The 230,686-nt window shown below is 47.7% G+C and carries 179 protein-coding genes, 1 tRNA gene and 1 pseudogene (2 of these 181 running past the window's edge); 88 read left to right on the top strand and 93 right to left on the bottom strand.

Going from position 1 to position 230,686, the window contains the following annotated elements:
• Window positions 1-47, top strand: the end of a protein-coding gene (locus G8759_RS25150) for a hypothetical protein (RefSeq protein WP_167214387.1). The gene continues 391 nt to the left of window position 1, outside the view; 47 of the gene's 438 nt are visible here — the last part of the coding sequence; its start codon lies off the left edge, out of view; it ends in the stop codon at window positions 45-47.
• A gap of 153 nt (window positions 48-200) precedes the next feature.
• On the opposite strand, the gene G8759_RS25145 is transcribed toward G8759_RS25150, so the two are convergent.
• Together G8759_RS25145 and G8759_RS25140 are read right to left on the bottom strand one after the other, a co-directional pair.
• Entirely contained in the window at window positions 201-539 is a 339-nt protein-coding gene (locus tag G8759_RS25145) for a hypothetical protein (protein ID WP_167214383.1), read from the bottom strand.
• A 242-nt stretch (window positions 540-781) separates the two neighbouring features.
• On the bottom strand, window positions 782-1,669 hold the full coding sequence (locus G8759_RS25140; protein WP_167214379.1) for a toxin-antitoxin system YwqK family antitoxin: 888 nt from the start codon (window positions 1,667-1,669) through the stop codon (window positions 782-784).
• 121 nt (window positions 1,670-1,790) lie between these two features.
• Between G8759_RS25140 and G8759_RS25135 the strand changes: the two genes are divergently transcribed.
• A complete protein-coding gene (locus tag G8759_RS25135) occupies window positions 1,791-2,288 on the top strand; it encodes a hypothetical protein (RefSeq protein WP_167214375.1) in 498 nt (165 codons plus the stop codon).
• Between the two features lie 138 nt (window positions 2,289-2,426).
• Here G8759_RS25135 and G8759_RS25130 read toward each other — a convergent pair whose 3' ends face one another.
• The 5 genes from G8759_RS25130 to G8759_RS25110 form a co-directional block, all read right to left on the bottom strand.
• Window positions 2,427-2,624, bottom strand: coding sequence for a hypothetical protein (locus tag G8759_RS25130; RefSeq protein ID WP_167214372.1), 198 nt, complete (start codon window positions 2,622-2,624; stop codon window positions 2,427-2,429).
• A gap of 110 nt (window positions 2,625-2,734) precedes the next feature.
• Window positions 2,735-3,610, bottom strand: a complete 876-nt coding sequence (locus G8759_RS25125; RefSeq protein ID WP_167214367.1) for a CHC2 zinc finger domain-containing protein — start codon at window positions 3,608-3,610, stop codon at window positions 2,735-2,737.
• Window positions 3,611-3,957: 347 nt separating this feature from the next.
• Window positions 3,958-5,169 (bottom strand): VapE domain-containing protein, encoded by a 1,212-nt coding sequence (locus G8759_RS25120; RefSeq protein WP_167214364.1) that lies wholly within the window; start codon window positions 5,167-5,169, stop codon window positions 3,958-3,960.
• 20 nt (window positions 5,170-5,189) lie between these two features.
• Window positions 5,190-5,342: a hypothetical protein gene (locus G8759_RS25115; RefSeq protein WP_167214360.1), complete on the bottom strand. Its 153-nt coding sequence runs from the start codon at window positions 5,340-5,342 to the stop codon at window positions 5,190-5,192.
• Complete coding sequence (locus G8759_RS25110; RefSeq protein WP_167214356.1) at window positions 5,339-5,599, bottom strand: hypothetical protein; 261 nt, start codon at window positions 5,597-5,599, stop codon at window positions 5,339-5,341. Before G8759_RS25110 ends, G8759_RS25115 begins: the two co-directional genes overlap by 4 nt.
• 135 nt (window positions 5,600-5,734) lie before the next feature.
• Here G8759_RS25110 and G8759_RS25105 point away from each other — a divergent pair, with 135 nt between their 5' ends.
• The 6 genes from G8759_RS25105 to G8759_RS25080 all read left to right on the top strand — a co-directional run bounded on the left by G8759_RS25105 (window position 5,735) and on the right by G8759_RS25080 (window position 10,368).
• The gene (locus G8759_RS25105; RefSeq protein ID WP_167214352.1) at window positions 5,735-6,109 is read left to right on the top strand and encodes a helix-turn-helix domain-containing protein; all 375 of its coding nucleotides are present in this window, start codon (window positions 5,735-5,737) and stop codon (window positions 6,107-6,109) included.
• Between the two features lie 232 nt (window positions 6,110-6,341).
• Window positions 6,342-7,532 (top strand): tyrosine-type recombinase/integrase, encoded by a 1,191-nt coding sequence (locus G8759_RS25100; RefSeq protein WP_167214349.1) that lies wholly within the window; start codon window positions 6,342-6,344, stop codon window positions 7,530-7,532.
• A gap of 230 nt (window positions 7,533-7,762) precedes the next feature.
• Window positions 7,763-8,161, top strand: a complete 399-nt coding sequence (locus G8759_RS25095) for a hypothetical protein (protein ID WP_167214346.1) — start codon at window positions 7,763-7,765, stop codon at window positions 8,159-8,161.
• 19 nt (window positions 8,162-8,180) lie between these two features.
• Window positions 8,181-9,341 (top strand): hypothetical protein, encoded by a 1,161-nt coding sequence (locus tag G8759_RS25090; RefSeq protein WP_167214343.1) that lies wholly within the window; start codon window positions 8,181-8,183, stop codon window positions 9,339-9,341.
• 161 nt (window positions 9,342-9,502) lie between these two features.
• Window positions 9,503-9,940, top strand: coding sequence for a helix-turn-helix domain-containing protein (locus tag G8759_RS25085; protein WP_167214340.1), 438 nt, complete (start codon window positions 9,503-9,505; stop codon window positions 9,938-9,940).
• A complete protein-coding gene (locus tag G8759_RS25080; protein ID WP_167214337.1) occupies window positions 9,931-10,368 on the top strand; it encodes a transposase in 438 nt (145 codons plus the stop codon). Before G8759_RS25085 ends, G8759_RS25080 begins: the two co-directional genes overlap by 10 nt.
• A gap of 830 nt (window positions 10,369-11,198) precedes the next feature.
• On the opposite strand, the gene G8759_RS25075 is transcribed toward G8759_RS25080, so the two are convergent.
• The 9 genes from G8759_RS25075 to G8759_RS25035 all read right to left on the bottom strand — a co-directional run bounded on the left by G8759_RS25075 (window position 11,199) and on the right by G8759_RS25035 (window position 23,380).
• On the bottom strand, window positions 11,199-11,675 hold the full coding sequence (locus tag G8759_RS25075) for an RES family NAD+ phosphorylase (RefSeq protein WP_167214334.1): 477 nt from the start codon (window positions 11,673-11,675) through the stop codon (window positions 11,199-11,201).
• Window positions 11,676-11,691: 16 nt separating this feature from the next.
• Window positions 11,692-12,102, bottom strand: a complete 411-nt coding sequence (parS, locus tag G8759_RS25070; RefSeq protein ID WP_167214329.1) for a type II RES/Xre toxin-antitoxin system antitoxin — start codon at window positions 12,100-12,102, stop codon at window positions 11,692-11,694.
• A 355-nt stretch (window positions 12,103-12,457) separates the two neighbouring features.
• Entirely contained in the window at window positions 12,458-15,709 is a 3,252-nt protein-coding gene (locus G8759_RS25065) for a histidine kinase dimerization/phosphoacceptor domain -containing protein (RefSeq protein ID WP_167214324.1), read from the bottom strand.
• Between the two features lie 71 nt (window positions 15,710-15,780).
• Window positions 15,781-16,263, bottom strand: coding sequence for a YybH family protein (locus tag G8759_RS25060; RefSeq protein ID WP_167214318.1), 483 nt, complete (start codon window positions 16,261-16,263; stop codon window positions 15,781-15,783).
• Between the two features lie 47 nt (window positions 16,264-16,310).
• Window positions 16,311-20,972: a beta strand repeat-containing protein gene (locus G8759_RS25055; RefSeq protein ID WP_167214315.1), complete on the bottom strand. Its 4,662-nt coding sequence runs from the start codon at window positions 20,970-20,972 to the stop codon at window positions 16,311-16,313.
• Between the two features lie 103 nt (window positions 20,973-21,075).
• Window positions 21,076-21,615 (bottom strand): nuclear transport factor 2 family protein, encoded by a 540-nt coding sequence (locus tag G8759_RS25050; protein WP_232073935.1) that lies wholly within the window; start codon window positions 21,613-21,615, stop codon window positions 21,076-21,078.
• 38 nt (window positions 21,616-21,653) lie between these two features.
• Window positions 21,654-22,148 carry a YybH family protein gene (locus tag G8759_RS25045; protein WP_167214312.1) on the bottom strand — a complete coding sequence of 165 codons (495 nt, stop codon included), beginning with the start codon at window positions 22,146-22,148 and terminating at the stop codon, window positions 21,654-21,656.
• A gap of 92 nt (window positions 22,149-22,240) precedes the next feature.
• Entirely contained in the window at window positions 22,241-22,537 is a 297-nt protein-coding gene (locus G8759_RS36020) for a hypothetical protein (protein ID WP_232073934.1), read from the bottom strand.
• Window positions 22,538-22,642: 105 nt separating this feature from the next.
• Window positions 22,643-23,380, bottom strand: coding sequence for a LytR/AlgR family response regulator transcription factor (locus tag G8759_RS25035; protein ID WP_167214309.1), 738 nt, complete (start codon window positions 23,378-23,380; stop codon window positions 22,643-22,645).
• A 371-nt stretch (window positions 23,381-23,751) separates the two neighbouring features.
• On the opposite strand from G8759_RS25035, the gene G8759_RS25030 reads away from it, so the two are divergent.
• Entirely contained in the window at window positions 23,752-24,279 is a 528-nt protein-coding gene (locus G8759_RS25030) for a hypothetical protein (protein ID WP_167214306.1), read from the top strand.
• 284 nt (window positions 24,280-24,563) lie between these two features.
• Here G8759_RS25030 and G8759_RS25025 read toward each other — a convergent pair whose 3' ends face one another.
• The 6 genes from G8759_RS25025 to G8759_RS25005 form a co-directional block, all read right to left on the bottom strand.
• Entirely contained in the window at window positions 24,564-25,838 is a 1,275-nt protein-coding gene (locus G8759_RS25025; protein ID WP_167214303.1) for a flavin-containing monooxygenase, read from the bottom strand.
• 185 nt (window positions 25,839-26,023) lie between these two features.
• A complete protein-coding gene (locus G8759_RS25020; RefSeq protein WP_167214300.1) occupies window positions 26,024-26,560 on the bottom strand; it encodes an ester cyclase in 537 nt (178 codons plus the stop codon).
• A gap of 135 nt (window positions 26,561-26,695) precedes the next feature.
• A complete protein-coding gene (locus G8759_RS25015; protein WP_167214297.1) occupies window positions 26,696-27,133 on the bottom strand; it encodes a hypothetical protein in 438 nt (145 codons plus the stop codon).
• A gap of 338 nt (window positions 27,134-27,471) precedes the next feature.
• A complete protein-coding gene (locus G8759_RS36570) occupies window positions 27,472-27,870 on the bottom strand; it encodes an LIC_13387 family protein (RefSeq protein ID WP_449448595.1) in 399 nt (132 codons plus the stop codon).
• A gap of 357 nt (window positions 27,871-28,227) precedes the next feature.
• Complete coding sequence (locus G8759_RS25010) at window positions 28,228-31,680, bottom strand: ABC transporter permease (RefSeq protein WP_167214294.1); 3,453 nt, start codon at window positions 31,678-31,680, stop codon at window positions 28,228-28,230.
• Between the two features lie 416 nt (window positions 31,681-32,096).
• The gene (locus tag G8759_RS25005; RefSeq protein ID WP_167214291.1) at window positions 32,097-34,166 is read right to left on the bottom strand and encodes a tetratricopeptide repeat-containing sensor histidine kinase; all 2,070 of its coding nucleotides are present in this window, start codon (window positions 34,164-34,166) and stop codon (window positions 32,097-32,099) included.
• Between the two features lie 1,223 nt (window positions 34,167-35,389).
• On the opposite strand from G8759_RS25005, the gene G8759_RS25000 reads away from it, so the two are divergent.
• The 4 genes from G8759_RS25000 to G8759_RS24985 all read left to right on the top strand — a co-directional run bounded on the left by G8759_RS25000 (window position 35,390) and on the right by G8759_RS24985 (window position 41,702).
• Entirely contained in the window at window positions 35,390-37,933 is a 2,544-nt protein-coding gene (locus tag G8759_RS25000) for a hypothetical protein (protein WP_167214288.1), read from the top strand.
• A 557-nt stretch (window positions 37,934-38,490) separates the two neighbouring features.
• Window positions 38,491-38,922 carry a hypothetical protein gene (locus G8759_RS24995; RefSeq protein WP_167214285.1) on the top strand — a complete coding sequence of 144 codons (432 nt, stop codon included), beginning with the start codon at window positions 38,491-38,493 and terminating at the stop codon, window positions 38,920-38,922.
• Between the two features lie 936 nt (window positions 38,923-39,858).
• The gene (locus tag G8759_RS24990; protein WP_167214282.1) at window positions 39,859-40,281 is read left to right on the top strand and encodes a hypothetical protein; all 423 of its coding nucleotides are present in this window, start codon (window positions 39,859-39,861) and stop codon (window positions 40,279-40,281) included.
• 791 nt (window positions 40,282-41,072) lie between these two features.
• Window positions 41,073-41,702: a hypothetical protein gene (locus tag G8759_RS24985; protein WP_167214278.1), complete on the top strand. Its 630-nt coding sequence runs from the start codon at window positions 41,073-41,075 to the stop codon at window positions 41,700-41,702.
• A gap of 250 nt (window positions 41,703-41,952) precedes the next feature.
• On the opposite strand, the gene G8759_RS24980 is transcribed toward G8759_RS24985, so the two are convergent.
• On the bottom strand, window positions 41,953-43,491 hold the full coding sequence (locus G8759_RS24980) for a TolB family protein (RefSeq protein WP_167214275.1): 1,539 nt from the start codon (window positions 43,489-43,491) through the stop codon (window positions 41,953-41,955).
• 266 nt (window positions 43,492-43,757) lie between these two features.
• On the bottom strand, window positions 43,758-44,453 hold the full coding sequence (locus G8759_RS24975) for a 3-keto-disaccharide hydrolase (protein ID WP_167214272.1): 696 nt from the start codon (window positions 44,451-44,453) through the stop codon (window positions 43,758-43,760).
• 779 nt (window positions 44,454-45,232) lie between these two features.
• Here G8759_RS24975 and G8759_RS24970 point away from each other — a divergent pair.
• The 3 genes from G8759_RS24970 to G8759_RS24960 all read left to right on the top strand — a co-directional run bounded on the left by G8759_RS24970 (window position 45,233) and on the right by G8759_RS24960 (window position 49,329).
• On the top strand, window positions 45,233-45,430 hold the full coding sequence (locus tag G8759_RS24970) for a hypothetical protein (protein WP_162389512.1): 198 nt from the start codon (window positions 45,233-45,235) through the stop codon (window positions 45,428-45,430).
• 7 nt (window positions 45,431-45,437) lie between these two features.
• Window positions 45,438-45,671 (top strand): hypothetical protein, encoded by a 234-nt coding sequence (locus tag G8759_RS24965; RefSeq protein ID WP_167214270.1) that lies wholly within the window; start codon window positions 45,438-45,440, stop codon window positions 45,669-45,671.
• A gap of 430 nt (window positions 45,672-46,101) precedes the next feature.
• The gene (locus G8759_RS24960) at window positions 46,102-49,329 is read left to right on the top strand and encodes a cyclic nucleotide-binding domain-containing protein (RefSeq protein ID WP_167214267.1); all 3,228 of its coding nucleotides are present in this window, start codon (window positions 46,102-46,104) and stop codon (window positions 49,327-49,329) included.
• A 25-nt stretch (window positions 49,330-49,354) separates the two neighbouring features.
• Here the strand turns inward: G8759_RS24960 and G8759_RS24955 are convergent, their stop codons facing one another.
• The 15 genes from G8759_RS24955 to G8759_RS24885 all read right to left on the bottom strand — a co-directional run bounded on the left by G8759_RS24955 (window position 49,355) and on the right by G8759_RS24885 (window position 73,074).
• Complete coding sequence (locus tag G8759_RS24955) at window positions 49,355-49,957, bottom strand: HD domain-containing protein (protein WP_167214264.1); 603 nt, start codon at window positions 49,955-49,957, stop codon at window positions 49,355-49,357.
• 81 nt (window positions 49,958-50,038) lie between these two features.
• Entirely contained in the window at window positions 50,039-51,085 is a 1,047-nt protein-coding gene (locus G8759_RS24950) for an adenylate/guanylate cyclase domain-containing protein (RefSeq protein ID WP_167214260.1), read from the bottom strand.
• Window positions 51,082-51,462 (bottom strand): response regulator, encoded by a 381-nt coding sequence (locus tag G8759_RS24945; RefSeq protein ID WP_162389517.1) that lies wholly within the window; start codon window positions 51,460-51,462, stop codon window positions 51,082-51,084. Before G8759_RS24945 ends, G8759_RS24950 begins: the two co-directional genes overlap by 4 nt.
• 18 nt (window positions 51,463-51,480) lie before the next feature.
• Window positions 51,481-52,875, bottom strand: a complete 1,395-nt coding sequence (locus tag G8759_RS24940) for an ATP-binding protein (RefSeq protein WP_167214257.1) — start codon at window positions 52,873-52,875, stop codon at window positions 51,481-51,483.
• 285 nt (window positions 52,876-53,160) lie between these two features.
• On the bottom strand, window positions 53,161-54,729 hold the full coding sequence (locus G8759_RS24935) for a glycoside hydrolase family 43 protein (protein ID WP_167214254.1): 1,569 nt from the start codon (window positions 54,727-54,729) through the stop codon (window positions 53,161-53,163).
• Window positions 54,730-54,732: 3 nt separating this feature from the next.
• On the bottom strand, window positions 54,733-56,016 hold the full coding sequence (locus tag G8759_RS24930; RefSeq protein WP_167214252.1) for a glycoside hydrolase family 71/99-like protein: 1,284 nt from the start codon (window positions 56,014-56,016) through the stop codon (window positions 54,733-54,735).
• Between the two features lie 69 nt (window positions 56,017-56,085).
• Window positions 56,086-57,450, bottom strand: coding sequence for an enolase C-terminal domain-like protein (locus G8759_RS24925; RefSeq protein WP_232073933.1), 1,365 nt, complete (start codon window positions 57,448-57,450; stop codon window positions 56,086-56,088).
• Between the two features lie 59 nt (window positions 57,451-57,509).
• The gene (locus G8759_RS24920; protein WP_232073932.1) at window positions 57,510-58,424 is read right to left on the bottom strand and encodes a hypothetical protein; all 915 of its coding nucleotides are present in this window, start codon (window positions 58,422-58,424) and stop codon (window positions 57,510-57,512) included.
• A gap of 97 nt (window positions 58,425-58,521) precedes the next feature.
• The gene (locus tag G8759_RS24915) at window positions 58,522-60,642 is read right to left on the bottom strand and encodes an outer membrane protein assembly factor BamB family protein (RefSeq protein ID WP_167219240.1); all 2,121 of its coding nucleotides are present in this window, start codon (window positions 60,640-60,642) and stop codon (window positions 58,522-58,524) included.
• A gap of 135 nt (window positions 60,643-60,777) precedes the next feature.
• On the bottom strand, window positions 60,778-62,817 hold the full coding sequence (locus G8759_RS24910) for a tetratricopeptide repeat protein (RefSeq protein WP_167214249.1): 2,040 nt from the start codon (window positions 62,815-62,817) through the stop codon (window positions 60,778-60,780).
• Window positions 62,818-62,921: 104 nt separating this feature from the next.
• The gene (locus G8759_RS24905) at window positions 62,922-64,454 is read right to left on the bottom strand and encodes a RagB/SusD family nutrient uptake outer membrane protein (protein ID WP_167214246.1); all 1,533 of its coding nucleotides are present in this window, start codon (window positions 64,452-64,454) and stop codon (window positions 62,922-62,924) included.
• Window positions 64,455-64,496: 42 nt separating this feature from the next.
• The gene (locus G8759_RS24900; RefSeq protein ID WP_167214243.1) at window positions 64,497-67,991 is read right to left on the bottom strand and encodes a TonB-dependent receptor; all 3,495 of its coding nucleotides are present in this window, start codon (window positions 67,989-67,991) and stop codon (window positions 64,497-64,499) included.
• Window positions 67,992-68,171: 180 nt separating this feature from the next.
• Window positions 68,172-69,425 carry a FecR family protein gene (locus tag G8759_RS24895; protein WP_167214240.1) on the bottom strand — a complete coding sequence of 418 codons (1,254 nt, stop codon included), beginning with the start codon at window positions 69,423-69,425 and terminating at the stop codon, window positions 68,172-68,174.
• 192 nt (window positions 69,426-69,617) lie between these two features.
• Complete coding sequence (locus G8759_RS24890) at window positions 69,618-70,187, bottom strand: RNA polymerase sigma-70 factor (RefSeq protein ID WP_167214237.1); 570 nt, start codon at window positions 70,185-70,187, stop codon at window positions 69,618-69,620.
• Window positions 70,188-70,527: 340 nt separating this feature from the next.
• Window positions 70,528-73,074 carry a galactose oxidase gene (locus G8759_RS24885; protein WP_167214233.1) on the bottom strand — a complete coding sequence of 849 codons (2,547 nt, stop codon included), beginning with the start codon at window positions 73,072-73,074 and terminating at the stop codon, window positions 70,528-70,530.
• 541 nt (window positions 73,075-73,615) lie between these two features.
• On the opposite strand from G8759_RS24885, the gene G8759_RS24880 reads away from it, so the two are divergent.
• The 4 genes from G8759_RS24880 (at window position 73,616) to G8759_RS24865 (ending at window position 77,438) form a co-directional block, all read left to right on the top strand.
• Window positions 73,616-74,431, top strand: coding sequence for a helix-turn-helix transcriptional regulator (locus G8759_RS24880; RefSeq protein WP_167214230.1), 816 nt, complete (start codon window positions 73,616-73,618; stop codon window positions 74,429-74,431).
• Between the two features lie 64 nt (window positions 74,432-74,495).
• Entirely contained in the window at window positions 74,496-75,368 is an 873-nt protein-coding gene (locus G8759_RS24875) for a Rossmann-fold NAD(P)-binding domain-containing protein (RefSeq protein ID WP_232073930.1), read from the top strand.
• Between the two features lie 13 nt (window positions 75,369-75,381).
• Window positions 75,382-75,906 (top strand): anthrone oxygenase family protein, encoded by a 525-nt coding sequence (locus G8759_RS24870; RefSeq protein ID WP_167214227.1) that lies wholly within the window; start codon window positions 75,382-75,384, stop codon window positions 75,904-75,906.
• Window positions 75,907-76,049: 143 nt separating this feature from the next.
• On the top strand, window positions 76,050-77,438 hold the full coding sequence (locus G8759_RS24865; RefSeq protein WP_167214224.1) for a glycoside hydrolase family 140 protein: 1,389 nt from the start codon (window positions 76,050-76,052) through the stop codon (window positions 77,436-77,438).
• A gap of 63 nt (window positions 77,439-77,501) precedes the next feature.
• Here G8759_RS24865 and G8759_RS24860 read toward each other — a convergent pair whose 3' ends face one another.
• Together G8759_RS24860 and G8759_RS24855 are read right to left on the bottom strand one after the other, a co-directional pair.
• Window positions 77,502-78,032, bottom strand: coding sequence for a hypothetical protein (locus tag G8759_RS24860; protein ID WP_167214221.1), 531 nt, complete (start codon window positions 78,030-78,032; stop codon window positions 77,502-77,504).
• A 202-nt stretch (window positions 78,033-78,234) separates the two neighbouring features.
• On the bottom strand, window positions 78,235-79,191 hold the full coding sequence (locus tag G8759_RS24855; protein WP_167214218.1) for an alpha/beta fold hydrolase: 957 nt from the start codon (window positions 79,189-79,191) through the stop codon (window positions 78,235-78,237).
• Window positions 79,192-79,643: 452 nt separating this feature from the next.
• Between G8759_RS24855 and G8759_RS24850 the strand changes: the two genes are divergently transcribed.
• Together G8759_RS24850 and G8759_RS36220 are read left to right on the top strand one after the other, a co-directional pair.
• Window positions 79,644-80,249: a T9SS type A sorting domain-containing protein gene (locus G8759_RS24850; protein ID WP_167214215.1), complete on the top strand. Its 606-nt coding sequence runs from the start codon at window positions 79,644-79,646 to the stop codon at window positions 80,247-80,249.
• 490 nt (window positions 80,250-80,739) lie between these two features.
• The gene (locus G8759_RS36220; RefSeq protein ID WP_262890619.1) at window positions 80,740-80,868 is read left to right on the top strand and encodes a hypothetical protein; all 129 of its coding nucleotides are present in this window, start codon (window positions 80,740-80,742) and stop codon (window positions 80,866-80,868) included.
• Between the two features lie 130 nt (window positions 80,869-80,998).
• Here G8759_RS36220 and G8759_RS24845 read toward each other — a convergent pair whose 3' ends face one another.
• Window positions 80,999-81,454 carry a DUF2147 domain-containing protein gene (locus G8759_RS24845; RefSeq protein ID WP_167214212.1) on the bottom strand — a complete coding sequence of 152 codons (456 nt, stop codon included), beginning with the start codon at window positions 81,452-81,454 and terminating at the stop codon, window positions 80,999-81,001.
• A 384-nt stretch (window positions 81,455-81,838) separates the two neighbouring features.
• On the opposite strand from G8759_RS24845, the gene G8759_RS24840 reads away from it, so the two are divergent.
• The 3 genes from G8759_RS24840 to G8759_RS24830 all read left to right on the top strand — a co-directional run bounded on the left by G8759_RS24840 (window position 81,839) and on the right by G8759_RS24830 (window position 85,941).
• Window positions 81,839-82,045 carry a hypothetical protein gene (locus G8759_RS24840; RefSeq protein ID WP_162389534.1) on the top strand — a complete coding sequence of 69 codons (207 nt, stop codon included), beginning with the start codon at window positions 81,839-81,841 and terminating at the stop codon, window positions 82,043-82,045.
• Between the two features lie 164 nt (window positions 82,046-82,209).
• Window positions 82,210-85,296, top strand: a complete 3,087-nt coding sequence (locus tag G8759_RS24835; RefSeq protein ID WP_167214209.1) for a ligand-binding sensor domain-containing protein — start codon at window positions 82,210-82,212, stop codon at window positions 85,294-85,296.
• 6 nt (window positions 85,297-85,302) lie between these two features.
• Complete coding sequence (locus G8759_RS24830) at window positions 85,303-85,941, top strand: response regulator (protein ID WP_232073929.1); 639 nt, start codon at window positions 85,303-85,305, stop codon at window positions 85,939-85,941.
• Between the two features lie 18 nt (window positions 85,942-85,959).
• Here the strand turns inward: G8759_RS24830 and G8759_RS24825 are convergent, their stop codons facing one another.
• Window positions 85,960-86,349 carry a DUF779 domain-containing protein gene (locus G8759_RS24825; protein ID WP_167214206.1) on the bottom strand — a complete coding sequence of 130 codons (390 nt, stop codon included), beginning with the start codon at window positions 86,347-86,349 and terminating at the stop codon, window positions 85,960-85,962.
• Window positions 86,350-86,536: 187 nt separating this feature from the next.
• Complete coding sequence (locus G8759_RS24820; protein ID WP_167214203.1) at window positions 86,537-88,063, bottom strand: aldehyde dehydrogenase family protein; 1,527 nt, start codon at window positions 88,061-88,063, stop codon at window positions 86,537-86,539.
• Window positions 88,064-88,432: 369 nt separating this feature from the next.
• On the opposite strand from G8759_RS24820, the gene G8759_RS24815 reads away from it, so the two are divergent.
• From G8759_RS24815 to G8759_RS24805, 3 genes are read left to right on the top strand one after another with little or no spacing between them, the layout of a single operon-like run.
• Complete coding sequence (locus tag G8759_RS24815; protein ID WP_167214200.1) at window positions 88,433-89,356, top strand: AraC family transcriptional regulator; 924 nt, start codon at window positions 88,433-88,435, stop codon at window positions 89,354-89,356.
• Window positions 89,357-89,394: 38 nt separating this feature from the next.
• The gene (locus tag G8759_RS24810) at window positions 89,395-89,619 is read left to right on the top strand and encodes a hypothetical protein (protein ID WP_167214194.1); all 225 of its coding nucleotides are present in this window, start codon (window positions 89,395-89,397) and stop codon (window positions 89,617-89,619) included.
• The gene (locus G8759_RS24805; RefSeq protein WP_167214191.1) at window positions 89,594-92,005 is read left to right on the top strand and encodes a TonB-dependent receptor domain-containing protein; all 2,412 of its coding nucleotides are present in this window, start codon (window positions 89,594-89,596) and stop codon (window positions 92,003-92,005) included. Before G8759_RS24810 ends, G8759_RS24805 begins: the two co-directional genes overlap by 26 nt.
• An 11-nt stretch (window positions 92,006-92,016) precedes the next feature.
• Here the strand turns inward: G8759_RS24805 and G8759_RS24800 are convergent, their stop codons facing one another.
• From G8759_RS24800 to G8759_RS24790, 3 genes are all read right to left on the bottom strand, one after another.
• Window positions 92,017-93,153: an efflux RND transporter periplasmic adaptor subunit gene (locus tag G8759_RS24800; protein ID WP_167214187.1), complete on the bottom strand. Its 1,137-nt coding sequence runs from the start codon at window positions 93,151-93,153 to the stop codon at window positions 92,017-92,019.
• The gene (locus G8759_RS24795) at window positions 93,150-96,392 is read right to left on the bottom strand and encodes an efflux RND transporter permease subunit (RefSeq protein WP_167214184.1); all 3,243 of its coding nucleotides are present in this window, start codon (window positions 96,390-96,392) and stop codon (window positions 93,150-93,152) included. Before G8759_RS24795 ends, G8759_RS24800 begins: the two co-directional genes overlap by 4 nt.
• Window positions 96,393-96,462: 70 nt before the next feature.
• The gene (locus G8759_RS24790) at window positions 96,463-97,899 is read right to left on the bottom strand and encodes a TolC family protein (protein ID WP_167214181.1); all 1,437 of its coding nucleotides are present in this window, start codon (window positions 97,897-97,899) and stop codon (window positions 96,463-96,465) included.
• Between the two features lie 235 nt (window positions 97,900-98,134).
• Here G8759_RS24790 and G8759_RS24785 point away from each other — a divergent pair, with 235 nt between their 5' ends.
• From G8759_RS24785 to G8759_RS24755, 7 genes are all read left to right on the top strand, one after another.
• Window positions 98,135-98,596: a GNAT family N-acetyltransferase gene (locus tag G8759_RS24785; protein WP_167214176.1), complete on the top strand. Its 462-nt coding sequence runs from the start codon at window positions 98,135-98,137 to the stop codon at window positions 98,594-98,596.
• Between the two features lie 296 nt (window positions 98,597-98,892).
• A complete protein-coding gene (locus G8759_RS24780; RefSeq protein WP_167214173.1) occupies window positions 98,893-99,570 on the top strand; it encodes a response regulator transcription factor in 678 nt (225 codons plus the stop codon).
• A complete protein-coding gene (locus G8759_RS24775) occupies window positions 99,567-100,865 on the top strand; it encodes a sensor histidine kinase (protein WP_167214169.1) in 1,299 nt (432 codons plus the stop codon). Before G8759_RS24780 ends, G8759_RS24775 begins: the two co-directional genes overlap by 4 nt.
• 752 nt (window positions 100,866-101,617) lie before the next feature.
• Window positions 101,618-102,091 carry a hypothetical protein gene (locus G8759_RS24770; protein WP_167214167.1) on the top strand — a complete coding sequence of 158 codons (474 nt, stop codon included), beginning with the start codon at window positions 101,618-101,620 and terminating at the stop codon, window positions 102,089-102,091.
• Between the two features lie 727 nt (window positions 102,092-102,818).
• Complete coding sequence (locus G8759_RS24765) at window positions 102,819-103,448, top strand: AlbA family DNA-binding domain-containing protein (protein ID WP_167214165.1); 630 nt, start codon at window positions 102,819-102,821, stop codon at window positions 103,446-103,448.
• Between the two features lie 24 nt (window positions 103,449-103,472).
• Window positions 103,473-104,384 (top strand): oxygen-dependent coproporphyrinogen oxidase, encoded by a 912-nt coding sequence (gene hemF / locus G8759_RS24760; protein WP_167214163.1) that lies wholly within the window; start codon window positions 103,473-103,475, stop codon window positions 104,382-104,384.
• Window positions 104,385-104,463: 79 nt separating this feature from the next.
• Complete coding sequence (locus G8759_RS24755; protein ID WP_167214161.1) at window positions 104,464-105,315, top strand: helix-turn-helix domain-containing protein; 852 nt, start codon at window positions 104,464-104,466, stop codon at window positions 105,313-105,315.
• On the opposite strand, the gene G8759_RS24750 is transcribed toward G8759_RS24755, so the two are convergent.
• Window positions 105,307-106,413, bottom strand: coding sequence for an o-succinylbenzoate synthase (locus G8759_RS24750; protein WP_167214159.1), 1,107 nt, complete (start codon window positions 106,411-106,413; stop codon window positions 105,307-105,309). The two genes, G8759_RS24755 and G8759_RS24750, sit on opposite strands and share 9 nt — an antisense overlap.
• 93 nt (window positions 106,414-106,506) lie before the next feature.
• Here G8759_RS24750 and lpxK point away from each other — a divergent pair, with 93 nt between their 5' ends.
• From lpxK to G8759_RS24730, 4 genes are all read left to right on the top strand, one after another.
• Complete coding sequence (lpxK, locus tag G8759_RS24745; protein ID WP_317166721.1) at window positions 106,507-107,562, top strand: tetraacyldisaccharide 4'-kinase; 1,056 nt, start codon at window positions 106,507-106,509, stop codon at window positions 107,560-107,562.
• Window positions 107,563-107,614: 52 nt separating this feature from the next.
• On the top strand, window positions 107,615-109,585 hold the full coding sequence (locus G8759_RS24740; protein ID WP_167214151.1) for a putative porin: 1,971 nt from the start codon (window positions 107,615-107,617) through the stop codon (window positions 109,583-109,585).
• A gap of 90 nt (window positions 109,586-109,675) precedes the next feature.
• Entirely contained in the window at window positions 109,676-111,421 is a 1,746-nt protein-coding gene (locus G8759_RS24735; RefSeq protein ID WP_162389553.1) for a GMC family oxidoreductase, read from the top strand.
• Between the two features lie 10 nt (window positions 111,422-111,431).
• Window positions 111,432-112,070 (top strand): gluconate 2-dehydrogenase subunit 3 family protein, encoded by a 639-nt coding sequence (locus tag G8759_RS24730; protein WP_167214149.1) that lies wholly within the window; start codon window positions 111,432-111,434, stop codon window positions 112,068-112,070.
• Between the two features lie 83 nt (window positions 112,071-112,153).
• Here the strand turns inward: G8759_RS24730 and G8759_RS24725 are convergent, their stop codons facing one another.
• The 7 genes from G8759_RS24725 to G8759_RS24695 all read right to left on the bottom strand — a co-directional run bounded on the left by G8759_RS24725 (window position 112,154) and on the right by G8759_RS24695 (window position 121,496).
• The gene (locus tag G8759_RS24725) at window positions 112,154-113,266 is read right to left on the bottom strand and encodes a serine hydrolase domain-containing protein (protein WP_167214146.1); all 1,113 of its coding nucleotides are present in this window, start codon (window positions 113,264-113,266) and stop codon (window positions 112,154-112,156) included.
• Between the two features lie 40 nt (window positions 113,267-113,306).
• The gene (locus tag G8759_RS24720; RefSeq protein ID WP_167214142.1) at window positions 113,307-113,699 is read right to left on the bottom strand and encodes a VOC family protein; all 393 of its coding nucleotides are present in this window, start codon (window positions 113,697-113,699) and stop codon (window positions 113,307-113,309) included.
• A 210-nt stretch (window positions 113,700-113,909) separates the two neighbouring features.
• A complete protein-coding gene (gene mtaB / locus G8759_RS24715; protein ID WP_167214138.1) occupies window positions 113,910-115,244 on the bottom strand; it encodes a tRNA (N(6)-L-threonylcarbamoyladenosine(37)-C(2))-methylthiotransferase MtaB in 1,335 nt (444 codons plus the stop codon).
• Between the two features lie 136 nt (window positions 115,245-115,380).
• Window positions 115,381-116,160 (bottom strand): ethanolamine ammonia-lyase subunit EutC, encoded by a 780-nt coding sequence (gene eutC, locus G8759_RS24710; protein WP_167214135.1) that lies wholly within the window; start codon window positions 116,158-116,160, stop codon window positions 115,381-115,383.
• Window positions 116,157-117,539, bottom strand: coding sequence for an ethanolamine ammonia-lyase subunit EutB (locus G8759_RS24705; protein WP_167214132.1), 1,383 nt, complete (start codon window positions 117,537-117,539; stop codon window positions 116,157-116,159). Before G8759_RS24705 ends, eutC begins: the two co-directional genes overlap by 4 nt.
• Before the next feature lie 76 nt (window positions 117,540-117,615).
• On the bottom strand, window positions 117,616-118,932 hold the full coding sequence (gene eat / locus G8759_RS24700) for an ethanolamine permease (RefSeq protein WP_167214129.1): 1,317 nt from the start codon (window positions 118,930-118,932) through the stop codon (window positions 117,616-117,618).
• Window positions 118,933-118,979: 47 nt separating this feature from the next.
• The gene (locus G8759_RS24695; protein ID WP_167214126.1) at window positions 118,980-121,496 is read right to left on the bottom strand and encodes a phosphocholine-specific phospholipase C; all 2,517 of its coding nucleotides are present in this window, start codon (window positions 121,494-121,496) and stop codon (window positions 118,980-118,982) included.
• Window positions 121,497-122,124: 628 nt separating this feature from the next.
• Here G8759_RS24695 and G8759_RS24690 point away from each other — a divergent pair.
• The 4 genes from G8759_RS24690 to G8759_RS24675 all read left to right on the top strand — a co-directional run bounded on the left by G8759_RS24690 (window position 122,125) and on the right by G8759_RS24675 (window position 125,736).
• Window positions 122,125-123,159 (top strand): glutamine synthetase beta-grasp domain-containing protein, encoded by a 1,035-nt coding sequence (locus G8759_RS24690; RefSeq protein ID WP_162389561.1) that lies wholly within the window; start codon window positions 122,125-122,127, stop codon window positions 123,157-123,159.
• Window positions 123,160-123,649: 490 nt separating this feature from the next.
• Window positions 123,650-124,093: a hypothetical protein gene (locus G8759_RS24685; protein WP_167214123.1), complete on the top strand. Its 444-nt coding sequence runs from the start codon at window positions 123,650-123,652 to the stop codon at window positions 124,091-124,093.
• Between the two features lie 364 nt (window positions 124,094-124,457).
• Entirely contained in the window at window positions 124,458-124,793 is a 336-nt protein-coding gene (locus G8759_RS24680; protein ID WP_167214120.1) for a hypothetical protein, read from the top strand.
• Between the two features lie 484 nt (window positions 124,794-125,277).
• Window positions 125,278-125,736, top strand: a complete 459-nt coding sequence (locus G8759_RS24675; protein ID WP_167214117.1) for a hypothetical protein — start codon at window positions 125,278-125,280, stop codon at window positions 125,734-125,736.
• 82 nt (window positions 125,737-125,818) lie between these two features.
• On the opposite strand, the gene G8759_RS36470 is transcribed toward G8759_RS24675, so the two are convergent.
• Both G8759_RS36470 and G8759_RS24665 read right to left on the bottom strand, forming a co-directional pair.
• Window positions 125,819-126,238, bottom strand: coding sequence for a transposase (locus G8759_RS36470; protein WP_394353261.1), 420 nt, complete (start codon window positions 126,236-126,238; stop codon window positions 125,819-125,821).
• On the bottom strand, window positions 126,120-126,962 hold the full coding sequence (locus G8759_RS24665; RefSeq protein ID WP_167214114.1) for an IS3 family transposase: 843 nt from the start codon (window positions 126,960-126,962) through the stop codon (window positions 126,120-126,122). The genes G8759_RS36470 and G8759_RS24665 overlap by 119 nt, the downstream gene beginning before the upstream one ends.
• 257 nt (window positions 126,963-127,219) lie before the next feature.
• On the opposite strand from G8759_RS24665, the gene G8759_RS24660 reads away from it, so the two are divergent.
• Together G8759_RS24660 and G8759_RS24655 are read left to right on the top strand one after the other, a co-directional pair.
• Complete coding sequence (locus G8759_RS24660; protein WP_167214111.1) at window positions 127,220-130,012, top strand: M4 family metallopeptidase; 2,793 nt, start codon at window positions 127,220-127,222, stop codon at window positions 130,010-130,012.
• A 129-nt stretch (window positions 130,013-130,141) separates the two neighbouring features.
• Window positions 130,142-132,331, top strand: a complete 2,190-nt coding sequence (locus G8759_RS24655; protein WP_167214107.1) for a glutamine synthetase III family protein — start codon at window positions 130,142-130,144, stop codon at window positions 132,329-132,331.
• 111 nt (window positions 132,332-132,442) lie between these two features.
• Here G8759_RS24655 and G8759_RS24650 read toward each other — a convergent pair whose 3' ends face one another.
• Entirely contained in the window at window positions 132,443-133,675 is a 1,233-nt protein-coding gene (locus G8759_RS24650; RefSeq protein ID WP_167214104.1) for an ROK family transcriptional regulator, read from the bottom strand.
• 258 nt (window positions 133,676-133,933) lie between these two features.
• Here G8759_RS24650 and G8759_RS24645 point away from each other — a divergent pair, with 258 nt between their 5' ends.
• The 5 genes from G8759_RS24645 (at window position 133,934) to G8759_RS24625 (ending at window position 145,088) form a co-directional block, all read left to right on the top strand.
• The gene (locus tag G8759_RS24645) at window positions 133,934-137,233 is read left to right on the top strand and encodes a SusC/RagA family TonB-linked outer membrane protein (protein WP_167214101.1); all 3,300 of its coding nucleotides are present in this window, start codon (window positions 133,934-133,936) and stop codon (window positions 137,231-137,233) included.
• A 32-nt stretch (window positions 137,234-137,265) separates the two neighbouring features.
• Window positions 137,266-138,975, top strand: coding sequence for a SusD/RagB family nutrient-binding outer membrane lipoprotein (locus tag G8759_RS24640; protein ID WP_167214098.1), 1,710 nt, complete (start codon window positions 137,266-137,268; stop codon window positions 138,973-138,975).
• Between the two features lie 75 nt (window positions 138,976-139,050).
• Window positions 139,051-140,382, top strand: a complete 1,332-nt coding sequence (locus G8759_RS24635; RefSeq protein ID WP_167214095.1) for a c-type cytochrome — start codon at window positions 139,051-139,053, stop codon at window positions 140,380-140,382.
• A 6-nt stretch (window positions 140,383-140,388) separates the two neighbouring features.
• A complete protein-coding gene (locus G8759_RS24630) occupies window positions 140,389-143,757 on the top strand; it encodes a VCBS repeat-containing protein (RefSeq protein ID WP_167214092.1) in 3,369 nt (1,122 codons plus the stop codon).
• A complete protein-coding gene (locus G8759_RS24625) occupies window positions 143,754-145,088 on the top strand; it encodes a vanadium-dependent haloperoxidase (protein WP_167214089.1) in 1,335 nt (444 codons plus the stop codon). Before G8759_RS24630 ends, G8759_RS24625 begins: the two co-directional genes overlap by 4 nt.
• A gap of 42 nt (window positions 145,089-145,130) precedes the next feature.
• Here the strand turns inward: G8759_RS24625 and G8759_RS24620 are convergent, their stop codons facing one another.
• Together G8759_RS24620 and G8759_RS24615 are read right to left on the bottom strand one after the other, a co-directional pair.
• Complete coding sequence (locus G8759_RS24620) at window positions 145,131-146,021, bottom strand: hypothetical protein (RefSeq protein ID WP_167214082.1); 891 nt, start codon at window positions 146,019-146,021, stop codon at window positions 145,131-145,133.
• Between the two features lie 115 nt (window positions 146,022-146,136).
• The gene (locus G8759_RS24615; protein WP_167214079.1) at window positions 146,137-146,820 is read right to left on the bottom strand and encodes an SDR family NAD(P)-dependent oxidoreductase; all 684 of its coding nucleotides are present in this window, start codon (window positions 146,818-146,820) and stop codon (window positions 146,137-146,139) included.
• A 293-nt stretch (window positions 146,821-147,113) separates the two neighbouring features.
• On the opposite strand from G8759_RS24615, the gene G8759_RS24610 reads away from it, so the two are divergent.
• From G8759_RS24610 to G8759_RS24585, 6 genes are all read left to right on the top strand, one after another.
• On the top strand, window positions 147,114-147,674 hold the full coding sequence (locus G8759_RS24610) for a hypothetical protein (RefSeq protein WP_167214076.1): 561 nt from the start codon (window positions 147,114-147,116) through the stop codon (window positions 147,672-147,674).
• A gap of 116 nt (window positions 147,675-147,790) precedes the next feature.
• A complete protein-coding gene (locus G8759_RS24605) occupies window positions 147,791-148,639 on the top strand; it encodes an AAA family ATPase (protein WP_167214073.1) in 849 nt (282 codons plus the stop codon).
• A gap of 72 nt (window positions 148,640-148,711) precedes the next feature.
• Complete coding sequence (locus G8759_RS24600) at window positions 148,712-149,932, top strand: vWA domain-containing protein (protein WP_167214070.1); 1,221 nt, start codon at window positions 148,712-148,714, stop codon at window positions 149,930-149,932.
• A 126-nt stretch (window positions 149,933-150,058) separates the two neighbouring features.
• The gene (locus G8759_RS24595; RefSeq protein WP_167214066.1) at window positions 150,059-150,766 is read left to right on the top strand and encodes an RsmE family RNA methyltransferase; all 708 of its coding nucleotides are present in this window, start codon (window positions 150,059-150,061) and stop codon (window positions 150,764-150,766) included.
• A complete protein-coding gene (locus G8759_RS24590; protein WP_167214061.1) occupies window positions 150,763-151,425 on the top strand; it encodes a DUF4159 domain-containing protein in 663 nt (220 codons plus the stop codon). Before G8759_RS24595 ends, G8759_RS24590 begins: the two co-directional genes overlap by 4 nt.
• Before the next feature lie 219 nt (window positions 151,426-151,644).
• Entirely contained in the window at window positions 151,645-152,451 is an 807-nt protein-coding gene (locus G8759_RS24585; protein WP_167214056.1) for an acyl-CoA desaturase, read from the top strand.
• 95 nt (window positions 152,452-152,546) lie between these two features.
• On the opposite strand, the gene G8759_RS24580 is transcribed toward G8759_RS24585, so the two are convergent.
• The 3 genes from G8759_RS24580 to G8759_RS24570 all read right to left on the bottom strand — a co-directional run bounded on the left by G8759_RS24580 (window position 152,547) and on the right by G8759_RS24570 (window position 155,961).
• Window positions 152,547-153,074: a 5' nucleotidase, NT5C type gene (locus G8759_RS24580; RefSeq protein WP_167214053.1), complete on the bottom strand. Its 528-nt coding sequence runs from the start codon at window positions 153,072-153,074 to the stop codon at window positions 152,547-152,549.
• 98 nt (window positions 153,075-153,172) lie between these two features.
• A complete protein-coding gene (locus G8759_RS24575; protein WP_167214050.1) occupies window positions 153,173-154,621 on the bottom strand; it encodes a dihydrolipoamide acetyltransferase family protein in 1,449 nt (482 codons plus the stop codon).
• An 89-nt stretch (window positions 154,622-154,710) separates the two neighbouring features.
• Complete coding sequence (locus tag G8759_RS24570) at window positions 154,711-155,961, bottom strand: competence/damage-inducible protein A (protein ID WP_167219232.1); 1,251 nt, start codon at window positions 155,959-155,961, stop codon at window positions 154,711-154,713.
• A 139-nt stretch (window positions 155,962-156,100) separates the two neighbouring features.
• On the opposite strand from G8759_RS24570, the gene G8759_RS24565 reads away from it, so the two are divergent.
• The gene (locus G8759_RS24565; protein WP_167214047.1) at window positions 156,101-156,862 is read left to right on the top strand and encodes a DUF4197 domain-containing protein; all 762 of its coding nucleotides are present in this window, start codon (window positions 156,101-156,103) and stop codon (window positions 156,860-156,862) included.
• An 81-nt stretch (window positions 156,863-156,943) separates the two neighbouring features.
• On the opposite strand, the gene G8759_RS24560 is transcribed toward G8759_RS24565, so the two are convergent.
• Together G8759_RS24560 and G8759_RS24555 are read right to left on the bottom strand one after the other, a co-directional pair.
• Window positions 156,944-157,345, bottom strand: coding sequence for a group III truncated hemoglobin (locus G8759_RS24560; RefSeq protein ID WP_167214044.1), 402 nt, complete (start codon window positions 157,343-157,345; stop codon window positions 156,944-156,946).
• A 24-nt stretch (window positions 157,346-157,369) separates the two neighbouring features.
• On the bottom strand, window positions 157,370-157,714 hold the full coding sequence (locus G8759_RS24555) for an ArsC family reductase (RefSeq protein WP_167214040.1): 345 nt from the start codon (window positions 157,712-157,714) through the stop codon (window positions 157,370-157,372).
• A 124-nt stretch (window positions 157,715-157,838) separates the two neighbouring features.
• On the opposite strand from G8759_RS24555, the gene gldC reads away from it, so the two are divergent.
• Complete coding sequence (gldC, locus tag G8759_RS24550) at window positions 157,839-158,189, top strand: gliding motility protein GldC (RefSeq protein WP_167214037.1); 351 nt, start codon at window positions 157,839-157,841, stop codon at window positions 158,187-158,189.
• A gap of 66 nt (window positions 158,190-158,255) precedes the next feature.
• Complete coding sequence (locus G8759_RS24545; protein ID WP_167214034.1) at window positions 158,256-159,443, top strand: TlpA family protein disulfide reductase; 1,188 nt, start codon at window positions 158,256-158,258, stop codon at window positions 159,441-159,443.
• Between the two features lie 68 nt (window positions 159,444-159,511).
• On the opposite strand, the gene G8759_RS24540 is transcribed toward G8759_RS24545, so the two are convergent.
• From G8759_RS24540 to ispG, 4 genes are all read right to left on the bottom strand, one after another.
• On the bottom strand, window positions 159,512-160,063 hold the full coding sequence (locus G8759_RS24540; RefSeq protein WP_167214031.1) for a tetratricopeptide repeat protein: 552 nt from the start codon (window positions 160,061-160,063) through the stop codon (window positions 159,512-159,514).
• 68 nt (window positions 160,064-160,131) lie between these two features.
• Window positions 160,132-160,482: an MmcQ/YjbR family DNA-binding protein gene (locus tag G8759_RS24535; protein ID WP_167214028.1), complete on the bottom strand. Its 351-nt coding sequence runs from the start codon at window positions 160,480-160,482 to the stop codon at window positions 160,132-160,134.
• Window positions 160,479-160,667: a DUF6728 family protein gene (locus tag G8759_RS24530; RefSeq protein WP_167214025.1), complete on the bottom strand. Its 189-nt coding sequence runs from the start codon at window positions 160,665-160,667 to the stop codon at window positions 160,479-160,481. The genes G8759_RS24535 and G8759_RS24530 overlap by 4 nt, the downstream gene beginning before the upstream one ends.
• Before the next feature lie 85 nt (window positions 160,668-160,752).
• Window positions 160,753-162,795, bottom strand: a complete 2,043-nt coding sequence (ispG, locus tag G8759_RS24525; protein ID WP_167219230.1) for a (E)-4-hydroxy-3-methylbut-2-enyl-diphosphate synthase — start codon at window positions 162,793-162,795, stop codon at window positions 160,753-160,755.
• A gap of 297 nt (window positions 162,796-163,092) precedes the next feature.
• On the opposite strand from ispG, the gene G8759_RS24520 reads away from it, so the two are divergent.
• Window positions 163,093-163,425 carry a hypothetical protein gene (locus tag G8759_RS24520; RefSeq protein ID WP_167214022.1) on the top strand — a complete coding sequence of 111 codons (333 nt, stop codon included), beginning with the start codon at window positions 163,093-163,095 and terminating at the stop codon, window positions 163,423-163,425.
• An 89-nt stretch (window positions 163,426-163,514) separates the two neighbouring features.
• Here G8759_RS24520 and G8759_RS24515 read toward each other — a convergent pair whose 3' ends face one another.
• Together G8759_RS24515 and G8759_RS24510 are read right to left on the bottom strand one after the other, a co-directional pair.
• Window positions 163,515-166,142 carry a S8 family serine peptidase gene (locus G8759_RS24515; RefSeq protein WP_167214019.1) on the bottom strand — a complete coding sequence of 876 codons (2,628 nt, stop codon included), beginning with the start codon at window positions 166,140-166,142 and terminating at the stop codon, window positions 163,515-163,517.
• A gap of 331 nt (window positions 166,143-166,473) precedes the next feature.
• Window positions 166,474-167,346 (bottom strand): lysophospholipid acyltransferase family protein, encoded by an 873-nt coding sequence (locus G8759_RS24510; RefSeq protein WP_167214016.1) that lies wholly within the window; start codon window positions 167,344-167,346, stop codon window positions 166,474-166,476.
• A gap of 133 nt (window positions 167,347-167,479) precedes the next feature.
• On the opposite strand from G8759_RS24510, the gene G8759_RS24505 reads away from it, so the two are divergent.
• A complete protein-coding gene (locus G8759_RS24505) occupies window positions 167,480-168,124 on the top strand; it encodes a WbqC family protein (protein WP_167214013.1) in 645 nt (214 codons plus the stop codon).
• A gap of 148 nt (window positions 168,125-168,272) precedes the next feature.
• Entirely contained in the window at window positions 168,273-170,804 is a 2,532-nt protein-coding gene (locus G8759_RS24500; RefSeq protein WP_162389680.1) for an ATP-dependent Clp protease ATP-binding subunit, read from the top strand.
• Window positions 170,805-170,979: 175 nt separating this feature from the next.
• Here the strand turns inward: G8759_RS24500 and G8759_RS24495 are convergent, their stop codons facing one another.
• Together G8759_RS24495 and G8759_RS24490 are read right to left on the bottom strand one after the other, a co-directional pair.
• Window positions 170,980-172,734, bottom strand: a complete 1,755-nt coding sequence (locus tag G8759_RS24495) for a GMC oxidoreductase (protein ID WP_167214008.1) — start codon at window positions 172,732-172,734, stop codon at window positions 170,980-170,982.
• A 225-nt stretch (window positions 172,735-172,959) separates the two neighbouring features.
• Window positions 172,960-173,709: a phosphatidylinositol-specific phospholipase C/glycerophosphodiester phosphodiesterase family protein gene (locus G8759_RS24490; RefSeq protein ID WP_167214006.1), complete on the bottom strand. Its 750-nt coding sequence runs from the start codon at window positions 173,707-173,709 to the stop codon at window positions 172,960-172,962.
• 154 nt (window positions 173,710-173,863) lie between these two features.
• Here G8759_RS24490 and fabG point away from each other — a divergent pair, with 154 nt between their 5' ends.
• The gene (gene fabG / locus G8759_RS24485; protein WP_167214003.1) at window positions 173,864-174,610 is read left to right on the top strand and encodes a 3-oxoacyl-[acyl-carrier-protein] reductase; all 747 of its coding nucleotides are present in this window, start codon (window positions 173,864-173,866) and stop codon (window positions 174,608-174,610) included.
• A 102-nt stretch (window positions 174,611-174,712) separates the two neighbouring features.
• Window positions 174,713-176,836, top strand: a complete 2,124-nt coding sequence (locus tag G8759_RS24480) for a VWA domain-containing protein (RefSeq protein ID WP_167214000.1) — start codon at window positions 174,713-174,715, stop codon at window positions 176,834-176,836.
• Window position 176,837: 1 nt separating this feature from the next.
• On the opposite strand, the gene G8759_RS24475 is transcribed toward G8759_RS24480, so the two are convergent.
• Window positions 176,838-179,297, bottom strand: coding sequence for a helix-turn-helix domain-containing protein (locus G8759_RS24475; RefSeq protein ID WP_167213997.1), 2,460 nt, complete (start codon window positions 179,295-179,297; stop codon window positions 176,838-176,840).
• A gap of 266 nt (window positions 179,298-179,563) precedes the next feature.
• Between G8759_RS24475 and G8759_RS24470 the strand changes: the two genes are divergently transcribed.
• On the top strand, window positions 179,564-180,604 hold the full coding sequence (locus G8759_RS24470; RefSeq protein ID WP_167213993.1) for a Smr/MutS family protein: 1,041 nt from the start codon (window positions 179,564-179,566) through the stop codon (window positions 180,602-180,604).
• A 57-nt stretch (window positions 180,605-180,661) separates the two neighbouring features.
• On the opposite strand, the gene G8759_RS24465 is transcribed toward G8759_RS24470, so the two are convergent.
• Window positions 180,662-182,029, bottom strand: a complete 1,368-nt coding sequence (locus G8759_RS24465) for a TrpB-like pyridoxal phosphate-dependent enzyme (protein ID WP_167213988.1) — start codon at window positions 182,027-182,029, stop codon at window positions 180,662-180,664.
• Window positions 182,030-182,167: 138 nt separating this feature from the next.
• Here G8759_RS24465 and G8759_RS24460 point away from each other — a divergent pair, with 138 nt between their 5' ends.
• On the top strand, window positions 182,168-183,577 hold the full coding sequence (locus G8759_RS24460; protein ID WP_167213984.1) for a DUF4403 family protein: 1,410 nt from the start codon (window positions 182,168-182,170) through the stop codon (window positions 183,575-183,577).
• Between the two features lie 265 nt (window positions 183,578-183,842).
• Here the strand turns inward: G8759_RS24460 and G8759_RS24455 are convergent, their stop codons facing one another.
• Window positions 183,843-184,121 (bottom strand): hypothetical protein, encoded by a 279-nt coding sequence (locus tag G8759_RS24455; RefSeq protein ID WP_167213981.1) that lies wholly within the window; start codon window positions 184,119-184,121, stop codon window positions 183,843-183,845.
• Window positions 184,122-185,146: 1,025 nt separating this feature from the next.
• Between G8759_RS24455 and G8759_RS24450 the strand changes: the two genes are divergently transcribed.
• Both G8759_RS24450 and G8759_RS24445 read left to right on the top strand, forming a co-directional pair.
• On the top strand, window positions 185,147-185,971 hold the full coding sequence (locus G8759_RS24450; RefSeq protein WP_167213979.1) for an FkbM family methyltransferase: 825 nt from the start codon (window positions 185,147-185,149) through the stop codon (window positions 185,969-185,971).
• A 362-nt stretch (window positions 185,972-186,333) separates the two neighbouring features.
• On the top strand, window positions 186,334-187,989 hold the full coding sequence (locus G8759_RS24445; protein WP_167213976.1) for a beta-N-acetylhexosaminidase: 1,656 nt from the start codon (window positions 186,334-186,336) through the stop codon (window positions 187,987-187,989).
• Between the two features lie 78 nt (window positions 187,990-188,067).
• Here the strand turns inward: G8759_RS24445 and G8759_RS24440 are convergent, their stop codons facing one another.
• The 3 genes from G8759_RS24440 to G8759_RS24430 form a co-directional block, all read right to left on the bottom strand.
• The gene (locus G8759_RS24440) at window positions 188,068-189,219 is read right to left on the bottom strand and encodes a TIGR03364 family FAD-dependent oxidoreductase (protein WP_167213972.1); all 1,152 of its coding nucleotides are present in this window, start codon (window positions 189,217-189,219) and stop codon (window positions 188,068-188,070) included.
• A 100-nt stretch (window positions 189,220-189,319) separates the two neighbouring features.
• Complete coding sequence (locus G8759_RS24435) at window positions 189,320-190,057, bottom strand: HAD family hydrolase (RefSeq protein WP_167213969.1); 738 nt, start codon at window positions 190,055-190,057, stop codon at window positions 189,320-189,322.
• Window positions 190,058-190,235: 178 nt separating this feature from the next.
• Window positions 190,236-191,732, bottom strand: a complete 1,497-nt coding sequence (locus G8759_RS24430) for a nicotinate phosphoribosyltransferase (RefSeq protein ID WP_167213966.1) — start codon at window positions 191,730-191,732, stop codon at window positions 190,236-190,238.
• Window positions 191,733-191,880: 148 nt separating this feature from the next.
• Here G8759_RS24430 and rpoN point away from each other — a divergent pair, with 148 nt between their 5' ends.
• From rpoN to G8759_RS24410, 4 genes are all read left to right on the top strand, one after another.
• On the top strand, window positions 191,881-193,332 hold the full coding sequence (rpoN, locus tag G8759_RS24425) for an RNA polymerase factor sigma-54 (RefSeq protein ID WP_167213962.1): 1,452 nt from the start codon (window positions 191,881-191,883) through the stop codon (window positions 193,330-193,332).
• Window positions 193,333-193,447: 115 nt separating this feature from the next.
• Window positions 193,448-194,086, top strand: coding sequence for a phosphatase PAP2 family protein (locus G8759_RS24420; protein ID WP_317166719.1), 639 nt, complete (start codon window positions 193,448-193,450; stop codon window positions 194,084-194,086).
• Between the two features lie 114 nt (window positions 194,087-194,200).
• On the top strand, window positions 194,201-194,998 hold the full coding sequence (locus G8759_RS24415) for an enoyl-CoA hydratase/isomerase family protein (RefSeq protein ID WP_167219226.1): 798 nt from the start codon (window positions 194,201-194,203) through the stop codon (window positions 194,996-194,998).
• Between the two features lie 65 nt (window positions 194,999-195,063).
• A tRNA-Arg gene (locus G8759_RS24410) sits at window positions 195,064-195,137 on the top strand.
• Window positions 195,138-195,432: 295 nt separating this feature from the next.
• Here G8759_RS24410 and G8759_RS36010 read toward each other — a convergent pair.
• From G8759_RS36010 to G8759_RS24395, 5 genes and pseudogenes are all read right to left on the bottom strand, one after another.
• A complete protein-coding gene (locus G8759_RS36010) occupies window positions 195,433-195,804 on the bottom strand; it encodes a hypothetical protein (protein ID WP_232074344.1) in 372 nt (123 codons plus the stop codon).
• A complete protein-coding gene (locus tag G8759_RS36005) occupies window positions 195,728-196,036 on the bottom strand; it encodes a transposase (protein WP_232073928.1) in 309 nt (102 codons plus the stop codon). The genes G8759_RS36010 and G8759_RS36005 overlap by 77 nt, the downstream gene beginning before the upstream one ends.
• 45 nt (window positions 196,037-196,081) lie before the next feature.
• Window positions 196,082-196,345, bottom strand: a pseudogene (locus tag G8759_RS36000) (IS110 family transposase); the annotation flags it as partial.
• On the bottom strand, window positions 196,285-197,016 hold the full coding sequence (locus tag G8759_RS24400; protein WP_232073927.1) for a hypothetical protein: 732 nt from the start codon (window positions 197,014-197,016) through the stop codon (window positions 196,285-196,287). The pseudogene G8759_RS36000 and the gene G8759_RS24400, both read right to left, overlap by 61 nt.
• 549 nt (window positions 197,017-197,565) lie before the next feature.
• Window positions 197,566-198,276 (bottom strand): hypothetical protein, encoded by a 711-nt coding sequence (locus G8759_RS24395; protein WP_197933048.1) that lies wholly within the window; start codon window positions 198,274-198,276, stop codon window positions 197,566-197,568.
• Window positions 198,277-198,442: 166 nt separating this feature from the next.
• Here G8759_RS24395 and G8759_RS24390 point away from each other — a divergent pair, with 166 nt between their 5' ends.
• Window positions 198,443-199,195, top strand: a complete 753-nt coding sequence (locus tag G8759_RS24390; protein WP_167213959.1) for a LytR/AlgR family response regulator transcription factor — start codon at window positions 198,443-198,445, stop codon at window positions 199,193-199,195.
• Window positions 199,196-199,316: 121 nt separating this feature from the next.
• Here the strand turns inward: G8759_RS24390 and G8759_RS24385 are convergent, their stop codons facing one another.
• A complete protein-coding gene (locus tag G8759_RS24385) occupies window positions 199,317-200,846 on the bottom strand; it encodes a malate:quinone oxidoreductase (RefSeq protein ID WP_167213956.1) in 1,530 nt (509 codons plus the stop codon).
• A 431-nt stretch (window positions 200,847-201,277) separates the two neighbouring features.
• On the opposite strand from G8759_RS24385, the gene G8759_RS24380 reads away from it, so the two are divergent.
• From G8759_RS24380 to G8759_RS24365, 4 genes are all read left to right on the top strand, one after another.
• The gene (locus G8759_RS24380; RefSeq protein WP_167213952.1) at window positions 201,278-201,796 is read left to right on the top strand and encodes a gluconate 2-dehydrogenase subunit 3 family protein; all 519 of its coding nucleotides are present in this window, start codon (window positions 201,278-201,280) and stop codon (window positions 201,794-201,796) included.
• A 54-nt stretch (window positions 201,797-201,850) separates the two neighbouring features.
• Complete coding sequence (locus G8759_RS24375) at window positions 201,851-203,569, top strand: GMC oxidoreductase (protein WP_167213949.1); 1,719 nt, start codon at window positions 201,851-201,853, stop codon at window positions 203,567-203,569.
• A 318-nt stretch (window positions 203,570-203,887) separates the two neighbouring features.
• Window positions 203,888-205,573 carry a glycoside hydrolase family 28 protein gene (locus G8759_RS24370; RefSeq protein ID WP_167213945.1) on the top strand — a complete coding sequence of 562 codons (1,686 nt, stop codon included), beginning with the start codon at window positions 203,888-203,890 and terminating at the stop codon, window positions 205,571-205,573.
• A gap of 6 nt (window positions 205,574-205,579) precedes the next feature.
• Entirely contained in the window at window positions 205,580-207,505 is a 1,926-nt protein-coding gene (locus tag G8759_RS24365) for a glycoside hydrolase family 88/105 protein (RefSeq protein WP_167213942.1), read from the top strand.
• 73 nt (window positions 207,506-207,578) lie between these two features.
• Here the strand turns inward: G8759_RS24365 and G8759_RS24360 are convergent, their stop codons facing one another.
• On the bottom strand, window positions 207,579-208,604 hold the full coding sequence (locus tag G8759_RS24360; RefSeq protein ID WP_167213939.1) for a LacI family DNA-binding transcriptional regulator: 1,026 nt from the start codon (window positions 208,602-208,604) through the stop codon (window positions 207,579-207,581).
• Between the two features lie 334 nt (window positions 208,605-208,938).
• Here G8759_RS24360 and G8759_RS24355 point away from each other — a divergent pair, with 334 nt between their 5' ends.
• From G8759_RS24355 to fbp, 7 genes are all read left to right on the top strand, one after another.
• Window positions 208,939-210,474 (top strand): tagaturonate reductase, encoded by a 1,536-nt coding sequence (locus G8759_RS24355; RefSeq protein ID WP_167213935.1) that lies wholly within the window; start codon window positions 208,939-208,941, stop codon window positions 210,472-210,474.
• On the top strand, window positions 210,471-212,138 hold the full coding sequence (locus G8759_RS24350) for a UxaA family hydrolase (protein WP_167213932.1): 1,668 nt from the start codon (window positions 210,471-210,473) through the stop codon (window positions 212,136-212,138). Before G8759_RS24355 ends, G8759_RS24350 begins: the two co-directional genes overlap by 4 nt.
• A gap of 102 nt (window positions 212,139-212,240) precedes the next feature.
• On the top strand, window positions 212,241-213,686 hold the full coding sequence (gene uxaC, locus G8759_RS24345; RefSeq protein WP_167213929.1) for a glucuronate isomerase: 1,446 nt from the start codon (window positions 212,241-212,243) through the stop codon (window positions 213,684-213,686).
• A gap of 135 nt (window positions 213,687-213,821) precedes the next feature.
• Entirely contained in the window at window positions 213,822-214,847 is a 1,026-nt protein-coding gene (locus tag G8759_RS24340) for a sugar kinase (RefSeq protein WP_167213926.1), read from the top strand.
• 105 nt (window positions 214,848-214,952) lie between these two features.
• Entirely contained in the window at window positions 214,953-215,621 is a 669-nt protein-coding gene (locus tag G8759_RS24335) for a beta/alpha barrel domain-containing protein (protein WP_167213923.1), read from the top strand.
• Window positions 215,618-216,937 (top strand): MFS transporter, encoded by a 1,320-nt coding sequence (locus G8759_RS24330; RefSeq protein WP_167213920.1) that lies wholly within the window; start codon window positions 215,618-215,620, stop codon window positions 216,935-216,937. Before G8759_RS24335 ends, G8759_RS24330 begins: the two co-directional genes overlap by 4 nt.
• Before the next feature lie 101 nt (window positions 216,938-217,038).
• Window positions 217,039-218,040, top strand: a complete 1,002-nt coding sequence (fbp, locus tag G8759_RS24325) for a class 1 fructose-bisphosphatase (protein WP_162391987.1) — start codon at window positions 217,039-217,041, stop codon at window positions 218,038-218,040.
• Window positions 218,041-218,062: 22 nt separating this feature from the next.
• On the opposite strand, the gene G8759_RS24320 is transcribed toward fbp, so the two are convergent.
• A complete protein-coding gene (locus G8759_RS24320) occupies window positions 218,063-218,482 on the bottom strand; it encodes a winged helix-turn-helix transcriptional regulator (protein WP_167213917.1) in 420 nt (139 codons plus the stop codon).
• A gap of 211 nt (window positions 218,483-218,693) precedes the next feature.
• On the opposite strand from G8759_RS24320, the gene G8759_RS24315 reads away from it, so the two are divergent.
• The 4 genes from G8759_RS24315 (at window position 218,694) to G8759_RS24300 (ending at window position 222,341) form a co-directional block, all read left to right on the top strand.
• Window positions 218,694-219,053 carry a DoxX family protein gene (locus G8759_RS24315; protein WP_167213913.1) on the top strand — a complete coding sequence of 120 codons (360 nt, stop codon included), beginning with the start codon at window positions 218,694-218,696 and terminating at the stop codon, window positions 219,051-219,053.
• Window positions 219,054-219,390: 337 nt separating this feature from the next.
• On the top strand, window positions 219,391-220,473 hold the full coding sequence (gene pelA / locus G8759_RS24310; RefSeq protein WP_232073926.1) for a pectate lyase: 1,083 nt from the start codon (window positions 219,391-219,393) through the stop codon (window positions 220,471-220,473).
• A 68-nt stretch (window positions 220,474-220,541) separates the two neighbouring features.
• On the top strand, window positions 220,542-221,534 hold the full coding sequence (locus G8759_RS24305; RefSeq protein WP_167213911.1) for a pectinesterase family protein: 993 nt from the start codon (window positions 220,542-220,544) through the stop codon (window positions 221,532-221,534).
• 45 nt (window positions 221,535-221,579) lie between these two features.
• Window positions 221,580-222,341 (top strand): rhamnogalacturonan acetylesterase, encoded by a 762-nt coding sequence (locus G8759_RS24300; RefSeq protein WP_167213910.1) that lies wholly within the window; start codon window positions 221,580-221,582, stop codon window positions 222,339-222,341.
• A gap of 28 nt (window positions 222,342-222,369) precedes the next feature.
• On the opposite strand, the gene G8759_RS24295 is transcribed toward G8759_RS24300, so the two are convergent.
• From G8759_RS24295 to G8759_RS24270, 6 genes are all read right to left on the bottom strand, one after another.
• On the bottom strand, window positions 222,370-224,316 hold the full coding sequence (locus tag G8759_RS24295; RefSeq protein ID WP_167213907.1) for a heparinase II/III domain-containing protein: 1,947 nt from the start codon (window positions 224,314-224,316) through the stop codon (window positions 222,370-222,372).
• Window positions 224,317-224,344: 28 nt separating this feature from the next.
• Window positions 224,345-225,550: an alginate lyase family protein gene (locus tag G8759_RS24290; protein ID WP_167213904.1), complete on the bottom strand. Its 1,206-nt coding sequence runs from the start codon at window positions 225,548-225,550 to the stop codon at window positions 224,345-224,347.
• A gap of 74 nt (window positions 225,551-225,624) precedes the next feature.
• Entirely contained in the window at window positions 225,625-226,623 is a 999-nt protein-coding gene (locus G8759_RS24285; protein WP_167213901.1) for a DUF4466 family protein, read from the bottom strand.
• A 29-nt stretch (window positions 226,624-226,652) separates the two neighbouring features.
• Window positions 226,653-227,048: a hypothetical protein gene (locus tag G8759_RS24280; RefSeq protein WP_167213898.1), complete on the bottom strand. Its 396-nt coding sequence runs from the start codon at window positions 227,046-227,048 to the stop codon at window positions 226,653-226,655.
• A 59-nt stretch (window positions 227,049-227,107) separates the two neighbouring features.
• A complete protein-coding gene (locus G8759_RS24275; RefSeq protein ID WP_167213895.1) occupies window positions 227,108-228,835 on the bottom strand; it encodes a RagB/SusD family nutrient uptake outer membrane protein in 1,728 nt (575 codons plus the stop codon).
• 29 nt (window positions 228,836-228,864) lie between these two features.
• Window positions 228,865-230,686, bottom strand: the 3' portion of a protein-coding gene (locus tag G8759_RS24270; RefSeq protein WP_167213892.1) for a SusC/RagA family TonB-linked outer membrane protein. 1,334 nt of this gene lie beyond the right edge of the window; only the last 1,822 of its 3,156 coding nucleotides appear in the window; its start codon lies beyond the right edge, outside the window; it ends in the stop codon at window positions 228,865-228,867.

Here is a 230,686-nt window from a genome sequence, read left to right as displayed (position 1 = left end):
ATCGTATTACCTATAAAGAATTATCGTACCCTATAAAATGGCCGTAGGCAAGTATGCAAATGTTGTGAAAGTAGATATTGAAAATTGTATTATTATAATTTACGCTAAATTTATTCTTTTTGCATTTATTGAGTTAATTTCTTTACATGAAGTGAGTTATGTAGCAAAGAAGCAATGTATGAAAAGACAATTCTTTTACATTATTGGCTGCTTACTATTTTTTGTAAAGCCTTTTTAAGTGCCTTTACGTCAGTAGGGTCTTTACCTCTATCAAAAATAGCATCTACCCATTTGTCAAAATGCTTCTTTGCAAATAATTGATAGCCAAATTCTGTCAAGTCCGATTTACGAATGCACGTTTCATCTGTTACTATGCCATTATCGGGTAATATTACACGAGTAGTTAGTTCATTGTTCTGTAAAAAATTAATTAATGCTTTAAAATAAACTAGGGTCTTTGCGTTCTCTTCAGTTGCATCGTAATTCCTGATTCTCCTAGTACGCCAACTTACTTTGATGATTATAAAATCCTTTTCCATTTTTTTTAAGAATTTTTGACTTTTTCTAATCTTTAACTCTACAAAGATATATGTTACAACTTACTTCATTCATATTATATAAAGTTAGTTATAGAACGAGTCTGGTAATAGTATCAATCAGCTGTGTGGCAGTAGGTTATATTTTTTTTTCAGAATCCCCATATAACTACCATTATGTTATGATAAAAAAGACGTAAGATTATTTTGTACGTATATGCTTAATTAATTAGTAAAATACAAGTCTAGTCGATACTCGTTAAATGCGAGTTTAACCTTTGGCAACCTTTAATCGCCAAACTCCAATATAGATCTTTGCCCATCATTTTAGTTAGAGGCTTTCTATCACTCTTTAACTGCTTATAGTTTACTATCACACCTCTTATTATTGTGTCATTGACTACAGGCAATTTAATAGCTACATTGTTCAGAAGACGTGTAGTGCTATATGTATGCAAGCTTGTAGAATCATTTAGGTTAAAGAAGGCATCATAGTTTCCAATTAAGACCGTCATTTCCGGAAAGTCTGGAGTGATTAACTGCAAAGTGAGGTGAGCTGTGCAATCACTATAATTGGTCTTATAAGCAGCCTTTACAAGGGGTGATTGATTTATTAATTTACCAGCTCGATCATACTCAAAATACTCATTAGGGTACTCCTTCTTTCCTATTACCAAGTAATTAACCAAAAAGCGAACTTGATTACCGGTTGAGTTATAGTACTCTTTATACTCGCCACATCGTAAACCGTACATAAAATTTACCCTCTGCTTCAATCTTCCATTTGGATAATAATACAGACTTTGCCCATGCTGTTTATCATGCAGCCAGGTTGTTTTGGCTATCATTACCCCCTGCTCATTAAAAGATTGAGAAATACCTTTGAGTTGGCCATTGACAGCCGTTCTAACATTTTTAATCGTATGATTTTGGTAATAGTCAGTTATCAGAACGATACTATCCTCGATCGTTTTACATGTAGTCTTAATAGATCCATCCTTGAAATAGTCAATATGCGAGTAAGCTGAGTCCTTACAGGAGAATAATGTGCTAAACCAACAAATCAGCAATACGACAAAAGCAGGGATACCCTTAGCTGCGTTGATACAATACCTGCTGTCGTTTATTGGCATACGTTCTTTTGTATAAGTGTCGTGGTGGTTGTAAAAGTAGATGGATTCGCTTTGTAATAACTACTCTATTTTATAAAAGAATAAAAGAGCTTTCTCGTTATGCAAACAAATAGCTCTTCGTATGAAAACCACTTTAAACCAACTAGCGGTTTTATTTGCTCTTCTAACAGTTACTCAAGCTTGTCGAATTCGAATTACGCCCTTACCGCCCCCAAACGATCCACCTAGTACCCAAACCACTTGTCAAGCTCCACCGATTGAGCAAAATATCATTGGTACCTGGCGCTTTGAATCAAACCGCTCTCCTCCGGGGACTACAAGAACAGGAACAGTTACATTTACTGCCCAAAACCATATCATTGACCCTGATTCACTATTTGAAAATAGGATCGAGTTAGGCAAGATTGTTGACAAAATTTACAGTACAGATGAAACCAACTCTTCAGGCTTTGGGGGATACACTGGCAAAGTATTTAGAGTTGATTTAATGCTTTCAACCACAAGAGCGGGGGTGATTTGGCCTTGTTATGTAGCTAGTAACGAATGCAATAAAATAGTGATCTATCAATTGGGAAGTTATAATCATTCCCCAAAGTACGGATTTACACTGACCAGATAGAGTACTTAACATGGTCTCATTAGCTATCACCGAACATATTAGCAGACTGTTAAATGACAACAAGCCCGGCCAACATTGGCCGGGCTTGTTGTTTACATAATAGGAAGCTTAAGTCTGCTTACTACCAGTTAGTCTGATTTATTCGCTACCTAGCTCAATGACCTCAAAAGGCACCAGGATTTTATTTTCTCGCCGGGCGATCTGGCACATGGCCTTGAGGGTTTTATTGATGGCATCTTCGACCGACTTGGCTTTGATGATACCGCAATCACTAGGGTCGTGAAGCGCCCGAATCATAAAGCGTTTTGGGCTGGTGTTAAAGGTGGGTGTTAGCATCGTTTGTTTGATTTATAGGTGAGTAAAGCCAGCCGAAAGCCAACCGTATTTTTCCCGAAAGCCTGACAAAAGCCCTCTGAAAGCCTACGGTAAGCCTATATGGTTGTGAGTTATAGTGCCTGTAAACGCTCGTTAAAATCATTGTAATCGGCGTACAGCGTCGAGCGGTCAATGACTGTACAGCCGGCCGCCTTGATGTCGTCCAGCGCTTTACGCCCTCCTTTGTCATTGTCCAGGAAGGTGTACACGCATTGAGCCGCCTTGAGACGGTCGATTACTTTATTTAGATTGGTCGTCGTATTGAGAATGATAGCCGTATTGCGCATGGTCTTGACCCGGAAATAGACCAGCGCCGACAGGAAGTCAAAAAAGCCCTCAAACAGATTGATCGAAGTCGAACCCGGCGTTTCGAGGGTCGTTACCGACTGGCTACCAATGTGGGTTTTGAAGTTCTCCGAGCGAACCGCCCAACTGCCTTTATCCGTCTCGAAGCCAATACCGAAGTAGTGCCGACCATCGGCATTTAATCGGTAGTGGATCTCCTTCACGTAGTTAAAAGCCATAGCAAAGGGAATCGCCCGTTTTTCCAGGTACTGCACCAGGGCCCGATGTTGCAGGGGGCAAATGGCTGTTATTTCGTGCCGTTGCTGATCGGGTTGCAGAATGTACTCTTTCGATGCACCCAGGGAGAAGGGAACGCTTTCGTAGGGTTGCAAGCGTTGCAGGGTGCGAATGGCCGTCACAAAGTCCACCTGATCAATCAACCGTACCAGCCGGATATTATCGCCTTTCTCGCCAGACGAAAAATCGCTGAAAACGTTCAACTCCGGTTCCACAAAAAACGAAGCCGATTTCTCGTTGGTAAGTGGTGAGCGGTAGACGAATTGTTTGCCGGTACTGTTGCAGGGCGTAAAGCCTTTCGAGTACAAATAGTCCGTAATACGAACCGCCTGTTTCAACTGTTCGATGGTCTGTAATTCAATCATCGTTGCGGTAGGATTTTACTTTTCTTTTAGCGGCTTAATCCAATTTCTTAGGCCGCTAAAAGAAAAGGGAGTGAATGAAAAAAAAATAATTTTCAAAAAGTAGGGTACTACATCCTACATCCTACTACATTCGGCGGTAACTCACTGGTTTACCGCCCCTTACAACCCCGTTCTTCCAAAACCCTACTTACTACATACTACTTAAAAATCGCTGTTTTGTAGTAAGTAGTAGTAAGTTTGTAGTAGGTTAGTTCTAACAGAGTTACTACATATAATAGACTGATCGTCTGAGTGATAGGTAGTATGTAGTAAGTGTAGTAGGTTGTTTTTGAGAAAAGAGTTTTTTTTTAGAAAGGGATGTCAGACTTGCCTCCTGGCTGATCGGCTGCGTTCAGCAAGTTCTCGGTCAGGTAGTAGCCCCAAACGGGTAATTGTCCTATTCGGGTCTGTGCCTTTTCGACGCCCATTTTCTTTAACGCCCGGCCTATATTTTCGCTGGTGAGCCGGACGGTATTGCTGGCCAGTTGGGTTAGCCGCTCCACCAGCTTGTAGGGTTGATAAAACGTGCCGCCCTGCTCTTTGCCTACCGGCGTGAAGTATTGCAGCAACATCTGGTATTCGACACTATCGCGGCCATAGCGGGCATTGTTGTTCTCGCTGTGGGCAATCTCGTCTTTGTCGAGTTGAACCGGGTAATCGTTCTTAAACAGAAAATAGGCTTGCGCCCAGACTTTATTGATGTCAACGGCTTTGTAGCCATTCGGCCCCCCGTTGTCGTGATTAATGGAGAGCACTTCAAAGACGATCCAGCGCACGTTTCCCGTTTCATCGACCAGAAATTCGCGCTGGTTAGTCGAGCCCACGAACGACGCCCGGCGCGACATAATCGAGTCCTTTTTGTCGTAGGGAAGGCGCAATTTGATTTGTGATTCGGAGAAAAACGCCTTCGCCCGGTTGACATCCTGTTTGCTTAACCCGGCCAATTCATCGAGGTTAATCATGAAGTTTTCGGCCAGGGATCGCTTCGCATCTTTGCCCTCAAATTCAATATTCTTTTTGGCGTATTCGGCTAGGCCGGTGCCTTGCAGCAGGTTCTCAAAAAAGTAGGTTTTGCCGTCATTCTGATTGGAATAAAACGTAAAACAGTGCTTATTAAAGGCGATGGCATTGAGTCCTTGTGCCACCATGCGCACCAGCATTTTTTTAAACTGTCGGAGGTAAAATTCCTGATCGGTTGTTCGTACATAATTGGCTAGAATACCGATGTAATCGTTCTGATTATCCCAGGGGGGCAAACTCTCAAAGTATTCGAGAATAGGGTCAAAGCGGGGCACAAAGGAGGACTTCAATAAAGCGGCTAACTGCTTATCAAAGCCCGTAAAGCCTTCGCGCAGTAGCTCAACTTCTAAATCGGCGGGGTTGAGGGTTTTCCAATCGGTTTCCTGTTTGGTTTTATATTCCAGGTCAATCGAAACGGTGTTAAACCGAAAATCATATTTCTTTTCCAGGTAGTCCATAATCAGTAAAAATTTAATGGGTTTATCAGCGGCTTTGCTCATTGGAATTGAGTCAAACGGATTTAGGGGAACTCCACATAAAAAGTCCGAAAGCTTTTACGCTTGGTATTCTCAAAAAACAGGCGGGTCGCATCGGCGAAATTCTCAGCCTTGACATTGACCACGCCTTTAATCCCGCGCCCTAACGTGCGGTAGTGAAACCTGTACTTTTTCATAGGGGTAGCTCGGAGATAGGTTGATTCTCAAAGTCAAGCACTTCGTCGGCGATAACGACAATTACAAATGGCGCTTTCCCTATATACTCCGAATACTGCCAGACATCGCGGAAGGCGCGCCAATAGTTGGCTTTGTCTCGTTCACCAGCTTCTAACAATTCTGCTTTAAAACGTAGTTGATTTGCTACTGTAGCGTTTTTGTAAGCATATCCTAAAACGTTTAGTCTTTTAGAAGAGTGGGTTATTGTTTTGCTCATAATAAAAAGGGTTGGCTTATGGTTAAACTTTGCGTTAGTTTTACGTTCAAACGTCAGACAATTACGTTTAAATGTTCGCAACAATACATTATGTTGTAATATATGTCAACTAAAAATTGTAAATAATTTATTGATATGGAACATCACGGGAATAAGCTAAGGACAATTATTAAGGCTAAAGGCTTTAATATGAGTGAATTAGCAAGCCAATTTGGCGTAACCAGAGCCGCAGTCGATAAGCACATGAAAAGTGAGCGATTAACAAGAAAAGTACTAAGGCCGTATGCAGAAAAGTTAGACTTTTCGTTAGATGCTTTTTTTGGAGACGTTGTATTAAAGGAGCCGCAACCCGTAAAAGGAGGGGAGAAATTAACGGTAACAGACGGAACCGTACCGGCTGAAATACACTGGGAGTTACAGCAAAAGTATTTTGACCTACAAGAAAGGTATAATGATTTAGTAGTACGTTTTTTTCCGAACGCGGCTCAACTGGCTATAGCACAATCATAAGTGAAGCAGTTGGTAAACCATACAAAAAGTAAGGATTATTCGGCTAAACGGCTGAGTCGCAACTACATACAGATCTGAGAGTATCTCTCCGTCTCCACATTGTAAAGCCCTGATAGTCAACACTATCGGGGTTTTTTTTGTTGCTTTTTTTGATAATGGAAGTCTAATGGCAGTGGCAGTGGCAGTGGCAGTTTTGGGCCAATTTGGTGGCAGTTTAGTGGCAGTAACTTGTATGAAAAAAGCGAAAGAAAAAGCCTCATTCCGATTAGCTCGCTTATCGGATGCGGGGGGCGACCTGACCAAACAATGGGTGGTCGTCTATTATGCCTGGTCAGAGAAACAAGAGAAGTTGCTTCGAAAACGGGTGATTATTAAGGGAGACTCCATAGTTGAGCGAAAACGGGATGCGGAAATGGTCATTAAAGAGGTGAACAGACAGCTAAAATCTGGCGCTATCGTTGACCCTGAATTCCCTGTCGATCAAACTCCTGCTCCGGTTAAATTGGCTCTGGTGCCTGCCATTGATCCAACATCCAATTTGTCAGCGGCTATTGACTACTTCCTGGCCATCAAGAAGAACAGTCTCAAGGCTAATTCTCATAAGACCTACCGGTCATCGCTGAAGCTGTTTCGCACTTATTTGTCGGACAAGAGCTTGGTCCGTTTACGATTGAATCAGTTTACTGCCGCTCATGCTCACACCTATATGGATTATGTGCTGGCCGATTTAGGGCTCTCCAATAAATCGTTTAATAAGCATCTGGGTGTACTGGAGACGTTGTTTAATTTTTACCAACAGCGGGGCCAGCTCAAAATAAATCCCTTTGTGACCGTGAAGCCTTTGGCTGAACGACCGGGCCGACATACGGCTTTCCTGCCAGATCAGGTTGGACGCATTCGGGATGCCTGTGTGCTGACTCAGGATCATCAGCTATGGTTATTCTTAAACTTCATTTATTATACGTTTGCCCGACCCCAGTCAGAGTTGCGCCTGCTTCGAGTAGGTGATATATTAGACCGTACTATTCGTATCGATGCTGAAAATGCGAAGAACAACCGGACCGCTCACGTATTGATTCCACCACCGCTCGAGAAGCTACTTATACAGCATCGGATACGAGACTACCAGGCGAACCACTATGTGTTTACGATTGATGGAATTCCTGGTCCTAAACCAGCTTATGAGAAGTATTTCTATAACCAGCATCGGCGCATTCTGAACTTACTGAAAATGACGGATCAATCTTACGATTTGTATGGCTGGAAACATACAGGTGTTATAGCGCTTTATCGAGCTACTAAAGATGTCAAGCTTATCCAACGTCAGTGCCGTCATAGCAGTCTAGACCAGACGGATAAATACCTGCGCGATTTGGGACTGTTTTTAAACGAAGATCAGTTTGGGAAACTAGAAAGTATCTAAGTAGTTGGGATTCTACTCTTTGTTGATTTAAATGAATATATTGTTTATTTGAATGGTACAAATACCAAAGAAAACTCTTGCAAACAAAAAAGGGTGATTTCCCCGAGATTGTAGTCTAAAAAAGGGGGTTTTCCTCCTTTTTACTTTTTAAGCAATTGTAAAACTTTGCTGTTGGTAATTGAACCTGATCAAATAAGTAAAAAATAAGAATTTACTAAATTGAATACTTTATGGCTGTTTATAAAGTCGGATCAAGTAACGACATTCAAATAAGTGCATTTGTTGATACTGAAGGCATAGCAAAAACTTCGGTTTTTCAGAAAAGAGGTAGTGCTTCTAAAGTTGGAATTGCTGAGTCTGATAAAGATAGTGGGGGGAATATTCCTACTACCCACATAGGTAATTCCATTAGCCTTATTAATAGCTTTATTATTTTTATTACAAGTATAGATTTGTCTCAAATAGATAAAGATAATTTAGATTCTGTAATTGACGATACAGAAGTAATCTATACTTTTTCTGGTGGACCATTAGGGCAGGAAGATATTACGCCTACATCAAATGATATCATTTTGTCTGATGATAAAAGAGTAATGACTTTTATTAAAATTGTAGATATGCTTTTTTGAGGATAAAATTTGAAAATTTATGAAAAAACTAATACTAATAATGGTACTTGTTTATTGTAAGGCATTTGGGCAATCTCAATTTGCTGATACAGTGAAAATTTCAGATTTAGCACCACCTTCCTCTCCTGCATTTGTGTTGCTTGACGCTGCTCCAAGCAGTATTGAAAAACCAGCAACTGCAAAGGCTTTTACGGCAAGTGTAATAAATTTAATAAACAATAATGGTGGTGCGGCAGAGTTTACGCCATATTGGTTGGTGCGAAGAAGCAACATGACATCATTCAGATATCTTGGAATTAAGGAAGATAAACAGGGGGAATTGTACCAAAGGTCAATTGCTTCAGCTAAACTTATTTCAATTTCACTAGCAGTTCTGAATAAGAATAATACTGACGAAAAAGCTGGGAAATCTGTAAGTAATATTGTCCTTGGTGCTCGTACAAGGTTATTTCAAATAAATAAAAAATCTGCTATAGATACTGTAATAAAATATCATAGAATTATAGTAGATAGCCTTGCTAGGCTTAATAGTTCCATTGCTGATGTAGCTATAGAATATCAACTTAAGATGCGGGATATTAATGATAAGAATGAAATTGTAAAGCTTACAAAAGAGAGGAATAATAAAATAAAGGCATTACAGGCAGGGCATTTAAAGAATACAAAGTCACAATCCGATACAATAAGGAAATTTTTAACTGAGAAGCCGGCATTTACTGTCGATATTGCTGGAGCAGTTAATTATGCATTTGATACAACACGTTTAAGTTCCGGCAGATTTGATAGGGTTGGTGCTTGGGCTAATATAAATTGGATACCAATAAGGAATGATAAAGAGCAAAGGTTTCTTCATACTATTGGTGTTCTTAGGTATTTAACAAATGATAAATTAGTAATAGATAAAGAGCACACAGAGTACCATTCATACTTCGATTTTGGAGGTAAAGTAGAGGGCGAATTTAAAAGATTCTCTATTGGATTTGAATATGTTAGACGCTTAGATATAACTAACAAGGACTTGAATTCTGATAGAGCTGCGGGAGTTCTAAATTATAGAATTGCTGATAATGTCTTTTTAACTGGAACCTTCGGGAAAAATTTTGGCTTGGATAATTCACTGTTAACATTGTTTGGTTTGCAATTTAACTTTAGTAATGAGAAAGTTGTAATTAAACAATAAATGAAAAGTAATGCCTAATACAATAAAAAATGAACAGTTAGTACATTAAAAACTTAGACCCGAAACAGTACTACTTCGGTTGGAATCGTCTGTTGATTCATACCCAGGGCGGCTTTATTGATCCGTGAGTAAGTCTGTTATGTGAGCGACTTTTGCTTTCCATGGCAATCTACAAACAATCCGACTACGAAGCCCTTCGCCGACGCTGTGTTGAACTCAGCCAGACAGGCTGGCAGCAAGCCGCCATTGCTCAGGCCTTTGGACTCACTCAACCTTGGGTTAGTCGAACCCTGAAGAAATACAACCAGCAAGGACCAACCGCCTTGCAAGAAGGGAAGCGAACCGGTGCACCAGCCCGTTTATCGACTCAGCAACTAAGCCAATTAGTAAGTGAACTTAATAAAGGAGCCGAACATCACGGATTTAGCGGAGTAGTCTGGACCCGCCCCCGAATTAATGAAGTGATCAGGAAGTTATTTGGCGTCAGTTATGACCCCTCTCAAATAGGTCGTATTTTGAAGAAAGTAGGCTGGAGCAGGCAGTTGCCGCAATGCAAAGCCCGTCAGCAAGATGCGCAAGCAGTTGCTCAATGGCGATAGGAACGCTTACCGGAACTCAATCGGATCGCCGAAGCGAAAAAGCGAAGGATGAAGAGCGAGTTATTTTATATGTCGATGAGTCAGCCTGTTATTTACTGCCCTTAGTAGCTCATACTTGGGCACCTTGTGGGCAGACACCGGTACTGGTTGAACAAGCAGGACGGACCCACTTAAGCCTGATTGCGGCTATCGCCCCAAACGGTCGAATCTACGTGGCTGGTCAGGATCAGGCGTTCACGGGTGAGGACATAGTCTGGTTTTTAAGCCAACTGTGTGGGCGCTATCGGAAGCGGAATCTACTGATTATCTGGGACGGAGCCGCCATTCATCGTAGTGAAGCTGTTAAGCAGTTCCTTCGGGAGCGGCCCGGTCGGATTCATTTGGAACGCTTACCCGCTTACAGCCGCGCCACGGTGGCCCGGAACTGAACCCAGTCGAATTGGTTTGGAGTCAGTTGAAAGGCGACTTGAAAAACCGAGTATTTACTAGCTTAGAGGAGCTAACGGTAGCAGTTCTTGAGCAAGCCAAGCGGTTTGAAAATGACCCTAACTCAGTGAAGGCATTCTTCAATAAAAAAGAGGTGGCCTTCATTACGGAATAATTCACGTATCAATAATGATTATAGTACGACTAATTTATGTTAGTTAATAAATTTTTTCAACTGATAAAAGTGTTAAATTTTTTTTTGTAAAAAAACAATTGATATTCTCCGTGAACAGTAAGTAAAAATAAATCAATGAAAACTTTCACCCTACTTTTAATCCTGATAGTTGGAGTTGTTAGGGTACAGCATAATCCCTATTCACATTCAGTAGAAATTAAGAAGGGAGAATTAGTATTTCTTCCAACGTCTATTACTGAGTATGAAACTGTTTCGGTTCATTCATTTACGATGAAAGAAAATCCAGCATTATATTTTGTATGTCAAGGGCAATCACTAACTTGTGTATGTTTGACAAAAAAGGACACTACTACTAAACTCAACTCTTTACTGCGTATTAAAGGCTCGCCATTGATGTGTCCATGGCCTTGTACCAAAGTTCAAAAAGGTTTTCATTGATGGTTGTCTTGTCCTTATTATATTCGGACGTTTAACTGAACGGTTTTGGCCACTGTTTACAACAAGTTCAATTAATGCTGATAGTCGACCTTTATTTGGACGATGATAAATGAACTGGTTTATACAAATCAGCTAATATAAGTTACATTCCAAAGTCCGCCTTTATTTGACTAGTTACAGGTTTGCTAATGGAATGAATTAGGAACCTTCCTGCTGCCAGAGTCGACGTTCGATAGGAAAAGGCTCCTGGTGGACAACCCGGATTTGGCCAAAAGCTATATGAGCTGGATGAAGCAAATAATTGTAAGACATCGGCACTACCACGGAAGGAACAGCCGCCACTAACGTGGTGGGCTCATTTAGCCAATCCCCTAAAATCCATTGGGTACGTTCATAACTCTCCTCATTCCAATAAGCAGGCAAGTCATCCAGCGACCAAGTGGTCAACGAGTCATCGGGCACCTCCAGGGTAAACAAAATTAGCTTGGGCAACTTGTCGTACTTGACCCGAGGTTGGTGTACTAACGATTCGACTAAGGCCAGAGCAGGGGAGGAGGTAGTATAGAGTAGGGGGTACCCCTTTGGGTTCCACCGGCCCCCAAACAGCCGGGCCCCTTCGGTAGCCAAGGGTTCATGGATGTACTTTGCTTTAACAGTTCGGTAAACGGTTAACATCAAGGGAGCAGGATAACTAGCCGACAATACCGTGTTCGATGCGCCCCAGCACATCATCCACGAGCCCAAACCCAGTTGTGGTGTCTAGGAGCGACAAGGGGGATTGGGTATTGAGTTCACGAATGGGCGAACGAAGCCATTCGGCCAGTGTCTGGGCATCCTCATCGAAGACATCCAGCCCATGTTGCAACAAGTTGGTTAGCAACAGCAGCCGCTCAGAAGCGTCTCGGGCCAGTTTATCGTCAGCTTTGAGCCGATGTAGGTTGCGTACCGACATGTTCAGAATGCGAGCCAGTTCAATATCGGTCAATCCGGCTAACTGGGCTACCTGATCGGCTTCTGTACGAAGCATGCCCTGCCGGGATTTATCAATGACAGTGTACGGGGTATAAACAGCCGTCTGTGGAGGAAGTGTTGGGTATGCCATAGCAAGCAGTGCCTTTTTTCATCACTACAACTGCAATATGCCAAGAGTCGTTCATTTTTGCAACTGTAGTTACTTTCGTAGTATATGCCAGTACCTTTTCTCGAAAGCTATTGGAGGTTTTCCTAAGCGATTTGACATGAACGGGAAATTCATATAAACAGCTTGTTTGCAGAAGTTTATGAAGGTAATTCGATTTTTATTACCCTTTTCGTGGTCGAAAACGACCAGAAGGAGGAGACGATACGGTACGGTAATCAACAGGTTCTCACATAACGAAAACGCCCCCTATCGAAAGCCGGAAATTAGTTGCTAGATAAGCAAACGGTCAACTACAGGGTTCTGATTTTGTCTAGATTTAGGTAATAACTGCCCGGTTGAAGTGGAGTTTGACCAACGTCCCATTCTGGTTTTCGTAGGTGAGCGTGCCTTCAAGCTGGCGGGTAAGCAGCTCCACTAACTGGGTGCCGAAGCCCGTTTCATTGACGGCTTCCACAGGCTGTTTACCGATACCATTGTCAGCTACCATCAACAGCAACGAATCGTCGCCCATCCGCGTCAGGCTGATGCGGATAAGGCCGTTGTCCTTACCGACAAATGCATATTTAAGCGAGTTAGTGATTAACTCATTCGTTAGTAATCCTATCGAAATCGCCGTGTCAATATCCAGTACTAGCTCGGGCATTGAACAATCGATGGTAATGCGGCCGGCGGCATCGAATGAATCGAGAATGCTTTCGCCCAGATTGTTAAAATAATCGCGCATTTCAATCGCCCCTAATTGCTTGCCCTGGTAGAGTTTCTGATGAATGATGCCCATACTCTGCACCCGGTTTTGACTGGCCTGTATGGCTTCCTGTACGTTGGGGTCAGTCACTTTAGCCGACTGCAAGGCGAGCAGTCCCGACACCACGGACAGATTATTCTTGACCCGGTGATGAATCTCTTTCAGCAGCAGTTCGTTCTGGGCGTTTTTCTGAGCAATCTCGTCGCGCTGTTGTTTAATGACAACGGCTTCCTGCAGGGCCAGTTCGCGGGCCTGTTCCCGCAGACGGATCGTCAATAAGTACCAAAAGCCGAGTAACAGCAGCAGCCCATAAGCCGCATAGGCCCAAAGGCTTTGCCACCAGGGTGGGCTGATGTGTAGACGGAGGGGCGCTAGATTGGTCCAAATTCCATCGCTATTGCGGGCTTTCAGGTGGAACAGGTACGTTCCCGGCTTCATCTGGGCAAAATCAACGGTGTTATTGGGGCCAATGCTTATCCATTTTGGCTCGTCATTCGGTCCGGTCAGGGAATAGGCATAGGCACGACTGCTGGTGTTGCGGTAATCCAGTAGCGCAAATTTTAGTTCTAGGGTGTTTTCCCGGTGCGACAAGGCCAGTACATTGGCTCGCCAGCGATCCTGGGGCATGGGCCGCATGGTTTGCGTTCCGTCGGTGTCGAAGCAGGAAACGCTCACCAACCGCAGCGGTGATGACGCTTTAGGAATGTGGTGGATGGTATCGGTTGGCCCAAACCGCCGTAAGTTGTTCTGGCAACCGAAATAAATCTCGCCGGTAGTCGCCAGCGCTGTAATGGGCGTCGAGTAAACCGAGTTGCCGACAAACTGCGGAAAGGTGGTTACGCGCTCCGTAAGGGGGTCGATACAGGATACCACCTGATGCTGGTTGAACCAGATTTTGCCGGTTCTGTCGAGGGTAGCGTGGGCAAAATAATCGTCCGTGAACCCGTTGGCTGCACCATATTTTTTGAATCGCCCCGTTTTGACCGACAGTTTCTGTAAGGGAGCCGCATACCCACTCGTTATCCATACATCACCCTGTTTATCAATCACGGGCGCAAAGGTGTAGTTGCTGGCCAGTCCATAGAGGTCGCCTTGCCGGAGTACAAACCGCTGCACGTGCCGGGTTCGTTTGTTTACCCGACTAAGGCCGTGAGCGGCTCCGCAGACCCACACGGTGTTCTGGGCATCGACCGCAATTTTCTGGAGCGTATTGGAGAGTAAACTATTGGCGTTGGTAGGGTCGTTTTTCCATTGTTCATAAGTACTCACCAGCCCCGTCTCGACGGATAAGCTACCCTTTGGAATGCGGAAAAGCCCTTTCCCCCAGGTTGAAATCCAGAGGTCGCCATCCCCGTCAATAACCGAAGCAATGGCATTTTGGATCGTATTACGCCCCGTCTTATCTAAACGGACGGGTGTGAGACGACTCGTTTTTTTGTCGTAAACGAATAAGCCAGCCTCCGCGCCTACAAGCAGGTAGCGATTGGAGCTGGTTCCGGCCGCACCTGACAGTGGGCTGGTGAAATAGGTGAGGGGTTGTTTCAAGACAATCATCATTTCATTCTGGACCGGATTATAGCGAATCAGACCCAGATCGGTACTGATCCAAAGGAAGCCTTCCGGGTCGGGCATGAGGGACTCCGTTACGGGTCGGGTCGAAACCCCACCGGCCGTGTTCTTAAATTTTGGCAATGGAATGTTGGGGTGGCGTTCCTGACGGGGGTCGAAAAAAAGCGGATTTTTGTCGCTTGCTCTCTCCAGCCAGATTAACCCCTGTCTATCTTCGTACAGCGTTACCAGTTCCTTGAGCTGTTCCCCATTGCTGATGGCTACGGGTGTGCATTGCTCCACGACGGTCCGGTCGGCTGAAATGCGGAAGATGTCGTTATCGCTGCAAAGCCAAAGCCGCCCCGCGCGATCTTCCAGAATCACGTTTGGAAACGGAATGGGTTTTCCGTCGGCCGTTCGCCTATCGAACCAATTGATTTGTCCTGTTTTAGGGTTAAAAACCCGCAGCCCGGTTTGGTCCGGAACACCCATCCAGATCAGGCCGCGACGATCTTGGCAGAGGCCGTTAATCACATTGAGACCATCGGTAGCGTTGATGACGGGCACCCCGGATTTAGTTACCGTCGGAAAGCACCGCCAACGGTTACGGGTTCGGTCAAACTGCTCGAACCCAGCCGTTGTGCAAACGTAAATATAGCCCGGCCTGGCGTGGCCCGGCCTGGATTGGGCCACCGATTCAACCAGAATAGGCGACAGCGGGTTGCCCTGTAATTGCCCTGGCTCGCCTGGTTTGGGCAAAAAACGGACAGTACGGCCCGTTTTGGGGTCAAACCGATTCATACCATAATCGCTGCCAATCCAGAGAAAACCGGATTCATCGCGTTGAAGAAACCGAAGCTTATCCGACGATAAACTGGTTTTGTTGGTGGGTAGGTGTCGAAAATGGGTCACGTTGCCCGTTCGCTGATTGTAGGCATTCAGGCCCCCGTCGCGGGTGGTTATCCAGAACGTGCCTCGCTCATCCTGAATCATATCCGCCACCCGCGCCGAGGAGAGGGAGTTCAAATCCGCTGGATCAAAGCGCACCGTTACGATCTCATGGCCGTCGTACCGGCTCAGGCCACTGCCGGTGACGAACCAGAGAAAATCGTCGCGGTCAGTAAAGAATCGATTGATGGTTAATTGATTTCGGTTGCGACCCAGCGTCTCTTTGGGGGGTTCGTCGAAGTAAAGCACCGTGGATTGTGCCTGTCCGCGTCCGCCGGACAGGCACAATAGCAGGAGGAGCCACCTAAAAACAACGTATTTACCCATCTTGGGACAACCGGAATGCTGTAGCTCACAAGATACGAAAATAGGTTTTCGGAGCCAGTGAAAGCGATCTGTCAAGGGACGGGTGGTGCATCGGCATTCCACATACCCATGATGGAGACCCATTTCCCGTCTGTATTGCGTTTGAGCAACTCGGTGTACCGGCCCTGATCGACCACGACTTTTCCATCGGGCGTTTTTACATCCATCTGGAATTGACCCGTTTCCCACCCCAGGTTCCCGTCACTACCCGTAGCAACCGTTTTGATGGATACATGGGTGGCCCCCGCGTCAATAGCCCCCTTCCAGTAGTTGAGAATGGCCTCCCGACCTGTAACGGCAGGCTCATTGGGCGGATACAACGTAGCCTCATCGGCATAGCAGTTCGCAGCCGCCACGGCATCTTTGGCATTGATCGCAGCGGCAAAGTCCCTGTTCATCTGGGACAGTTCTTCGGTAGTGGTAGGCTTTTCGTTGGCAGTGGTGTTGCAACCGGCGGCAAACAGGAGAAGGGCAGCAAAAGCGGCCAAGATTCGTATAGAAGATTTGGTCTTCATGATTAAATTGAGTTTAAACGGATAGTCCGGTGAACTACCCAATATCTTTAAAAGCCTAGTCTCACTTGTGCCCCGGTCTGGTAAGTCAACTTCCCACCCGCGCCGTAGCGTAGCGTTTTGACCTGGGCTATATAGCTGCCTGGCAGACTGACAGCATGGTTGAGCTGAACCACATCCGTAAGCACCGGCACTGCCCCGCACGACCAGACTGTTGGGTCGTCCCAACTTCCGGCTTTAACGGTGGTGATAGGCCCCTGACAGGCACTAATCGGATACTCATACGCGCCCATGTCGATACGGCCATCCACAATTCGGGGATTGCCACCAAGATCCACACTCGTTCCTAACGTAGCGGTAGTCGAGGCTGGGTTGCCCGCGTTGATGGCGGCTGACCCTGTAGACAGTTGCGTACCAGTTGTGCTAGCGAAGGGTGATACGTTGGTTGAAATAGTACCTGTGCCAGTGGTATTGCCCGATTGGCTGTCAACGCCCGGCTCATACAAACTGTACGATAAGCTTACCGTAGCTCCCGACGTATTAGCGAAAGGCACGGAACCATTGTTGTTGAAGACGATACAGTTCACCAATGTAGCAGTGGCATTGGTGCTGGTGGCACTATTGATGTGGATATTCGCCATGACCGACCCCTGTCCGACAGGGGCCGAGTTGCCCTGAAACGAGCAGTTGATCAGAACCGGCTTGGCCGTACCCGTGTAACTTCCGGCACCGTCGTCACTGCCATTGGTGCAGATAGCTCCACCCCGGATGGTGGCTGAGTTGTTCTGAAACGAACTACCTGTAATGATCGGACTGGCGGTGCCACCATAGGCATAGTTGTAGAGGGCACCACCGCCATCAGAAGTGGCATTTCCGCTCGACGCTACATTGTTAACGAACAGGCAATTCAGGATTTTGGGGCTTGATTTAGTGTTGTAATTAAGCTGGCCGCTGGCGCTCTGGGCGCGATTATAGATGGCTCCACCGCTGCCATTTTGCACGATATTGTTCTGAAAACGGCAATTCTCAAGAATCGGGCTGGCATCACCTCCGTTGGAAGCATAATTGTAGAGAGCCCCCCCACCGGTTAAGGCGTAATTGTTCATAAACCAGCAGTTGCGGATGGTTGGGCTACAGACTCCTCCGACCGCTTCATTGTACATGGCCCCACCAACGGCTTTTCCAGCCTGAGCGCCAGTGTTATTAGCGAGGGCAAAAGTTAATACAAAGCCATCGAGAACAGCCGTGTTGGTCAGGTTGTTGCCGTTGCGAAACAGATTGTAGGCACTGACATTGACGTTGTTGGCAATATCGGCGCTGAGGGTCGTACTGGAGGGAACCGTGACGCTGATGGCAGGGCGTTGGCTAAGCGAGGTTTCGTTGCCGACAAATCCGCCGTAGATCGCTACGTTGGGGCGCATCGTGAACGTACCGTCGCGGTCGTTGGTGGTGGTTGGTTTATACGTACCCGCGGCCACCCAGACCGAGCCAATGCCAACGCAGGTAGCCGCCTGATTAATAGCCGTTTGTAGCGATGTTCCGGCATAGGCATTGCTCCAGCTACTGCCATTCTGTGAACCCGCACCAGTCTGTGTTACGTATACAGGTGTACACGTAACGCTTACCACTACGCTGGTTACGGAAGAGCAGCCGCCAGTGGTGCCGGTTACCGAATACGTTCCGGCTGTATTTATCGAAATGGACGGCGTACTGGCCCCCGTGCTCCACTGATACGTAGTAGCTCCGGCCGGCGCTCCGGATGATGCCGTCAACGTAGTGCTCTGCCCTGTGGCGATGGTTAATGACGGATTAGCCGCAATGTTGACAACCAGTAACGTAGCGTTCAGGGTTGTGGATACAGAGACAGTTTTGCTGCAACCACTGGCGTTGTCCAACACCGAAAAATAAACGACCTGACTGCTACCTGGCGTCTTGTTGATGGGTGCGAACGTATTGGTGCTCTGGTTGTAGGTCCCCGCTATCTGGGTCAACGCCTGATCGGAATACCACGTAGTGCCAACCGTTAGCTGATTGTTGTTGCCGCCCAATTGGAGGGCTGGGATGAAAGAGGGGCTGCAACTGCTAACAGGCGCGGCAATTAGTTTATTATTTGTTACGTTGGGAATGGGATTACCTGGCGGATATTCCAGAATCCCGTTGTTCGTCAACGTACCTGTGTTGCTATGGAGTTGTGAGGTTCTAAGGGTAAACAGGCCCGAATTGGTGAAACTGCTCCCGTTGGCTAGATTATCGAACACCGTCAACGTAGCACAGGAACCATTGGCGAACGTACCCGTATTGAAAAGGCCATCCGTTCCAATGCTGGCCGACGTACCGATGGAAATCGTGGCATTGTTGGTGAAACTGGCCGTTAAGGTGCCACTATTGGTATTACTAATTCCCTCCTGCCCCGTCCGATCAATCTGAATAAATCCACCGGTATTGTTACTGAATTGTTGGTTGTTGAGAATGCCCGCCAGACCATTCTGGACGCTGGCTCCGATCTGGATCAGTCCCACATTCTGAAAATTGGCGGTTCCGGTTGTTCTGGACGCCAGCGGTTCTCCCTTTATACTGTTCAGAAGCCCAGGGCCGAGATAGCCATCTATGTATATTTTACCGCCCGACTGATTGCTGAATTTATCAAGGTTCCAGATACCACTGCCTGGCTGCCCAGTCGTTTCCTGAAAGGCAAGCCGGATAGTTCCGTTATTGGCAAAGACCGCGCTGGAGCTTGTCGGAATACCATTATAAATACCAAAGTTGGTCCCATCAACCCGAATCAAGCCCGTAGCTGTGTTCGTAAAGGACGCTTCATTATTGATGCCAAATGAATACGTGGTTGATACCGCGCGGCCAATGACTAAGGTTCCACTGTTGGCAAACGTCGTCATACCCGCCGATGAAGTAGCATTAGCAAGCGCATCAGAGGAAGTCCCGGAAATATGGAGATCAACGAGCCCCGTTACGGCATTCGTAAACGATCCGCCGGCATAGTTTAGAATGCAAATGTTGCTGACCGTTGGCGTAGCGCCAATGATCAGGGTAGCCGAGTTGCTGAACACCCCCCCATTGTTTGATAAGCCAGTCAGTACCTGATCAATGCGAATAATCCCCCCTGCATCGTTTACGAACTGACCATTTATACTCGTAACACTCGTGACCTTAGAATTGTCGATGCCGGTCGTTAGGGTCGTCGTCCCACCCAGCGTGATCTGAGCCGTATTGGTCAATGAATTAAAGTTTCGAATACCCGTACTTCCCCCGTCAATACGGATATCGCCCCCGGCCGAATTGCTAGACGGCGCCAAATTGCTAATCCCCACCGGAGCTGTTTGCCCATTCAAACTGGCAGGGAGGGGGGCAATGGAGCCAATCTTGATTTGGCCTGTATTCTGGAATACACCTGTTTCGTGTAAAATTCCGTAGAAAGCGCCCCGATCAAGAATAAGCACACCCGTTGCAGTGTTGGTCAGGGTTCCCTTATTGCGAAGACAATTATTGAAATAACCGGCGACAGTAGTCCCGTTTCCGGCAATGGTACCAATGACAACCGAACCCGAATTGATCATCGTGGAGGAGGTCGCCCCTGTTAAAATGCCCGTCTCGGCTCGGTCGATCCGAATGTCGCCCCCTGCATTATTGAGAAAGCGACCCGACCCCAGAACACCGATTCCCGATGAAGCTAACCCCGCAACTGCCCCAATAACAATCGTACCCGAGTTGGTTACGGTGGCTGTCCCACTCAGAACGATTCCGGAGCTACCCCGATCGACCCGAATTTCGCCCCCTGCCGTATTGGTGAATGTTCCCTGTGTTTCGATACCATTCGTACCAACCGATGCGGTATTACCTACTACGAGCTTTCCCGAATTGGTCATCGTGGCACTGGCGACATTGGATATACCGAGCGTACTGGATCGGTCCGCGCGAATTTCACCCCCTGTATTATTCGTGAATGTACCCGAATTAAAAATACCAGCATTCCCACTCGTGGTCGATGCGCCCATGGTGATGGTCGCCGAGTTGATGAAGCTCGAATTCACATCATTCTGAATGCTGTTGACGCCCGACTGCTCAACCTGAATGATGCCCCCTGCCGCATTGGTAAACATGGCCGTGATCCCCGCGAGCTGAGTCCGGTTTCGGATGCCCTGCTGGGTAAGTGGCACTGCGGTTCCCATCCGAATTTGACCCGCGTTGGTAAAGGAAGAAGCATTACCAATGCCACCCGTAGCCCTGTCAATCTGAATCACTCCGCTACTGGCCTCGTTCGTGAACGTACCTGCATTCAGGATACCAAACCCTCCTAACGTAACGCCTGAACTGCCGATAATCAACGTACCGGCCTGTCTAACTATACCACTATTATTCAGCCCATCGTTCGTAGCGCCATTGATAGTCAGTGTTCCCCCGCTGGTGATGCTCAGCGAAGCCCCACTGTTGACCACCACAGATTTGGCTACCCCTGCCGTACTGAGAATAGGTTGTCTGGACGGGGCCGATGGAATGATCACATCATCGCTGGCGGTGGGCAAGTTGGCCGGGTTCCAGTTGCCAGCCGTGTTCCAGTCGGTACTGGTAGCGCCCGTCCAGGTTCGCTGAGCCTGAGCTGTCAATCCACCCAGTAAAACGAGACAAAACAGAATGATACATCCTACGGTAGTCGAAGAGCGGAGTGAGTATACGTCGGATGTGTAATAATAAACCATAAGTACAATTGAATTAGGTGGCTTGTCTCAGCATAGAGTCCTGCTACAGCTGCCAATTGCAGTGACTAAGGTCAGCGTCTTCGGACCTCGGCTATGGAACTCACTACTTTAGCACTACAGGTGCCGATGCAGACTCTTGGTAAAACGTCGCTTTCCACGCGCCATTGATTTTGGTGAAGAGCATCGTTCCGGAAACGTTTTCGTAGTGTAATTTCTGGCCGTTTTTGAGCGTAGCGTCCTGACTGTGGTTGAATGCGTAGAGAACCTGTGAGTCGGATAGTATCCGGATGGCTTCCTTTTTGGGCGTAAGTTTGAACGAAGCCATCTGGCTGAATCCATCTGCATTCAGTTTTTTAAGTGAGCCGTAGTCCCCAACGGTGCCATCTGGATTAATTGACAAAAAATCCGGTGAATCTTCGAAGAACGACATGCACGTCTCGATATCCAGTTTCTCAACGTTTTTAAAAAATTCTTTGGTGAGGGTGTCAATTTCCTTTTCATCTACCTGGACTGGTTGAGATGCCTGGACCGACGCGTCGGTCGTTTGGGTAGCCGTTTCTTTAGCGGGTGAATTGCAACCGGCGGCAAACAGGAACAAGGCCGTAAAAACGGCCAACATCTGGGATACTTGGTTGGTTTTCAATGGGCTATCTTTAAATAGGGTTGATTGGCTGTATTGACCTACTTAGCCGCAGGCAGAGGTAGATCGGAATTGGTTATGTCGCGGAAGGGTTTCCATTTACCAGCTTCCTTTTTCCAGAGGACGATGTACTTGTCCTTAATCACCTGAGTACCGTTTTTATCGAAAAGGCTTGCCTGGCCTTCCTCCGACACGAAATCGCCGGTTCCCCATACGTCGATAGTGGTAAACTCAGCTTTGGCGATTCCAAAACCGAGGACGTTGTGTATGGCCGTCTGAATATTTTTGCGGCCCACGATGGCTGGTGCATTTGAGAGCATCAGTTTGGCGTCTTCGGTATAAAAATTGGCCATACCCACCGAGTCGCCTTTGGCGATGAAGCCCGCGAACTCAATATTGGCGGTTTCGTTTTCTTTTTTGAGTGTGGCGTTATCGACCGTCACGGCACTTTCTTTGGCGGGCGAGTTGCAGCTAGCCGTGAATACAAGCGTAGCCGCAAGTGCAGCCAGCATCAGTGGTACCTGGTTGGTTTTCATTGGTGTAGTTTGATTGGTTTTGGGGATTTGGATTAACGGGAAAAACGGCTTCAGATGAACGTTAGAAGCCTGTATGAGGATCAAACGTCGGCTCACTCGCTAAGCGGTACGTGGGCGGTTTTGAACTGCATTCCCATCTCCTGAGAAGCCAACGCATAACTATACACGTTTCGGGTAGCGTTGACCGGGGCTTTGCCGTTCAGCATGAGCGTCATGTTCGGCGCCAGCCACAGGAAGCTAAAAATCGCTGGCGAACGAATAGTGGCAAACGGAAACGGCATGGTTAAGCCTAGTTTGGGTGTGGTCTTGAACGGAGCGGCCCTATCAGCCCGGCAGAGCGATTTGGCCGACAACGGATCGAAACTATCGCCAGCGTATTCCCCAACCAAGTTCGCCCGGACGAACGCATCCGTTTACTGTCCGAAGGGAGGGAATTACTTACCGAAGGAGGGAATGAGCAGCGTTCCGATTGATCAAGTAGCTGATCTTGACCCTCAAATAGTCTGGATTCGTTTCAGCAGTGCCTCGCGCAGGTTGTGGCTCAGAGGAATCGTTTTCCCCTTGATCCCGATATGCCCTTCGCCCACCTCATCAACCAGCGTCAGATTCACCAGATAGGATCGATGCACGCGTACAAAATAGGCCGCCGGGAGTTTGTCTTCCATCACCTTCAGGGTCGTTGTCAGCAGGTATTCTTTGTCTACGGTACAGAGGTGACAGTAGTTGCGGTCAGCTTCCACGTAGAGAATATCGGCGATGAAAATCTTGACGATCTTTTCGCGGTGCCGCACAAAAATCCGGTCACTGAGTACAAAGGGCGCATCGGGGGCAGGGTTGGCAGAGTTGGGCGACTCATCGGCCAGGCGGCTGATGGCCAGCTCGATAGCTCGTTGCAATTCAATTGCCCGGATAGGCTTGGAGATGAAGGCGTAGGGACGAGTTTTTTTTGCCCGGTTAAAGGTAGCTTCGTCGGTATTGGCCGTGACGTAAATAATCGGGATGTTCCACTGCTGGTGGATTGCGTGGGCTGTGTCGATACCGTCGAGTGCGCCTTTAAGACTGATATCGAGCAGAATCAGGTCAGGTCGGTTGGTTTCAGCATGTTGAATGGCTTCTTCGCCCCTAGGCATAATCCCACTCACCTCATAGCCAAGTTTAGTGAGTTGCAGGGCGATGGTGGCAGCAATGATCATGTCGTCCTCCACGACGAGCAACTTCAACGGGGTGTCCATTCTATTTGTTGATCACTCATCAAGAAATCAATACGCGCGTCCCGAAGGTTGAACTCGGTACCGCGTATCCTGGGTAGCGCAGGCCTTGTAATCAACACGGTAAATCCGCTACGAAGTAAACTCAAATTTTATAGTTATGAAAACCAATGACTTAATTAAGCGAAGCAATTCGGAAAAGAAGGATTTATGACATTCAGTAAATCTATCAAAAATACCCTGTATGCTACGGATGGCGTTGGACAGATATTAAAAAAATTTATGTCTCATAATTCGCTCCTAACTGAGACGAAGAAAGTCGAATGGATATGCTTCAAGAAATGGGCGTTAGGTTGATCACAACTAAAGCTTTTAGGCTATGAACCCCTCGCCCAATGCATTACACCGAGTTTATTATTGTCTGGACGCTGTCTGTCATAATTAGTCTCGCCTTCATGCTCTACCCTTTTTTTCAAAATAGGGCTTTGAAAAAAGCTACGAATCGCTTTAGCAAGCAACTCCAGCAAAATACGGCTCTGGGTGAAGAATTCGCTCTGTCGCTTTACAGACCCGTGGATAGGATGAACTTTAAAGCCGGACTAGAAATCAGCGAGTTGATGACTCACTTAAGCAGTTTACCTGGGCAAGTAGGCGGTTTTTTAATTTATTACAAGCAGTGGGTAGATTCGAACAATTACCTAGTCGTTACCACAGTGGATTATTTCCGACCTTACGAGACGGGGCATGAGTTTGTAACCAGGACTGGTCGGGGTGACCGAATAACCTACAATTTAAATTTTGTGATCCAGCTTGACACCGCCCAAAAGCAAGTCATTGTCCTGTCCGATTTGTACGATACACTGATTGACAAGAATTTACGAGCTGACTTTGCTCAGGCTGTCTTTACGCTACTTCGGGGATAAGTCGATCAAGAGTTGAACTATAGAAGCGGGTAATAGCCTGTTAAAAGGCAAAAACAGCTAGAACTTATTAATTCCCAGTCAGTAACCCCCTCTGGTTTTTCGGCAACTATCATTTTCAGATTAAACAGATTACCATTGAAAACGGGCGTTTAATTTGACGGGTTATTTTACTATTTGTCGATGACTATCCGTCGCATACGAGGATTTATTGCTGGATCAGCCCTTATGGAAGGAACGATCCAATCTTCTGAAGGGAAACGATAGAATTCTTTCGGGCGTGTTTTTTACTTACTGCCTTGGAAGCTGCTTTTTACAATCTGATCAACAATAAACTCCGCATCTTCTCTGATTCCTAGGATTATCGCCGATTTTCGTTTCCTTAACCAGGGGAGCCCGATAAAATAAAGTCCCTTGACTGCGCCAACTCCGTTTCGGTGCCTGGGTAACTTCTCCTCATTGAGCACGGGCAGTTTCAGATAGCTAAAATCGCCCCTAAACCCGGTCGTCCAGATGATTGAGGTAATTGTCTCCTTTACTAGATTCAGTTGAGTTAGATCAGACGCACAGGAGGCATCTTCATCCGGCAAATCATCCGAGTCAATCTCGGCAAGGGGAGACAACACCTTATTCGTTTGAATGTACTCATCGATGAGCTGTTTCACATGCCGAGAAAATTCGTCAGCATACCTAACGTTCTCAGCTGTATCGGGCTGAAAATAAATAGTATTTGCCTGGGCTCGGTCCGCTCGGCCCAGTATGACGGCTCCACTTCTGGCTAGGGACTGTAAGCTCGTGGTTTTCCCCCGCTCACCGGCTCCCGACACCTGCGGGTTTCTGACCTGTAACAAAGACGAGGAACTTATTTCGTCAGTAGGGGTATCATAAAACCCAATCTCAACCAACCAGTCGAAAATATCTTTGCCCCGGTAGCGTCTTGGAATCCGGCCAACCCGGGCCGTCGAGAGAAAAACATTCCGACCCGAACGCAGCAAATCCTGGGCGATCTGGGTTCCGGATTGGGCACTCCCTATCACCAGTACATTTCCGTCAGGAAGTTGATGAGCATTTTTGTATTCACTGGCGTGCAGTTGCACCACCGACTTGGGTAGGTGATGAGCAATATGAGGCAGTAGAATCCTATTCTGCCCACCCGAAGCGATAACAAGCTGCCGGCTGAAATAAGTTGTCTCTTTGCCCTCTGGAGAGACGGTAACCCGAAAAACAGCTCGTTTCTGGTCAGTATGCACGGCCACCACCGGACAGTATTCTTTGACCGGCAGATTTTTCTGTTGTACATAGGTCTCCAGCGCCAAAGCAAATTCAATTGCACCAGTAAAGGCCTCGGGGTTACCAAAATAGGGCTCCTGTTGGGGAAGCAGATTCAATTTGTTAGCCGAGTTCATCTTAAACGAATCCCAACGCTGGGAACGCCAGGATTCCCCGATTCGTCCCTGCTCAAAGACCAGATGGCTGACTCCAAGTTTGGTCAGATAATAGCTGACGCAAATCCCAGCATGCCCCGCGCCAACCACAATAACGTCCAATAGCGGCTTATTCATTGGCGAATCTAGTCAACGTTAACAGGGCTGGATAATGAACAGTCATTCCTTTGGCGCAAGTAGCTAAGATCACTATTTCTTTGAAGTTAAAAAAAGGGGCGTTTGACGAGACGGTCTTTAGGCTGGAGTTTCGTATACGCACTTATATAACAAGGGGATAATTTATTTTTTCATCATAAAAGCGTTTAAGGCTGTTCAGGTAGGCGCAGTCCGACTTGCTTAGCTATTGTGGCAAAAGGTTGAATGCCGTGATGCTCCAATACTTTCCCTTCTGAGCTCAACTTTAATATAGCCACATCATTGGTCTTAAAGGACTTACCTGTGGCTTTCTGGCCTAGGAAATCATTTTTCCAGGTACCACTCCATTCGCCATAAACTAGTACATCATCCCCTTCCGCTACGGCCATAAAATTGGTGCCCTTATAGTCGGGGAAAGCTTTCATCAATTGCAGTAAACCAGCTCGGGCGTTTTGAATCCCTTTTTTGGGAGCACTGCCTTCTCGACGGTCGATAAAATCGACGACCGTATTTTCGGCTCTGATGACTGAATCCACATTGCCTGACTCAAATCCGTGCATCCGAGCTAGCACAATCCGTTTGTTTCTTTCCTGCTTTGACTCTTGGGAGTTAGGATCGGTTGTAGTCTCGACCGAATTAGTCTTTTCCTGTTGACAAGCCAGTGCCAATCCTATGACAAAGGTAAAAAGTAGTGATCCTTTCATAAGTGCAACCTAATGGATGACATGCATCAGAGTTTTCAATAAGTGCCAATATGGTAGTCAATCTACAAAAATTTCAGATAGATTATCGCCAGCGGTAGGAGTTTCGCGAAAACGCTGGTTTGGGGAGTTGGTGTTTCAGGCTGGACTCGGTACCGCTACCATTAATCGCCATTTTCGCTGGTTCCAGAACCGGTGCCAGACGCCAGCTTCATCCGCCTTATAGAAGCCCGACTTGCGCTCAGGCTTACCGGGTGCAATGATTGTCCAGCAGTCCCCTTTCAGGAGCCCACTCAGCTTGTGGATCGTTCCCGCCTGGACATGGTGCGTTGTCCCCGGTAGGCGCTTGTGACTGGTCAGGGCTAACGTCCCGTCGCCTTTTGGCTCTGCTACTACCTCAATGTACCCCCCCGACAAAATGGTCGTGCGAAAAGACCATGGGTGATCATGAAACAGTTCGTCATTGGCCGCCGTAAAATGATGCAGCACCCGGCCATCGCCTAAGTGATATTTAGTGAAGGTTTTATTCATTCGCTCCAGGCGAATAATGTCTTTGGGGGTTGAATACGATTGCATAGATTTGGGTTGGCCTGAGCAGTAGCCGGCCGCTGCCGCTTTGTTGTCAACTGCAAAAATAGTAACGAAGTTAGTTGAGAGTTTATACCGTATTCGACTGTTAGCATTGGACAGATATTAAAAAGTAACCGTCTCCCTAAACGCTCGTGGCTGTTGCACAACCCCAACAATGCCTAAACCATAGCGATTTTCGAAACTTTTGACGTGTAAAACAGGCCATTTGGTAGTTCCTGACTGCCTGGCCTTATACTTTATTGGCTCCGTAACCCAGTAAATAGAGTTGTGCAACAGCCACGCTCCTACTGATAGATAAGCTAGACAGACTAGTCGATACTCAATTAATCGTTTACCAAGCTCAAAATGTAAGACGCTACGAAACAAATTAGGGCTATCGATACGCCTACCAAGGGTAGGGTAAACCAGTACCTTTGGGCTAACCAAACGTAAAAGCCAATCGCAAAGATTGTAGCAAGAAAAAAGAAAGGGTCGGACTGAACAGAGCTAAAGTAGCGAAGCGCTAAATAGAAATTAACCAAGCCAATAAACAATAGCCCACTACTGTGACTGGCATTAAACCCAATCCAGGCCTTCCACATGTTTATGGCTGGGTTTAGCATAGCCGAAGTGGCTTTCATCTGCTGAATCATCGGCTCATTTCTTGACGAAAAAGCAGTGGTAAAAAATGTCAAATACAGGTGAATACATCCTAATGTAATAATGATCAACGAGCCGGTCATCCAAAAGTATTTTGACAGCATAGGATTTAGGTTTTGACCAAAATAGGGATGAACAATTAGTATTTGACGGCTTGAGATCGAAACTTATTTGGTTGGCTTGTTGTCGAACCTATACGATTTAATTAATTTTATGTAGGTGCTTACTGAACTAACGGCATTTCATCCGGCTAATCAATTAGTAAGCCTATAGGCATAGTTTAGAGGTTGCTAATCTCAAATAACCCTCCTACGTGAGACACTGGTATTTCTCTGACTCAGGAATAGGGCATTTTTTGGAATAGACATAAACTCGTAAGCCCCTCTAGGCATTCACGCAGAGTTAATGCCTAGAGGGGTTAAACGACTCCAATTTCTCCTCTAGTCACTCCGTAAGCTTTTCACTGGATTCATTAACGCGGCTTTTATACTTTGGAAGCTTACCGTCAGTAAGGCAATCCCAACCGCCAGCAAGCCCGCCAGCGCAAAAATCCACCAGTCCAGCGTAACCTTATAGGCAAATTCGTTCAGCCAATGAGTCATCCCCCACCAGGCAATGGGAGAAGCTAATACCAAAGCGATCAGAATGAGTTTGAGAAAGTCTTTGGAAAGTAAGGCCACTACACTGCCCACCGATGCGCCCAATACTTTCCGTACACCAATCTCTTTGGTACGCTGTTCAGCGGTATAAGTCGCTAATCCGAATAAGCCTAAACAGGCAATGAAAATGGTCAGACTGGAGAACAGCGTTAACACCTGTTCTATTTTTTGCTCGGCTACATACACCTGCGCAAACCGATCATCTAAAAACGAATAACTAAACGGAGCAACGGGTGAAAAAGACGTCCATTGCTGCTTGAGGGAGGCCAAAAACTGCGGCAGATTATTTGCACGGGTCTTGAGAAGAATATTCCCTGAATTCCGACCCAAAAACATGACCACAGGCCCAATCTTCTGCCGCAGAGATTCGAAATGAAAGTCGCTGACAACCCCAACTACCCGGTAAATGGTATGAACCCCGTTATCATCCGTGTGGCCGATTATTTCTTGGCCAATGGGATGCTTCTGCCAGCCTAAGGCCTTGACCGCCGTTTCATTCAGAATAACACCGGAAGCATCGCTCGGGCTATTTTTTGAAAAATTACGTCCCTCTACGATACGCATTTCCAACGTAGGAATGTACTCGGGGTCAACGTAATAGAATCGACTCATGACACCTTGGTCCGGATTTTTCTTGGCCCGGACGGGGGTGTTATCCAGGTTTGTCCGGCCAACGGGGACCTGCCCAGAGATGCTTCCCATAACAACCTGAGGGGATTGAACGAGCTGGTCACGAAACACGCCTTCGTTAGTGCCCAACATATTCGTATCGTGAATCACCAGCACGTGTTCGTGGTTATAACCCAGTTTTTGCGCCTGCATGTACCGCAGTTGCCGATCGGCCGTTAGGGTGGCAATGATCATCGAAATGGTAATGAAAAATTGAAAGACCACCAAACCGCTTCTCAGGGTAAAGCTTCCACGTCTGGTTAAACTCGTGCCTTTCAAGACCAAAACCGGGGTAAAGGAAGCCAGGTAAAAAGCCGGGTAACTACCGGCTAACAGTCCTACCAGCCCTGTACTCGCTACTAAACCAGCGACCATGAGGGGTTGGGTCAATACCTGAAATGAAAGCGATTTGCCCGTTAGTTGATTAAAGAAGGGCAGCGCTAGACCGACCAACAGTAACCCAACCAGCAGCGCTATCATCGCTAGCAGGACCGATTCAAGTAGGAACTGTTGCTGCAATTGGCCCGTCACCGAACCCAGCACTTTCCGCACGCCAACCTCCCGCGAACGACGAACCGCTGTGGCCGTCGACAAGTTCATGAAGTTTACACAGGCGATCAGCAACATAAAGGCCGCAATAGCCGTCAGTACGTAGACGTACAGAATAGCCCCCCCAGCGCTTGACGCGTCCCTGGAATACAAATGAATGTCGGTGAGCGGTTGCAGAAACGCCCCGAAATTATCCCCCCGCTCGCGAAACTGTTTCGGCGTCAGTTTCAGAAATTTCTGGATATCACTCCCCATCTGTTTTTCCGCGAGTCTGGACAGTTTGGCCGCCAACTGGTTGTAATTGTAGTGCTCGGGCAGTAGCAGATAGGTTTGATAATCTATACTATAAAGCCATCCCGACCCATCTGTTTTTTCATCCCGGCCGACTAAGGTAGCCAGCATATCGAACTGAAAATGGGAGTTCGACGGCACATTTTGGACTACGCCCGTAATTCGGTAGGGTCTCTTGTCAGGACCAAACGACAAGATTTTTCCGACTGGATCTTGATTGCCGAAGTATTTGTGGGCCGTTTCTTCGGTCAATACCACTGTGTTGGGCTCGGTCAGCGCCCGCTTCGGATTCCCTTTCAGGAACGGGATGGTGAATACGTCGAAAAAAGAGGAGTCGGCAAGCATCAGATTATCCTGTCGGAATGAGGTTGTTCCGTAACTGACAAACTCACTCCACCCGCGGATGCGCGTTGCTTTTAGAACTTCGGGAAATTCCTGTTTCAGATCCCGGGCGGCATTCTGGCCTAAACTGGATCCGCCAATGTCCTTGCCGTTTAACTGGAGGTTAAGTCCGACCCGGACGATTTGATCCGCTTTCTCATTATAGCGGTCGTAGGCTAATTCGTCCTGCACATACAGCATGATCAGTATGCCCGTAGCCAGGCCGATTGCCAGACCAATCACATTGATGCTGGTTGAGACTTTTTGTCGCTTCAGATTGCGAAAGGCGATTTTGAGATAATTGCGGATCATGATCGTGCGTATTGAGCTATCAGTAGCCCTGGTTGGCGAGCTTCCCGAACGCAATACTAGCGGCTGTATCGGCGAGGGAGGTACCAATTCATGAATTGGTACCTCTTTTTTTAAGCTGTTTTTGTATTCGAAGGGGGTTTTGCCGGTCATCTCCTTGAAAACCCGGTTGAACGTCGTTTTAGAATTAAAGCCCGACTCATAGGCAATGCCCAACAGCGTGAGCCGATCGTAGGCTGGATCCCGCATTTTTCGCACAATTTCACGAACCCGACATTCATTAATAAAATCGCTGAAGTTCTTGTCTAGCCCTACGTTGATGATCCGCGACAACTCATGGGGATGCATCGCCAGTTTCAGCGCCAGCGTTGTCAATGTCAGTTCAGCATCCTCATACAGATGGTTTGCTGCCACCGCTTCCTTTAGCTTTCGGCCTTTTTGCCGGGCATCCGATCGATCAGCGATTGGCATGCCTAGTTTGACAGGGCTCTCCGATTTGAGGATCACCTCGACGGCCATGCCCATCAGGACAACAGCCATGGCCAAAAAGAACGACTCACTCACTAACGTTAACAAGCAGGACCAGCCCAGCAGGACCAGGGCTTTTTCCAGTCCGCGAAACGCAAAACGCGGCCTGTCCATCAGCACGGGTCGCAGTCGCCCATAGAACGCTTGTATGAGTCGGTGAGCGAAGTACAAATAGAGGGTGACCGACATGAAAACGAGCCAGACCGGCATCCAACATCCGACCAGCAGCGGACAAAAATGCAGCCAATCTTTGCGTTGAAACCGACAATCCGGACGAGTCAGGTGCTTGGTATAAAAAAACAACAGCGGCCCCAGGGTCGGTAAAAAAGCGGCTGAAAGTCCACTGGTTTTTACAACGATGACGCCAAGCGCTAAACTTAAAAACAGGTTAGCCCGCTGGCCAGGCCTGTTAGCGAATCCGACCAGTAGCGCGAGCGTCAGCCCTGAGAACAAAGTTCCCAGGGCGGCCAGATCGTAAAGGTTTCTATGAAAGAAATCGGGTCTCACGTGTTTACGAATTGCGAGGAGCAATGTTGTTGATTTTCTGGCTGACTAGTCTTTCTTAGAAAATCGTTTAGGGTAGTCTACTTGATCTTCTACAAATCATTTGTCAGGCTAATGTACGGGTCAACCTAGGCTTTATGGATACGATCTGCCTCAATTTTAGGGGTCATCTTGTCCACTTATGGACAGCAAATATCCAAAAATGGACTAAACACGTCTGAAGTTCCAGGTTGGCATCAGTCGGTACGCCGACCCGGAACTGCCCGTCAGTGGATTTCAAATCACCAGCCACTTCATTACGGTCAATAAGGGTTTATAGCCGATGGGTACTTATCTCACAAAATGCTCCTTCGTGAGACTATAGAATTTCCATGTATCTGCTTCAAGAAATGGGCGTTTTTTTGAGATACTCCACTGGCTTAACTCAAAGCCGGTAATTGAATCACAAACGAGGTACCTTCTCCTTCCTGGCTTTCCACTGTCAGGCTCCCCCTGTGACCTTTGGTGACAATATCATAACTCAAGCTCAAACCCAATCCTGTTCCTTCCCCAGTGGGCTTGGTGGTAAAAAAAGGCTGGAATATCTTGGCCTTCACCGACTCGGGCATGCCCGTCCCGTTGTCGCTCACCCGAATCTGTAGTTGCCCATCAAACTGATGGGTGCTGACCGTGACGGTTGGTTGATAGCCTGCCGGGGCGAGTTTCTGTTTCTCGCCTACGGCATAAAAGGCGTTGTTATACAGGTTTAACAGCACCCGCCCCATCTCCGCAGCGACCAGCTCAACCTTACCCAGATGCCCATCGAAGTCAGTGACCAGCTCACAATTGAACGTCTTGTCTTTAGTTCGTTGTCCCTGATAAGTCAGCCGTAGGTATTCATCAACTAAGGCATTCAGGTCGGTAGGCTCCCGGTCCCCCGTTGAACTCCTGGAGTGCTCCAGCATACCCCGTACGATGGCCGAGGCCCGCCCACCATGTAGGGTAATCTTTTGTAAGTTTTGGGTTAAATCCCCCAGAATTTCCGCTGCATACTCTTTTTCCGAATCGGGAAGTTTCTGAAAAGGCCCATCTTTTAGCTCATCGACTAATTCCGTACTCACATCCGAGAAGTTATTGACGAAGTTGAGGGGATTCTGAATCTCGTGGGCGATGCCCGCTGTTAGCTCACCCAGACTCGCCATTTTCTCTTTTTGGATCAGTTGGGTTTGGGTAGCCTTGAGTTCGGAGAGTGATTGTTCTAATTGATTGCTCTTCTGATTAATGACCGTATTGGCCTTTTGCTTTTGGGTATAGCCAAAGACCAGTAAGCCCAGCAACACGGCTAACAATCCCATACCTCCTAGCAGATAGATTCGTTGTTGTTGTTGCTGTTGAAGTTGGACGGCTGAGAGCTGTTGTTCGAATTTGAAAGCCGTTTCTTTTTTGTCGAACTCGTACTGAAGGGTGGCGACGGCTATTTGGTTGCTGTTTTGCTGGTTAATGACCAGGGCTTTAGTTTTGATAAAGTCTTGATAACTGGCCAAAGCGGCCTGTGGCTCACCCAGCGCGTCCTGAATCTGGCTTCGGGTTTGATAGGCTCCATACAGGTAGGGTAAATTGCCCAGTTCTTTGGCCAGCACTACGGCACTGTCGATATAAGCGTTGGCTTTATTTAACGTCTTGGCTTTATCACTCCTCAACAGTGTGGTTAAGAAAGTGGCGTTGCTGTCAATGGCAATTTTTAAATACAGTTGACTGAGATTGTTATAACTTCTTACTAATATTTTTTTGTTTCTATTGGCATTACTCAGCTTCAGCCCGTTTTGCAGATAGGTTAGGGCTTGGGGATAATCGGCCAGATTGAGATAACTCTGCCCCACGTTATCGAGGTTTAATTCCTTATCTACACCCCGAAACCCCATGGCTTCATTTAGTTTCAACGATTTTAGCCGGTAGTCTAGCGCTTTGGCATACTCACCTTGTTCGCTGTATAAGCCACCTATGTTACTCAGCCATAGTACCACTCCTTCTTTATTTCCTAATTCCTCATGCCCTTTCAGTGCTTTTTTATAATAGGCTAAGGCCTGCGGATAATTGCCTAGGGTACTATAAATGTTTCCCACGTTGCCTGTTATGCCAGCAATCAGGTCTTTATCCTTTAGTTCTTCGGCTATTTTCAAACCACTTAAATGAGCCGCAAGGGCTTTGGGATAATCAGACTTGCTTGAGTAACAACCTCCTAAAATAGTATAGGCAAAAGCCATGCCTTTTTTCCAGGTTAATTGCCGGGCCAGTACCAAGGACTGGTTGGCATAGTTGATACCTTCATTGGGGTTAATGCGGGAATAGTTAACACTTATCAGATTCAGCAGCTTAACCCGATTGGTGTCGGGTTTGGCCCGGGGCAGTTCGGCTAATAGCGAATCCAGCCGGGCTTGCCCTGTTTTTCGTTGAGCAAAAGCGGGGCTGTACGCTAATAAGAGCAGGAAAACCAGTAAAAGTCGTGGCATGGAGTTGGTTGTAAGAGGAAGGAGACAGCCAAGGTAGTCAATTATAGTCCCGTAAGCTGAAGTAACAATTTATGTGTTAGGTAAGGCCGGCACCTTCAGCGTAATTGATCACTCTTTCCAACCCCAGGCAGTAGCCGGATCTTACCCGCACGACCGTTTTTCTTACCAGCCCTTGATCCGCTTGTCGGGAGTCATATACATTTTCTTACTTGGTTGCACTGCTGAATCTCAGAAAAGGCTCCTTTTATTCGATGACTAGTTGCGCTTTGTGTGTAGGGCAATATTTTTCCGGACGATACGAAAAATAGACCGGTTCGGAAAAACGCTCGTATTTCCGAACCACCGGACGCTACGTTCAAACTTGCCAATTTTAAATTTTTACCGGTTTAGAAAAACGGTTCAATTAATTAGTTCAGATTTTTGTAGCTTGTCATGCCTTATCTGAACCGTTTTTTATGTCTGAGTACCATAAGCCAAGCGTACCTCAATCCTTCGATTCGTGGCTTGATGAAGTAGTCGATGAACTGCGCGAGCTGCACCATACGGATCCCCTCATCCCGTCTACTGAAGGTAGGGGACGTATTAGTCCGTACTATTCGTATCGATGCTGACAATGCCAAAAACAACCGAACGGTACAAGATCTGAATCCACCCCACTGGAGAAGCTAATTCAGCAGCACAGGCTCCGGGAGTTTTCTGCCAGCCATTATGTATTTACGATTGAGGGCATACCTGGCGAGAAGCCTGTCTACGAAAAATATTTTTACAATCAGCACTGGCGCTACTCACCTTATTAAAACTGACCGATAAACCGTATGAGCTCTAAGGCTGGGAGCATACGGGTGTTATTGCCCTCTATATGGCCACCAAAGATGTGAAGCTATTTCAGTGTAATACCTCCTCAAGTCGATGCAGTTTAGCATTTAGATTGATCAGGGTTATGGGCTCTATAAGTTCCAGAATGAATCAATACCTCATGCATGATCTCCATGTCGCTGCGATGGTTAAGAGCACAAAGGTAACTAAGGACCTGATGCCGGTCAGTGGTGTATTTAACCAGGCAAGTCGAAGTTAATGTCCTCATTGAATTTGAGCTAGTTATGGAATAAAATAAGTAGTATTACGCTAAAAGATATATATATTGAAACATACATTTGTCTCAGCATCAAAGTGTAGTAGCGTTTTTTGGCGATAAAATACTCTTTATAATCAACTCAAGCAGTATGAGAAATTCTACAGGTTGTAACAACTTATCCAGATCGCAAAACGTAGAGCGGACATCGCTTGTCCGAAACAGAAATTTTATAGCTGTTATCATTGCGATCGTACTTACGTCCTTTGGTTTACTAGATTCGCAAGCTCAACCGTGTAGCCTCACTCTGACGGCAACGAACATTAAGCAGCCCACCTGTGGGGGGAAAGACGGCTCTTTTAATATTAATGTCGAAGGCATTACGGCTCCCTACCAATATACACTGGTGAAGACAGTAGGGGGCAGTCCCGTAGTCCAGGAGAACGGTACACTGATCGCGGGAACTCCAACCTTTGTCTTTCTGGGGGAGGGTAGTTACCAGGTGCTCATTGCCAAGGGTGGCACCTGCACCGGGAATGTATCTGTAGAGCTCACAGCTGTTCCGCTCACTCTGACGGCAACGAACATTAAGCAGCCCACCTGTGGGGGGAAAGACGGCTCTTTTAATATTAATGTCGAAGGCATTACGGCTCCCTACCAATATACACTGGTGAAGACAGTAGGGGGCAGTCCCGTAGTCCAGGAGAACGGTACACTGATCGCGGGAACTCCAACCTTTGTCTTTCTGGGGGAGGGTAGTTACCAGGTGCTCATTGCCAAGGGTGGCACCTGCACCGGGAATGTATCTGTAGAGCTCACAGCTGTTCCGCTCACTCTGACGGCAACGAACATTAAGCAGCCCACCTGTGGGGGGAAGGACGGCTCTTTTAATATTAATGTCGAAGGCATTACGGCTCCCTACCAATATACACTGGTGAAGACAGTAGGGGGCAGTCCCGTAGTCCAGGAGAACGGTACACTGATCGCGGGAACTCCAACCTTTGTCTTTCTGGGGGAGGGTAGTTACCAGGTGCTCATTGCCAAGGGTGGCACCTGCACCGGGAATGTATCTGTAGAGCTCACAGCTGTTCCGCTCACTCTGACGGCAACGAACATTAAGCAGCCCACCTGTGGGGGGAAGGACGGCTCTTTTAATATTAATGTCGAAGGCATTACGGCTCCCTACCAATATACACTGGTGAAGACAGTAGGGGGCAGTCCCGTAGTCCAGGAGAACGGTACACTGATCGCGGGAACTCCAACCTTTGTCTTTCTGGGGGAGGGTAGTTACCAGGTGCTCATTGCCAAGGGTGGCACCTGCACCGGGAGTGTATCCGTTACTTTGGGTGGCCTCACCATACAAGCCAGTGCTCTAAGTACCAACCAACCGATTTCCGTTACCGCTTCGGGATGCACAGGTACTATTAACTGGAATCCAGTGGGCGGCACTGGCTCGGCCAATGGAAATATATATACCTTCTCAGCCCCGGGTAATTACACTCTCTCCGCTTCCTGTACGGTTGGTGGCTGCACTAGCCCATCCCTCACCCTGCAAATCCTACCCCTTGACTTTGCCATCACCGGAGCTACGATGGTGAATTGTCAGGTCGTCGATGAAACGCTCAGCAAACGCTATCAGGTCAGCTTTACGCCACAATACACCGGCCAGAATGCGAACCCCATCTCCTTCTCGGTGGTCAATGAGTTTTCCCCTACCACGAACCCTGGCCCCTACAGCCTGATGCTCTACGGGGATAACTCCACCATCACCCTGGTGGCTAACCAGAGTGGCAATCCCGAAACCCGCTACCGCTTCGAGTGGCTGGCTGCCTGTGGCACCGGCACGTCACCAAACCGTCCCCCCACTACTAGCGGTATTCCCAGCCAAACGATTCTCCAGGGGCAAGCCTACGCGCTCAATTTGGCCACCTATTTCAGCGATCCTGATAGTCAGCCCTTGACCTACCTGGGAACGGGATTGCCCGATGGGTTATCCATTAATGGAACATTACTGAGCGGTACGCCCTCGACCACCGGAGTGAGCCTGGTCAGCATCACAGCTCTGGATCCTGGTGGGCTGATGCTCCAAACCAGTTTTAATCTGACGGTGAGCCCGATGCCGACGGTGCCCTCGACCTTCACCATTATAGGAGCCACCATGGTTAATTGTCAGGTGGTGGACCCTAGCCTCAGCAAGCGGTATGAGATCAGCTTCATGCCTCAGTATGCGGGTCTGGACAATACGCCAGTCTCCTTCTCGATAGTCAACGAGTTTTCTCCGACGACCAATCCCGGCCCTTACACGATCCAGCTCTATGGGGACAATCCGGCCATCACATTAATTGCCAAACAGAGCAATGTGGTGGCGAGTTACAACTATAACTGGCTGGCAGCCTGTAATCTGGGGTCTACTCGGGTCGGCACTCAGGAGACAGGTAGTGGTTTAGCGGTAAAGTTACTGGGTAATCCAGTGGCGGGTAATTCGGCAGAAGTGGAGATTGGAGGAGTAGCTGGTCAGCGGGTGCAACTTAATCTGGTGGACCTGCAGGGACGAGGCCTTCATCAACAAGTTATCACTGAAGCCTCTGTTTTGGAGCGGGTGAGTGTTCCCTTAGGCACTAGTCGTGGACAATTATTCTTACAGGTAAGCAGTGGAACCCAGCGTAAAACCCTCAAAGTGATCAAGGCTGACTAATTGCTGTTTGTTTTCCCCAAAGACAAGCCCCTTTCTACTGGTTTGGGCTTTTCTTTTTGGGAAAAGAATAGGATTGACTTCTCCCAAAAAACCGGACCGCTCTAAAGCAGAGAGTTCGGGCGATTTTTCAGTACTTTAAAACAACAAATTATCGCTGAAGCAAAAGACAAAATTCACTGAAACGCAGACGGTTGGCCGCTGTCGTTGTAAATGACTAGCGAGTCCCTAACAGACGGGTTTGTGAAGTTGCTCTGTTACAAGCATTTAACATTCTTGATTAGCGTAGTACATAAAGGCAGAAAATGGTCATTTCATTTGAGGACTCAAATGAAATGACCATTTTTATTGAGTATCTCACCGACTGACCAGCCGTCAACTTTTCCAGGAAGATACATTATAAATGATCATAAAAGGTGTTACATTAACAAACAGCTGAATGAAGTACGAAAAAGCAAGCCGTCCAGTAAATATGTTATGTTACTAATATAAATTAATCGAAAAAATTAAGGATAATGAGTATATTTACCCAGTAATTCGTAGCTTGTAACTTGCTTTTTATGGCTTCTTATAAAATTAGTCATGGTTTTCGATTGTGGCTGCAAAATCTCCTGTTGAAAATTCCTGTTTCCGTACATCAGGTAAAAAGTATCCGCTTCCCACTACAATTTGGGTCACCCATTACGTATACGCAGGATACTTTTTTCTATTGGATTTGGAAGTGGAAATGGAAATGGGACTCAACTACGCAAGTATGGACGATCAGCCATCTTAAAGCCTACTGCCCCCAGTGTAAAAACGGGCTGGACAAATATGAAACTAGTTACAAAACGGTACTCCTATGTCCTAACTGTACTGATTCGAATATGCTGTTCGATCATGATCGTGAACAGGCAAATGAAATTCAGGAACATATTCTATTGAAAGCATCTCAGCAGTTTGATTTGACCGCTATGGCCAAACTGCCTATGCTTATGGTTAGAAGACATTAGCTCGAGACTGGCTATTGAACAAACTGCTGCTCTTTGGCATTGATGCCCAAAATAATTTATATAATTTTAGTCGATAACCACAAATATTGTCTTAGATATTACAAACATAGCAAACTTAAATCTTGCCTTATAAATGGTATCGCAGGCAACTGGGCTCTAAAGCTGCTGCCAGATTCAAACTTCTTCGCGATTGGTAAATGCAAATTTCTTCTGGATCGGGCCATATCCTTACTTTTTAAGACGAATCTGGTCGAATAGGGTAGTTCTGAAGTTTACGGCTGCAATTAAATAACGATTTAGACGTGATTCCAACAGGCCATACTACCTATGAGTATGGCCTGTTTTTAGCCAGCAATAACTGGAAGCCACATTCTCTTTTCAAAAATCTATTGCAATGGGACCTATATCTGATTCATGTCGAGCAGATGTAATGAGTTAGAAACCAAGAGGCAAGGGGATAGCTACACCGATTGCTGGCATGCCTGGTTTTCGTCATTAGAAGGATAAGTATCCCTATTCGGAAAACAAAAGTGTGAAGGGGCGATCAATGCTGGCGAAAATGATGTTGCTGGGTATTTGATTGAGGGCTTTATTTTGAGTATATTCCACACCATTACGGCCCGATTATTGTATAAAACCTTTTCATCTATATATTTCTATAGAAGCACGCCGTAGTCTTCGGTGATCACATCAATGAAAGGTCGTATCTGAGTACAGAAACATTAGTTAAGTCTTAAAATTTACCCTATTACGAACCCCATTTTTGTACTCACAGGCAAAAGAGAACCATTATTAACTAAAATAGATAAACTCATGAAACAATACCTGTATGTGCTAGTACTTGTTTGCCTGGTTTCTGAGATAAGTTACAGTCAGTGTAAAGCTTTACGCAAAAGAATGGATGCCAATTCATCCTACATTACGATCTGTTCCCCAATGAATCAATCAGTGAGTGCCTGTAAAGTAATTACGGGTGGGCCAGAACGCTACTTTTTAATCCTTACTGCGCCCGGAAGTCTGGCGTCGGAGCAACTGAAGGCGGTTGTTTTATTGACAAATGGGCAACAAATCGAGTGGCCATTTCAACCGCTTAGGGTACAGACTCAACATCAGCATGTGCTCCGACGATCGTCGGAGTTGGTAGCCACAACTCAGGTGGAAGTAACCGAGGAGCAAATGAGTCTCCTGGCCCAACATTCGATCCAACACTACAAACTGGGTACGTTTGAGCGACCTTTGACAGAAAAGCAGGGCAGTGAGCTACGGGACAACATCAATTGCCTGCGCATTGCAAAGCCAGTTGATATAAAACGTAGTCAGAATAGTTTGGCCATTCAGGCAATACATAGACGAATTTAAAAGCCTGCTAACTTTTACCGGGTTTAATTTACTGAGCCGCATAGAGAATCCTGGTCGGTTAGCTCACTTATTGTTTAAATAGGTTAGCAATTCCATTGCGAGCTGACCAAACAATAGCCAATCATATAGTACTATAAAAAAAGGTGAAAGGGCGGTGAAGTTTAGCCTGAACCTACTAACTAAAGGCATTATTATTGCTTTCCTTTACTGTATTAACAACTTTATTTGGATAGTAGTCAACTAACGCCGTGTCTAGTGCGATACGGCGTTTTTATTTTTAACTTCTGATTAGTGCGGCCCGATTATTGTATAAAATTTATCAACCTATTTATCCCTATAGAAACACTACGGTATTCATGAATCGACACAAAATAGGCCTTATTGATCGATGGAAATCACACAAGCTTGCTCCCCTGCAAAAGCTCATACAATCTGTTTGTCTGAACGTAGTCAGACCTCTTCATTTTCAACAGGTTCGGACATTGATTCCTGGTAGGTGGCGATTGTCGATCATACAAACTCTGAGCGAAATGCCCTTATGGTATGGGTAGTTTCGCCGAAAATTACCTGACATCGATGAATACGCTTAATCAATTCAGGGAAGGCATTAGTGGAATTAGATACCGTTATATAAGCTGATCTCCTAATAATGCCCAATCCTGATGCTCATTAAGTAATTTCAACCAATTGAAAAGCGAACCCTAGTCCTGAACTGGAGGAATAATCATCGACTGATTAGATCTTGTCATGAACGCCAAAGAAGTTTTATGTAAACCAACTATATACTGACTATGAGCGAATTGCTGCTGAGTGATAGCTCTACGAATAACCTTTCCATGGAAGGTCAACAAGGCCCCTCGCTGGGGAAGGTCTTTGCCGTTCAGATAGCCAGGGGATTGGCCATCACACTGGCTGCTATTCTATCCACCTATTTAACTGGTATAGCCCAAACTGTAACGCATAGCTTTATCATCTCGGTGAGCATGGGCGGGATTAGCTTTTGGCTGGTTTGCTCATTCTTGCTGTCTGAGCGCATTGAAACGCAGCTGGGTCGAAAGGTGGATAAAAGAGGACGAATGGCTCCTGTTGATATGGATTCCCTGTTAGGTAAAGCGATTCTTGACGAGCGACTCGCGTATTGCCAGCAACGGCTTCCTGGCAGTCAGGTCGTCTCCCTTAAACTAATTTACTGCGGTTCATATACGGAGCCGATCCAGCAATTTTATCAGCGTTCCAGGGTATTTACGTTGGACACGTTTCCGTTGGGTGCACCCGAATATCTTGCCGTATATGGTTTGATCGACAGCAAAGGGAATCGATTTGTATTTCTTGACGCATTCGCCGAAGCATCCACCCTGCAACGGGGTTATTTTCGCCAGGTTGATCAGTGGCCTGTTTTTGCTCTCTATGAAATCGAATAAGTCTGGTTAATAGTTAACATTATATGCCTGGTTGATAAACAATAAAGGGCGATGGTATGAAATCGACCGTTCGACAGGGTGAAACGATTGATCAATCGGGGAGTGTCGCCATTGTATCGTTCACTTAAGACGAAAAGATAAGCGAATGAAAAAAGCCTGATCACTTGATCAGGCTTTTTTCAGGTTCTGGGAAAAGATTGATCAAAGAGCAGATTAATCTACCCTTTTAAGAGTATACGAAAGCTCAGGGCTATTTTTCAACCGGACTGATACTACTCACTGCGGTGTTACTAATAAAAGCGACTCGTTTGCTATCGGGCGACCAGGAGGGTGTGTTTATTGTTCCCTGACCCCCGTAGATGTAGGCAATTACTTTGGGTTGCCCTTCGCCCGAAATGGGCAGTATACGCAGGTAAACGTGTTTATAGAACGGGTGATCATCGGGTTTCACTTCTTCCTTCAAAAAAGAAAGAAACAGAATCCATTTGCCATCGGGCGATATGTGCGGAAACCAATCGTGAAACTCCCCATTGGTAATTGCCTCCTGCTGGCTGCCATCGGCTTTCATGCGCCAGATCTGCATGGTGCCGGTACGGCTTGAGTTGAAATAGATATACTTACCATCGGGTGTATACTCCGGACCATCATCAAGACCTTTGGCATCGGTTAGTCGAACTTCATCACCACCGGCAGCCGGTACCCGATAAATGTCATATTCGTTATTGCGCGATCCGGTAAAGACTAAACTCTTCTTATCCGGCGACCAGCCGTGAAGATACGAAGGACCTTTTGGCGTAATCTGTCTGGGAGAACCACCCGTTACGGGAACGGTGTAAATGATTGAACCTCCCAACTCTTTTACGCCACTACTGAGTCCCAGCATCTTGCCATCAAAAGACAGCACGTGATCATTGTTGTTATTTTTTACCTCCCCCGTATTTAATGGCATAGACTGCCGTTTCGCTAAATCGAAGGTATACATCTGACCATCGCCATTGTAAAGTAACGTTTTTCCATCAGGCGTCCAGTTAGGAGCCTGAATCGATTTGGGGGCATTGAAAATCACCTGCCGATTACCAGTTGTTACATCCAGAATCTCCAGATTACTGGCCAGATAGTCGCGGTAGGGAATCAGCCCATCGTGCGCAGGAACACTAATGCGTACGTCGCGGAAGACGCCCCGTTCAAGTACATCTTTGTTGTGCGACCCAATAAATAATCCGACATAAACTTCATCGCCAAGATTCAGGTCGCTTACCTGTTCTGTTACAAAAGGTTCGCCAAACTTAGCTACCCGCATTGTATAGGTATTCCCTTTCCGTTCCAGTTGAATCACGTCGGCGCCCGTTAATTTAGAGCGAACTTCTTCGGTATTGGCTCCACTGGTCCGGCGGAATTGCAGCGATGTAAGGCCATCGCCATGTTCAACGGCGTTGATGTGGGCCGATTTCCCGTCCAGACTACTACGAACCATCCAGCCAACTTTGCGGTGGGGGTCTACGCCTTTACCCAGAAGCGAGGCTCTAGTATACAGGATAAAGTCGCCCTTTAAACGTTTCCACATAAAATGGAACTCATCGTGGTCGAACCAGACATTGTAGCCTGAGCCTGACAGTTCATAGGTGTGATTCTGGGTATTATAGACGGCGGACCCCGGTTTCAGAACGTCGCCAATATCACCATGGCCGTCAAACAGGCCAAGGTTCTGTTTTTGCGCCAGAAGTGGAGTGATGGTTAGTAGTGATAAGCTGGCAACACATGCCAGTAAAATCAGGTTTAGGGTTTTCATCAAAATCGTTTATCTAAATGATTGATTAGAAATGATTTATGTTTTCGAATCCAAGAGGTAGAAAGAATAAATCAGACGTGTTTTTCTGAACGGAGAGCCGACATTCATGCTCCAGACCTGCGTGAGATTTTCGGAAGGAGCAGAGTTTTATACCTTTGGAAAAGGCATTGATACGCAGTTTTTACCTACTTCGGCAGTAGAGTTATGCTGAAACGGAAGCTAGTAAAGGCTGAAGTATTAAGCGTGATCAATTAAAGGACTTTCGCCTATAACGACCTGACTTTAATGTTTCTCAGCCACACCTTTTGCCCGTGGTGCTGAATCATGATAAGCCCGTTTGTCGATTTGGCAAATTTGGGATTGTTCTTGAACTTACTTTTACTGATCAAGTCAAGCAGTTCGGGCGATCCAATCTGATAGTCAACTACCTTAATGCCGTTCAGCCAATGCTCTACGTGATTGTTGTTGACAATTAACCGAGCCTGATTGTATTCGCCTACGGGTTTCAACTGTTTGTGCGTAGGTTCGATCAGGTCATAAAGCGACCCCGCCGACCGTATTGGCGCTTTATCGTTAAAGTTGATATCGTCCAGTATCTGCATTTCGAAATTATCGAGCCAATTCGAGCTGTTTCCATTGCCAACCTGCTTATCGGCTTCTTCATTCATGTAATAAAATATACCGCTATTGCCTGCTACCGATACTTTCCAGTCGAGGGTAAGTTCAAAATTTTTGTAGGGTTGTTTCGTCACCAGATCTATGTTAGGCACACCTGTCTGAGCTACCAGGGCTCCGTCTTCTATTTTCCAGGATTCGGTCGGAAACGAGCTCATCCTGTAACCTCTTAAGGGTTCAACTGATTTGCCATCAAACAAATAAGTCCATTGTCCTTTTGGCTGAGCGCGAACCAGGGTGCTAAATGAAATAAATAGGGTGATCAGATAAAGAGGAAACGGCTTCATGAAAAATAAATTAGTAAGGGTATAGTGATTGAGAAAAGAACCCTGTCCAGTAGTTGTAGCGACCATGTCGGAATTTACCTCAATTTGGGTGAGTCGTATTCCAGTGTTTTCGGAGCTATATGAAGCGGTTCATAGTCTGCTGATTTTTAGAAGAGAAGCGATTGGCAAATGGCACCAGAGCGAGAACCACCGGAACGTTTTAACCTAACCAGGTCTCGATTGTCACATTCCCGGCTACTTTAGCTTTGCCATGTCCAATCTGTTTGGCCGATGTTGCAGCTACCCAAGCTCACTAATGATGTACGGGTAGCTGCAAGTTAACTAACTTAGATGTTTTTAGTTGTTGATGAAGAAATGAGTTTGTAAGGGTTGATTGTCAATTATTTGCAAAATAAACTTCCAGCTTGACAGACTTACTTACAATACTCAGGTCGCAAATGAACGGTTAAATCTAAATTTGTTCAATAAGTCCACAAATTGTTAGTTACTACTAAAAAAATTAGTTGGCAGGAGGGGAAAGTTGACTCTATCGATAGGAATAGGATCTTCTTATGGAGGTGAGCCGTGCCACGGTTCTAAACCGTGGCACGGCTCACCTCCATAAGAAGGTATAAACTGAATCTTAAACACAAGCGGTAAAATTGTTATTCGTACAAGTATTCGGCTTGGCAGCTTTGGTAGCTATAGAGAAGATAAAACGTTAATTTGTTTATTACCAGGAGATTATACCTTTGTATGAATGTGGTCCATAAATTTGTCTGTTTACCTATCTATTCCTTATGTCCGAGTATAGTAAACCCATCGAATCGCAAACCTTTGAGCAGTGGCTCGACGACGTAATTGATGAATTGACTCAACTGGGTTATTCTGATCCGCTCAGTCCCTCTGATCGCGATTGGCTGTATACTGTCTGGGATAATTATGACCTGTCTTCAGCCGAAGCAGCCTTATCCTTCATTAACGAAACCCCGGCCTGACATTTCTATGCGGCTCACCTGGACATTTTACCCCAAAAGTCAGCCAAGTGTAACCCTCTCTGTGGTCTATTTACCTCAACTCGACGCGGTCAAAACACCCGGCTATCTGGAGATTGAGAGCAACACCGCTTATGTAAGCTGGGATAGCTTCCGAATCTTTAATAATGGCAGTCAGACCGAAAAACGATCGCTTTTTGGATCGCTGACACGCGTTGATCACTTTAATCCACTAGCTCCTTAACAATAAATCACCTATACCAAAGAAAACTTTACCACCATTTATCTACGCTTTCCCTGGAGAGAAGACCCCTGCTGCGGATTTACAACAGCCAGGTAAGAAATCAGGCCTGATAAATGGGTAGACCCATTGCCTGATTGATCAGAGAAACCAGCTTGATTCGTCGGATTTTACAGGTTTAGGTCTTTCGCTGTCAGGCGTGCCACGGTTGCTGATGATGCTCCTGATAACCGTGGCACGCCTGACAGCGAAAGGTCTTAGGCCAACGAATCGGCTGCACATCTAACTCTTTGGCGACCAAATACATTGGCCGGAATCGTGTCTGTTGTTCAATTCTTTTGACCAGATACCGGCAACTTTGTGTTATTTTACAGTCCATTCGCTGATTTTACGGCAGAATGTAAACATTGAGCTACTTTCGTTTCTTCGCATAATGACATCTGCTCAGGTCTGGTATCGGTTCATTGGTGTTCGCTCAACGGAAGCGGCAACAGTCTGGCTCTTTTTTCTGCATAATTTCTTTTTAGGCATTGGCACCATCCTAGTGTATGTGGCGGCCAATGTGATTCTGCTCGAAAATCATCCTCAAACCAGCTTGCCGATTGCGTATGTAAGTGCTGCCCTGGCCATGATGGCTATCGGTCGGATTTATACGTACTTCGAGCATCATCTGTTATTAAAACGACTCGCTTTCCGGGTGCTGCTGGCTGTTTCTGTTCTGACCTTTATTCTGGGTTTGTTTGTGCTTTTTGGCCATTCCGTAGCATCAGCCGTGGCAATTATGGTTGGTTACCGGATGATTTATCTATTGACAAATCTGGAATTCTGGGGTGTTTCGGCGGTTGTGTTCGATGTGCGACAGGGCAAGCGATTATTCAGCATTATCAGTTCGGGAGACATGCCCGCCAAAGCACTTGGCGCTTTGCTGTCGGTCGTGGTACACGCTCATGCCGATCTGGTTTTATTGCTGCTTACCGCATTTGTGGCCTTTGGCGCGGCCATGTATGTACTAAGGCTTACGATTAAGTCGCATGTCGTTGATGTAACGCCAGCCCAAACCCGAATCCATCGACGCCCGACGCCACCACTCATCAGCCAGTTGTTTGGCGGGAGCGAACTTGTCTTTACCATGTGCCTGAGCCTGGCCGCGATTGCCTGCGTGGTAACGAGTGTCGAGTATTTTTTCTTTGTCAACGTCAAACAAAAATTTCACCACCAGGTCGATCTGATGCAGTTTATCGGCTTCGTACTTATCCTGACGTACCTATCGGCCTTAGCGTTTAAGTTGGTACTGTCCTGGAAAACGTTCGAGCGGATTGGCATTCGCTGGTCGCTGGCGATGCTGCCCATTGTCGCCTTAGTTGGCATAGCGCTGTTTGGTATTCTACTGGAATCGAATGTAAGCGAAACGGGTCTGCTGGTCTATTTTTGTGGCTTGTATTTGCTTCTGGAAGTGCTTCGCCGGGCCGTATTCGATCCGATTTTTCTGGTTCTGTTTCAACCCCTTACACCACATACCCGGCTAAAAGGGCATACATTGGTTAAAGGCTTTTACGAGCCGCTCGGAATGGCATTGGCTGGCGTATTGTTGTATAGCCTGCATTACTTTCCGCAGCTTCCGTACTGGATTCCTTTTGTATGGATGGCGCTGTTTATGGGGCTTGCCCTGTTTTTTTTGAATCGGACGTATCGCCACTATCTTGATACTCTAAAAAATGCATTGGAGCGCCGTTTTCTGGGTAACGATGATCTGCTGATGCCCGTAGCCGCTCGCAAAGCCATTATCAGCAATCTGCAAAGTGATGATTCTACCGATGTGCTGAATGCTATTGACTGGCTACAACAGCATGAACCGGCTACATTAGTGGCGCAGTCGGCAGCGTTACTGCAACATCCCGACGGGTCGATACGGGTCAGGACATTAAGTTCGCTACAGATTCAAACGGACCCTACTTTGTTATTCGCTCTTGCGACGACAGATACCGAACCACTTCTGCGCCAATCGGCTGCTCACTGGCTAGCGCAACATCCCGATGCTGGCAGTCAGCACCTGACCGACCTCTGGCAACAAACCGATCTGTCAACTAGAATAGGAGCCATTCAGGGCCGATTAAAAGCCAATCCTGATGATCAGACTGCTCGTCAGCATCTATCCGACCTGCTCAAATCCGATGATATATCACACCGAAAAGCCGTTCTGACACTCCATGCGTTTTTTACGCAAAGTCAACAACACCTCATGGTTGATGAGGCATTGACTAGTCAGGACGTAGCGTTGCAACAGGCTGGTATACAGGTAGCCGGGAGTTTGATTGGAAATAGATTGACACCCACGGTTATTGGTTTACTGACGAGGCCTTTACTTTGGCGGGCAGCAATGGAGAGCCTGATCAGTGGAGGAGAAGCCGTCGTTCCCTATCTGCGGATGGCGGTGCAGCCTCAGGCAAACCGGATACTGATTCAACGTATAGCCCGCGTATGTGGTCACATTGATGCGCCCGAAAGCCGGGAGCTATTGGTCGAATTAGCCGAATTGCCCAATCTGTTCTGGCGGGCTGCTGCACTAAAAGCCCTGCGAAATTTTGATCCGCTGACAGCTGATTCGGCAAGGTTTCAGGCTATTCTGGATGAGGAATGGCAATTGGCGCAGCGCTTATTTAGAAGTCTTGCCGGTGAACCGAACGTTTATCTGGCTACGTGTCTTGAGTATGAATTAACATTGCTGCAACAGCGCGTTTTTGGTTTGCTGATGCAACTTTACGATCCGCAGCCAATTGCCGATGCCCAGCGGGGTGTCGCCAACGCTACCCGCGACCGCAAAGCCAATGCACTCGAAATGCTTGACAATCTGATTCCTCAACCGGTCTACCGCAGTTTGCAGACGCTGGTCGATGATCTGCCCGTTGACGAAAAACTACGATTGTTAGCTAAACTTCTGGCGCCTGTTCCCGATTCAGAACCGATAGAGGTTTATATTATCCGCCAGGGTGAAGCTTATTTTTCTGACTGGACAATCAGTGTAGCCCTGAATCAGATCAAGGCCAGTGAAGGCATACTGACTTACATCTACCCGCATCTGAACTCAGCTAATTTACTGATTCATGAAAGTGCACTCAATGCACTTCAACAACTAGCCGCTAATGAAGCCGTTAGCCAGCAAAAGCTGGTCGCTTCGCTGAATGGATACGACTATATGAGCATCAAACATTCTCAAACCGCCCAGGTTTCGGCAGTGGATCGCGTAATTGCGCTTAAACGAACAGCTCTTTTTGCCGATACCCCCGAAAATGTACTAAGCAGTGTAGCGCAGATCATGAATGAGGTAACGTTTCATGAGGGGCAGGAAATTTTTGCCAAGGGTGAAACGGGTACCAGCCTGTTCATTATTTATGATGGTGAAGTCGGAATTTTTGATGGGTCCGAACAGTTGGCAAAATTCACGAAGGGAGGCTTTTTCGGCGAACTGGCGCTGTTAGATGCTGAGCCCCGTTCGGCAACGGCAATAGCCCATTCAGATACCCTGACTTTCCGGATCGACCACGACGATTTCTACGACCTGATGGAAGAGCGGGGCGAAGTCCTGCAAAACATTATAAGGGCGTTGTGCCAGCGGTTACGCCGACAGAATGAACTCCTTCGGGATTTATCCGCGTCGGCCTGATTGGTTGCCCCTGATACAAGTACACTTAATTAGCCAGATTCGTTTCTGATTCGACAATGGTTCGCAATTTGTCGAGCCATTGCTGCTTGGTAGCCTGACGCCAGGCAATAGCAGTCGTGGTCCAATAGTGGTGTTTTTCCAGAAACTGAACCTGTATGCGGTTCCAGGCCGGCTTGCTGGTCACCATATTCCGGGCCTGGAGTTCCTGAAAAAGCGAATCGGCAATGGGTTCGAAGTCGTCGCGACCAAGATAATCAAGATCGGCATCGCATATAATTCGCTCTAGCTGAGTGAGGGGTGTTTGTGGAATTCGGGTGGCCATAATCATTCCACAAATAATCTCGATCTGCTGGGGCAGGTAATTATAACGCGGCAGAACCTCCCTGGCAATCAAGCCTCCTTTTTCTTCATGTCCCTGATAAGTAGTCAGAAAACCGGCATCGTGAAAACAGGCCGCTGTATGCAGCAACTCGACGGACTCTTCGTCATCAATTCTTTCCGCTTCGGCCAGGCGACGGGCCGCCTGTACTACGTCCAGTGTGTGATGAACACCATGATAATAGAGTGTTGGCGACAGGTTTGTCCTCAACTGATGCAGGATGTAGTGTTCGGCAGCCTGGTAGTTCATAGAATAGCCGTTTTCCTGAATGATCGATACCGTACTTGGTCACAAAGCTAGGGTTAACTTTATAAAAAATGTAACCTTTAACTAAGCCAGTACTTCGTAAATAGTAACGGGGTTGGCTTTGTTTTTCAGGTTTACTTCGCCAACTTTTTCGCACTGAAACGATTCCTTAATGCGCTGATAGGTAGACTCGTTGATTAAAATCTGATTGGGTTTGGCCACTGACTGAAGCCGCTGCGCCAAATTGACCGTATCGCCGATAACCGTATAATCCAGCCGCCGGAGCGATGCCGATCCAATATTTCCTGAAACCATCTCTCCTGTATTAATACCCGTAGACACGCTCGGTTGAAATTGAATACCTTCTGATAGCTGTGCCTGATTGGTCTGAATCTGTTGCCGCACGGCCAGAGCCGCATCAATGGCACGGTCGAGGTGGTGAGTTCCCCGGAAAACAGCCATCACGGCATCACCCATAAATTTATCGACGTAGCCGCCCTGGGCAATGACTCCTTTTACGATCTGGTCGAAATATGTATTCAGTAAGTTAACGACCTGATCGGGAGGTAGCTTTTCGGAGATTGCAGTGAACCCACAGATATCAAAAAAAACGACTGTGGCCTCAACGATTTCGCTCACCAATAAGCTATTTTCGAACTCGGGCCGGGCCATAAAGTTGATCACCGTTTCGTCTACATACATTTTCAGGATATTGTTTTCCTGAATGGCACGAAGCGTTTCGCGTACCTGCGCGACATAACTTATGGTTTTTTCAATCGTTATTTCCAGGTCAGAAAAATCAACCGGTTTCATGACAAAATCGAAAGCCCCCCGGTTCATGGCAGTGCGGATGTTATTCATATCCCCATAGGCTGATACAACAACTGCCTTCAAAATTGCATTCAGTGCCGGAAGTTTTGTCAGCAGCGTAAGCCCATCCATAATTGGCATGTTAAGGTCGCTTAAAACGATCTCGACATCAGGGTGTTCTGCTAATTTAGTTAGTGCTTCCTGACCATTGCTGGCGAAGATAAATTCATACGCATTCTCACGAATCTTACGTCTGAACTTCTGTTTGATCAGCAATTCGAGGTCAGTTTCGTCATCGACCACCAATATTTTTGTACTCATAACGGATTCAACTGGCTGAGTTTATTTTTCAACTCGGCAAAATCGATTGGTTTGGTTAAAAAATCATCGGCTCCATCGCGTATGGCCTGATCATGATTCTGCTGGTCGCCGTAGGCCGTAATCATCATGACGATGGGTGATGGAACGACAGGGCTCTTCCGAATCCGGCGCAACAGTTCCAGACCACTCATGCCAGGCATGTTGATATCGGACAGGATAAGGACAGCTTCGGTTCCTTTTTGCGCTAAATAAGCCAGGGCAGATTCGCCCGAGTTGGCGAACGTAAATGTCATAGTACCGCTTCGGATTTCCCGTCTGAACCGTTGCTCAAACAATGGTTGAATATCCGTTTCGTCATCGACCACTAATATCTTCATGTAAGGCGATTTTATGATCTAAGATACGCTGATTCCGTCAGATGCCGGTAGAGTAATCACAAATTCGGCAAACTCGTTTTCACTTGTGTTCACCTTAAGCGTGCCATTGTGTCCCTTCGTAATGATGTCATACGAAAGAGATAACCCCAATCCAGTACCTTCTCCGGTTGGTTTGGTCGTAAAAAAAGGCTGATAGATTTTATCGAGGACCTCCTGCGGAATGCCAAGCCCATTGTCTCTGACCCGAATCTCGATCTGATCAGAAAGGCGTTTCGTACCAACCTGTACCAGAGGCATGTAATCGGCTGGCCCGATTTTTCGTTTTTTCTTCTCAGAAACAGAATAAAAGGCATTGTTGAACAGATTGAGCAACACCCGGCCCATTTCTTGCCCGGCGGCCATTATCTTATCGGCTTTAGGGTCAAATTGAGTAACTAATTCGGCATTGAACTCTTTGTCCTTCGCCCGCAATCCATGGTAGGACAACCGAAGAAACTCATCACAAAGCGCATTGATGTCGATGAGTTGACGTTCATCGGTGCTACTCCTGGAGTGTTGGAGCATGGCCTTCACAATGGCATCGGCCCGACGGCCATGATGATTGATTTTCTGTTGACTAAGGGTCAGGTTATCGGCTAAATCCAGAATGTAATCTTTATCTATTTCAGGTTTTGCCAATTCTTCCTTGAGTTCGTCGACCAATTCGACGGAGACTTCGGCAAAGTTGTTGACAAAGTTCAGAGGGTTCTGAATCTCATGAGCAATACCGGCGGTAAGCTCTCCCAATGACGCCATTTTTTCGGACTGAATGAGCTGATTTTGTGCGGCCTGCAAATGGACAAGTGCTTGCTGTAGTTCTTCCTTTTGCCCCATTAGTTCTGCCGTACGGGCCTGCACAAGCTGTTCAAGGTCAGCGTTCTGCGCTTCGATCATCCGGGTGCGTTCGGCTTCTGCTTCCTGCTTCAACCGATCGGCCTCTATTGTTTTTTTCTGATTACGGGCAATAATAACGAACGTAAATAACCAGATACTGGCAAATACCTTCGACGAATCAAGCAAATCACCGTATTGTTTGGCAAATGAGGGTACAATACTTTCCAACAGTGTAGAAACTAAAAAGCAGAACATAAACGGTATGACTGCCAATAATAACGTTCGGGCCGGTCGATAGGAGCGCATCATAAACAGAGCGACGACCACGCCACTGAACGTGATAAAAAGATACCAATCATTTAAATGGCTGTCCTTGATCGAAAACAATTGCCCGATGACAATAAAAACAATAAAAACTAGCCAGCTTTGCTTCAGCACATTATCCCACTGGGGAAGGTAGGTGGCCGTATTCATAAATCGACGAAACCACCGCACAACCAGAAAGGCAATGACGATACTTATGACAATGCTACCATCCATAGGGAATTGAAGTTGAATACGATAAGGTTCTTATGGGGTTAGATTACGCAAAATAATACTATTATTAACGTGAGTTATGAATTCGAAAATAAACACCGTAGAGCTTGTATGCTGGAAGCATGTGTGTTTAACAGCAGACCGATCGTTTTTACCTGCGATTTTCAAGTATACACGACTTTTGCCAAAAGTCGTGCCACGGTTACTACTGATGTAAAAACTAACCACGCACCGTGCGGTGGCATGGCTTTGGACGAAGTTCTGTAAAGTCTAGTTAATCTTATCGGCTTAGTTGTACTGCATCGCCAGCGACTGAATTCGGCTACTGCCTTTCTGTTCGCCCGAAACACTAATACCTATGCGTGGTGCCCGGTCCCAACGGGGTAAAAATGAGCCATTGGGTTGATTATCAATAGGCAGCTGGTTCATCGGGCCTCCTTTGGCTGCCCAGCCGAATTCATAAGACGAGCCTGAACGGCTGCGTACCTGTAGCTGAACAGCAGACGTGTTTTCGGGAATTGGCTGTGTTTTCAACACCGATCGAACCCCCTCTTTGATTTGCCAGAGTTCGAGTGAACCTTTACGAACCCCCAGGCCCAGCGCATTACTGGCGTCTCCATACAGGCATATGCTTTGGAGCAAATCGGCTTGTGGATTAATGCCCGCAGAAAAGGTGTATGTCCCTTTTTTTAGAACCAACCCCAGAAAACTGCCCGATGTGCCCGGTGTCGAGTTGGCCAGTTGCAACTGACCATCTCCGATAGTAAATACGGGTTTAGGACGGCTTACATCCCATACCCAGGCTATATCTGCCGTATTTTTACCAAAATCAATTGCCAGATCAGTGTTCTTTTTCTGCAAGGCTCCCGTGGGTGATTTGGCTTCGGTGGGTGTGGCGGTCCCGTTCAGGAACGAAGGCCAAAGGGTCTTTTCATCCCAAACCAATTCACTGAGTACGCCCTGCCGCCCGGTGTTGGTAAAATCGACGCCATTGTAGGCGTGATGCAAATAGAAATACCGATTGTCCGGCGTCGTGACGACCGTTCCGTGACCAGGGCATTTCCAGCTGTCGTTACTGACCAATACGGGATTGCCGGCGTATTTTTGCCAGGGACCCTGAAGCGTTTCGGCGCGGGCAAAACCCACCTGATAGTTGCACTGCGCACCACAACACGCATTGCCCGAATAGGTCATGTAATAATAGCGACCTCGCTTAACGATTGCCTGCCCTTCGGCTCCGCCAGCTTCCCAGGTATTTCGATCAGCCTTCAGGAGCGTAAATGCTTTCCCGGTTACGTTAAGCCCATCGGGAGCCAATTCGGCACCGAGAATTTCGATGTCTTTTCCTTTGTCGAGACCGTAAGCTTTCCAGGTTATGTACAATTTAGCGCCGTCTTCAAGCACAAATGCGTCAATGGCTTCCGTAGTCCATTCGATCAGTAATCCGTGGTCTGTGAATCCCTTACGAAGGTCGCGGGTAGAAGCGACACCGATATACGATCGTTTGTCTGATTTTCGACGGGCCGTATAGTAGCAATAAAATGAACCATTCCGATAAAAAAGCTCGGGCGCCCAAAAGCTGCCCATTGTCCAATCGGGCAGGGTTTTAAAAACGGGTCCTACATAGTCCCAGTTGACCAGATCTTTTGAGGTGTAAATCGGATAGGCGGGTCCCCACTCCGATGAGGTGCCAGCCGCGTAATACGTATCGCCAACGCGAATAACCGATGGGTCGGCAAAGTCACCGGCAATGACCGGATTGCGATACGTGGCACCTGATCCGGGTGCCCGACCCGATTGCGCACTGCATCGTAGGGTCATCAATAACAGTATCGCAATGGCCAGGGTAAATTTCATGAGCTACTTTTTTCTGAATGGTTTTTGCTGATTGTATCCTTTGTTTTTATGAAACCAACTGGCTGCCTGCCCTGTGAGCCATAAATAATAATCAGCATCCAGATCAGCTTCAATACCCACAAAGTTACCATTGCCATTCAAAGGTAGTTCATCTTCTTTTTTTGTTTTAAAAATAGCCGTTCCCTCATCAATCTCATCGAACATGGCTACATACAGGCTTTGAGCGCCAGCCTGCTTTGCGCCAGCGACTTGTTGCCACAGGAAATCGCCCTTTAGTCGCGGAATCTGATTATAGACCGCAGGATTATTTTTTAAATTTCCCCAACTGAATCCCGGAAAAACAAGTGGTACATAATCGACTGAATGGGTTTTGCACCAGGCTATGTCATCGGCCAGGGTATTGCCGGCGACAGAAGCGTACGTACTGGCATTGTAACGACCGACGGCCCAGGGCATAATAATGTCGGCACTTTTGATGAGCGGGTGGAGCGATTCAGATGGTTCCGTGTCTTTCGTCATTGTCCGCCAGTAATACGGCACGCCCAGCAGAATCGAGGTTTTCTTCGTAGGGCCTTTTATCGAATCAACTACGGTTTGGATGTCGGCAACGGTGTATTTACGGTTATCATTGAAACCAACACCCCAGATAGCCAAAAGCGGTTTACCATTGTGGTGCAGGTAGGTCGGGTTTTCATTCGTATCGAACAGGGCAAAACGTTGCTGCAACTCATTCCAGTCACTCACTACCAGAGCCATGTCGGCAGAGGTTGATCCGCTTAGATCGTACATAATGCATATGGCCCGCTTGTACTTTTTGGCCGCTTTGAGCGCATTGGCCAGTACTTTGTTGAAATGCCGTTTCCCACTTTCGGATTTTATTTCGGACAGGAACCGCTGCATGAATACCCCATCGATACCGTAGTCGTTCATCCACCTGAAGTGTAGATCGACGCTGGTTTCGTCGTAGGGACTATAGACATAAGCGGGGCTGCCATTGGCGTATTGAAATGCCGTTTTGTACGTTTTCGGATAATCTTTCACATCGGGCCAGAAGTCGATGGAAGCAAACCCCGGCTCGAACCTGCCCTTTTTCTGATAGTGATGCCATCCTCGGTTCGACTCGTCTCCCTGTGCAGCAAACCAACCCTGATACCCAGCCATAACCAATCCTTTGTAATTGGTGTATAGGCTGTTGCTCTCACCGTCGTTTACTTTCGCTTGCTGGCTTCTAACGCCAATCGAAATCAATAAAAAAAAGAGCAGGATAAGGGAAGGCCGTGTTTTCATTCGGTTTGGTGCCTGCCGAAAGGTCGAAACGTTCGGCAGGTTTTCAGGAAAAAGATCCAATACTATCGATTACGGCTTCAAAATTGTGCCGTCACTCTTGCGAACCGTCCAGCGCGATTTGGTGCCGATCGGATATTTGGCCGCTTCCTTTTCGTTGATGTCGATGCCCAGGCCTGGCGATTCACTGACATGGTAGTAACCGTTTTTGATGGTAGGACAGCCCGGAAAAACTTCCTTCACCTTGTCGTTGAACATCTGCGACTCCTGAATTCCGAAATTCCAGACCGCAATGTCGATGCTGTTGTTGGCCGCATGTCCCACCGGCGACGTGTCTCCAGGGCCGTGCCAGGCTGTTCGCACATTAAACCACTCACCGAGCCGAGCCACTTTCATGGCCGGTGTGATGCCCCCAATCTGCGAAATATGAATACGGATAAAGTCGAAAAGCTGGTTAGCCATAGGCTCTTTGAACTCGTTCACATTGTTGAATAATTCACCCATGGCAATCGGTACTGACGTGGTGGCGCGGAGTTGCTTAAACCAACCCATGTTTTCCGGTGAGAATGGGTCTTCGATAAAATAGGGACGGTATTCTTCCAGACCTTTAATCATGTTGATGGCATCGATGGGTTCGGTCAGTTCGTGCATGTCGTGCAGGAGCTGAATATCCTCACCGCATCGTTTTCGAACGATATCAAACATTTTAGGGACCCGTTTCAAGTATGTCCGCTGGTCCGAAAAATCATCAGTTTCGCGGGCAAAGCCAGCCGCTTTGAAATCAGGTTTGATATCGGCCATTGCACCAACGCCACCATAACCACCCTGCTGGATACGGATGTGCCGGAACCCCATTTCCATGAATTGCTGCACCTTATCGGCTACCGCTTCGGGTGTAGGTCCGCTGGCATGCGTATATGTATCCACCGCAAAGCGGGCTTTGCCGCCCAGGAGCTGATAGACAGGCATATTCGCCCGTTTTCCTTTAATATCCCACAAGGCCTGATCGAGGCCGGAGAGCGCATTGTTGAGGTCTGGTCCGTTGCGCCAGTAGGAACTGACATAGGCCGATTGCCACATATCTTCAATGTTATCGACATCCTTGCCGACACAGAATTCATTGAGGTAGACATTGATGGCGGGCACAACGACAAGGGCTCGCTGGGTGAAGGTAGCGCATCCAAGGCCATATAGACCGGGTTCGGAGGTTTCTACCTTGACGATGACCAGGTTAGGGCCTCCGGGTGCTGTGGTAATGGCCCGAACGCTTTTGATGGTAACGGGAGCCATCCCTTTGGCGTAGGCAGGAGTCGTACGATTTTCGGCTCTTGCCTTAGGACTGTCGAAGAGGCCGAAGAGTCCGGCAGTGGAGCCAAGTCCCAGCATTTTAAGGGCGTTCCGGCGACTGGATTCTGAATGTAGGTCTGGGTTTTTCATAGCAGGTTTTCGTGATTTTAAGGGCAAAAGTTTGTTCAGGTTGTTTGACTACTTATAGCTTATTTGGTGTAATACTGATAGGCAATCTGCCAGCTAAATGACTTTCCCGGTTCTACTTTAATATCGATATAAGGTTCCGGGCATACGGTGGTCGACGATGACCAGAAGACTAATCGGGCGATATCCCGATCACCGGTCACTTTCACTCCGGCTCCTGTTTTGGTATTATCGACATTGATCGCATAAGGAACCGGTTTGCCTGCCGCCAGATTGGGGAAATAAGCCTGTTCGCGTTTGCCTAAATCACGCAGGTAGACAAGCTGATTGCCCTGAAGATTGACGACCTCACCAACTCCTTTTCCGCCTTCTGCCGACAGACCGGCAATCGGGAACGTAACCGAATACGTCGGGCCGGTAGGTTGCTGATCGATCACGAAAAAATTGTGGTCGTAGGCCGTAGTCTCAATTGGGCGAATACCTATGTTTTTCAGCGTATGCGTTATTACCAATTCGGGTTTGCCTTTGGTCAGTTTCAGTGTTTTCTGGTACGCATAGCCATAATTGCTATCATTCAGGGTATGCGTAAACTGCACCTGATCGGCTTGCTTTTTCACCGACCAGCTACCCGGATTGGCAATGGCGTATGTTTTGAAAGAATTGTAGGGCTTTTCGTCGGGCCGGGTGAGACCGCCGATTCCGATTTTAACGAATGTTTCGCCCGCTTTTGCATCGCCATAACCTAATGGACCAAACTCTTCGACCGGGCCAATAATAGCGTCGTGCGTTGTTGGATTGTAGTTGTCGAACCACTTGCCATGATACGTATGCCCCTTGTAGTCGAGGTTGGCGACAACCCCCGACCAGTCGAAGCGAGTGCCCCGGTAATACCCATTTTGTGCATCGGGTAGATACAGTTTCGCCCGAACAAGGCCGTTTGTGATATCAGCTTCCGGCACCTGCAGGGTAGGTTTCATGCTGATGATTAAACCCGCCAGTAGGATAAATAACGAGCCGGGGAGCGAACGAGTGAAAAGGCGTTTTTTGCTTGTCAAAATCAAGTCTGTTTTATCGTTACTTAAGCGCAAATGCGACATAATTTCCTCCTGCCTTCTGGCCTCTGCCACCACCGGCAGCAATAACCACATATTGTTTACCATTGACTTCGTAGGTGATGGGTGTAGCAAAACCACCCGCAGGCAGTTGATACTCCCAGACGACCTTCCCCGTTTTTTTATCGAAAGCGCGGATTCTTTCGTCTTTGGTGCCCGCAATAAACACGAGCCCGCCCGCCGTGGCCAGTGGACCGCCATAGCTATCTGTACCTGTAATAGGAACTCCTTTTTTTGTCAGTTCGGGGTATTCGCCCAACGGAACCCGCCAGAGGTAATTTCCGGTGTTTAAATCGATGGCGTTCAGCGTGCCCCAGGGCGGTTTAATGCCCGGATACCCATCCTTATCGGTAAAGCGCTGCCAAACCTTGCTCACATAGGCTGGTACATATGGAAAGCCGTTTTTACTGGTTGCTGCAGGAGAGGCAGGTGGCGTACTGGCAACTTTTGCCGAGGCCGTTTCGGTATTTAGCAGAAATCCGACGAGCGCATCCCGGTCTTTTTCAGACAGGTGCTGGAAGGATGGCATTCGCCCGCTCCCTGTTTTCAAAATGGCTTTAATCTCGTCCGAAGAGCGTTTTTTGCCGATATCGATCAATGAAGGAAGTTCGGGGCCGCTTCCGCGCCGATCCTGCCCATGACAGGCAGCACAATTGGCCGTATAGAGCGCGTTACCAGCCGTAAGTGGGGTATTTTGCTTACTCAGACTTGCCCGTTCGGTCATGATCAGCTCCCAGGGCTCTTCATTGACATTCTGGTAGAGAATACCGCCAGGATCGATGGAGTTGCCGCCCCATTCGGCACCACCGCTATAGCCAAAAAGCAAGGTGCCACTCGTGCTCGGCGGGGCAAACTTATTGTCGGTGCGAATTTTTAAATAACGTTCCTTTATGTAGGCGTGGGCCTCCGGTGAAATGTTTGTAATGTCGGCTTCGGTATAAACCTGTCGGGACAAGGGGAGGGGTTTAAGCGGGAATTTCTGCGTAGGCCAGGGATGTTCGCCCGGCAGACCATTGACTGGAACCTTACGCTCTTCAACCGGAAATAACGACGTTCCTTTGTCGCGATCCAGTACGTAAACCAGGCCATCTTTGGTAGCCTGCACCAACGCGTCGACGCTTTTTCCGTTCCGTTTCAGCGTGATGAGGTTTGGTGGGCTGGGATGGTCGCGATCCCACAGATCGTGGTGAATGGTTTGATAATACCACTTCATTTTGCCGGTTTCTGCGTCCAGCGCCATAATGCAGTTGGCGAACAGGTTCTGACCTTTTCGCTCACCACCATAAAAGTCAGAAGCGGGTGAGCCTGTGCCAAAATAAACGACTCCACGTGTTTCGTCGAGCGACATGCCGCTCCAGTTGTTGGTTGCGCCAATTTTCTTGTAAGCATCTGGTGGCCAGGTATCATAACCAAACTCGCCGGGCTGAGGAATGGTATGGAAAACCCATTTTAGTTTGCCCGACAACACATCGAAAGCCCGGACATGACCAGGAGCTGCATCACCGGATTCGGATACACTTGAACCGATGATGAATGTATTTCGATAAACAATACCGGGCGATGTGGCATTAACGGAAAGCTTACTTACATCATGATCCATGTTGGTTTGCAATCCTTCATGCAAATCCGTTTTTCCATTTGTGCCAAAGCTGAGAATGCCCTGACCGTTTTCTGCATTGACTGCGTAAAGACTAGAACCAACGGTATAGAGTATACGTTTATCGTTCCCGGACTCCCAGTAAACAACGCCCCGGTTTGAATTCAGTCGATCCGATTTTGAAGGTTCAAACTTCCAGAGTTGCTCGCCCGTTCCGGCTTTCAGTGCAAATAATTTAAGTTCAGGCGTGGTTCCATACAGAATCCCGTTGACCACAATGGGCTGACACTGAATGGCCCGATCTCTCCGTCGACCAGGATTATTGGGGTCCTGTTTTTCGGAGGCATCATACATCCAGGCAACTTGTAGGTCGGTAACGTTTTTGGTATTGATCTGGGTGAGTGGCGAGTACCGATTGCCTGCTTTATTACCACCATAATTTGGCCAATCGCGCCCTGTTGGCAACTCCCCATCCCGTTGTTGCATGCTATAGATCAGGCAACTACCGGCAAGCAATCCGCCAATGGCTATCCGGCGTACAGGTACAGTTGTCAACGTCGATTTAAGATTATTGGCTCTGTTAATTCGTTTTTTGAGCATGCTCATCGTACACAGGATTTTTTACTTAATTTGCGCCATCAGCGCCAGGGCATTTGGGTTATCAGCGTCTATTTTCAGGATTTTCTGGAGATACTTCGACGCTCCACTTTTGTTGTCCATGCGGTAGTAGGCATTGGCGATTTGATTTAGGGTAGTCAGATTTGTCGAGTCTGCGGCTAAGGACTGCTTCAGTTGTACAACCTGTTCCGCATAAGCTTTCACCGGGTTCAGATTGAACTGAGAGGTGTTGTTCTGGATGGCATAATCCAGAAAGGGTATGGCCTCGGTTGGTTGGTCAAGCCTGAGATAGAGCACAAAGAGGTATCTGGCTTTGTCAAAAGAAGGCGCCAGGGCAAATGCCTTCTTAAAATAGAAAATAGCCTTCCTGTCGTCTTTTAATTCGCCACTTAACATGGCTGCCTTTTCGTAGTAGCGTGCATCGGTTGGGTATTCGAGGACCAATGTTTCAACGACCTTTCGCGCTTTTTCTAATTCATGGTTATTGATATAATAGTCATATAGCTGGCTGATGGCATCTGGCCATGCCAGTTGCTGAGACGTTACACCATAAGCCAGCTTCTCTTCCACTGTTTTAATAGTATAGGGGTTCGATGTCATGACCTCACGAAAAGGCCAGTTTCGCTTCAGATTACTCACCTTATACAGCCCCGCTAATGAATCCACTTTTGTTATGGGCATTTCCTGAATCAATTGAGAAAAGCTCATCTCGTTCTCTGTATTGACCGCGATCAGCTTTTCTTTTTTCATGGACTTGTAAAATGCATCGGCCAATAACGCATAACCCATTAAGTCAGGGTGAACGTGTTCCAGAATTAATTCGTCGCCAATTATTTTATTTGCCGACTTTGCTTCAAATTCGGTTTTTGCATCGACCAGATGAGCATCCTTATATTTCTGGCACAGCTGGCTAATCAGCTCATTAAGTTTTTCGGGTGCTCTGAATCGTAAACCATCCAGATCTTTCGCTTTGGTAAAATAGGTTTTAGCCAGACCGAAATTGCCTTGCTCGTAGGTGATTTTTCCTAAATAATAGTTGCAAAGTGCATGGGTGTTATTGATCTGGTTTGCCGCCTGATAATATCTATGGGCTCCAGCGTAATTTTGTTTCTTTAAGGCTTCTAAACCAAGTATATAATTTCGGTTAAAAGCCGGAAATTTAACGTTGTCGGAGGGGAAGCTGACGAACGGTTTCAAGTCCTTTTCATTACTAACCAGATTGCTGACGAAGACAGGAATATTTCGTTTAGAAAGTAATTTCAGCGTCTCATCTATGTTATGATGGAACTGTTCAATACCCTTCTGGTAAAGTTTTGACTCATAGGGGATTTTTTGTTCAGAAACCATGAGCTTCATGCGGGTTCCACCGGTGTCGGCTGTATTCCCTGCAATGGCCTGTTGTATTTGCTCGTAGGTGTTGGTCAGTAGCTGCACAAGGCGGAACTGGCGCAGGTAAAGGATCAGGTTTACGAGTTTAGGGTTACTCCCTATCTTTTCGGTTGAGCCAACGCCTAAGGCTCCATAGTATTCGTTGTGACCGGTATAAATTAATACTGCATCGGGTTCATAATTAACGACTTCTTTTGCAAAACCAAAAACCGTATAGGAGTTAACAGCTGTTAGCGAAAGATTAATAATTTCAAAATTTCGATCGGGAAACGTATGGCTTAATCGATATTGAAGCCAGCGATGAAATGACCCGTTGTGAAAATAAGGATAGCCAATTGTAGTGGATTCACCAAGGATGAAAATTCGTAACGTATTCGCGTCTTTATTCTTCTTGAATAATTCGATATTTCCAGTCGTTGCTATTTTCTGGTTAGTAAAATATTTCTTCGATGCATCTGGATTTAACTGTAAGAAATTTTTGTTTTCAGGTGCTTCAATAAATAATCGTAAATCGTGCCCATAACGAAAAACTTTAAGTGAAAATTCGAGAATATAGAGTAATACAATTGAGGATAAAATACTCAGTAGTTTAAAGAATATAATCCTTTTTGCTGATTGCTTTTTGACTGCGTTATATTCTTTTACCGCGCTCATTTGTAGTAAATCTATGCCGTATTAATTTGCCTGTTCGTTGGAATCATATTTTGTAACTTCCCAAACGTTTCAAACATTCGGGAAGTTGAGTTATAGCAAGCTAGTTAATACCCATCATTCTGCGTCCAGGCTGGATTTCTGGCCATTTCATTCACAGGAATGGGAGCTAAATACTTCTGACTGACATTGGTGTTTGCCGGAATCGGATTTTCTAATGGACTTCGGGCTGCAATAATCTTCGGAAGTAGTTGTAACCGTACGATATCGAACCAGCGTACGCCAAATTCACCCGCAAACTCGTAAGCTCGTTCATACACGACCGAATCCCGAAACGCCTGAGCCGACAACCCTGATGTTAAATTGGGCAGGCCGGCACGCTTTCTGACCTGATTGATAGCACTATAACTCGCAGCGGTTGGCCCACCGGCTGCCATGGCCGAGGCTTCGGCATAGGCTAACAGAACAAGCGGATAGCGAATCACATCATAGACCTTGTTGGTACTTGGATTGATGGCGTTAATGGTCGTTTCAGTTTCAGAGACTCCGTCGCCATTCAGACCGGCCCGAAACTTCTTGTAATAAGGATGACCAGCATGGGTTTCGGGCGAATCCCAGGGAACAAGCTTGAACGTTTTGCCGTCGGGCTGGCGCAGCTTGATCGTCGTATAAAACGTTGCATCGGTCCGGTTACATTTTGGTGCGTTCTTGTAGAAATTGATCTCAGGATAATAGTCATCCCAACCACTGGACCCATTCGTGGCTACCTCGTCGAGTGGTACAGAAGATGAGCCGGCACTCCGTAGGGGCAGGCCGCCACTTACATTGTACTGAAAACCAAAAATAGATTCGGGGCTGTTGTTTGTAGAAAAAACGGTGGCATAAGGCGTATTTACATTGAATTGTCCCGATTGCATCACCGAATTTGCTTCGTCGGCTGCCAGCTTGTAATTGGTTTCCTGATTCAATGGCCAACCCGTCATGTTTAAATACACGTCGGCCAAGAGCGAACGTGCGGCCATTTGATTCGCCTTGCCCGGCTGACCTGGGAATGATACCGGCAATAACTCTTTCGCTTTCTGCAAATCGCTGATGATGGCGGCATAAACTTTATCGACAGCATCTCTGGGAGGTCGATCATTTACGTCAATCTGCGTCAGAATGATCGGTACGGGCCCAAAGGTTCTCACTAAATAGAAATAGCCCAATGCCCGCAGGAAATACGCCTGACCCGCAGCCTGATTTTTCAACACGTCGGTTGAATTGACTTTGGCATAATTGGCAATCACGTTGTTAGCCTGGTAAATTCCCTGCCAGGGCCCTTGCCATTGCGCCACCAGACTTAAGTTACCACTACCGCCACTCAAGCGATCGAATAGCCGAAAATCTTCTTTATTGAGGCCGGGATCAGTGGTGAAATCATCGGACCCGAAATAGGACGTACTTCGGTTCGTAAATCCCCAGGCACCATCGCGGGCAAACTGGATATAAATGGCCGAAACAGACGCGTCCAGATCCGCCTGCGTTTTAAAATAGGTTCCGGGCGTTAAACTGCCTTTGGGGTCTTCGGTAAGACTTTGACAGCCGCCAGTCAGAATCAGGACAAGCAATACGAGAATAAGTGAATATTTGGTGTTCATGATTATGTCTCTTAGTCGGGTTCTAAAACGGACAAACACTGATTACAGACCAAGCCGTAAGCCTACCGTATAGGTTCTTGGGTTGGGGATAACGCCCATTTCCAGGCCTTGGGTAATGGCATTGGTACCATTCGATACTTCCGGATCATAGCCTGGGTATTTGGTAATTGTGAAGAGGTTTTGACCACTCACATACACTTCGAGGTTACGCATCTTTGCCTTGTTGAGCAGGTTGTCGGGAATACGGTACGTCAGCGACAGATTTTTCAGTTTCGTATAGCTGCCATCGTATACGTAGCGGCTGCTGTTGTTGAAATTCTTGCTGGTATTGCTGAACGCCGGATTATCGGTCTGATTGCTGGATGTCCAGATATTCAGCGCGTCGGTTGTGGTAGCGTTCCGTTGATCGCCCAAACCACCCCACAAATAAGCCAGAGTCTGCGAGTAAATCTGGTTGCCGTGCGTGCCCTGGAACATAAAGCTCAGGGTAAAATTTCCATAGCTTACATCGTTGATAAACCCGAATGAATACTTGGGCGTACCGTTGCCAATGGGCATGCGATCGGCAGCTGTGTAAGCGTGGTCATTATTCACATCAACGTATTTGGCATCGCCCGGTTTCATGCCAAACTGTGCTGCCTGATCGGCTTCACTCGTTTTCCAGGTTCCCAGGAATTGATAGCCATAAAACTCACCCAGCGGCCGGCCGACCCGCAGAATAGAAGCACTGTTCAGGGCAGAACCGACACCGTTTACGATAACATTATCGAGACCTCCCAGATCGATTACCTTATTCCGGTTAAAGGAGATGTTGAAGTTGCTGGTCCAGCGTAGTTTACCCACCGAAACCGGGGTGCCACTAAGCGAAAATTCCAGCCCTTTATTCTCAACACTACCAATATTTCGGAGGTAATTGCCACCACCTAAGTAGAACGGTGCCTGGTAGCTGTAGAGGAGGTTTGATATATTTTTCTGATAGACATCCGCCGTGAACCGTAAGCGACCGTTTAAAAACGAAGCATCGATACCGGCGTCATACTGCGTTGTTGTTTCCCATTTCAGACTGCTCGATACCGGGGCTCCCAGAGGTGTGGCAACACTCGGAGTCGTGCCATCATAATAATAAGCTGGTTGGGTGCCACCGGTCGTAACCTGGGCAATAGTAGCGTAGGCACCAACGGCCTGGTTACCGGTTTGCCCGTAGCTGGCCCGTACTTTTAAATCAGAAAACAGCTTCGAGTTCTGCATGAAAGCCTCTTTGGATAAATTCCAGCCCAGAGCCAGCGAGGGAAATGTGCTGTATTTCTGCGTTAAGTGAGACGAACCATCCGTACGAACGCTGGCCGTGAGCAGGTACTTGTCTTTATACGCATAGTTGACCCGACCCATGTACGATTGCAGCGCATCGGCCGAATAGCCCGATGAGGTTTGCTGCGTTGTTCCCAGACTTAAATTATAATAGCCCAGTGCATAGGTCGATAAACTATTGGCTCGGGCATTCACGGACATTCCCTGTCCCTGCTGCTGTTCATACAATGCGGTTACGGTCAGGCCATGGTCGCCAAAATTAGCCTTGTAGGTCAGGAAATTACTATTCTGAAAATTCCAGTTTCTGGACGCATTTACCTGTGCATACAATACGCCGTTACCCGTTCCCGGACCGAACAGGGTCTGATTAAAGGGCGATGATACCTGGTAGGTCGTGTTTGTGGTAAACGTAAGACCGTCGAGAATGCGGTACGTCAATATGCCCGTTCCGGCAAGGTTGGTATTCCGGCTTTCATCGAACTGACTGGTTGCGCGCGCTACCGGGTTAAACTGAATAGAGGCATAGGGGGCAGTGAGGATAAACGCGCCAGTCTGATCGCGAACAGGGGAGGTCGGGTCCCATTCGGTTGCCTGTGTAAATGGGTCCGTCAAGTCGCCGGAGTAGTTGGTATTCCGGTTTTGCGGCAACACCGCAGCCACGTTGAATTTCAGATTTATCCGGTCATTGATCTTGGCATCGATATTGGCCCGTAAAGTCGTTCGCTTATAATACTGATTGAGAATTAAGCCGGGTTGATCGAGATAATTAGCCGACAGCAGGTATTTGACATTGGCAGATCCACCCGATACATCGAGCTGGTAATTCTGTAGCAACGGTTCCTGATGCAATTCGTTTTGCCAGTCGGTACCACCATTTGCCCTCAACGTCTGAAGTCGATCATCCGAAAAAGCGGGTGGATTTCCGGTCGATGTAAACTGCGTATTAACGGTACGGGCGAAATCGTAGGCATTCATCAGGCTCAGTTTTTTGGGCATACTGGCTCTGCTGAACCACGTGCTGAAATTAACCTTTGCCTTTCCTTCCTGACCCGATTTTGTGGTAATGAGCACAACGCCATTTGATCCTCTGGAGCCATAAATAGCGGTTGCAGAGGCATCTTTAAGGATTTCCAGCGATTCAATGTCATTGGGGTTGATGGATTCGATGTTCCCGCCGATAAACCCGTCGATCACATAGAGCGGATCGTTGGAGCCCGTGATGGAGTTTGATCCCCGTATCCGAACGCTGAGGCCACGGCCTGGCTGGCCACTGCTGCTGGCCACGACTACACCCGATGTTGTGCCCTGCAAGGCCTGCTCAACCCGCACGAGTGGCCGTTTGGCAATCTCCTTAGCCGTTACCGTACTGGTTGCACCCGTGACATCACTTTTGCGTTGTTCGCCATAGCCAACCACCACAACTTCCTGCAAGCCACGTTCGCTAACCTTTAAGGTCACGTTTAGGGTGGTCTGTGTTCCGATGGGAACCTCCTGACTTTCGTAGCCGACAAAACTAAAGACCAGGGTTGCTCCTCTATCGGTCACATCAAGCTGAAACTGCCCTCTGGTATCGCTGGTCGTTCCTTTTTGCGTTCCTTTAACAACAATGCTTACGCCGGGCAGACCTTCGCCTTTTTCGTCGGTGACCCTGCCAGTAATAGGAGCCAGCGCACTCTTGAAACTCTGGACTTTGTCGGTCAGTATATCCGACGTTTTTCTCACAGATTCTGCCCCTGACTCCACTTTAAGCCCCGTTCTTACTTCGGCCGTTTGTAGCGTAAACGCATTCGCTCTGGTATCAAGCAGCGCTTCTTCTTTTCGCTTGATAACAATCGTTTTACTAATGATGGAATAACTCAGCGGCTGGTTTTTGAATAGCTCATCCAGTACCGTTTCCAGGGTAGCATTTTTCAGATGGATGGAGACCTTATTGCTTTTCGTCAGCAGCTCCGTTTGTAGAAAGAAGGAGTAACCACTCTGTTTCTCAATCTTATCCAGTACTTTTTCGAGCGGAGCATTCCGTTCATTAATAGAAATACGTTGACTATAACCGGCCGCATAGAGGTGCAGACAGGCGGCTAATAAGAGTATGCTGGTAAAGTTGAGTCGCATAATCCATTTTCGTTTCATTCCCGGACTATTATCAAGTAGTCGGGAATTGATAAATTCCTTAAGTTGCCCCCACGGATCCGTCATGCATAGCCGTAGGTAAAAAGTAGAATAGTTCATACTTTTGTAAGAGTTTGGGGTTTAGTAAAAGCTTGTACGTCAATCGTTTTACATATCTTCCTGTTTTTTACAGGCAGGTTATCCTAAGCTTCATGCCGGAAGTGCTCGCAACACGTTCCGGCTTTTTTATTAAGATAGCCTGTGGCTACTCCAGGCCTTGCCCAGACTGGCCAATGTCGATCAGGATTTAACCGTGATTTTGCGTCCGTCCAGTTTAAAGTTTACACCACTTAATTGCAGAATCTGAAAAATTTGAGACAGAGGCACATCTCTGGAAATTTTACCTCTGAACTTTTTGTCTGGTAATTTTCCCTGAAAAGCCACCTCTACATCGTACCAGCGGGCTATCTGGCGCATAATCGTCGGTAAATCAGTGTCTTTAAATTGAAATTGCCCATTCTTCCAGGCCACTGCTTCTTCCAGATCGGCGTGGTCAATTCGATTAAGTCTGGGTCTCTTGCCTGATGCCAGCTGTGACTGTTCGCCTGGTTTTAGAATTATGGCCGATGCGCTTCCCTCGCTGACCGTTTTTGAAACATTACGCTGTGTTTTGATGACTTTTACCTTTCCTTCGAGCAGCGTGGTTTTTATACTGCTCTCATCAGCATAGCTATTGATGTTAAAGTGGGTGCCTAATACCTCCACAACCTGTCCGGCCGAACGCACCCGAAACGGTATGGCTTCGCTAGAGCCACTGGTAACGTGTGTTATTTCAAAATAGGCCTCCCCATTTAACGCAACCGTTCGTTCTCGACCCCGAAACGTGGTCGGGTATTTCAGTGACGAAGCAGCATTTAACCATACTTTGCTACCGTCTGGGAGAATCACCCGGAATTTTCCTCCGCGTGGAGTCGTAATTGTATTATAGGATAGATCCGGTTTTTCGTCGGGAGAGGATTCCGCCGACTTAGAACCATCGTAAACGATCTGACCGTCAGCGGTTTTGGTGATGACCATATCATCCTGTCTCGCAATTTCGCCATTCGTTGCATCGTCCAGCACTATTTGTGATGCATCGTCCAGGGTTAATATTGCCTTACTTCCTCCGGGCAGAATGTCGGATTGTTGGGCAACCTGCCTGGCAGGCTTTGACCGGAAGGTTACCTGATAAACAAATACGCCCGATACAATAATCACCAGGGCTGCCACGACAAGCCTGGTGAAACGATTACCTATATACGTAATTCGCCTGGATTTAGTAAATCCCGTTTCATTGGCTACTCTTTCCCAGGCTTCTTCTTTGCCTGATGACGCAAACTGGTCGAACTCGTTGTTGAGACTCTCTTTTTCGGTCAGCTTTTCGAATAGCGCCCGGTTGTGATCGCTTTGGGCAACCCAATCATCCAACTCCGCTTTTTCCTGACTGGTTAGTTCGCCTTTAAGGTGCTTCGCAATCAGGTCCCCTTGTCTGAAATAGCCGTTATAGTCTTCCATAATGCTGCATTACACCATAGAGACACGCGAAGGAGGAAATAGGATAAAGGGGAGATAAATTTTAAGGAAATATTTTTTTGGATCAAGAAAAAATCAATAAAATCATAGTATAATGATCTGATTTTCAGAGCTAATTAAAATGAATGACTAAGGCTGAATTTTAATTATTTTTTCTCAGCGCTCCTGTTTGCTCTAAAAAGAAGCCGTGTCCAGGAGGAGCACCACGCCGAATAGTTCTGGCGAAAGGCTTACTTTTAGCAATTCAAGTGCCCGGTATTTTTGCTTTTTGATGGTATTAATCGAAATGCCTAATTCATCGGCTATCTCCTGGTTCTTCTTTCCTTCCAGATAGCTCATTACCGAAACGACGCGGTAGTTTTCTGGTAAAGCGTCGATGGCTGCGTGAAGTTCAGCGATGACTTCAGAGGAAATGATCGCATCCATAATGCTGTGCTCCTCGGGCTCGTCCGTTCCCTGTTGCAGGAGGTAATCATCGACTACCTTACTGTGGCGTATGACATTAAGGCTGGCATGGCGAACGGTACTGTATAGATAGTTTTTTACAGCTACTTTATTGGCGAGGACGTAGTCTCTTTCCTGCCAATACTTGATAAATGCATCCTGTGCAATGTCTTGAGCCTGGGCCTGGTCTCGAACTAATTGAAGGGAAAAATAGACAAGGCGATCATAGAATTCTTTAAACAGGGCATCCAACGCCAACTCCTCCGGCTTTTCTTCCGGATTATTGATCATTGAATACATTTTCCTGATAACACCCATCTTAAGAAGGATTCATATTTAAGAATGACTTGGTTGACAAAGACAATCAGCACAATCTGTTGCTTCTATTCACGCAACCACAAAAACTGAAAGAGTTTTAGGTATTCTGTTTAACCATTGCCTCCATGCCAAAATTGATCAGCTGGAAGAATTAGACAAAATGAGTATTTTTCTAGATTAATCTGGCGCAAATTAAATAAGCTCCTCTTAAAAAAATCTTAATAAATGCTTAATTTGGAAGTAAATCGAGAGATTATAGGAAAAAAAGACGAAAACTGGCAATAAGCTTACAGAAATAGGCCTTGAGACGGAAGTAGATAGCCTAGTCCATAAATGCCGAAAAAGACTGTTTATAGTCTTCGCCATAAATGATCTTATAGTCTCGGGTGAACTTTTCGAAGGCATTCTTGGCTAATGTATGCTTTCCCATTAATGCCAGTGATTTGCATTTCAGGATAATGGCATCTTCATTGACGGGGTCGTAGTAAAAAATGAAATTGGTCAGCTGAATCAGAAACTCAGGATCGTCATTGATACTCAGTTTGTCCGCATATTGAAGAAACGTGTTGATGATGTTATTTGAAATATCCGCCTTGAAATCGTCCAGCCAATAATATTCAGTATTCAGTAAAAAAGGCCCCCGTTTGGTGATTTCTTCCAGTTCAATAATCGTTTGTTTCGTAAGCGTTGCTTTATTGTTGATGATGGCCATATAGCGCTCATAATCAACGTAAATCTGGCTAGAATCAAACGAAACGTTCCAATAGCCCGACTCCTTTGAGAGCGAGCAGGCTCCCACTTTTTCGAGTATACTCCTCAACTTGGCAATGTTGACCGATCGGTTGTTGCTCGCATCCCGGCCTGACTTGTCGGGCCACAGTATTTCATTGAGTTTTTCAGAAGGCACTCCCCGTTGCTTGCCAATATTATTTAACGCCAGCAGCAGAAAAAGCTCCTTAAGCAGGGGCGTAAACAATTTAGTGATATCGGAACCCGTATGATCAAATACCTGAAAATTACCAAAGAGAAAGACACTGGCTCTGAAAACGGGCTTGTCAACGAAATCGCTGGCTGGCGAAGGTTCGTCAACAGGCACTCCTCTGGCTGATGATTGCTCGGACAGCAAATTTGTGTGAGGCTCCCTTGATTCGAGCTGTCGACGCCGACGGGCATAGATGACTATAATGCCTCCTGTTATGAGACCAGCCAGAATCCAGAGCCAATACGTCTTGAAGGGTTGCTTTTCCGCAGAAGGGGTAGGTTCCAGAGCATTCGGGGGAAATGAAATCGTATAGAGTTTTACATCTGTAGTATTTTTTATCGCAGCAGTATTCTTTTCATTTCGGTAAAGTGTGACTGCAACTAACTGATGGCTGGTCGGGCAATAATACAGGTCTGAGTAGGAATGCGTGTCGTGAAACTGATACGGAATGGAGGTGCCTGCCAGCTCATAGACCGGTTTCGATAATGATCCACGAATGAGTTGAAGGTGTGATTTGAATTGTTGATTGGGGAAGATGAGCCCGTAGAAAAGGTTTGATTTTGAATCAATAATCAGTGAGTTGGCAAACGCAAAGTCAGCTTTCGGAACGGGAAGCTCATAAAGCTTTCGGAATGTGTTTTCCTTAACTACATATTCCAGGAGGTCGTAAGCGCTTTTGGGGTTAAGCATTTGCTCACCCGTCAGGCTACCATACCCACCAATCAGATAGGCAGTATCAGCTCTGGGTGTTGTGCCTAATGCCGCCAAATAACGGGGAGTATAAATAGTCCCTTTGGTTGGGATCGTTTCCCACTTTTTGGATGCAAAGCGATACCGATGAATGCTGTTTTTATAGGTCAACTGGCCGTATCCGCCCAGTATGTACAAGTCCGAACCAGAACCCGCAATGAACTTATTGGCCTGCCAGTACTCGGTTGCAATCGTATATTTAGGGGTAAGGGTCTCACTTTTCCAGCTTCGGGAAACGAAATCGAAGGCAGCTATGGATTTTTGATCTACGTAATAATTATAGAGTTTGTTGGTAGCTGGATTGAAAATGGCCTGATTGCCCGGCAAAAAGCTCGGAGGGGAGTTTTTTTGAGGCAACGCTTCCCCCTGACGACTCCGGACAGCGTATCTATATAGGATGTCGGAGCCGATTACATGTACTGTTTCAGAAGCAGGATCAAACGCTACACAGGCGCTGCCATTTACCGTAAATTGTTTGGCTAATTTCCACTCATTATGCAGCGATTTGATCCAGATGGGATTTTTAACGGAAGCCTTTTTTTCCGCGAGTTCATCGATTGCAATAGTGCCTTTCAACTCGTTTAATGGCCAATGATACATCCGTTTGCCATCTTCCGACAATGTGATGTCTTTCAAATTCATGGGGGGTAAATCTTTGGATTTAAAATTCCTGAATTCATTACCCCCGAAAAAAATTGTAAAGCAATCGCCTTCGCCGAACGGAACCTGATCGCTGATAACCAGCTTGTTGTTGATGTAGACGAGTAATTTGCTATTCTTTAAATCGATCTGTATTCTGAACTGATTCCAATGGTCGAACAATTGAGCCGAATCAATCTTTATAACGGATTTAGAAAATCGCTCACCAATAATAATTTTAAAACTCTTCGATTTTTGTTCGTACAGTAAGTCAAGGTTTTGCTTTTCATTCTGGATGATTCTGAAAATGTACCCAAAATAGGTTGTATAGCTTGAGGCCAGCGATAAGTCAAACGTAATGTCAACCGTTCCGTTGAGGCATAAAGGCTTTTCTGGCGTAAGGTTCAGCGACGTACGATTATCCTGTATTTCTTCCTGCCCTGCAAAACGCAGCCCATACGATTGGGCTTTGAGGGTAATGGAAGCTATACAGAGCATAGTTATCGTATAAAAGCATAAGCGAAGTAGTATGCCGTAGTTTGATATAGTAAATCCAAATACCATTTTAGTTGTCAAGCCTTGACCGATCAGCAGGATACGGTAATCTACTCATTGCGTATGGCTTACTGCCTGTTCTGCAAGGTTAGGTTATTGGGGCTAATAATTTACCGAACGCTACTTATCTGACAAAACAGTAATTCATTTCGCTCTTGTGAGCAGAATTGGGGTAAATTAACAAGAAAACAGCAAAGGATTGAACAAAATGATTGATATGAATGCCAATAGTTAAGTACTTGCTATACGCTAAATAGCTTTACACTGTAATCGAAGAGAAGGCCATCGTATGTCGGCCAGAATGCCTGAATTTAAAATGGATTCGGCCTATTCGTAAAACTAGGTTATAGCATATGAGTTGAGGCAACTATAGGAGTCGATTTCTGGTCTTTAGGAAAGCATTGCCAGTCAAGTGGGTGTAGGCCACCAGAGCTGGGTTCCTGAAATTCAGGAATTGACCTTGGGGTCATGACCGATAAACGTGATGATATACGAACAGATACCACCACCCGACTATCTTAAAAATTATGTCCGTTATTTTTGGCGCCTGGAAAGTTTACCGACCGATACTGAGCCCAAAACTTTTAAGACGATTGTCGATGGATCGCCCGGTCTGATGTTGCAGCATGCCGGTAACGGAACACTCTATCAGTTTGACAAGCAATTGCCCGACATTTTCCTGTATGGGCAATCCACGTTGCCTACAGAAATCTCCTCCACCGACGCGTTCAGGACAATTGGGGTCTATTTTTACCCGAATGCGCTGAAATCTATTTTCGGCCTCGATGCCCATGAATTGACCGACTCCTGCGTTGATTTACGTTTCCTGACTAAAAAAGAGGCTATTTTTTTGTCAGATAATGTGTTACCTGTCTCCTCAACAGCCGACCAGATTGATTGGCTGTCTGCCTATTTATGGCGACTGATCGAGCAAAATAAAACGCAACAGGATACCATAATGGGTTATGCACTAGCCCAGATAGCCCATTCAAAAGGCACTATTTCCCTGAAAGAATTACAGGAGAAGCTGAATGTTACAGAAAGAAGTTTTGAACGAAAATTCAGGCAGTGGGTCGGCCTTTCGCCTAAATTATATGCCCGAATCTGCCGTTTCCAGGCATCATTAGACCAGATGAGGAATAATGACTATGAAAAACTTTCTGACATAGCATTTGACAATGGCTATGCCGATCATTCTCATTTTATCAGGACTTTTAAGGAATTTGCCGGATTCTCACCGGATCAATTCCGAAAACAATCGAATGAGGTTGCTGAGAATTTCCCTGAACTGATTAAATAGCCGCCTGTCGGTTTTGTTCTATTTCACCGGTTGCCGCCATCGTAGTTTTGATCCGAAAACTCAAATGAAATTCGCAGAAACGGAACGAAAAATGAACAACACACAGGGAAGTACAGAGAAGAAAATCCTGATTTTAGGAGGAACCGGTAAAACAGGAAGCAGGGTTGCGCATCGGCTCACGCAACGCAATTGGCCAATTCGAATCGGGTCGCGTTCGGGAGAGCCCGCATTCGATTGGCTGGATCAGGCGACGTGGGAGTCAGCGCTTCAGGATATTCATACCGTTTATATCACATTTCAACCCGATCTGGCTGTGCCTGGCGCAGCAGAAAGCATTCGTTCGTTTACCGAAACTGCCGTAAAAAGCGGCACGCAGAAATTAGTCCTATTGTCGGGCCGGGGCGAGGAAGAAGCGGAGGAATGCGAGCAGGTTGTAATGAATTCCGAGGCTGAGTGGACGATTCTGCGAGCGAGCTGGTTTTGCCAGAATTTTAGCGAAGGCTACCTGTTGGACCCGATTCTGGGCGGGTATATGGCGCTTCCGGTCAGAAACATTGGCGAACCGTTCATTGATGCAGACGACATTGCCGACGTTGCTGTTACCGTATTGACCGAGGCCGGGCATACGAATCAACTTTATGAATTGACTGGGCCACGCCTGCTGACGTTCGAGGAGGCTATTCGGGAAATCGCTACTGCTACGGGCCAACCGATTCAGTACGAGCAGATTTCTGACGAAGCATATGTTGCTGCACTCACAGAATATGGTGTGCCAAACGAGTATATAACGTTACTGACTTATTTATTTTCCGAAGTCATGGATGGCCGGAACGCCACAGTAGCCAATGGGGTAGAACAGGTTCTGGGCAGGAAGCCAACCGATTTCGCCGAATTTATTCATAAAACAGTCGCCAGTGGTATCTGGGCCACTCATTAGATTCTATTCGCTTATGCCAACCTTACAAACGATCACCCTTGCCAGTGCCGCAACAACGACTGCCCTGATGGGTGGCCTTTTTTACGCGTATTCCTGCTCGGTCAATCCCGGACTGGGTCGTTTATCCGATGTCGCGTATCTGTCTGCCATGCAGTCCATTAATCGGGCTATATTGAATCCAGTCTTTTTTATTGGCTTTATGGGAGCGGCCATTCTGTTACCACTCAGTACCTGGAGTCATTATCATCAGCCTGTTTCAGGTCGTTTCTGGCTATTGCTGGGTGCTACCTTTGTGTATCTGATCGGTACGTTCGGCGTAACTATTTTAGGCAACGTTCCGCTGAATGATGCACTGGATGCGTTCTCTATACAAACCGCTTCGGCTGAAGAGATTACGGCGCAACGAGCCAGGTTTGAAGCACCCTGGAACAGGCTGCATGCGATCCGGACAGTGGCCGCCGTTCTCGCTGTTATTCTGGTTATCATTGCCTGCCTTACTGACCGGGAAACAACCAGTGCAGCTACTGATTTAAATTGATCCTGTCGCTTTATTCGTCTGAGTCGTCCCCATCTTGAAAGCCTTCTTCTGGTTTTCTGAAGAAAAGCTTATTTTGCTGGCTGAAATCTATGGGCAGTGTTTAGATTCATTGTCAATAGAAAATTAGCCCTTGTTACCTCTTTATGAAAAAACTCCTCACTCTGGCCGGATTGCTGTTGATGCAAGGGCTGCTTCTGGCGCAACAGCCGTTTACCAATGGTCGACTGAAAGTATCCGACAATAAACGATACCTGGTTCACCAGAACGGAACGCCATTTTTCTGGCTTGGCGATACCGCCTGGGAGTTATTTCACCGACTCAACCGCGAAGAGGCCGATCAATACCTCAAACGGCGGGCCGAACAGGGATTTACAGTCGTCCAGGCCGTAGCGCTTGCTGAGTTCGATGGGCTTAAGGAACAGAATCCTTACGGTGAAGTACCGCTTATCAACAACGATCCGGCAACGCCCAACGAAGCCTATTTCAAGCACGTCGATTACATTGTCGATAAGGCGGCCCAGTATGGTATCGTCATTGGGTTTCTGCCGACCTGGGGGGATAAAGTATTCAAAAACTCCTGGGGCCAGGGGCCGGAAATTTTCAATCAGGGCAATGCTCTGGTATATGGTCGCTACATTGGTAATCGCTACAAAAACCGCGACAATATCGTCTGGATTTTGGGTGGTGACCGCAATCCGCGTGATGGCTCGCAGGATGTTGCTATCTGGCGGGCAATGGCCGATGGTATTCAGGAGGGCGTTGGTGGAACCGATAAAGCGCTAATCACCTACCATCCCCAGCCGAATGGTATGGAAGGGGGGGCGTCGAAATGGTTTCAAAATGAGCCGTGGTTTGACTTTAATATGCACCAGAATGGTCATTGCCGCTTTACACCCATGTATGACCACATCACGGTGTCGTATAACAGCCAGCCAACCAAGCCCACTATGGACGCGGAACCGATTTATGAGGACCATCCGGTTTGTTTCAATGCGAAAGATCTGGGTACGTCCAATGCCTATGATGTCCGCTTATATGCTTACCTGGACCTGTTTGCCGGTGCACATGGGCATACCTATGGCTGCCACGATATCTGGCAGATGTACAGTGCCAAACGGCCTGCGGTTAATAATCCGCATATTTTCTGGCAGGAGGCTCTTGATCTGCCCGGCGCGAACCAGATGTCGCACGTTAAACGCTTGCTAACGGCCCGTCCGTTGCTCGACCGGGTTCCCGATCAATCGCTGATTGTAGAAAATGACCTTGGCGCTGCCGAACGGATTCAGGCTACAAGAGGGAACGATTATGCGTTTGTTTATACCGCTATCGGAAAGCCGTTTACCGTCAATCCCGGCAAAATTTCAGGCAAAACTATCAAGGCAACCTGGTTTGATCCGCGCACGGGCAAAACCCAGCCTGCCGGTACGTTCGATAACCAGAAGCCGCAACAATTCGCTCCTCCATCAAAGGGTTATGGACAAGACTGGGTGCTTGTGCTGGATGATACGGCCAGGAATTACACGGCTTTATAAATCTAATCAAATTGCACCGCCGGTGTTGAGGCAACCTGATGCCGGGCTGCCAATGCTTGTGCGTTATTTTACTTTAACTATTTCGCCAAAGTAGTTCATATACACGGTGTAGTCCATTGTCTTCTTACTGCCGGGTTCCTTCAGTCGCATAGTCAGGGTTATGTATTTCTGTCCATTGAAGGTTGGCTTGTAGAAGGCATTTTGCAGGATAGCTTTCTGAATGGGTTCGTCGATTTTGGTGAAATACAGTAAGTCATCTTTTAGTAAGGTCCGTTTAAAAACGCGACTCCCCGACTTTTTTGTAGCCAATACCGTAACGCTGTTATTAAAATAACACCCCTGAGCAGTTGGCATGGTGCTGGTATCCTGATCTAGTGTCAGCGTAACTTTTATCGATTTCGCCGACTCCTGATACTCGTTCGATTTGCCTAATTTGTCTTTCTCGATGATCGACAGGCAATTCTGAGGTTTAGGAGCCGGTGTTGATTCGGTTGCCGCAGTAGAGGAGGGTGAGGCTTCATCCTGTTTTTTTTCGGTCCGCCCACAGGCGGTTAGCAGACTGACGGCTAAAAGTGTTACGTAAGCGTTTTTCATGCTGTAAATTTCGCATTTATCCCGTTTCTGAACATGCTTATCGTCATTTCCTTTTTCATAAGGACAGCTATGGAGGGTTGGTTTACCAAAATAAGATTATCGTTTTGATCCGTGCCACGGTTTAAAATCGTGGCACGGATCAAAACGATAATCTTAACTAAATAAAATCATGGGTGTTAATACGCCCTAGTACAGCCAAGTCTTATTTCAGGAAACTCAATACTGCCTTTTTGAAAGCATCGATAGCCTGAACATGCGGGATGTGACCCACATCTGGGAGTTCCAGTAATTGACTGCCCGGTATTTGTTTTTGTGTACGTTTGCCCAATTCCGGATATTGGCCATGCTGGTTGACCAGCGCTTTGGGCACGCGAGCCTTACCAACAATAGTACGGTCGGCCTGACCGATGATCAGGAGGGTCGGAAGGTTAATCCGGTTGAATTCATAGCACACGGGTTGCTCGTATATCATCTGGTAGGTCAACGCATTTACCCAGGCAATTTGCTTGAATCGCGGATCAGTTAGAGCCGCAGCCTGTGCCCGTACCCATTCTTCATAAGCAGGTTTCCATTCAGGAGAGTAACTCTGCTGATACTTTTTATAGGATTCATACGTAGCTGCTAACTCTCCTTTATATAAACTGTCAATAGGCGAATAGGGAACAAAGGCCCGGTAATCCTCCAGTCCAATCGGGTTTTCCAGAATTAGCTTACTGACGCGGTCTGGATAGAGTAGGGTAAAACGTGTTGCCAGCATACCGCCCATAGAGTGAGCGATAACAATGGCTTTGTCAATTTTTAGTGAATCAAGTAATTGTTTGTTGTTGGCTGCCAGCGCGTGAAAACTATAATGCAGATCTGGGTAGTCCGATTTGCCCCAGCCAACCTGATCCGGTACAATGACCCGATAGCCTGATTTACTCAGAAAATCGATAACATCCCGCCAATAAGTACCCGAAAAGTTTTTGCCGTGAAAAAGAATGGCTGTTTCTGCGGTCGACTTGCCAGCTGGGGCCACATCCATATAGGCCATTCGTATGATTTTTTGCTCCTGTCGTATTGATATATACTTCACAGGATACGGATAGGAAATACTCTGGGCAAAAACGGGAATTGTGCTGATCCAAAACAGAAGCACACAATAGAAATGATTTTCCATAACGATTTATTCTGACTGGTGAGCGGGAGGTTTTCGAACAATCCCTTGCCTTCCTTCTATCGTTTACAACGGCAAAATGGCATTGTTGGTTAATTGATAAATAACGGCCCGAAATCGATTTGCAGCCGTGCCTAACCGTTGCGCCACTCATTTCTAAGGATGATGAGTACACGCCAGATTTTACGGGTTTCTAGAGTGAATTGTACTTTTTGTATGAAAATTAGTCCTGATAAAACGGATAGTCCTAAAAATTAGAATTATTAGAAAAATACAAATCATGAGCAATTTAAAGGGACTTGTTGTACTTTTCTAATAATTAGCCTATTTTGCCCATAATGAATTGACTTTTTAAAAGAATTTTGCCTTTAAAGGGCCTTCCTAGCCGCTGGCCTATTGCATTAGATAGGCCGATTATAGCACCTTTGTCACGGAAAAATATAAATTAAAGTCCAATGAAACAGTTCCGTTTATCAATTGCTGTACTACTTTCAGTATGGGGTCTGGCTGGCATGGGAGATGCTAAAGCCGACAATGGTTTGGTCGTAAACGGGGTCAATGTTGAGAAGTCCGAGCAAAAGAAAGTGCGTTTATATACCCAAACGACAGAGCCTGTTGACGTGTCCATCATCGATGCCGACGGCAACCTGCTCTATCGTGGAATTGTTTCCAAGAGCCAAAAGGGAGTTACTTCATTCAACCTGAACAGACTGCCCGACGGTCAGTATTTTGTAACAGCCACCAACGATACGTACTGGATGTCGCAAGTATTGACGATTAAAGGAAACTCGGTAATCATCGATGAAAGCAACCAGAAACAACTGGTGCAGCCTACCGTATCGTCTTACGGCAAGAATAAGTTTGAAGTCAATCTGCCTGCCAAGAATGTAGAAGAAGCGAATGTCGCTATCTACGATGCGCAGAACGTTCTGGTTCAAACCGATTCGTTCAAAGGTTCAGTTCGTCGGTTCGATCTGTCGTCTCTGCCCGATGGTGCTTACACGTTTATCGTAGGCCCGGATCAGAAGCAATTTGCAACGCGCATTGACATTAAGCACTAAGCCTCTGGCCAGTGCATGTCGATAGCCTCAGGGTTTATTGACTTATAGATTCTCAACTTATGCGATAAGATTTTTCGGACAAGTCTGGTCGCACCCCAATTCACCGCTGCGTTTTCACAAACGCAGCGGTTTTTTTATGGATAGACCTTGATTATACGCGTATTTTTCTGCTGAAAAGGAGTACGAGGTTGAATAACAGGCAATAAAAGTAGATCATCGTATACGCAGAGGGGCTGTTTTTTTTCTACTAATTCTGTTTTGGGTTTTTCTTTAGGGTTGCAATCCCTACCTTTACAGGGTCAAAAATGGGTAAAACCCCGACGGCTTGCCGTTGAGGTTTAGCTCTTAGCCCAGCTGGTCCGAACAGCTGGGCTTTTTTATGCCCTGAACCCAAATCGATTCATATTGTCCATTCAACATCGAATCCTGTTCTGGCGGCTCGACTGAGGGGTGTTTATTCACAAATGAATCGGCAAAGGACGGCCAAACCATGTTGACCGTAACACAGGGTGATTATTCAACCGTGGCCGATGGCGAGAACAGATACAACGATACCATCAACGACAAAGGATGGAGTTCCGTTTTGACCGAATTTAAAAATTTAGTGGAAGTCTGCTAAAAGGTAGTCTCACGTAAATGAGCGCAAAAAAGAGCTGATAACCGCGGAGATAGGGCTGTTTAAATTTCTGCGGTTATTAGCTTTTCCGAAAGTCTCTTCGAGAAACGGGTTAGTGTATTGTTGGTTTTTCTTACTTCACACGAGTCCAGGTTTTGGTTTTCCCTAAAAACGGTATGCCCATTATATAACCATGTAGATCCAGTGAATTTGGGTCTTTGAGGGTTAAATCACAGCTGTAAGTCTTTCCATCTTCCGGATTATAAATCTGGCCATCGCTCCAGACATTATTGCCTTTATAACTCAGATTGGTCACCATGACCAGATTAAGCAGTGGTCGATTTCGTAGTTTTTCGTCCGGATTCTGGCTATCCAATTTCGGCTTATTGGTAGCCGGATCAGTCGGTTCGGCCATCCATACCAGTCGGCCATAATATTTATTGCCCTGCTTATAAATCTGAACCTGATTTTTCTTTCTGGAGCTAAGCCATTTTCCAACCAGGAGGTCGGCATCATCGGATTGGGGAGCATAGGCCGATAACGTCAGCAAAAGCATTAGGACTAAAGCGGTTAAGCGATATGCGTTCATAGAATGATAGGTAGTCAGTTTTGTTGTATAAACTCAAATAGGGGAGGTGTAGTCAATTATTCGATCCTAAAGTAGTTCGACAAAATAACCGACGCCCCTCCTGGACGTAATACCTCACTGATTAGAGTAGGTAACTACCGAAAAGATTAAACTGATTTTATTCGTTTATGGAAAAGAATACTTATTTACCTGTTCAGTTCATCCCCGGCTATCGACGGTTGATACGGGATTCTTCACAACTCAATTAGTAACAGGTGGAGATTCGCCCTTAGTAAAGCGAAGTTTGGACCTGAAAATGGAGTTTGGTTTATCCCGAAAGATTCAGGAACAATCCCTGGTCCCCTTGCCAGAAGGTTACTCCACGGGCCATAACTTTTAACAGTCATGAACATCGAAGCCGTTTATTATGTCTACAAAGTACATCGTGTACTAAACGAAGAGCCCCGCGTTACTGGCCCTAAACTGTTCGACCTGCCGAAAACAGAGCCTAATCCACACAAGTCAGAGCAATCGGCCATTGATTACATTAAACGACAAAATGAAGCATTACACGCGTTCACCATCGTGAAGGTTTACGAGCCAAGAGGCTAACTGCACTAAAAGTTAAGGCTAATGTGCGTCTGATAATCTGGCAGTTTATCTTTACTGTTTTTTCTCCTGCCAACACCCCTCCTTTTTTGTAGCATCTTTATGCGATGCGACTAATTTGCCTTTACCAACGTTCCTGCCAACCTTTGCATGTAGTTTCTTAAACTATGTCTACAGGCATCAGGTTGCTCCGTTTGGGCTGGATAGGCTGGCTGCTAGCGGTCTGGCTATCGGTTGGGTTGCATGCTCAATCGGCGGAGGTTCCCTTTGTTCGCTACACCACCGAACAGGGGTTATCAAATGATGTGATTACGGCCATCGCGAAAGATCAGCGCGGGTTTATGTGGATCGGTACGCTCAATGGGCTAAACCGCTTCGATGGTCTTCAGTTCAAGATTTATAAACGGACAGGTCAGGCCAAAGATTTGCCGGGTAACTACATTGTATCGAATGGGATTACACCTGACCGTAATGGTTATCTGTGGGTATCAACAAACCGTGGCCTTTACCGATTTGACCCGCTCCGTGAACGGGGACAGACCATATTGCTGCCACAACTCCAGGATAAGCAGGCTGATAATGATTTTATATCGCCCGTTCGTTTCGATCAGGCCGGGATGGGCTGGTTTTCCTCCGTCGATCGTTTGTATCGAATTGATCCCCAGACGCTACAGCTAACGGCCTATTCATTGCCCTATGCGATGCCAACGTCCTATGCCACGCCAGTGCCTGACCGACGCGGACAATTATGGCTGTTTATGCCAGGAACCATATATAAGTTTGATCAGGTGACGCGCCAATGGACCTATGTCATTGGTAAAAAACCGCTTCATGCTACGGGTGCAGTTGATGTCATTGGGTTGTTTGAGAGCCGGAACGGTCAGCTTTTTGCCCAGCTAGAGCCGTGGGGTCTGTTGCACTATGACGCTAAAACGAACCGTTTTGTCAAGTACCTTGACCGTCAGCTACTCGTGACCGAAATGGCAGAAGCGAAAGGAGCCGATGGTAAACCAGTTTTCTGGCTGGGTGGACTCTCGCAACTAACCCGCTATGAGCCCGATAAAAATAAGTATACCGACTTTGCCCGAATGACCGATGATCCAAATAGCTATCCTGGGGGAATAACTGGCCCTTTGTATGGTGATTCATTGACAAATGCACTTTGGGTGGGTACCACACATGGCCTTGCCATAATTGATCCACTGGCATTAAAGTTTGGGCGGCAGTTGGTGCGCGTTGCCAACGATAAAGAATTGATCGAAAACGTGCAGATTATAAAGCAGGATCGACATAAGGACCCAGTCTATTGGGGCATCACCGATAAAGTAAACTTGTTTCGCTGGAATCGACAACAGGCTGATCTCAAGGCGATTCCTGTGCCAACTTCTATTGCGGGGAAAAAGTCCTACGCACTCACACAGGATTTGACTGGGAGGGTTTGGGTCGGCCTGGAAGATGGGGTTGGAATCTACAATCCCACCACTAATCAGTGGCAGTATCGTCAGAATTTTTTGTCTGACGAGGCCAGCTTTACTACAGACAAAAGAAAGCTGAGTGTGCCAAATAGCTCAAAAAGCTACCCAAGAGTAAGTGTCAGGCATCTATATCATGATCGTCGGGGGCGTCTCTGGTTAGGTTCTGTCCGACAGGGTTTATTTTGGTACGATCCAGCGACCGATCAGATACACTCCTGGCCGATTAAAGGCGACTCTGGGCGACATTTGGGCGTGAGTAGGATACAGGAAGATGCCCGTGGACGACTGTGGGTGCTGACAACACGAGGCTTATTTCGGATCAGCCCTGAACGTAATCATACTGTACGATTGCAAATCAAGACGACCGGGCGTACGGTTCAACCGTCAGATCAGTTACAGAGCACATTTCTGGTCGATAAAGCTGGTAACGTGTGGTTATCGGGAATTGATTTTCTGGTGAAGGCTGACACAACCGGGCGGGTTTCCCAAACATATACGTTAGCCAATGGACTATTAGCGGACCATATTTTCGGGATTGCCGAGGACAAACGCGGCCACCTCTGGCTGGCAACCGACGAACAGTTGCACGAGCTTGACCCAGCAACGGGGCGTTTTCAGTATTACAGTAAAGCCAGCGGATTATTAACGAACAGTTTGTTTCAGCCGATCACGCAAAATCGGCAGGGCGAATTATTCATTGGGGCAGAAGGCGGCTTTACTTACTTTCGACCGGAGCAACTACGACAGAATCGAGTGCCGCCCCCGGTTGTCATTACAGAGGTTCGGGTCAATAATCATCTGCGTACGCTTGAACCCGCCCAATCAATACAACTGGCGCCCGGCGAAACGACCCTTACGATCGGCTTTGCTGCGCTTAACTATAGTCAGTCTGCAAAGAACCGATATGCGTATCGACTGGTGGATTTTGACGACGAGTGGATTACCACCGATGCCCGCACGGCAACGTATACCAATTTAGCGCCCGGTAATTATCAGCTGCGCATTCGGGCAGCCAATAACGATGGCGTATGGAATCAGACCGGCACGACCTTATTGATACGCGTTATTCCGGCCTATTACCAGACACTATGGTTCAAACTCTTGATTCTGGCTGTCATAATGGGAGCTTTGTGGGGAATCTACCGCAATCGACAGAATCAGCAGCAACGAGTTAACCGAATCCGTGATCGCATCGCCAAAGATTTGCACGATGACATTGGGTCTACGCTAAGCAGTATTCGTATTTTTAGCGATGTGGTTCAGGCTCAGATTGCCGATATTCGTCCAGAGTCAGTGCCCCTTTTACAGCGAATTAGTGCCAATGCTACTACACTGGCCGAGTCGATGCAGGATATTATCTGGACGATTAAAGCGCGTCATGATGGTCTGGACGATGTGGTAAGCCGGATGCGAGAGTTTGGCTTACGACTCACCGAAGCGAAAGGAATTACATTCACAATGACCGTAGGTGAGCCTTTCCCGGTCCTGAAACTGAACGTCGAACAGCGACGGAATCTGTACCTGATCTTCAAAGAAAGCGTCAACAATGCCGTTAAATATGCCGATTGTATGCGAGTGGACGTGACCCTAACTGTGACAGGTCGCCAACTCCACGTTCTGATTCAGGACGATGGGCAGGGCTTTGATACGGGTACGGTTCGTTCGGGCAACGGGCTGGCAAATCTGCAGACAAGAGCGCATGACATTCGGGCTAAACTCAACATTATATCAGCACCAGGCGCAGGCACATCCATTTCATTAACGGCTACTCTATCCTAACGGATCATGACTGATATCGGCATTATATACTATGAAGATAATCGCGAACTACGCGAAGGATTGTCGTATTTGATTCAGGCAACACCCGGCCTGTCACTACGCGGAGCATTCGGCAACTGTCAGCATCTGCCCGATGAAATTCGGTCACTCCACCCGGATGTGGTGTTAATGGATATCGATTTGCCGGGACTGAGCGGAATTGATGCCGTACCGCTGGTTAAAGCCATTTTACCTGCCACTCAGGTGCTAATGCTGACCGTATTTGATGATGAAGACAAGATATTTCGGGCCATTCGCAACGGAGCCAGCGGCTATTTGCTCAAGCATACGTCCCCGGCAGAACTGATAGCCGCTATTTTCGATCTGTACCGGGGCGGATCACCCATGACGGCGAGCATTGCCCGAAAAATTTTGCAGCACTTTCAGCAGCCTAAAGCACGGCCAACGGAAGAATATAATTTATCGGCTCGTGAACTGGATATTGTAAAAGGGTTGGTTAGTGGATATAGCTACAAACTGATCGCCGACGAATTGCATATCAGTATTGACACCGTTCGGTCGCACATCCGTAGCATTTACGATAAACTTCAGGTCAACTCCAAAACCGAAGCCGTTTTAAAAGCTATGCGGGAAGGATTGGTGTAAAGACGCAACCGGGCGTCTTTATGCTTCACCTCCTATTCGTATGGGCGTCAGGTGGTTCATCTCGTTTTCCCCGAATAGCCGGGAACGGATCAGGAAACGGATGCCCATCGGAATCTCCAGTGAAAAGCTGGCACCCCGTCCTCGCGTGACATCAACGGTGAGGTGGGTATGCCGCCAGTACTCAAATTGATCATCCGACATCCAGAAGTCGCAGCCATTAATCTGGCCCAGCCATACATCGGATGACCCAATAATAAAATCGCCCACGGCATAGCACATGGGCGACGAACCATCACAGCATCCTCCGCTCTGGTGAAACATTAGTGGCCCGTGTTGAGCCCTAAGTTTTTCGATAACGTCTGCGGCAGCCGGAGTGAGGTCTACGCGCGGGATGGTTTGAGTTGTCATAAAAAATCAATAAAGAAACACCTTTAGCTGTCAATAATAAACGTCTTTTCGAGAAAGCAGAAAAAGGAGCGAATGAGTCTGCATGTGCTCGCTCATTCACTCGCTCAACCCCCTATCTACACCCACTTATCAATAGGGCTTTAGCTTCGAGCCGTGCCACGGTTTGGAACCGTGGCACGGCTCGAAGCTAAAAGAACCCAAGTTTGCTCTTGCTATACGAGATAAGAATGTTCTTGCTCTGACGATAATGGTTGAGCATCATGTGGTGATTTTCCCGACCGAAACCCGACTTCTTATAGCCGCCAAAGGGAGCGTGTGCCGGGTAGTTATGGTAGCAGTTGACCCACACACGACCTGCCTGTATCTCCCGCGGAACCTGATACAACTCATGGGCATCGCGCGTCCATAGGCCAGCACCTAAGCCATAGAGGGTATCGTTCGCCATAGCAATGGCTTCGTTTCCATCTTTGAAGGTAGTTACGGACACCACGGGACCGAAAATCTCTTCCTGAAAAATGCGCATTTTGTTGTTGCCTTTGAAGATCGTCGGCTGGATGTAGTAGCCACTTTCCAGATCATTTCCAACCAATCCGGCGGGGCCACCGCCAGTTAGTATTTCGGCTCCTTCCTGCTTGCCAATGTCGATGTAGGAAAGGATCTTTTCGTACTGATCATTACTGGCCTGGGCTCCCATCATCGTTTCAGGGTCGAGAGGATGGCCGAGTTTGATGGCTTTGGTCCGCTCGATTACCCGTTCGATAAACCGGTCATAGGCCCGCTCATGAATTAAAAGTCGGGATGGACAGGTACAGATTTCCCCCTGGTTCAGCGCAAACATGACCGCACCTTCTACGCACTTGTCGAAGAATTCATCGTCGGCGTCGGCAATCGACTCCATAAAGATATTCGGCGATTTTCCACCCAGTTCCATCGTTACCGGAATCAGGTTTTCGGATGCGTACTGCATAATCAGGCGCCCCGTTGTAGTTTCGCCCGTGAAGGCCACTTTGGCCACCCGCTTCGATTGAGCCAGCGGTTTACCTGCTTCCGGTCCGAAGCCATTAACGATATTCACCACACCCGCTGGAATCAGTCCTTCCAGTATTTCCATCAAAACCAGAATGGACGTGGGCGTTTGCTCGGCAGGTTTCATGACAACGCAGCAACCCGCAGCTAAGGCAGGAGCCAGTTTCCAGGTGGCCATCAGGAGTGGGAAATTCCAGGGAATAATCTGCCCAACAACACCAATGGGTTCTTTAACGATCAACGAAACGGTATTGGAGTCGAGTTCGGCCAGACTGCCTTCTTCAGCACGGATTACACCAGCAAAATAACGGAAATGATCGATAACCAACGGTAAATCAGCTGCCAGCGTTTCACGAACAGCCTTCCCGTTTTCAACTGTTTCGACACGGGCCAGAAACTCCAGATTCTGCTCTATTTTATCGGCAATGCGAAGGAGAATATTACTGCGTTCGGTGGCTGACGTGCGCGACCAGGCCGGGAAAGCTTTGTGAGCGGCATCAAGAGCCAGATCGATATCGGCGGCTTTCGAACGCGGAACACGGGCGATCAGACTGTCGTCGATTGGCGATGTATTATTGAAATACTCACCGTCTACTGGTGCTACCCACTTGCCACCGATGTAGTTTTCGTATTGGCTCTTGAACTCCGGCCGGGGTAGAATCTTACTGGGGGCTTCTAAGACTTCCATATTTGTTGCTAAAAAGTTAAATTGGATTTGTTACAAAGTTTGCGTGAATTGTTCAAGAATAGTTTATCAATCGTATCGTCTGCTAGCACAATCCTATCAAAGTTGCGTCTAACGCCGAAGCTGCTATCTGGATAAAAGGAGAATTTACAACTATTGATTACTTTACAAATTACTCGCCGGGAGGATCTGCTCTGTTCGGGATAGCAGGAGAAGAAAAGCCAGAATCAGCTTGGTTGATAGAATCGTATATTCTTTTAATCACAATAAAATATATAACAATAACACTAAACGAACGGTTTTAAATGCCTAATTTGCAGATGAGTAAGCTGCTTTCAGTCAATTAAAGCCTGCCTAAATAGCCCATTCCTCATGAAAAGCGTACAGACAACTCCACTTGACATTTCACGCCATTTACAGTCCCGAAGGCTGGAACAGGAAGTAGAGAATCGGACTGCTTATACGATTGATACGGCAGAATTAAACATCTACGAAACGCAACATATCGCCGAGAAAGTCGAGTTAACATTTAGCAGCCCTGTACTGGCCAGTATGATACGGGGAAAAAAAGTAATGCATTTGCCGGGTACGCCCTCGTTCGATTTTCTGCCCGGTGAGTCGGTGATTGTGCCCGGCCAGGAAACCATGCGCATCGATTTTCCGGAAGCGCAAAGGCTGAATCCTACGCAGTGTCTGGCACTGGCCATTGACCCCGGAAAGGTGAAACAGGTAACGGATCTGTTAAACGACCGGGCACCCCTGATCGACAATTCGAATGGCTGGCAATTTGGTCAGGCGAATTTCTTTCTGACAAATGACGGGCCAATTCACCAGCTTATTGCCCGACTCATTTACATTTTTACCGAAAATAATAAGGCTAAAGAGGTGTTCGCTAATCTTGTTTTACAGGAGCTGGTCGTACGATTGATGCAAACCCAGGCCCGTACGCTGCTACTGAGCGCAGAAACGAACGTTGCAAATGTGAATCGATTAGCTCACATCGCTCAGTACATCAATAAAAATCTGAGCCGGAATCTACCCATTAAGGAACTGGCCGACGAAGCGTGTATGAGCGAACCCAATTTCTACCGAACCTTCAGGCAAACATTCGGTATGACACCCGTAGATTTTATTAACCAGCAGCGTATTGCGCTGGCGTCTAAATTGCTGCGCACCACCAATCGCTACTTAGCCGACATCAGCATCGACTGCGGCTTTAACAACCTGACCTATTTCATGAAACTGTTTCGGCGGGAAGTGGGCATGTCGCCAGCGCAGTATCGGAAACAGGTGTAAGGTACTATTTCGAGCTGGTCAGAAACTATCCGACTCGCATGAATAGGGTATTGCTGGCAACCAGCGGCACAAAATGGGCTCTATTTCACATGTTTGTGCGATTGATGGGCGTCGGTGAACCCGCCAACTTTGCAGTGTTAAACAACAACTGCAATGAAACGCCAACCTCTACTACACAATTGCCCGGTTCCCAGCCCTTCCGCTCAACTTATTTTAGTACAAAGCCTGCTGCTCGTTATGAGTACGCTGCTCTCAATCAGTAGTTATTCCCAATCGCCTGTCCGCGCTACGATACGTGGCTCTATCCATACTGCAACTGATAAACCGCTCGAATTTGCCACGCTTATGCTGGTAAAAGCCAGCGACTCTACGTTAGTGAAAGGGACTATCGGTGATGCAGAAGGTCATTACGTTTTTGAGAATATCACTCCGGGTACGTATCGTGTATCGGCTCAGGTAGTTGGTTTCCAGAAGAATACATCCCGCCCGTTTACACTGACTCCCGATCAGCAACAGCTTACCGTACCAACGCTTGTGCTCCTTCAGGCGACCAAAACATTAGGCGAAGTGACCGTTACGGGCCAAAAGCCATTTATCGAACAATTACCCGACAAAACAGTCGTCAACGTCGAAAATAGTATCGTTTCGGCGGGAGGAACGGCACTCGATGTGCTCGAAAAGTCACCGGGTGTTGTGGTCGATAATCAGAATGACCGGATCAGTTTCAAAGGGCGCGAAGGCGTTCTGATCATGATCGATGGGAAACCAACTTATCTGTCTGCGCAGGAAGTGGTTAATCTGTTACGGAATACACCCAGTAACAGCGTCCAGACAATTGAACTAATCACGAATCCCTCCTCTAAATACGATGCCGCCGGAAACGCCGGTATTATTAACATCCGGCTCAAACGCGGTAGCCGGAATCTGACTGGCGGAACGGCCGGTAGTGCTACGTTCGGGGCTGGATATGGCCGTTATCCGAAAGCGTCGGCTGGCGTAACCGTCAATCATAAGTCGGGCAACTGGAACCTCTTTGGGAACTACAACTATGATTATCGCAAACGCTATGGTTCGGTGGACGCACTTCGTCGGTTCGGTTCGGGCGATTCGATGACAACCGTCAATAACCTGGGGACGCGTACCAGCACCGAGCGGGTCCATACCTTTAAAGTAGGGGCCGATTATACGCTCAGCCGAAAAACAACTTTGGGTTTCATGGCGAATGGATTGATCAACGAAAGTCAGGCAGAAATTGACAACAAAAACCTGATTTATGACGCTACGAGTCAACTTCAGCAAACCGTAACCATGATTAACACATCGACCCGGCCAATGCAGCGGCTGTCGGCCAATGCGAACCTGAAACATACATTCGATACGTTAGGCCGGGAACTGACGGTCGATGTCGATTACGCACAGGTTCACGTAAATGGGCAGGACAATATGCAAACACGTTATCTGAATGGTCAGCAGGAAGAAATTCAGCCAACCCTGCTTCAGCGTAACCAGACTCCTTCCGATATTCTGATCCGGGCCGCGAAACTCGATTACGTTCAACCCTTTACGAATGGCATTAAACTGGAAACGGGTGGCAAAGTCAGCTATGTTACATCGGACAATGATGTACGTTTCGGCACGCTGACCGAAGGTGGATACGTACCCGATCCGCAGCGAACGAACCATTTCCTATATAAAGAAACCATTGGCGCTGGGTATCTGAACGGAAGCCGGAACTGGACAAAATGGTCGCTGCAGGCTGGCTTACGAATGGAATACACCCGATCGATCGGGAATTCGGTAACGCTTCAGAAAGTTGTTGACCGCAGTTATCTGAATGCCTTTCCCAGCCTGTTCGTAACTTTTAAAGCCAGCCCCAATCATCAGTGGACGAGCTCCTACAGCCGAAGAATCGACCGGCCCAGCTACCAGGATCTAAATCCATTCATTTACGTCATGGACCCATATACTTATGCGCAGGGAAATCCGTTCCTTCGGCCTCAATATACGAATGCACTACAGTTGGGTTATACATACAAAAATGAAACCAGTGTTAGCCTGGGTTATAACCATACGACCGACGTGATTACGGGCGTCAACGAGCAGGAAGGGCAGGTATTAAAAACGACTACGGTCAATCTGGCTGCACTCGATAATGTCGTGTTAAGTTTGAGTTCACCGCTGAAACTCGCGCCCTGGTGGACTGTTCGGCAAACGGCTGATATCTTCCTGAATGCATATAATGCTGAGTATTTGGGTCAGCGGTTAGATTATCGACGCGTATCGGCCAATTTCACGATGAACCACCGCTTTACTCTCACCAAAGGATTTACTGCCGAACTATCGGGTTGGTATAATACGGCTTCGATATACGGTCAGGCACGATTCAGTGGTTTGGGCCAGGTAAATGTAGGGCTTCAGAAAACGATGCTGAACAAAGCAGCAATCCTGCGTCTGAATATCAGCGACATACTGGACATTACCCGCAGCCGGGGCACTATCCAGTATGCTATGACGAATCTAACCTTCACCAATCGCTGGGAAACCCGCGTTGCCCGGCTGACCTTCACCTATAATTTCGGTAATCGCAACCTGAAAGCGGCCCGCCAGCGGCAGTCCAGCGTAGAGGACGAACAGAATCGGGTAAGGTAGAATCCATCGGATTACTTCGCTTTAATCGCCTGTCCATCCCGGATTTCTTCCGAAGCTGCTTTCACGATGGGTTCGCCCTGCTTCAGATCGCCGAACACTTCCACCAGGCTGTCAATGACATTCCCTTTCTGCACCGATACCCACTGTGCCCGATTGTCATGTACCCGAATCACGAACATTTTTTCGCTGGAACTCACCACCGATGATGTTGGAACGAACATCGTTCGCGCGGAGCGTTCAATCGGAAGTGTTACTTCGGCATACATACCAGACTTCAATTCATGAGCCGCATTATTGACGTCAAATTCGGCCATCATGGCGCGGTTTGCTTCTACCAAACTCTCGGCGCTACGGGCTAATTTGGCGTTAAAGCGTCGTTCAGGAATGGCGTTTACTGTAAATGAAACTGCGCTTTTTGCGGCTAGCTGATTGGCAAACGTTTCTGGAATAGCCACCGTCAAACGAAGCGTATGGCTATCTTCCAGTACAAACAGCGGCTTTCCGCTATCACCTGCACCAACCAGTGCGCCAGGGCTGATATTCCGCTCGATGACCATGCCGTCGAACGGGGCCGTAATGGTCAGATATTGCCGAAGTTCGGTTTTTGCCTGATAATTCGAGCGGGCAGCCTGCACCGTACCACGTGCCACCGCGACCATAGCACTATCGGCCTGCATTTTCGCCTGGGCCTGATCCAGTTCGTTGGCCGATACGGCCCCCTCCATTTTTGCCGTTTGCAACAGGCGCTGATAAGTTAGTCGACTGGCCCGCGAACGGGTTGTTTGCTCGACCAGTGTTGCTTCCTGAGCCTGTACCTGCGCCTGCGCCTGACTGAGCTCCGAAATGACTTCGGGGGCATCGAGCCGGGCCAACACCTGCCCTTTGCGAACGAACGTGCCCCGATCGACCGGAATATCACGGACAAATCCTTTCACTTTTGCGTAGATATTTACCCGGTTCCAGGGTTTTAATTCACCCGGCAGAGTGACACGTTTGCTGGGCTGTAACGCCTGAACCGTTGTCATTACTACCTGCGGTGTTTCCGGCTCTTTGGTGGCCGTCGGTTTTTTGTCGTTGCCCGAAGACGAGCAGGCTGCTATACCGGCCGCAACCGATACCGGCCAGACAAATCTCAAAAATGGTTTCATATGGAGCGGACTGCCGGAGCAGGAGTCAGTTGTTTATCGAAAAATTTGCTTTCCGGATCTTCCGGGTCGAGCGATACAGATTGAGTCGTAGCTTTGGCCTGAAGCTGGCTAAATACACAGGGAAGAATGAGCAGAGCAGCCAGGGTTGAGGCAATCAGACCGCCAATAACGGCTTGCCCAAGTGGTGCAATCTGGTCACCGCCTTCGCCTAGACCCGATGCCATCGGAACCATCCCCGCAATCATGGCGATACTCGTCATCAGAATCGGCCGAATCCGGCTGTTGGCGGCCAGCACAACGGCCTTTAGTGTATCACCAACTTCCAGCCGGAGGTTTTCGGCATTGGTAACCATTAAAATCGCATTGGCCACTGACACACCGACCGACATGATCAACCCCATGTAGGATTGCAGATTGAGCGTGGCACCGCAGGCCAGGAGCATCAGCAGTGCTCCGGCAACCACAGCCGGTATTGCTGACAGAATAACCAGCGAGAGCTTGAATGACTGATAATTGGCGGCCAGCAGCAGAAAGATGATCACGATGGCAACCAGAAGACCCGTTTGCAGACTGCTCAGCGTGTCGGTGAGCAGATTCGTTTGTCCGCCCATCTCAACAATTACACCGCGTGGTGCTTCGCCTGCGTTGCGAATGGCCTGTTCTACGGCTTTCTGGGCCGTTCCGAGGTCTTTTTTCTGTAAGTTAGCCGTAATTGTAACCAGCCGGTTCGGTCCGGCGCGGTCATATTCACCGGGCGTTGTTCCTTCCGAAAAGGTGGCTACGTCCGATAACAGTGGTTGCATGTTGCCGCTTTTCAGCGGAATATTTCCGATGTCGCTGGTACTGCTCATCTGATATTCAGGGATCTGGACCTGAACCTGATACGCCAATCCTTTCGACTCATCGAGCCAGAGGTTTTTATCCGTAAAGCGACTTGATGACGTAGCCGCCACCATCGACCGGGCCACCTGCGTGGAGGTAACGCCCAGTTGTCCAGCCCGTTCCCGATTCATCGTTACATTCAGAACCGGGTAGGCCAGCGGCTGTGCGATTTGTACATCACGCAGGAAATCGATTTTGGCCATCTGTTCCCGGATTTTGTTGGCAAACCGACCTGCTTCGGTCAGATCTTTGGCCGCTACTGTTACCTCGATGGGTGTGGATGCGCCCTGACTCATGATTTTTTCGGTCAGCTCGATCGGCTCGAACGAGATGTTGGCCGTTGGTAAGGCTTTGGCGATCCGCGTCCGCAACGACTCCTTCAGATCATCCATTTTCACAGGATGCTCTTCGTTGAGCGACACCTGTAAAACGGCTTCATGCGGTCCGCTGTTAAATACGAAGATGTTCGATGTTCCGTAACTGGACGGAACTGTTCCAACATAGGCTGATGAAATCTCAACGTTGTCGGCGCCAACCTCATCCTTTATAATATCAAGCACTTTTAGGGTGGCCAGCTCGGTACGTTCTACCCGTGTGCCGTCGGGAACGCGTAGCCGCATCTGAAACTGGTGGCTGTTGCCATGCGGCAGAATATCCGTTCCAATGACCATGAAACAAACAACAATGATTGCCAGCGTGCCAGCCAGATAACCCCCGACGACCAGACCCCGACGATTCAGTATTTTATCGAGCAACGAGGAATACCGCTGTTTGAACTTTTCGAACCCTGAAGCATTAGGAACAGGGTGGGCGGCTTCGTCGAGGATCGCGTGCCGTTCCTGCGCGTCGAGAGCCAGTGTTGGGGCTTCGTGGGGCGGGTGGCTTTTCAGGAGCCAGTTTGCCAGAACAGGTACGAACGTCTGCGAAAGCAGGAACGAGGCAATCATCGCAAAACCAACCGACAGCGATAACGGCAGGAACATGGAACGGGGAACTCCGCTCATAACGAACGCAGGGGCAAATACGGCCAGAATCGCCAGCAGAATCAGAAATTCAGGGAAGACGATTTCTTTACAGGCATCCCAGATCGCAACGGCTTTGGGTTTGCCAGTTTCCAGATGCTGGTGAATATTCTCGATCGTTACTGTGGCCTGGTCAACCAGAATCCCGATGGCCAGGGCCAACCCAGACAGGGTCATGATGTTGATGGTCTGTCCAAACAGGTTGAGCATAATCACCGCCGATAGAATGGAAATCGGGATGGTTACCACCACAATAATGACGCTCCGCCAGTCGCGCAGGAATAACAACACCATCAATCCCGTTAGTACAGCTCCCAGAATGCCCTCCGTAACAAGGCTTTTGAGTGAATTTGTTACGTAGACCGACTGGTCAAATTCGTAGGATATTTTTACATCTTCGGGAACGGCCGCCTGCAATTCGGGCATGGCTTTTCGGATGTTGTTTACCACATCGAGCGTGGATGCATCCGACTTTTTAACGACCGGAATATAGACCGCCCGACGACCGTTCACCAGTGCGTAGCTCACCGTTACGTCGGCTCCATCTTCAACTGTACCAATGTCGCGCACAAAAACGGTTGGGCCAGAGCCAACCCGAATGGGAATATTCAGAAAATCCTCGGGCCGTTTGACGAGCGAGTTTACCGGCGTCATCAGGGCTTTATCACCGATCCGGATGTTTCCGGCGGGTGAAGGCTGGTTGTTGGTGATAATGGATTTAATGACTTCTTCCGGCGTCAACTGGTAACTGCGGACCAGTTGCGGATTTACCTTGATGATCACCGTCCGTTGGTTACCGCCAAAGGGAGGAGGGCTCGATACGCCCGGAATGCGGGAGAACATCGGCCGCACTCGTGATGACGCGTAATCCTGAATTTCGTTCAGGGATCGCCCCTGACTTTCGAACACCAATTGACCAACCGGCACCGAACTGGCATCGAAGCGCACTACCTGGGGCGGAACGGTCCCTTCGGGCATGTAGGCTTTCGCACGGGAGACGTTATTGGCAACTTCGGCAGCCGCCTGAGCCATATCGGTTCCCGGATAGAATTGCAGTTTGATGAGCGATAAACCCTGAATAGTTTTTACATCGATGTCACGAATCCCCGATACATACAGGAAGTGATCCTGATAACGGGTAGCGATGAAACCGTCCATCTGGTCGGGAGCCATGCCGCCATAAGGCTGAACGACGTAAATGGTAGGTAGATCGAGGTTCGGAAAAATATCGACGGGAATGGTAAACAGTGACATCACCGAAAAAAACAGGAGTCCCAGAACCGCTACCACCACCGAAATCGGTTTTCGTAAGGCAGATCGAATGAGTTGATACATAGTAGTTTCCAGTATTGGGTAGTTGGTTCACAGCTCAGGCTTTAAACCAACTACCCCGTAACAATAAGCTTTATTGAACTTGATTCATGAACAGCGACAGATCGCCATCGGCAGCAGCTTTCAGAAGCAGGAATCGCCAGACATTGCTGGTGGCTACGTACCCGTCTACTTCAGCCCGATTGAGCGTAACAACGCTTTGCAGCAGTGTAGGCAAATCAGTTAAACCGCTTTCATAGCGCGATTTTGCCTGATTATAAGCCTGCCTGGCAGCCCGAAGTTGAATCGGTGCCTGACGAGCCTGTTCGAGCGCGACCTGATACTGCGTTTCGGCTTCCTGATACTGGCGATTAATACGCAGTTGCTGTTCATTGTACAATTGCCGGAACCGTTCTACCTGAAAAAGCTCGCTTCGGTAGTCGTGCCGAACGCGCAGAATGTTGGTCAAATTCCAGCGGGCAACCACGCCAACCAGGTAGTTGGATACCTGATAACCAAGGCCGTTTATCTGGTTATTCAGAAAGATATCGCCCTGATTAGAAAAGCCCGATCCGCGTGCATTACCAACCCCAACCAGAGAAATGACGGGCAGGCTGGTTCGCTGGGTAGCCACGCTGCGGGCCGACGATAGGGCTATCTGGGATTGAAAGAGCCGCAGAGCCGGATTCTTAGGGGAGATCGAATCTGACAACGGAGCTCCTGTTGGCAAAGCGGTGTAAAAACGCATACTATCAACCTGAATATTTCGCTGGAGCTGGCCAGTCAACTCGGATAACCGTAACCGCTGTACCTGCTCCTGCTGCTGGCTTTCCAATAGCAGAATCCGGGCTCGAACGGCTTCGGCAGTTGCCAGTGAACTATCTACGCCAGCGCGCATACCCGATTGTACGCCCGAATCGACTACTCGTTTGAACGTTTGCGCACGATCGAGATTACTGCGTTGAATCTGTACCAGTTTCTGGTTGATCAGCAGTAGCAAATAGGCATCGATAGTTCGAACCTGGTGCTGAAAAAGTTCATTGTCATAATCGATGCGGCTGCGTTGGAGTTCGGCATCAGCCACGGCTACATTGGCTTTAATCCGTCCGAATGTGATGGCTCGCCACTCAATAGCAGCGCTGGTATAACTACCGAAACTGGCCTTTGAAACAGCGGTAGGACGAACCCCGCCGGATGTAGAAATGGCGGTTCCTTCGTTCGGGAAAAACGAACCATTCAGACTGTTGCTGGTCGCGTAGTTATACTGATCCTGAACAATCAGGCTTGGCAGGTATTCGACACGACTTGCCTGAAGCCGTCGTTCAGCACTACTAATTTCGGCCTGTTTGGACTTCAGAAATGGATATTGCCGGGTGCTTTGTTCAACAACCTGGCTCAAATTCAGCGATTGTGCCTGTGCCTGAACGGTAACGAGTCCGGCTCCTAGCCAGAGCAGCCAGCCCGTTGTTCTTCGGTACTTTGCAGAGGCTGGAATCTTTAGTACAGACTCCTGAAAACGCGGGTAGATCATCGGCTAAACTTGCCCGGATATGGTCTGGCTCACGGACAAGTGTCTGCAAAACACGATCTCAATTTTGGAAACATTTGGGAAAAGGTGCGTTTCGCCAGAGATTTGAGTAGTTTTTTGCCAGATAGTACAGTCTATTGCCAGTTTTTGTAAGATTGATCAGTGAAGCAAACAGGCTGAGCCAGGTATAACCGGCTGTATGCTAATTAGATGTGTACAATTATAAACGATAGTCTTCATGATGACGCTCCTGCCCATTCGACAGACAATTGAGGAAAATACCCAGTTCCTTCAACATCCGGACAGTGAACCCGGTCTGACGATGACAATCGAGTTTTTTAACCGGATCGGGTATACCCCGCCCTGGATTGGCTATTTTGTTCAGCAAAACGATACGTTCGTGGGAAGCGCAGGCTTTAAGGGCAAGCCTAAAGAAGGGCGGGTTGAAATTGCGTATGGCGTATTTCCGCACTTCCAGAATCTGGGAATTGGCGCAGAAATATGCAGGCAATTGGTACTACTTGCTTTGGAAACAGATCCTACCGTTATCGTCACAGCCCGGACTCTGCCAGAAGAAAATTACTCCACACGCATTCTGAGAAAAAATAATTTTGACTTTTCAGGAGATGTTTGGGATGACGAAGATGGTACGGTATGGGAGTGGGAATACAAAGGGACGATACCTGTAATAAATCTTTGATTTAGTTAGTAGTGATGTCGGTTTTGCAAAATCGACATGGTGAGTTGAGGACTGTTCGCCGTGATGACTCTACAATAGCATTCAGAATATACACTCAGTTTTATGAAAACGCATTGGCAGGTTCTTCAATCTGCCAATGCATCAAGAGCCGACAAACCTAGTCAGCTATTCCAGCAACTTTACGGTGTTAGTCGCCTACCAGTAACGTATAACAGTGAAAATTTATGCCTCCTACACTTCCAGAATCTTTCCAAAATTGACGGCTATTTTCGTATATTATTTGATCTGGCAATGATATGAAAGTATTGGTAGTTGAAGATGAAAAGGGATTGGCTGAGAGTATCACCGATTACATGGTGAAGGAAGGATACATCTGCGAAACGGCTGCTACTTTTCAGGAGGCCGACGAGAAAATATATCTCTACACGTATGACTGCGTGATTGTCGATCTGACGTTACCCGGAGGAGATGGTTTTCAGATCATCGAGGCTTTAAAACGGCTCGTTGCCACAACTGGAATTATCATTATTTCAGCCCGTAACGCCCTGGAAGACAAGTTGCGAGGGCTTGAAATTGGCTCGGATGATTATTTGACCAAGCCGTTTCACCTTTCCGAATTGAATGCCCGCGTTAAATCATTGCTGCGACGCCGACAATTTGGCGGGCATACTGAAATCCGTTTTCAGGAAATTGTGGTTGTACCTCATAACCGGAAGGTCTACGTGAATGGTCAACTCACAACCTTATCGCGGAAGGAATATGATTTGCTGTTGTATTTTTTATCAAATATTGATGTAGCCCTGACAAAAGCGTCGATTGCGGAGCATTTGTGGGGCGACAACATCGATTCGGTCGACTCGTTTGATATCGTGTATTCGCATATTAAAAATCTGCGCAGGAAATTAATTGAAAAAGGTGCCGCCGATTATGTACAATCGATTTATGGCATTGGATATAAATTCAGTCAGCCTTGAAACTGCTTGCCAAAACCAACCGCATCTATCTTACATTTTCACTAGTAATTTATCTGCTAACAGCCCTGGCTTTTTATCAGATCGTTCGCTTATTGATTTACGACGAAGTTGAAAGTAGATTACAGGTAGAACGTCGTGACTTTCAGGCATATGTGCGAGCGCATAACACATGGTCGAGTAGCCCTTATTTCGTTGAGAATAAAATCGATGTTGTTCCAATCAGTGATAGACCTAAACAAATACGCGAATTTTTTACGGATACGCTGATTCGAAACCGCTATGACGATGAACTGATACCTTTTCGACAATTAACCTTCTATGAACCCATTCAGGGTAGGATGCACCGGGTATCGATCCGAAAATCGCTCATTCAGACTTATCGACTAATTGAAGCAGTTACTTTTACAATGGCCACATTTCTGGGGCTGTTGTTATTGGGTACATTCTGGTTTCAGGGTAAATTATCGGGGAGGTTATGGCATCCTTTTTACGATACCTTATCGCGTATCAAGAATTTCGACCTGAATAGTGGATCACCTTTACAACTGTCTAAACCTGAGATTACTGAATTCTATTCGTTGAATGAAGTGCTGCAAAAAATGGCCGATAAAATGCAGCATGATTATAAAAGCCTGAAGGAGTTTACCGAAAATGCTTCACATGAAATGCAGACACCACTGGCGCTCATTAATGCAAAAGTCGAACAATTGATTCAAAGTGAACAACTAACCGAAGCGCAAACGAACTGGATCGAAACAATATACGAAGCCTCCCGGCGTATTGTACGATTGAATCAGGGACTACTGTTGTTGGCGAAAATAGAAAATCACCAGTTTCAGGACGTTCAGCGTGTTAATCTATCGCAACTTTTTATGGAGAAATTGCAGGATATGGAAGAGGTATTAACTTTTAAAGAACTTTCTATTCATGTTCATCAGTCGATATCCTTTGAGGTTATATTACCGGTTGCTTTAGCCGATATTCTGGTAACAAACCTGGTAAACAATGCGATTAAACATAATCAGCCAGGGGGTTCTATTGAGTTGGATTCTACTAAAGAAAGGCTCTATCTGAGAAATACTGGCGGCCCGCTTATCTCAGCACCTGAGCGTCTTTTCGAGCGATTTAAGAAAGAGGGTACAGGAACAGACTCAATAGGGCTAGGTTTGTCAATTGTCAAGCAAATCTGTGATAGTTATGGCTTAGATGTAACTTATCATGTAAATCAGGAACGACATCAATTTTGTATTTCACAAATGCCGGTAGATAATGCAGATGACAATTTTGTCAGTTAATCAAATATTAATTAAAATTGATTTAAAAATTGGCGTCAATTTGGCTGATAAAAAATAGAAACCATTGTTAGTAAAAGTTATAATTTAACGGCAAGTTGCTTTTGATTAAATACTATTTTTTCAGCAAGGTCATTAAAATTTCCTTTATGAACTTCACCTTTTTGCCGCATCATTCAATAAGTAGGGGCGCATAGTGACTTATGATACGAAAACAATAAATTAGATTATCACTTAAAAGCTGAAGCAGGAATTAGTGAATTATGTCACCGTTGTTTAAGCACTGTCTATTCAAATAGCTAATAATTGCTAATGTTTCTATCTGGTTGGTAAATAAGAAAATCCATCCGCCAAAATATGATGTACTACTGTTTGGCTTACACTGGCAAGAGTGGATTCTAGACATTATGTAATGAAGTAATACTAGTTAATTTGGTATATTTCACTTGCGGTATTTCGGCCAAAGTATTGAAATTTATACGTGATTTGAGTGCTGGAGAGACAAGGTATAGTCTTTTTTTAATTTCCAAACGGAAATGGATTGACTTAAATTCGATTTATTATTTATGACTAAAACCATAAATCTATTTTTATATATTAAATTGATTAAGTTTTTTTTGTGTCCGAATCAATGATTATAGTCTTCATCGTATCAAATATTTTCTATAATTGATAACCTGAGATATTAATATATAAATAGACACAGTATATTCGCACTTGGGTTTCATTATACTCATATAAAACAGACTGTCTTCATGAAAGCAACGCAAATTCGGTTCTTCTCTCCGCTGGAAAATAATAAACCTAAGGAGAAAAAGGCTAAAAAATCGGCGCCTGTCACGGGCTATATTTCTTCGGCAGGTAAGCTTGTTTTTCCAGCCAAATCCGTAGCACAATTAGCTTTCGATCCCGAAAATACCAAGTTTAAAGTAGGTGTTCAGGAAGGAAAGCGAAAAATAAAGTCGCTTTATGTTATTCCTGCTACTGATGGTCAGGAAGGTGCATTTGAACTGGAAAAAGCTGCTAAAAGTTACAGCGTTTCACTACCTGTTATTTTGCAGAAAAGCGGAATCGATTACGCAGATTCGAAATACGTTTTTACAATCAAACCATTCGATTACGAGGATGGGGTCGTAGGTTATGAATTACTGCTAAACGATCAGGCTCCCAAGCCAGCTTATACAGGAAAACCACGTGGTCGCAAACCTCAGAACAAGGCTGCTGAATAGTAGTCTGGTTATAACAAGGTGAATTTGTAACTGTATATAGCATATGCTAGACTCCCCCGTAGCCATGCCGCTTATGGGGGAGTGAATAAACCGAAACGAACAACCGGATCAATCCCATTTCGTGTTTTGGCCCGTATATAAAATGTAATATTTATATCATAAATTGGTATTTTGTTTATTGTTAATTCCTAATAGTAAATTTAATATATTCAATAAGTAGGTATGATAAATAAATAGGTCCCGTACGATAACTTTACGTTATTACCGGTCTCTTATAATCCCTACTATGAAACTTCTTATCTTGATAGGTATTCTACTGGTTGTCTTTATATTAGTCAATCTTGTTTATTACCGGGTTACATTTAGAAGCCAGTGTCCAGTTTGCAAAAAAGCCACTGCCTTAGATCGGACAACCCGCCCAATCATCTTTAAAACTTTATTGTTCTTCCTGTCAAGCAAAGGATATGTCTGCTATGCCTGCATGAAGCACTTTGTTCGAATAGGTTAATTCGTTCGGCAAATAAATTAGTTAAGCATGTTTCCTGTTTTTATTGAAATTTTCCTAATTTCATCTGGGAACAGAAGGACTGCTTCTGTTAGGGAATAAGCAACAGCAATGTTGCCTGGACGAAGGGGTTGTATTAACTAATTTATACCAATAAACTATGATTGAATGTAGAGTAGGCGAGTGGAATGGACAAATCGTTGATTTTCTTGTTATCCAGTTATGACTCGAAACAACCTCGACGATCTGATTACACAGGGTGAAAACACTCGTTTAGAATTTAAACGCTCGATCTCATCGGCAAACCGTATTGCCAGAACACTGGCTGCTTTTGCCAATACGTCGGGTGGTACCTTATTGATAGGCGTTGCCGATAATGGGAAAATTGTCGGTGTCCCCTCCGAGTTTCGGGAAGTCCATAAAATTGAAGATGCGACGGATCAGTTCGTCGAACCGGCTTTAACGGTTAGTTACGAAACGTTAACGCCCGATGGTCGGATCGTACTGGTCGTTCATGTGGCTGAGAGTACAGAAAAGCCCCATTATGCTGTCGACGAATCGGGGCAGCGAACCATATATGTCAGGGCAAAAGATAAGTCGGTTCCTACCAACAAGCTGATTATTACGAAGGAAAAGGCCGATGTCCATGAATTAGTGAAATCGCCTATGACGCGGACATTAATTCAATACCTTCGGAAAAATGAGTATGTTACTCCTGAACGGTTTGCCAAACTAATTAACATCTCGGATTATCGGGCGGGTAAAATGTTACGCCTGTTAGCTGTTCAGGGATTGTTGCTTATGATTGATAAACCACGACCGGTGCGTTATGCATTGAAGCTCGCCGAATAATCGTGTTGTATCTTTGCGTGCATTATGACGTCGGAACAATTTATTACGAAAGATACGATTACCGCTTTTTTTGCCGACCTGCAGGACCGGATTTGCCAGTCGCTGGAGGTAGCCGATGGTACAGGCCAGTTTCGGACCGATGCCTGGGAGCGGCCGGGTGGGGGCGGAGGGCGCTCGCGAACGATAGTAGACGGGGCCGTCATTGAAAAAGGAGGTGTTGGCTTTTCGGCAGTCCATGGTGAGGCAACCGAAGCCACATTGCGTTCACTGAACCTGACCGAACCAGCCGAGTTTTATGCTACAGGCGTTTCAATTGTACTCCACCCACGCAATCCGATGGTGCCGATCATTCACATGAATGTCCGGTATTTTGAGATGAGTAGCGGACAAAGCTGGTTTGGCGGAGGCATCGACCTGACTCCTCATTATGTTGTTGAAGAAGATGCGCGCTGGTTTCATAAAAACCTGAAAATGGTGTGTGATCGGCATGATGAGACTTATTACCCCAAATTTAAAACCTGGGCTGACGATTACTTTTATATTCCGCATCGGCAGGAAACGCGAGGAATCGGGGGTATTTTCTTCGATTACCTAAAGCCAGTCGATGCTGCACATAAAGCAGATCTCTTTGCATTCGTACAGGATGTCGGAAATGCGTTTGCACCTATCTACACGCACTTCATGCACCAGAATCGCGATCTATCATTTGGCGATCGCGAAAAGCAATGGCAGTTGCTGCGTCGTGGACGTTATGTGGAGTTCAATCTGGTCTGGGACCGGGGTACTAAATTTGGCCTTGAAACCAATGGTCGTACGGAGTCTATCTTGATGAGTATGCCGCCCCAGGCGAACTGGACCTATGATTTTCGTCCGGAATCCGGTAGTCGCGAAGAAGATACGCTGAACTGGTTGCGGAAAGGTGTGGACTGGGCCTGATGTTGAACGTTCAGGCTTTGGTAGGCAAACTGCTTCCCAAAGCCTGAACGCTGCCAAGTACCTACTGACGACTTAGTGAATGGATCAGCAGAGCAATCAACTTGAACTGTATGCCCGACCAGCCGCTGGTGTACGGTCGGCAATTCGGCACATCTATTCATTCTGGTCGGGAATCGAGCAGCCGGTAGAGCGCGTTTTGCTGCCGAATTTTCAGGCTAGTATTATCTTTAATTTCGGGCGGCCTCATACAATGCAGGTCGGTTCAAATCAGAATTCGTCGTTTACCCTGAATCGGGTTGCTATCATAGGGCCCATAAAACAGGCAATACGCTTCCAGAGCGAAGCAGGGGCAGATATGCTGTCTGTCAATTTTTCTTTTGATGGATTCTATCGGTTTTTTAACCTGCCCGTTCAGGAGCTTAACGGTCACGTGATCCATCCCGACGATCTATTGGTTAAAAAATGCTTCAACTTACTTTGGGAGCAATTGATGGAGGCCGCTGATCATCAGGATCGGGTAGCAATTGTCGGCAAATTTGCCGACCCCTATCTGAAGACTGGGGATAATTCCCTGAACCATGTGGCTGATCTCATCACCTTGTGTCAGAAGCAACTGCACCTGAATCCAGTCAAACTGATGGCTAACGAGCAACGGATTTCGGAGCGGACGGCGCAGCTTCGATTTCAGAAATACGTTGGATTCTCACCGAAAGAGTTTGCGCGCTTTGTGCGTTTTCAGCGGGTACTAAACGAACTTCAGACAACTTCCCGGCTTCAACCCGACTGGTATGATTTTGTTGAACGAAATGGCTATTATGACCAAAGCCACCTGATTCATGATTTTGCGCATTTTGTTGGACAATCACCTACGCACCTCCTTCATGAGTTGGGCAATGAGCGGTTGTATTGTGCCCCCTATGCGTTACCGTGATTGCATGCTGCTGTTGGCCAATTGAGTGAAATCCCAGGGTTGAGCAGGATCATAGCGTAAGTGACCATGCTCAATTGCGAGGGGGCTGTCGACGTTATTGAAGTAAAGTTGCCCGGTTCCCAAACCCTGCGGAATGAGGTTTTTAAACTGGGCCGTATATTGAGCAATCGCATTCAGGCCAATATTCGATTCCAATGCCGATGTTAGCCACCAGCCAATATTAAGCCGACCGGCCACCTCGACCCATTCGTCGCAATGACGCAGCCCACCCAGCAAGGTTGGTTTAAGAATGATAAACTGCGGTTGTATTTTTTTTAGCAACCGAAATTTGTGAACATACTCCATCTGGCCGATGAGTTCTTCATCGAGGGCAATCGGTAGGGGCGAATTACGGCAGAGTTCGGCCATGAGATCTGGTTGGCCGGCCCGAATGGGCTGTTCAATAGAATGCAAACCATAGCTTGCTAGCCGTTCAAGCTTTTTCATCGCGTCGTCGGGGCTGAACGCGCCATTGGCATCAACACGCAGCGTAATCTGTTCGGGTGTAAATCGCTCCCGAATCATGGCCAGAAGGTCACATTCCTGTTCGAAATCGATCGCGCCAATTTTTAACTTGAGTGTGGTGTAACCGTCCCGCAATTTATCATCGATTTGCTGGCGCATGAATTCCGGGCTACCCATCCAGATTAACCCATTGATCGGCAGAGTGCGATGCCCATTTGTGAATTCGGTTTCGTGAATGATCCGTCGGCCACCAGCCAGAAAATCGAGCATGGCGGTTTCAAAACCAAAAAGTATACTAGGAAATTGAGGGCTGATCAGTTGGTTTAGAACAATGGAGACATTCCAGCTAAACAACTGCAGATCGAGGTCGTTAAATTCCTGGCAGTTCAGGGACAACTGCTCCTCAAAATCCGGGCGGTCATCGTAGCTCAACCCTTTTAGCGGACCGCACTCGCCATAACCAATAACCGAGGGATCTTCATCGTCGGTTAGCCGAATAATATAGGATGTTTTTTCCGTAAGAATACCACGCGACGTACCCGCTTCGAAACGAAAATGCAAGCTGTATTTCAGGTAGTCGGCTCTGAGACTCATTGTACCAGACGGTATGGCGGGGGTTCACAATCCTAAAAGTACTACTTTTGGCTGCTCAATAAAGTCAATGTTACGAAATTATTAGCGAAGCAATTGGTCACTCTTATACTACTCCTGCCATTTAGCCGAATCTATGGGTTAATTACCGATATCCGTAATTGGTTGTATGATAGGAAATTATATTCAAGTTATGAATCCAGTTCCTGTGTAATCGCGGTTGGGAACCTTACCGTTGGCGGTACAGGAAAAACTCCCATGATTGAATATTTGATTAAACGGCATCTGACCCCAGGCTCAATTTTACTCCCTGAGGTGGCCACTTTGAGCCGAGGTTACGGTCGGCGCACAAAAGGCTTTCGGGTAGCTACTGATCTCGATACGGCCGAAACCATCGGCGATGAGCCGTTACAGTTATACCGAAAATTCAAACACCGGGCACGGATTTTCGTTGGCGAACGGAGGGCTGAAGCAATCCGGCAGATTCTGGAAACATATCCTGAAACGAAACATATCCTGCTGGACGATGCCTTTCAGCACCGGGCGGTTCGGCCAAATCTGAATCTGATGCTAACCGATTATAGCAGGCTTTTTTACAACGATCATCCTTTTCCGGCGGGCCGTTTGCGTGAGCGACGGCATGGGGCGCAGCGGGCCGATGCGGTCATTGTAACCAAGTGCCCTGATTCATTGTCCGCAACCGAGCAAGCGGCTATTGGGGCAAATATTCGTTCGTATATTCGTGAAGATACGCCCCTGTTTTTTGCCAGATTGCAGTATGGGCAGCCCATGTCATTTGCCGACAATAAACCGGTAAGCAGTCTTTCATCGGTGATCTTGGTATCGGGTCTGGCCAATGCTGTTCCGCTGGAGGACTATGTTCAGCAAACGTTCTCGATGAAGAAACATCATCGCTATGCCGATCATTATGCCTATACCCGTACCGATCTCGATCAGTTGTTCGATACGCTAAGTCCGGATGATTCGTTACTGACAACAGAAAAAGACTGGGTAAAGATTGATGCCCTGCTCACAGCCGACGAGCGACTTGAGCTTCCGATGTATTATCTACCGGTCGAAATGGCATTCTTGCCTGGCTATGAAGCCGAATTTGAAGCACTGCTCGATGGTTTTCTCCTTAAAAATACTTAATCGATGGCCTTCTATTCCGGGCATCCGGCTGTTTTGGCGTACTTTTGACTTGATGAATCGAAGCGTACTTTTTCTTTTCTTTTTTATAAGCCTGATGTTTACCGTTCGGGCGCAGCAGTTTCCGGGGACAACGCAGCAGCTACCGGGTGGTTTTGGCCAGTCAAACCGCCCAGGCAGTACCTCCAGTGCTAGTTTTGGTGGTATCGATGATACGACGAAGGTCATTTATGGGCCCAAGTCGACCCGTTACATGCTGGAAGAGGATATTTTTAATAACCGAAAGAAACTCTACACCATGGATACGACCATGGATAATGTTCATCAGTTTCTGTATGTTCAGCGAAGCCAGAACCAATTTCAGGATTTAGGCAATCTGGGTACACCCATGAAGGATGTGTTTGTATCGGTGCCCCAGCAGTTAGGTGCCCAGACAGGCTATTCGGTTTTTTCGCCGTATGCCTATCAAACGATGCAGGTGAAATATTTCGACACCAAGTCGCCGTTTACGGATATGTATCTAGCACTTGGCGGACATAATCAGAACATCCTTCGGTTTGATTTCTCCCAGAATATAACGCCCCGCTGGAATGTAGGCTTTAATTTGCAACGCTTTACGTCCCAGAAGCAATTTGGTACCAGTGGCGCGAATGATCCAACTAAATTGCTGGCGCAAAACTGGGGATTTCTGGGCCATACGAACTACCGATCGAAAAATGACAAATACACCCTGCTGCTGCATTTCATAAATATGCACCATACTATTTCCGAGCAGGGGGGCGTATTGCCAGGTACTAATCTCGACGGAACGAGAAATATTTATGCTTACACCGGTGATGCAATATTGACGGGTGGCGCTTTAAACCTGCCGGACCCGCAAGGCAGCGACATTCGGAATGACTGGCATATTTACCATCAGTACGTGCTGGACCAGGGGTTTCAGGTGTATCATCGACTCGATTATAACCGGCATAAAAACTATTTTCAGGACGATACACTGGCGATTAACAAAACTTTTTACCCCGCTATTCTGGGCGATACATCGCGTATCGAACAGGATGCCCGCTTCCGGTTACTCGAAAACCAGTTTGGGCTAAAGGGAGTCTATAAACGGGGCCAGTCGGCGTTTAACTACCGGGCTTATCTCCGAAGCCGGGTATATGGTCAGTATACACGCTATAATACCGCACGAACCAATTATAACGAATACGAAACCCGCCGGGTCGAAACGTTTCTGGGCGGATGGTTAGGCTATTATTTCCCCGACAGTTTATCGCAGGTAACGGCTGAGGCTGAGTACCAGGTTGGGGGTGGGTATCGGCTACAGGGCCAGTTTGAGAGCAAGTACCTAACGGCTGGCTACTCGTCTATTTTTGCCAATCCGACGCTGTTGCAGGAGCGTTTTCAGAGCCATATTTTCTTCTGGCGTAATAACTTCAGCCTGCGAGGTTATAACCACGCGTATGGGAAGCTTAATCTTCGGTATAAGAAATTACAGTTGCAACCGGGGCTGGATTATTATTTGCTCAGTAATTACGTCTATTTCGACACGGCCGCTGTAGCCCGGCAGTTAAATGGATCATTCAGCGTACTGCGAACGGGGCTGGGTTATCGCTTTGAAATTGGTAAGTTCCTGGCATCCGGGCAGGCGTATTATACGGTTCAGTCAAGGCGCGATGCCTTGCGGACACCACCGTTTTTTATGAATGCCCGCTTTCAGTATGAGTTGCTGTATGCCAAAGTACTCTACATCCAGGTAGGGATTGATCTGCATTACAAGTCGCCCTATTATGCCGATGCCTACATGCCTGTCACTCAGCAATTTTATATTCAGAATACAAAGCAGGTAGAGGGATATGTGCTGGCTGATGTCTTCGCCAACCTGCGTGTCAACCGAACCCGGTTGTTTGTTAAGTTTTCTCATGTCAATCAGGGGGTGTTTCAGCCGGGTTATTTTGTTGCTCCTGATTTTCTCCCCATGCGCCGGAGTTTTGCTTTCGGCGTCGATTGGTATTTGTTTGATTAAGTAAGTAGGGTAGCAACTGCTGGTTTCTCTCTTTAGCTAGTATATTTAAGCTTATTTTTAAGAGTACTCATAATAATCTCAACTTTTTGCATGGACCCCTTTCAGATTAAGAAGGCCCCGGCACAATTCGATGTAGTCGTTGTCGGCTCTGGCGCTGGGGGCGGTATGGCCGCCTACACACTTGCTAAAGCCGGTGCTAAAGTCGCGTTGCTGGAGGCCGGTGGCTATTTCGATCCCGCTGATCCTAAGTATATTACGCAATTGAAATGGCCCTGGGAGTCGCCCCGTCGTGGTGCTGGAACGACGCGTGCATTTGGCGATTTTGATGCCGCATGGGGTGGTTGGCAGATCGATGGTGAACCCTATACGACTGCAAAGGGAACTGAATTCCACTGGTTCCGGTCGCGGATGCTTGGTGGGCGTACGAACCACTGGGGGCGTATTTCACTCCGGTTTGCACCTGATGATTTCCGGCGTAAAAGCATGACCGGCGTTGGTGAAGACTGGCCAATTGGCTACGATGATCTCAAACCATTCTACGACCGCGTAGACCGCCTTATTGGTGTTTTTGGCTCGGTCGAAAACATGCCGTCTGAACCCGATGGTATTTTCCTGCCCCCGCCTAAACCGCGTTTGCACGAGCTGATGATTCGGAAGGGAGCACGAAGTATTGGTATTCCGGTCATTCCGTCTCGTTTGTCCATTCTTACCAAACAGATTAACGAAGAGCGAGGCCAATGTTTTTATTGTAGCCAGTGTGGGCGGGCCTGTCAGGCTTATGCCGATTTCTCGTCGTCGTCGGTACTGGTAAAACCAGCGCTGAAAACCGGCAATGTTACCCTGATCAACGGGGCTATGGTTCGCGAAGTGCTTACCGACACCGCAACGGGGCTCGCAACGGGCGTTAGTTACGTGGATACGCTGTCGTTGCAGGAAAAAACAATCATGGCGAAATCGGTCGTGCTGGCTGCCAGCGCGGGCGAAACAGCCCGCTTGTTGCTTAACTCGAAATCAAGCCGTTTCCCGCAGGGGCTGGCCAATACGAGCGGTGTTGTAGGGAAGTATATCAACGATTCGACCGGTGCCAGCCGATCGGCGTTTGTGCCCGCGCTGATGGACCGTAAACGCTACAACGAAGATGGCGTTGGCGGCATGCACGTTTTCACGCCCTGGTGGCTCGATAACAAAAAACTTGATTTCCCGCGTGGTTACCACATCGAATACTGGGGTGGCATGGGTATGCCCGCTTACGGATTCGGCTGGGGTGTTGAAGCGATGAATGGAATGATTCCTGGCCGCGATGGTAAAATGAAACCCGGCGGTGGCTATGGTGCCAGCCTGAAAGACGATTACCGTCGTTTCTATGGTGCGTATGTTGGTATGGCAGGCCGGGGTGAACCAGTCCCGCTTGAGAGTAACTACTGCGAAATCGATCCGAACGTTGTCGATAAGTACGGTATTCCGGTGCTTCGATTCAACTATAAGTGGTCAGATTATGAGGTGAAGCAGGCCAAACACATGCAGGATACCTTCGAAGAAATTATTCATTCGATGGGTGGTATTGCCCTTGGTAATAAACCCGGTCCAGAGAACAGTTATGGACTGGAAGCACCCGGCAAGATCATTCACGAAGTTGGTACTGCCCGCATGGGTAATGATCCAAAAAATTCGGTTTTGAACAAATATCAGCAGGCTCACGATGTGAAGAACCTATTCGTAGTCGATGCTGCGCCATTCCCGTCACAGGGCGATAAAAACGTAACCTGGACGATTCTGGCCAGTTCAATGCGTACATCGGAATACTTAATTGATCAGGTAAAGAAGAAGAATATTTAAATTTTCGGTCATGAAACGCAGAGACACCCTTAAAGCCTTTTCCCTTGCCGGCTTCGGTCTGGCAGTTTCGCCAGTAGAAGCAGCCGTGCCAGCACCGCCTGACGTTAAACCGCTCAAAATTCCGGGCGGACGGCAGAAGTTCGAAGCTGAGCGCGATGCCAAACTGAATGCCGAAAAGTTTTTTACACCCCACGAATTGCAAACCGTTACGGTGCTGTCGGATATCATTATCCCTGCCGATGAACGGTCGGGTAGTGCGTCGCAGGCGGGTGTTCCCGCTTTCATCGAGTTCATGATGAAAGACCAGCCCAGTAACCAGACGCCAATGCGGGGTGGTATTCGCTGGCTCGACAATACCTGCGTCAAACGCTACGGTAAACAGTTTGTGCTGTGTACGAAAGCGCAGCAGATCGATATGATTGAGCAGATCGCTTACCCCAAACTGGCTAAGCCCGACATGACCCAGGGCGCATCGTTTTTTTCGATGATGCGGAACATGACGGCAACGGGCTTTTTTACCAGCCAGATGGGCGTTAAAGACATCGGTTATGTTGGCAACGTTCCGAACCAATGGGACGGCGTACCGGCAGATGTTTTGAAGCAATACAACCTGGCCTACGAAGAGCGTGAGCTAACGCAGGGGAAATAGAATCAGGTGTTAACTTGGCGCGGCCTCATTCATTGAATGAGGCCGCGTTTTTTATAAGGGTCAGCTGATTTCTCCCAGCTTTTTTACCGCAGATAGGACAGAATTCCTTTTGTCATCTCATCCAGTTTTTTGCTTTCTACGTTCATGCAGATGACGACGCACAATTGTTTATCCGGGAATCGGGCAAACCAGGTTTGAAATCCCGGTTGCCCACCTGAATGCATAATCTGCTGGCCCAGAACCGGATGCTGCCGTAAAAACCAGCCAAAGCCATAGGTTGTGCCGGACCTGAACTCAATCAATTGCCCCTCAGGAGTACGGGCGGGCCGAAAGGCTTCATCCTGAATCGCTTTGGGCAGGAGTTTATAATTGCTCAGGGCATCATCCCACTTTTTCAGATCACCAGTAGTTGAAATGACCGACCCGTCGCCGTAAAAATCGCCGAGGTAGAATACAAAATTCTGGTCAGGCTCGAGGTGTGCTGGCTTGAGGGTGTTGTTTCGGCGCAGATAGCCGGTTGCCAGATTCTTTGCCTTTATGCGTCGAATATCCGTGACCAGCAGGGCCTCTGTATCGTTCATGGATGCTGGTTCGAACAGGTATTTGCGCAAAAACGCCTGATAAGTCATCCCGGATAGTCGTTCGATGATAGTTGCCAGTAAATCGAATCCGATGTCGCAATAAATCCATTTTGTGCCAGGAGGTGCCTGAAGCGGCAGCTTATGTTCAGCTAAATAAGCCAGCATTTCTGCGTTTCCGTTCGATTTTGAGGTATCCAGCTTCGGCCTGATCTGCGTCCAGAAGTCAGGCAGCCCTGACGTGTGGGTGAGCAAATGACGGATTGTAATGTTCGGATACGGAAAGGTGGGCAGATAGGTCTGAACGTTATCATCGTACTGGAGCTTTCCAGTTGCTTTTAAGTGCATAATGGCATAAGCCGTAAACTGTTTTGACACCGATGCAATTTGAAATTGTGTCAAACTGGTAAGCGGGTGCTGTTTATCAACATCTGCCATGCCATAGCTTCTGGAAAGGATCTCTTTTCCATGTTGAGCAATCAGAATGGTACCATTAAGCTCCTGTCGATTGTAATAAGCCTGTAGCAGTGAGTCAATTGAGGCTACATTCTGTTGAGCCTGACTGCAAACCAGTGGGGAAACCACAAGAAAAAAGATAGTGTAAATGCGTTTTAGCATAATCGTGATGGTGTGAAACTCAACTGGATTTCCGTGAACGCTACTTTCTAGGCTCAAGCAAATCCCATAAGTTGCCATATAGATCTTCAAAAACGGCGACTGTGCCATAAGGGTGCTCAACAGGTGGCCGAACGAATTTGATGCCTGCCTTCTGCATGGTCTCATAATCGCGCCAGAAATCATCAGTGTACAAAAAGAGAAAGACACGCCCACCCGTCTGATTCCCCACCCGGCTTCGTTGATCTTCACCGTCTGCTTTGGCGAGTAATAAGCAACATTCCGACGAACCTTTGGGGGCTACCCGAACCCATCGTTTTGTTTCACTTAAAATGGTATCCTCCAGCAGGTCGAAATGGAGTTTATTCGTGTAAAAATCAATCGCTTCGTCATAGTCATTGACAACGAGAGCAAGATGGGCAATGTGTTGTTTCATGGGTAATTCGGTTAACGATTGAGGGGTGCAGGGATTTATCGAATCAATTCGTAAATGCGGCAATATCGGTTATCTCATCGTTCCGGCCATGTGCAGGGTCAGTTTTATTCGTAATTCACTTCCCCTGATTATCGTCTCGCGAATCACCAGCTATTGCCATAAAAAAGCCGGTTCATCGACCGGCTTTAAAAATAGTATTCTGTTTATAAGCTAGAGCATATCGACAGCTTCCGCAACCTCCATCAGACCGACGGCGTTGACGGCGGTCAGGTGAACGGGTAGCGTTTCATTAATTAGCAATGGGTCATATTTTGCAACCACACGAACGTAGTTTTCGGTGAAGCCCTGCATCAGACCGTCGGCAATGTCTTCTTCAAACAGAACCGTTGCGTCACGACCCACCTGCGAATCATAGAAAGCACGACGTTTCTTATCCGACAGAATATGCAGCATTTTCGAGCGATCAGCGCGAACATGGCCTGGAACTACCGGCTTGATCGATAACGCGGTGGTATTGGGCCGTTCGGAATATGTAAAGACATGCAGGTATGAAACCGGTAATTCGTTCAGGAACAGGTATGTCTCTTTAAAGGCTTCTTCAGTTTCGCCGGGGTGGCCCACAATCACGTCTACACCAATGCAGGCATGTGGCATCAATTCCTTTATTTTCTGAACCCGGTCAGTATACAGTTCACGCTTATATCGACGGCGCATCAGGCCCAACACCCGGTTGCTTCCCGATTGTAACGGTACGTGAAAATGGGGGACAAACCGCTTTGATTGGGCTACAAAGGCAATAATCTCGTCGGTAAGCAGGTTCGGTTCAATGCTCGAAATCCGGAAACGTTCAATACCGTCGACCTCGTCCAATGCCTGTACTAAATCAAAAAATGTCTCCTGGCGCTGGATTCCCAGCCCGGTGCTATTGATTAGCCCGAAGTCGCCGATGTTAACGCCTGTCAGTACGATTTCCTTCACTCCACGTTCGGCAATTTCATAGGCTGCCCGCACCACGTTAGCAACTGTGTCGGAGCGGCTTTTTCCCCGTGCGAGCGGGATCGTACAGTAGGCGCATGGGTAATCGCACCCGTCCTGTACTTTCAAAAACGTGCGTGTCCGGTCGTTGAGCGAATAGGAAGCATGATAGTCGATTACTTCCTCAATTGGCGAGTTGAAAATCTGGGCGGTTTGACCCGTTGGCACCTTCTCGAATGTCGGCATGAGTTCATGGAGCCGAAACTTCTCGGCCGCACCGAGTACAGCATCAACACCCGGAATCTCTGAAATTTCTTGTGGTTTCAGCTGGGCATAACACCCAAGAACAGCTACATAGCCATCGGGATTGATTTTTTGCGCTTCACGAACAATTTTCCGGCATTTTTTATCGGCATTGTCCGTCACAGAGCAGGTATTGATGATAAATATGTCAGGCTGTTGATTAAACTCCACCCGTTCATACCCATGCTGTTCCATCAAACGGGCGAGGGTAGAGGTTTCTGAGAAATTCAGCTTACAGCCAAGCGTATAGAAGGCGACTTTTTTCACGATACGTAATTTCCTTCGTTGTAGCAGTGGTTGGTATGCGTGCCACGGTTCCAAACCCACTACTACAACGAAAACACACTGATTCTGCAAAATTACAAAAAAACAGCGGGGTGGGTTCCGTATTGCTAACTGAAAGTCACCCGATTGGCAAACGATCCGGTTCGGAGCCGTCGGTATCTTTCAGGGAAACACCGGTAAGTTGTAGCCGAAAGGCCGAATCAATCAGCCTCATCAACTTGCTGACGGCCACGGCAGGAGGGAGGCCCTGATCACGGATATTGGAAAGACAGTTCCGGCGTTCATCCGTCAGACCCGGTTGGGGAGCGTAGGTAAGATAAGCGCCCATACTGTCGAACGAACTAAGACCCGGCCTTTCGCCAATCAGCATAATAACCAGCTGAGCCTGAAGAATATGGCCTATGTCGTCGCTGATCGCTACACGGCCCTGCTCGACCAGTGTAATGGGAGCGAATGTATAACCTGCCAGCCGTGCCGCATCGATCAGGTTGCGAATAACCAAGGGGGCATAGGTATTAACCGCACTAGCCGAAAGCCCGTCGGCAATGATGATGCTCAGCTGGGAAGGAGATGCGTTTAGATCGTGAAGCTGACGGGCCGATTCCTCCGATAATAGCCTTCCCAGATCAGGCCGTTGTAGATAAATATCCCGGTTTGCCGCTTGACTATAAACACTGTAGATGGGTAATTCCGTATCAGCCAACGCTTCCTGTAAACCACTATTATCCAAACATGAATAAACGGCGTCTTTGGCGTGGGCGTGAGCCAGTTTGAACTGGAGAGACTCCCGAAGTGGAATTGAAACGCCTGTTCTGCCCAGGGCAATTCGGGCAGCTGTGTACGATTTCAGGGCTTGCCAATCGTCCGTTTCGGTCGCTATTTTCTTCGGTTTATTCATCCACCAATCAACTCCGCGTAAAATTGTTTCTGTACACTTGTCGACAGGCGATTTCCAGATGCGTCCATAATTCCCTGCCCAAGTAACCAGGCCTCAAATTCAGGCGCGGCACGTAGCCCTAGCACCCGACGCAAATACAACGCATCATGGAAAGACGTAGACTGGTAGTTGAGCATGATGTCGTCGGCACCCGGTATTCCCATGATGAAATTAATACCCGCCACACCTAATAGCGTCAGAAGGGTGTCCATATCGTCCTGATCGGCCTGTGCGTGATTGGTATAACAGATATCCATTCCCATAGGTAATCCCATCAGTTTTCCGCAGAAATGATCTTCAAGTCCGGCGCGAATGATCTGTTTTCCGTCGAATAAATATTCTGGCCCAATGAAACCGACAACCGAGTTCACCAGAAATGGGTCATAATGACGGGCAACGGCATACGCGCGAACTTCGCAGGTTTGCTGATCGACACCATGATGCCCGTTGGACGATAACGCACTTCCCTGGCCTGTTTCGAAATACATGATATTCTGGCCAAGCGTACCCCGCTTCAGCGACAATCCGGCTTCGTAGGTTTCCTGAAGTAGCGACAGACTCACGCCAAAGCTGGTATTGGCTTTTTCGGTGCCCGCAATTGACTGGAAAACCAGATCAACGGGTGAGCCCTGTTCGATCAATTGCAGTGTGGTTGTAATATGGCTCAGCACGCAGCTTTGGGTTGGTATCGAAAATCGCTCCCGTATGCCGTCGATCATGTGCAAAAGGCGAGCGGTCACGGCGGGACTATCGGTTGCTGGGTTGATCCCGATCATGGCATCACCACTGCCATACAACAGACCGTCGATCATGCTGGCCGCTATTCCTTTGGCATCATCTACAGGGTGATTGGGTTGTAGGCGGACCGATAAATGCCCTCTCAATCCAATCGTATTTCTAAACTGGGTCACCACTTCACATTTCTTCGCCACCAGAATTAGATCCTGATTGCGCATAAGTTTCGACACGGCGGATACCATCTCAGGTGTCAGACCGGGTGCGATTTGCCGGATCGTGGCTAAGTCGGCCGCGTCGCTCAGGAGCCAGTCGCGCAGATCGCCAACGGTAAAATGGCTGATCAGCGAAAAGGATTCTGTATGATGGGTATCAACAATAAGGCGGGTAACCTCGTCGGATTCGTAGGGAATGGGTACCTCATTCAGAAAAGTTGACAGGGGCACATCCGCCAGCGCCAGTTGGGCAGCCACCCGCTCTTCGTAACTCTCAGCCGCCAGCCCCGCCAGTACGTCACCTGAACGCAATGGACTTGCTTTGGCCAATAGCGTTTTCAAGTCCTCAAATCGGTAGGTGAAACCCCGGATGGTGTACTGATAACTCATGAACGTGGTTTTCGGCTTATGATTTTTCAGATATGGCTGGCTGACGCGACTGGTTAAAGAATAAACCCGTTGCTCGTCAGATTTGCATCAGTTCCTTGCTTTTTCGGTGTTTACCAAAGGCGTAGAAGAGAACGATAATGGCAAATAATCCGGCAAGAAACAGCAGACACAACCAACTATAAAAATAAATCATTGCGGCCAGAGCTACAATGGCCAGCAGCAGGGCAAGGGCAGGAAATACCGGGTAGAAAGGTGCTTTGAAGGGTCGACTGAGAGTTGGTTCGCTCCGGCGAAGTTTAAATAAAGCCAGCATACTGACAATATAGACGACTACAGCGCCAATTGTTGAAAGTAAAACCAGCTTGCTCGTATCCAGCAACAGCAACGCTAAAACGCCCAGAGCAGCACCCGCCAGTAAGGCCCAGTAAGGCACCTGCTGACGAGGGCTAACTTTTGACAAAATAACGGGTAAATAACCGCTGCGGGAAAGTGCAAAAATCTGCCGGGAATAGCTGATAATAATTCCATGAAAGGACGCAATGAGGCCGAAGAGTCCAATACTGGCGAACAGTTTCGTCCACGGATTCGTACGACCTAAAACCAGTCCAATCGATTCGGGAAGAGGATAATCGAGCGTAGCTAGCTTTTCCCACTCAGCAATACCCCCTACGCAAATCATGACCGCCAAAGCCAGGATCGTTAGCGTCAGCAGCGCGGAAATATACCCTTTTGCGATAGCATTTTTCTCGTTTTTGACCTCCTCGGCTACCATCGCGACGCCTTCCAGACATACATAAAGCCAGATCGCAAAGGGCAGGGCGGCAAAGACGCCCGACCAGCCAAATGGCATGGGGTTATGCAGAAAATTAGCCAGTTTGAAATCAGGTGCAACTACGCCGATAAACAGAAGCAGTTCGGCAATAGCAAGCAGCGTCATAACCAGTGAAAACCAGGCCGCTTCTTTGATTCCGAGCAAATTGATCAGTGTGAATAAAATGTATGATCCGACCGACACACCGACCACTGAAATGGATGGGTACAGAAAGTGAACATAGCTCCCCAACGCAAGCGCAATAGCCGGGGCGGCAAACAGAAACTCGATGAGGGTTGCATAACCTGCCACCAACGCTCCCAGCGGGCCGAACGCTTTGAGTGCATACGCAAAGGGCCCGCCCGCATTGGGAATCGATGTGGTTAGCTCCGTAAAGCTGAAAATAAAGGTGAAATAAAGGAGCGTAATGACAAGAGTTGCCAGTAAAAGCCCCACGGTTCCGGCCACCCCCCAACCATAATTCCAGCCAAAATACTCACCGGATATGACCAGCCCAACCCCAATTGCCCATAAATGAATCGGTTTTAATGCTTGTTTTAAGGCTGGTTGTTCGTTGGCCATGCTGGAAAGAGGTAATTTGGTAAGGAGGTTACTTGAGAAATAATAGGTTAAACGTTTCCAGACTGACCCATCAGAGGATCACTATAACCCGCTTTTCCGGTCTCAACGCGACCGGCATACCGTTGCTCAAAGGCGGCAAAGCCGGATACTTGCAGACTAAAATCATACCAGTTGTGGCTGTTTTTTAAATTCAGTACGATAGTAGTTTGAGCGCCTTTTGCGCCTGCTTTTTCCAGCATTTTCTGCTCACCTTTAGTCCGATAGGCATTATCGGTAAGTTGGATCGAATAAGACCGTTGTGCGTCGGCGTTTTTAATTTTTATCAGCACATTGCCCGTAAATTGATTTTTCGCATCCCGTTCATACTGGCACGAAACCTCAATTGGTGGATTGCCCGTTGCCCCTTTAAACTCGCGAAGGAACCCATTGGGACCGTAAACGCGCAGGTGATAAGGTTCGCTGAGTGGCCAGGAATCACTGAATTGATCGCCGGGGGCAACTGTGTAGGAACGAATCGCCACGTTATCGCTCATGATCTGGTAGACCTGAAAAGGCGATCCAACCGCTCGTTTCCCGAAAACTTCGTTTTTAGCAGCCAACGTTAGCATGAAGCGGTCATTGACTGTGCGACCATCTGCATACAACTCGTAGGGCAACGCATTGGCAGGCCGAACACCTTTTTCCTGACGGGGCCAGTGTGAAAAAGTCATTGGGTCTGCATTGATCTGGCGAATCTCATCCGGGCTAAAGGCTTTATAACCAGTTGGTACGGGCTTGAACTGGGCCTTGTGTATGCTTTCAATGAACGCTTCTTTGGCGACGAAAGTGGGTAATTTAATTTTTTCGCCCTGATACGGCCGGAATGCCGACGTCAGATCGCCACAAACAGTGCGACGCCAGTCGCTAATATTTGATTCCTCGATTTTCCGGCCTTTTTTATTGCTCAGGAATTTTTCCAGAAACTGAAGCGTCGACGTATGGTCGAAAATCTCCGAACAAACGTAACCACCACGACTCCACGGAGAGGCAATGACCAGCGGAACCCGGTAGCCGAGACCAATAGGACCGGTGCGCCCCTTGTTCTGACGTTTGATCTCCTGTTCTTTGGTAACAAACTCCAGCCTTGTATCGATGCCTTTACTGGTTAAACCCGTCTCAGGCTGGTCGGGATGGGCCGGTACGTATGGCGGAACGTGATCGAAATAGCCATCGTTTTCGTCGTAGGCCAGGATGAAAATAGTTTTCTTCCAGATGTCGGGATTCTGAGTCAGAATGTCCAGAACCTCCGAAATATACCAGGCACCATACCAGGGCGCGCCAGGGTGATCGGAAAAGTTTTCGGGCGCTACCAGCCAGGAAACAGTGGGTAGTTTTTGTTTTTTTACATCGGCCCGAAATTGATGCAGAACATCGCCTTTGGGTACCTGTATCTCCCGTTTCGTCGTTCCATCCTGATAATCTAATCGGGTCAGTTTATGGTAATCCGGATCGTTGGCGTTGGTTGTAAATGCTTTTTCGCAAAGGTTTTTATCCCGCTGGGAGAGTTGCTTAAACTTCGCTGGCGTATACTTCACCAGATCCTCCTGAATGAGTTTCTGAAAGTGTAGCTGATTCGTTAATTCGCGTTTCGTTTTTGCATAGTCTTTATCCGTTTCGGTCAGCGTTTTTAGTTTGTCTTCCAGTGCCTTGATTCGTTCAGGTATGATTTTTTCCTGTTGCTGAATGAACGGATAATAGGCCGGGTGAAACCGAACGCGATACTGCGAAAACCACTCAATTGGGTTGTCGGTGAAGTTACTCAGCCAGGCATCTTCTTCACCTTCCAGACCGGTAGGTAGGCTGATTTCATTTTGGTAAATTTTCCAGGAAATGCCTTCATCTTCAAGCCGTTCGGGGAAAGTCGTCCAGTTTACCTCCGCTTCATAATCGACGTTTTCATTGCGGACGTTGGCAATTGCCTGCGGGTTCTTTGGATCGCGAACGGTGCCCGTCCAGAAAAATAACCGGTTGGGAGTCGTTCCGGTCAACGAGGAGCAGAAATTCTGATCACAAACAGTAAAGGCATCAGCCAGTGCATAATAGAAGGGGAGGTCGTCGCGGTTATAATAGCCCATTGTTAGGGGCATGTTGGCATAATCCTTATTGCCCGACTTCTTGGAGTCCAGCCATTTATCCAGTTTTCCACCATTACGCGCATCGACCTGATCGGTCCAGGAGTGGGGGAGTGAGCTCATCCAGGTCGCTTTTGTATCCCGGATATTAAGCCGGAATGGAGCGTAGGTTTCGTTGGCCGCGTTGGTCTGAAGCCACACTTTGTTTTTGTTCGGCAGGTCAATGGCTCTTGGGTCATTAAAACCACGAACGCCCTGGAGCGTACCGAATGTATGGTCGAAGGAGCGGTTTTCCTGCATCAGGATAACCACATGCTCGGCATCCAGATAGGTGGTGCCGGGTTGAGGATCAATGGCAAACGCTTTTTGAATCGAAGCGGGCAATACGCCCGAAAAACCGGCTACGGTTGACAGTAGAGCAGCTTTCTTTAAAAATTCCCGTCTGGAATCCATTACGTTCAAAGGATGATTGATGGACAAAAGAGGCTATCCTGATTACACGGCTGACTTGTGGGGCAATGCAAAATGATAGCTTGAGGTCATAAAAGTAAAGAAAGCGATCAACAGACTTTCGGGTTTCTTTTTACCAGTATGTTAACACTGTAAGCCTCTTGCCGGGAACCGTGCCATGGTTACTGATACTACTCCTGATAACCGTGGCACGGTTCCCGGCGAATGCCCTACAGCGGTTGGTCAAAAGCAGAACGAATGCGCAAAATAATGCAGATATGACTTCTAGAGAAAGATCGAGTGTAATTTATTCCTGCAAGCTAATTGTCAATTTAGGTAAAAATGGGTAAAAAGCTATTGTTTAGGCGCTATCAGGTTCATTTTTAAAGATGTAGTGCTTCTAACGGATGGTTTTCGTCATTCGAACTCCAAATTAGAGCTTCATTAATTTTTCTAATGAAATATGGCTATTTTCTGTACCAAACGAATTTTAATTATAATAATTCCATAAAATCCGTAAGAAATACCGTCTGGGAGGGTAGATGCATTAATAAATTATTGTTGCGTCGTTCTATATTTGCTGAAAGTATCGTAACAAAACCCGTATCTCAATACAATCCACCTGTATACCATGGCAAAGTCGAAGTTAGAGTACATTTGGCTCGATGGCTATAAGCCCACCCAAAGCCTGCGTTCCAAAACAAAAATTGAAGCTGATTTCTCGGGTAGTCTCGAAGATTGCCCGATGTGGTCGTTCGACGGCTCTTCGACCGAGCAGGCCGAAGGCGGTTCATCGGACTGTTTGCTGAAACCAGTTTTTATTGTACCAGATCCGCAGCGTAAGAATGGTTACCTCGTGATGTGTGAAGTGCTGAATGCTGATGGTACTCCTCACGTAACAAACGGACGTGCTACGATTGAAGACGACGATAACGATTTCTGGTTTGGTTTTGAGCAGGAATATTTCCTATGGGATTTAAGCATTGATAAACCACTAGGATTCCCGGCCGAAGGTTTCCCAACGCGCCCACAAGGCCCATATTATTGCTCTGTAGGCGCTCAGAATGCCTATGGTCGCTATATTATTGAAGAGCATCTGGACGCTTGCCTGGAAGCTGGCCTGAACGTTGAAGGTATCAACGCCGAGGTGGCAACAGGTCAGTGGGAGTTCCAGATTTTCGCTAAAGGAGCAAAAGCAGCTGGTGACCAGATTTGGGTTGCCCGTTATATCCTGGAGCGTATCGGCGAGAAATACAATATTGCCATCAACTGGCATTGCAAGCCGCTGGGTGCAACTGACTGGAACGGTTCGGGTATGCACGCTAATTTCTCGAACACGGCTCTGCGCACGTCTGGAAGCAAGGAAGTATACGACAAAATCTGTCAGTCTTTCTCGCCTGCCGATGTTATCAAAGCGCACATTGCCGTATATGGTGCTGATAACGAGCAACGTCTGACAGGTAAACACGAAACCCAGTCGATCGATCAGTTCTCTTACGGTATCTCTGACCGGGGTGCTTCGATCCGTATCCCTATCGCTACGGTAGAACGCGGCTGGAAAGGCTGGCTCGAAGATCGTCGTCCGAACTCGGCCGCTGATCCTTATAAAGTAGCTGCTGTCATTATCAAAACCGTTAAATCGGCTGAGATTCTGGAAACTGCTTAATAACAGGAAACTGGATTAAAGACGTTAGTCCTAAGAATGCTAGCTCATTAATCGAATATCCGTAAACGATAGAAAGCCCGGCTACGCAAGTGGTCGGGCTTTTTTGTTGCTAAATGGGAACCATACAACTAAGTGCTGAACCATGTCCAGGTTTATAAAGACTGAGAGAAAAGTAGGCCTGACTGATTCGTTGAGGGTTACCAGTCTGGTGCCTTTTTAAGGTAAAAGTGATTTTTATTGACTGTGTTATCTGCTGTGTTACAAAATCGGGGAGAAATCAGCATTCGGATTGACCACTAGCGCAGCGGCCCGTGACTGACAAGGGTATTGGGTGATTATGGTTAATAAAGTATACATATTTTCCATAATTGCCTGATAAATATATATAATAAATTAAGAATATAGTTTCGTAAAGAATTTATAAATACATACTTTTTGTAAAAAAGATTATTTATGTTTATGACCAAATCAACCTTAATAGATTCTCATCATGAAATCAAATCAACTACGAAGCTTGGCCACGGTAGGCCTGCTGTGGCTGGGTCTGAGTGCAGGCTGTAGCCCACCTGATCCTTGTAAAGATGGCGAATGTTGTATGCCCAATACGCCCAACTTATTTGTTAAGCGATTGGATGGTATTCGGGTGGACTATATTAATGTAGGATTCGTCTTGAAAGAACCTATTAAAATAATGGGGAGACGTGATTCACTAATTGATGCGGCATTTACTTGTCAAGTTCAAGAGGATTTGATAGCGGGCATGCATCTGAAATCGAATACTATGATTGATAAGGATGGCAAGAATCGTCCGATTGATTCGACGCGTGCATACCCTTATCGGCTCTGGGGTACCTTCTACGAAACTCCTGGCATACATCTACTTGTGTATGATGCTTATGCGATTAGAGTCGAAAAAATAGAAAACGTTTATTAGATTTTTTATAACCACCCTTCAACTTGTAAACCATCATGACCACCCTATTTTTTCGTATTTTTTTTATGTAACCTAATACTTTTTAGTATTAGTAATGGTTCAATCGCTCAGCGCTACAAACCTAAGTATCTCCGTGAAAATGATAAAACCCTGCTCCAACTGACCAGTCGCGCCACTGATGATGGCTGGCTTAAAAGCTAGAATGAGATACGTAGAATTGTAGCCAAATCAACCTAAATAAATTCTTATCATGAAAATTAAGCAATTATCAAGCCTGGCCACGGTAGGCCTGCTGTGGTCGTGTTTGAGTGCAGGTTGTAGCAAAAAACCACCTCAACCTGACTGCAAGAATGGGAGCTGTTGTATGGCAGGCTATCAAAATACCGTTGTACGGACCTATGTCAATGCGCCAGCTTATTTTGGCGGCTCCTCATTTACCTTCCAGGATTCAATTACTTGGTTTGGGTCCCGACTAATTCGTACAGCCTTTATTTGCAGTGTGCAGGGTGAACAGATTCAGCATATGAATCTGACAAACAGCATTGTAATCGACCCGGTTACACTCAAGGCTCGTCTAGTTGATTCGACCAATATGTACCCTTATCGTGTATGGGGTACCATTTATCGCGTCCCCATCTATGCCTTTGATGGAGCTCCAGTCCATGCAGTGCGAATTGATAAGATCGAAAAGGCTAATTAATCTCTCTATTTCTTATTCAATCCCTTTAATCCATCCCATTATGCAAAAGTATCTAATTTTCTGGCTCTTATTTTGTAGCCTATTGTTCCAAAATGACATCTTATATGGCCAGAAATTTGCACCTAAATATTTAAGAGAAAACGACAAAAGTCTATTATCCCTAACCAGCCGAGCCACAGATGATGGCTGGCTTGAGTTCCGAAAGGATAAAGATGTCGATGCAGCTTTCTTCATTATCAGGTCCGCCCAAAGCCTTGACCTTATCCTACAACATAGTGGAGCAATAGGCTTTTAGATTAAAGGCTACCATCTCAACATGGGAATTGAGAAGACATTGGTTATTTTTGTAAAACTATGGATAAATATAGTATATAAATTTAAATACTTAATCGAGTAGAATTGTATCAAAATAATGTAAATAACTATTAAAGACAAAAAAGATTACATATAATTGTGAGCAAATCATTCTAACTAAAATCTCACTATGAAAACAAATCAACTACGAAGCCTGGCTGTGGTAGGCATGTCATGGCTAGCACTAGGCGTGGGTTGCCAGAAAGATCCACCTAAACCTGGTCCTGAGGTAGCCCACTCTTGTAATGATGGTACGTGTTGTATGCTAGATGCTCGGTACTATGATTATGTGGAGACAATTGCAAACGAGCCTGCAGATTTGAGCGGATCAAGCTTGACATTTAAGAATGGTTTCCCAAGTAAAGCTGTGTCTGAGACTTTTAAGGCCTATTCGTTAGGTGTCTGTGATTTAAGCCATGCAAAAATCGTCGGCTTATTAAATACCGTCTCATTAAATGCAAAATCTTGGGAGGATTACCCATTTCGCTATAGAGTATGGGGGAAAGTTTATCACGACCGCTTGACCCAGACAATAATAGCCTCACCAATTTTGAACGTTTACGTTGACCGCATTGAAGAAGTTAAATAAAGAGTTTACCCACCGTTCTAACACATAATCATGAATATAGTGTACCCCATTGTCTGTACCACTGTTCGGCCAAACGAAATGGTTAGTTGACAGATTTGTATTCGTTTTTCTTCCCTTCCATTAGTATCCTTGCCGGGGGGCGGTAGCCCAACGACTGATGAGGACGTTGATTATTGTAGTACTGAAAATACTTAACCAAACCCGCCCGTAACTCACTGCCTGTTTGGTAGTTTCGCAAATAAACATCTTCATATTTCAGGGTTCGCCAGAACCGTTCAACGAAGATATTATCCAAAGCCCGCCCTTTTCCATCCCAACTAATAGCAATCTGATGATCTTGTAGCACAGCCACAAAATCGTCGCTGGTGAATTGACTGCCCTGGTCAGTATTGAAAATCTGTGGTTTGCCCCACTGCCCTAAGCTTTGCTGTAAGGTAGCCACACACCAGTCCGCTTCGAGAGTATTGCTCAACTGCCAGTGCAGGACATAACGGCTGTGCAAATCTAAAATGGCCATCACATAAAAAAAGCCTTTGGGCATGGGAATATACACTGATATCAGTGGCCCAGACCTGATGGATGCGGTCGATTATCAACCCTCTCAACAGATAAAAGAATCGTTGCCGGGGCACTCCTGGTTTGGACAGGTTTGGTTTAGGAAACGGGGTCTCTAATCCCATCAAGGCTCTTAATCGGCGAACTCGCTTGATGTTAATTTCCCAGCCTTCCTCTTTGAGGAGTACTACCAGACGCCGATGACCCAGGTCAGGATGCTCCACATACCACTCATCAAGTCGGCGCATTATTAGTAGGGTTTGCTCATTGGTCACTACAGGCTCATAAGACAGACCAGTTCGGCTGACACCCAACAGCCAACATTGCCGCCGAAGGCTTAACTCAGGATGGGATCGTTCGATCATGGCGCGTCGTTGGCTTAGAGGTTGATTCCCAGTTTTTTTTTTGAGCCAACTCAACTCCATCTGAAGTCGTCCGATCTGCTCATAAAGTGGTCCCTTTTCATCGGCGACGGGTTTTTCTGCCCCCTTTTGTTGATCAAATACTTGTGGGGCAGCAGCCATAAACGTTTGTTTCCAGGTTTGCACCAACTGTGGATGCAAATCGTAGTCGCTGGCGATCTGATTGAGTGTTTTGTCCTGACGCAATACTTCTAAAACGACCTTCACCTTAAACTCGGAGGTGAACTGGCGACGGCTTTTTGCTTTCATGGTTAACTAAGTTAGCAACCATTCCGACAAGCTTAAAGGGTGGTACAAAAAAGCGGGACCACTATATGAAAATAACTCTAACCTGATACCTATTTATTTGTTGCTTAATTTTTGAAGCGATAACTAGCTCCTTTGCCCAGAAATTTAAGCCAAAGTACCTTCGCGAGAACAACAAATCCTTACTCCAACTGACCAGCCGCGCTACCGATGATGGCTGGCTAGAATTCAAGTCAGATGGTGAAACCATCGAAGCGGCTTTGTTCCCTAGTAAATTTGCTAAAAATATCGGTATTCAGGATGGCTACCAGCTTAGGTTAGTACGCGACCGAACCGATGTGAAAGAAACCCGTCACCAGCATTATCAACTGTATTACAAAAACATACTCGTTGAAGGTGGTCATTTGACCCTACACTCCCGAAATGCTCGGCTCAAAGCGGCTCATACTCGCGTTGTAGAGGACTTAGACATTGATGTCGACAAGCCCATTGCCGAAGTTAAAGCGTTGGAGGCTGCCTTATCAGATCGTAAGCTGAGTAAAGACAAGCTTAAAGGTCAGAAATTACCCAAAGGCGAGCTAGTGCTTACTAAACTGGGAGATGACTATATAAAAGATAGCTACCGTTTTGCCTATGTGTTCGATCTCTATAGCGAAACAATTCTTGAGGCTAACCGGGTGTACGTCGACGCAGGATCAGGCGTGGTACTGAAACATCATTCGCTAGTCAATAAGTGTTTCAGTACCGAGCATGGACATGCTGCCAAACCTTTCGGGTTTGCTCCAAAGCCACAAATTGCATCAAACTCTGACAGAGCTATGGCGCCTATGACAGCAGCAACCTTCACTTCGATTTATGCGCGAAGCAATCCAACCCCCACTTTTGAGGTAGAATCTGCTTCTGGTGGTGGGTATCAACTGACCATGAGCACTAACGTGCCGCAGGCATTGGATACCCGCTGGGATTGGAATGGTGATCTTAACTGGAATGATGCTCCATTAATCAATCCTACCGTGAATTGGGGCAATAATGTACAGAGTGCTACATTAGCCCATTGGACTGTCTGGCGTTCTTATCAATATTTTCTGAACCGGTATGGGCTGAATGGTACCGATGGCCAGGGTAGATTAGGGCGTATTTTAGTTATGCCTAACTATCAAAATAATGCTGGTTGGGACCAAGATGAAAGAATGATAGTAATTGGTTCACATAATGGCACTAATTTATCTACAGTTGACATTGTTGGTCATGAATATGGGCATGGTGTGTCCAACCATTTGGTGGGTGGCTGGACAATTTTTAATGGCGAAACAGGCGCATTAAACGAAGGCTTCTCCGATATTATTGGTACGGGCATCGAACGGGATCTTTATCCCGCAGGAGGTCCGAACGATGCCTGGAATTATCGGCTCGGCGAAGATGCCTGGCTTAGTCGAGATATGGCTGCCCCACATAGTATTGTCGATGTAAATGTATTCCCTAATAGAGCCTATCCACAAACCTATCAGGAGCAAGGCTTTTGGGATTTTAATAATGAAGTGCATCATAATGCAACTGTTCTGGGTAAATGGTTTCATACATTGACAACAGGTTCGGGCCCCAATGAGAACCATATCTCACCCATTGGTTTCGACGATGCGATGAGCGTCGTGTATTGGGCGCTTGAAAATTACATTTATGGTGATTATAACTACGCTAATACCGCCAATGCCCTTCGTATCGCAGCTGGAGCCGTTTTTGGCGAATGTTCTCCTCAACAACGCGCCGTCGCTGCTGCCTGGGGAGCGGTGGGTATACCCACTAGCTACGTCTGTAGTCCAGATTGTAATTTTACGGCTACGGCCATTACACCAACGAGTGTCAATTGTAATCAGGCCATGACTCTCAGTTCGGGCTGTACGGCTGGGCCCGGCAATTCAAACGGTTGGGAATGTCAGGGAATTACCTATACCTATAGTGGCCCTAATGTTCCTTATAACCCAAGCTCGAACCCAAGTTTGAACGTAACGGCTCCAGCTTCTGCAGGAACATATCAGTACAGTCTGGCCATGTCCAAATCTGGCGCTGGTTGTTATACACCAACTTTTAACTTCAACGTCAGTGTAAACTGTGGTTCCACTCCCACCTGCGATTTCAGTAACGGCCCTCGTTATGTGGGCACCTGGTCGAATCTGAACGACCAGATTCGCTCGATCTCCGGAAGAAATGTATTAGTGACGGCCATTCCAGGCTCCTCCGATGACAAATACTATCCGCGTGGCGATAATTTCTGGGGAAGCTTTAATCAAGACCCCAATGCGGCTGGTTTGCAAAGCTGCCTCAATGCGGGTACTACGGATTGGGGTGGCATGACTAACCCCTCCAGCATTGCTCCGCCAGCCGGTTATTATCAGGGTACAGAGCAGGATGGAGCCGTTTATTATGCACAGAATGGTACCAATCCGCCTAATCCCTGCGATTTTAGTAGCGGCCCCCGCCATGTGGGCTCCTGGAATAATTTGAACGTCGAGATTCGTCAGTTTCCGAATGGGAAGCGGGCCTTGGTAACCGCTGAGCCGAACTCATACAATGACAAGTACTACCCACGCGGTGATAATTTCTGGGATAATTTCACCAAAGATTCCGGTGTGGAAAATCTCCAAGGGTGCCTCAATGCAGGAACTACGGGTTGGTGGGGCCTTGAATTCCCAACAAGCATAACCCCTCCATCGGGTTATCAACAGGGAACGACTCAGGATGGAGCCGTTTATTTCTCAACGAATGGGTTACGAGTGGGCGCCAAACAGGAAACTATAGAGGAGGTAAGCTTAGTGAAAGTGCGCCCGAATCCGGTTCATAATGAGGTTATAGTAACATTTATACTAAAAGAAGCCAGTGATGTTCAACTGCGTTTGCTAGACGTACAGGGCCGTGTTTATCAGCAGCATACGCATAAGGGTATAGCTGGTAAGAACGAACGTGTTCTGACTGTTTCGTCACTGGCTACCGGCGTCTATGCGCTGGAAGTAATACTGGAGCGGCAACGAATCATTCATAAGCTGGTGAAAGAATAGGTCCTTGTTACCCCTCTTCCACGCCCGGCTACGCAAGTGGTCGGGCTTTTTTTGGTTGCCCGTTGGAATATGCCCGAAGGCGTGTATGTTTGGCAAAGTTTTTCAACCCAAAACCACGCATAGTAGAGAATGAGCAATTTTCGGTTTAAAGCCCTCGAAATCGCCCAAAGCCGTCAGGCTATGGCCGTTGCCGCTCCCACCGAGCGCGTCGCCGATTTCTTTGGCAGCTACACATTCAACAATGAAGTGATGCGAACGCTTCTTTCGCCCGAAGCGTATATTAAGGTCACAGAGGCCATTCAAACAAATGGTCAGATCGACCGGAACATTGCCGACGAAGTGGCCGGCGCCATGAAATCCTGGGCAACTTCGAAAGGCGCCACCCACTATACCCACTGGTTTCAGCCGCTAACGGGTGAAACTGCCGAGAAGCACGATGCCTTCTTCGACATTACCATCGACGGCAAGGCTATCGAAAAATTTAAGGGTAGTGCCCTGGTGCAGCAGGAACCCGATGCATCGTCGTTTCCAAATGGAGGCCTTCGGAATACCTTCGAGGCTCGCGGCTATACCGGCTGGGACCCCTCGTCACCTGCCTTTCTGATGGATAATGGAGCCGGTGGAAAAACGCTCTGCATTCCATCCGTTTTTATTTCCTACACTGGTGAGGCACTCGATTATAAAACCCCGTTGCTCAAGGCATTAAATGCTCTGGACAAGGCGGCAACGGCTGTTTGTCAATACTTTGACCGAAACATTACCAAGGTTACGCCAACGCTTGGGCCTGAACAGGAATACTTTGTCGTTGACCGGGCGCTGTTCTACGCCCGACCTGATCTGGTATTGGCGGGCCGTACGGTATTTGGCCATGCACCCGCACGGGGTCAGCAACTGGAAGACCATTATTTCGGCTCGATTCCTCCCCGGATCAACGCCTTTATGGTCGATTTTGAGTTCGAGTCCATGAAGTTGGGCATGCCCGTTCGGACGCGGCATAATGAAGTCGCGCCAGGGCAGTTTGAGGTAGCACCAACTTTTGAGGAAGTAAACCTGGCTATCGACCACAACGCGCTGTTGATGGATCTGATGGAAAAAATTGCCGAAAAGCACAATCTGAAGGTTCTTTTCCACGAGAAACCATTCGCAGGTATCAACGGGAGCGGCAAGCATAACAACTGGTCGATGGGGACCAATACAGGCGTTAATCTGTTAGCACCAAGCACCAAGCCCAAAGAAAGCCTTCGGTTCCTGACCTTTCTTGTCAATGTGGTGAAGGCCGTTCATGATAATGCCGATCTGTTACGGGCCAGCATTGCCTCTGCCGGAAACGAATACCGGCTGGGAGCAAATGAGGCTCCGCCAGCCATTGTCTCCGTTTTCCTGGGCGAATCACTAACGCAGGCTCTTAATGATCTGGAAACCAAGTCGGAGGTTACGGTAAATAAGGGTGATAACGTGTACTATAAACTCGGCCTGAACCGCATTCCGAGTCTGATGCGCGATAATACGGATCGCAACCGAACATCGCCGTTTGCCTTTACGGGCAATAAGTTTGAGTTTAGGGCAGTAGGTAGTTCGGCTAATTCGGCCTCTACCATGACCGTGCTGAATGCGATTGTGGCCGATCAGTTGAACAAATTCAAAACAGACCTTGACGAACGATTGGCGAAAGGCGAGAAGAAGGAACTGGCGATTGTCGATATTCTGAAAGCATATTATTCTAACACGAAGCGAATTCTGTTTGAGGGCAACGGCTATTCTGACGAATGGGTCGAAGAGGCTGCTAAACGGGGTCTGTCGAATATCAAGTCGTCGCCTGAAGCGCTGGGTGTTTATGTGCAACCCGAATCACTGGCTCTGTTTGAACGAACGGGCGTACTGAGCCACGCTGAGGTGGAATCGCGCTACGAGATCGAACTTGAGAAGTACATTAAAAATGTACAGATCGAGTCGCGGGTTATGGGCGATCTGGCCATGAATCACGTCGTATCAACGGCGCTCAAGTACCAGAATAAGCTGGCCGAAACCGCCCGAAATCTGGTGGAGTTGGGAATGGTTGCGGAAGCGGAGCCGATTAAAGACATTTTGCGCGAAATTTCGACCCGCGTTCTGGTTATCAAAAAAGGAGTTGAAGCGATGATCGAATCGCGCAAGAAAGCGAATAATACAACTGATACCGCTGAACGAGCTAAACTATATGCGACGGAGGTTAAAGATCACTTTGATATTATCCGCTATGAAGTAGACAAGCTTGAAGAAATTGTCGATGACGAAGACTGGCCGCTGATTAAGTACCGGGAGCTATTGTTTGTTAAATAAGTCTGAACCGGGATTGAACGGATTGAAGAATTAAGCCGATTTTGCTTTATTCCTGCGCTTCTTCGAAGCGAAATCAAAATCAGTTAAATCCTTCAATCCGTTCAATCCTGGTTAGTAATTAGCGAAAATATCTTCCATCATATACGCGTGTGTCCCCAGCCATTTGGCGGCTCCATTCAACTGGGTTATTTCGATGGTCAGGTCGTTGCGGAAATCACTCAGGCAGTATTTACTAATTGCCTGCTCAATGGTGTTTAGAATGAAAGCCGCGGCTTTGGTTAGAACACCATCAACGATTATCATTTCGGGATTGAACAGGCTGATCGCAACCGCGAGACCTTTCCCCAATTGAAATCCCGTTTCGTGTAACATGTCAATCGCATAAGAATCGCCCTGGTGGGCTGCGTTGATCAGTTCATCAATATCGATCTGCTCAACCCGGTCCCGGAAAACGGCTAATTTAGAAACCTGTCCATTGGTAATATCGCGTTGTACCCGCCGAACCAGCGCCGAGGCCGATGTAATGGTATTGAGACAGCCTATTTTACCACAGTAACACAATTCTCCCTCAGGGTCAACCTGTATATGCCCCAATTCACCGGCAAATCCACTGGTACCCTGAAAAACTTCGCCATTAACGACAATCCCCAGACCAACTCCCCAGTCAATATTAATGGCCAGTACCTGTTTTTTACCCTGTGCTCCACCAAAACGGCTTTCTCCAAGTACAGTAGCTTTGGTGTCGTTAATTAAATAAACAGGTAAATGGATCTGCTCTGAAAACCAGTGAGGAAGTGAGATGTTTGACGGACTAAGATTCTTATAGGTCAGATTGGTGCCATGCCGGGCATTGACTAATCCGGGCATTGAAATGCCAACCGCCCTGATTGCTTTGGGATTGATTCCCGAATCAGTCAGGGTAGTTTTGTAATGATGAACCAGCGTCGATAGAAACGTTGGGTTATCTTCAAGGCGAAGATCAAATTCACGACGGAAGACGATCTCACGGAGCACATTCATAACTAACAGTTTGGTGTCGTGCGTGCTGACATCGATCACAACCACATAATGCTTGGTTGTATCAAGACTAAACAGCGCTGGCCTTCGACCATTGTTACCCATAGCGGTGCCCATGGCTGTTACCCATTTGTTACTAACCAGATCATCGACAAGACTTGTCACGGAGGGTACACTGCTGTGTAGTAGTTTGGCCAGATGCGCCAGTGTGCAATTACCTTCTGCATATAGATAGGCAAGCATCTTTCGCTGCTTCTGTTTCTTCTTATAATCTACAACTGATTGGGAAACAGGCAGGTCCTCCTCAAGAAAAATAGCTGAATTCATTTTACTAAGACGAATGATTCTATCGTGCCGTCATCTGGACGAATAGCAAGTTACTTCAAAGTCTCAAAGACAACTATGCTTCGGAGTTACTTAAAGGTTGGTGAAATTTATGGGGTTTTGTTCAAAGTTTTTAAAAAATTATATTAACTGGGTATTATTTTTAAATTAAATTTCTTAGGATTGCAGAACCGTTAGAATTTCTAGGTAATTCCTCTAGGCAGCGGCCTCATTTTATCACCTACTTAATTAAATGCTCGGATGAAAAAACTCTTACTGTTAATGATGCTGATCCTGGTTCGGTGTTTACCGACTCTGGCTCAGGCCAGGGCCACCGTTACGGGTCTTGTGCGCGATAGCCAAAGCAATCCAATTCCGGGGGCTACCATTCAGGTAAAGGGCTCTACAACCGGAACAACAGCTGGCGCTGATGGCACTTTCCGGCTGAGCCTGCCTGCCAATGCTTCTACCCTGGTCGTATCGGCCATTGGGTTTGTTACACAGCAAGTAGCTATTGGGAATGCGTCTGAATTTACGGTTACACTGGCAGACGATTCCAAAACACTGGGCGAAGTTGTTGTAACCGGTTTTGGTATTAAGCAGGAGACCCGCAAACTTTCCTATGCTGCACAGGAGGTCAAAGGAATGGATCTGGAACGGGCCAATAGCGCTAACCTTGTCAACGCCTTACAGGGTAAAGTGGCCGGAGTACAAATTGATCAGGGGTCGGGTGGTCCGATGTCGTCTTCGCGGATTCGTATCCGGGGTAACGCATCGCTGAGCCCGAATACGCAGCCGCTTTTTGTTGTCGATGGCGTATTGATTCGGCCAACCACAACTGGTGCTGACTCGTGGGGAGCCGCACAGGACTTTGGGAACATCATGAAAAACCTTAACGCTGATAACGTTGAGACCATGACGGTACTGAAAGGGTCTGCTGCCAGTGCCCTGTATGGTTCGGAGGCTCTTAATGGAGTAGTAGTTATTACGACAAAGCACGGTCGTGAGCAAAAAGGCCTTGGCGTTACGTATAATCATACATCTTCGTTTGAAAATGCCTACCGGTTTGTTGATGTGCAGAATCAGTATGGAGCCGGTATTGCACCGACCTTTAGCAAATCGGCTACGGGTACTGACCTGGTTGATACGCAAAACTGGCCATATTCATTCGGTCCCAAGCTGGATGGTCATATGGTGCAGGATATTGATGGGCGCATGATTCCCTGGAAAGCCAATGACCCCTTGAAGTTTTTCCAGACAGGTAAGTTCATCAATCACAATGTAGCCGTAGAGGGCGGCAATGAACGCTCCTCGTTCCGGGCGTCGTTCTCGAATCTGTATAATAATACGATTATGCCGGGTGGTGCCGAAATGAAGCGGAATAACTTCAATGTCCGGGCTACGCAGAAATTGGGTAAAATCTTCAGCCTCGATGTTTCGGCCGATTATACCGACAATAATAACCTGAACCCAATTCGGCAGGGTGGTAATTTTAATCCTGTTTTCCGGTTTGTCTATGGTCGTCCCCGGAGTTTTGATATTGATTACTGGGCCAATAATTATGCGTCACCCGTGGGTGGTCGTAAACAGGGCGCGGCTGATCCATATAACATTTCGACGTTCATGTGGCAGACTTTCCAGTGGAATACGACCCGTAAGGAGAAGATTTTCCGGGGGAATATTGACGTAAACATGAATTTCACACCCTGGTTAACGGGCCTGGTTCGGGCTAATATCCAGAACGAATTATACCAGACCGAGAACAAGAACCTGGGCGATGGCGTAGGCTTTGCCGGTGGTGAGTATTCGCAGTATTCGCAGGCCAACAACCAGTCGCGGATTCAGGCATTGCTTACATTCAGCAAGGATTTGAGTCCGTTGTTTCATTTGAATCTGTCGGCTGGTGGTGAAACGAACCGGATCAACGGCGGTCGGGACTACCGGCTCCGTACGGATGGCGGATTGCGCATACCCGGCCAGTTTGCCCTTCCGAATTCCATCAATCCGATTGTGGCTGATATCAGTGGCGACCGGCTGGCTCCATCCAAGCGGACGGATGCAATCTACGCTTATGGCGATCTGAGCTATAAGGACGCGCTGTTTTTAAACTTCACCAACCGGATCGACTATTCCTCGGCGTTGACCTACGCCAATGGAAGCGGACAGTATTCGTACTATTACCCGTCGGTGGGTCTGGCCTGGGATTTTACTCAGTCAGTAAAAAATCTGCCAAAAAGTCTGTCGTTTGGTAAGTTACGGGCTAGTTACGGATTTACCGGGGGCGATACGGATGCCTGGCGGACGAACCAGACGGGCTTCTACTCGGCTGGCAATATCTTCACGTCGACCGGCGGACAGATTCAGCAGTATGGTTTTCGGGATAATATCCTGCCTAACTACAACCTGCGGAACCGGTTAGCCCGTGAGTGGGAGGTAGGAGCAGACCTGCGGTTCTTCAACAATCGTTTAGGCATTGATTTCGCAGTTTACAACAAACTGACGACCAATGAAATCTTTACGTTGCCGGTGGCTACGGAGTCGGGTATTGCTTCCCGATTGGCCAACGGTGGTAAAATTCTGAACCGTGGTGTGGAGATTTTGCTGACCGGTACGCCGATTAAAACGAATAAATTCCAGTGGAATACGGCGTTTAACTTCAGCCGCAACCGCAACAAGATTCTGGAACTGATCGAAGGCGTGGATACCTACCAGTTGAGTCTGGCTTTCGGGGCTGACATTCAGTCAATTGCTCGGGTAGGCGGAGATTATGGCACCATCAACACCTCCTATGCTTATGCACGTGATGACCAGGGTCGTAAGCTGATCGGTGCGGCCAGTGGCACGACCGGTGGCTATTTGACGTATCTGCGGAGCGGAGCTGCCGGGCAGGGGTCGAAGGATATTGGGACCATGCTGGAGAAGTTTCTGTTGAGCAACACCAACAATTTCCGTTATGGTAATTTCTCGGCTACGTTGCAGGTCGATTCCAAAATTGGCGGTGTGATGGCATCGGCAACCCACGCCTATGGGTCGGCTTTTGGTAGCTTCAAAAATAGCCTGGCCGGTCGCGATGCGGAGTCGGGGGGGATCGCTTTCACCGATGCACAGGGCAACAAACGGAACGATGGTATTATTCCCGATGGTGTCCTGAATAAAGGCGTTACGGCAACGGTCGATGGCAAACAGGTTGATCTGGGCGGTATGACTTATAAGGATGCTGTCGATAAAGGCTATCTGACACCCGTTCCGGCATATGCTTATTACGATAACCTGTCCAACTGGGGATCGGGAATCCGCGAGTACTCGGTTTTTGAAAACTCGTGGGTAGCTCTTCGTGAAGCGTCTGTTAGCTACGACGTACCGGCTACACTCCTGAACCGGGTTAAAATTCAATCACTGCGGGTGAGTGTAGTTGGCCGTAATCTGGGCTATCTCTACATGACAGCCAAAGATGGTATCAACCCGCAGTCGCTGAAGAGTAATAATGCCGGCGAATTTGCTGAATACGGCGGACTGCCATTCAGCCGCAACATCGGTGTAACGGTCAACGTAGGACTCTAATTTCGGCACGTATCTCAATCGAACTTACGCATATGCTTATCTCCTATAAAAAATATTTCTCCGGACTGCTCATGGCAGGGACGCTGGTATTCAGCGGGTGCCAGAAGGAGGCTTTCGTAGAAACCAACATAAATCCGGAAGGGCTAACGAGCGTTCCGCCCGCCAATCAGTTCCTGAACGCAACGTTGTCGTTACACAGCCAGGATTTTGAAGCGTTTTATGACCTTTACCAGCGGATCATGCCCTGGATGCAGTATTCGACGGCTGTAAATGGTAATGGACAGAATTTTACGCAGGTATACGACAACTTCTCTCAGCGGTATGGACGCCTGTATAATGGCGTTGGTAATACGCTGGTAGATCTGGAAAAACTGGTCGCGAATCTGCCCGCCGAAGAGCAGCCCCGCTACGTACATATGATCCGGATTGCTCGGATTCTGAAAGCGTATTACACGTTTTACGTGAGTGATATTTACGGCAGCATTCCTTACTCGGATGCTTTTCAGGCCCGTTATGGTGGCACATTGACGCCAAAGTACGACCCGCAGCAAACGATTTTCGCGACGCTCGATACTGAACTGAAAGAAGCGATCACAACGTTGAAAACGGCTCAGACGGCCACACAGGTGGCGTTGGGTACCAGTGACCAGTATTATGCCGGTAACACCCAGCAGTGGGTTAAAGCGGCTAATGCACTACGGCTAAAAATAGCGATGCGTCTGGCAAAACGCGATGCCGCAAAACTTAAAACGATAGCTCAGGAAGTACTAAGTTCTCCGGCCGCCGATCTGATGAGCAGTAATACCGATGGGTGGATGTTTATTACGCCAGCCAGCTTTACGGGCGGTAGTGATTCGAACTGGAATCCTGCCAATTTGCGGGCTGCCAAGCCGCTGGTCGATTTCATGTGGGATACACAGGACCCCCGGCTTGATGCTTTCTTTACGCAAAACGGCTATTCTCAGGCCAATATCGATCTGCTGATTGCCGATAAGCAACTTCCGGCTGGTACCAAAGAGTCGCGCCGTTATCTGGGTGGGTTTACTGGCCCGGATGCTGCGAAAGTGGCCCAGAATGTACAACGTTTTTACACTCCGCGCTATCTTACCTTGAATGGCAATCGTACGGCCATCGATACGCTGTCGTATGTGCAGCCACGCCTGTTCCAGGCAGGTTTTGCCGATGCGAGTGGTACCGCCGGAACGGGTAAAAACTACTTCCCTGTTATCACTTATGCTGACTTCTGCTTTATGAGGGCTGAACTGGCAGCACAGGCCATTTCGGGTGAAAGTGCCAAAACCTGGTATGAAACGGGAGTGACCGCATCGTTGGATTGGTACGATATGGTGGCCCAGGGGGCGCAGGTGTTCAACTATACACCCATGACTGCGGCAGAGAAAACCGCTTATCTAGCCAATGCCAAAGTGGCCTTCACTGCCGCCAAAGCGATGGATTTAATCGCCAGCCAGGAGTACATCAACTTTCTTCGTCAGCCAGCCGAAGGGTGGGCAACCTGGAAAAGAACCGGACTGCCCAATACAACGTCGACACTGGTTTTGCCAGCGCTGATTTCGAACGGCGCTACGCTGGTGGTGCCTCGGCGGGCTCCGCTTGGTATTCCGAATGTCAATGATCCGAACTATGCGAATCGCAAGGCGGCTCTGGACGAAATGGCTAAAATAACCGGTTTCGGAACCGATCCCCAGGATGCTACGGGGCGTGTTTGGTGGGATCAGCTTTAGTGTATACCCGCTGAATTTTTCATAACTTAATGCCCAACCCGTCACCTTGACGGGTTGGCTTTTTTCGGATTGTTTATGAAGCAGTGCCTGGCACATGGATTAATCTGGTTAAGTTGGTTTTTAGTAAGCAACACTGTTTATGCGCAGAAGCCAACGTTTTACCGGGATGTCCAACCGTTGATTCACGCTAAATGCGCGGTTTGCCACCGGCCGGGTGAGGCTGCTCCGTTTTCACTGATTACCTACGAGGATGTAACGAAACGGGCGAAGTTTATCCGGAAAGTGGTGAATACGGGCTATATGCCGCCCTGGCGGGCTGATGATCATTATGTTGAATTTGCCAACAAACGCAGCCTGACACCCGAACAGATCAAAATACTAACCGACTGGATCGATGCAGAAATGCCAAAAGGCAAAATCAATACCGATGCCGAAAAGGAATTGCTAACCCGAGCGCAGGCGGGTACGGGCTATAACCGGGTGCCCGATCTGACCTTAAAAATGCCCCAGCCCTTTAAGGTAATCGGCGATGGAGTTGAGCGATTTATGGTATTCAAGATCCCGTTCGAACTGGCCCAGGAAGCGAACGTAGAAGCAATCGAGTTTACGTCAACAGACAAAAAGAGTATCCATCACGCCAACTTTGCCATTCACCCGGTCGATGATCCGGGCATTGATTTGAACAACACGGTCGCGCAGGTTAACCTGAATGGCGATGATGCGTCGCGCTACAGGGAGTGGTTGCCTTACAAAAAGCAACTGACCTACTACAGCGGCTGGATTCCCGGAACAACCGTCGAAACGTACCCGGCCGATATGGGCTGGGTGATGCCTAAACGAGGAGTCGTACTGCTGACTGTTCATTTTGGCCCGGCTGCCAAAGACATCGAGAATGTAAGTGGCATCAATTTTTTCTTTACGAAAAAGCCCATTCGACGAACAGTAAAAGTAATAAGTTTAGGGTCTGGGGGTATTGGTGAGAAAGAAATTACACCTCCGCTGCTGGTATTTGGTGGCGATAGCCTGACAACCCGACTGCGAATCGCATATCGAAATCAGCCTATCACGCTATTGTATGCCTGGCCCCATATGCACCAGATTGGCAAGCGCTTCACCGCTTTCGCTACCCTGCCCGGTGCCGATACGCTGCGGCTGGTACGCATTCCGGACTGGGACTTTCGCTGGCAGGAAGTGTATCGCTATCAGAAACCAGTCATTCTGCCGACAGGGGCGGTAATTAACGTGATCGGAACGTATGATAACACCGAAGGAAACCCCCAGAATCCAAACAAACCACCTAAGCTGATCACCTCAGATGGTCAGATGCGTAGCGATCAGGAAATGCTGACACTGCTACTGCTGTACGTAGCGTATGAACCGGGCGACGAAAACCTTCGGCTTAACTGACCTGTTATGTGGACTCCTCAATTAGTGCTGGCGGCTGTCTGTTTAGTTGCGGGATTACTCTGGCCCGAAACAAGTTCAGATCCAGCTCCGCTCTTTACGGTGCTATCGCCCGAACAAACCAATGTGCGGTTCATCAATAACCTGACGGAAACGGATTCACTGAACATTTTTCGGTACGAATACCTCTACAATGGCAATGGGGTTGGTGTCGGCGATTTTAACGATGATGGCCAGCCCGATTTGTTTTTTTCGGGCAACACCGTTCCGCATAAATTGTATCTCAATCGAGGCAGCTGGCAGTTCGATGACGTGACCGGGCGGGCGGGTGTTGCAGGGAATGGAACCTGGGCGACGGGCGTGAGTGTGGCCGACGTAAACGGCGATGGTCGATTGGATATTTACGTCTGTCATTCTGGAAAATACCCCGCCGAAAAGCTGGTCAACGAGTTGTTTATCAATGAAGGCGTTCGCGATGGCGTGCCGCAATTTAAGGACCGGGCCAGCGAGTTTGGACTCGATTTGCCGGGTACTCAATCGACGCAGGCTGCTTTTTTCGACTACGACCGCGATGGTGATCTGGATGTTTTTCTGCTGAATCACTCCAACCATACCTACAATCCATTTCTGAATACCCGCAAAATCAGGGCAACCCCCGATATGCGGTTCGGGAACCGATTACTGCGCAACGATAACCAGAAATTTGCCGATGTTACGCTGGCTGAGGGCATTATCAACAACCCGCTCAATTTCGGCCTTGGCGTGGGGGTCAGCGACCTGAACGCTGATGGCTGGCCCGATCTATACACCACCAGTGATTATACGGAACAGGATTGTCTGTATCTCAATCAGCACGATGGCGCTGGCCACCATACCGGCTTTAAAGAATCGTTACGAACGGCTATGACGCATACATCGCGGTTTTCGATGGGGTGCGATCTGGCAGATTTCAACAACGATACCTTACCCGATGTAGTAACACTGGACATGTTGCCGGAGGACAATCACCGCCAGAAAATGCTGAAAGGCCCGGATGAATATGACGCCTATCAGATGCTGATCGACAGCGGATATTTCCGGCAACAGATGCGAAATATGCTCCAGCTCAATCGGGGACTGGAAGACAAAAAGCAAATCCGGTTTAGTGAAATAGGGCAGCTGGCGGGAATAGCCGCCACCGATTGGTCATGGTCGGCTCTGTTGGCCGATCTGGATAATGACGGCTGGAAAGATCTGTTCGTAACAAACGGTTATCTGCGCGACTTCACGGATCTGGACTTTATGAAATACACCGTTGCAGAAGCCAAACTGCAGGAAGCGGCCAAGGGAAATCTGAACTTTCAGACCATTGATCTGGTGCGGAAAATGCCCTCGAACCGCCCCACTAACTATGCGTTTCGGAACAACCATGACCTGACTTTCAGCAATCAATCAGCAGCATGGGGCCTGACGATACCGGCAGTGTCAGGTGCTGCGGCTTATGCTGATTTCGATGGAGATGGCGACCTGGATCTGGTCGTCTGTAAGCAAAATGAACCGGTAGGCATTTTCCGGAACAATGCCGAACGGAACCGTGCCGACGCTCATTTTCTGCGGGTTCGCCTGCGGGGGCAGGGACCCAATTCGCAGGCAGTCGGGGCGAGGCTAGTGCTCGAAACCACCGACGGACGGCAACTACAGGAGGCTTATACTGTGCGGGGTTATCAGGCGTCCGTCGAACCTACGCTTCATTTTGGCATAGGAAAGCAAACGAGCATTTCCCGATTGACGGTATACTGGCCAGACGGTACTCAGAGCCAGCTCGCCAATCTGCCCGCCGATCAGACCATCACGATAAAGCAAAATGAAGGTAGCAGGCAAACCGTTCAGCAAATGCCGGAAGTCGCCTGGTTTAAGCCATTGGCAATGAATCAATTGTTGCCTTATCGGCACCGCGAAAACGATTTTATCGACTTCAAGGTAGAGGTGCTGATTCCGTATGAACTGTCGCGGCTGGGACCAGCCTTAGCCAAAGCGGATGTAAACGCTGATGGGTTGGACGATGTTTTTCTGGGTGGTGCCGTCGGGCAACGGGATGAATTGTGGATTCAGCAGTCGAATGGTTCGTTTAAACGTGCTGATTCGCAGCCCTGGCTCGCCGATGCAGCCAGTGAGGATGTAAACGCCCTGTTTTTCGATGCTGACCACGATGGTGATGCGGATTTATATGCCGTAAGTGGAGGAAATGAATACGAAGATGGATCGCCGGAATACCAGGATCGTTTTTATGTAAACGATGGGAAAGGGAATTTTACCCGCGTCCCACAGGCTCTGCCACAAATGCGAAGCAGCAAACTGGCCGTAGCAGCTGCTGACATGGATCAGGATGGCGACCTTGATTTGTTTGTGGGTGGCCGGGGTAAGCCAGGCTCCTTTCCATTCCCGTCGGAAAGTTATCTGCTGCGTAACGATACACCCTCCGGCGGATCTGTACGCTTTACCGACGTTACCGACCAGATAGCCCCGGCTCTACGGCATATCGGTATGGTTCAGGCTGCTGCCTGGACTGACTTTCGGGGGGATAAGTTTCCCGATTTGGTACTTGCTGGTGACTGGATGCCGGTTCACCTGCTCGATAACCAGAAAGGGAAATTGACCGATATTTCCAGCGGGGCTGGCTTTACGGACACAGAAGGAATGTGGGCGAGTCTGTTGCTGGCCGACATCGATCAGGATGGAGATACCGACATCATAGCAGGTAATGCTGGCCTGAACAATCTGTTCCGGGCCGACGCCCGTCAACCGATGCGGATTACCACTACCGATATTGACAATGATGGTGTGCAGGACCCCATCTGGACTTATTATATTCAGGGCAAAGCTTTTCCGGTGGCTTCCCGCGACGAATTGCTCGATCAGGTAGTGCCCTTGCGGAAAAAATTTACCCGCTACCATCAATACGCCGACGCAACCATCACAGACATTTTAAATCCTTCACAATTAACCCAGGCATCGGTCGTAGCAGTTCGGCAACTGGCATCAGGGGTTTTTGTGAATCAGGGCAATAAAACATTCCGATTTGAGGCCTTTCCAATGGAGGCTCAACTGTCGCGGGCCAGCGCTTTGCTGATCGACGATCTGGATGACGATGGTAGGACAGACTTGCTGGTAGCCGGAAATTTCTATCCCTATCGCGTACAGTTTGGCCCTTGCTCGGCAAGTTTCGGTTGCTTGTTAAAGGGCAATGGGCAAGGTAAATTTCAACCTGTGCCTCCGCATAAAACGGGAATCTGGGCCAGTGGTGATGTGCGACAGGTGGTTAGTCTGCGGTCGGGAGCCGGTCGGCGACGATTACTTTTTACGGTCAATGATGGTTCGTTAGTAGGGTTTGAGCGATGAAGAAATTACTACTGGTCATCACCGCAGGTTTAATGAGCCTGACAACACCCGCGCCGAATCGTTCGGTATCGGTAGAGACGCGCTGGCTGCATTCGGCACACCAACTGCTAACGACCATCATGGTATCGGATGTGTTTTCGCCCCCCGTTGCTGCCCGAATTTACGCCTATGCACACATTGCAGCGTACGAAACGCTTGTGCCGTTTCAGGCTGGACGTTATCGATCCCTGGCCGGACAGATCCCGTCAATGGCACCGATGATCAGCACACCACCAGTTGGCTGCAATCCGGCCCTGGCGGCTACCGAAGCGTTTCTGCGCGTTGGGCGCACGATGATTTTTTCGGAGAAAACCTTCGATCTGGAAACGACACAACTGTGGGAACAGATTAAAGCAGCGGGCTATTCTGAAGAAACGATTCAAGTGTCGAAAGCATTTGGCGAACAGGCCGCTCAGCATGTCATCGCATGGGCTAAGGGCGACAACTACCGGCAAACACGGTCGCTCCGTCGGTATGCCCCCGTGAAGCAGGCTGGTGCTTGGGCACCAACACCCCCCGGTTACATGGCCGCTGTTGAACCTTATTGGGGCCGCATCCGACCATTCGTGCTGGACTCGGCTGCGCAGTGTCGGACAATAGGACCTCCTCCGTTTAGTACAAGCGAGAAAAGTCAATTTCGTGAGGCTGCGCGGGAGGTGTATGAAACGGGTAAAAACAGGACGGCCGAACAGCAGCTAATTGCTAGTTATTGGGATTGTAACCCGTTTTTTCTGAATACGCAGGGGCATCTGAATTTTGCCAGTAAAAAGCTTTCTCCCGGTGGTCACTGGTTGTCTATTGCCGGACAGGTTGCGCGTCAAACAAAAGCCAATCTGATCACGACGAGTGCAGCGTACACAATGACCGCGATTGCGCTCTTTGATGGGTTTATCAGTTGCTGGCATGAGAAATATCGTTACAATGTTATCCGGCCCGAAACATACATCAACGCCCATATTGACGAGAACTGGCGGCCGTTGTTGCAAACACCCCCCTTTCCTGAATATCCGAGCGGCCACAGTGTTGTATCGACTGCATCGGCAGTTGTGCTGTCGGCTGTTTTGGGCAAAAGCATTTCGTTCGTCGATAGCACCGAAATGGCTTATGGCTTACCGTCGCGCCGGTTCACATCATTTGATCAGGCCGCCGATGAGGCTTCAATCAGTCGTTTGTATGGGGGTATTCATTATCGGGCAGCGCTGCAAAACGGCCAGGCTATGGGAAAAGCAATAGGGGAGCTTGTAATCCGAAGAATAAACCCGCGTCAGGCAGTATTGAGTCAGAAACCATGATGATTTCTCGCGGGTGTCAATAGAGTGATGTTAACGCCCTGTTTAGTGTTTCTTTACTTCAAATTGACGCCCGTAAATGTACCGTAGGGCAAGCCCGAGGCCCCAGCCAGAACCATTTGACGTAATCGTGGCCTGTTGTTGCGAACCATTGTTAACCGTATAGAGCAGGTCAGATTTCAGCGCGTCGCCCAGTCCCCAATATTTGCGGGCATAAAATCCTAACTCGAAACGAGTGGATAGCCGAGTGGCATAGTCGATCCCAAGCTCGGCAATCCCCGTAACGCTGTTAAAAACAGTGGTTGTATTGTTGAGTCTGAGCGTATCGATGCGATTTCTGCCACGACGACTATAGCCAATCAGCTGGAAATCGCCCGTTTGTCCGCTGCCGTTAGGGATAAGCCACGCGCCCCCTGTGAGCCAGAAACCAGTGCCATTTACTGACCCTTTCCCTGATCCAATGCGTCGTTTTATTCGCAGAGGAATGCCATAACCATTGTTCAGGTAATTAAAGACAAGCGGATCTGCATTGTTGGCAATCGTAATATTGAGGTGAATTGGCGAACGGGTGTATCCCGTTTCAATCGTCCATGAATTGTGGTATGTATAGCCTAGCAAAACACTCCAGTTAGCTTTCGTCAGGGTGGCGCTACTCACCAATCCGTCGAGTGAATTGCTCAGGATGCTACCATCGCTGCGAAATCCCCCTTCGGTCCCTATGTACCAGGTTTGTATTTCGTTAAGCTGATCCAGCAGCTCGCGTCGGTTATCGGCTCGCTTCGATTGCCGGGTTTTTAGATTATCGTCGGGATCAGCCAGAATCACCCGCCGACGAACAGGAGGGGGAGCGTAATAATTTGTATCGATCACGACCTCCTGAGCTTGTGCCGATAGTGACAAACCGACCAGAAAGGCAAGAAGCGAGATGTTTTTCATGGTATAGTGCCTGACCAAATAGACTCGTGTTTCTATATCGATTACGCACATTTCTTTCACTACGTTGCTTGCTGGTGAAATTCACCGAAAGAGCGCAAGTCGAATGTCTGATTAATTACGATTGGTTGTATAATTTCAGGATTGGCTCACTGATTGTTCGGCCGATATCGGATAAAACAAACGCAATTGTTTTGCTGATTGCTTCCGGAGTTACCCATTTGGTCGGATCGGCATCGGGCATCGCCTGTCGATTTATGGGCGTATCGATGGTGCTGGGCACAATGACTGTTGCCGAAATATGGTTTCCTTTTCCCTGCGCATTGACCAGATTCGCCAGCTCAAAAATCAGCGATTTGCTGAGGGCATAGGCAAACAGGTTTTTGCCAGCCTCAGGCACCAGGGCTGGACGGGCCCCAACGAAAACAAACTGACCATCTCCCTGAGCTTCGAATCGGGTCATTAGGGGCTTAACGAGGTTGAAGGCAGTTAAAAAATTAATCCGATACATCTTGTCCAAAGCTGTCAGGTCAGTTTCTCCGATGCTGCCAGCCATAAATCCACCGACCAGCAACGCGGCCGCGTGAATGGGCCTGTCGGAAATCCTGGCAAGAAAATCGGCTATTTTATCCTCATCCAGAAGGTCAACAACATAACTTTCTACATTGGGCAGATGGTTAAATAGTCCCGGCTCTTTTGCTGAGCCCAGCGTGGCTATAATGTGGTAGCCGTCGTTATGTAATTCTTCTACGAGGCTGGTGCCCAAACTTCCGGAAGCACCAGTAACAAGCACAGTTTTCATAGCTTAAGAATTGTCAGATAAACCAACGTGAATTGGCTTTTGTCCAGGAAAGTAGTGTTATCGGCAAGCTACCAATTTTTGGTTAATCTGCCGTGGGCGTGCCCGTCCCAGAAATTGCGAACGTGATCGACTTTCTGAATACCTTTACCGACGAGTCAATAACCCAGGCCCCTAAATTCTCGGATCCGTTTAACTCGGCCATTTGGTGCCGGACGCTAGGAAACGGTGAATGAACGCTACATCAGAGATATAACCGAATATGGTTTCTTGTTAAGAAATAGTAGTTTTGCCCTATGGCAAACTACAAAAATGAGGGATTTAATCCCGAAGAAATAAACGCACTCAAGGAAGAGTGCCAGCAGGAAGGTAAATCGTTTGTGTATGTTGAAGACGATGATCTCGACGTGCTGGAATCCGGCGAATGCGTTCATATTCAGTTTCCAGGGTCCTATCAGGGGCAGGAGGTGATCTTTGATGCACTGGTTTACACGCTGCGCCTGCACCACAGCAGCCTGGTATATGAAATGGCCGTTGAGGAAGTGCAGAAGACGTTTCCAGAGTATGTTCCACCCGAGGACCGTAAGCCAACCTATAAAATCGCTCCTGAACTGGAGGAGGAAGCTGAAACAGCTCTGACCGAAATAATTGAGGAAATTGAAGAAACTGAAACGGTAAAAGTACAGGAGCACGTAGAGGTTGACACTGAATTCGACTATGGTATCAGTCTGGATGTATGCCTGAACGTTGAAGAGATTACCGATGAAGTAATTGAGGACTTTGTCCGTAATTTTAAAGACAATAACCTGCATTTAGATAACACGCTGTATTCATTTACCAGCAACGGAGAAGAGTAGTAATAGCGTTCAGTCTACAGTTGGCAGTATCCGGTAAATAGGGGCGTAGTGGCCAAAGACTGTTCATGGAGAACTGCTGACTGAAAACTGCCTACCGTATACTGAACAGGCCAACTATGAAAACTAATTTTTCGGGCACCGATACCTACGTTGCAACCCGTGAACTCAGTACGGCCGTGAACGCGTCTATCCAGCTTCAGAAGCCGCTGCTGATTAAAGGTGAACCCGGCACCGGTAAAACGTTGCTGGCCTACGAGATTGCACAGGCGCTCGGTAAGCCGCTCTATACCTGGCATATCAAATCGACAACATCGGCACAGCAGGGGCTTTATGAATATGACGCCGTATCGCGGTTGCGGGATTCGCAACTCGGAAGCGAGCGGATCGGAGATATTGACGCATACATCAAAAAAGGAAAGCTTTGGGAGGCTTTCGAATCAGAGGAGCAGGCCGTTTTACTGATCGATGAGATCGATAAAGCCGATATTGAATTTCCCAATGATCTGCTTCAGGAACTCGACCGGATGGAGTTCTACTGCTATGAACTTCGCCGGACGATCTCGGCCAAACATCGGCCGGTAGTTATCATTACGTCTAACAACGAAAAAGAATTACCCGATGCGTTTCTGCGCAGATGCTTTTTTCACTTCATCCGTTTCCCGGACCGGGAGACGATGCAGCAGATTATTACGGTTCATTTCCCCAATCTGTCGCAGGAGTTGATGATAAAAGCGATGTCGGTTTTCTACAGCATCCGCGATGTAAAAGCGCTCAAAAAGAAGCCATCGACGAGTGAACTGATTGACTGGATTCGTTTATTGTTAGTGGCGGGTGTTACGCAGGATGATCTGACGGATCTGGATGCGCTTAATGAACTGCCTCCTTATCTGGGTTCATTGCTCAAAAATGAGCAGGATACCGACCTGATGCTGGCCCTGCGCAAAAAAGGTGGACGACCGTATTAAAACAATACGATTGGAATTATGAATAAATCATGAGCTTGATAGTTATAACTCCTCCCGTAGATCCTTCAAACTGTGTTTCTCGATTTCTTTCTCCTCCTCCGTAAACACGCTTTGCCGGTCACTTTGCCGGAATATCTGACGTTATTGTCGGCGTTGCGGAGCGATGCCGGGAGTACGAGCGTCGAAGATTTTTATTACCTGAGCAAAACAGCCCTCATCAAGCACGAACAACACCTTGATTTGTTCGACCGACTGTTTGGCGAGTATATTACCGGCCAACAGTCGACACCTTTGGAAAGTCTCCCCGATGTCCCCCCCGAATGGTTAAAAGATGCGATCGAAAATCAACTAACCGATGAGGATCGGGTTGATCTTGACGCTGCTGGTGGCGTGGATGCACTCTGGCAGCAATTTCGCGAATTACTTGACGAGCAGAATGCGACCGGACCACTATTCGGTGGTAGTCGTTGGATTGGAACGGATGGAACGTCACCGTTTGGAACCAATGGTATGGGTAGTTCGCAGGAAGGATTTAACCTGGATAGTGGTGAAAAATCTCCAACTGGCGGTAACCGCAGTGCATCGAAAGTTTGGGAACAACGTGACTACAAAAATCTCGATGACAGTATTGAGCTGAATACGCGCAACCTGAAAATGGCCCTGCGCCGGTTGCGAATTCTAACCCGTGAGGGAGTTGAGGATGAACTGGACATTGACGGTACAATCGATAGCACGAGCCGTAATGCAGGTCTGCTGGACATTCAGATGCAGCCATCGCGTAAGAATCGAGTAAAAGTGTTGATGCTTTTTGATGTGGGAGGTTCAATGGACGAGCATATCGAACTGTGTTCGCATCTGTTCTCGGCGGCCCGCTATCAGTTCAAGCATCTTGAGTTTATGTACTTCCATAATTGTGTTTATGAAACCCTGTGGAAAGATAACCTGCGCCGACGTGAACGCGTGCCTACATGGGAAGTACTACATAAATACAACAAAGATTATAAAGTGATTTTTGTTGGCGATGCGGCCATGTCGCCCTACGAAATTACAATGGCTAAAGGGAGTGTAGAACACTACAACGAAGAGGCCGGCATTGTCTGGCTCGACCGATTTAAGGCTCAATATCCGAGTTTGGTCTGGCTTAACCCCAATGTTGCGGCTTATTGGAAATATACACAAAGTACATCGCTCATCCGCGAGTGGTCAGGTAATCGAATGTTTCCACTCACGCTGAACGGCCTGGAGCAGGCGATGAAAAGTTTGAAGAATCCGAAAGTAGTGTTTGTGCCATAACGTACAAATGTTCTAAGGTTTTCTCTTCGGTAGTTTGGGTTCGTTCTGCCTTCTTGGGTTATGCTCTGGTCCGACATTATCAGCAAATGATGGCTCTCATTCCCTGAATGCGTATTTTTGTAATCTATGCATTTATTTTATCAGCCAGAGCCAGTTCTTTACCTCACCGAAGACGATTCCCGCCATGCTGTCAAAACCCTGCGTCTGGGTATTGGCGACTCGATTGCCATAACGGACGGACACGGAAACCGGCATTCGGCCGTTATTACTCTGGCCGATAGTCGACGGTGTACGTTTCGAATAATCGACACCCACGTGACCGCTCCGCGCCCGTTTTCGATCCGAATTTGTGTAGCGCCAACAAAAAATATAGACCGTATTGAGTGGTTTATCGAAAAAGCTGTCGAAATTGGTATTGAGCGAATCAGTTTCTTTTTTGGTCAACATTCAGAACGTCGGGTGCTGAAGCTTGATCGGCTTGAGAAAATTGCCATTGCTGCTATGAAGCAGTCGTTGCAGTCGTTTCGGCCCCAGCTGGATGATGCCGTTTCGTTTAGTGATTTACTAAAAACAGTAGGCGGGCCGACCTTTCAGGAAGAACAATTGTACATCGCTCACTTACCCGAAAATGAAACTGTCATACAGTTGGCCAGGGCAGCTACAACTGCTGGCCGGTATGCGGTTTTGATTGGGCCCGAAGGTGATTTTTCGGAAAAAGAAATTCAACAGTCTGTTGCCGCTGGCTTTCAGATGGTGACGCTTGGTCCTAACCGACTGCGTACAGAAACCGCTGCACTGACGGCTTGTCAGTTATTAAATTTTATAAATACATGAAAAAGCTGCTGTTCATCTTAGTTGTTATTCTTCAATCATCATTCTTTGCTGCGCATGCGCAGTATGCTTATAAAGTTGCCAAGTTGAAGTACAACGGTGGGGGCGACTGGTATGCCAATAAAACATCAATGCCGAACCTGATCAAGTTTGCCAATGCCAATCTTCGGATGAACATCTTCCCCGAAGAGGATATTGTTGAACCCGGAAGCCCGGATATATTCGGATATCCATTTGTTCACATGACTGGCCACGGTAACGTCACGTTCAGTGAAGGTGACGTACAAAATATGCGCCGATACCTGATTTCGGGAGGATTTCTACACATTGACGACAACTATGGCCTGGATAAATTTATTCGTCGCGAGATGAAGAAAGTCTTTCCTGAACTTTCGTTTGTGGAGTTGCCGTTCAATCACCCCGTCTATCAGCAGAAGTTTAAATTTGCCAGTGGGCTGCCTAAAGTGCACGAGCATGATGGAAAAGCTCCGCAAGGATTTGGCCTGATCTATCAGGGCCGTCTGGTCTGCTTTTATAGTTACGAGTGTGATTTGGGTAATGGCTGGGAAGATCAAAGCGTTTACAATGATCCTGAGCCAACACGGCAACAGGCCCTTCGAATGGGCGCCAATTTGCTTCAATACGCTACAACAACGAACTAAGAATTTGTGAAAAAGTAAGTTGTCTCATCGGTTCTCGTACTATTTCACTGGTACGGAATTGCCTACTTTATAACCACTCTCCATTCGCTCTAAAGGCCTGAATTTCAAAATAATTAAAGTATTATTTGGAGACGGCAAGCCAAAACGGTTTAAATTTCGTTAGTTTTGTAGGAGTATTCTTATGTCACTCGGTTGTTCACCTTTTAATCAGTCATTATTGTGATTGTACTGGCCGCATTCATCGGACACTGGTATTTGTCCCTGTTTTGCCAAACATTCTTTCTGCATCGCTACTCAGCCCATAAAATGTTCGCCATGAGCAAGTTTTGGGAGCGGTTCTTCTATTTCCTGACCTATCTATCGCAGGGATCATCCTACCTGAGCCCACGGGCTTATGCCGTATTACACCGGATGCACCATGCGTTTAGCGACACACCCAAAGACCCTCACTCGCCCCATCATACAAAGAACGTATTCACGATGATGTGGCAGACCAAAAATATTTACAATGCCGTTCTGCATCGTAAACAGGTTATCGAAAAGCAATTCGACCGGAATTATCCAGAGTGGAATTTTATCGAAAAGCTTGGTGATTCCTGGATCTCAAGAGCCGGTTGGGGGGTGCTTTATAGCCTGTTCTACGTCTTTGCTTTTATTTATCTGGATATGCACTGGGCGTTTTTCTTCCTGTTGCCTGTTCACTTCGTCATGGGGCCCGTACACGGTGCAATCATCAACTGGAGCGGCCACAAGTATGGCTATGCTAACTTCGATAACCATGACAAGTCGAAGAATTCCCTGATTCTGGATGTTGTGATGATGGGTGAATTATTTCAGAATAACCACCACAAACGCCCTAACTCGGCCAATTTTGGAGCCAAGTGGTTTGAATTTGATCCAACCTATCCGGTTATCGGTCTTTTACATAAGCTTCATATTGTTCGTATGAGGCCTTCAGCAGAAAGCAAAAAGGCTCAGTTCGAAGTTGGGCATGACCGACGGGTTGAAGACGAAATAGAAGCCTGATCAGCCCAATATGACACAAACAAAAAGTCCCGGCATATGTCGGGACTTTTTGTTTTGGTAGTTATTCTAAAAAAATGCCGACAAATTGTAAGGCGTTATAGGAGCGCTGTTGCTACATCCTGCCAGGACGTTACGCGCCGAAACTGCTGGTCATCCCGATTATGCAGGGCATCGAACAGCAAGCCTTCGCCCTGAAACGTACGCAGGTTGCGCGGCAGATCGTCGATCAGAAAGTCAGTATTCAGGACGCTCTTATCGCCCAGAAAGATGTAGTTGTGCCAGGAGAGAGCCGGAAAATGTTCCTGTAGCCAATCCCACTTTTCCCGTAACGAATTAGGGAATTCCTGAGCAGCCGAAGCAACAAAAACATCATATTTCGTCATCAGATCGGCAATAACATCCTGAGCCCCTTCCATTACCGGAATATCACGGAAGAATCCCACTTCATAAACACGCTCCGATATGGCCTTGTACTCGTGTTCATCGAACAATTCATGGAATGATTTTTCTTTTAATTCTTCGAGCGTATATCGAGGCATTTCGCCTTCCAGATAGAGCTTAACAAATTTGGCGTGAGTGTCGGCCATGACATCATCCATGTCAATAGCAATGCGTTGTTTCATACACGTTTTGAACCAGGAATGATCTGATCCAGGGATTTACAGGATTTCTTCCAGCAGAAAGCAAAATCCCATAAATCCCTGGATCAGATCAATCCCGGTCAGATTTTTCGATTAATATCAAATTGTTCCAGATAATCGGCCACGCGCCGGACAAATTGCCCACCCAACGAGCCATCGACAACGCGGTGATCGTAGGAGTGCGACAGAAACATCAACTGGCGAATGCCAATAAAATCGCCCTGGGGTGTTTCAATAACGGCGGGTTTTTTCACAATGGCCCCGAATGCCATAATGGCCACCTGAGGTTGTACAATAATGGGCGTTCCCATCAGGTTGCCGAACGTACCGATATTGGAGATCGTGTACGTGCCACCGGCCAGATCGTCGGCAGAAAGTTTGTTTTCACGAGCGCGTTTGGTCAGTTCGTTCACTTTTTTAGTTAGGCCAACCAGATTATACTGATCGGCATCGTGAATGACCGGAACGATCAGATTACCACTGGGTAAGGCGACCGCCATCCCTATATTGACCGATTTTTTTACCAGTATCGAATCGCCCTCTACCGAAATGTTAATCATCGGAAAGTCTTTAATGGCCTTTACGATGGCTTCAACCAGAATCGGGGTGTAGGTTAGGTTCTCGCCAGTCTGTTGCTTAAACTGATCTTTGATGCGGGTTCTCCACTCAACAACGGGCGTCAAATCGGCCTCAACGAACGAACTGACATGGGGCGAAATCTGCTTGGATTCCACCATCCGCTGGGCGATCATTTTCCGCATCCGGTCCATCTGAATGATGTCGGTATGACCGTTGAGCGATGCGCTTTTCGGATTTGCCGGTTTGCTTGACGGTTGTATTGGGGGGGCTATAGGCTGGCCGTTGACTGCTGACTGCTGACTATTGGCTAAAGGTTGAAGCCGACCTTCAGAACGGTCGATTACATAAGCCAGAATATCTTTTTTCGTGACCCGGTTTCCGATGCCAGATCCCGGAATACGATCGAGTTCATCGCGCGAAACACCTTCTTCTTTTGCAATGTTCAGCACCAGCGGTGAATAGAATCGATCGGAGAAAACAGCCGTATTGCCAGCCAGTGCAGTAGCCGAAGCGGCAACGGCTTTTTCCGGGAAGGCAGTACGGCTACTCATGGCCGCAATGCTGGTTTCCAGCTCGCGTGCCGATTCAGAGACTTCACTGCTTTCAGGTTCGGCAGGAACATTCGCTACATCGCCAATGCCTTCTGGCGTCTGATTAGCCTCCAACTGAGGTTTATCAGGGATTGGTTGAGTGTCAGCTGCAATCTCTTCCTCAACGTCAATACGGGCAATGGGCGCACCAATCGCCACAACATCACCATTATTAACCAGAATTTCTTTCAGGATGCCATTTTGCGGAGCCGGAACTTCGGTATCTACCTTATCGGTAGCGACTTCCAACACCGATTCGTCGGCTTCAATACGATCACCGGGCTGCTTCAGCCAGGCAATAATCGTACACTCCATTATGCTTTCGCCCATTTTGGGCATAACCATGTCAATGAGAGCCATATTTCTCTAATGATGAATGACGAATGATACGTTCTGACTACTGAACAAACCAGCCGCTTGTTTCATTAGTCCGAACGTGTTATTCGGCATTAGTTTAAAAGTTCTTCCCGCAGCATGTTCAGCACATACGTTGAGGTGAGTTGAATGTTCTGGTCGCGATACTGGCCGAGCCGGAGTAATCTCGCCACGGTGCGTTGGTCGGTGGCGCAGGCAATCCAGATAGTGCCAACGGGTTTGTCGGGCGTGCCGCCATCGGGGCCTGCAATACCACTGGTTGCAATGCCAACATTGGTTCCAAGAGCTTTGCGGACACCCTCCGCCATTTGACGAACCGTTTCTTCACTAACGGCACCAAACTGCTCCAACGTAGCCGGTTCGACACCTAATTGATTCACTTTAACGGCATTGCTGTAACTGACAATACTGCCCCAGAAATAGGCCGACGAACCCGGCACTTTGGTAATCTGCGACGATACATAACCACCTGTGCAGCTTTCGGCGATACCAAGTGTCAACTGTTTGCCTTTGAGTAAGCGACCGACCACATCTTCCAGTTCATCGTCATCGTAACCAAATACATTTTTCTCGATTAACGGCAGCACTTTCCCGACCTGTTCATCGAGTTGCTGGTCAAGCAGGGCATCGTTATCGCCAGTCGTAGTCAGGCGTAGTTTGACCCCACCGAAACTGGGCAGATACGCCAGCTTTATCGGTTCTGGTAAAGCATCCTCCCAGGCTTCGATGCGTTCGGCCAGAAATGATTCACCAATACCTACCGTCCGAATCATTTTATGCTTGATGATCGGCGTCTTGAAATGTTCGCGCAGTTTGGGCAGAATCCGGTTCGACATCAGGTGTTTCATCTCGAACGGTACGCCCGGCAACGATACGTACACGCGTCCGTCATGTTCGAACCACATGCCCGGAGCAGTGCCCCAGTCGTTCTGAATGTACGTAGCGTTGGCTGGTAAGTCGGCCTGTCCCCGGTTGAGGTCAGTCATTTCGCGGCCCCGTTTTTCAAAGAAACTTGTCACCAAAGCCAGCGCCGTTTCGTTACGGACCAGATCGACGCCAAAATACGTACAGAGTGTTTTCTTGGTGATATCATCTTTGGTGGGGCCAAGACCACCGGTCAGAATAATAACGTCGGCACGTTGGTGCGCTTCGTGAAGAATTTGAAGAATGGCGTCGGCCTGATCGCCCACTGAGGACTTGCGGACTATGCGAATGCCGATGTTGGTAAGTTCAGTACCAAGCCAGGCAGTGTTGGTGTCGGTAATCTGTCCGAATAATATTTCGTCGCCGATAGTAACCACTTCGGCACGGATCGTGTTGGTCATAATGGATGCGGCCCGGAGGTCGCTGTAAATGGTGAAGCGGGCTATGCTTAAACCTTCGCTTCTGGCAGCGGTCAAAAGTACGAAAAAACGATTTAGAGCCGTTGTCCGTTATTTATTGGCAACCTGATTTACCTAACTAATGAAAAAAAATGTTCTTACAGCCACGTTGCTGGCTATGACGATCAGCGCAACCAGCTTCGGTCAGGACTCTACGCGCCAGAAATCGTCGGGTGGTGGTATTTTCGGTAAAATACTGGAGGCCGTTACCCAGCCATCTGCTGGTACATCGGGGGGGCTTACTACCAGCGATATTGCCTCTGGCCTGAAAGAAGCGTTACGAATTGGGGTAACGAATGGCTCTACGCAGGCGTCGCAGTTAGATGGTTATTTTAAAAATCCACTGCTAAAGCTCGCGTTTCCGCCCGAAGCACAAAAAGTGGCGACTAAACTTCGCCAGTTAGGTTTTAACAAACAGGTCGATCAGTTTGAATTATCGCTCAACCGGGCTGCGGAAGATGCCGCTAAAAAAGCCGCTCCCGTGTTCGTTAAAGCCATTACGTCGATGAGCATTCAGGATGCGGTTGGTATTCTGGGTGGCCCTAATGATGCAGCTACTCAATATTTACGCCGGACATCGGGCCAACAACTGGTGACTGAATTTACGCCTATCATCGACAGTACGCTGAAGAAAAATAATGCTACCCGTTATTATGGCGATCTCGTTAATACGTACAACAAGATTCCATTTGTGCAGAAAGCAAATCCTAATCTTACCGAATATGCAACGAATAAGGCCGTCGACGGTTTGTTTATTCTGGTAGCTCAGGAAGAAACGAAAATTCGCGAAAATCCGGCTGCCCGCGTAACCGATCTGTTGAAGAAGGTATTTTCGAAGCAGTAATTTGAGCCAGATCCAGTTTGAAAAAGTCTACCGAGCGCACAATACGTTCGGTAGACTTTTTTGCAAGTACACCTCCTTCGATTATCCGCCCATATAGGCATCGTTATTCAGGTACTCAAGCTTATTATTCCACACCAGCGCAATCTGAGTGGCCCGCTGCCGTACCTGCTCGGCAGTTTCGCCCGCAAAATTCTCCGTGAGGGTTGCCGAGAATAACTGTAGCCATCGCTCAAAGTGCTCAATGGTGAGCGTATGTTTCTGATTGACAATCAGGTGTGGACGAAATGGGTGGCCATCATAGGCATTGTTGCCCAGAATGATGCTTTCCCAGAACGCGTACATTTTGGGCAAGTGCTTCGAAAAGTCAACCTGGGCTACATCGGTGAAAATCGGTCCGATCAGCGGATCAATCTGCACTTTTTCATAGAATGAATCCACCAGAAAACGAATATCTTCTGGTGAATCGAGTGTTCGTTCAGGCATAACGTACCTAGTTGAAACTGACTTTTACACGAAAAGCTCTTCGTATTGGTCAGCCTTAAAGCCTAACGCTATAATTTGCCCATTTGATTCAATCAACGGCCGACGAATCACGGATGGTTTGTCGATCATCAGCGCAATAGCTTCTTCTGCATTGGTCGGTTTTTCGGTATCGGGCAGCTTTTTCCAGGTTTGCCCAGCGCGGTTAACCAGTTCAGTCCAGGGCTTTTGCGTAAGCCAGTGCTCAATTGTTTTCCGGTCGATCCCCTGCTTTTTATAGTCGTAAAATTGATAATCAATATTGTGTTCGGCAAGCCATGCCCGGCCTTTTTTCACGGTATCGCAATTCGGAATGGCATATAAGGTATACATAGTGATTGGTTTTGTGAGGGCGAATTTAGTAACACAGGCGGAAACCCGTACAGCCTATATTGGTGTTGGTAGTACATGTCTCCATCGCGACGGTGAACCGTCCACGTTACGTATATTTGCATCCATGAAAAAATCAGACATTCATTTCGCCGTCGAATTAGATAATCAGAATATTCCCGAAAAAATCTATTGGGAGGCTACCGATAACCCGAACGAGGGTCTTAGTGATACACGGGCCATTGCTATTGCGCTTTGGGATCAATACCACAACAGTACGCTTAAAATTGACCTTTGGACGAAGGAGATGGAAGTTGTAGACATGAAACGCTTCCTGATCGAGATTATGAGCGGCATTGCCGATACGGCGATTAGTGCAACCGGCGATAAGCGTATGGCTACCGACATCGAAAATACGTGCCGTGTTCTGAGTAAGCGGCTCGAAGAAGAAATTAAAGAGCAGCAAAAGCAACAGTAATCAACACCGAAGCGGCCTGATTGGTCGTTAGTTTGCTAAGATCTACCTAGCAATGATTGTCAATTTATGAAAAAGATTCTTCTGCTACTCGTTGTCGCTCACATTAGCGTTGCCCAAAAATCGGGTATTCAATTTAAGCCGACTCCCGTAGAAAAAGTATTTCAGGATGCCCGTAGAGCTGGCAAACCCGTATTCCTCGAAATTTACTCGCCCACCTGTCATGTATGCCAGAGTTTTATGCCAACTCTTGCCGATGGGCGGGTAGGGAAGTTTTATAACGACAAATTCGTTAATACTAAACTGGATATAGACCAGCCATCAACAAAGGCTTTTCTTGAAAAAAACCGATTGTTTGTGCCGTCGTTGCCCCTGTTTCTGTATTTCGATCCGCAGCAGAATCTGATTCACTTTGCCATGAGCAATAATTCGACGGATGAAGTCATTCGACATGGAACCAACGCACTGAATACCTCGGTTCGCAGTCAGAACATGAAGTCGCGTTATCAGCAGGGCGAACGATCGACCAATTTCCTGATTGACTATGCCATGTTTGGACGTATTACGCGAGACACAGTGGCAAATATGGCGGCCATGAACGATTATGCCCGTCAGCAATCGCCCGCAACGTTTACGAATCAAACTAACTGGCTGGCTTTACAGAAGCTCGTTCTGGATTTCGAAAACCCCATGTTTCAATACATGCTGGGGCATTTGGACGCCTATCGGAAAGCCTATGGTGCCGAGCCAACCCAGAAAGTAGCCGAAAATATTCTGATGTCATCGCTCTATAGTGGGCGAGGTGCACAATTTCCGGTGGCAAAAATTCTACAAATCCGTCAGGATCTTACAAAAATCGGTATTGACCCAAGGGTTGCCGCAAATCGTACATTGCTTCCTGAAGTAAACGCCTATTTCCGGGCCCGGCAAACCAACAAAGCCGTTGATCGGATGGATAATCAAGTCGCTTCTAATCAACTGACTGTACTGGAGTATCTGTATATTTCACGACTCTTTAACCGAGCCAGCCCTGATGCTAACGATGCACCAACAGTTGTGAAATGGGTTAATAAAGCCCTTGCACTAAAACCAACGCCAAAAGAACAGGCCGATCTGTATTTCGAACAGGCCGAAGCGTACCGCCGTGGTGGTAAAAGTACTGATGCTCAGAAAGCCGCCCAGAAATCGATGGAACTGGCCCAGACGAGCCGATTGGACACTCGCCGGAATGTTGAGCAGATGGCCAAACTTAAATAAGCCTCACTTGTCAGTCTTCAATAAGCCGTAAGCAATTCTCACAGGCAGTGTTCATGAACACTGCCTGCTTATTTTTGGTAAACTGGTTTGGTAAACGGGGGCTGGAGGAGGAGGTGAAACGAATTTTCGTCGCCCAGAGAAACCGCCCGGCGCAGATCACTTTCGGCCTGCGGTAGTTGCCGAACCTGAATTCGGGCTAAAGCACGCCAACGGTAGGCATCAGGCTGTTCATCGCGGAAATGCCAGACCGCTTTATCAAATTCGCGGAATGCGTCGTTAAACTGGTCAATCTTATAGTAGGCAATCCCCCTGTCTAAATAACAATCAGCCAGCGTATTATCACGACTGATGGCCTGCGTAAGGTCGTAGATTGCTGAATAGTAGTTTTCCTGAATGAGCTGACATTTTCCCCGATACGCGTAGGCAATCGCTGATTTTGGGTATTGGCGAACAGCCTCATCGAAGTAACGATGCGCTTCGGTGATTTTTCGATTACTGACCTGCTCAATCCCTTTCCGGAACCGATTCCGATCTTTATCAGACGGTGTGTCGTGATCCACAAGATAATAGCGAATGGTCAAATACACCACAAAAAACAGACATAACAGCGCGACTTCCATAACACAGTCTGGTTTTTCACATCCCTGCGAAATTACAACTTTTAGCCCTCTCAGGGCAAGCCAATCGGTCAGTTTAATTGGTCCCGAATGGCCTTTGGTAAACTCTTTCTGACCAATTCGTATGAATGATCAATCCACTCCTGCACTTCACTACTACGAACACTACCATCAATCGTGACGGTGTTCCAATGCGTTTTATTCATGTGATAACCTGGGACCACAGCCGGGTATTCTTCCCGTAACTGGACTGCCCGCTCAGGATCACATTTTAAATTGATTGTTGTTGGGCGACTCTCGGTATCTACCAGCGAAAATATTTTGCCGCCTACTTTAAACACCAGTGTCGTTTCGCCAAACGGAAACGATTCTGTAACGCCAGCTTTCGCCAGGCAGTAGTCGCGTAGGATTTCAATGTTCATCGGACGCAGTGGCGAACGGTGTAAACGATCACAGCAAACAAAAACATGACAATAGAAATCCGGTTGATGCCGTGCATCATACGCAGATTGACACTTGTCGGATGAGTTGGGTCAGGTTTGCGGAATACCCGAAGGAAATAAGAAAAAACAGGCCCTATTTTTAAATAATCAAGAAAACGATTCATAAAGTGTAACGGGCGGGTTTAAATTGATGGCACATGGGTTTAAAAACCTACCCTAATTGGCTAACAAAAATTATCGATTGTTTAGTCAAAATGTTTCAACTTTTTCGGGCTCAATCCAGCGACTGTCTTCCCGGATCAGGTCAATAAGCTCATCAACAGCACGATCGGCAGGTACCGATTTTTTTATCACCTGCTGTCCCCGGTAAAGCGCAATCTTATCGCGACCAATACCGACGTAGCCATAGTCGGCATCAGCCATTTCGCCGGGACCGTTTACAATACAGCCCATAATCCCAATCTTCACCCCTTTGAGGTGGTCGGTGCGTTGGCGAATGTGGGCCGTTGTTTCCTGCAAATCGAACAGGGTTCGTCCGCAGGATGGACAGGAGATGTATTCGGTTTTGGTAATGCGTGTGCGGGCTGCCTGCAAAATGCCGAAAGCCAGATTATTCAATCGTTTTAACTCGTCGGTTGTTGCCGCCCCTGGAGTCAGCATAATGCCATCGCCGATCCCATCAATCAGCAAGCCACCAACGTCAGTGGCGGCATAGAGCGGAACATCTTCTTCCGGAATGGTCGGGTAACCCCGCTGAATAACTACTGGTGTCGTGATCGGAACCCCCGATTGTGCCTGATTGATCAGCTCAACAACCAACCGGCGTAATTCGGGCATCGCGTGGGCATTTTCAGTGGCGATAAGGAGAACAACCGTTTTGTCAGTACCCAAAGCAGCCAATAACTCAGCGGATAACTCGCCCAGCGTAAGACGCACAAAATTTAACCGACTATGGAGCTTTTCGGCCTGGGCTGCCGACACATAATCAGTCGCACTCAACAACGGGAATATATTGACCTGATCTGAATTTGTCTGCCAAACGGCGAAGTCCTGAATTTCTTTCAAGCCGTTGGGGAGCATAAATTGCGCCGGATTCGACCCTGTATAAATGTAATCAGCGCCGAGGTCGTTCATGCGCCATTTGTCGGGTACGGGCAAATAGAAATGACCGATCGGATGGAGGCTGTCATGGTCTGTAACGGGTGTCTGGCTAAAATCGGCAATAACCCGCGGTACGTTTTGCCCGCCAAAATTGCCGACTTCATGGGTGAGTCGGCGAGTATACTGGAAGGGGTTGATCGGGTAGTTCGTGATTGCTGGAATAGGAGCACTTTCGGCGGCTCTGTTTGTGTACCGATCAATCAGCGCCTGTGCCACCGGAGCTTCCCGTTCTGGCTCTTCCGTCAACGATACGCGGACGGTGTCACCAATGCCATCTTCGAGCAATGTGCCAATACCAAGTGCCGATTTAATCCGACCATCTTCGGCCTCACCGGCTTCCGTTACGCCCAGGTGCAGGGGATACGGTTTTAGCCCTTCTTCGTCCAATCGCTGTACCAGCAGCCGATACGCCTGTACCATCACCTGCGGATTACTCGACTTCATCGACAGGACGATGTTGTAGTAGTTTTCGGCTTCGCAGATCCGCAGAAATTCCAGCGCCGATTCAACCATACCAACCGGTGTATCGCCATAGCGGCTCAGAATCCGGTCAGACAGGGAACCGTGGTTCGTTCCGATACGCATGGCCGTACCATATTCTTTACAGATACGAACCAGCGGAAGGAACTTAGCCCGAATCCGCTCCAGTTCGGCCGCATAAGCTGCATCGGTGTAATCAATGAATTCGAACCGTTTGCGATCGGCGTAATTGCCCGGATTGATCCGGACTTTTTCGACAATACGGGCCGCTAGCTCAGCCGCATTCGGGGTGAAGTGGATGTCGGCTATCAATGGCGTTGTATAACCCCGCGACCGTAATTCCTGGCGAATCGTAGCGAGGTTCTGCGCTTCCTTCACACTGGGAGCCGTAATGCGAATGTATTCGCAACCAGCCTCGATCATGCGGATACTCTGCTCAACGGAGCCTTGGGTATCCATTGTATCCACCGTAGTCATCGACTGAACCCGAATTGGGTAGTCAGAACCCAATGGTACATCGCCAATGGTAACCGTACTGGTTTTTCGGCGACTGTATTGAGTTAATGACTGGGTATAAAGAACGGGTGAACCGGATTGCTCCGGCGTACCGGCTAAAGCAGAAATAGAAGGAGTAAGCAGCGAATCGAGCATACAGATGGCGGCAGCGCCGTTTGACACAGACGTTTGTCGGAGACAAAGATACGGAAAAGGAGCCTTTCAATCAGCCGTCTGTTTTGCTTAGAAAACGCCAGCATTACCGTAAATGTTCGCTTAAAGAAGACTTAATCCTATTGTTTTCTGACTGACAATGAGGGCTGTTGAGTAAAATTTAATAAACATTAAAACCATGCCGTGGGTTAGAGTTACGAAACATGACTAACTGGTTGAAGAACGTAATCTTTACGAACGAACTGAAATACAACTTGTCATTTACATAAAACATACGTTATGAAAACTAAATTATTGAGTGTGTTTGCACTTGTTCTGATGTTAACTGTTGGGGCTTATGCGCAGGACTCCACTGCGATGAGTAAGAAAGAAATGCGTCGTCAGGAAAAGGCTGAGCGAAAAGCCCGTCTGAAAGAAGACATGAAAAATACGGGCCAGAGCATTGGCGAAACAGCAACCGAAGCGGGTCAGGGGGCAAAGCGGAAAGCAAAAGTAGCAGGTGAAGCCATAGGAACTGGTGCCCGGAAAGTTGGTGATGCCGTTACGGATGAAGTGGATAAGGTAAAAGCAAAACGCGATTCGTCGCGTGCCGCAAAACGCGATTCTTTATAAAGTTTAGTATACGTAATCGACAAAAATCCCGCCGATCATCAGCGAAAGCAGTGATCGGCGGGATTGCTTTTATAAATCAATTTTTAGTCTTACTGTTTCATCAGTTTAATGGATTTTTGCTCGGTTGGCGTACCAACACGAAGCAGCAATAATCCCTTACGTCCACCTACGGGCAAGCTCAACCGCTCGATCGATTTTGCTTCTTCAATGGAATGCTGTTGGATTACCCGGCCCTGAATGTCTGTTAATTCCAACTGTACAGATTGTCCGGATACACCTCTAACTTCAACTTCGGCCGTTTCATTTACCGGATTCCCCAGCACGCGAACCTGCAAACCAGCTCCCGACTCGGCTCCCAAACGGCCACTACCTCCTCCGCAGGCAGCCAGCCAGTTATACGTGAAACTAGCCTCACCAGGCGTCCCGGTTTGTGTGGCTTTGAGCGTCACTACCGGATTGTCAGTGTAAAGATTAAGCGTATAAGGACCTGGATTGGTAGTTGGGCTTAACTCATTAACCACTGAGAACGAGATGGGCTGGCTATTCAGACCTGCGTAGGTAGGGTTAAACGTCAACGTCCGTTGTGTAGGCGATACCGCTGTACAGGTAATTGTATTGACACCAATGATGGAGAAAGCACCTGGAGGATTGGTATTGATGCCGCAGGCAGCCAGCCAGTTATACGTAAAACTAGCCTCACCAGGCGATCCGGATTGTGTGGCTTTGAGGAAGATAACCGGATTGTCGGTGTAGAGATTTAGTGAGTAAGGGCCGGGGTTGGTAGTTGGGCTTAACTCATTAACCACTGAGAACGAGATGGGCTGGCTATTCAGACCTGCGTAGGTAGGGTTAAACGTGAGTGTGCGTTGACCTGCTGATATAGTGGTGCAGGTGATAGTTGTGACGCCCGCAATAGAAAAGTCTGACGACGTTCCACTGATTGCCTGAAGGGCTTTATCGGCCTGAATAAACCCAAACCCTGTCCCATAATCAAATCCCGTATCAAAGCCAGGTGTAAACGGATCGTCCATATCCAGTGCCGTTTGTTGCAGCGTCGAAAGAATCGTGCTTGACGACAGGCTGTTTCCACCTTTTTCTTTCATCAAAGCGGCTACGGCTGCAGCGTGGGGAGCAGCGGCCGATGTACCGAAGAAGTTCGGGAACGCATCGGTATCCCTTGGAGAGTCTGCAACAAAGAAGGTCGTGTTGGTTCCATCTACAGACGTAATCTCAGGCTTCTGGCGAGTGATCTGGCTTATCCGCTGACCAGCCGTGTTGAAGAGAATAGGCGTTCCACCTACCGAAGAAAAGGGCTCGATGGTTGCCGTGGTCAGCCCACCATTGAAAGCGGGTGTTAAATTGAACGGTGCCGCACCCACTGCAATGCCACGGGTGGAGTTGGCGTGCCCAACAATCGTCGAACTTTTCGTGTCGTACTCAATGGTTACATCATCCGCAAAGTTGACCCATTTAATTAATGACGGATTTGGTCCGGAATATTTGACAAGTACTAGCTCAAGCGTAACAGCTGAAGAGCCATTATTCTGAATACCAATGAGTTCAGTTGGGTCACCTCCTGTATTTACGGCAAAACTCGATAAATCTCCCAGAAGTGTTCCGTTGTAATATACAAGAAGATCCATATCGGTTTGAGCGCCTGCACCACCACTAACCGAAAAGAATGGATCATCCCACTGGAAGCTAATTATGGCTGCAGCTCCTCTACCTGGAATCGTGATACTTTGCTTTATGTCGCCACCACCGAAATTATGGGCACTGTAGGTTCCGCCTGCATATTGGGGATCAGAATAAGGAGCAGGATTGAATGTGGCCTGATAGGAGGCACGGCCCGAGTTAGCGGCTGCCGAAAAATAAGTTACCCCCTGATTGTTTACCACATCATCGACTGCCTGTGCAACCACGCCATCCTGAAAAAACGGCTCAAGAAAATAACTGACATCATCCGTAATAATCTTACAACCGGCAGTGGCCAAATCTCTGATACCCTGGGCAAAGTTAAGCTCTGTACGATAAGCCGTATGATAGGCGATTGGGGAGCCAGGCGCTATGTCATGAATCAGCTCAATCATAGCACGGCCTTCGTCGGTGCCTGGAGTTATGTCTTCCAGCACTTCGACCCCAGCTGGCAAATCGCCAGAGGTTACACCGGCAGGTGCACCACCTAATGCATTGTAGGAGTCAGACAAAACGCCAATTTTTACGCCAGCACCCGTAACATTATAGGTAGAGCGGGCAACATCGGCGCGTAAAGCCACATCACCCTGCGATGTCACAGAACCAACATTATTTCTTGGCTTATAAGAAGGGCGGGCAAACTTCAGTGCCGAAACAGATTTTAGAGCACCCAACTGGTCGATTGGCAGATAGCCCGATACTTTTTGCTTGAAAACCAGTCCTTGCTGTAGTCCCATCGACTGGAGGGCCTGTAACAAAGCAACCCCTTCCTGCTCTGAGTTGGCAGCAGCTTCAATGGCAATCGTGTTGCCAACCGTGTTGAACAGATTCAGCCGTTGAAGACCATTAATGGGTGCCTGATTGGGAATACCATTATTCGTGATAACGGCGTATAAATCGGGCGAGACTTTGGCATCTTTTGCCAATTGTTTGACATCCTGAGCCTGGCTCCATGACGATAGACATAGTAGTATAACCACAAAGGCTAAAAACCCTCTGCCTGCTTGTAGAAGTAGTTGCATGAATGATCTGAGTTAGAGGTTAGTTGTAAGTATTGGGCAATAAAATAAAGTGGCCCAATATGGGAAAAAATAAGTTTACCTGTTTCGCGATAGTATAATTTATTTACCCTATGTTGAAACAATAGAATTTTGTGATATCATATGCCAAAAACGGTTGCATTTTGGAGCTTCCCTGGAAGTATATAGATCTACTAAGGAGGCTCTATAGCTGGCATACCTTATAAGGGGTTTGACCCAAACGAAGCAGGCAAACAGAACTCCCAGATTTTTAGGAGAAATTGTGCTGAATTACAGCTTTTTAGGTAAGTAATTTAATTGCAATAAACCAGGGCTACTCCAGCTTCGCCCCAACCTTGGCATACTTACCACGCCAGTGCTTCCACCGCTTGTGCGACCAAAGCCAGTCGGAAGGATATTTACGAATGGTTTCTTCGAGTAAGTCACGGTAGTTTTCCATGATAGCGCCGGGCTGTAGCCCACTGTAGGGAGGTTGGCCAATTTGAGTAAATGTTACCGCATAATAGCCACGCCGGATTCGTCTCAGTTCAGTATAAAAAACGGGCAGATCCCGACTTCGTGCGAGTCGTTCTGTCCCCGGATAAAAGGGCGTATCCCGATGCAGGAAATTCGTCCAGTAAGCCTGCTCAGGAACATCCGGCACCTGATCGGCCACAAGCGCAATTATACGCGGAACATCTTTCTGGGCAACCATCCGTCGGGGGAGCGTATTCATCGGAACAGGCACCGCACCAAAACTTGCCCGTACAGACTGCATCAATTTTTCAAAAAAAGGACTGTTTAGCTGTTTATAAATACTATCGGTCGGCATATCGTTCAAAACAGAAGCCGATGGAATCCACTCCCAATTACTACTATGAGAAGCCATCCCGATCACTGCCTGGCCAGACCGAAGCCGCTCTTTGACCAGCTCAGCATTCGTAAACTGAACTCTCTGCCGTAACTCTTCCGCTGGGAGGGTGGGCATCTTAATGGTTTCAACAATCAGATCCGTTAAGTTTCGATAAAACCCTCTGGCGATTCGGTTAATTTCTGTGGGAGATTTTTCCGGGAACGATAACTGAAGATTCTCAATGACGACCTTACGCCGATAACGAACGACGTGCAGTAACAGAAAATACAGGAAGTCGGCAAGGCCATAAAGCAATCCAAGCGGCAGCCGCGACAATAAACGAAAGAAAATCATTCTGTAATTGGTAGGAAATCTGAAGTCAAAACGGTGATTTTGCTTCGCTGATACCCGAAAAATTAAAAATATACAAAATCAGTTGGTGGTATTGATTTTTTGCCTTACTTGTGAACGGATACGTTTGTTGTTATTGGAAAAGTACCAACCGCAGCCTGATCCGACCGAGTTACTCGTTGAATTACACTATTTGCCTTGTCTGGACTATGTGTCAGGGTTATTGCAATTTCAGCGGGTACGGTTAGAGGCTCATGAGCATTACCAGAAGCAAAGTTACAGAAATCGCTGCTACGTTCTGACGGCAAATAAAGTGGATGCACTTACAGTGCCAGTACAACAGGGAACCCATCATCACCCGATTCGGGATCTTCAGGTGGATAATAGTCAGTCCTGGCAAAAGCATCACTGGCGGAGCCTACAGACAGCTTACAGCAAAGCACCGTTTTTTGAGTACTATGCGCCCGAGTTTGAACGGATTTACCAGAAAAACTGGACGTTTTTGTTTGATTTGAATAGCGAGCTGCTGACAATTTGTCTGAAACTACTTGGGGTAACCAAGAAGGTGGACCTGACAAATTGCTATGAAAAGCCTTCGGGGGCCAGTCTATTTGACGCTCGTTCGATGATAAATCCGCGAAATAGGACAGAATCGTATGTATTCTACAAACCGATGCCCTATCAGCAGAACTTTGGCTTTGATTTTGTACCAAATCTGAGTATAATAGACCTATTATTCTGCCAGGGACCACTGGCGACGGAGTTTTTAAGTTTGAAATGATTTACTGGTTTCAGGCGTTATATATGCAGTATTTTACCTGAAAGCGTACGTACCGATAACTGTAAAACTGGCTCGCTGGCAGGAGTGAACAAATCCTTAAAACTCTTCGTTAAGCCAGTATACGCTTACCTAAGGAGACCCCAAGCGAATGGAAGCAAAATTCTCAAACCGCGTCAAGGAAGTCATCACGCTGAGTCGGGAGGAAGCCTTACGCTTAGGCCACGACTACATTGGAACCGAACATCTGCTGCTAGGCATGATTCGTGAGGGAGAGGGTGTGGCCGTTGGTCTACTGAAAAAACTCGGTATCTCACTCGACGAACTCCGGGTCACTATCGAACAGGCAACGAAAGGAACCGCTACCAACAATGTGAAAAATCTGGCCAACATTCCGCTGACCCGTCAGTCGGAAAAGACCCTGAAAATCACATACCTGGAAGCCAAGATCTTCAAAAGCCCGCTCATCGGAACGGAGCATTTGTTGCTATCGATTCTGCGTGACGAAGACAATGTCGCTACACAGATTCTGAACAAGTTTAATGTTAATTACGAAGTCATTAAGGAAATGCTCGAATATCAGTCTTCGGGAAGCCGTCCAGTGATGGGCCCCGAAACCGACGACGACGACAACGATCGGGGCATGTTCGGCGGTGGCGGCAGCTCTGGTTCGGGCAAAGATCCCAAAGGCTCAGAAAAATCAAGAACGCCTGTTCTTGACAATTTCGGCCGGGATTTGACCAAACTCGCAGAAGTCGGCAAGCTGGATCCTATCGTGGGTCGTGAAAAAGAAATTGAGCGTGTGGCTCAGATCCTGAGCCGCCGGAAGAAAAACAACCCGATCCTGATCGGTGAGCCAGGCGTTGGTAAGACGGCAATTGCCGAAGGACTTGCCCTGCGCATCGTGCAGAAGAAAGTATCGCGGGTACTGTTCGGTAAGCGTGTCGTTACACTTGACCTTGCATCGCTAGTTGCTGGCACGAAATACCGTGGCCAGTTCGAAGAGCGCATGAAGGCTGTAATGAATGAACTGGAGAAATCACCCGAAGTCATTCTGTTTATCGATGAGTTGCACACCATTGTTGGTGCAGGCGGTGCATCGGGTTCACTGGATGCCTCGAATATGTTCAAACCAGCGCTGGCGCGGGGTGACATTCAATGCATTGGCGCAACCACACTTGATGAATATCGGCAGTATATCGAGAAAGATGGTGCTTTGGCCCGTCGTTTCCAGATGGTTATGGTCGATGCGACCTCGATCGATGAAACGATCGAGATCCTGAATAATATCAAGGATAAATACGAAGATCACCACCACGTTACCTATACCAAAGAAGCAATTGAGGCTGCTGTGAAACTGTCAGAACGGTATATTTCTGATCGGTTCCTGCCCGACAAAGCTATTGATGTACTGGACGAAGTAGGTGCTCGGGTACACATTTCGAACATCACGGTTCCCGAAGATATTCTTAAGCTCGAAGAGCAAATTGAGAATATCAAGAAAGAGAAAAACCAGGTTGTTAAAAGCCAGAAATACGAAGAAGCCGCTCAGCTTCGCGACAAGGAAAAACGCCTGATCGATCAGCTTGACCGTGCTAAACAGGCATGGGAAGAGGATACGAAAAAGCGTCGCTACACGGTCAACGAAGAAAGTGTTGCCGAAGTCGTGGCCATGATGACCGGAATTCCGGTTACCAGTGTATCCAACGACGAAGGTAAGAAACTCGTCAACATGGGCGAGGAACTGAAAGGTCGTGTAATCGGTCAGCAGTCGGCTATCGATAAACTGGTGAAAGCGATTCAGCGGACACGGGTTGGTCTGAAAGATCCTAAGAAACCGATTGGTTCGTTTATCTTCCTGGGCCCAACGGGCGTAGGTAAGACAGAACTTGCCAAAGTGCTGGCTACCTACCTCTTCGATAAGGACGACGCGCTGGTGCGGATCGATATGTCGGAATACATGGAGAAATTCAGTGTTAGCCGATTAGTTGGTGCACCTCCGGGCTATGTAGGTTATGAAGAAGGTGGTCAATTGACCGAAAAAATCCGCCGGAAACCCTACAGCGTTGTGCTGTTGGACGAAATCGAAAAAGCACACCCAGATGTATTTAACATTCTGTTGCAGGTGCTCGACGATGGTATCCTGACCGATGGTCTGGGTCGTCGCGTGGATTTCCGGAATACAATCATCATCATGACCTCTAACATTGGGGTTCGTGACCTGAAAGATTTCGGGGCTGGTATTGGTTTCGCTACACGCAAGTCGGCTGAATCGCAGGACGATCTGATGAAGAGTACAATTCAGAGTGCACTGCGTAAAGCGTTCTCACCTGAATTCCTCAACCGTCTGGACGATGTAATTGTGTTTAACTCGCTGCAACGCGAAGACATTCACAAGATCATTGACCTGATGTTGGGCAAACTCCTGGGTCGTGTAACCAACCTTGGTTACACGGTTGAGTTGACTGAGAAGGCAAAAGACTTCCTGTCGGAGAAAGGATATGATCCACAATACGGTGCTCGTCCGCTAAGCCGCGCTATCCAGCGTTACCTTGAAGACCCCGTTGCAGAAGAAATTCTGAAAGGAGAATTAAAAGAGGGCGATACGATTCTGGCTGACTATAGTGGCGAAGGCGATGTCTTAACCATTACTGTAAAAAAGCCTGAAGCCGTGGTTGAATAACCCTCAACTATGTACTAAAAAGCCTGCCAATTCAAAATTGGCAGGCTTTTTTTGTTTATGTAGCACGAGTGAGAAATCGTTCTACATAAGGTTAGGCTTTTCGCTCAGAAGCGTGCCACAGTTTCTGATGATGCTCGTAATAACCGTGGCACGCTTCTGAGCGAAAAGCCTAACCTTATATGTTTTTCTGCTTGACCTGATCAATCAGATATTCTGATGTACGCATGGAACTGGCCAGAATGGTCCAGGTTACATTTTTGTCTCCTTGAGAAACAAAAGGAGCTGCATCGATAACAAACAGATTTTTTACATCATGAGCCTGCTGATATTTATTCAGCGCTGACTTCTGTGGGTCATTGCCCATGCGAACCGTACCCACTTCATGGATGATTCGGCCAGGAGCAGCCAGGCCGTAGCCATGTGCAGAATCTGGGCCAGGTTTAGGGCCAAGAGCAATGCCTCCCATTGAATGAATAATTTCTTCGAAGGTATCCTGCATGTGTTTGGCCTGCTTCACCTCATAATCCGACCATTTGTAGTGAAAGCGCAAAACAGGAATCCCGTATTTGTCCACCGCATTCGGATCGATTTCGCAGTAGTTACTTTCAAGCGGAACCGGTTCACCCCGACCTGACATACCAATATAAGCACCGTAGAATCGGCGATAATCATCTTTTAGCCCTTTTCCATAGCCACCGCCCGGTTTCGTTTTACCGTCGCGACCAGGAATCATACCGTTCAACGCTTCAACTCCTCCGCCGAAGCCGTAGCCTGGCATACCCATGCCACCCCCGTACTCGATGTGGTAACCACGAGGGAAGTCAAGTTTGCGGTTGTCGAGCCACCACGGTGTAAAGACGTGCATACCACCGACGCCATCTTCGTTGTAGCGTTTGCGATCCATCAAAGCCGGTACAAACGCCGAGCGACTGGCTCCGGTCGAATCATTAAGGTATTTCCCGACAACGCCACTCGAATTAGCCAGGCCGTTAGGAAAGCGAGCCGATTTGGAGTTGAGCAGAATCCGTGCCGATTCGCAGGTACTTGCTCCGAGCATAACGGCCTTAGCCCGAATAGTAATCTCTTCCAGTGTGCGGGTGTCTACGTAACTAACGCCCGTTGCCAGACCGGTTTGCGGATCGGTAAGTACTTCACGGGCCATAGCACCATTGATCAGTGTGACATTGCCCGTTTTAACTGCCGGAATACAAAGAACTGACGATGACGAAAAATCGGCATAAGCCTGGCAACCCCGGTTGCACTGGTGGCAATAGAAACACTGACCGCGTTCTTTATTGATGGGCTTGGTCAGAATACTAAGCCGTGATGGAATCACAGGAATGCCGATACTTTTGGCACCCTTCCGAATCATTAGCTCGTGCAGACGGGGTTTGGGTGGCGGCAGAAAAATTCCGTCGGGTTCATTCGGAAGATTCTCGATCGAACCGAAGACACCAATTAATTTGTCAACCCGGTCGTAGAAAGGTTTCAGATCATCATAGCCGATAGGCCAGTCATCGCCCACGCCCGTCAAGGAGCGACGCCGGAAATCGTCGGGGCCGAACCGGAGCGAGATTCGCCCCCAGTGGTTCGTGCGTCCTCCTAGCATCCGTGAACGAAACCAGTGAAACTCGGTGCCGGGTTTAGACGAATAGGGTTCTCCGTCAATATCCCAACCACCCCAGGCTGCATCGAAATCACCCCCAGAACGAGCGGCTGTACTGGCCCCACGTCGCGGTGATTCCCAGGGCCATTTCAGCTGGGTAATGTATTTGGGATCGGCAGGGTCATAATAACCACCCGCTTCGAGCAGGGCAACTTTAGCGCCCGCTTTGGCTAGCGTATAAGCGGCCATGCCGCCCCCCGCGCCAGAACCGACAATGACGACATCATAGACAACGGGAGCCTTTTTTAGCTGAGGAATATCCATCGGAGAGGAAAGAGGTTTTAGGAAAGCAAACTTGACGTTGATAGTACTAAAAGGAGGAAGGCCATCATGTTTACTGTTATCTATTTGAATGGAATCCGTGGAAGATCTACAGCCGTAAAAATAATAACCCGTTCCCGGCTCAGGAACGAAAAAAGCCGAACAACGCTGTTCGGCTATACTTCTGGGCAGGAGCGATCCTGTTTCAAATCATAATGCAGGTAATTATTACCGCATAGCCTGTACGGCTTCAGCAACTTTATCGGTATTAATGATATCGATGCCTAACTTTTTTAATTGTTTCCAGGCATTGGGTGTGTCGGGAATCGCCCAGAAGCGGATCGGTTTGTTGTCACTATGAGCCCGCTTGATAACGCGCTTCAGTTTTTCGCGGTCCGCATCGGGTATGTCGCCCATGCCATCCCAACGGGAGTATAGCCGGAAATTATCGCTGATCATAGCTACCCGTTGCAATGTTTCTTCATCATAGACTTCGCTCGGGCGACCATCGAACTGAATCAGAAGCGGATAATCGAGGTAATTTTCGATTTTTGGCCGATTGCCACTAACAATGACCTGAATGGCCTTTGTATTCGCGGTTCTATTGAACGATGCCAGATTTTCCTGTAAGAGCGCAATCAGTTTTGGTAGGATGTCGGCCGGGCTGTCTTTTACATCAACCACCAAACCAAATGTGTAATCCCGGTCGGGGCTTACTTTGGTCTTATATTGGTTGAATAGTTTCGAAATGGGCTTTATATACAATGAATCCAGCGTTGGGGCATTGCCGGCTGGCTTTTCATGCGAAACAACTAATTTATCACCCTGTAACCAGATGTCGGCTTCAATAAAATCGGCACGTTGTTCGTAAGCAGCTACGAATGGTTTGGGTTGAGCGTAGTCGTTATGGGCATGGATTTTCTGGGCGGTAGCAACCGACGCAGTGAGCAATAATGGGAGTAGGACACGGAGCGACATAAGCACTACTTAATTTCTGACAAAGTAACACACTTATTTACCAAACCAAAACCGCCCATCAACCTTGCCGTTTCCGCTCAAACTACTATTTTTGACTCTTCTTGTTTTTTATTAACGACCCGCTCTTCTGGTCGGTCGGGTTTTTGACTAACTAATGGATTTACTGAAAGGAAAAGTTGCGTTAATTACTGGTGCGTCGCGCGGCATCGGGCGGGCTATGGCTCTCAAGTTTGCGCAGGAAGGTGCTACCGTAGCGTTCACGTATTTGTCTAGTGTTGAAAAAGGCCAGGCGCTGGAAAATGAACTCCGGGCTTTTGGTGGAGAGGCAAAAGGTTATCGTTCGGATGCATCGGATCACAAAGCAGCGGAAGAACTCATCAATCAGGTTGTAGCCGACTTCGGAAAACTTGATGTTCTGATCAACAATGCGGGCATTACGAAAGATGGGTTGTTGATGCGCATGTCGGAAGAACAATGGGATAGCGTAATCAACGTTAACTTAAAGTCGGTCTTTAATCTGACTAAAGCTGCTATCAAACCAATGATGAAGGCCAGGTCTGGCTCGATTATCAATCTGACATCGGTAGTTGGTATTCGCGGCAACGCGGGGCAGGCGAATTATGCGGCCTCAAAAGCAGGAATCATTGGCTTTACCAAGTCGGTTGCTCTCGAATTAGGCTCCCGGAATATTCGATCCAATGCCATTGCGCCGGGTTTTATTGAGACCGAAATGACCGGCGAAATAAATGAGAAAGCTATTGAAGAATGGAAGCAGCAAATACCGATGAAACGCGGAGGACAACCCGACGAGGTAGCTGATTGCGCCATATTCTTAGCTTCCGACCTTTCACGCTACATCACTGGTCAGGTGCTGCAAGTGGATGGGGGAATGCTTACTTAAAATGTTCTCAGTTTATAGTTTTCAGTTCCTTCCGCTGGTTAAAGCATAGCAATTGGAAAAGCAATCGTAAACTGTAGGCTGTAGACTGTAAACTTTTACAACGTGCGCTCTGACGTTATTTTTCAAACTTCGCCCTGGTGGATTTTAGTGTGCCTGCTCGTTGGAGCGGTTTACGCGTTTGCTATGTATCAACCGCTTCCGCGCCTTGCCGGGAGTGGAGCAGCCCTTGGTGGTTTCGATAAGCGGACAACATATAGCCTGGCTGCCTTGCGGTTTGTGGTTGTAAGTTTTCTATGCTTTCTGCTGCTAAATCCTCTTATCCGAAGTTTGAAAACAATCACCGAGAAGCCTAAAGTTGTGCTGGCGGTGGATAACTCCGAGTCGATTGTCGCATCAGGACGGCCTGCTTTGAACCGGGCACTGACAAGTTTGCAAACCCTGCGGCAACAGCTGACCGATAAAGGCCTGGATGTGGCTGTGCGTACATTTGGCGATACCATCACCGACGCTGATCTTACCCAAATTCCGTTTACCCAGCGTACATCTAATTTGTCGGGCTTGTTATCGGGCATTCGGTCAGATTACGAAGGGCGTAATCTGACCGATGTAGTTCTGGTGTCGGATGGTATTTTTAATCAGGGCGTTTCGCCAACCTTTGGGGATTATCCGTTCGCTGTTCAGGCGGTCGGTTTAGGGGATACAATCGCCAAGAAAGACATCCAGCTTAAAGGCATTGTTGCGAACCGGATTGCCTATCTGGGCAATCAGTTTCCGGTACAGGCCGAAATTGTAAGTAATGGGTTTCAGGGGCGAAGTGCAACGGTTGTATTGCGGCAAAATGGCCGCGAGCTGGGACGCCAATCCATCAATTTTGGTAAGAACGATACGTTTAACCAACTGACATTTCAGACCACAGCCACCCAAAAAGGGGTACAGCATTATGTGGTTGAGGTATTGCCACAGCCTGGCGAATTTAGTACTCGTAATAACCGGCAGGACGTTTACCTGGACGTTATTGACGGAAAAGAAAAAGTATTGCTATTGGCTTTGGCTCCTCATCCTGATGTGAAGGCGTTACGCAATATTCTGGAACGGAATCAGAACTATGAACTGGACGTCCGTATTTTAACCGGAACGGCCAATGAGGCCACTGCACCAGCCGAAAAAACCTACGACCTGATTATTCTGCATCAGATTCCCGACAATGGGGGTGTAGGTAATGCATTGGTTCAAAAATACCTGGCTAAAAATACACCGGTCCTCTTCATTTTAGGAAACCAGTCATCGTTGGGGCCATTCAATACGTCAAACCCTGTCATGCAGGTCGTGGCTCAGCCGAATCAGAGTGACAAGGTGACAGGTGTTTTCAACAATGATTTTAAACAGTTAAACCTGGACCCGGCCAAGCTTGAGTTGTTAAGCAAGCTTCCGCCCATGTCTGTTCCCTACGGCGAGTTTCGGCTTCAACCCGGTAGCGAGGTTGTTTTGTGGCAACAGGTCGGGAGTGTTCGTACCACAAAGCCGTTGTTAGCACTGAACGTTACAGCTCCTCGTAAAACGGCAGTTTTGGCGGGGGAAGGATTGTGGTCATGGCGACTGGAAGAGTATGCGCTGACCGACAAACAGGAAGTTGTTGACGAACTGGTTCAGAAAGTAATCCAATTGATTTCGGTAAAGGAAGATCGTCGTAAGCTCCGTGTTTACCCAATCCGGAATGAATTTATTGCGGGCGAAAAAGTCATCTTTGAGACCGAACTCTACAACGACATCTACGAACGGTTATTCGACAGCCCGGTCCGGCTTGAAATAACGGATGAGAAAAATCTGACCCGGTCCTACAATTATACGCCAACAGCCGCCAATAGCCGATTCGAGATCAGTCGGCTACCCGAAGGAGCCTACCGTTTTAAGGGCAGTGTAACCATTAATAATCGGTCTGAACAGTCGTCCGGGCAGTTTGTCGTGCGCGACCTTCAACTTGAAGCGCTCAATACAACAGCGGATCATGGCATGCTTCGTCAGTTGGCTCAGCAAACAGGCGGGAAATTTTACGGTCCCGCAGCCGTAGATGACCTCGTTCGTAATCTGACTTCGCGTTCGCGGCCAGCCCGATTGACCAGCACCGAAGAGATAAATGAAATCATCAACTGGCGGTGGCTTTTCTTTGTCGTTCTAACGCTTGCTGCGATCGAGTGGGGACTACGTAAGTTTTACGGAGGTTATTGATTTATTCGTTCTCCACCTGCATTGCGTTTCGAACAAACCGAATTTCGTTGTAAGTCACCCCATTTCCAATGGCTTGTAGGGCTTCACTCAAGCTTTCGGGTTCATTAGTTTCATAGTAAGAGCGGATGGCCCAGATCCGGTCGGCGGGTAGTACATCCTCGACAGAAAGATCGCCCGAACTGATGCATTTAGCCAGATGACCTTCAACGGTTCCCACCGATAAGCTACGTTCTGTTGCAATTTCGGCGATGCTTTTGCCCGATTGAAACAGCGTTAGGGTAACTATAATAGACGGTATTTTAGGCTCTTTGGGTTCTTTGAGTTTCGGTGTTTTAGCCGCCTGCCGGAGCTTTGCAGCCGTTTCGCTCCGATCGGCATAGGTCTGGATAATGGCCAGAATATCAGCACCAATCTGTTTCACTTTCGTTTTGCCAAACCCTTTAATGGCCAATAGCTCATCGCTGCTTGTGGGGCGAAGGCGAGCCAGTTCCGCTACAGTTTTTTGAGGCAACACCATATAACCGGATGTATTGTATTCGCCAGCCATATCGTTACGCCACTTCATCAACGCGCCATATAATCCTCCTCGGGCCGGGCTATCAGAGGCTGTCTCTGTAGGTTGGGGCTCAATTTTTCGGCGTTCGGGCATAAAATCGAGTTCGGCACGATTGCGTGCCTGCAGGTAGACCAACGCATCAAAATTATCGCGATTACTCTCGAAACTGCGGAGCTTGCTGAATAACTCTTTTTCCAGTTCATCCAGAATTTCCAGCATACTTTCGCGAACCTGTTTATTATCACAGTCGGTCGGGCATCGATAGATAATCGGTAGTAATTCATCAGCCAAAACCGTCTGAAAATACGCACTTGCTTTACGGACACGATCCTGCAATGATTCGTTGGCTTCGGGCAGTACCTCATTCGAAAAATAAGCAGGAAGCTGTTTCTGAAATCGATTCGCAATATCTCGTGCCTTCCCGTGTAAGGCGTCGGCAAGTTGGGCAAGCCCCGACTGTAGTTCTTCCGGAAAGCTGTCGAGGTGTTGGTTAATCACCCGCCGACAGCGATAAATCAATGAATTTGCCCGTTCAAAGGAGAATAACTCCCGTAACAATTGTTCCTGATTCGTTCGTTTGGACTCCAGAAGGTGTTGTTCGGTTGGGGTTTGCTGTTGAACCTGCTCGTGAAAATCTTCCAGCATTTGCTCCGTTTTAATGCTGTGCGACGGTATCGGAGTGCGCAGTACCAGACCGTCCAGACTTTTACATCGGCTTAGTGCCACATAAACCTGGCCGTGCGCAAATGCTCCCGATGCATCGATAATCGCCTTCTCGAATGTTAGTCCCTGACTTTTGTGGATCGTAATGGCCCAGGCCAGTTTCAGCGGAAATTGAATGAACTTGCCGATGGGTTCCGCTTTTATTTCCTTCGTTTCCGGATCGAGGCTATAGCGAACATTGGTCCATTCGGCAGGATAAACGGCAATTTCTTCACCGTCCTGCTGGCTTCGTACGTAAATAACGCCATCGTCCATATCCGTCACCTGACCGATTTTGCCGTTATAATACAGCTTATCGCGGGAGATGTCGTTTTTAATAAACATCACCTGAGCGCCTACCTTCAGATCGAGTTCGGCTTCAGTTGGATAAGCGTGAGATGGAAAATCACCTTCAACGGATGCTGTAAACGAATGGAGTTTGGTTTTTAAAGCCATTAATTTCTGGCTATTGATCTGCTGTGCGGTTGTGTTGTGCGTCGATAGCGTGATGTAGCCTTCGTCGTCGCTGGGCTGAAAATTAGGAATGTACTGCTGATTGAGTTCGTCTAATTGCGTCCGTGTTACGGTTTTCTCCCGAATACTGTTCAGAATATCGATAAAACGCTGGTCGGCCTGACGGTAAATATGCGTCAGTTCAATAGAAACATAAGGCGTTTTCTGGAGGGCTTTGCTGCCGAAAAAATAGCCTGTTGCATAATGCGGTCTCAAAAGCGCCCAATCGTCGTCGCGGATAACGGGTGGTAACTGCTGCATATCACCAATGAGTAGCAACTGCACGCCCCCGAATGGTTCCGAATTGTAGCGATACCGCCGGAGCACTTCATCGATCCCATCGAGCACGTCGGCCCGAACCATACTGATTTCATCGATAACGAGTAGATCGAGCGTACGGAGCAGGTTGATTTTCTCACGATTGAATTTTCGATTTTCCCGCTGGGTTGATCCCGGCACAAGCGGCCCGAATGGAAGCTGAAACAAGGAATGTATGGTAACGCCCCCGGCATTGATCGCGGCTACGCCCGTAGGAGCCACAACGGCCAGCCGTTTTGCGTTCGACTGTTTAATCTGGTGTAAAAACGTTGTCTTGCCCGTTCCGGCTTTTCCGGTTAGAAAGATATTCCGATTCGTATGCAGGACGAAATTAGTGGCAAGGTCAAGTTTTTCGTTTACGGTAGCTGACATAAAGCGGTGGATATATACCGGGCAAAATTAACGAACATAGTGGACATAGAAATTTGTTTCAATAGAGAGACTCTATCTGGCAAACCGAACGTGGCACCTGATTATTTTCTGTGTGATCTCGTGACGACTGTGTTTAAACAAAAGATCAACGTTGTACATTTGAAAAAATAGAACATTTGTTTTGAGCCGTGCCACGGTTCATGTGCTCTAACCGGGTAACCGTGGCATGGCTCAAAACAAATGTTCTGGAAATTGACTAAGTAATTATGAATATTGGCGATAAAGTCCGACTACTTCGGGCAAAAGAACAGGGTGTGGTGTCGCGGTTCCTACCCGGCAACATGATTGAAATTGAGATTGAGGATGGTTTTCGGATTCCCGTTATGCGATCAGAACTGGTTCTGGTTTCGCCCATGGAGGCCGACCGGCTTTTAAAGACCAGTATTTATGAACCGCAGAAAACGGTGGCTCCATCGGCTCCCACCATTCTGTCTAATCAGGGCATTTATCTGGCATTTATACCCGTCAATGACCGTGAATATACGCTTCACCTGATCAATAACACAGATTGGGAGTTTCCCTATACGATAGGCGAAGAGTCGGCGGCCAGTGGGGGAGGAGTACAGTTTCGGGGCCTCCAAAGTGGCGTATTGAAACCTAAGGCACAGCAGAAAATGAATGACTTCTACGCACATGCCAAATTCGAGGAATGGCCTACGTTTGTCGTTCAGGGATTATGGTTCCGGTCGGGAAAGGCATCGCTGCGGGCGCCATTGCTGAAGCGATTTAAGGCGAGGGCAGCTACATTTTTCAAAAATAAAACCACGGTTCCCGTACTGAATCAACCCGGCTTTCAGACGCAACTGGATGTTGATGCCGCAACACCAACCGAGTCGTCAACTGCTCCGTCGAGTAACCGTACAACAGGTACGCATTCCCGCCCAACGACGATTCGGCCCGACGATTTAAAAGCTGAAATGCTTAAGTCCAAATCCGAATCGGCCGGAGTGTCGATTGAGCGGCCATCGTCGGTTGTCGATCTGCACACCGAAGCATTATTACCCAACGGAACAGGTAAACGTACGCCCGCTGATTTGTTGACGCTTCAACTCGATACGTTTGATAAATCGCTCGAAAATGCCATTGCCAGTGGTATGCACGACATAACGTTTATTCATGGTGTTGGGAGCGGAGCCCTGCGAACAGAACTTCATAAACGACTGGGCAAACACCCCAACGTAAAATTCTTTGAAGATGCCCAGAAACAGAAGTTTGGGTATGGGGCCACCAAAGTGACAATTAAATAACTCTAATAGCCAACAGCAAGGCGGATAACCAAACGCCTGCTGTTGGCTATTATTAAACTAGACAATAAGTGGGGTGTCCAGTTCGGCGAGCGATGCCTGAATTTCTTCCGAAGTAACCTCGTGTTCAACCAGTTTGCCGCTCAGGTATTGTTCGTATGCGCTCATATCGAAGTGACCATGACCGCAGAGGTTGAACAGAATCGTTTTAGCCTTGCCTTCTTCTTTTGCCTGTTTGGCTTCCCGAATGACCGTGGCAATGGCATGAGTTGCTTCGGGAGCCGGAATGATCCCTTCGGTTCGGGCAAACTGAATGCCAGCGTCGAAGCATTCCAACTGCTTAAATGCCTGCGCTTCAATAAGTCCATCTTTCAGCAACTGGCTTACGATAGCCCCCGCTCCGTGGTAACGCAACCCGCCCGCATGAATAGGTGCCGGAATGAAGTTGTGCCCCAGCGTATACATGGGTAGCAGGGGCGTCATACCGATCGTATCGCCCAGATCATAGCGGAACACACCGCGCGTTAGTTTGGGACAGGAAGCCGGTTCGGCAGCAATACAGCGAATCTGTTTACCGTCGGTCAGGTTATAGCGCAGAAACGGAAACGCAATACCGGCAAAATTGGAACCACCTCCAAACGGAGCGACAACAATATCGGGGAAGTCTCCGGCGATTTCCAGTTGTTTGATAGCCTCCAGCCCAATAACCGTTTGATGCATGAGCACATGGTTCAGTACCGAACCGAGGGCATATTTGGTATGTTCGTCCAGCATGGCCAGCTCGACCGCTTCTGAAATGGCGATTCCCAGGCTACCGGGCGATTGCGGGTCCTTGGCCAGAATCTGCCGACCCGATGCTGTACGTTCCGAGGGAGACGGATACACCTTGGCTCCCCACGTATTCATCATGATTTTACGGTAAGGCTTCCCTTCATAACTGGCCCGAACCATATATACTTCGCATTCGATACCGAACAACTGACAGGCAAAACTCAGCGCACTGCCCCATTGACCCGCGCCCGTTTCGGTCGTGATCCGCTGAACACCAGCCTGTTTGTTGTAAAATGCCTGAGGAACTGCCGTATTCGGCTTATGCGATCCGGCCGGGCTAACACCTTCGTATTTGTAATAGATTTTGGCGGGAGTATCGAGCAGTTTTTCGAGTCCGGTAGCACGGAACAAAGGCGTTGGTCGCCATATTTTGTAAATCTCACGAACTTCTTCCGGTATCCCTACCCACCTGTCAGTCGATACTTCCTGCTTAATTAATTCCATTGGAAACAACGGTGCAAGCATGTCGGGCCCAATAGGCTCGTGAGTGCCTGGATGCAGCGGTGGGAGTGGTTTGTTGGGCATATCAGCCACAATGTTGTACCAGCTCTCCGGAATGTCGGTTTCGGGTAAGTTGATTTTCTTGATTTGTGCCATGATGAACAGCAGGGCCAGCGTTGGCCAGGTTTTAGGAAAACATCTTTCTAAAACCCACGATTTGCCATTAATCTACTCAGCGTAAACAGCGAAAAGCGGGCAATTGATGTAACTTAGCCCCGAAATCAACTACCTGCTATGAGTCGTATTCTCGTGGTTTGTCTGGCGTTTGGCTGGTTGATGCTGAGCTGTCAGCCATCCCAAAAACGTCTGAATCCACAAGCGCCCAAAGAAGCCTATAACACCACCGAAATGGAAGTCCGTAACGAACGCTTTCTGTCTACCGTGCATGTTCCTGTCTCCATTGCGCTGGGAGACATTGAGCGACAAATAAATGCTCAGGTCAATGGCCTGATCTATGAAGATAATAGCCTGGAAGACAACAATAACGACAATTTTATGACGAAGGTCTGGAAGCGCGGCACCATTATCGTTAACGCGCAGGATAGCCTTTTTCATTTCACGGTTCCCTTACGAATCTGGGCGAAAGCCGGTGTATCTGTACTGGGTTTTACGCAGTATAAAGAAACTGAATTTGAGATTGACCTTCGGTTTAAGACGAAGTTCGACCTTGACCACGATTGGACGGTTCATACCCAAACACAGGCCGACGGTTATGGCTGGGTACGCCGGCCAACCGTAAGCGTTGTTGGTGTCAATATTCCGATAACCAACATCGTCGGCCGACTGATCGATAAAAATCTGGGAACGATCACCAAAACACTGGATCAGCAGATTCGCCGTAATGTCGATCTCCGAACGCCCGTTCTGAAAGCCTGGAATACATTGCGTGAACCCTACCTGATCTCCGAAAAATACCGTACCTACTTACAGGTTGTACCGAAGCGGGTGCTAATTACTCCTCTCCGTTTTGAAGGTCGTACCATTCGGGCTACTATTGGCATAGAAGGGTTTACACTCACAACGACGGGAGCTCGCCCAGACATTCGTCCGGCGGTATCGCTTCCCGACCTAACGGTTGTGTCGCAGGTCAAAGATGATTTTCAAATTGGTCTGCTTAGCGAAGCCAGTTATCAGGAAGCAGCCAGAATCGTAGCGGACGAGTTTGTCGGAAAGAGTTTTTCGTTCAGTGAAAATCGGTATACCATCACAGTGACCAGCATGGAAATGTATGGGCAGAATGATAATCTTATTATTAAAGCAGGCCTGAAAGGAACAATCAATGGGGATATTTACCTCCGTGGCCGCCCCTATTATGACGCCAGGAGCCAGACGATTTCTCTAAAAGATCTTGCCTACGATCTGGATACGAAAAATATACTTCAGCAATCGGCCAGCTGGCTCCTGAAAGGTACGTTTGCCCGAACGCTGGAGAAGCAACTCACAATTCCGGTTGGTTCGCAGATCGCCGAGATGCAGAAATTACTTCAGGATAAGCTCAAAAATAATCAACTGGCAAAGGGAGTCGTAGTGAATGGCCGGATCGATGAAATAAAACCTGATCAGGTTTATCTGACCCCCACTTCTTTGCTGGCTGTTGTGAACGCTCGCGGCCGGATCGATGTGAAAGTGGATGGATTACAGTAGGTTATTCCCGTCCTGAATGCATAATTCGGCAGGAATGAGTACAGGAGATTTGTTGGGTAGCCTGACATCCTCCATGAATTGTTCTCGTTAAAAAGCTGTGACCAGATTGCCTTTATGCGTCAAAAGTATGACGCAATTTAGTAGTAGATTGTGAGAAAGCCTGGCCACGATCGTCAGGCTTTCTCATAGCCAGTCATGCTGCTCGTGTACGACAGGAAGTAAACCAAACAGGGGAAAGAGTTAAAAATGCTGCTACCAAACTGAATTAGGATTGCTGAAACCGTTCAGTTTTATCGGGGCTCAATTGTTGAATGATCTGACCATTACTGATGACAAACAGAAGTGTTGCCTCTTCTTTATAGCCCGGTCTGATATTATGATAAACACGAGCATAATCGACATCCGACCTCAGTTCAAACCGCGAATCCTCACCGGGCTTAACCTGATTATACATATAATCCTGAATGTCTTGCTCTGTATTGAAGCGTACCCCAGCCCGAACACCTTCCAGACAATATATAAGATCAAAATATCTTGTCTTCATTTTGGGAAAGTAGTTATGATAAGCTGGAGATTTGAAAAGCCAACGCTAATGTGGAAAGACTTGTGCCTTTGCCACAATCTGGCGAAGAACAAAATAAACAGATTGTTTTGGGATAAACGCAGATAAATTTTCTCTACTTATTGATCGTACACCATGTAGTAAATAGAAAGCCTCAGGACAGGAAACGTTGATAAGAAATGACCCGACTCAACTGGCCGGGCCTTTCCAATTCTATCCACACCATTTCAAGGCTCCCATTGCTGGTAGCACTTGATAGATGTACAATATTAGTGATAAAAATAGAACTTCGGTAACTTGTTGGATAGGTAAGTCCAATCGGGTATTTGTTCTAAAATGCCAGATGACATTCTTTATGTGCTTATTGCGTTTAAAAGGAATAGCCCGGGCTGGCTGATTTTTTGCCAATTGGCATTGAACAGCCTGAAAATTGTCTCCAGTTTTTTCGATCTCATTGAAATTCAGAGAATTTTGTAAAAACTGCGCCGAATCCTGTAATTATTCAAAAAGAATTAGCTCGTAAATTTGCTTTCTTATTGTGTGTTATCGCTGCTATAGAGAACATACGACTTATTTATCGTCTGGCCCTTTTTCAACACTTACGAATTTTGATCTGTTACTTGTTATTAAATTCATGGCTCAATTGCTGAAAATTTTTCTTTCCATTTCAGCCCTATCGGGGCTTTTAAGAAGTATCAAAACTGCACGGCCCCGATTAAGGCCGTCCCAATCTCTCCAAATCGCCACACTTAGCAGGCCAATTAACTGAACAGACCCAACTGTCAGTCGTAAGGTAAATGCAGCTTTTGGAAAATATTGTCACCAAAACGGTAAAAATAGATACATTGGTGTCGATAAACTAGGGAAGCTAAATCACAACAGTTCAGGGAGGCTAAGCAATGACTATCTAACGAACTGAACGTCAAAGGTGAATACCTGGAAACGAGTGGCCAATAGCCTCGACTTTGGGAAGACTACCAATATAAGCTTTTATTAAACAACCATTCATGGAAATCATTCTGGACATTACCAAGAAAGTGATGGGAATTCACCCCCAGCAAGGTGTAAAGCCGCTGCCTGATCTGGTGCATATTGGCTCAAGATTTCATGGGTATTATTTACCTGAAAACTTGCTGACAAGTGAATCAATTTGCTATTGTGTGGGCGCTGGCGAGGACATTTCATTTGATACTGAACTAAAGGCTATTTTTGATGCACAAATCTTTATTTTTGATCCAACACCCGAGGGGATCAATCATTTTCAAAAAGTAAAAGACTATACTCGAAACGGCCAGTCACTAACTATTCATAATAAACCACCTCACAATAAAGCACCTTTTACCTATCGTCTGACGGTCGACCAGGTAAACGACATTACCTATGTACCGATTGGCGTATGGGATCAAAAAACGACTCTCCGTTTTTTTGCTCCCCAAAAGGAAAATTATGTGTCGCATTCGGTTTACTTATTCAAAGACTCAAATGAGTTTATCGAAGCACCCGTTGACCGACTAAGTAATTTAATGGCAACGCTCGGTCATACTGCCGTAGATGTAGTGAAACTGGAAATTGAAGGAGCCGAGTATACCGTAATTGATACAATTGTTGAGGATAAATTAGATATCAAGGCAATCCTGGTGGAGTTTGATGAGGTACATAATGCCACCGATAAAGCTTATCATTTTCGCATTAAGAAGTCCTGTAGCCAACTAAAAAAAGCAGGTTATGTGCTGGTACACTCGACTGAATCGTTGAAACGCACATTTATTCGGAAAGACGTTTTTGACACGCTAAACGTAAAAAAGAAAGTTTCCTATAACATAGGTTCTTAACATTGCCTTTCATAAAGTCCTGAAACAATTTTGACGAAACGCGGCTGGATGACTCTGAAGTCCAGCCGCGTTTTTTTCTGCAAAAAAGCAAACGATTGCACAGCCGAACTCAGGATGTAATACAGCAATCAATAATTTCCGAATCAAGTGCGTTTGCTGATTTAACGCATTGATAATCAAATGTATATTTTGTAGGGTGGCGAGAGATTAAAGGCTTGGTGCTGCTTGTCTGCGGGTAGTAACAGTGACGCTTTCTGGCTGAGTCTGGCAGATTCAAGCATTTATGGCAAGATGCTTCATTGTATTTTAGCGGCTCAAACCTCCTTGTCTAGAAGGAGTCCTGTCTACTAAACTCTACTTGAATGAAGACGCTGCTTACCTGTTTACTTGTTATGGTGCTTTCTGCGCAACTTTTTGCCCAGACGAAGTACGCCATTCTACCAAAGCCGACCCGGCTTGAAGAAAAAAGTGGTTCGTTTATGGTACCTGCCAAGCTGGCCATTGCTGTTCCGGCTGGTAACGACAACGTTCGTCAGATTGCCCAGCTCCTTGCCGACCAGCTTGCTAAATCCAGTGGCAATACGCCGACCATAACGACGGGTAAAGCGTCGAAAGGAATTTCTTTTGTGCTTGAAAAAGCAGGTTCATTAGGAGCAGAAGGCTATAAATTGATGGTTTCGCCTAAGAACATTACAATCGCGGCCGAACAACCCCAGGGCTTCTTTTATGGGGTTCAGTCGCTAATGCAATTGATGCCATCGGCTGTTTTTAGTCCTACAAAAGTTGCGGGCGTGACTTGGTCTGTGCCAGCCTGTGTTATTGACGATCGGCCCCGGTATAGTTATCGTGGATCGATGCTGGATGCCGGGCGTAACTTCATGCCAGTTCCGTTTATCAAAAAATACATTGACCTACTGGCACTGCACAAAATGAATACCTTTCATTGGCATCTGACGGAAGATCAGGGTTGGCGGATTGAGATCAAAAAGTACCCTAAGCTTACGCAGATTGGCTCAATACGTCCAAAATCAATGATAGGCAAGTATAGTGACAATGCCTATGATGGCAAGCCCTATGGTGGATTTTATACCCAGGATGAAGTGCGCGACGTGGTTAAATACGCGCAGTCGCGCTACGTAACCGTAGTTCCCGAAATCGAAATGCCCGGCCACTCAGTTGCCGTACTTGCGGCTTATCCGGAGTTCGGCAGCAACCCCGATAAAATCCTGCAGGTGAGTAGCAAATGGGGGGTTCATGACGAGGTGCTGTTCCCCCGTGAAGAAACCTTTACGTTTTTGCAGGATGTACTGACGGAAGTTATGGACCTGTTCCCAAGTCAGTATATTCATATTGGCGGAGACGAATGCCCGAAAACGCAATGGAAACAAAGCCGCTTTTGCCAGGACCTGATGAAGAAAGAAGGCCTGAAAGATGAACACGAATTGCAGAGCTATTTCATTCGGCGCATCGACAAATTCATTACCTCGAAAGGCCGCCGGATGGTAGGTTGGGATGAGATTCTGGAGGGTGGGCTTTCACCGAATGCTACTGTGATGAGCTGGCGTGGGGTAAATGGGGGCGTTGCAGCAGCCCGGCAAAACCACGATGTTATTATGACACCGAATACGTACTGCTACCTCGATTACTACCAGGCTGATGCCAAAACACAACCCATTGCCATTGGTGGATTTCTACCCCTCGAAAAAGTATATAGTTTTAATCCATCCGTAACCGATAGCCTAACGGCTGATCAATCGAAGCACGTACTTGGCGTGCAGGCTAACATCTGGACAGAGTATATGCCCACGACGCAATACGTTGAATACATGACGTTCCCCCGCCTTATTGCCATTGCCGAAACTGCCTGGACTCCCAGTGACGGCAAGAATTTCGATGACTTCAAACAACGGCTGGAAGCCCACAAAAAGCGGCTGAATTATCTGAATGTCAATTATTTTGGCTCGCCGATCAACAATACATTTCAGTATCAGTGGCCGAAAGCAGTTGCCGGAAAGTAAGGCTGCAATTCCTTAGATAGGATGATAAGGTAAGACGTATGATTGACTGATAGTAATCCAACCGGTCAATCATACGTCTTAAGCTGTTACACCCAACCATTGCCGGATACTCGCTTCGGCATAACCAGCTCCCGAACTCATGCCTTTACCGCCAATTCCCGTCACGATCCGGATGTTTTCATCAACATCGTGTTCGAAAATTTCGGCTTTGGTCTGGCTATAAAAACCAGCCCACGTTTTTTCAATAGCTAGCGGGAAGGTTACAATACGCCTTGCTTCGGTTATCATCAGATCGTTGATGTAGTCCTGGGTGTGATAGCCCAGGTCTTCGGCTTTGGTGGCATCGGCGTATTCGTGCGAGTCACCGACAATGAACGATCCGTCGATGGCTTGTTTAAAAAGAATGTGGATGCCCCACCGTTGTAATTCGGCGAGGTGTTCGGGTTTAGGAATAGTTGAAAATGAAGGACAAGCCTGGAAAGACTCATAACGACGAATCGACAAACCCGTCAGAATGTTTCCGGGTAATGTTATACCCGAAACTGGTTTTACCAGAAGCATTTGTAATTTACTCACAACCAGATCGGTATCTGTCAGCACTTCCGGAAACAGCAACCGAACTTCGTGACCGCTGCAAATAATAACGCGCCCAGCCTGAAACCGCTGCCGGTTGGTGAGCGATACAATAGCCCCACTGTAGTTCGACTGGCAATCGATCACCGCCGAACCGGACCGGTAATCCACGCCATATTTCTTCTGGATAAACGCAATGAGCCGATGGACCATCTGCTCGGGCTCTACGCTCAGTTCGTCCGGGAAATATAATCCTCCAGCCACATAATCAGCTTGTAGCGCCGGGTATTTAGTCAGACAATGCGCTTTCGAGAGTAATTCACTAGCGTAGCCGAGGTGATTGTATCGGTCGTGGAGTTCATTGGCCAGTTTCCATTCGTCGGGATCGGAGGCAATATAAACCGTACCGTTTGCCCGTACGGTCAGGTCGGTCTGATTTTGGATATCACGGTAAATTTCGAGGCTTCGGCGGCCGTAATCGAACCACCGGCCAGCTAAACCCGACGGTACCACTTGCCCAAAATTGCGAACCGTAGCCCCGATTGGATACTGATCTTTTTCGAGCAAGAGTACACGCTGACCAGCTTTTGCCGCATGATAAGCATGGAACGTTCCCAGCGCACCCGCGCCGATGACAATCAGATCGTAAGTAGCCATGATAAAGAGTGATGGAAAGAGACGACAAAGGTTTGCCGGGAGGAAGGGCAGGAGAACTCACGCTGGTTCACTAGCCCTATTCCTCGGCATCGGTTCACCGTTATGCATTAACCGTTATTCTACGAGAATCCAGCAAAGCAGGTAATTCGCGAAGCGATCCGATCAACAGATCATGCGGATATGCTTCGAGTTGCTCTTGTGAATGAGTTCCATTGGTAACGCCCAGATTCAATGCGACACCAGATGCCCGCCCCGACAACAGGTCGGAAGGGGTGTCGCCGATGTTTACAACGGCTCTCGGACTGCTGATATCCAGCCACTGAATTGCCCGCTCGATCATCAGCGGATAAGGGCGTCCGCGTTCGACTTCATCGCTGGCAATTGACAGTTGGATCATGCTGGATGGGGTGCCTATATGCCGGTTGTCGAGTCCATCGAGCCAGCCGAGTTTTTCCAGAATTATATCCGTAACCACCCGATAAAATCCCGTTGTGAGGGCAATGGCAATACCCCGTTCGCGCAGATAAGCGAATGTTTCCAGACAGCCTTCGGTTGGTGTAGCGCCATTTACACGATAATGGTTTTCCAGAATACCCTGAAACGCAGCATACGATACATCAACGTGCCTGGGTACATCGTGGTGCATTTCGCCAAGTTGTTCTTTCCAAAGCGTATTGAATACATACCGTTTAGACAGTCCCTGCATGGCCAGAATTCGATCGGCTGAAGCGATCAGACCCGTTTCGGCGGCTGCCTGTGCAAAACACCGCTCAACCTCGTGGTGATCGGTTACGGTTGTGCCAGCCATGTCGAATACTACTAATTCAATAGGTTGCATCTTTTTTTCAGAGAAAGAGGAGGTAAAGCAACACAATCTTTTACTACATACAAATCCGATCGTATTAAGAAATCGAGAAAAATTAACCGATAAAAGCACTAATTGTTAACCGATCATGATCGATTGATGCCAAACCTGTAAGGTTCTTGAAACCTTTTAGGTTGGAATTGGTCGAGCACTATTCATTTCTCTCTCGTAATTTCATGACCAATGCTGTTTTCAGCTCGTGCAGGTTTCTTTCCAGACCAACCGGGTAAGTATGGGGATTCACAAATCGCTTTACACCCGGATGAAGATTGGTAAGCTGGGTTTGTACCCGAGCCCGAATTGCATGAATATCAGGACTTTCATAGACGCAGGTTCCGTCTCTAAAAACCGGCACTAATAAATCATCGAACGCCTGCGTAGCGTCGAACTTTCGTCGTTTCGTAAAATCGAGTGGATCGATCATTGTCATGGGAACGCCTGCAGGATTTGCCTCCGGCTTACTTTCGTCAAAGATCATATCGGCGATAAATCCCTGCTCATTCCGAAACCGACGTACCTGCTGAATACCCGGTGTCGAAATTTTGATCGCCTGCTCAGACAATTTCATTTTGTAGTCCCACTCAGCCGTTTCTGCATTTTCCGATGAGGTATGACGCAAGGCGGCTAATTTATAAACTCCACCCAGTGCGGGCTGATCAAAAGCCGTAACAAGCTTAGTACCAACGCCCCATATGTCAATTTTAGCGCCTTGTTGTTTTAAACTGGTGATGATCGTTTCGTCCAGATCATTACTGGCAACAATCGCTGTATCGGTGAACCCGGCTTCGTCAAGCAGTTTACGGGCTGCTATGCTCAAATACGCCAGATCGCCCGAGTCGAGTCGGATTCCGGCCAGTTTATGCCCCTTTTTCTTCAATTTCCGTCCGGCTTCAATGGCATTATGAACACCCTGTATAGTGTCGTAAGTATCAACCAGCAGCGTTACATTGTTTGGTAAAACATCGGCATAGGTTTGGAAGGCTTCCGCTTCATTCTCGAATGACATGACCCAACTGTGGGCATGTGTACCACGCACCGGGATGCCGTAGAGCTTACCCGCCAGCACATTCGAGGTGGCATCGCAACCGCCAATATAGGCCGCACGGGAAGCTGTCATACCCCCATCAACGCCCTGCGCCCGACGTAAGCCAAACTCAAGCAATGTGTCATTTTCGGCAACCAGGCGTAGTCTGGCCGCTTTTGTGGCAATGAGCGATTCGAAATTGATCAGGTTCAGAAGTGGTGTTTCGAGCAGCTGACACTGTAGGATTGGCCCACGCACCCGCACCAGTGGTTCATTTGGAAAAACGACCGTTCCCTCCGGAATCGCTTCGATATCGCAGGTGAGTTTCAGATTGGCCAGATAGTCCAGAAATGCTTCTTCGAAAAGCGGCTGACCGTCGTTGCCGGTCAGGGTTTGAAGGTACCGCAGATCTTTTTTTGATAGGCTAAAATGTTCGATGTAGCCGATTACGTTGGTCAGCCCGCAGGCAACGGTGAACCCTCCTCCAAAGGGATGCTTCCGGAAATATAGGTTGAAAACAGCTTCTTTTTCAGCGGTTCCGGATTTCCAGTAGCCATAGGCCATGGTTACCTGATATAAGTCTGTCAGTAAGCTTAAAGAGGTATCGTATAGTTTATTGGTCATGACGCGAAGGTACTATTCTACAACTTCCTGCAAAATTTTTATTCGCGCCAAACAAAAAAAGAGTAAATTGGTCTGATATTTGTGCGGGGCACTTTGCCAAGAATTGCTCCGTATGACTCATTAGTTCTACCGCTTACATTTACCACCCATGCAGAAGTTAAGCCTCTCCCAGTCGCTTCAACAGAAACTGTCTCCTCAACAGATACAGTTTATCAAACTGTTGCAAATCCCCACGGCCGAGCTCGACACGCGCATTGAGGAGGAGTTAGAGATCAATCCGGCGCTCGAGGAGGGAATGGAGGAAGAGTATGATCAGAAAGAGGAAGACTCCTTTGCTGACGAATTTGACGACGATTATAAGGATCGTAACGATGACCTGGATATTGACACCTACCTCCAGAATGAAGATTACACGGGGTATAAAATGCAGGGCGACGGCAATTATGGCGAAGAAGACCGCGATATGCCACTCGCTACCAGTTCGAGCCTGCTTGATGCATTAATGCAGCAATTTGGATATCTCCAGTTGACAGAAAACCAGCGTGTTGTTGGTCTTCAGCTTATCGGGAGTATTGAGGCTGACGGGTACATACGTCGATCCATGCAGGCAATCGTCAATGACCTTGCTTTCTCGCAGAATGTGTTCACTGATACCGAGGAGTTGGAGGAAGTGCTTCAGAAAATCCAGACCTTCGATCCACCAGGTATTGGAGCACGTTCGTTACAGGAATGCTTATTGTTGCAACTGCAGCGCAAAGACACATCTGACCCGTATATAATCCTGGCGATGCGGATTATTGAGGATTTCTTCGAGGAGTTCTCTAAAAAACACTTTGATAAAATCCAGCGTCGGCTCAATATCAGTGATGAATCTCTGAAACGGGTAATCGACATTATCATCAAGCTGAATCCTAAACCTGGTTCTGTTGAGGGAGAAGCTGGTTCCGTTCAATACCTGATCCCCGATTTTATTCTGACCAATAGTAACGGTAAGCTCGACCTGACGCTTAATTCCAAGAATGCTCCCGAATTACGCATCAGCCGTTCGTTTGCCGACATGCTCGATACGTACGATAAGAGTAGTAAGCAGAACAAATCGCTTAAAGAAACCGTCTCATTCGTTAAGCAAAAGCTCGACGCGGCCAAATGGTTTATCGATGCCATTAAACAACGGCAGCAAACATTGCTTAAGACGATGAACGCGATTGTGCGTTTTCAGTATGATTTCTTTCTGTCGGGCGACGAATCGAAGCTTCGGCCGATGATCCTGAAAGACATTGCCACGCTGATCGATATGGATGTGTCGACGGTGTCGCGTGTGGCCAATAGTAAATCGGTGCAGACCGAATTCGGAATTTATCCACTCAAATATTTCTTTTCTGAGGGCATTGCTACTGATTCAGGCGAAGACGTTAGCAGTCGGGAAGTAAAAAATATTCTAAAAGACCTGATCGATAATGAACCGAAGCTAAACCCGCTTTCGGACGATAAGCTCGAAAAGATTCTTAATGACCGGGGCTATAACATTGCTCGCCGTACGGTGGCCAAATACCGTGAACAGCTTAATATTCCGGTGGCTCGGCTCAGAAAACAATTATAGCAGGTAATGAATTATAACCGGGCTGACAATACAATGATGAAAGATGAACGATAGCATTCGTTAACTTTGTGGTTATTGACTGTTTCGAAGCGCATTTATAATCGATAATTCATCATTGAATACGAGTCTGGCCCGTTTTCTTTCTATCGTTTTTCACCCGTTGCTGATGCCGACGCTCCTGTTCGGCATTTTGCTGTATCTGGCTCCTTCTATTCTGGGTGTCGACGCTTTTTCGGGTACATTACGCATTAGTCTGCTGATCCTTATTTTTATAGGTACATTTGGAGTGCCTTCATTGCTGATCTACTACCTTTTTCGGAGCGGTTACGTCAGGTCGTTACAACTGGATACCCTAGATGACCGTCGGTTACCTTATTTTTTAACGGCCATCGTCTATACGGGTCTGACCTTTCTGTTCGCGTTTAGAATGCAGCTTCTGTCGAGCATAGCTCCTGGAATTGCAATCCTGCTTGGATCAATAACGCTCTCGATTTTGCTGGTTGGATTGATTAGTATCTACTGGCAAATCAGTGCGCATAGCGTAGGTATCGGCGGAGTCGTTGGTATTGTGGCGGGCATCATTACCAAATTCGGAGAAACCGACTTAGTGCTGGTTTTAGCAGCCCTGATTATGTTAGCAGGTATGGTTGCCAGTGCACGGCTCCATCTTAATGCACATACGCCCTCCCAGATCGGAGCGGGTTTGATCCTGGGACTCAGTATAAGTATGATGACTGTCTTCTGGTTAATTTAATGACTACAGTATAAATTGAGCGATGCCATAACGGAATGTTGTGGCATCGCTCATTTTGTGGAATCTGCTAAAAGCTGTATGCTTGCATACCAATTCAGCAAAATAGCCGTACCCATGTTTGAAAATCTGCTTTATGATTGTAATGATGGTGTCTGCCGCATTACGCTCAATCGACCACAGGTATATAATGCGCTTAGTCCTGACCTGATTCATGAGCTTACAGTTGCTATTGAAGCGGCTGGCAATGCCGATACTGTTCGCGTGGTTGTGCTAACTGGCGCGGGCGACAAGGCGTTCTGTTCAGGTGCCGACCTGAAAGCAGGTTTTGCAAATGCAGCCGCTTCGGGTGGTCAGTTAAATCTGGGTGAATCGTTACGGAATGGCTATCACCCGATGATTAAGGCAATGCGAAATCTGGCAAAGCCAATTATTGGTCGTGTTAACGGCATTGCAGCGGGAGCAGGCTGTTCGCTGGCATTGGCGTGCGACCTTGTCATTTGTGCCGACGAGGCTTATTTTAGTCAGATATTCGTCAATATCGGTTTGATGCCTGATGCTGGCTCCACTTTTTTTCTACCCCGGCTTATTGGGCCGCAACGTGCGTTTGAATTGAGTAGTACTGGCCGACGGGTATACGGACCTGAAGCCGCCCAAATTGGCTTGGTGAGCCGCTCCGTAGCCGCCACCAATTTAGATCAAACGGTTGATGAAATAGTCGCCTATTACGCTACTGCTCCGACTCGTGCTATAGGCGCAATGAAAAAAGTTTTGAATCAATCGCTCTATTCAGACCTTGATCATCAATTGGAGCAAGAGGCTGACAATCAAAATGAACTGGGCCATTCTGCTGACTCGATGGAAGGGATAGGGGCCTTTCTAATGAAACGTAAAGCAAATTTTTCAGGCAGATAGCTTGACAAAGCCTATTTTCCTGCCTACTTTTGCACTCCCAATCAACGGGAACCGCACATAGCGATGCATTCGTAGCTCAATTGGATAGAGCACCTGACTACGGATCAGGAGGTTTGGGGTTCGAATCCCTACGAGTGCACAAGAACCTTGTAAATTTGTCCAAAAAGCCTGCTATATGCGGGCTTTTTCGTTTTTTCCTCCTAACACACTGGCCCTCTTGCTCTACCAAAAGGGTAAAATTTGGGGTACACCTTTTTACCATTTTAGCCTGCCGATTTAGTGTTTATAATCCCATTTTAATGTGCTAGTTTCGGGTTTTTTTTAATCACATTAAAATATAAACAAATGATACGCAAAAAATGCGTATTCTCTTCAAATTGCGTCGCAATAAGCGAACTAAAGAGAAATTGGCTACAATCTATTGCCGAATCAAGCTAAATAGTGAACATGACAATGATTTTAGTACCTTCATCAAGGCTGCGCTCCACTACCCATCGTTTTGCCACCGGCACAAAACCACGCGCTGATTCAGGTCGGGAGGCTTTTTCAACATCGATACTCCAGTTGGCCAGTTCACTCGCAAAGACCCCATTGTAGGCTTGGTCGCCAAAAATCTTTTCCAGCCGTTCGCCTGCTCGCCAAAGTATCGACACAATAAGCTGTTTAGCGAGCGGACCATCGGCTTGATTGGCCGCATTTACCTCCGCAAGCCAGAGTCGGCCCTGAGTATCAACGACGAAGGTCCGTTGACGCCTGTTGACACCCGTTGACACGTTTGTGTGGGTCAGTACCCCGGTAGCTGTCAATCCGTGGCCCTAGCTTAATTGGTTGGGAATCAATACATAGTGCCGAGGGGCAGGCTTCGCGATTGGCGTTGAGTCGATCCAGTTGATTTAAGGCAGCATTCATTTGCACAAAGGTGCCCTTGGCTTTCCACTGCTCGAAGTAATAGTAAACGGCCTGCCAATGGGGCCAGTCAGGGGGAAGATTGCGCCACTGACATCCTGTGCGTAGCAGCCATAAAATCGCATCTACCATTTGCCCAAGATCATGGTTGCGCTTGCGCTGGAGCCGGGTGGATTTCTATGGTTTAAGCAAGGGAAAGGGTATAAAATTTATCATATTTTCACCCCGTTTTACTACGGCATATACTCGGTGAATTAACCGCTCGGCGGTCCGATTGTTACGTACCGCATTGATGACGGACATTTTACTCTTGCCTTCGCCAACCTTGCGTTGATAGTACTCCCTCGATTCACCTTTGACTCGAATCGCTGATATAGCACCTAAGTGAAAAAGACTTTTAAGCCGTTTGCGAGCGTGCTGGCTAACGCCAGGCCGACTTCTGACACTAGTACCTGACTTATATTCAAAGGGCGCAACTCCCGCATGGCAGCGGACGTCGCACGGGCCATTTGTTTAGGATCAGCGATGGTCTTCAATTCATTAGTCGCAATCACTACCTCGGTAGCAGTAGCAATGCCAATACCGGGAACAGAAGTGAGTAAGCCAAAAAGTTCTTTAAGTTGACGGTCCTCTTCAATGAGTAGATCAATCGCTTTATCGACCGCCTTCCGATCCTTCTCCAAAGCCATTAGAGAGGCTCTGCAACTTTTAATGAGCTGCTTTTGGAAAGAAGGGTTAACGAAATTTTGTTGTTCTGTTAACGGGTTGGCTAACTGATTATAGACCGCCGGGCGGCCCCGTTGGATTAATCGCTGACGAGCTGCGCTCAGGAAGGCCAACTGTTGAATAACAGGGCGAGGGGGTTGCCATAAACGCATTCGGTCACGAAACCTGAAGGCGTACTCGGCAATCCGTTGTGCGTCAATGGTGTCGCCGGGCCGCCGGGCGGTTTTGCCCCGTTGTAAACCACCTGCTCGCTTGATTTGTAAACTTCCCTCCAGCCAAATAGGCAATTGAAGCCGGTGGAGAAAATCTAGAAGATGGGCATTATAAATGCCGGCGGCCACCGCGTGGTATGTTCCATGCAAAAGATCACTTGTTTGGTGTTCCAATCAGGTAAGCCTTTCAACAATCGAAGCACGGTTTTAATACCTACTACCGAATTAGCTGAATGGGTCTGGAATACAACGGTTTTTCCATTGAAGACGGCGGCATCGGCCGTCCGACCAGTCTAAAGTGCCTTTGGCAATGTCAACACCAATAAAGTACTGAATGTCCATGATAAGTTGTAGTTTAGAACTGAAGATGATTCCCTTGCCCTTTTGTTCGATACCTTACTACTGGGCCCTTACGCCCTCATTTCTATGCGAACCTTGGCAAGTAGTAACAGAGCGGGCCACGCCAGGCCGGGTCCTGAATCCACCGGCACGGGCCGCCCCGCATTGGTCGTTAGCCTGGCCGGTATGCCATAGGGAGCCCGCTCTGTATTTCTTTTGGTAAGCTAACACATCTTAGAATCTTACCACACCACAAACCTAAAGGCCGGAGCCATCAAAAAAAGGCGATAGTGTCGCCCACTGGTAGTCGGTCAGTGGTTGCCACTGAGAGGTCATACATTTATTTCTTGCTCGATACAAAGTTGACTCGACTAGCAGCCTTTCTCAATTCCCCAACACGTTCTTAGAACTATAGCTACGATTTGCCGCTGATCTACCAAAAGCCTTACTGACAGCAGACACTCTTTTTCTATGTCTCACTTGCTGCCAGATGAAATAAATAATTGCACTGATGCAAAGGGCTGATGGTAAAATCTGGCTATAGGGTTTGTATTGAGGAAATACCGTACCTGAAAAGGCAGAAAGAATGGCGCTATAGGCCGATATCATTTTATAAATATGTTCGTATAGCCACCATGTTTTTAGCTTATTAAACAGCCATAATCGTTTTATCAGGTCGTAGCCAGCAACCAGAACTAAGGCAGATAAGGTTGGATACACCACCGATGGTGACCAGTTACCACCCGCCAGTTCCATTGATCCTAAATAGATCCCACCGGCGATTAACACACCAATTGAAATCAGCAGATCGATAGTGGAGGCTGGTTGTTCCCGGAGCCGAATAGTCCGGAAGCCAGAATAACCGACGTACCCACCCAATAATGTTAACAAGAGCAAAAAAGGATTTGAACGAAAAAAGAGGATACCCATGAAAGCGGTGCCTACAACGATGGTTAGGGCATAGAGAAAGTATCGGCCGTAACGAATATGCCGTTGAGGACGGTTTCGATAAAGAAGAGCTAACAGGCCAATGAGTAAACCAATTGTACCGAATAATACGTGTACGGCGACATTGAGGTTGTGAAGCAGTTGCATACCAGAAGACTACCCGAACGGCTTTAGTGATGATCGGAGTATGGTCAAAATTGGAGGGCGTAAATTGCCAATGCAAGACTTTGGTGACCAACTGCTGTTGTCTGTGACAAAGTCCGTTTGTCACGTAGTTGATGACTGAATTAATTCTGCGACGTAATTTGCCCATATGAAACGTACCCGCCTTCTGGATCATTTCGTCGTTCGCAACTTCCTGGGGCTGGCGGCATTACTGGCTGCTCATTATCTTACTGACCTTTATGCAATAGAAGGGCGGCCAGGGTTTTCTAAAGTATCCCCTTATTTGTATCTGTTGCTGCTCTATGGGTGGATTGTTTTTCACAATCGGATTCTGTTCGAGCGGCTGTTTTTGCAGGATAAAAAAGTACTTTACTTCGGCTGGTTTTTTCTGTTAATGGCACTCGGCTCGTTCAACATGAATTTTATCCTGCGTACTGAGTTTAGTATCTCCCGCTCGCTCCCTTACCTGGTCAATTTTTGGGTATATACGATTACGGGTCTGGGCGTTTTTGTCACCTATCGCTACCTGCGCGCACCTGCTAAAACGGAAGAGGTACCTATAGCGTCTGTAATGCCCGCATCTGAAGAGTCTGGCTATTTTTCCTGTATGGTCGATGGTGTTCGAGAAGCCATTCCATACCTAGCTATTCAGTATATAGAAAGTCTGGAAAACTATTTGAAAGTCATTACGAAAGCAAAAACCTATGTTACACGCCTGACTCTGAAGGAAGCCGAAGAACGATTACCTAAGCGGCAATTTATTCGAATCAGCCGGTCGTGTATTGTCCATATAACTCAGGTAGACAGAAGAGAGCCAGATGCTTTCTGGATTGGAACAAAAGAGCTGCGTGTGGGCAAAGTATACAAGCGGTATGTGGCTGAGCAATTGGCGGGTAAGTGACCGTTAGGTGTGCGTCAAAAACAGGATTGGGTTGCGAGGGCGAAGTGGTGCCACAGTTTATAACCGTGGCACCACTTCGCCCTCGCAACCCAATCCGATTAACGAATACTAAATTTATTGATTAATTTTCTGTTGGGGTATACTCATACACCCCCAGGCCCAGCACTTCGCTTGTATGCTTTCGAAGCGCAATGCCCAGTTCCGGATTATTAGCCAGCACCTGACCATAGCTCGGAATCATTTCTTTCAGTTTTTGTTGCCAGGTTTCGGTTGCCAGCTGTTCAGGGAAGCAGCGTTTTAACAAGTCGAGCATGATCGAAACGGCGGTCGATGCGCCAGGTGAGGCACCCAGCAAAGCGGCAATACTACCATCGGCGGCACTGACTACTTCGGTGCCAAATTCGAGTACTCCACCTTCGTGTTCATCTTTCTTGATCACCTGTACGCGTTGACCAGCAATCTCTAATTCCCAGTCCTCCATTTTAGCATCCGGATAATATTCCCGCAATGCAGCCAGGCGATCCTCAGGCGATTGCAACACCTGTTGAATCAGGTATTTCGTCAGCGGAATGTTGTGCATACCCGCCATCAGCATGGGCGCCATATTGCTCAATTGAATGGATTTCGGTAAATCCATGTAGGAGCCACTTTTCAGGAACTTGGTCGAAAAACCTGCATAGGGGCCAAACAGAAGCTCCTGATTGCCCTCAATCATGCGCGTGTCCAGGTGAGGTACCGACATGGGAGGAGCACCCACGGAAGCTTTTCCGTAGACTTTGGCCTGATGCCTGGAAATAACATCAGGGTTGACGCATTTTAGCCACTGACCACTTACCGGGAAGCCGCCAAATCCACGACTTTCGGGAATGTCTGATTTTTCGAGCAGCCGTAAAGAGCCACCCCCGGCACCGATGAATATAAACTGGGTCTGTACGTCGCGAACCTGATTGGTCGTCACATTTTCTACCCGGATTTTCCATCCGCCAAGCGATTTGGAACGCCACAGGTCGCGAACCTCGTGGGCAAAATATAAGCGGACGCCTGGCATGTCATACAGACGCCGAAACATGGCCCGTGTCAGTGCACCGAAGTTTACATCCGTACCGATTTCCATGCGCGTAGCCGCAACTGGCTGATCCGGATCGCGATCTTCCATGACAAGCGGCATCCAGTCGGCGAGTTGCGCCCGATCTTCGGAGTATTGCATGCCGTGGAAGAGATAATTTTTCTGAAGCGCGTCGTAGCGTTTACGCAGATAGTTCACATTCTCATTCCCCCAGACAAAACTCATGTGAGGGATAGAGCGAATGAAGTTAGGCGCATCGCTAAGAAACCCGTTCTGAACGAGGTAGGCCCAGAACTGCTTCGACTGCTCAAACGATTCGGCAATCTTAACCGCTTTGGCCGATTCGACCGTACCGTCTTCTTTTTCGGGCGTATAATTCAATTCGCAAAAGGCCGAATGGCCAGTGCCTGCATTGTTCCAGGCATCGGAACTTTCGGCGGCTGCGCTATCGAGCCGTTCGTAAATTTCGATGGTTATGTCGGGCTGCAATTCTTTCAACAATACGCCCAATGTGGCACTCATGATACCGGCACCGATTAAAATAACATCGGGGCCTTTTTGTACAGCTTTATTGTTCTTCGCCATAATGATAGGCAGGTATGTATTCGTTATAGCTACAAAATTGGTTGATTGCTTGTTCAGAAAGGTTATTCAATTGAAAATATGTCTTTTATGACAATAGTAAATTTAGACGAAAATACTAAATTAATTACGGCTTATGTCTAGTTAAACTATTGTTCTTTAGGAGATTATATTTTCAGGTCGTGTTTTGAAAAAAGTTTATATAAAATCCATTTCTTATGAATTTACTGGCTGGATAATTAGAAATTATTGGCCAACGCTTTTTCTTATTTTGATTTATTTTTAGTTCTTGTTGACCTTATTTTGTCTGACTGGTCGTGCGTTATCGAACAAATAAATGTTGAGGAGCTAATCTGCACCATTTGTACGTACGAAATAACGTATGCTGATCAGAATCTACTAACAACTAAATGTACTTAACTCTTACCGCAAGTATGCAACGACGTTCTGCCATAAAACAGGTAGCCGTGGCATTTGGAGGGCTAATAAGTCTTCCTGCCTGGGCCTCAAACTGGACACCGGAGTCGATTGGGGCCGTTTCTTTTTTGCCCGCCAGTGATGAAGATTTACTGGGCGAACTCGTAGAAACGATCATTCCGGAAACGAACACGCCTGGGGCTAAATCGCTTAAGGTGCATCAGTTTGCGATGCGCATGATTCAGGATTGCTATGGCGAACCAGCCCAGAATGCGCTCAAACAAGGGCTGGTGCTGGTCGATCAGACGGCTCAGCAAGCTTACACGAAGGCATTCACCGCCTGCGATACACCACAACGGCTAGAGGTGTTAACTCAAATGGTAAATGCATCGGACCCGGCGGCTAAACAATTTGTTGAATTGATTAAGAACCTCACGATTCAGGGCTATAGAAATTCAGAGTATTTCATGGTTAACCAGTTGAAATACAACATGGCTCCGGGATTTTATCATGGCTGTGTGTCTGTAATAAAGTAGGAACCTACGGGTTTGACAAGTGAGTTTATTTTAAATCATTTTTAACAAAGAATCATGTCTTTTCTCAATATAGACTCCGTCAAAGAGCGCACATTCGATGCCATTGTTGTTGGATCGGGAATTAGCGGTGGCTGGGCGGCCAAAGAATTAACGGGCAAAGGTCTGCGCACACTGGTGCTGGAGCGCGGTCGTGATGTAAAACACGTTACCGATTATCCAACCACTATGATGCAGCCCTGGGAGTTCGCGCACCTGGGCCAAATGCCTAAAGCCATTACGGATGCCAATCCAATTGCCAGCAGATGCTATGCTTTTCGGGAAGATGCCGCTCATTTTTTCGTGAAAGATGCCGAGCATCCCTACGTACAGGACAAACCGTTCGACTGGATTCGGGGCTATCAGGTTGGCGGTAAGTCCCTGATGTGGGCACGGGGAACGCAACGCTGGTCGGATTATGATTTCGACGGTCCTGCCCGCGATGGTTTTGCCATTGACTGGCCCATTCGGTACGCCGATATAGCCCCCTGGTATAGCTATGTAGAGCGGTTTGCTGGTATTTCGGGTAACAAAGATGGGCTGCCTCAACTACCCGACGGCGAATTTTTGCCTCCTCACGAAATGGCCTGTGTTGAAAAGCATTTCAGTGAGCAGATGGCAAAACATTACAACAATACCCGGCCCGTTATTATTGGCCGATGTGCTCACCTGACAAAGCCGCAACCCATTCATTTACAGCAAGGTCGGGGGCAGTGCCAGAATCGATCATTGTGCCAGCGGGGGTGCCCATACGGCGGCTATTTTAGCAGCAACTCGTCGACGCTACCCTGGGCTGCAAAAACGGGCAAGATGACGCTGAGGACCGATTCTGTAGTGCATTCGATTATTTTCGATGAGAAAAAGAATAAGGCTACTGGTGTTCGGGTTATCGATGCGCATACGAAAGAAACGAAAGACTATTACGCAAAGATCATTTTTGTCAATGCGGCCTGTCTGAACTCCAACCTGATCTTATTGAATTCCAAATCGACGCGTTTCCCGAACGGATTAGGAAATGACAATGGTTTGCTGGGAAAATATATAGCGTTTCACAACTTCCGGACAACCATTTCGGCAGAACACGAAGGGTTTACTGACTCCATCACGGAAGGAATTCGGCCCAACAGCAGCTACATCCCACGTTTCCGGAACGTTTTCAAACAGGAAACCGACTTTCTACGGGGATATGCCGCCGGATTTGGAGCAAATCGTGTGATGAATGTCGACACCGCTGGCATGGGTGAAAGCCTGAAAACGAGCTTGATGGAAACAAAATACGGCAACTGGCGCGTAGGCTCGCATATGATGGGCGAAACCATTCCGAAAGAAACCAATTACGTAGCGCTCGATCCCGCTCTGACAGATGCCTGGGGTATTCCACAGTTACGGATTTCGGTCGCTTACGACGATAATGACGAAAAGATGATCAAGGATTTTCACGAGCAAATGACTGAAATGCTAACGGTGGCAGGCTTTATGAACATCCAGACCCACGACAAACCCGATAAAGCACCCGGACTCGATATTCACGAAATGGGCGGTGTCCGGATGGGGAAAGACCCTAAAACGTCGCTGCTCAACAAGTGGAATCAGCTCCATACCTGCAAAAACGTTTTTGTAACGGATGGGGCCTGCATGACATCGACCTCTACACAAAACCCATCGCTGACCTTTATGGCCATTACTGCACGTGCCGCTGATCATGCCGTGAAAGAAATGAAAAAGGGAAATTTGTAGCAGAATAAAAGTCTGATGACAAGCCGGTAAATGGCCGCGTTTGGGGTGGAATCAGTCCTTGAAAATAGACTAGGGAAAGCTCCTGAGAGAAAAGCTGATTGTTCTGGTAACAATCAGCTTTTCTTATTTTGGCAGGATAATCGAAGCTTAGGGAGCGTGATGACAACGTTGCCGGGAACGTTTGCGTAAAAAAAGGTAAAGGCATTCTTGAAAGAGTACTGCATTTGCTGTCACTTTAGGGAGAAATTGCCGGATTGATAATCGCCAAAGTGGCATGAGATCACCAATTCGTAATGCACTGACCCTGAAAAAGACATCATGAAAGTACTCACTGGATTAGCCCTTATGGGGGTTGCTGCGACTTTTCGACCAGACGCAGGAGTTCATCGCATAGATGGTCCCAAAACGAATCCGCCGGTTTCGTTGAATGCTGCTTTTGGCTACGATTTGCCACCGGTTATTACCCCGACCTTCCGAAAGGATACCATCAACATCAGCAAGCTGGGCGCTGTTGCTGATGGATTGACACTCAATACGGCTATTCTTAATAAAGCCATCGAGCAATGTAATCGGGGCGGAGGGGGCGTGGTACTTGTTCCGCGCGGGCTTTGGCTGACTGGACCGATTGCCCTGAAAAGCAACGTGAATCTACACGTTGCCAGCGGAGCCTTGCTGCAATTCACCAATCAGCGGGATGCCTACCCATTGGTTAAAACAACCTGGGAGGGGGAGGACGCCGTCCGAAATCAGGCTCCCATCTCCGGTACCGATCTGGAAAACATAGCTATTACGGGTAGCGGTATTCTGGATGGGGCGGGGGAGGTCTGGCGAATGGTGAAGAAAAGTAAGCTCACTGCCGACCAATGGAAAAAACTCGTTGCATCGGGTGGGGTGGTGAATGATAAGCAGGATTCCTGGTACCCGTCGGCGCAGTCGCTCAAGGGGGCTACCGCAACGATAAAAAAAGATGGAGCACCCGGCAACTACCTGGATATTAAAGATTTTCTACGGCCGAACATGTTAAGTCTGACACGCTGTAAGCGGATCCTGCTGGAGGGTGTCACCTTTCAGAATTCTCCGGCCTGGTGCCTGCACCCGCTTTTGTGTGAGCATATTACCTTACGAAATCTCAATGTAAAAAATCCGTGGTACGCGCAGAATGGCGACGGTCTGGATCTTGAATCGTGCCGTAATGGTCTGGTCGAAAATTGTACCTTCGATGTGGGTGATGATGGTATCTGCATCAAATCCGGTCGCGACGAGCAGGGACGTAAACGGGGCGTTCCAACGGAGAACATACTTGTTCGTAATTGCCGGGTGTATCACGCACATGGTGGATTTGTCATTGGCAGCGAAATGTCGGGCGGTGTACGAAATCTGTACGTGTCGAATTGCACCTTCATGGGTACTGATGTGGGACTTCGTTTCAAAACCGCCCGTGGTCGTGGTGGTGTCGTCGAAAATATTTTTATCGATGGCATCGACATGACCGATATTGCTGGCGAGGCCATTCTGTTTGATATGTATTATGCCGCCAAAGACCCGGTTCCGCAACAGGGCGAATCGAACGAATTACCGGCTATTCCGGCCCAGCCTCTTTCGGAAGCAACACCGCAGTTCCGGGCCTTTCAGGTGCGTAATGTTATCTGCAAGGGAGCCGAAACGGCCATTCTTGTTCGTGGCTTACCCGAAATGGCCGTTAAGGATATCCTGATCGAAAATGCCGTTCTACAAGCCCGGAAAGGCTTTGTTTGCATCGAATCCGAAAATATTCGCCTGAAAAACGTCTCACTGATCACAAATGCAAAAACAGTTATGCAGATTCAGAACAGCCGGAATTTAACGCTCGATAAAATTCAGTATTCAGGCAATCCAGAACTGCTCTTGCACATTTCTGGCGATCGTTCGAAAGATATTCGATTGCTGAACACCGACACCTCTCACGCCCGCAAAACAGTAGAAACTGACGCCAACGTCCCTATTAACTCGTTGACTACGAAATAAGAATCCATGAAAAAAATAATTCTCCTTAGCCTGCTTGTACTGCCCTATAGCCTGATCGCCCAATCGAGCGCATCGACTCAGCTGCCGTGGTCACAGCGAATGGCTGCATCCATGCTGACTACAAATCCGGATTCGATTGCTTACCCAAGAGCTAAAATGGCTCGTTGGGAGTATGAGATGGGCGTTTTACTGCGGTCATACGAACTGCTGTGGTATCGTACCGGCGACGCCCGTTATATCAATTACATCCAGAAAAATATGGACCGCTTCGTGAATGCCGATGGCACGATCCGAACCTATGACCTGGATCATTTCAACATTGATTACGTTACACCCGGCCGGTCGTTGTTGCTGCTGTATCAGCAGACACTGCCCGATAAGGAAAAATACCGCAAAGCTGCCGACCTGCTACGTAAGCAACTAGCGGAACAGCCCCGCACGAAAGAAGGTGGTTTCTGGCATAAAAAAATCTATCCCAATCAGATGTGGCTCGATGGTCTTTACATGGCCGAGCCTTTCTATGCTGAATACACACGACTCTTTAGCCGCGATGGGAAGGATTTTAACGACATCATCAATCAGTTTGTCTGGATGGAGCAACATGCCCATGACCCAAAAACGGGGCTCTTGTACCATGGCTGGGATGAAAGTCGTGAGCAGAAGTGGGCCGACCCCAAAACCGGGAAGTCGCCTAATTTCTGGAGCCGGTCTATCGGTTGGTATGTCATGGCGTTGGTCGATGTGCTGGATTACATTCCGGCCGATCAGCCGCGCCGGGGTGAGTTAGTCACGATCCTGCAACGGCTGATGCCCGCTGTGGTGAAATATCAGGACCCTAAAGAAGGTTGCTGGTATCAGGTGACCGATCGCGGGGGTGATAAGGGCAACTACATGGAAGCATCCGGTACGGCGATGTTCGTTTACGGGCTGGCCAAAGGTGTTCGGCTGGGTTATCTGCCCGCATCGATGATGACTTATGCGAAGAAAGGCTACGCCGGGATGCTGAAAAATTTCATCTCGACTGACGAAGCAGGACTGATTCACCTCGAAAAAACAGTGAGTGTGAGCGGCTTGGGCGGAAATCCGTACCGAAGCGGTAGCTATGACTATTACCTGAGTGAGCCCCTGCGTAAGGATGATCTGAAGGGTGTTGGGCCATTTATTATGGCAAGTGTTGAAATGGAAACCGCCGAAGAGGCTGGCCTGGGTAAAGGTAAAACCGTTGGGGTTGATACCTACTTCAATCATGAGTTTCGTAAAGGTATTACTGGAGAACAGGAGCCTTTCCACTATACCTGGGAAGACCGTCAGCACTCGGGTTTCTGGCTCTGGGGGAATACCTTCCGCGATCTGGGGGCTAAAACAGTATCGGTGCCAACTGCACCAACCGCTGCTTCGTTAAAGGGCGTTGATGTCTACATCATCGTTGATCCCGATACGCCTAAGGAAACTACCAAACCTAATTATGTAAGCCAGACCGACAGTAAAGCCATTAGCGACTGGGTAAAAGCTGGTGGGGTTTTGGTCCTGATGGCCAATGACACATCCAATTGCGAACATCTCCATTTTAATCAGTTAGCTGCTCAGTTCGGGTTGCAGTTCCTGCCCAAAAACGTGAACATGGTGAAAGGCGATCAGTTCGAACAGGGTTCGGTGAAAATCTCAGCGGGTAATCCCATTTTTTCACACACCAAAGAGGTATACATCAAAGAATTGTCTCCGCTGAGTGTGAAAGCGCCGGCTAAACCGGTCGTGAGTGCTGGTGATAATGTTATAATTGCCGTCGCTAACGTGGGTAAGGGCACCGTTTTCGCCGTGGGCGATCCGTGGCTTTACAATGAATATACCGACGGCCGGAAAATACCAGCCCGATACGAGAACTTTAATGCTGGAAAAGATCTGGCTACCTGGCTATTAAAGCAGGCAAAGTAATGTGGTTTTCAGTCATTTTAAACGAGTGAAGCCGGGTCTTAGACCCGGCTTCACTCGTTTAATTTCCTGTTGATTAGGTAAGGAGCGTACTTTCTAACTGCGACGAAGCCCGCACGATTAGCTTGGTTGGAATCCGGATCGTGCCGGGTTGGGGTATTTTCTGTTTTCCCTCAATTAAATCGATAAGTCGGCCGGCGGCTACCTGACCGATTTCCTGAGCAGGTTGTTCAACCGTACTCATTGGAGGGGCAAGCAGATCCGCTACTGAGATGTTAGTAAAACCAATCAGTGAAACGCTTTCCGGAATGGAAATATTCCTCTTCTTAAGTGCTGACAGGCAGCCAATTGCCAGGCGGTCACTGGCCGCAAAGAAAGCATCAGGCGACAGGGTTAACAAATCATCGACTATCGGTTCTACTTCATTATGACCGAATCCAGCGTAGCGGATCAGACTCTCGTCATAAGGAATATCATATTGTTCCAGGGCTGCCCGATAGCCTGCAAGGCGTTCCTGAGTGATGGAGATATGAGGGGGAATGGTCAGATGCGCAATACGTCGACGACCCGATTGGATCAGGTGTTCAGTGGCGGCAAAGGCTCCGCCAAAATTATCGGCTGTGATACAGGGAGAATCGATCTCTTTCGATACACGATCAAATAAAACGATAGGCAATTTTTTCTCCTGTAATTGCCGTAAATACGAGAAATCGGAAGTTCCACTGGAGAGGGAGATCAGCAGCCCATCCGCTTTTCTGGCGACCGCCTGCTGCACTGTTGCCACTTCCCGTTCGTAGGATTCGTGGCTTTGAAAAATGATAACGTGATAGCCCCGATTATAGGCTATTGCTTCGATGCCATTGATGGCCTGTGAAAAAAAATTATTGGCAATTTGGGGCACAACTACACCGATAACCCGGCTTCGGTTCTCCTTTAAACTGAGTGCAATCGGATTCGGTCGGTAATTAAGTCGCTCAGCATATTCAATGACCAGGCGTTTTGTCTCCGGGTTGATTTCATAACTATCCCGCAAGGCCCGCGAGACAGTCGAGGTCGAAAGATTTAAAGCGCGGGCAATATCCTTTATGGTGATCGCGTCCAAGGTGATTATTGGTAAAGTACAAAAAAAAGTTGATCATCAGTCGCTACTTTAGTAGAAGCTTTAAACTGGGTTCAACTACTTACACCGTAACTGGGCGTAAGGAAAATTAAAAACCGGCAACGTTCCCGATAACGTTTGCATGAATAAATATCATTTAAAATTTTAATATAAAAAACATCCTGCTTAATCTTATTCAGACAATTCGCTGCGCACTTCATCTTCCCGGTTAAGCCATTTCCACGAAAAAGATAATTTTCTGTTTTGTTCAACCTGCTCATAGAGTAATAAGCCCTATTGGAAATTATTGCTTGCTGAGGTATCGTCATTCAAGAATATGGACTTATTAACAATACAATCACTATCAAGTATTCAGTCGCAAACCGACGTCAGCCTTCCTTCTGATGAGTTGTTACAACTTCCGGAACGGGTACTCCAATTCGGAACGGGGGTGCTGTTGCGGGGACTGCCCGACTACCTGATCGACAAGGCGAACCGGCAGGGAATTTTTAACGGGCGAATTGTTGTCGTAAAATCGACCGATGGAGGAGATATGACGGCCTTTGCGCGGCAGGATAATCTGTATACGCTTTGCATCCGGGGAGTAGAAAATCGTCGAACCGTTGAAGAGAATGTGGTTTGCTCGGCTATTAGCCGTGTATTGTCGGCCAAACAATCGTGGGATGAGATCCTGCAATTTGCCGCTAGCCCTGATTTACAGGTCGTGATTTCAAATACGACCGAAATAGGTATTCAGCTTGTTCAGGATGATATCCGCCAGTCGCCCCCCGAATCGTTTCCCGGTAAACTACTGGCCGTATTGTACGCTCGTTTTCAGGCTTTTAATGGTGATCTGACTAAAGGGCTGGTCATTGTGCCGACAGAACTTATTCCGGAAAACGGCACCAAACTGGAAGGAATTCTATTGGAATTAGCGCATCGGAATGGTTTGGAAAGTGCGTTTATAGATTGGCTCGAAACGGCCAACACTTGCTGTAACTCGCTGGTTGATCGCATTGTACCCGGTCGTCCTGACCCTGCCACTCAGCATGCCCTGACCGAGCAATTGGGCTATGAAGATGACCTGCTGACCATTTCGGAAGCGTTTAAACTGTGGGCAATTGAAGGCGACGAACACGTTCAGGAGGTGCTATCGTTTCATCAGACCGACGAGAACGTGATCATCCGGCCGAATATCGACCTGTTCCGTGAACTGAAATTGCGCCTGCTGAATGGCACACATACTTTAAGCTGCGGACTGGCTTTCCTGAGCGGGTTCGATACCGTTCGTGAAGCAATGGATGATGAAGTCCTGTCGGCTTTTGTCAGCAATGTAATGCTGGCCGAACTGATTCCAGGTATTCCGTATCAGGTCGATGAGAAAACCGCACAACGATTTGGATTTCAGGTGCTGGATCGGTTCAGGAATCCGTTTATCGAGCACCGTTGGCTGGCTATTACCATGCAATATTCAGCCAAGATGCAGATGCGGAATGTACCGACATTGCTCCATTACTACCAGAAATTAGCTGTAACTCCTCGTTACATCTCACTGGGCTTTGCTGCTTATCTGTTGTTCATGCGGGCCACTACCCAGGATGATGAAGTCTGGTATGGCGAACGAAATGGCGAAGCGTACCCGATCTATGATGCGCAGGCGGGTTATTTTGCTGAGCTCTGGGCCAGTCTGACACCTGAAGAATTGACGAAAACCGTATTACAAAACACGACTCTCTGGGGGCATGACCTGAGCCAGTTACCTGGCTTTGCTGATGCAGTAGTCAATCACCTGACGCAAATGCTTGATAAGGGTGTGTTGGCAACGGTGTCGGCCTACTTTGGTCAGGTGCAACCAGAAGCGATACTAAAATGAAACAGAACGTTCTGAAAATACACCCGAACGATTCAGTGCTGGTTGCTCTGGTCGATCTGGGACCGGGTCAGGCTGTGCAATGGGAGGCATTGACCCTGGCTGTTACTGAAGCGATTCCGGCAAAGCATAAACTGGCGATTCAGGCATTTGCGCCGGGAGATCCTATTACGATGTATGGGGTTTTGGTCGGAAAGGCCAAACAGCCGATTCCAATGGGGGGCCGACTGACGACGTTTAATGTACAACATGCCACGAACAGCTACGACCTGCATGGCTCGACGTATCAGTGGACACCCCCGACGGTAGACCGTTGGCAGATGCAGACATTTATGGGCTATCATCGCTCCGATGGTCGCTTTGGAACGGCTAACTACTGGCTCGTGGTGCCACTCGTATTTTGCGAAAATCGCAACATTCAAGTGCTGGAAGAGGCTCTTATCAATGACCTGGGCTATTCACGACGGCATACGTACCAGCGACAAACGCAGGAGCTGATGGCTTTGGTACAGGCCGGTCATACGGTTGAAGAAGTATTGCAGGCTGATTTGCAGGGAGCTGAACAATCCTTTGATGGGCTCAAACGCAATCAGTTACGGTTGTTTCCGAATATTGATGGTGTAAAATTTCTTTCGCACGAAGGAGGCTGCGGAGGAACCCGACAGGACGCACAGGCACTATGCGGATTGCTGGCAGGCTACATTACCCACCCCAACGTTGCGGGTGCTACCGTGCTGAGTCTGGGTTGCCAGAATGCGCAGGTGGCCATGTTACAGGAAGAAATTCAGAAGCGAAGTCCGCAGTTCGATAAACCATTATTTGTGCTCGAACAGCAGACAATTGGTACTGAAGAATCGCTGATCAGCCAGGCGCTGCGGCAGACCTTTGCAGGACTGATGCAGGCGAATGCCTGTGTCCGGCAACCTGCTCCGCTCAGCAAACTGAGCATCGGGCTTGAATGTGGTGGCTCCGACGGATTTTCGGGAATTTCGGCCAATCCTGCGGTGGGACATGCCTCTGATCTGGTCGTTGCCCTTGGTGGAACAGTCATTCTATCGGAGTTCCCGGAACTCTGCGGGGTAGAGCAGGAACTTTGCGACCGCTGTGAGGATGCTGAAACGGCCGGCCGGTTCCGGGAACTGATGAGCACTTATGCCCAACGGGCACAGGAAGCCGGGTCGGGCTTTGACATGAATCCGTCACCCGGAAACATCCGCGATGGCCTGATCACCGATGCCATGAAGTCGGCCGGAGCCTCCAAAAAAGGAGGGTCATCGCCGGTAGTTGCCGTGCTCGATTACCCCGAGCTCGTAACCAAACCTGGCCTGAATCTGCTTTGTACACCCGGCAACGATGTTGAATCGACAACTGCTGAGGTAGGGTCGGGCGCTACGGTTGTGCTGTTCACAACGGGTCTGGGAACGCCAACTGGCAATCCGATTGCGCCTGTTATTAAAATTGCCAGCAATACGGTTCTGGCCAATCGAATGCCCGACATTATCGATGTCAACACCGGAACGGTTATTGACGGCAACGAAACGATTCAACAGGCGGGCGAACGACTGCTGGAGCAGATTATCCGGGTGGCCAGTGGCGAAGTCGAAGTGGCTGCTGTCCGTCACGGACAAGACGATTTTATCCCCTGGAAACGGGGCGTTTCTTTATAAAATGTGAAATCAAAGCGTTCGAGCGAAAGTATAAATGAGTATAGGCTCTGCCCCTCAATTCAGCTTTTCGCTCTTTCGCCATTTACTCTTTCACTCTTAACTATGAAAAAGCCCTTTCTAAACGACGATTTTTTATTACAAACTGAAACGGCCCGGCAACTTTATCATGAGTTTGCCAAGCCAATGCCAATCATCGACTATCATTGCCATCTGCCCCCAGATCAGATAGCCGGGAATCGCCAGTTTGAGAACCTGACGCAAATCTGGCTCTATGGTGATCATTACAAGTGGCGGGCGATGCGCACGAACGGTGTCGATGAAAGCTTCTGCACGGGAAATCAGTCAGATTATGATAAGTTTCAGAAATGGGCCGAAACTGTACCGTTTACGGTTCGGAACCCACTCTATCACTGGACGCACCTGGAACTACAGCGGTATTTCGGCATTACTGAAACACTTAACGGACAGAGTGCCCGGCGTATTTATGAGGCCTGTACTGAGAAATTACAGTCACCCGATTATTCGGTCAGGAGTCTGTTACAGCGAATGAATGTCGAAACCGTTTGTACAACCGACGATCCGGTAGATTCGCTCGAACATCATCAAAAGCTGCTCGATGAGCGGGTGGTTGGAACGGACTTTGGCGTAAGTGTCCTGCCAACGTTTCGGGCCGATAAGGCAATGGCTGTTGAGGATGCGAGGTCGTTTAACCTTTATGTTGCCCGGCTGGAAGCGGCCAGTAACATCGCTATTACGAACTTCAGCGATTTTCTGGAGGCTCTTCGCCAGCGTCACGATTACTTTGCTGAAATGGGGTGTAAACTATCAGACCACGGGCTGGAGCAGGTATATGCCGAAAACTATCTGGAGTCTGATGTTCGGGCTAGTTTCGACAAGATACGTTCGGGCAAATCACTTACCGATTCTGAAGTTCTGGTGTTCAAATCGGCTATGTTGGTAAATTTAGCCGAAATGGACTGGGAAAAAGGCTGGACTCAGCAGTTTCACTTAGGCGCACTTCGCAACAATAACACACGCATGTTGCAACAACTCGGCCCCGATACGGGCTGGGATAGCATTGGCGATTTCACGCAGGCTCGTGCGCTGGCCCGATTCCTCGATCGGCTCGATACGACCGATAAACTGGCTAAAACGATTTTGTACAACCTGAATCCGGCCGACAACGAACTGATGGCTACCATGATCGGAAATTTTAACGACGGGTCAGTAGCGGGTAAGATTCAGTTCGGTTCAGGCTGGTGGTTTTTAGATCAGAAAGAGGGTATGGAGCGGCAGATCAATACTCTTTCAAACATGGGTTTACTGAGCCGTTTTGTGGGTATGCTGACTGATTCGCGGAGTTTTCTGTCGTATCCGCGACATGAATATTTCCGCCGGATTTTATGCAACCTGTTCGGCAATGACATCGAAAATGGGGAACTACCTGACGACATGGCCTGGATGGGACAAGTCGTTCAGAATATCTGCTACGGTAATGCCAAAACCTATTTTGGCTTCAGCCACGAGCCAGCTTCGTTCGCTGTTTAAGAGTTGCTTAAAAGAAGCAGGCCTTTCGTAAACAGCTACATAGCTTTTACGAAAGGCCTGAGAAATTGTTCAGAAATCACATAACGGTTTTTGCTGTCGTCATGACCGTGATGACAAAAAGCGAAACTATATTCTATGACAAAAGTCTGCTGTTTTGGTGAGTTGTTATTGCGGTTTTCGCCGGTATCCAATGGTGAATGGATTCGACAGACGTCAATGCCCGTTTATGTGGGCGGAGCGGAGCTGAACGTAGCAACAGCGTTGGCTAACTGGGATGTTCCGGTGAAGTACAGCACGGTTCTTCCCGAAAATTCGCTGGCCAATGACATAACGGACTATATTGTCGGCAAAGGCATCGATCCATCGGGGATCGTTCGGTTTGGGCAGCGAGTGGGTAGTTATTTTCTACCCCAAGGTACTGATCTTAAAAATGCGGGCGTAATTTATGATCGGGCCCATTCTTCATTTTCAGAATTGACAGCCGGCAACGTTGACTGGGACGAAGTGCTGCAAAATACAAGCTGGTTACACGTTAGCGCGATCAGTCCCGCGTTGAACGCGTCTGTAGCGGAGGCTTGCCGGGAACTGATGGCTACAGCCTCGGCCAAAGGAATTACTGTTTCGATCGATCTGAATTACCGGGCGCGGCTCTGGCAATATGGGGTTGCTCCAACCGAAATCATGCCTGATCTGGTTGCGTATTGCGATGTGGTGATGGGAAATATCTGGGCGGCCAACACGTTGCTGGGCATTCCTGTTGATGAGTGTGGCCTGGAAGGTGGCCAGCAGGCCGATTATATCAGTCATGCGCAGGTTACTTCAGAGGCCATTATGAAACGTTTCCCACGCTGCAAAGTCGTTGCGAATACGTTCCGGTTTGATAAACAACCAACCGGGTTGCGTTATTACACCACCTTGTTTGTAGATGGTCAGCAATATGTTTCGCCCGAGCTATTGACCGATTCGGTCGTGGATCGGGTAGGTAGTGGCGACTGCTTCATGGCTGGCTTGATTTATGGACTCTACAATCGACATTCCCCGCAGGATATTGTCAATTTCGCGGCTGAGGCTGCTTTTGGGAAATTGCAGGAAATGGGCGATGCGACAGGGCAGACAGTAGAAGACGTAAAAAAACGGATTCATTCGGTTAGTATTTATTAATTAGTCTTTGATTTGTTATTTTTTGTTGACTAATACGTCTAACCGTAATCGACAAATCCAAAAACTTAACGCCAACTCTCTTAATCATTTTAACACAAGGTTATTATGCCGGTTTTCTCCCCCGAAAAAATTCTTGATCTGGTTATACAGCATCCTATTGTTCCGGTGTTTTACCATGCGGATGTCGACCATGCCAAGGCGATTGTACAAGCCTGCTACGATGGTGGTTTGCGCGTGTTTGAGTTCACAAATCGGGGCGACAAAGCATTGCCAGTCTTTACGCAATTAGTAAGTTATGTACGGGAACAGTGCCCTGGAATGGCAATGGGTATCGGTACGATACTGACACCCGCAGAGGCCATCCAATTTATTGACGCAGGAGCCGATTTTGTGGTGCAGCCAGTTACAACGGCCGCTGTGGGCGATGCATGCCGGGAGCGGGGTATTCCCTGGGTGCCTGCCGGGTCAACGCTGAACGAAATTTACCAGGCTACCTTACTGGGTGCCAGTCTGGTGAAAGTTTTTCCGGGAAATGTAGTTGGTCCCGATTTTATCAAAGCCATTAAAGGGCCGATGCCGGGTTTGAAATTGATGGTTACGGGTGGCGTTGAGCCGACGATCGACAGCCTGACAACCTGGTTTCGGGCGGGCGTTACGGCCGTTGGTATTGGGTCACAATTATTTTCGGGCAAAAGTGCCGAACCCGAATTCCTGCGTGAACGCGTGGCTGCTCTTGTTCAAACGATCTCTCCCTTTATTCCGCAACCTGTATGACTAAATCCATAGGAAATTATCGCTGGACTATTGTTGCGTTGTTGTTTTTTGCGACGACGATTAACTACCTCGACCGGCAGGTGGTAGGCTTGCTTAAACCCACTCTGGAAAAGGAGTTCAACTGGTCGGAGATCGATTACAGTCGAATTGTACAGGTATTCTCGGCAGCTTATGCCATTGGGTTGCTGCTGTTTGGGCGGGTTATTGACCGGATTGGCACCAAAACGGGCTACACGATTGCCATTGTTTTCTGGAGCATAGCCGCTATGGCACATGCGCTGGCAACCAGTACGTTTGGTTTTATTCTGGCCCGGATCGGCCTGGGACTGGGTGAGGCCGGAAACTTCCCGGCGGCTATCAAAACCGTGGCTGAGTGGTTTCCTAAAAGAGAACGCGCACTGGCTACGGGTATTTTTAACTCAGGAGCGAATATTGGAGCCGTCATTGCACCCGTTGTGGTCCCCTGGATTCTGGGAATTTATGGCTGGCAGATGGCATTCCTCGCCACAGGAGCGGTTGGGTTCATCTGGCTGATTTTCTGGTATATTGGGTATGAAATACCCGCGAAACAGGCGAAACTGTCGAAGGCTGAGTTTGATTACATTCACAGCGATAATGAAACGACGCCCGACGAGACCGCTGATCACGGAAAGCCCGTTTCGTGGGGTAAACTGCTGAGTTTTCGGCAAACCTGGGCGTTCGTTTTCGGGAAGATGCTTACTGATCCTATCTGGTGGTTTTTTCTGTTCTGGCTTCAGGATTATTTTTCAACGACGTTTAATCTGGATACCAAGAAGCCAAATTTATACCTGGCTGTCTTGTACACACTAGTCAGTATCGGCAGCATTGGCGGTGGCTATCTGTCATCGTGGCTGATTGGGCGGGGCTGGAGTGTGTGGAGAGCCCGTAAAACGGCAATGTTCATTTTCGCGCTGCTGGTCGTTCCGGTTATCGCGGTTCGGTTTGGGCCGGGCATCTGGACAGCAGTGGCGCTGATTGGTCTGGCTGGGGCAGCACACCAGGCCTGGAGCGCCAATATCTTTACGACGGCCTCCGATATGTTTCCCAAACGAACCGTTAGCTCAGTAGTTGGTATCGGAAGTATGGCCGGCTCAGTAGGCGGTATTATATTCCCTGAAATTGTTGGACGTGTTCTGGATAGCTACAAGAAAGCAGGCGATTTACAAAGTGGATACGGAATTATTTTCCTGATTTGTGGCTCAGCCTACCTGCTTGCGTGGCTTGTTATGCACTTGCTTACCCCAAAAATGCAGCCCGTTAACCTGGAGCCTCAACAGTCGGAGCCAGTAGCCTAAGTTTGATTTTATAGATATTGGTATCCTTTCTTCGATTGGTCAGTACCAGAATAACAAAACCACAAACCAGTTTTCAACTCTCTCTTATGGACGTTCAACAGATGGAAATAACAGCCTCACATCCACTCGCGCTGCCAGTTGGTGTAACCCTCGACCGGTACATCATGCACCGCCAAACGGCATTCCCGTATGCAACCGGTGAACTCTCGCAGTTACTGCGCGACATTGCACTGGCCGGAAAAATTATTCATAGAGAGGTTAATCGGGCCGGTTTGATCGATTTAACAGGTGGAATGGGCGTTCAGAACGTGCAGGGCGAAAGTCAGCAGAAGCTCGATATGATCGCCAACATTCGCTTTAGCAGGGCGCTGAAAAATGGGGGTGAAGCCTGCGCAATTATTTCGGAGGAAGAGGAGGACATTATTTATACGGGTAACAACAACGGTAAATATGTTGTCGCAATCGATCCGCTGGATGGATCATCCAATATCGATGTAAACGTGTCGATCGGTACTATTTTTTCGATTTATCGGCGCGTAACACCCATTGGTACAGCACCAACACTGGAAGATTTTCTTCAGGGAGGGCGTCGGCAGGTAGCGGCTGGCTATATTCTTTATGGTTCATCGACCATTATGGTTTATACCACGGGGCATAGTGCCAACGGGTTCACGTACGATGCGTCGCTGGGCGAATTTATCCTGTCTCATCCCGACATACACAGCCCGGTTGATGGCCAGATCTATTCCTGCAATGACGGAAATCTGGACGACTACGAACTTGGTGTTCAGGACTACCTCACAACGTGCCGCCGTAATAAGTATACGGCTCGTTATATTGGCTCGCTGGTGGGTGATTTTCACCGCAATCTGCTGAAAGGAGGAATTTATTTATATCCCCCAACCAAGAAGAATCCGGATGGTAAACTTCGTCTGCTTTACGAAGCGTTTCCGCTGGCATTTCTGGCCGAAATGGCTGGCTGTTTAGCCTCGTCGGGTCAGCAGGCGGTTCTGGATATCAAACCATCCGCCCTGCACCAGCGTACACCATTATATATTGGTTCGCCGGTTATGGTTGACAATCTGGTTAATTTGTTGAAATAGCGGTTGCAACTTCCCGAAAGTATCAGGCTTCCGGGAAGTTTGCGTCTATGCTGTGGTCTTTCTTTAAAATACGTTCCCGGTGCTGGAGCCCCCAATTCCGAAGGGCTTCGATGACACTATCCAGTGTTTCGCTATAAGGGGTTAGCTCATATTCGATGGTTACGGGCGTTGTTGGATACACGTGTCGTATGAGGAATTCATTCATTTCCAGCTCCTTCAATTCTTTACTAAGCACGCGGGCGGTAACGGTGCGAATGGTTCGCTGTAGCTCCCGGAAGCGCATAGGGCCGTGGCTCAACGCAATGATGATCGGTAGTTTCCACTTTCCGTTCAGTACATAGAGCGCATCCTGCACACCTCTTAAACTTTGTGTACATTCGGCAATAGTTGGGTTTTTTCGCCCCCATGCATACGGTACGGCCTCTTCAATGACTGCATTCATAGGTTGTATATAGTTAATGGAGGTGCCTTTTTATGGGTACCTCCGGTATCTCTTTTGATTGAATAAAGATAACAGGTAGGATTCAATCGGGTATGCAGTATCCCAAAAGATAGCGCTATCCTTTGGGATACTGCTACTAAATGGATAGTTAGTTCACGTACGTTTGTCCTGTCGATTGACATCGAAAAAACAACCTAACTAGTCCGAAGAGATGAATCCAAAAATAAAACGTATTGCCACCATTGTCGTAACGGTTCTGGCCGCAGGGATGGTGATATTGAGTGGCGTGATGAAATTAACACACTCGGCTCAGATCGTTGAAACACTCACCAAAGTGGGTGTAGGCCCCTATATTACGATGCTGGGAATTATGGAAATTGGCTTTTCTGCGCTGTTTCTGTACCCAAAAACAATGAAGCTGGGCTTTATTCTGCTGTCCTGTTACTTCGCGGGAGCCCTGGCGACCGAACTTTCACATGGCACGCCACTAAATGCGCTAACACCAATCATACTTATCTGGATCGCTACCTTCCTGCGCGACCGAAATGTATTCCTGGCATCAGCTGAATAGCAACGTATAAGCGCTTGTAAAAAGCCTAATCAAGTTTAAGGGATTCAATAAACAAACAGACCGGCATGCCGGTCTGTTTGTTTATTGACAAACTAGTATTCCTGTAAAAGTTCTAAACTGTTGTCAGTGTATGGCTTCTTTTTGACCGGCATCAGATTATCCTGATCCAGCGCTTCATCTAAAATTAGTTGTATATGAACGTCTAAAAAACCGCTTTGATAACGTTCCCGGTAACGATTGCGTAAAAAAAGTCAATCAATTAATTGTTCATTACAATTCTTCGACCAAGTTTTAGTCTGTTATCCATAGCTTGGCATTGCCTTTTTCGCTGCTTGACGTGAGCCTAAAATCGAGTTTTCAATCAATTGTCCTACTAGCCGGAACGCTACTAAGTTTTGTTTTTTCAGGCAATTGCTCCATTTCCAGAGGTAGCACAATCCCGGCGATTTACGAAATTCCTAAAGATTCGATAGCGGAGCGGATGCTGTACTATCAGCGAAGTAACGGAGGATGGCCGCAGCCAGGGGGAGATGCCATCAACTATAACCGTATCCTGACCTCAACGCAGAAACAGCAGCTTATAGCGGAGAAAAATAACCTCGATGCCACCATCGACGATAAATCCACAACCCGCGAAATCAATTACCTGGTCGCGTCGTTCAGGCAAACCCAAAACGATAATTATCGGAAAGCAGCCGAACGAGGAATCAACTACCTGCTGACGGCACAGAAAACAAATGGAGGCTGGGCACAGTTCTATCCCGATTCGAGCAGTTACCGCAAGCAGATTACGTACAACGACAATGCTATGATCGACGTGCTTTGGGTCATGAAATCCATCGCTGACGGAACAAATTCGTTCGATGTTGTCGATAAACAACTTGTCCCAAAAGCGAAAAAGGCCGTCGATCGGGGTGTCGACTGTATTCTGAAGACGCAGTATAGTCAGAAAGGAATCTTGACTGCCTGGTGCGCCCAGCACGATCGTATAACCTTACAGCCTACGGGCGCCCGTACATTTGAGTTGCCATCTCTAAGTGGCAATGAAAGCGTTGGTATTCTGGAATTTTTAATGAGTATCGACAAACCATCGGATCAAATCAGGAAATCCGTTCGGGCAGCAATGGCCTGGCTTGAATCGGTCAGATTGCCGGATATCGCGACGAAAATCATTATTGATCCGAGCCAGCCGAAGGGTAAAGATGTCGTTGTTGTTCAGGAACCGGGTTCAACCCGCTGGGCCCGATTTTATGATCTCGATACAAACAAACCGTTCTTTTGCGGTCGGAATGGGATTAAAAAATATGCTCTTGCCGAGATTGAAAACGAGCGACGGGTTGGCTACGCCTGGTATGGCACCTGGCCCGCCAAATTGCTGGCTACCGATTATCCAAATTGGGTAAAGAAATGGAGTAAGTAACTTACTGAATTAGTGGCCTGACAGTGAGTCAACTATCCTGCTTTTCTGATTGTTGAGTTTAAAAAATAATGGTTCTAAAACACACCGTTTGTCTGTTATTCTGTCTGGCTATTTCCAGCTTAATTACGTTTGCCCAGAAACAGCGTATGACGGTTGCTCAGGATGGAAGTGGCGACTACAGAACTGTGCAGTCGGCCTTGAATGTGGTACCTGCAAACAATAAAAGCAGGATCGTTATTTACATCAAAAAAGGCGTTTACAAGGAGAAATTGACGCTCGATTCGACTCAGCACCTGGTTACCCTGATCGGTGAAGAGAAAGGCTCGACAATATTGACGTACGATGATTATTCGGGTAAAACCTTGCCTGATGGCACTAAAGTAAGAACGTCGACATCGGGCTCGTTTTACATCTTCGGCGACGATTTTCGCGCTGAAAACCTCACCTTTGAAAACACCGCTGGCAGGCAGGTTGGTCAGGCGGTAGCTGCTTTCGTTACCGGCGATCGGGCTGTGTTTGTCAATTGCCGGTTTCTGGGCAATCAGGATACATTGTATACAGGGATGCCGGGTCAATACGGCCGTCAATACTATCTTGATTGCTACATCGAAGGAACCATTGATTTTATCTTTGGATCAGCAACAGCCGTGTTTGATCACTGCACGATTTTTAGCAAAACCGGTGGATCGTACATCACCGCAGCGTCAACACCCGAAGGCAAGTCGTATGGTCTTGTATTCCTGAATTGTACGCTCACCAGCGATGCTCCCAAAGCCAGCGTTTATCTGGGTCGTCCCTGGCGCGATTTTGCAAAAACGGCCTTCATTCGTTGCCAGCTTGGCGAGCACATTCAACCCGCAGGCTGGCATAATTGGGATAAGCCGAACGCAGAAAAAACAACGCTCTATGTCGAATATGAATCGATTGGGCCGGGAGCGAATCCGTCGGCCCGAGTCGATTGGTCACGGCAGCTAACTAAAGATGAAGTGAAATCATATACAACTGAAACGATTCTGGCCGGCGATGACCATTGGAAACCGGATAGAAAACTGACAAAATAGGTTCTAAGCCAACTTTCCGAACGTGTACCAAGACGTTGAATCACCATGAGCCAGCCATTTTTTTTGAAAAGCGTCTGTTTATTTACCCTGTCAGTTTTACTGGCCTTCGCTCCGCCAGCGAATAAGATTACCGTATACCTCATTGGCGATTCCACGATGTCGATAAAGCAGGTGAAGTACTATCCCGAAACAGGCTGGGGTATGCCATTTACCCATTTTTTCGACGAGAGCGTGACCGTAGATAACCGGGCGCAGAACGGGCGGAGCACACGGACCTTCATCGAAGAAAATCGCTGGCAACCCGTGGCCGATGGACTAAAGGAAGGCGATTATGTCTTCATCCAGTTTGGACACAACGACGAGGTTAAAACCAAGAAAAGCTATACAGCCGAGAATGAGTTTCGATCAAACCTGATCCGCTTTATTACCGAAACCCGAACCAAAAAAGCAACCCCCATACTTATCACGCCCGTTGCCCGCCGACAGTTCGATGCGGCCGGAAAGATAGTTGATACGCACGCAGTTTATTCCGGAATCGTGCGGGCAGTGGCAACCGAGTACAAAACTCCAATGATTGACTTAGATAAACAGGGCCAGGACCTCTACCAGCGGGCTGGCGTCGAAAATTCCCGCCTTTTTTTCAACCAGCTTGCGCCGGGTGAACATCCCAACTACCCAGAAGGGAAAGAAGATAACACACATTTCAACGAACTCGGGGCCCGAAAAATAGCGGAATTGGTGCTGGCTAACATCAAATCGCTGAAACTCGATCTGGCCGACCGAATCGTGAAACCGGAGACGAAATAGGGCTGATTTGCCTTGTCTTTATACGAGCTTATTCACTCGCAACAACAAAATTCAGTTTATCCGACGTTTTAGGGGTGAGAACGGTGAAATTGATCCGGTAAATCGTATCACCCCATTTGGTAATAATACCTCGATCTTCAGGGGCGTCCAGTTTTACTTTTTCGACCGACGGCTGCATCTGTTTGGGGTTGTACTTGACCACAAAATTTTTGGGCTGCCCACCTTTGGGATTGTAATGAATGATCAGCTCGCCGGGTTTGCCCACTTCAGCGGGATAGGCGGTCATCAGGTGTTGCGTTAGCGAATTGGCCGTTTGCAGGCTGATTACATCATCGATCTGAACGTTTTTGCCCCGATTCAGCCGAATGGTTCGCTGCCAGCTGTTTACGCCCGCTTCTTTCGGGTAGGCCCGTGAAATATCGACAGCAAACTGGGTAGTTGCATTGTCAGCTTTATAGGTAACATTCGACGCTTTAAACGACATGCCGGGGGGCTGATTCTGGCCGTTTATCGTCGGCAGATTATGGTAGTCTGAACAGTTGTACCAGATATCGTAGCGCTTATTACTGAATGTTTTGGCCGTGTAGGTGCCGCGCCCAACGTCAATCAGAAGCGGTTGGCCATCGTAGTAGATTACATAATTGCCAATATCGTTATGGTTGTGGCTTTCATCATTGTGTCCTCCTTTGGCAGCTACATAAAATCCTTTGGTGGTTCCTTCCTGATCGCGGGCGGCAAATACCTGAAGGTCTGGTAACCAGACATTTTTGGGAAGCGGTAAACCCTGCGGAGCTTTCTGGTATTCATCCTGCATGAACAGCGAATAAAAGTGCCTGAAGTAATGAAATTTGCCAATGGTGCCATCTTCAGGCTGGCGGTAAAAGGCACCGAATTTCATCATGTCGGGATCATTGATCGCTTTGCCGTAACGGTAAATCATGGTAGCTGCCATGCCGGGTTGCGGATCTGCGTCGGCAAAGTTCAGAAAGTATTTCTCGCTGATCTGGGCGCGGTAGATGAACCGGCCCATGTTGCGAAATTTCTCATCGGCATAGACGTACTGAAAGGCATTGTTACTTGCCAGATTCAGCATGGCAATATTGTCGTACAAAGATGCCGCTGCGGCCCCCCAATAGCTGGGGCCTTCGTCGCAGCCACCGTCCTGCGGATATGGGTTCAGAAACTCGTCCAGCACGTCCAGCAATTTGGCGACCGATGCGGTTCGTTTCTCATCGTCTTTTTCGAGAAGCAGCGTTGCATTGAGCCAATTGGAGCAAATCCAGGGGTTCCAGTTGTTAGGTGCCCGCCCATTGGCTGTTTTGGTCATCCAGCCGTGTGGTTTCGTCATCAGCGGTTCAAAAATCCGGTCGTTGGTTTCGTTGTAAATCCGTTTCCGGATCTGGGGGGACACGGCATCCAGTTTATCTCCCAGATAATAATCGACCCAGGCCAGATAAGTAGCGGTTTCAGCGGCAAATAAATCGACAAAGGGTTTCGATACGTCCATTAGACCGGCATACTCTTTCGATTTTGGCAGGTGAGCAGGTACACCCCAGAATGACTCTTCACAAATAGACCATACACCGTCGATAATGGGATCAACAAATCGGCCCTTATTCTCATAAATTTCGGCCAGCAATAAGGTTCCCAGCACTTCCCGTTTCTCGAAACTCACAGCCTGAAACTGATCACGGTCACCTGTCCGTTCGATGAGTAGCGATTTTGTTGCCGGGATGTATGGCCATTGATAGTTGAGATACGACTCTGCCTTTTTCAGGTACGCCTTCATCAGATTCTGATCGGCTTTTGCCCACCCGGCGCGGTCGTCTCGTTTGGGGAAAGGTGCCCATTGAGCCTGTGGAATCAGTACCTTTTTTAATTCACCGGGCGGAAATTTTCCACTCAGCAAATCCTGATTTTGGGCGTAGGATGAGAGACTGAACAGGGCAGCAACCAGCAGCAAAAATGACTTCATGGGAAGAGTAAAAGGGAAAAACAACGGCTTAGAACAGGGACTTTGTTAGGATAAAAAGGCTGTTTTCTTTCTGTTGATGACCTGATGAAAAGGCGGGTTCTGCAATTTTATACTTGGCCGAAGCAACGGTCGCCAACGGCTGAAATTCCTCCGTATGGATGGCTTTGATTTGCTGATGGTCCCAGTTTTTTTTTCCTTCGGCGTAGGGGAGCAGCCATAGAAACGCCTTTTTTAGGCTTTTCCCGGTTGCTGTTTCGTAGTTCCATAGGTCAATCTGCACGTTTTCTGCCAAAAGGGCAATCCCGAAAAAGCCCTGTAAATTCATCACCGAGTAATTCCAGGAAAGAGTACGGGCCAACTCATGCGGTTGGCTGCCATCGGCCTTTAGCTGACTCTCAATTCGTTTCATGGTCTTTTGCTCGATAATCTGGCGGGCCAGGGTTTTGTTGTCCGTAAAAAGAGCCAGGCCAATCGACTGGAAGTCGTAGTAAGTACCATGATTGTTGTGCTCATCTTCTTCGTCTTTCCCGATCGGGCTCGTCAGCATCCAGTCCAGGAACTGCCGAAACCAATTCTGTAAAGCTGCGTGATCGCCCGATGTCCAAACCGATGATCCGCGCAGCAATTGAACGGCATCAGCCAGCTTCGCAAAGGCCCGACTGTCAATGAGACCAATGCCCCGGCCATCGGTGATGCCCGGAATCGCCTGCCCGTAATTCAGATTCGGGTTCATTCTGGTTGCTGGATTCAGAAACCAGACGCGCAATAATTCGGCGGCACGGCGGGCGTATTTCTCGTCATCGGAGAAATAATAAGCCACGGCCAACAGCTCAACATCGTCGCATAAGTTCTTCAAATAAGTGGCGTCATTAATGGCAAACCGATCTGGATTAACCTGCCCGTCTTTCCGAATGTAAGGCAAGCCATTGGGCTTGGTCGAATCGGGCCACCAATACGGCCCCACACTCATATAGTCGTGTTTATCGCCACTGGGCGGGGTTTTACTTTTAGCCGTTACGGTATAAGTATCATGTTTCAGTGTTTTATCCGCATCGGCAATCAACCTTTTGGCTGCCTGCATCAACGTCTGATCGCCCGCTTTAATTTTTTCTTTATTGGTCCGTAAAAAATCCGCATTCAGGAGAAAGGTAGTCGGTTTGGAGAGCGACTGAGCAACTGAATCAATAGCTGAAACAAGAAGAAAAATAAAGCCGTATACTATAAATTTATTCACGGGGCTTCGCAGGTAAAGGGGGTTAAAAACGATTTTACCGAATGGCAAACCATTCGGTAAAATACAGGAACGGCTTACTTTAGCTTGATCTGTTTGATACTGATTGTCATACTTTTCGTCGTATTATTGACCGCGTTTACGTACACATATGCCACATAGGTCCCATCGGCGGTTTTAACGAATGCACCCTGATCCACAGCTAGACCATAGGCATAATCTGCCGCGCTGGGGAACGTGGTTTGTTCCAGATCAACATCGTCGATGTACACATCAAAACCGGCTGTATTCCGAAGCTGTGCATCTTTTACATCTACCCGTTTGTCGATGGCAGTGCGTGTTTTAGGAAGCCCGGCTGGCAGCGAAACGTCTTTGAGGTAATCGGCATTAGAGGGCGCAACCAAGGCGTGACCAAACGCAAAGTTGCCACTACCAAGCGTTGGCCGGTAAATATAGACAAAGTCGATTTTGCTGGCCAGATTGTTCTGCTCCACTTCGGCTTTCGAATAAACCGCCATATCGGCGAGCGACACATAAGCTTTCGCTCCATCAGTGAGCACCAGCGACCGTTTCATGCTCATGCGACTGATCCGATAAGCCGGTGATTGAATCGCAACCTCTTTGCCGGTAGACGAAGTACCGCTAAATCGGAACGAAACATCTTTGCCCTTACCCTCTTCAGATGGGTAATAGTAGTAGCGCAGCGTAACGGCTTTGTTTTTACTGACATCGATGATCGTTGCGGTCGATACGGCTCCGTTGGTGACGGTATCGGCGGCTGTCTGCACGGGTTTATCGACACCCGTACTTCGATCCGTATACCAGGAAAAACCGCTAAACCCTGTGCCTTTTCCTCCAGTAATAGACGCTTCGGCACGTACATCTTTCAGGTCGCCATCGAGCGTACCGATGGCGTAAGCAAATTCAATACGGTCGCCTACAACAGCCGGACCTGTCGTTTTTTTGAGCAGATCATTTTTGAGCGTTGCTCCCGGATCAACCTCTTTGTTCTGGCAACCCGCGTTGAGTAACAAAGTACCCAAAACCGGCAGAACGAAATAGACTATCTTTTTCATACGAATGCAATGGCTATGGCTGGTTTGGGTTATTTCTGAACAGTTACCGTTACGGTGTATGTCTTGCGAACCTGGCGATTACCCGAAACGACAGTGTATTTTTGTGCCTGCGTATAATCGGTCCAGATGCCCATTGTTGGTTCAACAATGGCATCGGTCACCACGCTGCAATAGGGCTTTACACGTTCCATATTGGTGCCAAATTTGGCTACGGCAGTCACAGTGAGCGCCGTAGTGTCAATCACCGTCTGACCGCTGACCAGCACCGTTCGGTGGTCGGAACCCAGCAAATCAAAAAAGGTCATGTAGCACTGTGAGCGGCCGGTTATGAGGAGACCCGCTTCATCAACAGGTTCTTTGCCGCAGGAAAGCAATCCAATCAGGGCCATCAGACCCAAAAAGAGTGGAAAACGTTTAGGTTTCATTTGATTATAAATTTTGAGGAGACAGGTCTCGGTTCGATCGTATGCAGACTTGCTCACAATTAAAGCCAGGGTGTATTCTGGATAATTTTAGAATTGACTTCGATTTCGCCAGGTGGTATCTGGAACAGGTAATACCGTTGATAATCACGCTCGGGGGCATTGACGAATTCGTCACGAACGCGGGTACCCTGGCTATCGTATAGTACCTGTCCGCCTGGTGATGGCCAGATTTCCTCGGCTTTTTTCCACCGCCGGATGTCGAAGAAACGATGTCCTTCGCCTACCAGCTCAACAATGCGTTCCTGCTCGATGGCTTTGAAAAAGTCGGCTTTGGTCGCAAATTTCGTCTGATTCAGCGCTGGCAGATTTCCCCGGCGACGAATGCGATTGAGTAGCGTGAAGAGTTCGGGCGTAGGGCCGCCATTGGTTTCATTGATCGCTTCGGCATACATCAGCCATACATCAGGCAACCGCATCATATACATGTCCTGAGGACCATCACTCCGGCCGATGCCACCCGTTTGCCGTATCCATTTTCGGAAAATGTAGCCGGCAGGAGCACCGTCATAATTGATATACGTCACCCCATCGCGGCTACCGAATCGGAAAGGCATACTATCACCAACTGTCAATCCGTCTGTCGAGAGCCGCAGCATCTTCTGCTCATCCCAGAGAATCGTTGCCCGCATCCGGTAGTCACGGCCCGCATACGATTTTGGGTTGGTGGCGCTGTTAAGCTGCGTCGTGTTTTTCGAGAGCACAAGCGAAGGGGCAAAATCGCCCGTAGAGAGGAGCTGGTAGCGATTGGCTAACCGGAATGTAGGCGCAACCCATACCTGCCCATTGCCGGTATTGCGCGTACCGAAGTCCCGCTGCATTTCCTCGCCCTGAGCTAGTAGTGGGCCCCCAAACTGAACGGAGAAGATAATCTCAGGATCGTATTCGTTGAAGTACTGGAACAGATGATAGTAATTCGGATTGTCGACAGGACCGGGCTCGCCGTTCCGGAACAGCGGTATATTTTTGTCGATGATTTTCTTGAAATCAGCCGCAGCCGCCGTATAATGTGCCTGTGCATCGGCCGTTTTTCCTTCATTTTTCATCCAGCAGGCCCAGAACAGCCGAACCTTACCACTAAATGCCCAGGCCGCCAATTTAGACGCGCGTCCGAGATTGTCGCCGGTATAGGTTTCGGGCAGTACAGTAGCAGCATAGGTCAGGTCGGCCAGAATCGAATCTTTCACGACCGCACGCGGTGTTCGGATCAGCGAATATGCTTCCGTATTGCCATTGAGCTTGCTGGTAAAATAAGGTACATCGCCCCAGAGGTCGATTAGCCGGAAGTAGTTGATGGCCCGCAGAAAACGCGTTTCAGCAACGAGCCTATCCATCAGCGCCAGATCTGACGGTGTTTTCAGACTTGACCGTAAAGCGCCAATGTTACCCAGCACATAATTGGCCCGGTTGATGGTCCTGTAGCAATCACCCCACAGAAAACCGAAGTTTGTATTCGATCCGATTGCACCGGGATTGAATACGCCCTGGTTGTTGCTGGTACCCCGCGTATGGACAAACTCCCCGCCACCGTCGAAATAATAGTCGCGGTCGAAGGTGGTGCGGTTTGCATCGTAAACTCCATTAACGGCAAAGATGGCATCGTCGGTGGTTTTCCAGAACAGATCCGACGAGAGTTGGGTTGTGGGCACCTGATCGAGCAGATCTTCGGTGCAAGCCGCTGCGAACAGCGCCAGACCCAGTATGATAGAGAGGCTAAAAAAACGTTTCATGAGAGAAGAACCGACGTTCTGGGAATGGATTAAAGGCTGAGATTGAGACCAAAGGAGTACGATTTCAGCAGTGGAAATGGATCGTCCTGGTTGTCAACGTTCGATACACTGGTGCTTTTCTCCGGGTCAACACCCCGATAGCGGCTGAATGTCAACAGGTTCTCGGCCGTGACGTATACGCGTAACCGACTGACACCGATGCGACTCATTACTTTGCTGGGTACATTGTAGCCTGCCTGAATGTTTTTCAGCCGCAGGTAGCTAAAATCATCGAGCCAGAACGTCGATTCGGCCTGGTTGTTTCCGCCCGAACCGGTCACGAGCCGAGGTAGCGAAGCCCCACGATTGTCGAGATTCCAGGTATCGGACCATTGAAAATCCTGAAACGCGTTCCGGGCCGATGGAATGTTGACATTGTTGAACGGCTCCAGCCAGAAATCCTTGCGACCGGTTGCCGACTGCCAGAGAATGCTCAGGTCGAAACCACGCCAGCTACCGAACAGATTCAGCCCAAACGTACCTACCGGCTGATCGCGGTTATATTGCGGTTGGGCTTTCCGGTCCTCATCATTAATTTGCCCATCGCCGTTCAGATCTTTATACAGAATATCGCCCGGCGAAACATACTGACCCTGATAAGGTGCGTTGGCAACGTCTTCCCAGGTCTGCGCAATGCCCGTTGCTTCACGGCTATAGGCGAAGTGATAGGGTAGATTCAGGTACGTAAACCCCTTGCTCAAAAACTCATTCCATTCCAGCAGCTTATTGCGGTTAAAGGCCATGTTGAGCGTAGCGCCGACGTTTGCATCCCGGATTTTAGCCCGGTACGTTACGTTTGCTTCCAGACCGAGGTTACGGAGTTTGCCGATGTTAACACGGGGCGCATCGTAGCCCGACAGGAATGTTGACAGGGACGATGGCCGGATCATCCCCGTTGTTAGCTTGCTGTAGGCATCGATTTCGCTCGTCAGACGACCACCGAAAAAGGCCAGATCCAGCCCAATGTTTGTAATGTTGGTCTGCTCCCACGAGAAATCCTCGTTGATGATTTTAGACGAACTAAACCCTTTGGTAATCTTTCCGTTGAGGATGTAATTGGTCAGGTTGAAGATGTCGCGCTGTTCGTATCGGCCGACACCGGAGTTATTACCCAGCTTCCCGATTGAGGCCCGGAGTTTTGCTGACGACACCACCGAGCTGAAACGCTTGAAAAAGGGCTCTTCCGAAAAACGCCAGCCAGCCGAAACCGATGGAAAAAAGCCATACTGAAAGCCCGGCAGAAACTTACTCGATCCATCGTAGCGGGCATTGGCCTCAAACAGGTATTTGTCATTGATAACATAGTTCAGGCGTCCCAGTACTGACCGCAACCCTTCGGCATCCGAATTGCCGCCCGCCGACTGAGTTGTCGTTAAGGCCGCATCGATCTCGCTCAACAACGGATTAATCCGGTCTTGCCGACTGGCCGACAGGTTGCGATTGAACCAGTATTCTTCAGTATAGCCACCCAGTACTGTCAGTTGATGATTGCCGAATAAGGTTTTATTGTAGGTGATGCGGCCCTGAAGCAGCGTTTTATAGCCCTGGTTCGTGCTGTTGCTGATGCCTGCACTCGGATTGATAATCGTTCTGGCAACCTGGTTTGTCTGGAAATTCCAGACATCAGTAGGGTCATTATAGCTTTTCGTAAACTGGTTGTAATAGCGAAGTCCGTAATCAGCCCGAACGGTTAATCCCTCCAGGGGTGTCCATTCGCCGTACAGGTTCGCGTTGATTTCCTGCCGGTCGCGCAGGTTATGATAAACCTGATATCGAGCCAGCATGTTGGCTGCCTGAGCGTCTTCGCCATAG

Origin of the sequence: Spirosoma aureum, assembly GCF_011604685.1 — a bacterium.
GTDB classification, from domain to species: Bacteria; Bacteroidota; Bacteroidia; order Cytophagales; family Spirosomataceae; genus Spirosoma; species Spirosoma aureum.
The sequence above is the reverse complement of the archived record's forward strand: the minus strand, read 5'-3'. Positions and strand labels throughout refer to the sequence as shown.

Bases quoted from the DNA above. Each gene is read 5' to 3' on its own strand.
- G8759_RS25145 (WP_167214383.1), bottom strand. From the start codon at position 539: ATGGAAAAGGATTTTATAATCATCAAAGTAAGTTGGCGTACTAGGAGA.
- G8759_RS25140 (WP_167214379.1), bottom strand. From the start codon at position 1,669: ATGCCAATAAACGACAGCAGGTATTGTATCAACGCAGCTAAGGGTATC.
- G8759_RS25135 (WP_167214375.1), top strand. From the start codon at position 1,791: ATGAAAACCACTTTAAACCAACTAGCGGTTTTATTTGCTCTTCTAACA.
- G8759_RS25130 (WP_167214372.1), bottom strand. From the start codon at position 2,624: ATGCTAACACCCACCTTTAACACCAGCCCAAAACGCTTTATGATTCGG.
- G8759_RS25125 (WP_167214367.1), bottom strand. From the start codon at position 3,610: ATGATTGAATTACAGACCATCGAACAGTTGAAACAGGCGGTTCGTATT.
- G8759_RS25120 (WP_167214364.1), bottom strand. From the start codon at position 5,169: ATGAGCAAAGCCGCTGATAAACCCATTAAATTTTTACTGATTATGGAC.
- G8759_RS25115 (WP_167214360.1), bottom strand. From the start codon at position 5,342: ATGAAAAAGTACAGGTTTCACTACCGCACGTTAGGGCGCGGGATTAAA.
- G8759_RS25110 (WP_167214356.1), bottom strand. From the start codon at position 5,599: ATGAGCAAAACAATAACCCACTCTTCTAAAAGACTAAACGTTTTAGGA.
- G8759_RS25105 (WP_167214352.1), top strand. From the start codon at position 5,735: ATGGAACATCACGGGAATAAGCTAAGGACAATTATTAAGGCTAAAGGC.
- G8759_RS25100 (WP_167214349.1), top strand. From the start codon at position 6,342: ATGAAAAAAGCGAAAGAAAAAGCCTCATTCCGATTAGCTCGCTTATCG.
- G8759_RS25095 (WP_167214346.1), top strand. From the start codon at position 7,763: ATGGCTGTTTATAAAGTCGGATCAAGTAACGACATTCAAATAAGTGCA.
- G8759_RS25090 (WP_167214343.1), top strand. From the start codon at position 8,181: ATGAAAAAACTAATACTAATAATGGTACTTGTTTATTGTAAGGCATTT.
- G8759_RS25085 (WP_167214340.1), top strand. From the start codon at position 9,503: ATGGCAATCTACAAACAATCCGACTACGAAGCCCTTCGCCGACGCTGT.
- G8759_RS25080 (WP_167214337.1), top strand. From the start codon at position 9,931: ATGGCGATAGGAACGCTTACCGGAACTCAATCGGATCGCCGAAGCGAA.
- G8759_RS25075 (WP_167214334.1), bottom strand. From the start codon at position 11,675: ATGTTAACCGTTTACCGAACTGTTAAAGCAAAGTACATCCATGAACCC.
- parS (WP_167214329.1), bottom strand. From the start codon at position 12,102: ATGGCATACCCAACACTTCCTCCACAGACGGCTGTTTATACCCCGTAC.
- G8759_RS25065 (WP_167214324.1), bottom strand. From the start codon at position 15,709: ATGGGTAAATACGTTGTTTTTAGGTGGCTCCTCCTGCTATTGTGCCTG.
- G8759_RS25060 (WP_167214318.1), bottom strand. From the start codon at position 16,263: ATGAAGACCAAATCTTCTATACGAATCTTGGCCGCTTTTGCTGCCCTT.
- G8759_RS25055 (WP_167214315.1), bottom strand. From the start codon at position 20,972: ATGGTTTATTATTACACATCCGACGTATACTCACTCCGCTCTTCGACT.
- G8759_RS25045 (WP_167214312.1), bottom strand. From the start codon at position 22,148: ATGAAAACCAACCAGGTACCACTGATGCTGGCTGCACTTGCGGCTACG.
- G8759_RS25035 (WP_167214309.1), bottom strand. From the start codon at position 23,380: ATGGACACCCCGTTGAAGTTGCTCGTCGTGGAGGACGACATGATCATT.
- G8759_RS25030 (WP_167214306.1), top strand. From the start codon at position 23,752: ATGCATTACACCGAGTTTATTATTGTCTGGACGCTGTCTGTCATAATT.
- G8759_RS25025 (WP_167214303.1), bottom strand. From the start codon at position 25,838: ATGAATAAGCCGCTATTGGACGTTATTGTGGTTGGCGCGGGGCATGCT.
- G8759_RS25020 (WP_167214300.1), bottom strand. From the start codon at position 26,560: ATGAAAGGATCACTACTTTTTACCTTTGTCATAGGATTGGCACTGGCT.
- G8759_RS25015 (WP_167214297.1), bottom strand. From the start codon at position 27,133: ATGCAATCGTATTCAACCCCCAAAGACATTATTCGCCTGGAGCGAATG.
- G8759_RS36570 (WP_449448595.1), bottom strand. From the start codon at position 27,870: ATGACCGGCTCGTTGATCATTATTACATTAGGATGTATTCACCTGTAT.
- G8759_RS25005 (WP_167214291.1), bottom strand. From the start codon at position 34,166: ATGCCACGACTTTTACTGGTTTTCCTGCTCTTATTAGCGTACAGCCCC.
- G8759_RS25000 (WP_167214288.1), top strand. From the start codon at position 35,390: ATGAGAAATTCTACAGGTTGTAACAACTTATCCAGATCGCAAAACGTA.
- G8759_RS24995 (WP_167214285.1), top strand. From the start codon at position 38,491: ATGGCTTCTTATAAAATTAGTCATGGTTTTCGATTGTGGCTGCAAAAT.
- G8759_RS24990 (WP_167214282.1), top strand. From the start codon at position 39,859: ATGAATCAATCAGTGAGTGCCTGTAAAGTAATTACGGGTGGGCCAGAA.
- G8759_RS24985 (WP_167214278.1), top strand. From the start codon at position 41,073: ATGAGCGAATTGCTGCTGAGTGATAGCTCTACGAATAACCTTTCCATG.
- G8759_RS24980 (WP_167214275.1), bottom strand. From the start codon at position 43,491: ATGAAAACCCTAAACCTGATTTTACTGGCATGTGTTGCCAGCTTATCA.
- G8759_RS24975 (WP_167214272.1), bottom strand. From the start codon at position 44,453: ATGAAGCCGTTTCCTCTTTATCTGATCACCCTATTTATTTCATTTAGC.
- G8759_RS24970 (WP_162389512.1), top strand. From the start codon at position 45,233: ATGTCCGAGTATAGTAAACCCATCGAATCGCAAACCTTTGAGCAGTGG.
- G8759_RS24965 (WP_167214270.1), top strand. From the start codon at position 45,438: ATGCGGCTCACCTGGACATTTTACCCCAAAAGTCAGCCAAGTGTAACC.
- G8759_RS24960 (WP_167214267.1), top strand. From the start codon at position 46,102: ATGACATCTGCTCAGGTCTGGTATCGGTTCATTGGTGTTCGCTCAACG.
- G8759_RS24955 (WP_167214264.1), bottom strand. From the start codon at position 49,957: ATGAACTACCAGGCTGCCGAACACTACATCCTGCATCAGTTGAGGACA.
- G8759_RS24950 (WP_167214260.1), bottom strand. From the start codon at position 51,085: ATGAGTACAAAAATATTGGTGGTCGATGACGAAACTGACCTCGAATTG.
- G8759_RS24945 (WP_162389517.1), bottom strand. From the start codon at position 51,462: ATGAAGATATTAGTGGTCGATGACGAAACGGATATTCAACCATTGTTT.
- G8759_RS24940 (WP_167214257.1), bottom strand. From the start codon at position 52,875: ATGGATGGTAGCATTGTCATAAGTATCGTCATTGCCTTTCTGGTTGTG.
- G8759_RS24935 (WP_167214254.1), bottom strand. From the start codon at position 54,729: ATGAAATTTACCCTGGCCATTGCGATACTGTTATTGATGACCCTACGA.
- G8759_RS24930 (WP_167214252.1), bottom strand. From the start codon at position 56,016: ATGAAAACACGGCCTTCCCTTATCCTGCTCTTTTTTTTATTGATTTCG.
- G8759_RS24925 (WP_232073933.1), bottom strand. From the start codon at position 57,450: ATGAAAAACCCAGACCTACATTCAGAATCCAGTCGCCGGAACGCCCTT.
- G8759_RS24920 (WP_232073932.1), bottom strand. From the start codon at position 58,424: ATGAAACCTACCCTGCAGGTGCCGGAAGCTGATATCACAAACGGCCTT.
- G8759_RS24915 (WP_167219240.1), bottom strand. From the start codon at position 60,642: ATGCAACAACGGGATGGGGAGTTGCCAACAGGGCGCGATTGGCCAAAT.
- G8759_RS24910 (WP_167214249.1), bottom strand. From the start codon at position 62,817: ATGAGCGCGGTAAAAGAATATAACGCAGTCAAAAAGCAATCAGCAAAA.
- G8759_RS24905 (WP_167214246.1), bottom strand. From the start codon at position 64,454: ATGAACACCAAATATTCACTTATTCTCGTATTGCTTGTCCTGATTCTG.
- G8759_RS24900 (WP_167214243.1), bottom strand. From the start codon at position 67,991: ATGAACTATTCTACTTTTTACCTACGGCTATGCATGACGGATCCGTGG.
- G8759_RS24895 (WP_167214240.1), bottom strand. From the start codon at position 69,425: ATGGAAGACTATAACGGCTATTTCAGACAAGGGGACCTGATTGCGAAG.
- G8759_RS24890 (WP_167214237.1), bottom strand. From the start codon at position 70,187: ATGTATTCAATGATCAATAATCCGGAAGAAAAGCCGGAGGAGTTGGCG.
- G8759_RS24885 (WP_167214233.1), bottom strand. From the start codon at position 73,074: ATGCTCTGTATAGCTTCCATTACCCTCAAAGCCCAATCGTATGGGCTG.
- G8759_RS24880 (WP_167214230.1), top strand. From the start codon at position 73,616: ATGATATACGAACAGATACCACCACCCGACTATCTTAAAAATTATGTC.
- G8759_RS24875 (WP_232073930.1), top strand. From the start codon at position 74,496: ATGAAATTCGCAGAAACGGAACGAAAAATGAACAACACACAGGGAAGT.
- G8759_RS24870 (WP_167214227.1), top strand. From the start codon at position 75,382: ATGCCAACCTTACAAACGATCACCCTTGCCAGTGCCGCAACAACGACT.
- G8759_RS24865 (WP_167214224.1), top strand. From the start codon at position 76,050: ATGAAAAAACTCCTCACTCTGGCCGGATTGCTGTTGATGCAAGGGCTG.
- G8759_RS24860 (WP_167214221.1), bottom strand. From the start codon at position 78,032: ATGAAAAACGCTTACGTAACACTTTTAGCCGTCAGTCTGCTAACCGCC.
- G8759_RS24855 (WP_167214218.1), bottom strand. From the start codon at position 79,191: ATGGAAAATCATTTCTATTGTGTGCTTCTGTTTTGGATCAGCACAATT.
- G8759_RS24850 (WP_167214215.1), top strand. From the start codon at position 79,644: ATGAAACAGTTCCGTTTATCAATTGCTGTACTACTTTCAGTATGGGGT.
- G8759_RS36220 (WP_262890619.1), top strand. From the start codon at position 80,740: ATGTTGACCGTAACACAGGGTGATTATTCAACCGTGGCCGATGGCGAG.
- G8759_RS24845 (WP_167214212.1), bottom strand. From the start codon at position 81,454: ATGAACGCATATCGCTTAACCGCTTTAGTCCTAATGCTTTTGCTGACG.
- G8759_RS24840 (WP_162389534.1), top strand. From the start codon at position 81,839: ATGAACATCGAAGCCGTTTATTATGTCTACAAAGTACATCGTGTACTA.
- G8759_RS24835 (WP_167214209.1), top strand. From the start codon at position 82,210: ATGTCTACAGGCATCAGGTTGCTCCGTTTGGGCTGGATAGGCTGGCTG.
- G8759_RS24830 (WP_232073929.1), top strand. From the start codon at position 85,303: ATGACTGATATCGGCATTATATACTATGAAGATAATCGCGAACTACGC.
- G8759_RS24825 (WP_167214206.1), bottom strand. From the start codon at position 86,349: ATGACAACTCAAACCATCCCGCGCGTAGACCTCACTCCGGCTGCCGCA.
- G8759_RS24820 (WP_167214203.1), bottom strand. From the start codon at position 88,063: ATGGAAGTCTTAGAAGCCCCCAGTAAGATTCTACCCCGGCCGGAGTTC.
- G8759_RS24815 (WP_167214200.1), top strand. From the start codon at position 88,433: ATGAAAAGCGTACAGACAACTCCACTTGACATTTCACGCCATTTACAG.
- G8759_RS24810 (WP_167214194.1), top strand. From the start codon at position 89,395: ATGAATAGGGTATTGCTGGCAACCAGCGGCACAAAATGGGCTCTATTT.
- G8759_RS24805 (WP_167214191.1), top strand. From the start codon at position 89,594: ATGAGTACGCTGCTCTCAATCAGTAGTTATTCCCAATCGCCTGTCCGC.
- G8759_RS24800 (WP_167214187.1), bottom strand. From the start codon at position 93,153: ATGAAACCATTTTTGAGATTTGTCTGGCCGGTATCGGTTGCGGCCGGT.
- G8759_RS24795 (WP_167214184.1), bottom strand. From the start codon at position 96,392: ATGTATCAACTCATTCGATCTGCCTTACGAAAACCGATTTCGGTGGTG.
- G8759_RS24790 (WP_167214181.1), bottom strand. From the start codon at position 97,899: ATGATCTACCCGCGTTTTCAGGAGTCTGTACTAAAGATTCCAGCCTCT.
- G8759_RS24785 (WP_167214176.1), top strand. From the start codon at position 98,135: ATGATGACGCTCCTGCCCATTCGACAGACAATTGAGGAAAATACCCAG.
- G8759_RS24780 (WP_167214173.1), top strand. From the start codon at position 98,893: ATGAAAGTATTGGTAGTTGAAGATGAAAAGGGATTGGCTGAGAGTATC.
- G8759_RS24770 (WP_167214167.1), top strand. From the start codon at position 101,618: ATGAAAGCAACGCAAATTCGGTTCTTCTCTCCGCTGGAAAATAATAAA.
- G8759_RS24765 (WP_167214165.1), top strand. From the start codon at position 102,819: ATGACTCGAAACAACCTCGACGATCTGATTACACAGGGTGAAAACACT.
- hemF (WP_167214163.1), top strand. From the start codon at position 103,473: ATGACGTCGGAACAATTTATTACGAAAGATACGATTACCGCTTTTTTT.
- G8759_RS24755 (WP_167214161.1), top strand. From the start codon at position 104,464: ATGGATCAGCAGAGCAATCAACTTGAACTGTATGCCCGACCAGCCGCT.
- G8759_RS24750 (WP_167214159.1), bottom strand. From the start codon at position 106,413: ATGAGTCTCAGAGCCGACTACCTGAAATACAGCTTGCATTTTCGTTTC.
- G8759_RS24740 (WP_167214151.1), top strand. From the start codon at position 107,615: ATGAATCGAAGCGTACTTTTTCTTTTCTTTTTTATAAGCCTGATGTTT.
- G8759_RS24735 (WP_162389553.1), top strand. From the start codon at position 109,676: ATGGACCCCTTTCAGATTAAGAAGGCCCCGGCACAATTCGATGTAGTC.
- G8759_RS24730 (WP_167214149.1), top strand. From the start codon at position 111,432: ATGAAACGCAGAGACACCCTTAAAGCCTTTTCCCTTGCCGGCTTCGGT.
- G8759_RS24725 (WP_167214146.1), bottom strand. From the start codon at position 113,266: ATGCTAAAACGCATTTACACTATCTTTTTTCTTGTGGTTTCCCCACTG.
- G8759_RS24720 (WP_167214142.1), bottom strand. From the start codon at position 113,699: ATGAAACAACACATTGCCCATCTTGCTCTCGTTGTCAATGACTATGAC.
- eutC (WP_167214135.1), bottom strand. From the start codon at position 116,160: ATGAATAAACCGAAGAAAATAGCGACCGAAACGGACGATTGGCAAGCC.
- G8759_RS24705 (WP_167214132.1), bottom strand. From the start codon at position 117,539: ATGAGTTATCAGTACACCATCCGGGGTTTCACCTACCGATTTGAGGAC.
- eat (WP_167214129.1), bottom strand. From the start codon at position 118,932: ATGGCCAACGAACAACCAGCCTTAAAACAAGCATTAAAACCGATTCAT.
- G8759_RS24695 (WP_167214126.1), bottom strand. From the start codon at position 121,496: ATGGATTCCAGACGGGAATTTTTAAAGAAAGCTGCTCTACTGTCAACC.
- G8759_RS24690 (WP_162389561.1), top strand. From the start codon at position 122,125: ATGGCAAAGTCGAAGTTAGAGTACATTTGGCTCGATGGCTATAAGCCC.
- G8759_RS24685 (WP_167214123.1), top strand. From the start codon at position 123,650: ATGAAATCAAATCAACTACGAAGCTTGGCCACGGTAGGCCTGCTGTGG.
- G8759_RS24680 (WP_167214120.1), top strand. From the start codon at position 124,458: ATGGCAGGCTATCAAAATACCGTTGTACGGACCTATGTCAATGCGCCA.
- G8759_RS24675 (WP_167214117.1), top strand. From the start codon at position 125,278: ATGAAAACAAATCAACTACGAAGCCTGGCTGTGGTAGGCATGTCATGG.
- G8759_RS24665 (WP_167214114.1), bottom strand. From the start codon at position 126,962: ATGAAAGCAAAAAGCCGTCGCCAGTTCACCTCCGAGTTTAAGGTGAAG.
- G8759_RS24655 (WP_167214107.1), top strand. From the start codon at position 130,142: ATGAGCAATTTTCGGTTTAAAGCCCTCGAAATCGCCCAAAGCCGTCAG.
- G8759_RS24650 (WP_167214104.1), bottom strand. From the start codon at position 133,675: ATGAATTCAGCTATTTTTCTTGAGGAGGACCTGCCTGTTTCCCAATCA.
- G8759_RS24645 (WP_167214101.1), top strand. From the start codon at position 133,934: ATGAAAAAACTCTTACTGTTAATGATGCTGATCCTGGTTCGGTGTTTA.
- G8759_RS24640 (WP_167214098.1), top strand. From the start codon at position 137,266: ATGCTTATCTCCTATAAAAAATATTTCTCCGGACTGCTCATGGCAGGG.
- G8759_RS24635 (WP_167214095.1), top strand. From the start codon at position 139,051: ATGAAGCAGTGCCTGGCACATGGATTAATCTGGTTAAGTTGGTTTTTA.
- G8759_RS24630 (WP_167214092.1), top strand. From the start codon at position 140,389: ATGTGGACTCCTCAATTAGTGCTGGCGGCTGTCTGTTTAGTTGCGGGA.
- G8759_RS24625 (WP_167214089.1), top strand. From the start codon at position 143,754: ATGAAGAAATTACTACTGGTCATCACCGCAGGTTTAATGAGCCTGACA.
- G8759_RS24620 (WP_167214082.1), bottom strand. From the start codon at position 146,021: ATGAAAAACATCTCGCTTCTTGCCTTTCTGGTCGGTTTGTCACTATCG.
- G8759_RS24615 (WP_167214079.1), bottom strand. From the start codon at position 146,820: ATGAAAACTGTGCTTGTTACTGGTGCTTCCGGAAGTTTGGGCACCAGC.
- G8759_RS24610 (WP_167214076.1), top strand. From the start codon at position 147,114: ATGGCAAACTACAAAAATGAGGGATTTAATCCCGAAGAAATAAACGCA.
- G8759_RS24605 (WP_167214073.1), top strand. From the start codon at position 147,791: ATGAAAACTAATTTTTCGGGCACCGATACCTACGTTGCAACCCGTGAA.
- G8759_RS24595 (WP_167214066.1), top strand. From the start codon at position 150,059: ATGCATTTATTTTATCAGCCAGAGCCAGTTCTTTACCTCACCGAAGAC.
- G8759_RS24590 (WP_167214061.1), top strand. From the start codon at position 150,763: ATGAAAAAGCTGCTGTTCATCTTAGTTGTTATTCTTCAATCATCATTC.
- G8759_RS24580 (WP_167214053.1), bottom strand. From the start codon at position 153,074: ATGAAACAACGCATTGCTATTGACATGGATGATGTCATGGCCGACACT.
- G8759_RS24575 (WP_167214050.1), bottom strand. From the start codon at position 154,621: ATGGCTCTCATTGACATGGTTATGCCCAAAATGGGCGAAAGCATAATG.
- G8759_RS24570 (WP_167219232.1), bottom strand. From the start codon at position 155,961: ATGACCAACACGATCCGTGCCGAAGTGGTTACTATCGGCGACGAAATA.
- G8759_RS24565 (WP_167214047.1), top strand. From the start codon at position 156,101: ATGAAAAAAAATGTTCTTACAGCCACGTTGCTGGCTATGACGATCAGC.
- G8759_RS24560 (WP_167214044.1), bottom strand. From the start codon at position 157,345: ATGCCTGAACGAACACTCGATTCACCAGAAGATATTCGTTTTCTGGTG.
- G8759_RS24555 (WP_167214040.1), bottom strand. From the start codon at position 157,714: ATGTATACCTTATATGCCATTCCGAATTGCGATACCGTGAAAAAAGGC.
- gldC (WP_167214037.1), top strand. From the start codon at position 157,839: ATGAAAAAATCAGACATTCATTTCGCCGTCGAATTAGATAATCAGAAT.
- G8759_RS24545 (WP_167214034.1), top strand. From the start codon at position 158,256: ATGAAAAAGATTCTTCTGCTACTCGTTGTCGCTCACATTAGCGTTGCC.
- G8759_RS24540 (WP_167214031.1), bottom strand. From the start codon at position 160,063: ATGGAAGTCGCGCTGTTATGTCTGTTTTTTGTGGTGTATTTGACCATT.
- G8759_RS24535 (WP_167214028.1), bottom strand. From the start codon at position 160,482: ATGAACATTGAAATCCTACGCGACTACTGCCTGGCGAAAGCTGGCGTT.
- G8759_RS24530 (WP_167214025.1), bottom strand. From the start codon at position 160,667: ATGAATCGTTTTCTTGATTATTTAAAAATAGGGCCTGTTTTTTCTTAT.
- ispG (WP_167219230.1), bottom strand. From the start codon at position 162,795: ATGCTCGATTCGCTGCTTACTCCTTCTATTTCTGCTTTAGCCGGTACG.
- G8759_RS24520 (WP_167214022.1), top strand. From the start codon at position 163,093: ATGAAAACTAAATTATTGAGTGTGTTTGCACTTGTTCTGATGTTAACT.
- G8759_RS24515 (WP_167214019.1), bottom strand. From the start codon at position 166,142: ATGCAACTACTTCTACAAGCAGGCAGAGGGTTTTTAGCCTTTGTGGTT.
- G8759_RS24510 (WP_167214016.1), bottom strand. From the start codon at position 167,346: ATGATTTTCTTTCGTTTATTGTCGCGGCTGCCGCTTGGATTGCTTTAT.
- G8759_RS24500 (WP_162389680.1), top strand. From the start codon at position 168,273: ATGGAAGCAAAATTCTCAAACCGCGTCAAGGAAGTCATCACGCTGAGT.
- G8759_RS24495 (WP_167214008.1), bottom strand. From the start codon at position 172,734: ATGGATATTCCTCAGCTAAAAAAGGCTCCCGTTGTCTATGATGTCGTC.
- G8759_RS24490 (WP_167214006.1), bottom strand. From the start codon at position 173,709: ATGTCGCTCCGTGTCCTACTCCCATTATTGCTCACTGCGTCGGTTGCT.
- fabG (WP_167214003.1), top strand. From the start codon at position 173,864: ATGGATTTACTGAAAGGAAAAGTTGCGTTAATTACTGGTGCGTCGCGC.
- G8759_RS24475 (WP_167213997.1), bottom strand. From the start codon at position 179,297: ATGTCAGCTACCGTAAACGAAAAACTTGACCTTGCCACTAATTTCGTC.
- G8759_RS24470 (WP_167213993.1), top strand. From the start codon at position 179,564: ATGAATATTGGCGATAAAGTCCGACTACTTCGGGCAAAAGAACAGGGT.
- G8759_RS24465 (WP_167213988.1), bottom strand. From the start codon at position 182,029: ATGGCACAAATCAAGAAAATCAACTTACCCGAAACCGACATTCCGGAG.
- G8759_RS24460 (WP_167213984.1), top strand. From the start codon at position 182,168: ATGAGTCGTATTCTCGTGGTTTGTCTGGCGTTTGGCTGGTTGATGCTG.
- G8759_RS24455 (WP_167213981.1), bottom strand. From the start codon at position 184,121: ATGAAGACAAGATATTTTGATCTTATATATTGTCTGGAAGGTGTTCGG.
- G8759_RS24450 (WP_167213979.1), top strand. From the start codon at position 185,147: ATGGAAATCATTCTGGACATTACCAAGAAAGTGATGGGAATTCACCCC.
- G8759_RS24445 (WP_167213976.1), top strand. From the start codon at position 186,334: ATGAAGACGCTGCTTACCTGTTTACTTGTTATGGTGCTTTCTGCGCAA.
- G8759_RS24440 (WP_167213972.1), bottom strand. From the start codon at position 189,219: ATGGCTACTTACGATCTGATTGTCATCGGCGCGGGTGCGCTGGGAACG.
- G8759_RS24435 (WP_167213969.1), bottom strand. From the start codon at position 190,057: ATGCAACCTATTGAATTAGTAGTATTCGACATGGCTGGCACAACCGTA.
- G8759_RS24430 (WP_167213966.1), bottom strand. From the start codon at position 191,732: ATGACCAATAAACTATACGATACCTCTTTAAGCTTACTGACAGACTTA.
- rpoN (WP_167213962.1), top strand. From the start codon at position 191,881: ATGCAGAAGTTAAGCCTCTCCCAGTCGCTTCAACAGAAACTGTCTCCT.
- G8759_RS24415 (WP_167219226.1), top strand. From the start codon at position 194,201: ATGTTTGAAAATCTGCTTTATGATTGTAATGATGGTGTCTGCCGCATT.
- G8759_RS36005 (WP_232073928.1), bottom strand. From the start codon at position 196,036: ATGGTAGATGCGATTTTATGGCTGCTACGCACAGGATGTCAGTGGCGC.
- G8759_RS24395 (WP_197933048.1), bottom strand. From the start codon at position 198,276: ATGCAACTGCTTCACAACCTCAATGTCGCCGTACACGTATTATTCGGT.
- G8759_RS24390 (WP_167213959.1), top strand. From the start codon at position 198,443: ATGAAACGTACCCGCCTTCTGGATCATTTCGTCGTTCGCAACTTCCTG.
- G8759_RS24385 (WP_167213956.1), bottom strand. From the start codon at position 200,846: ATGGCGAAGAACAATAAAGCTGTACAAAAAGGCCCCGATGTTATTTTA.
- G8759_RS24380 (WP_167213952.1), top strand. From the start codon at position 201,278: ATGCAACGACGTTCTGCCATAAAACAGGTAGCCGTGGCATTTGGAGGG.
- G8759_RS24375 (WP_167213949.1), top strand. From the start codon at position 201,851: ATGTCTTTTCTCAATATAGACTCCGTCAAAGAGCGCACATTCGATGCC.
- G8759_RS24370 (WP_167213945.1), top strand. From the start codon at position 203,888: ATGAAAGTACTCACTGGATTAGCCCTTATGGGGGTTGCTGCGACTTTT.
- G8759_RS24365 (WP_167213942.1), top strand. From the start codon at position 205,580: ATGAAAAAAATAATTCTCCTTAGCCTGCTTGTACTGCCCTATAGCCTG.
- G8759_RS24355 (WP_167213935.1), top strand. From the start codon at position 208,939: ATGGACTTATTAACAATACAATCACTATCAAGTATTCAGTCGCAAACC.
- G8759_RS24350 (WP_167213932.1), top strand. From the start codon at position 210,471: ATGAAACAGAACGTTCTGAAAATACACCCGAACGATTCAGTGCTGGTT.
- uxaC (WP_167213929.1), top strand. From the start codon at position 212,241: ATGAAAAAGCCCTTTCTAAACGACGATTTTTTATTACAAACTGAAACG.
- G8759_RS24340 (WP_167213926.1), top strand. From the start codon at position 213,822: ATGACAAAAGTCTGCTGTTTTGGTGAGTTGTTATTGCGGTTTTCGCCG.
- G8759_RS24335 (WP_167213923.1), top strand. From the start codon at position 214,953: ATGCCGGTTTTCTCCCCCGAAAAAATTCTTGATCTGGTTATACAGCAT.
- G8759_RS24330 (WP_167213920.1), top strand. From the start codon at position 215,618: ATGACTAAATCCATAGGAAATTATCGCTGGACTATTGTTGCGTTGTTG.
- fbp (WP_162391987.1), top strand. From the start codon at position 217,039: ATGGAAATAACAGCCTCACATCCACTCGCGCTGCCAGTTGGTGTAACC.
- G8759_RS24320 (WP_167213917.1), bottom strand. From the start codon at position 218,482: ATGAATGCAGTCATTGAAGAGGCCGTACCGTATGCATGGGGGCGAAAA.
- G8759_RS24315 (WP_167213913.1), top strand. From the start codon at position 218,694: ATGAATCCAAAAATAAAACGTATTGCCACCATTGTCGTAACGGTTCTG.
- G8759_RS24305 (WP_167213911.1), top strand. From the start codon at position 220,542: ATGGTTCTAAAACACACCGTTTGTCTGTTATTCTGTCTGGCTATTTCC.
- G8759_RS24300 (WP_167213910.1), top strand. From the start codon at position 221,580: ATGAGCCAGCCATTTTTTTTGAAAAGCGTCTGTTTATTTACCCTGTCA.
- G8759_RS24295 (WP_167213907.1), bottom strand. From the start codon at position 224,316: ATGAAGTCATTTTTGCTGCTGGTTGCTGCCCTGTTCAGTCTCTCATCC.
- G8759_RS24285 (WP_167213901.1), bottom strand. From the start codon at position 226,623: ATGAAAAAGATAGTCTATTTCGTTCTGCCGGTTTTGGGTACTTTGTTA.
- G8759_RS24280 (WP_167213898.1), bottom strand. From the start codon at position 227,048: ATGAAACCTAAACGTTTTCCACTCTTTTTGGGTCTGATGGCCCTGATT.
- G8759_RS24275 (WP_167213895.1), bottom strand. From the start codon at position 228,835: ATGAAACGTTTTTTTAGCCTCTCTATCATACTGGGTCTGGCGCTGTTC.